Origin of the sequence: Pseudomonas sp. Eqa60 (assembly GCF_018326405.1) — a bacterium.
GTDB classification, from domain to species: Bacteria; Pseudomonadota; Gammaproteobacteria; order Pseudomonadales; family Pseudomonadaceae; genus Aquipseudomonas; species Aquipseudomonas protegens.
Genome location: NZ_AP024342.1, coordinates 3979741 through 4210426, shown reverse-complemented (window position 1 = coordinate 4210426; position 230686 = coordinate 3979741). Strand labels below are relative to the sequence as shown.

The 230686-nt window shown below is 64.0% G+C and carries 175 protein-coding genes, 2 tRNA genes and 7 pseudogenes (2 of these 184 running past the window's edge); 100 read left to right on the top strand and 84 right to left on the bottom strand.

Going from position 1 to position 230686, the window contains the following annotated elements; translation table 11 throughout:
• On the top strand, positions 1-1886 hold the 3' portion of the coding sequence (locus tag KI242_RS19000; RefSeq protein ID WP_212805446.1) for an autotransporter outer membrane beta-barrel domain-containing protein. It extends 1132 nt beyond the left edge of the window; 1886 of the gene's 3018 nt are visible here — the last part of the coding sequence; the start codon falls outside the window, past its left edge; the stop codon is at positions 1884-1886.
• Here the strand turns inward: KI242_RS19000 and KI242_RS18995 are convergent.
• Positions 1868-2830 carry an SDR family oxidoreductase gene (locus KI242_RS18995; protein ID WP_123430549.1) on the bottom strand — a complete coding sequence of 321 codons (963 nt, stop codon included), beginning with the start codon at positions 2828-2830 and terminating at the stop codon, positions 1868-1870. The genes KI242_RS19000 and KI242_RS18995 overlap by 19 nt on opposite strands.
• Before the next feature lie 148 nt (positions 2831-2978).
• On the opposite strand from KI242_RS18995, the gene KI242_RS18990 reads away from it, so the two are divergent.
• The 9 genes from KI242_RS18990 (at position 2979) to KI242_RS18950 (ending at position 14801) form a co-directional block, all read left to right on the top strand.
• Complete coding sequence (locus KI242_RS18990; protein WP_225368860.1) at positions 2979-3827, top strand: LysR family transcriptional regulator; 849 nt, start codon at positions 2979-2981, stop codon at positions 3825-3827.
• Positions 3828-3914: 87 nt separating this feature from the next.
• Complete coding sequence (locus tag KI242_RS18985; RefSeq protein ID WP_053152458.1) at positions 3915-4463, top strand: dihydrofolate reductase family protein; 549 nt, start codon at positions 3915-3917, stop codon at positions 4461-4463.
• Positions 4456-4998, top strand: coding sequence for a TetR family transcriptional regulator (locus tag KI242_RS18980; RefSeq protein WP_072449982.1), 543 nt, complete (start codon positions 4456-4458; stop codon positions 4996-4998). The genes KI242_RS18985 and KI242_RS18980 overlap by 8 nt, the downstream gene beginning before the upstream one ends.
• 239 nt (positions 4999-5237) lie before the next feature.
• Complete coding sequence (locus KI242_RS18975; RefSeq protein ID WP_244868139.1) at positions 5238-6992, top strand: serine hydrolase domain-containing protein; 1755 nt, start codon at positions 5238-5240, stop codon at positions 6990-6992.
• 14 nt (positions 6993-7006) lie between these two features.
• On the top strand, positions 7007-8197 hold the full coding sequence (locus KI242_RS18970) for an EAL domain-containing response regulator (protein WP_244868223.1): 1191 nt from the start codon (positions 7007-7009) through the stop codon (positions 8195-8197).
• Positions 8198-8352: 155 nt separating this feature from the next.
• Positions 8353-8979, top strand: coding sequence for a response regulator transcription factor (locus KI242_RS18965; protein WP_212805445.1), 627 nt, complete (start codon positions 8353-8355; stop codon positions 8977-8979).
• Positions 8980-12621 (top strand): transporter substrate-binding domain-containing protein, encoded by a 3642-nt coding sequence (locus KI242_RS18960; protein WP_212805444.1) that lies wholly within the window; start codon positions 8980-8982, stop codon positions 12619-12621.
• A gap of 553 nt (positions 12622-13174) precedes the next feature.
• Complete coding sequence (locus tag KI242_RS18955) at positions 13175-14419, top strand: EAL domain-containing response regulator (RefSeq protein WP_212805443.1); 1245 nt, start codon at positions 13175-13177, stop codon at positions 14417-14419.
• Positions 14409-14801, top strand: coding sequence for a hypothetical protein (locus KI242_RS18950; protein ID WP_212805442.1), 393 nt, complete (start codon positions 14409-14411; stop codon positions 14799-14801). The genes KI242_RS18955 and KI242_RS18950 overlap by 11 nt, the downstream gene beginning before the upstream one ends.
• 1013 nt (positions 14802-15814) lie before the next feature.
• On the opposite strand, the gene KI242_RS31850 is transcribed toward KI242_RS18950, so the two are convergent.
• The 9 genes and pseudogenes from KI242_RS31850 to KI242_RS18910 all read right to left on the bottom strand — a co-directional run bounded on the left by KI242_RS31850 (position 15815) and on the right by KI242_RS18910 (position 28230).
• Positions 15815-17101 carry an autotransporter outer membrane beta-barrel domain-containing protein gene (locus KI242_RS31850; protein WP_244868222.1) on the bottom strand — a complete coding sequence of 429 codons (1287 nt, stop codon included), beginning with the start codon at positions 17099-17101 and terminating at the stop codon, positions 15815-15817.
• Positions 17102-17504: 403 nt separating this feature from the next.
• On the bottom strand, positions 17505-18869 hold the full coding sequence (locus KI242_RS31845) for a hypothetical protein (protein WP_244868138.1): 1365 nt from the start codon (positions 18867-18869) through the stop codon (positions 17505-17507).
• A 263-nt stretch (positions 18870-19132) separates the two neighbouring features.
• Positions 19133-19365: pseudogene (locus KI242_RS18940) on the bottom strand (iron chelate uptake ABC transporter family permease subunit); the annotation flags it as partial.
• A gap of 92 nt (positions 19366-19457) precedes the next feature.
• Positions 19458-22535 carry an efflux RND transporter permease subunit gene (locus KI242_RS18935; RefSeq protein WP_125063358.1) on the bottom strand — a complete coding sequence of 1026 codons (3078 nt, stop codon included), beginning with the start codon at positions 22533-22535 and terminating at the stop codon, positions 19458-19460.
• Between the two features lie 8 nt (positions 22536-22543).
• Complete coding sequence (locus tag KI242_RS18930) at positions 22544-23740, bottom strand: efflux RND transporter periplasmic adaptor subunit (RefSeq protein WP_123430552.1); 1197 nt, start codon at positions 23738-23740, stop codon at positions 22544-22546.
• A gap of 12 nt (positions 23741-23752) precedes the next feature.
• The gene (locus KI242_RS18925) at positions 23753-25501 is read right to left on the bottom strand and encodes an efflux transporter outer membrane subunit (protein ID WP_212805441.1); all 1749 of its coding nucleotides are present in this window, start codon (positions 25499-25501) and stop codon (positions 23753-23755) included.
• Positions 25502-25747: 246 nt separating this feature from the next.
• Positions 25748-26197 carry a PTS sugar transporter subunit IIA gene (locus KI242_RS18920; protein ID WP_041118852.1) on the bottom strand — a complete coding sequence of 150 codons (450 nt, stop codon included), beginning with the start codon at positions 26195-26197 and terminating at the stop codon, positions 25748-25750.
• Positions 26198-26436: 239 nt separating this feature from the next.
• Positions 26437-27474 (bottom strand): ABC transporter substrate-binding protein, encoded by a 1038-nt coding sequence (locus KI242_RS18915; RefSeq protein ID WP_212805440.1) that lies wholly within the window; start codon positions 27472-27474, stop codon positions 26437-26439.
• A 258-nt stretch (positions 27475-27732) separates the two neighbouring features.
• The gene (locus KI242_RS18910; RefSeq protein ID WP_212805439.1) at positions 27733-28230 is read right to left on the bottom strand and encodes an extracellular solute-binding protein; all 498 of its coding nucleotides are present in this window, start codon (positions 28228-28230) and stop codon (positions 27733-27735) included.
• Positions 28231-29053: 823 nt separating this feature from the next.
• Between KI242_RS18910 and KI242_RS18905 the strand changes: the two genes are divergently transcribed.
• On the top strand, positions 29054-32326 hold the full coding sequence (locus KI242_RS18905) for an autotransporter outer membrane beta-barrel domain-containing protein (RefSeq protein WP_212805438.1): 3273 nt from the start codon (positions 29054-29056) through the stop codon (positions 32324-32326).
• A gap of 279 nt (positions 32327-32605) precedes the next feature.
• On the top strand, positions 32606-32959 hold the full coding sequence (locus KI242_RS18900) for a response regulator (protein WP_212805437.1): 354 nt from the start codon (positions 32606-32608) through the stop codon (positions 32957-32959).
• A gap of 665 nt (positions 32960-33624) precedes the next feature.
• Here KI242_RS18900 and KI242_RS32050 read toward each other — a convergent pair.
• The 6 genes from KI242_RS32050 to KI242_RS18875 all read right to left on the bottom strand — a co-directional run bounded on the left by KI242_RS32050 (position 33625) and on the right by KI242_RS18875 (position 40178).
• Positions 33625-33783 carry a hypothetical protein gene (locus KI242_RS32050; protein WP_348532650.1) on the bottom strand — a complete coding sequence of 53 codons (159 nt, stop codon included), beginning with the start codon at positions 33781-33783 and terminating at the stop codon, positions 33625-33627.
• Positions 33776-34926, bottom strand: a protein-coding gene (locus tag KI242_RS18895; RefSeq protein WP_212805436.1) for an IS3 family transposase whose coding sequence is annotated in 2 segments (ribosomal slippage) — positions 33776-34692 and positions 34692-34926 — 1152 coding nt in all. Because the reading frame shifts where the segments join, the coding sequence is not laid out codon by codon here. Before KI242_RS18895 ends, KI242_RS32050 begins: the two co-directional genes overlap by 8 nt.
• Positions 34927-35061: 135 nt before the next feature.
• On the bottom strand, positions 35062-36807 hold the full coding sequence (gene poxB, locus KI242_RS18890) for a ubiquinone-dependent pyruvate dehydrogenase (protein WP_072441294.1): 1746 nt from the start codon (positions 36805-36807) through the stop codon (positions 35062-35064).
• 118 nt (positions 36808-36925) lie between these two features.
• Positions 36926-37990, bottom strand: a complete 1065-nt coding sequence (locus KI242_RS18885) for an FAD-dependent oxidoreductase (RefSeq protein ID WP_244868137.1) — start codon at positions 37988-37990, stop codon at positions 36926-36928.
• 152 nt (positions 37991-38142) lie between these two features.
• On the bottom strand, positions 38143-39684 hold the full coding sequence (locus KI242_RS18880; RefSeq protein ID WP_011061878.1) for an MFS transporter: 1542 nt from the start codon (positions 39682-39684) through the stop codon (positions 38143-38145).
• Positions 39681-40178, bottom strand: a complete 498-nt coding sequence (locus KI242_RS18875) for a heme-binding protein (RefSeq protein ID WP_212805434.1) — start codon at positions 40176-40178, stop codon at positions 39681-39683. Before KI242_RS18875 ends, KI242_RS18880 begins: the two co-directional genes overlap by 4 nt.
• A 104-nt stretch (positions 40179-40282) precedes the next feature.
• On the opposite strand from KI242_RS18875, the gene KI242_RS18870 reads away from it, so the two are divergent.
• From KI242_RS18870 to KI242_RS18860, 3 genes and pseudogenes are all read left to right on the top strand, one after another.
• A complete protein-coding gene (locus KI242_RS18870; protein ID WP_212805433.1) occupies positions 40283-41164 on the top strand; it encodes a LysR family transcriptional regulator in 882 nt (293 codons plus the stop codon).
• Positions 41165-41239: 75 nt separating this feature from the next.
• Complete coding sequence (locus KI242_RS18865; RefSeq protein WP_041118828.1) at positions 41240-41617, top strand: VOC family protein; 378 nt, start codon at positions 41240-41242, stop codon at positions 41615-41617.
• Between the two features lie 356 nt (positions 41618-41973).
• A pseudogene (locus KI242_RS18860) lies at positions 41974-43576 on the top strand (TerC family protein).
• Positions 43577-43607: 31 nt separating this feature from the next.
• Here KI242_RS18860 and KI242_RS18855 read toward each other — a convergent pair.
• The 3 genes from KI242_RS18855 to KI242_RS18845 form a co-directional block, all read right to left on the bottom strand.
• Positions 43608-44708 (bottom strand): GGDEF domain-containing protein, encoded by a 1101-nt coding sequence (locus KI242_RS18855; protein WP_212805432.1) that lies wholly within the window; start codon positions 44706-44708, stop codon positions 43608-43610.
• A gap of 240 nt (positions 44709-44948) precedes the next feature.
• Positions 44949-46100, bottom strand: coding sequence for a UDP-N-acetylglucosamine 2-epimerase (non-hydrolyzing) (gene wecB, locus KI242_RS18850; RefSeq protein WP_123473584.1), 1152 nt, complete (start codon positions 46098-46100; stop codon positions 44949-44951).
• A gap of 573 nt (positions 46101-46673) precedes the next feature.
• Positions 46674-47648, bottom strand: coding sequence for a LysR substrate-binding domain-containing protein (locus KI242_RS18845; RefSeq protein WP_015636033.1), 975 nt, complete (start codon positions 47646-47648; stop codon positions 46674-46676).
• 136 nt (positions 47649-47784) lie between these two features.
• Between KI242_RS18845 and KI242_RS18840 the strand changes: the two genes are divergently transcribed.
• The 5 genes from KI242_RS18840 (at position 47785) to KI242_RS18820 (ending at position 52646) form a co-directional block, all read left to right on the top strand.
• Positions 47785-49086 (top strand): FAD-binding oxidoreductase, encoded by a 1302-nt coding sequence (locus tag KI242_RS18840; RefSeq protein WP_212805431.1) that lies wholly within the window; start codon positions 47785-47787, stop codon positions 49084-49086.
• 51 nt (positions 49087-49137) lie between these two features.
• The gene (locus KI242_RS18835; RefSeq protein WP_244868136.1) at positions 49138-50226 is read left to right on the top strand and encodes a polyamine ABC transporter substrate-binding protein; all 1089 of its coding nucleotides are present in this window, start codon (positions 49138-49140) and stop codon (positions 50224-50226) included.
• Between the two features lie 10 nt (positions 50227-50236).
• Positions 50237-51499 (top strand): FAD-dependent oxidoreductase, encoded by a 1263-nt coding sequence (locus KI242_RS18830; RefSeq protein ID WP_077934400.1) that lies wholly within the window; start codon positions 50237-50239, stop codon positions 51497-51499.
• A 132-nt stretch (positions 51500-51631) separates the two neighbouring features.
• Positions 51632-52027 (top strand): hypothetical protein, encoded by a 396-nt coding sequence (locus tag KI242_RS18825; RefSeq protein WP_015636029.1) that lies wholly within the window; start codon positions 51632-51634, stop codon positions 52025-52027.
• Positions 52028-52178: 151 nt separating this feature from the next.
• Positions 52179-52646 carry a DUF6368 family protein gene (locus KI242_RS18820; RefSeq protein ID WP_077934399.1) on the top strand — a complete coding sequence of 156 codons (468 nt, stop codon included), beginning with the start codon at positions 52179-52181 and terminating at the stop codon, positions 52644-52646.
• Positions 52647-52762: 116 nt separating this feature from the next.
• Here KI242_RS18820 and KI242_RS18815 read toward each other — a convergent pair whose 3' ends face one another.
• Positions 52763-53335 carry a type 1 glutamine amidotransferase family protein gene (locus KI242_RS18815; protein WP_019095391.1) on the bottom strand — a complete coding sequence of 191 codons (573 nt, stop codon included), beginning with the start codon at positions 53333-53335 and terminating at the stop codon, positions 52763-52765.
• A 306-nt stretch (positions 53336-53641) separates the two neighbouring features.
• Here KI242_RS18815 and KI242_RS18810 point away from each other — a divergent pair, with 306 nt between their 5' ends.
• The 3 genes from KI242_RS18810 to KI242_RS18800 all read left to right on the top strand — a co-directional run bounded on the left by KI242_RS18810 (position 53642) and on the right by KI242_RS18800 (position 57331).
• Positions 53642-54658 (top strand): fimbrial protein, encoded by a 1017-nt coding sequence (locus tag KI242_RS18810; RefSeq protein ID WP_077934398.1) that lies wholly within the window; start codon positions 53642-53644, stop codon positions 54656-54658.
• Positions 54659-55165: 507 nt separating this feature from the next.
• Positions 55166-56599 (top strand): RtcB family protein, encoded by a 1434-nt coding sequence (locus tag KI242_RS18805; RefSeq protein ID WP_019095389.1) that lies wholly within the window; start codon positions 55166-55168, stop codon positions 56597-56599.
• A 186-nt stretch (positions 56600-56785) separates the two neighbouring features.
• Entirely contained in the window at positions 56786-57331 is a 546-nt protein-coding gene (locus KI242_RS18800) for a hypothetical protein (RefSeq protein ID WP_053159228.1), read from the top strand.
• An 87-nt stretch (positions 57332-57418) separates the two neighbouring features.
• Here KI242_RS18800 and KI242_RS18795 read toward each other — a convergent pair whose 3' ends face one another.
• The 3 genes from KI242_RS18795 to KI242_RS18785 form a co-directional block, all read right to left on the bottom strand.
• Positions 57419-57844 carry a type II toxin-antitoxin system HicB family antitoxin gene (locus KI242_RS18795; protein WP_053159226.1) on the bottom strand — a complete coding sequence of 142 codons (426 nt, stop codon included), beginning with the start codon at positions 57842-57844 and terminating at the stop codon, positions 57419-57421.
• 50 nt (positions 57845-57894) lie between these two features.
• Positions 57895-58074: a type II toxin-antitoxin system HicA family toxin gene (locus KI242_RS18790; RefSeq protein WP_053159224.1), complete on the bottom strand. Its 180-nt coding sequence runs from the start codon at positions 58072-58074 to the stop codon at positions 57895-57897.
• A gap of 88 nt (positions 58075-58162) precedes the next feature.
• Entirely contained in the window at positions 58163-58312 is a 150-nt protein-coding gene (locus KI242_RS18785) for a hypothetical protein (protein ID WP_155494419.1), read from the bottom strand.
• Between the two features lie 318 nt (positions 58313-58630).
• On the opposite strand from KI242_RS18785, the gene KI242_RS18780 reads away from it, so the two are divergent.
• The 4 genes from KI242_RS18780 to KI242_RS18765 all read left to right on the top strand — a co-directional run bounded on the left by KI242_RS18780 (position 58631) and on the right by KI242_RS18765 (position 62234).
• Complete coding sequence (locus tag KI242_RS18780; RefSeq protein ID WP_011061860.1) at positions 58631-59020, top strand: RidA family protein; 390 nt, start codon at positions 58631-58633, stop codon at positions 59018-59020.
• 132 nt (positions 59021-59152) lie between these two features.
• Positions 59153-59917 (top strand): IclR family transcriptional regulator, encoded by a 765-nt coding sequence (locus KI242_RS18775; RefSeq protein WP_212805429.1) that lies wholly within the window; start codon positions 59153-59155, stop codon positions 59915-59917.
• A 47-nt stretch (positions 59918-59964) separates the two neighbouring features.
• The gene (locus KI242_RS18770; RefSeq protein WP_015636023.1) at positions 59965-61182 is read left to right on the top strand and encodes an amino acid deaminase; all 1218 of its coding nucleotides are present in this window, start codon (positions 59965-59967) and stop codon (positions 61180-61182) included.
• A 143-nt stretch (positions 61183-61325) separates the two neighbouring features.
• On the top strand, positions 61326-62234 hold the full coding sequence (locus KI242_RS18765; protein WP_212805428.1) for a sugar kinase: 909 nt from the start codon (positions 61326-61328) through the stop codon (positions 62232-62234).
• 206 nt (positions 62235-62440) lie between these two features.
• Here KI242_RS18765 and KI242_RS18760 read toward each other — a convergent pair whose 3' ends face one another.
• From KI242_RS18760 to KI242_RS18705, 12 genes are all read right to left on the bottom strand, one after another.
• Positions 62441-62716: a peptidylprolyl isomerase gene (locus KI242_RS18760; protein WP_011061856.1), complete on the bottom strand. Its 276-nt coding sequence runs from the start codon at positions 62714-62716 to the stop codon at positions 62441-62443.
• A gap of 51 nt (positions 62717-62767) precedes the next feature.
• Positions 62768-65308, bottom strand: a complete 2541-nt coding sequence (locus tag KI242_RS18755) for a PAS domain-containing protein (protein WP_011061855.1) — start codon at positions 65306-65308, stop codon at positions 62768-62770.
• Between the two features lie 298 nt (positions 65309-65606).
• Positions 65607-67562 (bottom strand): acetoacetate--CoA ligase, encoded by a 1956-nt coding sequence (locus tag KI242_RS18750; RefSeq protein WP_212805427.1) that lies wholly within the window; start codon positions 67560-67562, stop codon positions 65607-65609.
• A gap of 126 nt (positions 67563-67688) precedes the next feature.
• A complete protein-coding gene (gene hbdH / locus KI242_RS18745) occupies positions 67689-68462 on the bottom strand; it encodes a 3-hydroxybutyrate dehydrogenase (protein WP_161467001.1) in 774 nt (257 codons plus the stop codon).
• 7 nt (positions 68463-68469) lie between these two features.
• Positions 68470-69861: a GntP family permease gene (locus KI242_RS18740; protein WP_015636018.1), complete on the bottom strand. Its 1392-nt coding sequence runs from the start codon at positions 69859-69861 to the stop codon at positions 68470-68472.
• A gap of 285 nt (positions 69862-70146) precedes the next feature.
• Positions 70147-71565, bottom strand: coding sequence for a sigma 54-interacting transcriptional regulator (locus KI242_RS18735; RefSeq protein ID WP_077934394.1), 1419 nt, complete (start codon positions 71563-71565; stop codon positions 70147-70149).
• A 76-nt stretch (positions 71566-71641) separates the two neighbouring features.
• The gene (locus tag KI242_RS18730; protein WP_212805426.1) at positions 71642-73216 is read right to left on the bottom strand and encodes an ABC transporter ATP-binding protein; all 1575 of its coding nucleotides are present in this window, start codon (positions 73214-73216) and stop codon (positions 71642-71644) included.
• A 14-nt stretch (positions 73217-73230) separates the two neighbouring features.
• Positions 73231-74253: an ABC transporter permease gene (locus KI242_RS18725; protein ID WP_041118786.1), complete on the bottom strand. Its 1023-nt coding sequence runs from the start codon at positions 74251-74253 to the stop codon at positions 73231-73233.
• Complete coding sequence (yejB, locus tag KI242_RS18720) at positions 74253-75317, bottom strand: microcin C ABC transporter permease YejB (RefSeq protein WP_011061848.1); 1065 nt, start codon at positions 75315-75317, stop codon at positions 74253-74255. The genes KI242_RS18725 and yejB overlap by 1 nt, the downstream gene beginning before the upstream one ends.
• Entirely contained in the window at positions 75317-77179 is a 1863-nt protein-coding gene (locus tag KI242_RS18715; RefSeq protein WP_053152398.1) for an extracellular solute-binding protein, read from the bottom strand. Before KI242_RS18715 ends, yejB begins: the two co-directional genes overlap by 1 nt.
• Before the next feature lie 152 nt (positions 77180-77331).
• The gene (locus tag KI242_RS18710; RefSeq protein WP_007924449.1) at positions 77332-77613 is read right to left on the bottom strand and encodes a peptidylprolyl isomerase; all 282 of its coding nucleotides are present in this window, start codon (positions 77611-77613) and stop codon (positions 77332-77334) included.
• Between the two features lie 214 nt (positions 77614-77827).
• Positions 77828-78919: a 3-deoxy-7-phosphoheptulonate synthase gene (locus tag KI242_RS18705; protein WP_015636012.1), complete on the bottom strand. Its 1092-nt coding sequence runs from the start codon at positions 78917-78919 to the stop codon at positions 77828-77830.
• Between the two features lie 638 nt (positions 78920-79557).
• Here KI242_RS18705 and KI242_RS18700 point away from each other — a divergent pair.
• Positions 79558-80313 (top strand): carbon-nitrogen hydrolase family protein, encoded by a 756-nt coding sequence (locus tag KI242_RS18700; RefSeq protein WP_212805425.1) that lies wholly within the window; start codon positions 79558-79560, stop codon positions 80311-80313.
• Positions 80313-80774 carry a GNAT family N-acetyltransferase gene (locus tag KI242_RS18695; protein WP_011061844.1) on the top strand — a complete coding sequence of 154 codons (462 nt, stop codon included), beginning with the start codon at positions 80313-80315 and terminating at the stop codon, positions 80772-80774. Before KI242_RS18700 ends, KI242_RS18695 begins: the two co-directional genes overlap by 1 nt.
• 22 nt (positions 80775-80796) lie before the next feature.
• Here the strand turns inward: KI242_RS18695 and KI242_RS18690 are convergent, their stop codons facing one another.
• Positions 80797-81027 carry a DNA-binding protein gene (locus tag KI242_RS18690; RefSeq protein ID WP_011061843.1) on the bottom strand — a complete coding sequence of 77 codons (231 nt, stop codon included), beginning with the start codon at positions 81025-81027 and terminating at the stop codon, positions 80797-80799.
• A gap of 82 nt (positions 81028-81109) precedes the next feature.
• Between KI242_RS18690 and KI242_RS18685 the strand changes: the two genes are divergently transcribed.
• From KI242_RS18685 to KI242_RS18665, 5 genes are all read left to right on the top strand, one after another.
• On the top strand, positions 81110-81472 hold the full coding sequence (locus KI242_RS18685) for a helix-turn-helix transcriptional regulator (RefSeq protein ID WP_011061842.1): 363 nt from the start codon (positions 81110-81112) through the stop codon (positions 81470-81472).
• Between the two features lie 147 nt (positions 81473-81619).
• A complete protein-coding gene (uvrY, locus tag KI242_RS18680) occupies positions 81620-82261 on the top strand; it encodes a UvrY/SirA/GacA family response regulator transcription factor (protein WP_011061841.1) in 642 nt (213 codons plus the stop codon).
• A gap of 1 nt (position 82262) precedes the next feature.
• A complete protein-coding gene (gene uvrC, locus KI242_RS18675; RefSeq protein WP_011061840.1) occupies positions 82263-84086 on the top strand; it encodes an excinuclease ABC subunit UvrC in 1824 nt (607 codons plus the stop codon).
• A 32-nt stretch (positions 84087-84118) separates the two neighbouring features.
• Positions 84119-84679, top strand: a complete 561-nt coding sequence (gene pgsA, locus KI242_RS18670) for a CDP-diacylglycerol--glycerol-3-phosphate 3-phosphatidyltransferase (protein ID WP_011061839.1) — start codon at positions 84119-84121, stop codon at positions 84677-84679.
• Between the two features lie 65 nt (positions 84680-84744).
• Positions 84745-84820 (top strand) — tRNA-Gly (locus tag KI242_RS18665).
• Between the two features lie 209 nt (positions 84821-85029).
• Here the strand turns inward: KI242_RS18665 and KI242_RS18660 are convergent.
• A complete protein-coding gene (locus KI242_RS18660) occupies positions 85030-85935 on the bottom strand; it encodes a LysR substrate-binding domain-containing protein (protein WP_065364295.1) in 906 nt (301 codons plus the stop codon).
• A 160-nt stretch (positions 85936-86095) separates the two neighbouring features.
• On the opposite strand from KI242_RS18660, the gene KI242_RS18655 reads away from it, so the two are divergent.
• A complete protein-coding gene (locus KI242_RS18655; protein ID WP_015636007.1) occupies positions 86096-89164 on the top strand; it encodes an FAD-binding and (Fe-S)-binding domain-containing protein in 3069 nt (1022 codons plus the stop codon).
• A gap of 103 nt (positions 89165-89267) precedes the next feature.
• On the opposite strand, the gene KI242_RS18650 is transcribed toward KI242_RS18655, so the two are convergent.
• From KI242_RS18650 to KI242_RS18635, 4 genes are all read right to left on the bottom strand, one after another.
• Positions 89268-90878, bottom strand: a complete 1611-nt coding sequence (locus tag KI242_RS18650) for an amidohydrolase family protein (RefSeq protein WP_015636006.1) — start codon at positions 90876-90878, stop codon at positions 89268-89270.
• Between the two features lie 98 nt (positions 90879-90976).
• Positions 90977-92206 carry an MFS transporter gene (locus KI242_RS18645; RefSeq protein WP_011061835.1) on the bottom strand — a complete coding sequence of 410 codons (1230 nt, stop codon included), beginning with the start codon at positions 92204-92206 and terminating at the stop codon, positions 90977-90979.
• Positions 92207-92253: 47 nt separating this feature from the next.
• Positions 92254-93063, bottom strand: coding sequence for an amidohydrolase family protein (locus tag KI242_RS18640; protein ID WP_225368690.1), 810 nt, complete (start codon positions 93061-93063; stop codon positions 92254-92256).
• A 348-nt stretch (positions 93064-93411) separates the two neighbouring features.
• Positions 93412-94053, bottom strand: a complete 642-nt coding sequence (locus tag KI242_RS18635) for a TetR/AcrR family transcriptional regulator (RefSeq protein ID WP_011061833.1) — start codon at positions 94051-94053, stop codon at positions 93412-93414.
• Between the two features lie 126 nt (positions 94054-94179).
• Between KI242_RS18635 and KI242_RS18630 the strand changes: the two genes are divergently transcribed.
• The 13 genes from KI242_RS18630 to KI242_RS18570 all read left to right on the top strand — a co-directional run bounded on the left by KI242_RS18630 (position 94180) and on the right by KI242_RS18570 (position 107616).
• A complete protein-coding gene (locus KI242_RS18630) occupies positions 94180-96216 on the top strand; it encodes an NADH:flavin oxidoreductase (protein WP_011061832.1) in 2037 nt (678 codons plus the stop codon).
• 133 nt (positions 96217-96349) lie between these two features.
• Positions 96350-97657 (top strand): Xaa-Pro peptidase family protein, encoded by a 1308-nt coding sequence (locus KI242_RS18625; protein WP_015636004.1) that lies wholly within the window; start codon positions 96350-96352, stop codon positions 97655-97657.
• A gap of 57 nt (positions 97658-97714) precedes the next feature.
• A complete protein-coding gene (locus tag KI242_RS18620; protein ID WP_011061830.1) occupies positions 97715-98524 on the top strand; it encodes an amino acid ABC transporter ATP-binding protein in 810 nt (269 codons plus the stop codon).
• The gene (locus KI242_RS18615; protein WP_011061829.1) at positions 98524-99165 is read left to right on the top strand and encodes an amino acid ABC transporter permease; all 642 of its coding nucleotides are present in this window, start codon (positions 98524-98526) and stop codon (positions 99163-99165) included. The genes KI242_RS18620 and KI242_RS18615 overlap by 1 nt, the downstream gene beginning before the upstream one ends.
• Positions 99162-99824 carry an amino acid ABC transporter permease gene (locus KI242_RS18610; RefSeq protein ID WP_015636003.1) on the top strand — a complete coding sequence of 221 codons (663 nt, stop codon included), beginning with the start codon at positions 99162-99164 and terminating at the stop codon, positions 99822-99824. Before KI242_RS18615 ends, KI242_RS18610 begins: the two co-directional genes overlap by 4 nt.
• Before the next feature lie 60 nt (positions 99825-99884).
• Complete coding sequence (locus tag KI242_RS18605; protein WP_015636002.1) at positions 99885-100736, top strand: transporter substrate-binding domain-containing protein; 852 nt, start codon at positions 99885-99887, stop codon at positions 100734-100736.
• A gap of 58 nt (positions 100737-100794) precedes the next feature.
• Complete coding sequence (locus KI242_RS18600; protein WP_015636001.1) at positions 100795-101799, top strand: Ldh family oxidoreductase; 1005 nt, start codon at positions 100795-100797, stop codon at positions 101797-101799.
• A gap of 233 nt (positions 101800-102032) precedes the next feature.
• A complete protein-coding gene (locus tag KI242_RS18595) occupies positions 102033-103094 on the top strand; it encodes a glycosyltransferase family 2 protein (RefSeq protein ID WP_041752324.1) in 1062 nt (353 codons plus the stop codon).
• 53 nt (positions 103095-103147) lie between these two features.
• Positions 103148-104170, top strand: a complete 1023-nt coding sequence (locus tag KI242_RS18590; RefSeq protein WP_212805424.1) for a hypothetical protein — start codon at positions 103148-103150, stop codon at positions 104168-104170.
• Positions 104167-104901: a hypothetical protein gene (locus KI242_RS18585; RefSeq protein WP_212805423.1), complete on the top strand. Its 735-nt coding sequence runs from the start codon at positions 104167-104169 to the stop codon at positions 104899-104901. The genes KI242_RS18590 and KI242_RS18585 overlap by 4 nt, the downstream gene beginning before the upstream one ends.
• A complete protein-coding gene (locus KI242_RS18580; RefSeq protein WP_212805422.1) occupies positions 104898-105989 on the top strand; it encodes a hypothetical protein in 1092 nt (363 codons plus the stop codon). The genes KI242_RS18585 and KI242_RS18580 overlap by 4 nt, the downstream gene beginning before the upstream one ends.
• 51 nt (positions 105990-106040) lie before the next feature.
• A complete protein-coding gene (locus tag KI242_RS18575) occupies positions 106041-106664 on the top strand; it encodes a phosphatase PAP2 family protein (RefSeq protein WP_053152341.1) in 624 nt (207 codons plus the stop codon).
• The gene (locus tag KI242_RS18570; protein ID WP_123430578.1) at positions 106651-107616 is read left to right on the top strand and encodes a fatty acid desaturase family protein; all 966 of its coding nucleotides are present in this window, start codon (positions 106651-106653) and stop codon (positions 107614-107616) included. Before KI242_RS18575 ends, KI242_RS18570 begins: the two co-directional genes overlap by 14 nt.
• A gap of 55 nt (positions 107617-107671) precedes the next feature.
• Here KI242_RS18570 and KI242_RS18565 read toward each other — a convergent pair whose 3' ends face one another.
• The 3 genes from KI242_RS18565 to KI242_RS18555 all read right to left on the bottom strand — a co-directional run bounded on the left by KI242_RS18565 (position 107672) and on the right by KI242_RS18555 (position 111984).
• The gene (locus KI242_RS18565) at positions 107672-109411 is read right to left on the bottom strand and encodes a dipeptidase (protein WP_123430579.1); all 1740 of its coding nucleotides are present in this window, start codon (positions 109409-109411) and stop codon (positions 107672-107674) included.
• Between the two features lie 200 nt (positions 109412-109611).
• Positions 109612-110856 carry a saccharopine dehydrogenase family protein gene (locus KI242_RS18560; RefSeq protein WP_161467008.1) on the bottom strand — a complete coding sequence of 415 codons (1245 nt, stop codon included), beginning with the start codon at positions 110854-110856 and terminating at the stop codon, positions 109612-109614.
• A 30-nt stretch (positions 110857-110886) separates the two neighbouring features.
• Complete coding sequence (locus KI242_RS18555; protein WP_011061817.1) at positions 110887-111984, bottom strand: carboxynorspermidine decarboxylase; 1098 nt, start codon at positions 111982-111984, stop codon at positions 110887-110889.
• Positions 111985-112226: 242 nt separating this feature from the next.
• Between KI242_RS18555 and KI242_RS18550 the strand changes: the two genes are divergently transcribed.
• Positions 112227-114155: a PAS domain-containing sensor histidine kinase gene (locus KI242_RS18550; RefSeq protein WP_212805421.1), complete on the top strand. Its 1929-nt coding sequence runs from the start codon at positions 112227-112229 to the stop codon at positions 114153-114155.
• Between the two features lie 29 nt (positions 114156-114184).
• Here the strand turns inward: KI242_RS18550 and KI242_RS18545 are convergent, their stop codons facing one another.
• From KI242_RS18545 to KI242_RS18525, 5 genes are all read right to left on the bottom strand, one after another.
• The gene (locus KI242_RS18545) at positions 114185-115624 is read right to left on the bottom strand and encodes an amidase (protein WP_212805420.1); all 1440 of its coding nucleotides are present in this window, start codon (positions 115622-115624) and stop codon (positions 114185-114187) included.
• An 88-nt stretch (positions 115625-115712) separates the two neighbouring features.
• On the bottom strand, positions 115713-116885 hold the full coding sequence (locus KI242_RS18540; protein WP_212805419.1) for an amidohydrolase: 1173 nt from the start codon (positions 116883-116885) through the stop codon (positions 115713-115715).
• 50 nt (positions 116886-116935) lie between these two features.
• Complete coding sequence (locus KI242_RS18535; protein WP_015635991.1) at positions 116936-118240, bottom strand: MFS transporter; 1305 nt, start codon at positions 118238-118240, stop codon at positions 116936-116938.
• A gap of 110 nt (positions 118241-118350) precedes the next feature.
• Positions 118351-119712, bottom strand: coding sequence for a DUF1329 domain-containing protein (locus KI242_RS18530; protein WP_212805418.1), 1362 nt, complete (start codon positions 119710-119712; stop codon positions 118351-118353).
• 34 nt (positions 119713-119746) lie between these two features.
• Positions 119747-121498, bottom strand: a complete 1752-nt coding sequence (locus KI242_RS18525) for a DUF1302 domain-containing protein (RefSeq protein WP_015635989.1) — start codon at positions 121496-121498, stop codon at positions 119747-119749.
• Between the two features lie 126 nt (positions 121499-121624).
• On the opposite strand from KI242_RS18525, the gene KI242_RS18520 reads away from it, so the two are divergent.
• Positions 121625-122581 (top strand): LysR family transcriptional regulator, encoded by a 957-nt coding sequence (locus KI242_RS18520; RefSeq protein ID WP_212805417.1) that lies wholly within the window; start codon positions 121625-121627, stop codon positions 122579-122581.
• A gap of 175 nt (positions 122582-122756) precedes the next feature.
• On the opposite strand, the gene KI242_RS18515 is transcribed toward KI242_RS18520, so the two are convergent.
• Positions 122757-123776: an AraC family transcriptional regulator gene (locus tag KI242_RS18515; protein WP_073698943.1), complete on the bottom strand. Its 1020-nt coding sequence runs from the start codon at positions 123774-123776 to the stop codon at positions 122757-122759.
• A gap of 103 nt (positions 123777-123879) precedes the next feature.
• Here KI242_RS18515 and KI242_RS18510 point away from each other — a divergent pair, with 103 nt between their 5' ends.
• From KI242_RS18510 to KI242_RS18475, 8 genes are all read left to right on the top strand, one after another.
• Positions 123880-125775 (top strand): acyl-CoA synthetase, encoded by a 1896-nt coding sequence (locus KI242_RS18510; protein ID WP_015635986.1) that lies wholly within the window; start codon positions 123880-123882, stop codon positions 125773-125775.
• Between the two features lie 238 nt (positions 125776-126013).
• Complete coding sequence (locus KI242_RS18505; RefSeq protein WP_053152333.1) at positions 126014-127330, top strand: NAD(P)/FAD-dependent oxidoreductase; 1317 nt, start codon at positions 126014-126016, stop codon at positions 127328-127330.
• Positions 127330-127740, top strand: coding sequence for a RidA family protein (locus KI242_RS18500; RefSeq protein WP_011061806.1), 411 nt, complete (start codon positions 127330-127332; stop codon positions 127738-127740). Before KI242_RS18505 ends, KI242_RS18500 begins: the two co-directional genes overlap by 1 nt.
• A 70-nt stretch (positions 127741-127810) precedes the next feature.
• A complete protein-coding gene (locus KI242_RS18495) occupies positions 127811-128488 on the top strand; it encodes a DUF1028 domain-containing protein (RefSeq protein ID WP_011061805.1) in 678 nt (225 codons plus the stop codon).
• The gene (gene argE / locus KI242_RS18490; protein ID WP_011061804.1) at positions 128481-129644 is read left to right on the top strand and encodes an acetylornithine deacetylase; all 1164 of its coding nucleotides are present in this window, start codon (positions 128481-128483) and stop codon (positions 129642-129644) included. Before KI242_RS18495 ends, argE begins: the two co-directional genes overlap by 8 nt.
• A gap of 230 nt (positions 129645-129874) precedes the next feature.
• Positions 129875-131365: an aldehyde dehydrogenase gene (locus KI242_RS18485; RefSeq protein WP_053159164.1), complete on the top strand. Its 1491-nt coding sequence runs from the start codon at positions 129875-129877 to the stop codon at positions 131363-131365.
• A 93-nt stretch (positions 131366-131458) separates the two neighbouring features.
• Complete coding sequence (locus KI242_RS18480; RefSeq protein ID WP_011061802.1) at positions 131459-132907, top strand: APC family permease; 1449 nt, start codon at positions 131459-131461, stop codon at positions 132905-132907.
• A 2-nt stretch (positions 132908-132909) separates the two neighbouring features.
• Positions 132910-134322 carry an aspartate aminotransferase family protein gene (locus KI242_RS18475; protein WP_053159162.1) on the top strand — a complete coding sequence of 471 codons (1413 nt, stop codon included), beginning with the start codon at positions 132910-132912 and terminating at the stop codon, positions 134320-134322.
• Positions 134323-134461: 139 nt separating this feature from the next.
• Here KI242_RS18475 and KI242_RS18470 read toward each other — a convergent pair whose 3' ends face one another.
• The 7 genes from KI242_RS18470 to KI242_RS18440 form a co-directional block, all read right to left on the bottom strand.
• Positions 134462-138466 carry a putative Ig domain-containing protein gene (locus KI242_RS18470; RefSeq protein ID WP_244868135.1) on the bottom strand — a complete coding sequence of 1335 codons (4005 nt, stop codon included), beginning with the start codon at positions 138464-138466 and terminating at the stop codon, positions 134462-134464.
• Between the two features lie 290 nt (positions 138467-138756).
• The gene (locus KI242_RS18465) at positions 138757-139305 is read right to left on the bottom strand and encodes a GNAT family N-acetyltransferase (protein ID WP_015635981.1); all 549 of its coding nucleotides are present in this window, start codon (positions 139303-139305) and stop codon (positions 138757-138759) included.
• Positions 139299-139850, bottom strand: coding sequence for a tail fiber protein (locus tag KI242_RS18460; RefSeq protein ID WP_015635980.1), 552 nt, complete (start codon positions 139848-139850; stop codon positions 139299-139301). The genes KI242_RS18465 and KI242_RS18460 overlap by 7 nt, the downstream gene beginning before the upstream one ends.
• A 27-nt stretch (positions 139851-139877) precedes the next feature.
• The gene (locus KI242_RS18455) at positions 139878-140462 is read right to left on the bottom strand and encodes a tail fiber protein (RefSeq protein ID WP_015635979.1); all 585 of its coding nucleotides are present in this window, start codon (positions 140460-140462) and stop codon (positions 139878-139880) included.
• Positions 140463-140498: 36 nt separating this feature from the next.
• Positions 140499-141041 carry a tail fiber protein gene (locus KI242_RS18450; protein WP_015635978.1) on the bottom strand — a complete coding sequence of 181 codons (543 nt, stop codon included), beginning with the start codon at positions 141039-141041 and terminating at the stop codon, positions 140499-140501.
• 724 nt (positions 141042-141765) lie between these two features.
• Positions 141766-142899 (bottom strand): branched-chain amino acid ABC transporter substrate-binding protein, encoded by a 1134-nt coding sequence (locus KI242_RS18445; RefSeq protein WP_011061795.1) that lies wholly within the window; start codon positions 142897-142899, stop codon positions 141766-141768.
• A 130-nt stretch (positions 142900-143029) separates the two neighbouring features.
• On the bottom strand, positions 143030-144283 hold the full coding sequence (locus KI242_RS18440) for a methionine gamma-lyase (RefSeq protein WP_015635977.1): 1254 nt from the start codon (positions 144281-144283) through the stop codon (positions 143030-143032).
• A gap of 124 nt (positions 144284-144407) precedes the next feature.
• Here KI242_RS18440 and KI242_RS18435 point away from each other — a divergent pair, with 124 nt between their 5' ends.
• Positions 144408-144878, top strand: coding sequence for an Lrp/AsnC family transcriptional regulator (locus KI242_RS18435; protein WP_011061793.1), 471 nt, complete (start codon positions 144408-144410; stop codon positions 144876-144878).
• An 87-nt stretch (positions 144879-144965) separates the two neighbouring features.
• On the opposite strand, the gene KI242_RS18430 is transcribed toward KI242_RS18435, so the two are convergent.
• The 4 genes from KI242_RS18430 to KI242_RS18415 all read right to left on the bottom strand — a co-directional run bounded on the left by KI242_RS18430 (position 144966) and on the right by KI242_RS18415 (position 148895).
• The gene (locus KI242_RS18430) at positions 144966-145475 is read right to left on the bottom strand and encodes a flavin reductase family protein (protein WP_011061792.1); all 510 of its coding nucleotides are present in this window, start codon (positions 145473-145475) and stop codon (positions 144966-144968) included.
• A 106-nt stretch (positions 145476-145581) separates the two neighbouring features.
• Positions 145582-146616 (bottom strand): methionine synthase, encoded by a 1035-nt coding sequence (locus KI242_RS18425; RefSeq protein WP_212805415.1) that lies wholly within the window; start codon positions 146614-146616, stop codon positions 145582-145584.
• 27 nt (positions 146617-146643) lie between these two features.
• On the bottom strand, positions 146644-147627 hold the full coding sequence (locus KI242_RS18420) for a DUF1852 domain-containing protein (RefSeq protein ID WP_015635975.1): 984 nt from the start codon (positions 147625-147627) through the stop codon (positions 146644-146646).
• A gap of 353 nt (positions 147628-147980) precedes the next feature.
• A complete protein-coding gene (locus KI242_RS18415) occupies positions 147981-148895 on the bottom strand; it encodes a LysR family transcriptional regulator (RefSeq protein WP_011061789.1) in 915 nt (304 codons plus the stop codon).
• Between the two features lie 106 nt (positions 148896-149001).
• On the opposite strand from KI242_RS18415, the gene KI242_RS18410 reads away from it, so the two are divergent.
• The 5 genes from KI242_RS18410 to KI242_RS18390 all read left to right on the top strand — a co-directional run bounded on the left by KI242_RS18410 (position 149002) and on the right by KI242_RS18390 (position 154946).
• The gene (locus tag KI242_RS18410; protein WP_212805414.1) at positions 149002-150741 is read left to right on the top strand and encodes an amidohydrolase; all 1740 of its coding nucleotides are present in this window, start codon (positions 149002-149004) and stop codon (positions 150739-150741) included.
• 186 nt (positions 150742-150927) lie between these two features.
• Positions 150928-151983: a sugar phosphate isomerase/epimerase family protein gene (locus KI242_RS18405; protein ID WP_212805413.1), complete on the top strand. Its 1056-nt coding sequence runs from the start codon at positions 150928-150930 to the stop codon at positions 151981-151983.
• Positions 151984-152003: 20 nt separating this feature from the next.
• On the top strand, positions 152004-152891 hold the full coding sequence (locus KI242_RS18400; RefSeq protein ID WP_212805412.1) for an alpha/beta hydrolase: 888 nt from the start codon (positions 152004-152006) through the stop codon (positions 152889-152891).
• Positions 152892-153035: 144 nt separating this feature from the next.
• Positions 153036-153635, top strand: coding sequence for a TetR/AcrR family transcriptional regulator (locus KI242_RS18395; RefSeq protein ID WP_011061785.1), 600 nt, complete (start codon positions 153036-153038; stop codon positions 153633-153635).
• 132 nt (positions 153636-153767) lie between these two features.
• Positions 153768-154946 (top strand): sugar transporter, encoded by a 1179-nt coding sequence (locus KI242_RS18390; protein ID WP_011061784.1) that lies wholly within the window; start codon positions 153768-153770, stop codon positions 154944-154946.
• A 185-nt stretch (positions 154947-155131) separates the two neighbouring features.
• Here KI242_RS18390 and KI242_RS18385 read toward each other — a convergent pair whose 3' ends face one another.
• The 7 genes from KI242_RS18385 to KI242_RS18355 form a co-directional block, all read right to left on the bottom strand.
• Entirely contained in the window at positions 155132-156346 is a 1215-nt protein-coding gene (locus KI242_RS18385; RefSeq protein ID WP_053159150.1) for an MFS transporter, read from the bottom strand.
• Positions 156347-156349: 3 nt separating this feature from the next.
• A complete protein-coding gene (locus KI242_RS18380; RefSeq protein ID WP_244868134.1) occupies positions 156350-157168 on the bottom strand; it encodes an ABC transporter ATP-binding protein in 819 nt (272 codons plus the stop codon).
• A gap of 8 nt (positions 157169-157176) precedes the next feature.
• Complete coding sequence (locus KI242_RS18375; protein WP_053159148.1) at positions 157177-158244, bottom strand: iron ABC transporter permease; 1068 nt, start codon at positions 158242-158244, stop codon at positions 157177-157179.
• Positions 158241-159374 (bottom strand): ABC transporter substrate-binding protein, encoded by a 1134-nt coding sequence (locus KI242_RS18370; RefSeq protein ID WP_212805411.1) that lies wholly within the window; start codon positions 159372-159374, stop codon positions 158241-158243. Before KI242_RS18370 ends, KI242_RS18375 begins: the two co-directional genes overlap by 4 nt.
• A complete protein-coding gene (locus tag KI242_RS18365) occupies positions 159361-160242 on the bottom strand; it encodes a PepSY-associated TM helix domain-containing protein (RefSeq protein WP_053159145.1) in 882 nt (293 codons plus the stop codon). Before KI242_RS18365 ends, KI242_RS18370 begins: the two co-directional genes overlap by 14 nt.
• Positions 160243-160249: 7 nt before the next feature.
• Positions 160250-162481, bottom strand: a complete 2232-nt coding sequence (locus tag KI242_RS18360) for a TonB-dependent siderophore receptor (protein WP_053159143.1) — start codon at positions 162479-162481, stop codon at positions 160250-160252.
• Positions 162482-162658: 177 nt separating this feature from the next.
• A complete protein-coding gene (locus KI242_RS18355) occupies positions 162659-163561 on the bottom strand; it encodes an AraC family transcriptional regulator (RefSeq protein WP_011061777.1) in 903 nt (300 codons plus the stop codon).
• Positions 163562-163573: 12 nt separating this feature from the next.
• Between KI242_RS18355 and KI242_RS18350 the strand changes: the two genes are divergently transcribed.
• The 11 genes from KI242_RS18350 to KI242_RS18300 all read left to right on the top strand — a co-directional run bounded on the left by KI242_RS18350 (position 163574) and on the right by KI242_RS18300 (position 182464).
• Positions 163574-163855, top strand: coding sequence for a hypothetical protein (locus KI242_RS18350; protein ID WP_139187198.1), 282 nt, complete (start codon positions 163574-163576; stop codon positions 163853-163855).
• An 81-nt stretch (positions 163856-163936) separates the two neighbouring features.
• Complete coding sequence (locus KI242_RS18345) at positions 163937-165604, top strand: AMP-binding protein (RefSeq protein ID WP_053159141.1); 1668 nt, start codon at positions 163937-163939, stop codon at positions 165602-165604.
• Complete coding sequence (locus tag KI242_RS18340; protein WP_212805410.1) at positions 165597-167342, top strand: ABC transporter ATP-binding protein; 1746 nt, start codon at positions 165597-165599, stop codon at positions 167340-167342. Before KI242_RS18345 ends, KI242_RS18340 begins: the two co-directional genes overlap by 8 nt.
• The gene (locus KI242_RS18335) at positions 167339-169105 is read left to right on the top strand and encodes an ABC transporter ATP-binding protein (protein ID WP_053159137.1); all 1767 of its coding nucleotides are present in this window, start codon (positions 167339-167341) and stop codon (positions 169103-169105) included. Before KI242_RS18340 ends, KI242_RS18335 begins: the two co-directional genes overlap by 4 nt.
• Positions 169095-172565 carry a non-ribosomal peptide synthetase gene (locus tag KI242_RS18330; protein ID WP_212805409.1) on the top strand — a complete coding sequence of 1157 codons (3471 nt, stop codon included), beginning with the start codon at positions 169095-169097 and terminating at the stop codon, positions 172563-172565. Before KI242_RS18335 ends, KI242_RS18330 begins: the two co-directional genes overlap by 11 nt.
• Positions 172562-177985 carry a non-ribosomal peptide synthetase gene (locus KI242_RS18325; RefSeq protein ID WP_212805408.1) on the top strand — a complete coding sequence of 1808 codons (5424 nt, stop codon included), beginning with the start codon at positions 172562-172564 and terminating at the stop codon, positions 177983-177985. Before KI242_RS18330 ends, KI242_RS18325 begins: the two co-directional genes overlap by 4 nt.
• The gene (locus KI242_RS18320) at positions 177982-179097 is read left to right on the top strand and encodes a saccharopine dehydrogenase NADP-binding domain-containing protein (protein WP_227454029.1); all 1116 of its coding nucleotides are present in this window, start codon (positions 177982-177984) and stop codon (positions 179095-179097) included. Before KI242_RS18325 ends, KI242_RS18320 begins: the two co-directional genes overlap by 4 nt.
• Positions 179094-179873 carry an alpha/beta fold hydrolase gene (locus tag KI242_RS18315; protein WP_011061770.1) on the top strand — a complete coding sequence of 260 codons (780 nt, stop codon included), beginning with the start codon at positions 179094-179096 and terminating at the stop codon, positions 179871-179873. Before KI242_RS18320 ends, KI242_RS18315 begins: the two co-directional genes overlap by 4 nt.
• Before the next feature lie 23 nt (positions 179874-179896).
• Complete coding sequence (locus tag KI242_RS18310; RefSeq protein WP_041752761.1) at positions 179897-180220, top strand: isochorismate lyase; 324 nt, start codon at positions 179897-179899, stop codon at positions 180218-180220.
• Complete coding sequence (locus KI242_RS18305) at positions 180213-181637, top strand: isochorismate synthase (RefSeq protein ID WP_103290098.1); 1425 nt, start codon at positions 180213-180215, stop codon at positions 181635-181637. Before KI242_RS18310 ends, KI242_RS18305 begins: the two co-directional genes overlap by 8 nt.
• A gap of 356 nt (positions 181638-181993) precedes the next feature.
• Positions 181994-182464 carry an Imm30 family immunity protein gene (locus tag KI242_RS18300; RefSeq protein WP_123430601.1) on the top strand — a complete coding sequence of 157 codons (471 nt, stop codon included), beginning with the start codon at positions 181994-181996 and terminating at the stop codon, positions 182462-182464.
• Positions 182465-182540: 76 nt separating this feature from the next.
• On the opposite strand, the gene KI242_RS18295 is transcribed toward KI242_RS18300, so the two are convergent.
• The 4 genes from KI242_RS18295 to KI242_RS18280 all read right to left on the bottom strand — a co-directional run bounded on the left by KI242_RS18295 (position 182541) and on the right by KI242_RS18280 (position 187675).
• Positions 182541-183482, bottom strand: a complete 942-nt coding sequence (locus KI242_RS18295) for an alpha/beta hydrolase (protein WP_123430602.1) — start codon at positions 183480-183482, stop codon at positions 182541-182543.
• A 166-nt stretch (positions 183483-183648) separates the two neighbouring features.
• Complete coding sequence (locus KI242_RS18290) at positions 183649-186069, bottom strand: TonB-dependent siderophore receptor (RefSeq protein ID WP_212805407.1); 2421 nt, start codon at positions 186067-186069, stop codon at positions 183649-183651.
• A 116-nt stretch (positions 186070-186185) separates the two neighbouring features.
• Positions 186186-187169, bottom strand: a complete 984-nt coding sequence (locus KI242_RS18285; RefSeq protein WP_212805406.1) for a DUF4880 domain-containing protein — start codon at positions 187167-187169, stop codon at positions 186186-186188.
• Positions 187166-187675, bottom strand: a complete 510-nt coding sequence (locus tag KI242_RS18280) for a sigma-70 family RNA polymerase sigma factor (protein WP_011061763.1) — start codon at positions 187673-187675, stop codon at positions 187166-187168. The genes KI242_RS18285 and KI242_RS18280 overlap by 4 nt, the downstream gene beginning before the upstream one ends.
• Before the next feature lie 181 nt (positions 187676-187856).
• On the opposite strand from KI242_RS18280, the gene KI242_RS18275 reads away from it, so the two are divergent.
• Together KI242_RS18275 and KI242_RS18270 are read left to right on the top strand one after the other, a co-directional pair.
• Positions 187857-188828, top strand: coding sequence for a bifunctional helix-turn-helix transcriptional regulator/GNAT family N-acetyltransferase (locus KI242_RS18275; protein ID WP_212805405.1), 972 nt, complete (start codon positions 187857-187859; stop codon positions 188826-188828).
• 197 nt (positions 188829-189025) lie between these two features.
• A complete protein-coding gene (locus tag KI242_RS18270; protein ID WP_053152280.1) occupies positions 189026-190033 on the top strand; it encodes an NAD(P)-dependent alcohol dehydrogenase in 1008 nt (335 codons plus the stop codon).
• An 82-nt stretch (positions 190034-190115) separates the two neighbouring features.
• On the opposite strand, the gene mhpT is transcribed toward KI242_RS18270, so the two are convergent.
• Positions 190116-191327: a 3-(3-hydroxy-phenyl)propionate transporter MhpT gene (gene mhpT, locus KI242_RS18265; protein WP_015635951.1), complete on the bottom strand. Its 1212-nt coding sequence runs from the start codon at positions 191325-191327 to the stop codon at positions 190116-190118.
• Positions 191328-191659: 332 nt separating this feature from the next.
• Between mhpT and KI242_RS18260 the strand changes: the two genes are divergently transcribed.
• Positions 191660-192982 (top strand): OprD family porin, encoded by a 1323-nt coding sequence (locus KI242_RS18260; RefSeq protein WP_053152276.1) that lies wholly within the window; start codon positions 191660-191662, stop codon positions 192980-192982.
• 54 nt (positions 192983-193036) lie between these two features.
• On the opposite strand, the gene KI242_RS18255 is transcribed toward KI242_RS18260, so the two are convergent.
• Positions 193037-193525 carry a MarR family transcriptional regulator gene (locus KI242_RS18255; RefSeq protein ID WP_015635949.1) on the bottom strand — a complete coding sequence of 163 codons (489 nt, stop codon included), beginning with the start codon at positions 193523-193525 and terminating at the stop codon, positions 193037-193039.
• Positions 193526-193733: 208 nt separating this feature from the next.
• On the opposite strand from KI242_RS18255, the gene KI242_RS18250 reads away from it, so the two are divergent.
• The 7 genes from KI242_RS18250 (at position 193734) to KI242_RS18220 (ending at position 202961) form a co-directional block, all read left to right on the top strand.
• Positions 193734-194564, top strand: a complete 831-nt coding sequence (locus tag KI242_RS18250; RefSeq protein WP_053159124.1) for a p-hydroxycinnamoyl CoA hydratase/lyase — start codon at positions 193734-193736, stop codon at positions 194562-194564.
• Between the two features lie 105 nt (positions 194565-194669).
• Positions 194670-196118 (top strand): aldehyde dehydrogenase, encoded by a 1449-nt coding sequence (locus tag KI242_RS18245; RefSeq protein WP_212805404.1) that lies wholly within the window; start codon positions 194670-194672, stop codon positions 196116-196118.
• Between the two features lie 147 nt (positions 196119-196265).
• Positions 196266-198149 carry a feruloyl-CoA synthase gene (locus KI242_RS18240; RefSeq protein ID WP_041752760.1) on the top strand — a complete coding sequence of 628 codons (1884 nt, stop codon included), beginning with the start codon at positions 196266-196268 and terminating at the stop codon, positions 198147-198149.
• Positions 198146-199387 carry a thiolase family protein gene (locus KI242_RS18235; protein WP_015635945.1) on the top strand — a complete coding sequence of 414 codons (1242 nt, stop codon included), beginning with the start codon at positions 198146-198148 and terminating at the stop codon, positions 199385-199387. Before KI242_RS18240 ends, KI242_RS18235 begins: the two co-directional genes overlap by 4 nt.
• A 59-nt stretch (positions 199388-199446) precedes the next feature.
• Complete coding sequence (locus KI242_RS18230; protein WP_053159120.1) at positions 199447-201201, top strand: acyl-CoA dehydrogenase; 1755 nt, start codon at positions 199447-199449, stop codon at positions 201199-201201.
• Positions 201202-201360: 159 nt separating this feature from the next.
• Positions 201361-201639: a hypothetical protein gene (locus KI242_RS18225; protein WP_134532605.1), complete on the top strand. Its 279-nt coding sequence runs from the start codon at positions 201361-201363 to the stop codon at positions 201637-201639.
• Complete coding sequence (locus KI242_RS18220; protein ID WP_041752313.1) at positions 201636-202961, top strand: MFS transporter; 1326 nt, start codon at positions 201636-201638, stop codon at positions 202959-202961. The genes KI242_RS18225 and KI242_RS18220 overlap by 4 nt, the downstream gene beginning before the upstream one ends.
• Positions 202962-202994: 33 nt before the next feature.
• Here the strand turns inward: KI242_RS18220 and KI242_RS18215 are convergent, their stop codons facing one another.
• Positions 202995-203891, bottom strand: a complete 897-nt coding sequence (locus tag KI242_RS18215; protein ID WP_011061759.1) for a LysR family transcriptional regulator — start codon at positions 203889-203891, stop codon at positions 202995-202997.
• A 115-nt stretch (positions 203892-204006) separates the two neighbouring features.
• On the opposite strand from KI242_RS18215, the gene mdlC reads away from it, so the two are divergent.
• From mdlC to KI242_RS18185, 6 genes are all read left to right on the top strand, one after another.
• Positions 204007-205593: a benzoylformate decarboxylase gene (gene mdlC / locus KI242_RS18210; protein WP_015635942.1), complete on the top strand. Its 1587-nt coding sequence runs from the start codon at positions 204007-204009 to the stop codon at positions 205591-205593.
• 81 nt (positions 205594-205674) lie between these two features.
• Positions 205675-207066 carry an MFS transporter gene (locus KI242_RS18205; RefSeq protein ID WP_015635941.1) on the top strand — a complete coding sequence of 464 codons (1392 nt, stop codon included), beginning with the start codon at positions 205675-205677 and terminating at the stop codon, positions 207064-207066.
• Between the two features lie 43 nt (positions 207067-207109).
• Entirely contained in the window at positions 207110-208033 is a 924-nt protein-coding gene (locus KI242_RS18200) for a 2-dehydropantoate 2-reductase (RefSeq protein ID WP_053152266.1), read from the top strand.
• Positions 208034-208171: 138 nt separating this feature from the next.
• Positions 208172-209647: an aldehyde dehydrogenase family protein gene (locus KI242_RS18195; protein WP_011061755.1), complete on the top strand. Its 1476-nt coding sequence runs from the start codon at positions 208172-208174 to the stop codon at positions 209645-209647.
• A gap of 120 nt (positions 209648-209767) precedes the next feature.
• The gene (locus tag KI242_RS18190; RefSeq protein ID WP_011061754.1) at positions 209768-211024 is read left to right on the top strand and encodes an OprD family porin; all 1257 of its coding nucleotides are present in this window, start codon (positions 209768-209770) and stop codon (positions 211022-211024) included.
• 268 nt (positions 211025-211292) lie between these two features.
• Positions 211293-212006, top strand: a complete 714-nt coding sequence (locus KI242_RS18185; RefSeq protein WP_011061753.1) for a GntR family transcriptional regulator — start codon at positions 211293-211295, stop codon at positions 212004-212006.
• A 4-nt stretch (positions 212007-212010) separates the two neighbouring features.
• Here the strand turns inward: KI242_RS18185 and KI242_RS18180 are convergent, their stop codons facing one another.
• The 3 genes and pseudogenes from KI242_RS18180 to KI242_RS18170 form a co-directional block, all read right to left on the bottom strand.
• Complete coding sequence (locus KI242_RS18180; RefSeq protein WP_053159210.1) at positions 212011-212961, bottom strand: PDR/VanB family oxidoreductase; 951 nt, start codon at positions 212959-212961, stop codon at positions 212011-212013.
• A 55-nt stretch (positions 212962-213016) separates the two neighbouring features.
• On the bottom strand, positions 213017-214075 hold the full coding sequence (locus KI242_RS18175) for an aromatic ring-hydroxylating dioxygenase subunit alpha (protein WP_015635937.1): 1059 nt from the start codon (positions 214073-214075) through the stop codon (positions 213017-213019).
• A 275-nt stretch (positions 214076-214350) separates the two neighbouring features.
• Positions 214351-215498 (bottom strand): annotated as a pseudogene (locus KI242_RS18170) (PatB family C-S lyase).
• A gap of 384 nt (positions 215499-215882) precedes the next feature.
• Between KI242_RS18170 and KI242_RS18165 the strand changes: the two are divergent.
• The 3 genes from KI242_RS18165 to KI242_RS18155 all read left to right on the top strand — a co-directional run bounded on the left by KI242_RS18165 (position 215883) and on the right by KI242_RS18155 (position 219625).
• Complete coding sequence (locus tag KI242_RS18165) at positions 215883-217130, top strand: pyruvate carboxyltransferase (RefSeq protein ID WP_194237705.1); 1248 nt, start codon at positions 215883-215885, stop codon at positions 217128-217130.
• A complete protein-coding gene (locus tag KI242_RS18160) occupies positions 217123-218070 on the top strand; it encodes an AEC family transporter (RefSeq protein ID WP_077934337.1) in 948 nt (315 codons plus the stop codon). Before KI242_RS18165 ends, KI242_RS18160 begins: the two co-directional genes overlap by 8 nt.
• A 514-nt stretch (positions 218071-218584) precedes the next feature.
• Positions 218585-219625: an ABC transporter substrate-binding protein gene (locus tag KI242_RS18155; protein ID WP_011061749.1), complete on the top strand. Its 1041-nt coding sequence runs from the start codon at positions 218585-218587 to the stop codon at positions 219623-219625.
• A 105-nt stretch (positions 219626-219730) separates the two neighbouring features.
• Here the strand turns inward: KI242_RS18155 and KI242_RS18150 are convergent.
• The 3 genes and pseudogenes from KI242_RS18150 to KI242_RS18140 form a co-directional block, all read right to left on the bottom strand.
• Positions 219731-220611, bottom strand: a pseudogene (locus KI242_RS18150) (LuxR C-terminal-related transcriptional regulator).
• A gap of 74 nt (positions 220612-220685) precedes the next feature.
• Entirely contained in the window at positions 220686-222104 is a 1419-nt protein-coding gene (locus KI242_RS18145; protein ID WP_210458523.1) for an aminotransferase, read from the bottom strand.
• A gap of 53 nt (positions 222105-222157) precedes the next feature.
• Positions 222158-223258, bottom strand: coding sequence for a polyamine ABC transporter substrate-binding protein (locus KI242_RS18140; protein ID WP_103408302.1), 1101 nt, complete (start codon positions 223256-223258; stop codon positions 222158-222160).
• Between the two features lie 405 nt (positions 223259-223663).
• Between KI242_RS18140 and KI242_RS18135 the strand changes: the two genes are divergently transcribed.
• Positions 223664-223737, top strand: a tRNA-Cys gene (locus tag KI242_RS18135).
• A 99-nt stretch (positions 223738-223836) separates the two neighbouring features.
• Here KI242_RS18135 and KI242_RS18130 read toward each other — a convergent pair.
• Both KI242_RS18130 and KI242_RS18125 read right to left on the bottom strand, forming a co-directional pair.
• Positions 223837-224664, bottom strand: a pseudogene (locus KI242_RS18130) (tyrosine-type recombinase/integrase); the annotation flags it as partial.
• Between the two features lie 124 nt (positions 224665-224788).
• Positions 224789-225046: pseudogene (locus KI242_RS18125) on the bottom strand (DNA cytosine methyltransferase); the annotation flags it as partial.
• Between the two features lie 111 nt (positions 225047-225157).
• Between KI242_RS18125 and KI242_RS18120 the strand changes: the two are divergent.
• Together KI242_RS18120 and KI242_RS18115 are read left to right on the top strand one after the other, a co-directional pair.
• Positions 225158-225685, top strand: coding sequence for an NADPH-dependent FMN reductase (locus KI242_RS18120; protein ID WP_019095841.1), 528 nt, complete (start codon positions 225158-225160; stop codon positions 225683-225685).
• Positions 225686-225770: 85 nt separating this feature from the next.
• A pseudogene (locus KI242_RS18115) lies at positions 225771-226214 on the top strand (host specificity protein); the annotation flags it as partial.
• A gap of 440 nt (positions 226215-226654) precedes the next feature.
• On the opposite strand, the gene KI242_RS18110 reads toward KI242_RS18115, so the two are convergent.
• Positions 226655-227584 (bottom strand): LysR family transcriptional regulator, encoded by a 930-nt coding sequence (locus KI242_RS18110; RefSeq protein WP_123473505.1) that lies wholly within the window; start codon positions 227582-227584, stop codon positions 226655-226657.
• A gap of 278 nt (positions 227585-227862) precedes the next feature.
• Between KI242_RS18110 and KI242_RS18105 the strand changes: the two genes are divergently transcribed.
• The 3 genes from KI242_RS18105 to KI242_RS18095 form a co-directional block, all read left to right on the top strand.
• Positions 227863-229299 carry a cytosine permease gene (locus KI242_RS18105; protein WP_212805403.1) on the top strand — a complete coding sequence of 479 codons (1437 nt, stop codon included), beginning with the start codon at positions 227863-227865 and terminating at the stop codon, positions 229297-229299.
• Positions 229300-229338: 39 nt separating this feature from the next.
• A complete protein-coding gene (locus KI242_RS18100; protein ID WP_212805402.1) occupies positions 229339-230316 on the top strand; it encodes a carbon-nitrogen hydrolase family protein in 978 nt (325 codons plus the stop codon).
• A gap of 67 nt (positions 230317-230383) precedes the next feature.
• A protein-coding gene (locus tag KI242_RS18095; protein ID WP_011061741.1) for a hypothetical protein crosses the window boundary here: on the top strand, positions 230384-230686 show its 5' portion. It continues 81 nt past the right edge of the window; 303 of the gene's 384 nt are visible here — the first part of the coding sequence; its start codon is at positions 230384-230386; the stop codon falls past the right edge of the window.

Genomic DNA, 230686 nt, shown 5'->3' with positions numbered 1-230686 from the left:
GCATCGTCACCCACGGCGACCTGGGCTATGGCCTGTTCGCCTCGGGCCGCGGTGCCAGCGTGGAGCTGCAGGACAGCGACGTGCAGACCGCCGGCGAGCAGGCTCACGGCCTGGCCATCAGCAACAACGCCACGACCCGCTTCCAGGGCTCGACCGTGGTCACCAACGGCAGCAACGCCAATGGCATCGTCAGTTTCGCCACTGGCGCCGGGGTGGTGAACGATGTGGAGGTCACGTCCAGCCATATCCAGGCTGAAGACGGCGCGGGCATCCTGGTCAACGGCGGTGGCCTGACCACGCGCTTTACCGACAGTAGCCTGGTGGGCCGCAGCGGTGGCGAGCAGGGCACCGCGCTGTGGATCACCGACCGCGCCAGCGGGGTGCTGGCCGGTGCGGTGCAACTGGACGCCGTGCGCTCGAACCTGTTCGGTGATGTGCTGGTGGATGGCGGCAGCCTGCAACTGTCACTGGCCGACCACTCCAGCCTGGACGGGGCGATCAAGGGCGGCAGCCGTGATACCCAACTGAGCCTGGACGACAGCAGTGTCTGGACCCTGCGCGGCGACTCCCAGCTCACCCGCCTGGCCAACAACGGCGTGGTGGAGTTCGCCGATCCCGGCCTGGCGGGGGCCTTCAAGCAGTTGCAGGTCAGTGGCGACCTCGAGGGCGACGGCCACTACATCATGAACACCGACCTGGGCCTGCAGCAGGGTGACCGGTTGATCGTCGGCGGCCAGGTCACCGGCAACAACGACATTCTGGTGCGCAACTCCGGCAGCGAACCGGGGGCCGAGGGCCAGAGCCTGACCCTGGTACAAAGCACCGGCGGCCCGGGCTCGTTCAGCCTGGCCAACCGTGGCGGGGTGGTGGACGCCGGGACCTATCGCTACGGTCTTGCGGCCGACACCGAGGGCAACTGGAACCTGGTGAACGTCGGCCGTACCCAGCCGGCACCGGGGCCGGACAACCTTTCCACCGGCGCCAGCGCGGCGGTCAACAGCAGCGCCATCGCCACCTTGCGGGCCACCTGGGATGCCGAACGGGCGACCCTGGTACAGCGCCTCGGCGACCTGCGCCAGGGGGCCGATCGCCAGGGCGTGTGGATCCGTGGTTTCGGCCAGCAGCAATCCCTGGACAACGGCGTTGGCCGGACGTTTTCCCAACAGGTACAGGGCACGCAACTGGGCATGGACACCCAGCTCGACACCGCCGGTGGCACCCTGGTGCTTGGCGCGCTGGCCGGCTACAGCCAGACCGATCGCAACTTCAAGGGCGAAGGCAGCGGCAAGCTCGACAGCTACCACCTGGGCGGCTATGCCACCTACCTGGATGACTCGGGCTGGTACACCGACACCTTGCTGACCCTGAACCGCTGGTCCACCCGCCTGGATGTATGGGGCACCGACGGCGCCAAGGTCTCCGGGCATTCACGCAGCAAGGGCGCGGGCCTGTCGGTGGAAGCCGGCAAGCAGATCGATCTGGGCAACCGCTGGTTCGTCGAGCCCCAGGCGCAGGTTTCCATGCTCTATGCCCGCTCCGACAACTACCGCCTGGACAACGGCCTGCAGGTGCAGCCCGGCGATGGGCTGTCGACCCAGATCCGCACCGGTGCCCGGGCCGGGCGCAACCTGCAGCTGGAAGATGGCACACGCTTGCAGCCCTACCTCAAGGCTGGCTGGGTCGAGGATCTGTCGGCGCAGAACAAGGTCCGCACCAACGGCATCGCCAGCCGTCCCGATGGCAACGGCGGTGGCTGGTATGCCGGGGTTGGCGTGACCGGTGAGCTGAGCCGCCAGCATCAGGTGTATGCCGAGGTCGAGACCAGCGAAGGCTCGAACATCGACCGGCCCTGGGCCGCCAACCTCGGTTACCGCTTCACGTTCTGAGGGGCACTGGCGCTCGCCGCGAGCGTCTGGCGCACCCCTTGGGCATAGGACGTCTTGGCGATCGGCCCGATCAGAGCTTGCAGGGCCGAGTCGTCGAGGATCAGCGGCGAGCTGATCAGGTAATGCATCTCCACCATCTCGCGCAGCAGCGGGTCGAACAGCCCCAGCAGGCGCAGCAGGGGCTTGCCGATCACCCGCTGCTTGAAGCGGGTACCGCCGTGCTGCCGGATCAGCTCCAGCAGCTCGCGCTGGCTGGTGACCCCGGCGCCGCCCAGGTGCCAGGTCTTGCCGAAGGCCTCGGGCTGCTGGATCAAGCGGCAGACCACCGGCCCCACGTCGGGAACGAAGACAAACTCATGGGGCCGGTCCAGGGGGCCTACCAGGTTCGCCGTGCCGCCCTGGACCGCGGCCTGGAACGCGCCGTGCAGCAGGCTTTTATCGACCCCGGGCCCGTAGAAGTCCGGCAGGCGCAGCACCGTGGCCTGGATCTTGCCGTCGGCATGGGCCTTCCATAGCAGGTCTTCCTGGGCCTTGCGCATGCGGCCCTTGAAGCTGTTGGGTTGGCTCGGATGCTGCTCCGCCACCGGGTTGCTGCGAGCCATGCCGTAGGGATAGACGGTGCCGATCAGCAGGATCCGGCGCACCCCGGCGGCGATGGCGCCGTCCAGGGTCTGGCGCATCAGTTGCGGGTGCAGTTCGAAGCGCCAATAGTCCACCCCCACCAGATAGACCAGGGTGTCGATGCCGGCTGCGGCAGCCTCGACCGAGGCGGGCTGGTCGGGGTCCCAGGTGACCGGCTCGGCCAACGGGTCGGCGCCATAGGCCTTTAGCAGGCTGCTCTGGCTGCGGCCCACCACGCGGTAGGGCTGGCCCTGGCTGCGCAGGGTCCGGGCAATGCTCTGGCCAATGGCGCCGACGGCGCCGAACAAGGCTACTTGGGGCATGACGGGGTTCCTCGTGGATGAACAGAGCTTGCAGAGTGCGAGTTCCTCGGCTAAATGGAAATTGCCCAGACTTCGATGGTTTCTATAAAAAAATGCATAGCCCCACGGATACTCCCCCCACTGGGACTGGTACCGCACCTTTCTCGCAGTGCTGGACAGTGGCTCCCTGTCTGCCGCCGGCCGTGCCATGGGTTTGACCCAGCCCACGGTGGGCCGGCATATCGACCAGTTGGAAGCGGCCCTGGGCCTGAAGCTGTTCACCCGTTCCTTCGACGGATTCGCCGCCACCGAAGCGGCGCTGGAGCTCAAGCCCTACCTGCTGCAGCTGGCGGCGGGGGAGGCGGCCTTGCGCCGGGTGGCCAGCAGCCATGGCGCCGGGGTGCAGGGCAGTGTGCGGATCTCGGCCAGCGAAATCATCGGGGTGGAGGTGTTGCCGCCGATTCTCGCCACCTTGCGCCAGCAGCATCCGCAGTTGGTGGTGGAGCTGGTGCTGTCCAACCGTGCCGACGACCTGCTGCAACGCCAGGCCGATATTGCCGTGCGGATGTTCCGCCCGACCCAGGAAGCGCTGCTGGTGCGCCGGGTCGCCGACATCGAACTGGGCCTGCATGCCCACCGGGACTATCTGCAGCAGCAGGGCACGCCGCTCTCGCTGGAGCAGTTGGCCGGGCACGCCCTGATTGGCTTCGACCGTGAAACCGCGTTTATCCGCCGCCTGCAACAGCAGTACCCGATGCTGGCCCGGGGCGCCTTCGCCTGGCGCAGTGACAGTGACCTGGCGCAGTTGGCGGCATTGCGCGCGGGGTTTGGCATTGGTGCCTGCCAGGTACGCCTGGCCGAAGCTGATCCACGCCTGGTGCGGGTCCTGGCGGAGCAGTTCGCACCGAGCCTGGAAGCCTGGGTGGCGATGCATGAAGACCTGCGCAACAGCCCGCGCTGCGCGGTGACCTTCGCCGCGCTGGTGCAGGGGCTGGCGGCCTATGCCGGGGGCGATTGACCGCCAGGGTGTCGGCAAGGGTTGCCAGGTGGCCCCGGCAGCGGCTTATCATGCGCTGTATGTTTAGGCCCCCAGGAGGCAACGCCCATGGCATTCGGCAAGGTATTCATCGCCACCTCGGTCGATGGTTTCATCGCCCGCAACGACGGTGCCATCGACTGGCTGCCCAGTGGCGAGTCCGGTGAGGACTACGGCTACGGCGCCTTCATGGCGTCGGTGGACGGAATTGTCATGGGCCGTGCTACCTACGACAGCGTGCTGGGTTTCACCCCCTGGCCTTTCGACAAGCCGGTGGTGGTGCTCAGCCGCACCCTCAGTACGCAGGACGTGCCGCAGCGCCTGGAGGGCAAAGTACGCATCAGCGCGCTGCAACCGGTGGCGCTGGTGGCGCAGTTGCGGGCCGAGGGCTGGAGAAACGCCTACATCGATGGCGGCACCCTGATTCAAGCCTTTCTCCAGGCCGGGCTGATCGATGAAATGACCCTGACCCGGGTGCCGGTGCTGCTGGGCACGGGCCGCCCCCTGTTCGGCGCACTGCCCCGGGACCTGCACCTGCGCTGCGTCGATTCCCGGCGGTATCCGGATGGGCTGGTGAGCACCCGCTACCGGGTGGAGCGGGGCGCCGTCCATGACTGACCGGCCCAAGCGCAGCGGCCGCCCTGCCGCAGGGCGTGAACTGAGCCTGGACCAGGTTCTCGACGTGGGCCTGGAGCTGCTGGAGGAGCTGGGGCCCCAGGGGTTCGGTGGCCGGGCCCTGGCGCGGCAGCTGGGGATTACCCCGATGTCGGTGGCCTACCACGTGGGCGACCAGCGCAACCTGATGCGCCTGCTGGTGGAGCGGGTGCACGCCGAGCCGCTGGCCGAGCCGGCAGCGCAGTTGCCACCCGAGGCAAGAATCCAGGCGCTGTTGGGGGAGTACATGGCCCGGGTCCGCCGCCATCCGGCGCTGACCCTGTGCGTTCTCGGTGACCCGCAGCTGTTCGGCGGCTCCCTGGCCACCTTCAGCCAGCGCTTGCGCGAGGAAGTACGGGCCTTCGATGCAGACCCGGCGCTGTTCGACCTGCTGGTGGACTACAGCCACGGCCACGCCCTGGCGCTGGCCCTGGCCGGGGAGGGCGCGCAGGCGCTGGAGGGCGCTTTCGAAGCGGGGCTGCGCCGCTTGCTGCGCTAAGCGGCTTTCTACAGGGCGCCGGCGAGCATCGCGGCAAAGCGCCGGGCTGGCCATTCCTTGCGGTCCGACACCTGGCCTTTGCCCATTCCAGGACAATCCTCCCGGCCCGGGCGTTCATTACATCCCTGCACCTTTGTTCACAGAAAATCACCGACCCACGACAGATTCCAACACCGCTGCTGGGGATACTGGCGCCTGCTCCGCCGGAGCGCCAAGGACCGACGTGACTGGAGAACCCCATGCGTAGACTGTTGACCGCCGTGCTGATCTCGACCCTGGGGGCGGCCTCTCTGGTTCGTGCCGATGGACCAGCGCCATTTTCCAAGGTGTTCGAGGATATTTCGGCCGACCAGCCCGGCTGCGCCGCCGGGGTGATGCGCGGCGGCAAAGTGATCTGGAGCGCAGGCTATGGCGCCGCCGACCTGGCCACCGGAGCGGCGATCCAGGCCGATACCCTGTTCAACCTGGCATCGGTGTCCAAGCAGTTCACCGGCTTTGCCATCCTCAAACTGCAAGCCCAGGGGCGCTTGAGCCTGGAGGACCCGGTGCGGCGCTTTCTGCCGGAGCTGCCGGCCTATGCCCAGGGCATCAGGATCCGTCACCTGTTGCACCACACCTCAGGGCTGCAGGACTACATGCTGCTGGCCGAACTGGCGGGGATTCCCCTGAGCCAGCGCTTTACCCAGCAACAGGCCCTGGACCTGCTGGTGCGCCAGAACAGTCTGATGTTCCCGCCCGGCAGCGAATTCAGCTACAGCAACAGCGGCTACGTCCTGCTGTCGAGCATCGTCGAGCGAGCCAGCGGCCTGTCGCTGAAACACTATTCCCGGGCGAACATCTTTTTGCCCCTGGGCATGGATCACTCAAGCATCGTCGATCAGTACCCGGTGCAGTTGCCGAACCTGGCCCGGGGCTATGAACCGGGCGGGCAGGGCAAGGCCCAGGTGGCGGTGGATGCGCGCTGGGAGCAGACCGGCGACGGCCAGGTGCACAGCAATGTGGCGGACCTGATGCGATGGTTGCGCAACCTGTCCATCGGGCGGGTCGGGGGCAAGGCGCTGGTGGAGAACATGCGCCAGACCGAGCCCCTGAACGACGGTGATCCCGGCTATTACGGCATGGGCCTTGCCAACCGCAGCTACCGCGGGCTGCAAGAGCTGTCCCACAGCGGCGGCTGGGCCGGTTTCAACACCGACGTGGCCTGGTACCCCAAGCTCGATGTGGCCACGGTGGTGCTGTGCAACAGCGATGACGGCCGTGCCTCGGAGCGCGGCCGCCAGTTGCTCGATACCCTGCTGGGCTCGCCGGCGCCGTCCGGGGAAGCGGACATTGCGCCGCCACCCCCGAGCATCCGGGCGCTGCCCAAGGCCTCGCTGAAAACGCTGGTGGCCGGCACCTACCTGGACGATGGCGGCCATCAGTTGCAGCTGCGGCGCAGCGGCAAGGGTTGGAGCCTGGAAACCTTCCCCGACGTCCTGCCGCTGACCCGGCAGAGCGATGAGGTGCTGGTGGCGGACAACGACGGCACCCCGATCTACCTCGCGGCGACCTCGGGAGGGCGGATCGCGCTCAACAACCCGGCCTCGACCTATGCCCTGGCCCCGCCCTGGAAGCCCGATGATATCCGCCCCTACGTCGGCCTCTATACCCTGCAAACCAGCCCCGGACAGCTCAAGGTCCATGCCCGGCAAGGCAAGCTTTATGTACGCATCGGCCTGTACACCTACCCGATGCAGCCCCTGACCGCTGAACGTTTCAGCGCCGGGGAACTGGGGGTGCTCAGCTTTACCGAGCAAGGCGCGGTGCTGACCAGCAGCGTGGCGCGCCATTTGAGGTTTCGCAAGGTGGGTGGGGAAGCGGGTCTACCAGGGGGGCGCCAGCGGTTGTTGACGGAGCATTTCGTAGCTGCTCGGAAAATTCCTACAGGACATAGAGATAAGTCCTTCGCTGCTGTTTCAAGCGCTTCGTCAGTATTGGCGGACTCAGCTTGGTGAAGTGATTGACGGTGATGGCCTCGATACGTGTTCTGGTGATGGAAAACCACAGGTTTCAGCGCAGTGTATTGGTCAAGATGCTGCAGCATCTAGGGGTTCGCGAGGTGCTGCAATCCGGTGACACCGTACAGGCGTTGGCGCAGATCCAGCTCTCGGGTGAGGTCGATATTGTCCTGTGCAATCTTTCCAGCAAAGGGAGCGATTGCCTGGACTTCCTGCAGCATCTGGGGCAACTCGGAGCTGTACGCGCAGTGGCGCTGTACAGCGAGTTTTCGCCCGAATTGCGGCGTACCCTGGGGCAGATACCCACGCTCTGCGGCTTGCAGTTGTTGGGTGTGATGAGTCAGCCGCTGCAATTGCGATCGTTGAAACGAGTCCTGCGTGAATATACCTATCGCCCTGCGCCGATTGCGACGAACAAGCCCGCGTTGCTGGAGTTGTTCAAGGGAGAAGAGTTGCGCCGTGGTCTTGCTCTGGGCGAGTTCAGGGCCTGGTTTCAGCCCAAGTTTGTCCTGGCCACGGGGGCGCTGGTGGGGGTTGAAGCCTTGGTGCGCTGGGACCATCCCACGAAGGGGGTGTTACTGCCGGAAGATTTTCTGGCGGCGATGCTTGCCTATGAGTTGATCGACAACATGTTCAAGCAGTTGCTGGAGCAAGGCTTGAGCCTGCTAGATGAGCTGCGCCGTCAGGGTGTCAATATAGAGCTGGCGTTCAATCTGCACTCATCACAGTTGAATGGCTCCGGCCTAGTCGAACATATCCAGCAGACGCTCGAACGGTATGCTATACCCGGTTCGACACTGATGTTCGAGTTAGCTGAAAATGGTCTACTGGACTTGCCAACACGAACTTGTGAGAACTTGTTACGCCTGCGCCTGCTGGGTTGCGGGTTGTCGATAGATGATTTCGGTGTTGGTTTTTCTTCATTGAAATTGCTTTGCCAACTACCCTTTAATCAGATCAAACTGGACGGTGAATATGTTCGTCAACTGGACGAACCCTGTAGTCGGGCAATGGTCGGATGTACTTTGGCTCTGGCACGCAGTCTGGGCATGAGCCTGGTAATAGAGGGCGTAAGCTCGCAAAGGATTTGCGATACACTGATCAGGATGGGGTGCCAGGTGGGGCAAGGGTTCTATCTCGCTCCGCCGATGACTGGGCACGATTTGCTGCAATGGTTGGACCTTCCGGTCGGCAGTTGCTGAAGTCGATTGCACGACATGGTGCAAATGTCCTGGATGTTATCCCTCAATCGCTCTTGCTCATGTCGTAAGTGTGATGTTGAACAGATCATCAAATCCTTTTTTCTACGATCCGAATATGAATGTTGTCGGATCTAGTGGCGAGTTCCAAGGTTCCTATGTCCAAAGCATTAGTTGTCGATGATCACCCCTTTATTCGTTCTTCAGTGAAGATGCTGCTCAAGCAAGAGCAGTTCGAGGTTGTCGCGGAGGCTGATAATGGTGCCGATGCTCTGCAGTTGGCACGGGAGCATGCTCCGGATCTCATCATCCTGGACATTGGCATGCCCAAACTCGATGGCCTTGAGGTCATCAACCGCATAGTCGGGCTCGGCCTGCACAGCCGCATTCTGGTATTGACCTCGCAGTCGGCACAGCTTTATTCGGCACGTTGCATGCGCGCTGGCGCCGCAGGCTACATCTCCAAGACCAATGACGTGGAAGAACTGGTTAGAGGGATCAGGACGGTGATGTCCGGTTATACCTTCTTCCCCAATCTGGCCACCAGCTCGGTACGCCGCAGTGATGCCCTGACGACGGATCTGGAATTGATCCAGGCGCTTTCGGATCGTGAACTGACCGTTTTGCAGCAGCTCTCCAATGGCCTGACCAATAATGAAATCGCCGAAGCGATGCTGATCAGCAACAAGACGGTCAGCACCTATAAAACCCGTCTGATCGAGAAGCTCCAAGTGAAGTCGGTGGTTTACCTGGCTGACTTTGCCAAACGCAACAATCTGATCTAGATGAAAAAGATTCTCCGACAATGCTTGTTGGGCTGGCTCTTGCTCTGCTCCTTGGGCGGCGCCTTGGCGTGGCCCAAGGAGCCTCAGAACCTGCGCCTGCTCGGGCGCTCTCACGTCAGTGATTATCAGGTGGGGCTAGAGGAGGCCGATTGGCGCTGGTTGCGCAATAAAGGCTTGCTGGTCGTCGGCATCTCGTCCCCCGATTATCTGCCGTTCGATATCACCAGCAACAATCTCGATTACGAGGGAATCTCTGCCGACTATGTGCAATTGCTGGCGGAGCTGATGCACCTCCAGGTCCGGGTTCGTCGTTATGGGTCCAGGGCCGAAGCGCTGGCTGCGCTCAAGGCTGGAGAGATCGACCTGCTTGCAACGGCCAATGGATTCGAGGCGGGTGACCCGGCGCTGGTCATGTCCCAGCCTTACGCCGAAGACCTGCCGACCCTGGTCAGTCGTATCGGCGATAGCCAGAACCTGGAGCCGGAGCTAGGGGGCAAGCGAGTGGCCATGCTGTACCACTATTTGCTCCCGCAGACAGTGGAGGCGTTTTACCCCAAGGCCACGCTGCAACTCTATCCGTCAACGCTGAGCGCCATCGGCGCGGTGGCCTTTGGTCAGGCCGACGTCTATCTGGGTGATTCCATTAGCGCCAGCTACCTGATCAATAAGAACTACCTGAATAATGTGCAGCTGACGGATTTCTCGCGTCTGGAGGGCAAGAACTTCGCCTTCGCCCTGGTACGAGACAACGAGCGTCTGGCGCGGATAGTGGATGCTGCGCTGGCGGTTATCCCGATGGGCGAGCGCATGGGCATCCTGCGTCGCTGGAGCGCGGGCGGCATAAGTCTGTCCAGCCAGAAGCTGCAATTCAGCGTCAACGAACAGCGCTGGCTGGACAAGCACCCGCGGCTTCGGGTTGTGGTCGATGATGGCTTCCCGCCGATTTCCTACTACACCGAAGAGGGCGAGTTTCGCGGCATCAGCGCGGATATCCTGGCCAAAGTCGCCTTGCGGACCGGATTGAAGTTCGACGTGCAGCGAGTGAGTTCGGTCAAGGAAATGATCGACCATATCGTCCAGGGCAAGGCTGATATGCTGATCACCCTGAGCCCCAGCCATGAGCGCGAAACATCGCTGCGCTTCACCCGGCCGTACCTGGTGACACCGTTCGTCCTGGTCACCCGGACCTCCGCCGGCAGCCCCAGTACCCTGGATGAGATGGCCGGCAAGCGTCTGGCCGTGACAGCGGGTAGTTCCACCCGGGAGATGCTCGGCCGGCAGTATCCCGATATCCGTCTGGTGGATGCCAGGAAGGCTCAGGATGCTCTGGTCATGGTGGCTGCGGGTGAGGCGGATGGAGCGATCAACTCCATGGTGACGGCCGGCTACATGATCTCTCGCCAGTACCGTGATCGTTTGCGAGCGACTACCACGGTGGGTGTCGACAGTGCGCTGGTGTCCTTTGCCACCGCGCGTGGCTCCCTTGAGCTGTATTCGATTATGGACAAGGCGCTGCAGAGTATTCCTCCCGAAGAGCTGGATGAGTTGACCAACCGCTGGCGCAATGAAGTGGTGCTCGGCGACAGCTACTGGTTGCGCAATCGCACGGCCATCCTCCGAGGGTTCGCCATGGCTGCGGTACTGCTGTTGATCGCCGGGGGGTGGATCACCTATCTGCGGCTCATGGTACAGCGGCGTAAACAGGCTGAAAGGGCGCTCAACGACCAGGTCGAGTTCATGCGAGTGCTGATCGATGGCACGCCGCATCCAATCTATGTCCGTGATCCTGATGGGCGGCTGCTTATCTGTAATGCCGGTTACCTGCAGGAATTGGGTGTCGAGCGTGAAAATATGATCGGTAGAACCCTGCTGGAAGTTGCGTTTATCGATCCGCGCGAAGCGGAGGTTTACCAATGCGATTATCAGCAAGTGATGCAAGACGGTCTGCCGCAGATCAAGGACCGGCAGTTGAAGATGCCGGACGGACGAACCCTGACCATCTATCACTGGATGCTGCCTTATCGCGGTGGCGACGGAGCGGTCAGGGGCATGATCGGTGGCTGGATCGATATCAGCGAACGCCTGAACCTGATGCAGGAGTTGCGCGAAGCCAAGGAGCGGGCCGATGACGCCAATCGTGCCAAGACCACTTTCCTGGCCACCATGAGCCATGAGATCCGCACGCCCATGAATGCGGTGATCGGCATGCTTGAGCTGGCGCTGAAAAAGGCCGACCAGGGGGTATCGGATCGGGGGGCGATCGAAGAGGCCTCGTCCGCGGCCCATGGCTTGCTCGACCTCATCGGCGACATTCTGGATGTCACCCGGATCGAGTCCGGTCGGCTCTCGCTTGCCCCCGAGCGGGCCAATCTGCGTAACCTGCTGGAGTCCGTGGTGCGCATCTTCGACGGCCTGGCCCGGCAGAAGCGCTTGTCGCTGACTCTGGACCTGGATGTGCGGGCCAATTGCGATGTACTGATCGACCCGCTGCGCTTCAAGCAGATTGTCTCCAACCTGTTGAGCAACGCCATCAAGTTCACCTCTGAAGGCCAGGTGCATCTGTGCATGACGGTCGAGCCAGACGACGACAACCAGCGCCTGGGCTTGATACTGCGCGTAGAGGACTCAGGCAGCGGGATCTCGGAGGACGATCAGCGGCGTCTGTTCAGCCCCTTTGCTCAAGCTGGCAACAACCAGCAGTCCGCGCGCAGCGGCTCCGGATTGGGCCTGGTCATCAGCCGGACCCTTTGTGAAATGATGGGCGGCCACTTGAGCCTCAGCAGTGAGCTTGGCAAGGGCACTGACGTTGAGGTGGCGCTGAACCTGGCAGTTCTGCGTCCACTTCTTACGGTTCCCAGAGCTGAAGCCAGCACTGTGGCTCCCGGGCAGTCGCTGAACATCCTGGTGATAGACGATTACCCTGCCAATCGCCGGCTGCTCTCCCAGCAGCTCGTCTATCTCGGCCACAGAGTCGAGGATGCTGAAGATGGCGCCCACGGGCTGCGTGCCTGGCGCAAGGGTGATTTCGATGTACTGATCACTGACTGCAACATGCCCATCATGAGTGGCCACGAGCTGGTCCGTGCGATTCGCGATGAGGAGCGTACCCAGGGGATGGAACCCAGGCTGATCCTGGGGTTCACCGCCAACGCCCAGCCTGAGGAAAGGACCCGTTGCCTGGACGCCGGCATGGACGATTGCCTGTTCAAACCCATCAGCCTTCAGGATTTGAGTGCAAGACTCAACGCGGTGATTTCCAAGCGGGGCGTGAGCAGGGCTGAAGTTGACGTCGAGGACCGCTCTGACGATATCGACCTGAGTGGTCTGATGCGGCTGACCCGAGGCGACCGGGGAACGATCCAGAGCCTGCTTGGCGATCTCGCCGGCAGCAATGACAGTGATATGGCGCGGCTGATCCAGCTGTTCACGCAGCACGACCGGCCTGGCCTGGCCGACCTGGCGCACAGGGTCAAGGGCGGGGCGCGGATCATCAATGCGCGGGCGCTAATTCAATGTTGTGAAAATCTGGAGCGAGCCTGCGATGGGCTGGATTCGGCACAGTTGACTGAAGCGGTGGATGCCCTGCAGCAGGCGATGGAGCGATTGGCACAGTGGGTTGAGCGCTTCAGGCAAAAGCACTGAGGATACGCATCCCATGAACGGCCGCGCCACGCGGCCGTTGCGCGGCTCTTCCTGGCTTTCAAGTGTCGATTAAACGCGGTGCTATCCGCGAGCTGACGTGGGCTCAAACAAAGAGAACTCCTTCAGACGCTCGTGATGCTCACTGATAAGTTGGTGCCTGCGATTTCGTGCCTCCTACCCAGGGAGACTTGAGGGCTTCCGGCCGTCTGTTCTCGGGAAACAATTTCGGGCCTGGACGCAATAAGCAGCACAACCCCATCGAATATCAGTCACACATGACGAACGTCTACAAACCGTGGGTTTTGACTCTATATCTATTGAATTGCCAGCTTTCAGGCTTCCCGTTATTGCAGTAAACGAGTCTATTTCCTTAGTTCAATGCAGTTTGTGCAGTGGATCGTTGCTGGGTGCCAGATGTTCACTGCTGATTCCTGTCTGTGCTTGAACCGTCATATTGAGAAAATTCCTACAGGGTCGCGGAAATTTCCTAGAGATGGTGTTTGTGCATTTATCGAAAATTGCCCCCACCATTTAACTAGACGAGTCAATTTTCATGACAAGCCCCTCGCTGCGCGTACTCGTGCTTGAAGATCATGCCTTTCAGCGTTCTGTGGCAGTCAACCTGCTGCGCGAGCTTGGCTGTCACCAGGTTTTTGAGGCAGCGGATGGTGCTCAGGCTCTGGCTGTCCTGGAGCAGGTCGGCTCGGTTGACCTCGTACTGTGCGATCTCTGCAGGAAGGGATTGGACGGTCTCGGATTTCTCCAGCAAGTCTGCCGTCACGGGTTGGTGAGGGCTGTCATCATCAGCAGCTCATTGCCTGCGGACCTGTGTCGTGCGGGACGACAGATTATCACGCTGCTGGGGCTGGAGGTTCTCGGTGAAGTGCGCAAGCCGTTGCAGTTGCAGGCTCTGGAACCGTTGCTGAGCAAGCTCCAGGCGAGTCGATACACCCGGCCGGCAGCGCCCCGGAGTGTGACGCTGGCCAGTGAGGACCAGGTACGCAGAGCATTGGACGAACAGCGGGTGCAAGCCTGGTACCAGCCCAAGTACAACCTGCTGACTGGCGAGGTCTGTGGCGTGGAAGTCCTGAGCCGCTGGGTGCACCCCTTCCTGGGAATTGTGAGTCCAGCCGCGTTCATGCCGGTGGTGGAGCGTTGTGGTTGGCTGGATGAATTGCTGTACGGACAGATGAACCACGCCATGCAGCTGCATAAACAGGCGCTGGCGCGTGGTTTCGACCTGAACATGGCGTTCAATCTGCATACCCGACAATTGCTCGATCATGAGTTGATCCCCAGCATTCAGCGCATTCTTGGTCGCCATGGGGTGTCGGGAGCGGCGTTGACGTTTGAGCTGAGCGAAAGCGGCTTATTGGAAGTGCCGAGTACCAGTCTGGAATCGCTGCTGCGTCTGCGCATGCTGGGCTGTCAGTTGTCCATTGACGATTTTGGTGCCGGTTATTCATCCCTCAAACGCGTCTGCCAGTTGCCGTTCAACGAGATCAAGCTGGACGCCGAATTCGTGCGCAGCCTGGATCAGGAACCGCGCTGCCAGGTGGCAATCAGCAGCACCGTGGCCCTGGGAGCAAGCCTTGGCATGTCCGTGGTGGTCGAGGGTATCGAAACACCGGAGCAGCATAAGGCTGTGTTGGCGCTGGGCTGCATCCAGGGTCAGGGCTATCTCTATGGCCGCCCGATGAAGTCGGGGGAACTGTTGAGTTGGTTGAACCGAAGAACCATGAGCGGTGCTGATAGCTCCTTGGAGCCGGGTTGGAGGGTTGTAGAGTATGGCAATTAAGGCGTCGCGGATCCTGATTGCCGATGCCCAGCATTTTCACTCGATGAAGATCGAAAGATTGTTGAACGCACAAGGGTACTTCTGTATTGCCCCGGTTTACCGGCTCGAAGAATTGCTTAGCCTGGTGGATTACGCAGATAAGGCATTTGACCTGTTGATCGTCAACGCAGCCTTGGCGACGCCCATGTCTTTTGACTTGCTGGCGTTTTGCACGAACAACACGCAACTCAAACATACCCTTATATATAGTGAGCCCCGCGCCGAAGCCTGGGGCATGCCTGTCGTTGTTCAACAGAACATGCAGGTTACTTCGCTGCCATTGCCGGATTTCGAAGTAATTAATACAGCGTTGAGCATTGTAGATTCCGGTGATGAGGTTTAGATGCTGGATACAAAGCTGGGGGTCGACAGGATCACTCCTCTACTCGACGGCGGTGTTGCTACCCGCTATCGCCGTGCAGGTACGACGCCCGCATTGCGCTTCGCTGCAGTCCCTGGCGTTGTTTTCAGAAGTACCGATACACTTGGAAAGCTTGCTCAACCAACTGTGGTTGTCCGCTGTCATGGGTTCAAAGGTGAAGACTCTCGCGTGCAGGCCGGCGCATAGTCTGTCCAGAGTCTCCTGCTATCCCTGCTGATCAAAAACGCACTAGCCCTTCAGCAACCCTTCTTGATGATCTTCAGCTTTCGAGATATCCAGTATTGGAAAATTCTTGAGGGGCGTCTGCAGCCGCAAATCAGTGGAGTGGTGTTTTAGTGTCTCAATCCGGAAACCCTGGGCATACGACTCTACAAGGTCTAGGCGCAAGGCCTGTCGCTTCTTGGCGTCCAGCAAACTCAGTTTGCCCTGGGAGTAATAGGTTTGCTGCTCGCGCAGGGGGGCTTGAAGGGCCGAGGATATATAACCGGCCAATGCATCAAGATATCCAGCGGTAAACCCCAGGTAACGTAGAACGCGGGCGGGGATGAAGAGGGGACTGTCAGGTAGGCGTAGGCATAGAGCGCAGAGAGGGCCACTGCAATAGGAGCTGGATCAGGCGGAGGAACCCTGAAAGTGCAATAACAGGATGGAAAGACTTGGTGCTCCTACCAAACCACATCCTTGAAATATCTGAGAGTGATCTTTCTGCCACTGCAGGCAGCACCTTGGTACCGGGGTGGTTCTGGCGCGGGGTATCCATCTGGTTTTTGGCTCCTTTCAGTACGTGCGTTGTTAGCCAGCACCTTTACCAGGGCGGGCATCTAGAGTTTTGTTGCGGCAAGTTCAAACAGCGGGCCGAGTGGGCTGACTTCTCTGCTTCAGCAGAGAAGTCAACCGCAACCGATCATTGGGCCCCGTGAATGAAAGGAAGGTGAACATTAGGGGGGCTGATAGGCATAGGCCGCGGAACGGCTTCAGAACGTGAAGCGGTAACCGAGGTTGGCGGCCCAGGGCCGGTCGATGTTCGAGCCTTCGCTGGTCTCGACCTCGGCATACACCTGATGCTGGCGGCTCAGCTCACCGGTCACGCCAACCCCGGCATACCAGCCACCGCCGTTGCCATCGGGACGGCTGGCGATGCCGTTGGTGCGGACCTTGTTCTGCGCCGACAGATCCTCGACCCAGCCAGCCTTGAGGTAGGGCTGCAAGCGTGTGCCATCTTCCAGCTGCAGGTTACGCCCGGCCCGGGCACCGGTGCGAATCTGGGTCGACAGCCCATCGCCGGGCTGCACCTGCAAGCCGTTGTCCAGGCGGTAGTTGTCGGAGCGGGCATAGAGCATGGAAACCTGCGCCTGGGGCTCGACGAACCAGCGGTTGCCCAGATCGATCTGCTTGCCGGCTTCCACCGACAGGCCCGCGCCCTTGCTGCGTGAATGCCCGGAGACCTTGGCGCCGTCGGTGCCCCATACATCCAGGCGGGTGGACCAGCGGTTCAGGGTCAGCAAGGTGTCGGTGTACCAGCCCGAGTCATCCAGGTAGGTGGCATAGCCGCCCAGGTGGTAGCTGTCGAGCTTGCCGCTGCCTTCGCCCTTGAAGTTGCGATCGGTCTGGCTGTAGCCGGCCAGCGCGCCAAGCACCAGGGTGCCACCGGCGGTGTCGAGCTGGGTGTCCATGCCCAGTTGCGTGCCCTGTACCTGTTGGGAAAACGTCCGGCCAACGCCGTTGTCCAGGGATTGCTGCTGGCCGAAACCACGGATCCACACGCCCTGGCGATCGGCCCCCTGGCGCAGGTCGCCGAGGCGCTGTACCAGGGTCGCCCGTTCGGCATCCCAGGTGGCCCGCAAGGTGGCGATGGCGCTGCTGTTGACCGCCGCGCTGGCGCCGGTGGAAAGGTTGTCCGGCCCCGGTGCCGGCTGGGTACGGCCGACGTTCACCAGGTTCCAGTTGCCCTCGGTGTCGGCCGCAAGACCGTAGCGATAGGTCCCGGCGTCCACCACCCCGCCACGGTTGGCCAGGCTGAACGAGCCCGGGCCGCCGGTGCTTTGTACCAGGGTCAGGCTCTGGCCCTCGGCCCCCGGTTCGCTGCCGGAGTTGCGCACCAGAATGTCGTTGTTGCCGGTGACCTGGCCGCCGACGATCAACCGGTCACCCTGCTGCAGGCCCAGGTCGGTGTTCATGATGTAGTGGCCGTCGCCCTCGAGGTCGCCACTGACCTGCAACTGCTTGAAGGCCCCCGCCAGGCCGGGATCGGCGAACTCCACCACGCCATTGTTGGCCAGGCGGGTGAGCTGGGAGTCGCCGCGCAGGGTCCACACACTGCTGTCGTCCAGGCTCAGTTGGGTATCACGGCTGCCGCCCTTGATCGCCCCGTCCAGGCTGGAGTGGTCGGCCAGTGACAGTTGCAGGCTGCCGCCGTCCACCCGCACATCACCGAACAGGTTCGAGCGCACGGCATCCAGTTGCACCGCACCGGCCAGTACCCCGCTGGCGCCGTCGGTGATCCACAGCGCGGTGCCCTGCTCGCCACCGTTGCGGCCCAGCAGGCTACTGTCGGTAAAGCGCGTGGTCAGGCCACCGCCGTTGACCAGGATGCCGGCGCCATCTTCAGTCTGGATATGGCTGGACGTGACCTCCACATCGTTCACTACTCCGACGATGTTGGCGTCACTGACGATGCCATGGGCGTTGCTGCCGTTGGTGACCAGGGTCGAGCCCTGGACGCGGGCCGTGGCATTGTCGCTGATGGCCAGGCCGTAAGCCCGCTCGCCGGCGGTTCGCACGTCGCTGCCGTGCAGTTCCACGCTGGCGCCGTGGCCCCTGGCGAGCAGGCCGTGGCTGTGGTCGCCGTGGGTGACGATGCGGCTGTTGCTCAGGCTGATGCTTGCCGCCCCCCCGCCGCAACCTCAGCCTCCAGCCCCGACCATACCAACGCCTCCCCCCCACGGCGCCATTGCCGCTGGTTTCGATCAGCACGCGGCTGACGTTGATCACCGCGCCGGGGCTGTGTGAGGAGTCCAGCGTGGCGTACAGGGCATGGGCGTGGTCGCCCAGGGTGCTGATGGAACCGCCGTCCATGGTGAACACGCCGTCACGGTTGTCGATGGCCACCGCACTCCGGCCATGGGTTTGCAAAACGCTGTCCTTGACGTTCACCCGGGTGTTGCGGCCTGTCATCCAGATCGCAGTGCCATGGTCGCCCAGGGAGGTGATCTGCACGCTGTCCAGATCGGCCGTGGCCTGGTCGGTTTGCACGTAAATGCCGTGGCCGTTCTGCGAGGTGATCCGGCTGTGGCTGACCACCGCCGTGCCGCCCGGGTTACGGTACATGTCTCTCAAGGTAATGCCGTCGCCCTCGGCGTTGATGCTGCCGTTGCGAAAGGTCAGGGAGCCGCCCCCTTCCACGGCCACTGCGCCCAGGAAACCGCTGGACTGAACGCTGACGCGCTGCAGTTCGATGGCCGTACCGTCGGCGGCGCGGACGACGTTGAGCGGGCCCGTGCCGGTGGCGGTCAGGGTCAGGTCCGAGGCCTGGATGCGCGAGCCAGTGCCTCTGGCGTACAAGGCTTCGGCCTCGTCGCCCGAAGTGCTGATGGAGCCGCCGGCCACCAGCACCTGGGCGCCGTTGCTGGCCACCACGCCGAGGCTCCGGTTGCCGCTGGTGGTGATCTGCACATCGTTCAGGGTCAATTGGCTGTCGGCGCCGTCGGCATGGGCCCCGATGGCGAAATCCGAGCCCGCGGTGCTGATGGTCACGCCGCTCAGTTCGGCCTTGCCGCCGGTATCCACCTGCACGCCCACCACCGAGGCGTAGGGGGGGTCCGCCGTGACCCGGATATCGTAGTCCTGGCCCTGCAACTGGTTTTGAGCGCCGCTGACCCATACTGCCGGCCCACTGCCGGTGTAATCGACACGGGCGTCATTCAGGATCAGAGACTGGCCCACGGAGGAAGTCAGGTCGATCTGCTCGAACTCCTTCGCCAAGGTCGATTGCGCCGCAAGGGCGGTCAATGACAGTGCCGAACCGACCATTACGCGGAGGGCGTTCCGGCTCGGGCTGGCGAGGATTTGACGGGGGCTGAGGGGCGGTTGTGTGTGTTTGGGGGTCATGGCTGTATATCCAACTTTATTGATATAAACAGCATGACGGACTGATTAATTTGCTTCTGTAGGAAAATTCTCAAGGGGAACGCATCGAGAGCGTTGTCCGTTACCGGCGTAAGCGACAGATCACGTGACTTAAATGATTGCCTTGCAGTTGGGCGATCCAATGCGGAACAGGCGTGCACCGCCCCTCATACCCGCCGGCTGCGACCCAGCAACCACAACAGGTAGAAGCCTCCCAACAGGCCGGGCATCAGGCCGATGGGCAGGTTGGCGTGGAACCCCAGGCGCTGGCTCAGCAGGTCTGCGGCCAGGAGCAATACCGCGCCCATCAGCGCGCCCGACCCAGCGGCACTTCGGCGCAGCGGGTCAGGCGCCGGGCCCGTTGCGGGCCGGCCAGGGCGATAAACGCGATGGGCCCGGCCCCGGGCGTCAGCGCCAGGGTGGTGATCAAGGCGTACCACATCATCCTGGGCGTGCCGGCCTGATACCCGGCGGTTTCAACCGAGCAGGGGTTCAGGCGCTGTCGGAAGCGCCGGCATCCGCCTGCGCCCCCGGGTTCTCGACGCTTGCGGCAGAGTGCGTACTGCCAATGAACAGGTACATGGCCGGCACCATGAACAGGGTCAGCAGGGTGCCGATGGACAGCCCGGCAAAGATCACCAGGCCCATGTCGTGGCGGCCCGCCGCGCCGGCGCCGGAAGCCCAGACCAGCGGCACCACCCCCAGGACCATGGCCGCGGTGGTCATCAGGATCGGCCGCAGGCGCACCGCGGCGGCTTCTTCGATGGCTTCGCGCTTATTGTGGCCGGCGCGCTGCAATTGGTTGGCGAACTGCACGATGAGGATCCCGTGCTTGGTGATCAGCCCCAGCAGCGTCACCAGCCCGACCTGGGTGTAGACGTTGATCGAGGCGAACCCCATGGTGATGAAGGCCAGGGCGCCGAACAGCGCCGGCGGCACCGAGAACAGGATCACCACCGGGTCGCGGTAGCTCTCGAACTGGAACGCCAGGGCCAGGTAGACGATCAGGATCGAGAACAGCAGCAGGCCGACGAACCCCCCCGATTCCTGGATGAACTGCCGTGATTCGCCGGCGTAGTCGCTGGAGTAACCGGATGGCGCCACCTGTTCCAGAATGCCCTTGAGCCGGGCCAGCAACTCGCCCTGGGACACGCCGCTGACCCCGGACAGGGTCGCCGAGTTGAGCTGCTGGAAGTGGTTGACCGACTCAGGCTCGGTGGAGGTTTCGATATGGGCCACGGTGCGCGCTGCAATCATCGCCCCCGACGGGGTACGGATGTAGTAGTCGAGGATCTGTTCGGGGTTCAGCCGGTCTACCTGCAGCACCTGGGGGATCACCTTGTAGGAGCGCCCGGCGGTGGAGAAGTAGTTCACGTAGTTGCCCCCCAGGGCCGCCGAGAGCGCGGCGCCGACGTCGGCCTGGGTCATGCCCAGGGCGGCGATCTTTTCCCGGTCCACCACCAGCTTGGCCTGGGGCTTGTCGAGCTTGAGGTCCAGGTCGGAAAACCAGAACAGCTGCTGCTTGGTGGCCTCGGCCAGTACCGCCTGGGCCACCTCGTTGAGGTTGGCCACCGACTCGGTGGTGCTGATCACGAACTGCACCGGCAGGCCCTGGGCGCCGGGCAGCGAGGGCAGGGGGAAGGCGGCGATGGTGGCGCCGGGCACCTGGTTCCACTTCTGTTGCAGGTCGAGGATCAACTGCGCCTGGGAGCGGTCACGATCCTCCCAGGACTTGAGCAGCACCCCGCCCAGGCCCTGGTTCAGCGAGGGCAGGCCGGTGAGCTGGAACATCTGCAGGTACTCGGGCTCCTTGTTGGCAATCTGGAACGCCTGGTCGGCAATCCACTCCATCTGCTGCGGCGAGGCGGTGGGCGCGCCCTTGATCTGCATGAACACCAGGCCCTGGTCCTCGGTGGGCGACAGCTCGCTCTTGGCGGTCAGGCCACTGGCGGCCACCAGCACGAACAGCAGGAAGCCGAAGGTCACCAGCACCGGCCAGCTATCCAGCCCGGCCGCCAGCACCCGGTGGTAGCGCCCCCGCAGCCAGTCGAAGTAGCGGTCCAGGCGCTTGGCGAACCGGCCTTCCTCCTGGCCGCTCTTGAACAGCCGCGAGGTCATCATTGGCGACAGGGTCAGGGCGATCACCGCCGACACCGTCACTGCGCCGGCCAGGGAAAAACAGAACTCCTTGAACAGCGCCCCGGTCAGGCCGCTGCGCAGGCCGATGGGCACGTAGGCGGCGATCAGCACCACGGTCATGGCGATGATCGGGCCGCCCAGCTCGCGGGCCGCCAGCAGCGCCGCCTCCAGTACGCCGCGGCCTTGCTCCTTGATATGCCGGTCGACGTTTTCCACCACGATGATGGCGTCGTCCACCACAAGACCGATGGCCAGCACCAGGGCCAGCAGGGTCAGCAGGTTGATGGAATAACCCAGCAGGTACATGACGAAGAAGGTGCCCACCAGCGACAGCGGGATCGCCACCAGCGGCACGATCACCGCACGGAACGAGCCGAGGAACAGGTAGATCACCACCGAGACGATGATCATGGCTTCCACCAGGGTCTTCACCACCTCGAAGATCGAGGTGTTGATGAAGGCCGTGGAGTCGTAGACGATCTCGCCGCGCACCCCGGCCGGCAGTTGCGATTGCAGTTCGGGGAAGGCTTTGCGCACGTTGTCGGCGACGTTGAGGATGTTGGCGGTGGGCGCTGCCTTGATGCCGATGAACACCGAGCGCTTGCCGGAGAAAGCCACGCTGCTGTCGTAGTTTTCCGCCCCCAGGGTGACGTTGCCCAGGTCCTCCAGGTACACCAGGGCGTCGCCGTTGTGCTTGACCACCAGGCGCTTGAATTCGTCCACCGTGTGCAGGTCGGTGCCGGCGGTGAGGTCCACGGTGATCATCTGCCCCTTGGTGGAGCCCACGGCGGACAGGTAGTTGTTGTTGCCCAGGGCCGTGGCCACGTCCTGGGCGGTGACGTTGTGGGCCGCCAGCTTGTCCGGGTCGAGCCAGGCCCGCAGGGCGAACTGGCGGCCGCCGAGGATCTCTGCGGTCTGCACGCCTTCCAGGGAATCGAGCTTGGGCTTGACCACCCGCACCAGGTAGTCGGTGATGTTGTTGGTGGCCAGGGTGTCGCTGTAGAACCCCAGGTACATGGCGTCGGTGGTCTGGCCCACCGCTACCGTCAGCACCGGTTCCTGGGACTGGGCCGGCAACTGGTTCTTCACCGAGTTGACCTGGGTGTTGATCTCGGTCAGCGCCTTGCTGGAGTCGTAGTTCAGGCGCAGGGTCGCGGTAATGGTGGAGAGCCCGGTGATGCTGGTGGACGACAGATAGTCGATGCCCTGGGCCTGGGCGATGGCGGCCTCCAGGGGCTGGGTAATGAAACCGGCCACGGTGGCGGCGTCGGCCCCGTAGTAATAGGTGCTGATGGTGACCACGGTGTTTTCCGTGCGCGGCCACTGGTTCACCGGCAGCTCGAAGATCGAGCGCAGGCCCAGGATCAGGATGAACAGCGAGACCACCACGGCCCAGACCGGGCGCTTGATAAAGGTATCGGTGAAGTTCATGGCGGGCCCTAGTGCTCTTGCGGCGTCGGCGAAGGATCGTTGCGCGGCGCGTGGCTGTTGTCGACTTTCACCGGCGAGCCGTTCTTGAGTTTCATCTGGCCGCTGGTGATCACCAGGTCGCCTTCCTTGACCCCTGACAGCACCGCCACCTGGTCGCCACGGTTGGGGCCGGTTTCGATGAAGGTCTGCTGCGCGGTGAGCACTGCGTCGCCCTGGTCGTTGTTCTTCTGGCTGGCGATGAACACCGTGGTGCCGTAGGGGTTATAGGTGACCGCGGTCTGGGGCAGGGTCAGGTAACGCTGGGTGCCGCCTGAGGCCACCACGGCCCGGGCGAACATGCCGGGCACCAGGCTGCGCTTGGGGTTGTCGATGGTGGCTTCCACCGTGACGTTGCGGGTGTTGGGGTCGAACTGGGTGTCGATGGAGCTGACCCGGCCGGTGAACGTCTGTTTGGGCAGGCCGTCGGCGCTGACCGTGACGCTCTGGCCCAGGGCCACCTGCTGCACCTGGGCCTGGGGCACGTTGAAGTCGATGTAGATCGGGTCGAAGGTCTGCAGGTTGGCGATCTTGTCCCCCGGGTTGAGGTATTGCCCGGGGTTGACCGCGGTGATGCCGATGCGCCCGGCAAAGGGCGCGCGGATGCTCTTCTTCGCCACCAGCGCGCGCTGCTGTTCGGCAGCGGCCAGCTTGGCCTTGAGGTCGGCTTCGTCGGCCTCGACCAGGGCCTGGGACACCGCGCTCACCTTCAGTTGCGCCCGGTCGCGCTTGAGCACCGTGCCGGCCAGGGCCGCGGTGGCTTCCAGGGAATGCAACTGGGCGATGTCGGAGTCGGCATTCAACTGCACCAGCAGGTCGCCGGCGGCCACTTCCTGGCCGGGCTTGAAGCCGATGCTGCGCACGATGCCGCCGACCTCGGTGGTCACGTCCACCCCGCGCACGGTCTTCATCGAGCCCACCGCGGAGACGCTGGGCTGCCACTCTTCGTACTGGGCCTTGATGGCGGTAACCACCGCGGGCGGCAGGGGCACCTTGGCCTGGGCGATCAGCTTGGAGATCTGCGCGAACTTGACCCCGCCGATCACCGCGACGATCAGCAGCACCACGCCGAGCATGATCAGCATCGGCCGCAGCAGCCGGCGCTTGCGCGGCGCCTGGGGGGCCGTGCCGGGGTGCGCAGGGGAGGGGCTGGAGTGGACATCGGCCATGGCGGATCTCACTTAAGGCAAGGGTGCAGGTCGAGTGGACGGCGCGGCGGCTGCCGGCCCCTGGAGCCGGCCCGGCTGGCCGGCTTGAGCCTGTTCGCGGTGCTGGGCCGCGGGCGGCGGGTACATCTCCTTGAGCGACGGCCAGCCGAAACGATCGGGGCTGCCGAGGCTGTCGGGGTCGACATCCTGGCGCTGCCACCAGCCGCCCCCCAGGGCCTGGAACAGCGCCGTGGTGTCGCTGTAGCGGGCGGCCTGGGCCCGCACCCGGCTGACAATCGCGTTCTGGTAGGTCTGCTGCGCGGTCAGCAGGTTCAGGTAGCCCACCGCGCCCAGGCGGTACTGGGCCTGGGCCAGGTCCAGGCTCTGGCGCGCGGCGGTCTCGGCCAGCACTTGCTGTTGCAGGGCCTCGGCGTCGGCCTGCAGGGCACGCAGGGCATTGGCTACGTCCTGGAAGGCGGTGATCACCGTGCCGCGATAGCGCGCTGCGGCCTGCTCATAGGCGGCCACCGCGGCGCGCTTGCGATGCTCCAGGGCGCCGGCGTCGAACAGCGGCTGGGCGATGGAGCCGGCCAGGCTCCAGACCCCGGTGCCGGAGGAAAACAGTTTGGTGCCCGCCAGCGCCGTGGACCCCAGGGAACCGGTAATGCTGAACTGCGGCAACTGGTTGGCGATGGCCACGCCGATATCGGCGCTGGCCTGATGCAACTGGGCCTCGGCGGAACGCACGTCGGGCCGCTGCTCGACGATGGCCGAAGGCAGGCTCAGGGGCAGCTCCTCGGGCAGGTGCAGGGAGGCCAGCTGGAAGTGTTCGCCACGGTCCTGGCTGGGGAAGCGCCCCAGGTAGGCCTGCAACTGGTTGCGGGCCTGGGCCAGCTGTTTCTGCAAGGGCGGCAGGGTGGCGCGGGTCTGGGCCAGGGTCGCTTGCTGGGTCAGCAGATCGCTGTCGCCGATGGCACCCAGTCGACGCTGGGCCTGCAGCAGGTCGAGCTGGTCGCTCTGCAGGCGAATCACGGTTTCGGTGGCGGCGATCTGGTCACGGATCGAGGCCAGGCTGATGGCGGTGTTCACCAGGTTGGCGGTGAGGGTCAGGTAGGTTGCCTCCAGCTGGTAGCGCTGGTAGTCGGCCTGGGCACCGCTGGCCTCGATCTGCCGGCGGGTACCGCCAAACACGTCGGGGGCGTAGGACACACTCAGGGACGCCGAGTTGACCGTGAAGATCTGCGCCGCAGAGCCCCCGGCCGCTGCCGCACCGCCGCTGGAGCCCAGGGCGCTGGCGGCGGACACCTTCTCGCGGGTTTTCGAGGCCGAGGCGCTGAGGGAGGGAAACAGCGACGCCTGTTCGGCGTACAGCAGTTCATTGGCCTGGCGCAGCGCGGCCTGGGCGGCGTCGATATCCGGGTTGGCCTGCAGCGCTTCCTGCACCAGGGCATCGAGTTGCGGCGAGCGGAACAGCGTCCACCACTGCCCGGGAATGTCCATGCCGTTCACCAGTCGCTGCGCCGCGCCACCGGCGGCGACCCCCGCCGTGACGGTGCCGGGCGGCAGGGGCGTGGCGCTGTAGCCGGCGTCCCGGCTCAGTTCCGGGCGGCTGAAATCCGGCCCCACGGCGCAGCTGGCGAGGGCTGCGATGCAGATCAGGTTCAGGGACGAGCGGGCAAGCAACAGAAGAGACAGGTGCCCAGAGGATTTTCGACCGGTACCTTCGTCCCTGTGAGGACGCCGGCCGCCAGTGGCTACAGGCAGCAGCTGTGGCTTGTTCATATTCTCTCTAATTGAGCAATCAGTGAGTGAGTTCAACAGGAATATGGAGAGCGGCGCGACGGCAGGGCAGGCACCCCCTCAAGCGCTGGGCTGCGCGAGGTGTAGTGAACGTTAATGGATGAGCCGGCTAACCGCCAATAGATGAAATCTTGTGCCGGAAGGTGATCGGTGGGGCTTGGGCTATCCCATTTGCCGCGGGGGAGCGGCAAATGGGTATTGCGTGCTGGAGCAGGTGTCTGGGTCAAGCTACCAGTGATCGAACAGCTGTTTGACCTGCATCGGCGCAGTACAGCGCAGCAGGGCCTGGCGAAACCGCGGGTTGGTAAACAGCCGGGCGGTGTCGGCCAGCAGGTCCAGGTGCTGCTGATCGGCGGGAGCGGGCACCAGCAGCACCAGGATATCGCTGACCGGCTGCTGGTCCGGGGCGGCAAAGGCCATGGCGGTCTGCGGCCGCAGGTACAACGCATGAATGCGATCGAGCTCGGCGAGCCGCGCGTGGGGCACCGCCACCCCTTCACCGATGGCGGTACTGGCGGCCAGCTCCCGGCGCCACAGGCTGGCGGCCACCCACTCCGCCGGCAGTTGCCGGGTCTCTTGCAGGTGCTGGCCGACCTGCTCGAACAGGCGCTGCTTGTTCGTGACATTGACCGCCAGGAGGATGTCTTCGACCTGCAGATAGCGGGCGACTTTGCTCATGGGCTTCTCCGGGGATGACAGGGTGCTTTCTTCAGGTTCGCTCCATGCACTATTCAAGCGTATTTGCAGAGCAAAGGGAGCCATGGGCAGGCAGTCTTTACGAACTCTTTAGGCGGGTGCCTCCTTGGAGAATGCAAGCCTGGCCAAGCCTCGATCCGGCAAGTGTCGCGATGACGGTCGTTACCGGTAGCTTTGGGTCACCTGCAGCCCGGCGTCAGTCCGACGCCGGGCTGGCGACTTCAGCGTGCCGCCCAGGCGTTGAAGCGCTGTTCCAGTTGCTCGCCATGGTCGGCCCAGAACAGCGCATCAACCGGAACCTGTTGCGCGAGGTTCTGCGGCGCGGTGGGCAGTTCGGCTATGCGCGCCTTGTCGAGCAGATCCATGGCGGCGAGGTTGGCCGCGCCGTAATCGATATGCTCGGAGAACAGCTTCTGCTGCCCCGGTGAGACGGAGAAGCTGATGAATTGGTAAGCCTTGGCTTTTTGCGAGGCTCCGCGCGGGATGGCCCAAGAGTCGAATTCGTAGAGACCACCGGACCAGACAATGTCCAGGCCGTATTTTTTGCGCTGCTCAGCCGAGAGGCGGCCGTTGTACACCGAGGTCATCACCACGTCCCCGGCTGCCAGGTATTGGGGCGGTTGGGCACCGGCTTCCCACCATTGAAGGTGGGGCTTGATCTCATCCAGCTTGGCGAACGCACGGTCCTGGCCTGCCTTGGTGGCGAGTACCGAATAGAGGTCATGAGACTCGACACCATCGGCAATCAACGCGAACTCCAAGGTCGATTTGGCCAGCTTGCGCAGGCCTCGTTTGCCGGGGAATCTCTCCACATCCCAGAAATCCTTCCAGCCGGTGGGCGCTCGCGCCAGCTTGTTGGTGTTGTAGGCCAGGACTGTTGAATAGACCAGGAAACCAATCCCGCAGGGCTGGATTGCACCGGGTACGAACTCTGTGCTGTCGAGGCCGAGTTGAGCTGGGTCCAGTGTTTCGAACATCCCCTCATCGCACCCTCTGGCTAATTCGGCGGACTCAACTTCGACGACGTCCCAGGAGACGCTGCCGGTGTCGACCATCGCCTTGACCTTGGCCATTTCGCCGTTGTATTCGCCAGCGATGATTTTGCCACCACTGCTTCGCTGCCATGGCTGATAGAACGCCTTCACTTGAGCGTCCTTGTTGGCGCCACCGAAGGAAACAATGGTGAGGTCGGCTGCAAGCCCAAGGGAGGTGGTCATCAAGCCTGTGGCCAGGGCGGTGAACTTCAGAGTTTTGATCATTATTATTATCTCCTACGCTACAAGGATGTCTTCGAGACATTCCGGTACACCGGGATCGTTCTGACTGCGTTGGTCAGAACAACGGGGCGACTGTCGCGAAGCCGCACAATCAGAGCTCAGGCTGGATTGGGGGCCAGCGTTCGTGCTCCACCTGCCAACATGGCATGGGGGGCAGGATCTGAACACCGGGCAGTCGTGATCCTTGGATCGTCCAGGGCTAAACTATTACCGGTGGCGAGCGCCGCCTAGCTCGCAAGCCTAGCGCGCGGCCCAGGCGTTGAAGCGCTCTTCCAGTTCATGCCCATGGTCGATCCAGAATTCGCTGTCGACCTTCAGGGCCTGGGCCATATTCTGCTCGGCGGTGGGGAAGTTGCGCTGGGTCTCGGGCGCGACAAGTGCCAGCGCTTGCTTGTGGGTCGGGCCGTTGTGCATGATTTCGGCGAACTGTTTCTGCTGCGCCGGCAAGCTGGCAAAAGCAATGAACTTCAACGCCGCCGGCACATTCGGGCTGCCCTTGACGATGCCCCAGCTGTCCATGTCGTAGAGGTTGCCTTCCCACACCAGCGGGAAGTCATAGCCGGCCTGTTGCGCACTGATGGCGCGGGCGGTGTAGACCGAGGTCATGCTGACATCCCCGGCTGCCAGCCACTGCAAGGGCTGAGCCCCTGATTCCCACCACTGGATCTGTTGCTTGATCTGGTCCAGCTTGCGAAACGCGCGGTCCACGCCATCGGCTTCACGCAGCACAGCGCTCACGTTTATCGAGTGCCGTTGCTCGAAGGGGCTGTAGAACGCCTGCTGCTGGGCTTGCTTGTTCAGCCCGCCGACGGAAACCGCGAGTCGTTAGAATTTCTTGAGGGGCGCCGAAGTCAGCCCTGATTGCGAAGTCGCCAGAAGAACGTCAGATACCCGGCTGGGAGGGGCAAGCCATAGGCCCATCCGGTGCGTTTTGGTTATCGACCTTAGTTTCGCCGCGCAAGACTGGCTGCACATTGACCAACTGCCAGCCTTGCTGGCCCGGGTCATTGAGCCGGTCGCTTCGTCAAAATGTAATAGCCCATGTCTCGTTCTGAGGAGGTCATTGACAGATTGAAGGCCGAGTAGGCCGAGAACCCTCCGCTTCCGGGTTACGATCGCAAGCCAGGCAAGTCGTATTGGCAACTTCAGCCGGACGAGATTACTGCTGTCGGGTGCTGGAAGTTGGAGTGTAGGTGTGTTTCGAAAGGAGTTGATAAATGACCAGGGTGGATCGCTTCATGGGGCATTGTTGTTACCTCATGGAGCATGAGCACACTATCGGCCTTTCGACAGGTATTTTGTATCTAAAGTGACTTGAAATCAGATTGATATCGTTGGGTGTCGATGGACTTTTTTTGAGCGTTCTGGAGTCTGATCAATATCTATACCGATTACCCCCACTTCCCGCAAACCGTAATTTAGCGAACAGTAGTACTGTCTTAGGAAAATTCCTACAAGCTTGCAAGGCAAGTCCTACGCCAAGTATTACGGTTTGACCTTAGAGTTTTTCAACTAAAAAATCGAGCAGTGAGTCCGATTCTGATGGTTGGAGGGCAGTTTCTTGTATAAATCTAAAGAACAGTTTTTCGCGAATAAACTACAACTAGTCGTATTCAGTCCGCTGACTATCGTCTGCCTGTTGGCCAACTCTATTCAAAGCGCTCACGCTAATGGGCAACAAACCGCCGACGGTATCCACCTTGACGTCGCAGCTGGCGAATACTCAACTGTCGGCGATGCTGAGCATGCTCTGCACGCGCTCAATGCCGGTAGCATTGAAACATCTGATGTGGATATTAAGACAGAGGGCTTCTACGCGTTAGGAGTTTTAGCTGCAGGTTCTGGCAGTCAAGTTACTTTTCAGGGTGGCACCATTAATACTAGTGGTGATATTGCTCATGGTATATCAGCGATTGATGGGGGGAATATCAACGCTGAAAACGTACTGATTCATACCATGGGAGATAGAGGTCGAGGTGTCCAAGTCGACACAGGCAGCTTGGTCAAACTATCGAACTCTTCAATCATCACCGAGGGTGGTGTGAGTGCCGGAAATAGCACGGCGGGAGTTAATGCCGCCAATGGAGGGACGGCGTTAGTGAGCAACTCGAGCATACTGTCCAAAGGCGATAACGCTTTGGGTATTCTGGCGACAGGAGCGGGCTCGGTAATCGAGATGATAGGGGGGACTGTTACGACGACAGGTTCGAAATCTGATGCGGTTCTCGCGCTTGGCGGTGCCAATACGATTGTTCTTCAAGACGTTAACATCATTACCACTTTTGGCGGTTCGCGTGGTGTTATAGCACGTGGAGTACTCGATGGAGTTGCCTCCAAGGTAAATATTAAGGGGGGATCTATTACAACCACTGGCAAAGATGCTTTTGGAATCCTGACTGGTGATCGCGGTGCTGTGGAGGGGATTGGTATAGTTGTTAATACTTCGGGGGAGTCTGGCCACGGTGTCCTAGTGGCCAGAGACGGTGAGGTTAATCTTTTCGGGAGTGCCATCAGCACTATCGGAACAGGAGCCAAAGGTGTTTACGTCTCAGGTTACGGTTCTGCCAACGTCTCCTCAGGTTCGAGTATTCACACCTCTGGCGATCAGGCCTCCGCGGTTCACGTTGATAAAGGTAGTCTTGGACTAAGCACTTCTACTATTTTGAGCGAAGGTAATCGAGTTGAGGATGTTTCCTCGGCTGGTTTACTTGCGAGCAACGGTGGTCGTATCTTTGTTCGCCACAGCGACATCAAAACCACCGGCTACTGGGGCGATGGCGTTAACGCTGAAAGCAACGGTTCTCTGATCGAGATGTTAGGCGGCTCCATTTTGACGACCGGTAAAGATAGCAAAGGTGCTGTTGCCCATGGAGGGAACGGCACGGTGAATCTGACCGATGTTGATCTGCGCACTGAAGGCGAAACGGCCCGTGGTGTAGTCGCTAGTGGTATTAAGGACGGCATTGTGTCTTCTGTTAACCTGAAAGATAGTGTGGTAACCACCGTCGGGAAAGGTTCGTTTGGTATCCAAGCCATCGATAGTGGCGTGGTGAATGCAACCAACAGCAACGTTCTGACTATTGGTGAATATGCTACAGGCATCAGTGTTTTGGCAGGTACTGCGCCGGGAACTACGGTAAACCTCAAAAACACCCATGTTCAAACTGTTGGCACCGGTGCTTGGGGTGCTGATGTGAAGGGAAATCTGAACATCGATGGAGGCTCCATACTTAGCCTCGAACATGGGGCATTACAAGCCAGTGGTGACGCAGCGATAGCTCTAATCAATGGTGCACAACTCATCGGTGGTAACGGCACCTTACTCTCCGTAAGTGACGAGTCGAGCAAAGTCACACTAAGTATGAATAACCAAGCTTACACAGTGGGTGATATTGTCTTTGGATCGAAAGCCGATAGTGATGGCGACGGTTCGCTATCTTCCAATACTGACGTGTCCATGAACAGCGCTTCCTACTGGGAAGGTAAAACAACCGCAGTTAATGCTCTATCATTGAACCAGGACAGCCAGTGGACCGTGACTGGCAACTCGCTAGTAGGTCAGTTAAGCCTGGATAAGGGCCGTATTGTATTTGATTCACCTAGTGATGATGCCTTCAAAAGCTTGACAGTTACCGGCGATCTAAACGGTAGCGGCATGTTCTTGCTTAATACTGACTTATCGAGAGTTCGAGGCGATTTACTGAAGGTGAATGGACAGATTCGCGGGGAGCATACGCTGGTAGTGGCAGACTCGGGGCGGGAAGCTCAGGGCAATGCGTTGATGCTGGTAGACGGAAACGGAGGGGATGGCAAGTTTGATCTGTACGGCGGAAAAGTCGACGCCGGTGCGTTCCGGTATGAGCTTGAGCAGCGTGGTAACGACTGGTATCTAGCGGGAAAGGATAGCCCTGGTCCTCAGGACTTAAGTAAAGGTTCTAACGCTGCCGTAGCTCAACACTCTGCTTCCGCTGCACTGGTCGGTGCGCAAATGAACTCTCTCGTTAAACGTTTAGGCGAACTACGAATGGGTAAAGATAACGGAGGTCTTTGGACTCGTGGCTTTACCAAGGAACAACACATCGACACGGGCTCTAGTCGCGCTTTCCAGCAGCAAATTAGCGGTTTTGAAATCGGTGCTGATAAGCAACTGCCCTTCTACGATGGGAATCTTTACATCGGCGGGATGGTGGGTAAAGGTGAAAGTCGGCAGAGTTTTGGTGAGGGTAGCAAAGGCACTATCGACAGCGCCATGCTTGGCGGGTATGCAACGTACCTGGACCGTAGCGGGGTTTATGTGGATAGCGTGCTAAAATACACTCACCTGAACAACAAAGTTGAAGTCGCCAGCAATCTTGGGGAAAAAGTCGATGCAAAATTCAAAAACCATGCTGTCAGCATTGACGTGGAAGTAGGCAAGCATATTGATATTGCTAAAGGATGGTTCGTAGAACCTCAGGTTGAGTTACAAGCTATTCGTGTCGCCGGTGCGAATTATACCGCCAGCAACGACTTGAAAGTTGAACAGGATGGGGTTACTTCTATCCAGAGCCGCTTGGGCAGTCTTTTTGGGCGCAATATGAAGTTAGACAACGGTATGACTTTGCAACCTTATGCTAAAGCGTCCTGGATTACTGAGCACGCTGGCGATAGCCGTGTAAGGGTCAACGATATACATCTCTCGAGTAAATTGCCGGGCTCGCGTGCAGAAGTTGGTGGTGGCGTGATCTTGCTGACGGCTGAAAAGCACAAGTATTATATTGATGCTGAATATACTAAAGGAAGCGAAATTGAACAGCCTTACAGTGTCAATCTAGGGTATCGCTATACTTGGTAAATTTGGTGTGGTCAACACAAGCCAAACCACTAAGCGGCAAATATTTTTGGCGCTTAGTGGTTTTTTTTTGTGTCTCAAGTGTTAATTGGTTGTTATGTTTTAATATTGATATAGAGCTTATTGTTTGTTGGCGAAGTTGATGTGCATTACCCTTGGGATGGCGTGATAAATAATAATGCTCAAATTATTTGTTTGATATCTAGCGTTGTGGCGGAGCAAGAGGGTGATGGTTGCGCTGGTTGGAGCGTTCTTGACAGTAACCCACTAGCGTGAATTCGCTTGAAAAAGCTGTACGGCTTGCTACTTCGAAAGGTCAAGGAGTCTCCTGGCTCAATCGGAATTTATGATGTCGAAGTGTCGGTGAATGGAAGCCTCACGCGCGAACAAGCACTGCAGGAAGGTGAGTTGGTATTAGTCGCCGAGGACCATTCGATTAGTAGAAATTTGATTCAACAACAACTTAAGCTTCTTGGGTATGTCAGTGATTTTGTTAAAAAGGGCGTGGAAGTTATAAATGCTATCGAGAGGATTTCCTATGGATTGACTATCTCAGATTACCATGTGCCTAATCTCGATGGATTAGAGCTATTTAGAAATGTTCGTACAATTGAAGGGCATCGATTTTCGCATTAACGGCAAGCGTTACGGATGGCCAGGCTCTTGCTTGTACTGAGGCAGAAATGGATGACTATATTGGAAAATCGTTGGGGTTGGACGGACTGAGTGAACTGTTGCAACGGTTTTACCTAAGAGAACCTTAGGTTCCGGAGTTTCAGTTGAAATTTATTATCGCATGGAGGATGAGGTGAGCATTGGCTGTCTTTATATGTTTTATGGGGAGAATCGAAAGTTATAGTCATTCTTAATGCTGTATTGGATAGTTAGCAAGGTGAAATTTCTGAGTTTGAGAGCGCTAAGGCTAATTGTATGAAAGCGAACATGCTGTATAATCTGTCATCAGGGCTGAGTATTATTAAAGCGCTATTTCTGATGGAGGTGATAGTGGGGTTAGAGTTATCCCTAAGAGGTGGCGGGAGGAGCACAACGTGGATTTAGATGAGTTCAAAAGAAGAGTTCATGGTTTTTGTAGTTGTCTCCGCAGTAGGCTTGACTCGGCAGTCGGCTAGCAATTGTGCTGTTAAATGTAGTGGTCATTTTACTGACCATTCTGTAGGAGCAATGAGCTGCCAGCCTTTGCCATCAGCCAGTCGCAAGGCCTTATAAGCGACAGCTCAACATTGGCGGTCTTGGAAAAGGCCCAGCCAGCTAGAATCAGGGAAAGATTGGGAATGGATGTTTCAGAACTGACGCGCTGAGGATCGGTGACGTTTGAGAGCCGCCTCGGCGTAAAACGCGCCAATACCTGCGGATGTGGTGGTTTTTCCAACGCCACCTTTGAAGGATGCTACTGCCGCCACTTCATGTATAGATTGAATCGCCCCGGGGTTTCTAGACATGCTCCAGGCTCGCTGCGTAACGCTTTTCAAACTCTACCGGTGACAACTGATTGTTGAAACTGTGACGTCGTTTTGGGTTGTAAAACATCTCGATGTAATCGAACACATCATCCCGAGCATCCTGGCGTGTAGTGTATATTTTACGCTTGATCCGCTCCCGCTTTAGCAACTGGAAAAAGCTCTCCGCCACAGCGTTGTCGTGGCAGTTACCTCGACGACTCATGCTGGCCACCAGGTTGTTAGCTTTCAAGAAGCTTCGCCAGTCCGAGCTGCTGTACTGACTGCCTTGATCCGAGTGGATCATCACCTCTTGCTTCGGCTTACGTCTCCAAACCGCCATCAGCAACGCATCAATGGCTACGTCGCTGGTCATCTGCGGCTTCATTGACCAACCAATGATCTGGCGTGAAAACAGATCGAGCACCACAGCCAAATACAGCCAGCCTTCATAGGTTCGGATGTAGGTAATGTCGGTGACCCAGACTTTGTTGGGTTCTCTGACATCGAATTGGCGCTTCAGTAAGTTCGGTGAGGCAACGGCTGGTTTACCGCCATATTTTCCCGGCCTCCGTCGATACCCAGTCTGAGAACGTAAACCTTCAAGGCGCATCAACCTAGCCACCCGGTGACGGCCACAGCTCTCACCAACCTCTCGCAGGTCATCATGGATCTTGCGATAGCCATAAACGCCACCGCTTTCCAGCCAGGAGTGCTTGATCAAGCCGAGCAGTCGTTGATCGTCTTTGGCTCGTGCAGACTTTGGTTCGGATAGCCACGCGTAGTAGCCGCTGGGATGAACCTTGAGCGTCAGGCAAAGCTGTCGAATCGCGTAGTGACCCGCTTGCTGCTTAATAAAGGCGTACTTCAGCCGCACTCCTTGGCAAAGTACGCGGCGGCCTTTTTTAAGATGTCTCGCTCCTCCGTCACCCGTTTCAGCTCGGCACGTAGACGACGAACCTCAGCGCTCTGATCATCCTTCTCAACGCGCTGTTCCTGGGGCTTGGTGTAGCGCTTAACCCAGGCATAGAGGCTGTGCACGGACACACCCAATCGTGCAGCCACCTCCGAGACAGGAAGCTGCTTTTCGGTCACTTGCTTGACCGCCTGGATTTTGAATTCTTCGGGATAACGCTGGTTGCTCATGGCACCTCCTAATGGGCCTCATTTTAAGGCTTGGAGGTGTCTACGAAACTAGGGGCGATTCAGATGCCTCCAATGTGGGTTCATTAGAGGCTGCAATGACAGGGGACCGTTATTGCCTGTGGGGGTAGAGCCTTTCTAGGTGATCTTGAACCAACTGTCCTTGAGCCAATTGGTCCTGGCCAGTTCGATCACCTCGTCGCCACGCCCGCTCATCACCGCCTTGAGCATGTACAGGCTGAAGCCCTTGGCCTGTTCCAGCTTGATGGCCGGCGGCATGGCCAGTTCCTGGGTGGCGGTGACCACGTCCACCAGCACCGGGCCGTCATGGGCCAGGGCGGTGCGCAGGGCGCCTTCCAGTTCTTCGGAGTTTTCCACCCGCAGGCCGAGAATGCCCATGGCGTTGGCCATGGCGGCAAAGTCCGGGTTGTGCAGGTCGGTGCCGGTGTCCAGGTAGCCGGCGGACTTCATTTCCATGGCCACGAAGCCCAGGGAGGCGTTGTCGTAGACCACGATCTTCACCGGCAGCTTGAGCTGGGCCAGGGAGATGAAGTCGCCCATCAGCATGCTGAAGCCGCCATCGCCGGACAGCGAGATCACCTGGCGCTGGGGGAAGGCGGCCTGGGCGCCCATGGCCTGGGGCATGGCGTTGGCCATGGAGCCGTGGTTGAAAGAGCCCAGCAGGCGCCGCTGGCCGTTCATTTTCAGGTAGCGCGCGGCCCACACCGTGGGGGTGCCGACGTCGGCAGTGAAAATGGCGTCTTGGTCTGCCAGTTCGCTGAGCAGCCGGGTCAGGTACTGCGGGTGGATCGGCCGGCCAGCGGGCGAGGGCTGGGCCAGGTCGTCCAGGCCCTGGCGCGCCTTGGCGTAGTGCTTGAGGGATTCTTCGAGAAAGCGGCGGTCGCCCTTATAGGGCAGACGCGGCAGCAGTGCGGCGAGGGTTTCGCCGACATCGGCGGCGATCCCCAGGTCCAGTGGCACTCGCCGGCCCAGGGCCTGGGGGTTGCGGTCGATCTGTATGACGCAGGCGTCGCTGGGGTAGAACTGGCGATAGGGAAAGTCGGTGCCGAGCATCACCAGGGTGTCGCAGTTGAGCATGGCGTGGTAGCCGGAGCTGAAGCCGATCAGGCCGGTCATGCCGACGTCGAAGGGGTTGTCCCACTCCACATGCTCTTTGCCGCGCAAGGCATGCACCACCGGTGCGCCGAGGGCATCGGCCAGGGCCACCACCTGATCGTGGGCGCCGGCGCAGCCGCTGCCGCAGAGCAGGGTCACGGCCTTGCTCTGGCTCAGCAGTTCCACCAGCTTGTCCAGGTCGTGGGGGGCGGGCAGGGTGCGCGGTGCGTGCAGGGCCGGCCATGGCTTGCTGGCGGCGGGCACCTGTTGCAGGGCCACGTCGCCGGGGATCACCACCACCGCCACGCCGCGGTTGAGGATCGCGCTGCGCATGGCCCGGTGCAGCACCTCGGGCATCTGCGCCGGGTTGCTCACCAGTTCGACGAAGTGGCTGCACTCCTTGAACAGCTCCTGAGGGTGGGTTTCCTGAAAATAGTCGAGGCCGATCTCCGAGGAGGGGATCTGTGCGGCGATGGCCAGTACCGGCACATGGTTGCGGTGACAGTCGAACAGGCCATTGATCAGGTGCAGGTTGCCCGGCCCGCAACTGCCGGCGCACACCGCCAGTTGCCCGGTGGCGGCGGCTTCGGCGCCGGCGGCAAAGGCGGCCACCTCTTCGTGGCGCACATGCATCCACTCGATGGTCTGCATGCTGTGCAGAGCGTCGGTGAGGCCGTTGAGGCTGTCGCCGGTCAGCCCCCAGATACGCTTGACCCCGGCCTGTTCAAGGGTGGTTGCCAGTTGCTGGGCGATGGTGATGTTCGCCATGAAGAGCTCCTGCGGTCCGCTTAAGAAGTCGTGCAATCAAAAGAGGACAACAGGCGAGGGCGGATGATTCCGTGAAATCTTGCAGGCCCTGCCGCGGTGTGGCGACAGGGGCTGGTGTTCAGGCGAAGCGTGCCGGTCGGCAGGCGGCCAGTTCGGCGCAGGTTTGCCCGTGCAGCAGTTCCTGGCTGATCAGGCGCGCCACCGTGGGGGCCAGGGTCACGCCGGCGTGCATCACCGCCAGGTACAGGCCCTGGTAGCGGGTGCTGGGGCCGATGATCGGCAGTTGGTCCCCGGGCATCGGCCGCAGGCCGACTTCCACGCCGCGCAAGGTGATGGCCTGGGCGCCACGGAACAGCTGGCGGATGCTGGCCAGGGCCTGTTGCGCGATGGCCTCGGGCCCCAGTGGACCCTGGGCATCGATATAGTCCTCGGCCAGCAGCAGGCTGCCGTCCGCCGCTTCGCGGATTTCCAGCTGGCTGTTGGAGACCAGGGTCTTGACCAGGCCCGGTGGCGCATTGACGCGGATCAGGATCGACGGCGAGGCCTGCACCGGCAACTGAATACCCAGGGGCGCGAGCAGGGCCGGGGTGGCGCAGCCGCTGGCGAGCAGCACCTGGTCGGCACGGTGGAGCCCGGCGGCGGTGTTTACCCCGAGTACCCGCTGGCCTTCGACCCGCAAGCCAAGTACCCGGGTCTGGTCGAACACCCGGGCGCCGTGGGTGCAGGCCGCATCGAGCAGGGTGCGGGTGGCGGCCACCGGGTCCAGGCTGCCTTCGCCGGGTGCATAGCGGGCACGCTCCGGCAGCACTTGCAGGTGGGGTTCCAGTTGGGCAACGCCGGCCCGGTCCAGCCACCGGGTCGAGGCCTCGGCGGTTGGCTCGTCGGTATCTGGCGCTTGCTGGTCGGCCGCGCCGTAGGTCAGCGCGCCGGACCAGCGGATCTGCAAGGCCGGCAGTTCGTGCTGCAGGCGGCGGTAGTCTGCCAGCGCCTGGGCCCGCAGGGCGCGGGCGGCTGCCGGGAACTCGCCGTGAGGGTTGATCCAGGCAAAGGAATGGCGGGTGACGCCCGAGCCCGGGCTGTCCTGTTCCAGCACGGTCACCTGCGCGCCCTGGCGGGCCAGGTGGTAGGCAATGGCGGCGCCGACAATCCCGGCGCCCACCACGATCACGCTTGAAGGCTTCACGCTCACCTCGTTATCCATTCAATGGGGCGTTGCGAAGGGCGCACCTTAACCGTGGCGGATTGCCCCAGCAATTGAACGAGTGTTGTGAAATTGCAAGCGGGCGGGCCAGGACCGCTGCCGCAGGCGCGGCAGCGGTTTGTGCAGTGCCTGGGCTATTGCAGCTTCAGCGTCAGCCCCGACGCCTGGGGCAGTGGATTGCGCATCAGCCGGCCCACCACCAGGGCGCCGAGCAGGGCGAGCATCCCGGCCACCGTCAGCACCAGGCCGAAACCACCGACAAAGGCCTGCCGGGCCAGGGGCTCGACCAGGGCCCGGGCATCGGGCGGCAAGCCGGCCATCGCGCCCTGCATGTCCCCGGCCACCACCCGTGAGGCAATCTCCGGTGCCTGCTCCAGCCAGTGCCCGGGCACGGCGTGCAGGCTGCCCTGCAAGAGCTGCTGGGTATGGCTGGCCAGCAGCGCACCGAACACCCCTATGGCCAGCATGATGGCGCTAAAGCGCATGGTGGTGCTCATGCCCGAGGCCATGCCGGTGCGCTCCCGGGGCACGCAGGCCATGATGTTTTTCTGCGTGTCGCCATTGAGCAAGCCGGCCCCGGCGCCGGTCACGGCGATTGCCAGGGCGAAGTTCAGGTAGCCCCCGGCGTGTACCGCCCAGGCGCTGAGCAGGTTGCCGCAGCCCACCAGGGTCAGCCCTGCGGCCATCAGCGTGGCCGGCGCATAGCGCCCGGCCAGGCGTGCGCCGATCCGCGGGCAGATGAGCATGGTCAGGGCGAAGGGCAGCATGCCCAGGCCCGAGGCGATGGCCGAGAAGCCCAGGCCGTTCTGCAGGTAGAAGGGCAGCAGCGTCATCATCACCTGGGCACAGCCGGCGTAGGCGAACATGCCCAGCAGGGCGCCGATGAAGCGCGGGTGGCGGAACAGTTGCAGGTCCACCATGGGCCGGCTTTGCAGCCGCTCGATCAGCACGAACAACCCCAGCAGCGCCACGCCTGCCAGCAGGCGGGTGGTGGTGGCCGGGTGGCTCCAGCCGATGCGGTTGGCCTCGATCAGGCCCCAGATCAGGCACAGCAGGCTGGCGCTGAAGGCCAGGCTGCCCCAGGGGTCGAGGCGCGCCGCCTGGGTATCCCGGGATTCCGGCACGTTGCGCAGCACACTCCACAGCAGCAGCGCACCCACCGGCAGGTTGAAGTAGAAGATCCAGCGCCAGCCGAAGTACTCGGTGATCAGCCCGCCGACCGTGGGCGCGGCAGTCATGGCCATGCCCATGCAGGCACCCCAGAAGGCCCAGGCCTTGGCCCGTTCCACTTCGTCGTGGAAGGTATGGCCGATGGAGGCCAGGGCCGAGGTCAGCAGCAGCGCCGCGCCCACCCCCTTGAGCGCCCGGGCGATGTCCAGCAGCAGGGCGTTGGGCGCTGCGCCGCAGCCCAGGGAGGCGAGGATGAACAGGCCCAGGCCGCAGAGCAGGGTGCGCTTGCGGCCGAAGCGGTCGGCCAGGCTGCCGGCGGGCAGCAGCAGGGCGGCGAAGGCCAGCATGTAGGCGCTGACCACCCACTCGATATCGGCGAAGTTGGCCCCCAGGTCACGGGCGATGCTCGGCAGCGCCACGGCGACGATGTTGGTGTCCAGAACGATCAGCGAACAGACCCCGGAGGCGGTGAGCAGGGTCAGGCGCGGGTTGACGGAGCGGTTCATTGCGTGGCCTGCCGACTGAGGGTGGCGAGGGCCGCCAGGGCGATTTCATCGTCGTGGGCCGGGGTGTCGGCACTGACCCCGATGGCGCCGATCACCTGGCCGTCGACGATGATCGGCTGGGCGCCTTTCATCATCACCAGGCCGGTGCTGAGGGCTGCGGGGCGGCCGCCATTGACGGCGTTTTCCAGATACCCGGAGGGCCGCTTGAACAGCGCCGAGGTGCGTGCCTTGCCCTGGGCCAGCTCGACTCCGGCCACCACTGGGGCGCCGTCCATGCGCGCGCCGAGTATCGGCCAGCCGCCGTCGTCGACGATTGCCACGGAGCAGGGCCAGCCCTTGGCCTGGGCAGTTTGCTGGGCGGCCCTGAGCAGGCGCTGGGCGTTGTCCAGGGTAAGGATTGCCTTGTGAGCAACGACGGGGCGGCTGTCCTCGGCTGCAGCGGTCTGCAGCACGCAGCAGGTGATCATTGCCAGAAACAGGGGTTTGACGCGCATGGCTGAGGCTCTCTACTGTGAAGGTTCGTTCAGCTTATCCCGGCCTTTCGCGGTCTTTGTTAGCCGCTGGCGACCAGTTCATTACCTTTGAGCTAATGCCCATCATGGAAATTCGTCACTTTCGCTACTTCCTAGCGGTGGCCCGGCAGCGCAATTTCACCCGCGCCGCCGAGCAATTGGGGATTGCCCCGCCCACCCTGAGCCGGCAGATCCAGGACATGGAGAACACCCTTGGCACCCGGCTGTTCCTGCGCCAGCAACGCGAGGTCAGCCTGACCGAGGCCGGCGCCACCCTGCTGCTGGAAGCCGAGGCCACGGTGCGCCAGTTCGAGTTTGCCCAGCGCAATGCCCAGCGTGCCGGGCGCGGCGAGATCGGCCATATCGAACTGGGCTATGTGGCCTCGGCGGTGTATTGCGGGCTGTTGCAGAAACAGGTGCAGGGCTTTGGCCGCGACTGCCCGGACGTCAGCCTCAACGTGCGGGAGTGCCCGATGGCGACGCTGCCGGCGCGGATTGCCGATGGTCGCCTGGACGTGGGCTACATTCGCTCGCCCATGACATTGCCGGAAGGGGTCGAGGCCGTTCGCCTGGACGCCGAGGGCTTTGTCCTGGCGCTGTCCGATGAATCCTGGCTGTGCCGCCTGCCGCAGATCGCCTCCGAACACCTGCTCAATGAAACCTTCATTCTTCCGGAGCAGATCAGCGGCACCTTGCAGGTGGCGGCCCAGGGTGCCTACGCCCCCAAGCTGGGCCCCCAGCCCGGCGGCCTGGTGGCGGTACTGGCCCTGGTGTCCCTGGGGCAGGGCGTGGCAGTGGTGCCGGAGTCGGTGGTGGGCCACATCAGCCTGCCCCATGTGCTGTACCGGCCGATTGGCGGCAGCTCGGCGACGTCCTGGCTGTCGCTGATCCACCGGCGTTTCGAGCAGGCACCGGCGGTGGTGCGCTACATCGAGCAGGTACGGCGCGAGTACCGCGGCAAAGCCTGATGGGGCATGTTCAAGCGATGGCCCGGGTCGCATAATCCCCGGGCCATTCCTTTCGCTTCAGGAGCTGCGTCTTCGATGATCGACCACCTTGACCACCTGGTACTGACCACCATCGACCCGATTGCCGCCGAGGATTTCTACGTCCGCGTGCTGGGCATGCAACTGGAAACCTTTGCCGGCGGGCGCAAGGCCTTCAAGTACGGCAACCAGAAGATCAACCTGCATGTGCGCGGCCAGGAGTTCGAACCCAAGGCCCACCTGCCGGTGCCGGGGGCGCTGGATTTGTGCTTCATCGCCAGCGTGCCCCTGGACCAGGTGATTGCCCATCTGCAACAGGCCAATTGGCCGATCATCGAAGGGCCGGTGCCGCGCACCGGCGCCACCGGCCCGATCCGTTCGGTGTACCTGCGGGACCCGGACCTGAACCTGATCGAGATTTCCGAGCAGTTGTAACGGTGCCGGCCTGCGTCAGAGACGCGGGCCGGATAAAATCTTGTAATGATTTCCCGCTGGGGAATCGGCTCGCCCTCCCTGTAATCTCCAAGTCCGTTTTTTCCTTCAGGACTTGCATGAACACGCTCTCGGAGCCCCCCAGTCGGCGCTCTTTCCTCGCTTTGCCCCATGACTTCTCGCGCCATCCGGCGGCCCTGAGCCCCAGACGCTCAGGCAGCCATTCTCCCGGTTGCACTTGCCTGGCACTTGCCACTTCCTGCCTTTATCCGCCCGTACCCGAGGTTTTGCAGCCCCTGCACCTTGGCGCTGCGTCGCGCCTGGCCGTTTGAATTTTCCGGAGCACTTGAGTCGTCGTTATGGAATGGATCGCAGACCCCACGGCCTGGCTTGGCCTTTTGACCCTGATCGTCCTGGAGCTGGTGCTGGGCATCGACAACCTGGTGTTTATCGCCATCCTCGCGGACAAGCTGCCGCCCGAGCAGCGCGACCGTGCGCGGATCATCGGCCTGTCCCTGGCGTTGTTGATGCGCCTGGGCCTGCTGGCCAGCATCTCGTGGATGGTGACCCTGACCCAGCCGCTGTTCGAGGTCTTCGAGCACAGCTTCTCGGGGCGTGACCTGATCATGCTGTTCGGTGGTGTGTTCCTGCTGTTCAAGGCCACCATGGAGTTGCATGAACGCCTGGAGGGCCATGTCAGCCAGCGCGCCGGCAGTACCACTTACGCCTTGTTCTGGCCGATCGTGGCGCAGATCGTGGTGCTCGATGCGGTGTTCTCCCTGGACGCGGTGATCACCGCGGTGGGCATGGTCGAGCACCTGTCGGTGATGATGATCGCGGTGGTGGTGTCCATCGGCGTGATGATCGTCGCCAGCAAGCCGCTGACTCGTTTCGTCAACGCGCACCCGACGGTGATCATGCTGTGCCTGGGCTTCTTGATGATGATCGGCTTCAGCCTGACCGCCGAAGGCTTGGGTTTCCATATTCCCAAGGGTTACCTGTATGCGGCCATCGGCTTCTCGATCCTGATCGAGGTGTTCAACCAGATCGCCCGGGCCCGGCGCAAGAAATCCATGCAGGGCCTGCGGCCGATGCGCGAGCGCACGGCCTATGCGGTGATGCGCCTGCTGGGTGGGCGCAGGCTGGCGGCGGAAGAAGTGGGCGAGGAAATTGCCGACTTGCTGGAAACTGATGAGGCCCCCAGCAGCGAGCTGTTCGACCGCCGTGAGCGGGTGATGATCAGTGGTGTGCTGCAATTGGCGGAGCGGCCGATCCGCAGCCTGATGACGGTGCGTGCCGAGGTCGACTGCATCGACCTTACGGACAGCCCGGAGAGTATTCGTACCAAGCTGATGCATTCTTCGTACTCGCGCCTGCCGCTGATTCGCGATGGCGCGGTGGATGAGCCTTTGGGCTTCGTGCACAAAAAGGAACTGCTCAAGGAGTACCTGGCGGGCAGCGAGCCGAACCTTGAGCATCTGGCGCGCAAGACCATCAACCTGCTGGACAGCTTTTCGATCCTCAACGCCCTGGAACAGATGCGCCAGGCGTCCACTCACATTGCCTTTGTGATCAACGAATTCGGTGACTTCATGGGCATCCTGACCATGACCGACATTCTCGAATCCATTGCCGGCGAGCTGCCGGATGCCAGCGAGATCGAAGGCCCGGATGTGATCGAAGAAGAGGGCGCGTTCCTGGTCAATGGTGCGCTGAACCTGCCTCAGGTACGCCAGCGGACCGGCTTCGGCGCTGAACCTGCCTCAGGTACGCCAGCGGACCGGCTTCGGCGCTGAACCCACCGAGGACTACCAGACCCTGGCCGGTCTGGTGATGAGCCTGCTGGACCGCCTGCCGGTCAAGGGCGATCGGGTGGAGTGGGCAGGCTGGAGCCTGCAGGTCAGGGCAGTGGAAGAGCGCCGGGTAACCCAGGTGCTGCTGTCGCGCAGGAGCGTGGCCTGACGCCGGGGCCTCTTCGCTGGCAAGCCAGCTCCTACGCGGGTGGTGCGGGCCTGCCGGCTGGATGGAAGGTGTAGCGATCCTTGCCGCCGTGCTTGGATTCGTACAGCGCCTGGTCGGCCTTGATCAGGGCCTGGTTCAGGGTTTCGCCAGGCTCGACCCGGGCCAGGCCCATGCTGATGGTCACTGGATGCCGGGTCGGCTGGTCGCGCACCACCTGGCACAGCCGCGCGGCCAGCGCCTCCACATCCGCGCGGGGCACGTCGGCCAGGTAGATGGCGAACTCCTCGCCGCCCAGGCGGGCATAGTCGAAATCCCTCATCACTCCCTTGATATCGGCGGCGATGCGCTTGAGCACTTCGTCGCCGATGTCATGCCCGTGCACATCGTTGACCTTCTTGAAGTTGTCGATGTCGACCATCGCCAGGTAATCGTCGTGCTCCCGGGGCAGAGCCTGCAGGCGCTGGCCGGCGCGGGCCATGAACGAGCGGCGGTTGGGGATCTCGGTGAGGGTGTCGAGGTAGGCCTGGTCCAGCAGCAACTTGGACATGATGTAGTTGTGCAGCCGGGCCCGGCGCAGGGTGATGTAGCTGTAGAGGGTCAATGCGCTGAGAAACAGCGCGTACACCAGCACCAGCAGCCCCTTGAGTTCCTGCAGGGTGGTGCTGGTGCGCCAGAACGGATTGAGCACCAGCCAGGTGATGAAGATGGCGCTGACGAACGACCAGCGTCGCAGAGGCATCACCGAGGCGCCGTATAGCATGCTCGACGCCCCGAGAATCAGCCAGACCGGGCGCTGGTCGATGGGCAACCCCTCGATCACCAGGCGTACGCCGATGGTGATGGTCAGCACGAACAGCAGGTTGACCCACTGGAAGTGCCGGTCCTGGCGGGTGAAGCCGAGGATGATGGTGGTGAAAGACAGAATGCTCAGAAAGACCATCGAATAGGCGGTGAAGCCCTGCTGCCCGGGAAAGCTGACGATCAGGTCGAAGATCAGCCAGATCAGGATGCTGGCGGTGTAGATCAGGACGCAGAAGCTGCGCAGGCGTTCGAAATCATGTTGCGCGAATTCAAGCTTCAAGGCCGCCGGAGCGGCCTGTTTGAGCACTTGTTCTTCAAGGGTTCTGAACATCGCGGGCCTTGGATGTGAGCTGATGATCCAGCAGCGGCTTGCCCCAGGGGCGATAGCGCAGGGAGAACACCGCGCCGGGGTTGGAGGGGGCGCGACGATCCGCTGCTTGAAAGTGTAGGTCGTCCAGTTCAATCGGCAGGTACCTGCCAGTGACCGGTAGCTTCCAGTTCTCGCACAGAGTGTGAAGCCATATGGCCAACTGGACGTTTTGCGACTGCGGGCTGCGGAGGCTGCCCGGGCTCATGCCGGAGTACGGGGGGCTTGGGCCTCCAGCCAGGTGCACAGGCGGCGGGCGATGTGTTCGCTGGCGCGGCCGTCACCGTAGGGGCTGTACACGCGGCTCATGCGGGCATGCAGCTGTGCATCGTCCAGCAGTTCGCTGGCGTGGTGCACGATGCGCTCGCGATCGGTGCCCACCAGCAGCACGGTGCCGCCTTCCAGCACCGACGGCCGTTCGGTGACCTCGCGCAGTACCAGCAAGGGCTTGCCGATGGCCGGGGCCTCTTCCTGGACACCGCCGGAGTCGCTGAGGATGAAGTGCGAACGTCCCATCAGCCAGACAAAATGCTGATAGTCCTGGGGCGCTACCAGGTAGATGTTCGGCTTGTTCGAGAGCAGGCCGTACACCGCGTTCTGCACCTGGGGGTTGAGGTGTACCGGGTACACGAACTGCACGTCCGGGTAGCGCTCGGCCAGGGTTGCCAGGGCTTCGCAGATATCGCGGAAACCGTCACCGAAGTTCTCCCGGCGGTGGCCGGTGATCAGCACCATGCGCCGGCTGTCGTCGAGCACCGCCAGGGGCGAGTTGGCCGCGGGGCGCCAGTGGGTGTGCTTCTGCCGGTTGCGCATCCACAGTAGCGCGTCGATCACCGTGTTGCCGGTGACCTCGATGTTTTCAGCGGGCACGTTTTCCCGCAGCAGGTTGGTTGCGGACCTGGCGGTCGGGGTGAAGTGCAGGTCGGCGATGACCCCGGTCAGGCGCCGGTTGGCTTCTTCGGGCCAGGGTGCCTGGAGGTTGCCAGTGCGCAGGCCGGCCTCGACGTGGCCAATGGGCAACTGCCGGTTGAAGGCGGCGAGGGCGGCGATAAAACTGGTGGTGGTGTCGCCATGGACCAGCACGATGTCCGGTTTCAGGCGCTCGTAGCTGGTGTCCAGGTGGATCAGCAGTTGCTGCGACAAGCCGTTGAGGGTCTGGCCCTGGGTCATCACTTGCAGGTCCACATCGACCTCGAGCTCAAAGGCGTCGAGTACCTGTTTGAGCATTTCCCGGTGCTGGCCGGTGGAACAGATGTGCAGCTCGATACCTGGCCAGTGCCTTAGAACCCGAGCCAGTGGTGCCATCTTGATCGCCTCAGGACGTGTACCGAAAACCATCATGACCTTGAACGACATGGACCCCTCCCTGGGATTGTGAAAACCGGACCTGGCGTTGAGATCAAAGCAGTGAGAATCACTCTTGTCCAACCAGGAGTGCAGGCGCTGATAGCGCTCAGGTTCGCGGTTTAGCGGGAAAAGGGGGCTTGCATTGATCCGGAGGCAGCAGGTTTCTTGGCGGGAAGAAAACACTGGGCGCAATGCAAGATGATGTTGCGCAGTTCGGCTGCCCGTTAAGAAGAGTCAGGCTGATTTAAGCCATTAAATTGACGCCAATACCATTTGTCGGGAGGCTTTTAATCAGGCTTAGAGTCTCGTGTCAAAATGACGTCGCGCGCTGCTAGAATGCGCGCCATGACTCACCCCGAGAGTGAGTGTGTTGATGACTGCCTGGTTCGTGGAGTGATGCTGTGGGTCGTGCTTTAGCGGTGTATGTAGTGGGGATGGCCCTGGTGCTGGCGTGTTTTGCCTGGGCAATGGTGACGCTCTACAGCTGAGCGCCGGCGGCGCTCGAGCTTTCCCGGGCAGTGTTCATCGGCCCTTCAATGTTGTTTGCCCAGGCCCATGAGCAGCAGGGCCTGGTCCAGTCATTCAGCCTGGGATCGACTGCCGTCCAGGCGTGCCCAGCGCTGCTGCAATCGTCCCAGCCAGGCCTTGTGCCGCGGGCAGATCCCGTTCGGCTGCCTGAGCCTGGAACCAGTTCAATACGGTTTCGCAGGCCGGATGCGCGGCGCCGCTGTCGCGTAGCCACAGGGCATAGACCCCGCCGGTCTTGAGCGCCTGGCCAAAGGGGATCAGCAGGCTGCCCCGGGCAATCGAGTCCTGGGCCAGGATCAGGTCCGTCATGGCCACCCCCAGCCCCCGGGCTGCGGCGTCCAGGGCCAGGTCGTCGAGGTTGAACAGCAGGTGCTTGTAGCTGTGGGGCGTCTGGTCGTCCTGGGCCTGCAGCCAGGCGGTCCATTCCTGGCGGCTGGTAGAGCCGTGGATCAGCGCGTGCCCGGCCAGTTCCTCCAGGGAGCGCGGCGGCCATTGCCCGTCACTGAGCGTTGGGGCACACACCGGTACCAGGTATTCGTCGAACAGCGGGGTCAGCGGCCGCTCGTCCAGGCCTTCCGGCAGGTACAGCACATAGGCGTCGCAATCGCCGCCGGGGTCTACCGTGGCTCCGCCCACGGTCTCGATCGACAGGCACAGCCCGGGGTTGGCGGCGTAGAAACCGCTGAGCCGCGGCAGCAACCAGCGCACCGCCAGGGAGACAAAGATGCGGATGCGAAACGGCCGGTCCAGGGGCGCCGGGGCCAGGCGTTCCTGCAGGGAGCCGAGGGACCTCAGGACTTGAGTGGCCACCGTGCAGACATCGCGCCCCTGTTCGGTCAGCGAGACCCTTCGGCTGCTGCGCTCGAACAGGCTGACCCCATAGTGCTCCTCCAGTTGCTGGATCTGCCGGCTCACCGCGCTCTGGGTCAGGTGCAGGCGCGCCGCGGACTCGGTGAAGCTGTGGGTCTGGGCCACGCTGACCAGGGTCTGCAGGGCCTGCAACGAGGGCAGTCGAAGAGGGTTATCCATGCGTTTTCCGAATAGATGGATGAATTAATAACGTTCGAAATAAAGCCGTCACATCCATAGATTGTAGGCGTGTGGCGCCGGGTTGAGTGTTCTGTTGAATGCTCCGGGCGCATGGATTGTGCAGGAGTGACAGGCTTTGAACAATGTATGTGGCTGGATCGCCCTGGCAGGGCAGACTTCCCCGCGGCCAACCCTCAAGGGCCTACAGAAAGCCGACTGGCTGATCATTGGCGGTGGCATCACCGGCCTCTCGGCGGCCCATGCCCTGGCGCGGATGTTGCCCCAGCAACGCATCGTCCTGCTGGATCGCCAGCGGGCGGCCCAGGGGGCTTCGGCGCGCAACTCGGGGTTTGTGGTCAGCCATGAATTGCCCGGCGCCGATGAGTTGCTGGGGCGGCCCGGCCACTCGGCCTATCAGCTTGCCTGCGGCATCGGCATCGCTGCCGGTGAAGAGGTGCGCCGGCGCATTGACGAGTTGGGCATCGAGTGCGAGTTCGACGCTGGCGGCTATCACTTCGCCGTGCACCAGGGGCAGCACTTGCAGGACAGCGGCGCCCGAGTCGCTACCCTGAATGCCGCGGGCGCCCAGGCCCAGTACCTGGAAGGCGCGGCCTTGCAGCAGCGCCTGGGCAGTGGCTTCTACCAGCGGGCCATCCACTGCGCCGGTGGCAACGCGCTGCTGCAGCCGGCCAAATACGTCAAGGGCCTGCTGGAGCGCCTGCCGGAGCGGGTGGAGGTGTTCGAGAACAGCCCGGTGCAGGACCTGCAGCCTCTGCCGGGCCGGGGCTGGCGGGCGGTGACCGGGGAGGGCGAGATCCAGGCGCCCCAGGTGCTGGCCTGTGTCGGTGCCTTTCTGCCCCGGCTCGGAGTCCGGCACAGCCGCACCTTCCCCCTGGAGCTGAGCGCCAGTATCACCCAGCCCCTGCAGGAAGATCACTGGCAGCGGCTGCTGGATGAGCAGGGCTGGGGCGTGCTCTCCACCTTGCCCGGGGCGGCCACGGTGCGCCTGTTGCCCGGGCGCCGCCTGCTGATGCGCAACACCGTCGAGTATCGCCAGCGCGATCTCGGCCCGGCGCAGTTGGCGGTGCGCCGCCAGGAACACCTGCGGGGCCTGCAAAAGCGCTTTCCCGGCATTACCGATACCGACCTGCAATACACCTGGACCGGGCACCTGAGCGGCACCCGTTCCGGCGAGCCGTACTTCAGCCGGGTCGCCGAAGGCCTGCACGCGGTGGCCGGCTGCAACGGCTCGGGGGTGGCGCGGGGCACCCTGTGGGGCCGGCTGCTGGTGGAAATGGCCGCCGGCTGCGACTCCTCGCTGCTGCGGGACGTGCTGTCCCAGGCCCGGCCCGGCTACCTGCCACCCCGACCGTTTTTCGACATTGGAGCAAGCTTGCGCATGGGCTGGGAAGTGCAGCGCGCGCGACACGAACGTTAACCGTCGCGGCGAATGAAACGCCGCAATAATAAGAGCACAGAGGGCGGCAACATGATCAATCGCACCACTACGGCACTTTTATCCCTGGCCTTGTGCGCCGCAAGCGTCCAGGCGGCCGAGACCGTGAGCATCGCCAACTGGAGCGGCTATATCGCTCCGGACACCCTGGCCCAGTTCACCCAGCGCACCGCAATCCAGACTACCTACGACGTGATCGACAGCAACGAGACCACCGAGGCCAAGCTGATGACCGGCGGCAGCGGCTATGACCTGGCCAGCCCGTCCAACCACTTTCTGCCGCGGCTGATCCAGGCCGGGGCGATCCAGCCCCTGGATCGCAGCAAGCTGCCCAACTGGAACAACCTCGATCCCAAGCTGATGAAGCTGCTGGAAACCAGCGACCCGGGCAATAGGTACGGCATTCCCTATATGTGGGTGACCGTGGGCATCGGCTACAACGTCGACAAGATCAAGGCGATCTTCGGCGACACCGATGTCACCCAGTCCTGGCAGCTGCTGTTCAAGCCGGAGAACATCCAGAAGCTCAAGCAGTGCGGCGTGGCCTTTCTCGACAACCCGACGCAGATGGTGCCCATCACCCTCAATGCCCTGGGCCTGGCCCCCCACAGCGAACAGCCGGCGGACCTGAAAAAGGCCGAAGCGGCGCTGCAGGCGATCCGCCCCTCGATCCTCTACTTCCACCAGGCCAAGTACGTCAGCGACCTGGCCAACGGCAACATCTGCGTGGCCGTGGGTTTCAGCGGCGACGTGCTGCAAGCCATGGCCACCGCGCAGCAGGCAAAAAACGGCGTGAACCTCGGCTACAGCATTCCCAGGGAAGGCTCCACCGTGGCCATGGACATGGTGGTGATTCCCAGGAACGCCCCGCACCTGGACAACGCCTATGCCTACCTGAACTACCTGCTGGACCCCAAGGTGATCGCCAACATCCGCAACTTCGTGCAGTACGCCAACGGCAATGCGGCGTCCTTGCCCTACATCGAACCGCAGTTGCGCAGCAACCCGGCGGCCTACCCGCCGCAGTCGGTGCTCGATACGCTGTTCCCGATCAAGACCATGACCCCGGCCGGCATGCGCCTGAGCACTCGCCTGTGGACCCGGGTCGTCAGCGGCACATGAGGAGCACGGCATGATTGCAAGTCAGCAACAACGCGGCCACGCCGTGGTGGTGGGGGCCGGGGTGGTGGGCCTGGCCAGCGCCCTGTGGCTGCAGCGCCTGGGCTGGCGGGTGACCCTGCTGGACCGCCAGCCGCCGGGCAGCGGCACTTCCTTCGGCAATGCCTGTACCTTCGCCACCTATGCCGTGGAGCCAGTGGCAACCCCCGGCATCTGGCGCCAGGCCCCGGGCATGCTGTTGCGGCGCGACAGCCCGCTGGCGATCCGCCCGGGTTACCTGCCACGGATCGCCCCCTGGCTATGGCGCTTTTTGCAAAGCTCCAGCGAGCCGCGGGTCAAGGCCATCAGTCATGATCTGCACAGCCTGCTCAAGCCCTGCATGGGCGCCTGGCAGGCGTTGTTCGACGATGCCGGGGCCAACGACCTGGTGCGCCATGACGGCTCGCTGTACATCTTCGAGGCCCACGAGCGGCAGAGCGCTATCGACATGCTGGCCTATCACCAGGGGTTCGAGGTGCCCATGCGCCTGGTGCAAGGGCCGGAGCTACGGGCCATGGAGCCGGCCCTCAACGCCCGTGCGGCCCTGGCGCTGGAACTGCCCCAGGTCAGCCGCACCCTCGATCCCTTCGCATTGAGCCAGCGCTTGCTGCGGTGCTTCATCGAGCGCGGCGGAGTGTTTCGCCGCGATGAGTTGCAGGGGGTCGAGCGCAGCGCCCAGGACGGCGAGCGGGTGCTTGCCCGCCTCGGCAGTGGCGAGCAACTGCCCGCCGAACGCCTGGTGTTGTGCAGCGGCGCCTGGTCCCGCCGCCTGGCGCAGAGCCTGGGGGACGAGATTCCCCTGGACACCGAGCGCGGTTATCACGTGCTGTTCGATCAGGCCGGCGGCTTGCTCAGCCGCCCGGTGTGCTGGGGCGCCGGCGGTTTCTACCTGACGCCCATGGCCCAAGGGCTGCGGGTGGCGGGCACGGTGGAATTCGGCGGCCTCGACGCCGCGCCGGACCCGCGCCGCTATCACTACCTGGCCCGGGCGGCGCGACGCTTCCTGACCCTGCACCACGAACCGGTTTCCCGGTGGATGGGCTTTCGTCCCTCGCTGCCGGACAGCAAGCCGGTGCTCGGCCAGTCGCGGCTGCTGCCCCAGGTGCACTACAACTTCGGCCACGGTCACGTTGGCCTGACCCTGGCCGCCATCAGTGGGCAACTGGTGGCGGAGCAGGCCAGCGGGCTGACCCCGAGCGTGAACCTGCAACCCTTCCTGGCGGGGCGTTTCCGCTAGTCACGCAGCCGCGGTGGTTATGGGGAAGGGAAACGGTCATGTTCATCTGCTACAACGGCTTTTTCCCTCGACAGACCTGCCCGGCGGCCGGAAAGGCGTCGGGGGACCTACGCTAGCCATGGACGCGCCCCTATGCGAAATGCACTTGTGCTGACCTCCCTGTTCCTGTGTGCCGGCGCAGCTTGCGCCGAAGACCCCGCCTCGGTACTGGGCCATGGCTTTGGTTCCCTGGGCTGCATCGACCTCAAGGACCCCGACAGCAAGGCCACCTGCGGCGCCCGCGCCCTGTCCAACGGCACCGGTTGCCACGGCCTGTCCAGCCAGGGCATGCGCGACAAATGCCTGGATGAAGCGCTGTACCCGCAAAGCAGCGCGAGCCGCAGCCGTACTGCGAAGGCGGCCCAACCAACGGCCCCGGTGCCCGCCCTGTCCAGCCAGCGCCTTGTTCAACCGCCTGCGCCCTTGTTGACGGAGGGCGAGGCGAAGCGATTGGAAGAGGTGTTGGGGGTCAATGGTTCCAGGCGCTGAGCTTGGCTATTGCACCACGGGCTTTTATGCTCCCGGTCCGGTGAATGCACTGACCGGCAGCGGGCTTGAGCATTGATGCCTGCTGATGCAGCGAACAAGGGCTCGCCTGTTATCCCTGATGCGGATGCGGTGCGCTGGAGGAGGTGACTCAATGGCCGGGCCGACTGTCAGGGTGCTTTTACCGCGCCAGATCGATGGCTTGCTCGAAAACCGGGTGCGGGCCTGTCTGGCCGCAATTGCGGATCAACCCTGGGCCGGTACGAGCTCGTTCTTCATTGGCGGTAGCCCCATGCTGTTTGGGATGGGGGCCGAATATCCAGGGGAGCTGGCGGAATATGCCGGGCTGGCCGGGCAACTGGGATGGCTCCCTGAAGGCATTCTGAGCCTGGCGGCCATGGATAAAGACCAGGCGGATCACCAGCGCCTAGGGCAGGCGGCGCTGACCTTGGCCCGTCACCTGGATGGTGTGCTGGCCTTCGGCGCCAGCATCCATGCCTACACCCGGGACAGCGAATTTCTGGCGGGGCTGGCGATCATCGAGCATGAGGGCGAGAGCATTTTCAGCGCTGCGGACTTTGCGGCATGGTTGGGCCACCGGGATTTTCGACTGGTGAAATAATCCACGGCTACACGCCCGCACTGCCGCCCACCCACTACCTTGCGTAGGCGCTGGCTTGCCAGCCAAGGCGTTCGGGAGATCGCCTTCGCCGGCAAGCCGGCTCCTACAGGGGAGGGTCAGGCTTGCTGGCGGTGCTCGGCGGCGTGCAGGCCCAGGTAGAAGGTCAGGTTGTCGTCGCTGATGCCCAGGGCGCCGAGAATCTGTGCCATGAAACTCACTGGAGCGCTGCCCGGGGCGGTGATCACGCGCTGGTCCGCTACCGCGTGGGGCACATCCTGGTAGTGCGCGGCGCCGGCATAACCCACCGCCAGCAGGTTGTCCGCCGAATTGGAGGTGTGCTTGAGCTGGTCCAGCACCCCGGCCCGGGCCAGTTCGCGGGTGCCGTCGCAGATGCCGGCGAGGACCAGCTTGCGTTCCTTGGCCGCGCGTAGCAGTTCGCGGATATCCGGCGCCTGGGGGCTTTGCCAGACCGTCCCGCCGCAGACCATCAAGAGGTCCACCTCATCCAGACGAATATCTTCCAACGCCAGGTCCGGGGTCACCCGCAGGCCGCCCATGGAGGTCACGATGGCGCCCTTGGGTGAGGCGTAACGGCAGTCGAAGCCATAGTAGCCACGGCCGGTGGCGTTGATCAGGGCGGTTTCCCAGTCGGCGAAATTGTCGCAGACAAGGGTAATGGCGCGGGTCATGGGCAGCTGTCCTTGCTGAGGCGAATGAGTATTGGAGGGCGCGCAGAATAGCCCGATTTCAGCGACTCAATGGAACATTTCGTTGCTGGGCAAGGGGGAAGGGCTGCTGTCGTTGGCGTGTGGCTGACCCCTGCAACAGCGCTTTGTAGGATAAGTCCTTGGCTCCTGAGGATTTATCGACAACGTTCTGTGTTCGGGCTGATAGGTGCCGTGATCGGGGGGGCTTAAAGTCGAAGTTTGGGTCGCCTCGTCCTCAGTGGAAAGAGCGCCAAACGTCGTGGACATTTGAACAGGCACCGTACTTTCATGAAGCGCAACCTTCTGCTCTCGGCTCTTGTCCTGTTGTTGTCGCTATGGGGTGGGGGCCCGGCGTATGCCGGCGGGGAGTTCTCTCCCGAGTCATCGATCATTCAGTTGCCTGCCAGCATTTACATCAGTGCAGGAACCATGAATGGCGACGTCATTGCGACCACCGCAGAGGTGGACTCGATGATGAGGGATCCATGGCCGCAAATATTCAGTTCCGAGCCCATGGTCTACAAGCTTCAAGGCGCTACGCTGGCCCCCGGTTACCACAATGTCTATTTGAGCAATGTGGCTGGAGTCGGATTCAGGTGGAACGCCAAATGGAGATGGCGTGAAAATCAGTCCGGGTCCAGCCAGTATCTGGTGGGGAGTGGAAAGTCACTCGTAAAACTCAGATGGGTCAAGGGTGATGCCTACAAGCAATCCATGTGGCTGGAAATCATAAAGATCGGCGACATCCAGAGTGGGACCTTGGCTGGTAACGGGTTGGTGAACGTTGCGTTCAATTGCGTTGGTATCTGCAACTCCAAAGGCTGGACGGTCTACACCAGCGGCAAAAGCGCAGTGACGGTGCAGCTCAGAGTACCGACCTGCAGTGTGTCCAGCTCGCAGATTTCAGTGCCCCTGGGGCGAACATCGAACATGACCTTTTCCGGAGTGGGGAGTACCTCCAAAGCGGTGCCCTTCAAAATAAACCTGTCATGTTCGGGAGGGGATGCGGGGGCTTCGATCGGGGCTTATGTCTCGTTCATAGATGTGAACAACTGGGCTAACCAGGGCAGCACCTTGTCGCTGAGCGCCGGGTCGACTGCCTCGGGAGTGGGGGTGCAGATCCTCAAGGGAGCGACTGTTCTCGGCTACGGTTCGGGCTCTGTCAATCGATGGTGGGCGGGGAATATCTCCGCTGGGGTCTCGAGCTACGACATTCCACTGACCGCACGTTATGTCCAGACCGCTTCGCGAGTCACCCCAGGAACGGTCAGTGGGATGGCGACCTTGACGATGAGTTATCGTTGAACGGTTTCGCCGTTCAGGGTCTCGGCATGCGCTGGGGCCTTTTCATCTCATGTAGCGGGCAAGGATAATCCGCGCCGGCCTGTAGCGAACGCCTGCTGGTTCGTTCAGGTAGAAGCAGTTTGGCCCTGGCCGGCTGCCACTCTGATTTTCCCCGCCCCAAGTCTGCCCCCCGAGCAACAGCAGTTACTACGGCTCAAGACCCAGAGCTATGCCCAGGGCCGCTTCCTCTGGCAGCAGACCCTGGCCCACCTGCCGCCAACTGCCAGGCGCAGAAGGTGCAGATCAAGGGCGTGCGCTTCGACTTCTGACCCCACGCAGCTCTGTAGGAGCCCGCTTGCTGGCGAAGGCGTCTCGCCAGGCGCCTCCTTAAATAATTTCTCCCCGGCTATTTACATCCACAGCGTCATTCCCCCATTATTCGCGCCGTCTAAGTTTCGCTGCTGACCAGACAATTCCAGCCACCAAAAGGGTGGTTGTTTTGTTGCGTCCAAGAAAAGCAGTTGAAAAATGACCAAGACTCCTCTGAAAAGAATTCAGCACAAGCTCGCCCGTTCCGGGGTGGCCATCGAACGCCTGAATTCCAATTCCCTCTCTATCTCGTCCACCAATGACGCCGGCCTCAAGGTGGATCTGCTGCTGCCCGACAGTTTTGCCATCGAAGAGAAAGCCATCCTGCAACTGATGGATTTCGCCAAGGTCGCCCACCCCCATGGCGGCGAAGTGAAGTGCGCCTGCGCCACGCCGGATTTCCATACCGGCAGCCCGATTCCGGTGGGCAGCGTGATCGTCACCAGCCACGACATGGTGGTGCCGCAAGCTATCGGCACCGACATCAATTGCGGCATGCGCCTGCACAAGCTGGGGCTGAACTACGAGCAGTTCATGGCGCAAAAGGCCAAGTGGACCGCCCTGGTGCGTGGCGATCTGCTGGAAGGCACGCGCAATATTCCCACCAGCCCCACGGCCATGAGCGCACTGTTTGCTTCGGGGCTGGGGGATTTCTGGGCTCAGGTACAGCAACAGGACCCGATCGGGCTGTTTGCCGGGGCGGATTTCGCCCAGTTGCAGCGTGAGCTTTCGGGCCTGCATGAGTCGTCCTTTGCCCGCGGCAGCGCCGACTATGCACCGGAGGCCCTGCAAGACCTTTCGCGCAAGATCCTTCGCGACCCGGGCCTGGGTTCCCTGGGAGGTGGTAATCACTTTGTCGAGATCCAGGTGGTCACTGAACTGGTGGATCGCCAGGCCTGTTTCGCCCAGGGCCTGTCCGTGGGGCAGGTGGTGATGATGATCCACACCGGCTCTCGCGACGTGGGCTTCTATGTAGGCCGACGCTGGATGGACAAGGCCAAGGCCCTGTGGCCGGCCGGGATCAAGCATCCCGATTCGAAGATCTTCGCCTTGTTTGGCGAGATGGCCGATGAGTACCTGCTGGCCATGCACAGCGCCGCGCACTACGCCGACGCCAACCGCGCACTGATCGCCGAAATGGTGCGCCAGCGCACTCGGCAGGTGTTCGGCGCGGGCATCGAAGCGCCGCTGATTGTCGATGTACCGCACAACATCGTACTGCGCGAGGAAGGCGGCAACGTCCACCGCAAAGGCGCCACACCGGCCTATGCCGGGCAGCCGCTGCTGATTCCGGGGAGCATGGGGCATGACTCCTACCTGCTCACCGGGCTGGGCAACGAACGTTGGCTGCGCTCGGCCAGCCACGGCGCCGGACGCTCCATGTCGCGCAGCGAGGTGGTGTTCAAGGCCAAGAAGGACAAGGCCTTCCTCGGCCTGCAGGGCGTGGAGTGCATCACCACCAAGGAAGAGCGGATGATCGAAGAAGCACCGGGGGCCTACAAGGAAATTGGCCAGGTGATCCAGTCCCAGGTGGAAGAGGGCACGGTGTCGGTAATAGCGCGGTTTTCGCCGATTTTGACCTTCAAGGCGTAGGCACGAAGGGGCTGTGGGGGGATGGTTTTCGGGTTTGCCGTTCAACTGTGCGGCCGATACATTGTCGCCCCCCCCGGCCTGTTCGCTCCGAGCGGTGCCGTTGCAGTTATCTGCGGTTGCAAAAGCCCAGGGTGCGGTAGCCGCTGGGGTGCTTGCCTGTTTGTGATCAACCTCGGGTGCTTAAGCATGAATCAAGATGAAAACCTGAAGCACGATGCGGTAGCGCCATTGACCGCTGCCAGCGAGTTTGTCGTCGACAAGCAGCCCCTTGCCGAGCTTCTGGCGGTGCTCGCTCAGTGTGGCGAGGTGGTGTCCTGCTTCTTCAAACCTGACCCCGTCATCAAGGTGCTGGGTGAGAGGCCGCGACTGGCCGAGTTTCTCGAGCGTTTCAGCGGCCTCGCCAGCTCGACGGCCATCGGGCAGATCGAGCCTGAGTTCGGGCCCTTTTCCATGCTCAATCGATACGAGTTCGAGGGCTCGTTGCTGGCGGCGCTGCTGCGGGGCGGGTGTCATCCGTCCACCCGTGGAGGGTCCATGGCCAATGCCCGCCAGGTGGTGTTCGAAGCGCTGGATGCTGTGTTTCCGGCGCCGTTTTCCGAGCTGGTGGTGTATCGGTTTGATAGTCCTGATTGGTGTGAGTTGACCAGGAATTCGACTATTTCTTCTGCCTATGTCGCCTGCCAGGGGGCGCGGAATCTGTGGTGGGTGTTGTGCGTGGCTGATGTTGATTGAGGCCCACTGCGGCTAACCCGGCGTCCTGCCGGGTTGCCCACGGATCAATGCCTGCGTTCGGCCATCGTGCTGGCTATCCGTTTTGGGCTATGCCGCCTCCACTGATACTGCAAGACGTTTACCTAGGGCTGCGAGGGCATTTTCCAGCTGTTCCATTTTGGAGCTGTGTAGAAAGTCCACCAGGCGATCTCCCTGGGCCTGGTGGATTCCGAGCAGTCGGCATAGATCGGCCTTGCGCATGTCCCGCTCCATCATCGTGTTCCACAGCGCTATCTTGGCCACGGTCACCATTGGCAAATGAATGACCTGTTCCCCTGGTAGCGGCTCAGAGGCTGGGGGAATGGCGCGGCGCTGGTCGACGTAAAGGGACAGCGTGGTTTCGAGCGCGTCGATGGCCTGGTTGATGGCGTGCTCAGGATCATCGCCAAAGCTATTGAGTTCGGGCAGATCGCGGCAGAAGACCGCCACTCCCGGTGCACGGTCTTGCTCGAAGCGAATGGCGTAGTCGTACATGGTCACTCCTCGGAGGCGACGTTTCAGCATGCAGAGAATGGATGAGAGTCCTAGAGCCCCAATTGCCTGATGATTGCCTTGCGGGTGGGTTCGGGCATTTCCTTGCTGCCGTGATCCGCGAAGGTGGTCTTGTTGCCGTTTGGGGCCGTGACTTTGAAGTGGCTGCCTTTACCGGCCTCGAAGACCACGCCTTGAGCTTTCAACCACCGTCTGAATTCGCTGAATTTCATCACCTCGCCTCATGGCTTGGATTTCTGCACGGTACAACATTCATATTTCTGTACAACACTTTTGTGTTGTTTTTGCGAAGCCTGACCATTACTCCCCGGGCAGATCCATTGCCCGTTGCTCAACTGCATGCAACACATCGCAGCTGCCCTGCAACAACAGGATCGCCACGCTGGAGAAGCGCTCAAGGTCGAGGTGATCGGCGTTGCGGCTGGTCATGCCGGTGACGCTGTCCAGCATGTCCCGGGCGGTGCGGACTGCTGCGACGCAACGGAATGTAGAAGGTGGCGAGCACCGTCACCAGCCACTTGAGTGTGCCTTCAGCAAATACAGAAATGCCTGACATAGGCTGGCGGCTGTTTCTAATATCCTTCCGTTCCTGGTTCCGAAAAGTTTTGCTATCCCCCTCTGTTGTCTCCTTTGTTCTCCATGGCACACTCGGGCGTCTTTTCCGCTATTTCATTCTTTGTTCCGTTATAGCGGAATTATTTGTTCGATATCTTTGGGTTTCCAGGCCGTCGCCGCCAGATGGCCAGCCTTCAACCAGGAGAACCTCTCATGAGCATCACCCGTTACGGCACCGGTAGCACCGCAGGCGGTGGCCAGCCGCGTCCTTTCGCTCGCGCGGTCGAGGCCGATGGTTGGCTGCATGTGTCCGGCCAGGTGCCGGCGCTGGATGGCGAGATCATTCACGGTGGGATCGTCGAGCAGACGCATCAGACGCTGCGCAATCTGGTGGCCATTCTCGAAGAGGCCGGGTATGGCCTGGAGGATGTGGTGCGGGTTGGCGTGTGGCTGGAGGACCCGCGGGATTTCTGGAGTTTCAACAAGGTGTTCGGTGAGTACTTCAAGCCCGAACACGCGCCGGCCCGGGCCTGTGTGCAGGCCAGCATGATGGTGGATTGCAAGGTCGAGATCGATTGCGTGGCCTACAAGAAGAAGGCCTGATGGCCACGGTCTGTAGGAGCTGGCCTGTAGGAGCTGGCTTGCCGGCGAAGGCGCCCCTGAGGGTGGCCAAGGCTTGAGGGCCTCTTCGCCGGCAAGCCGGCTCCTACGGGTCGATAGAGGGGGCGCAGGTAGATGAGCGAAGACAACATCAAGCGTCGGGCCAAGGGCCTGGATCGGGCGTTCGACATTCTCGATTTCCTCAAGGAGATCGGCCAGCCGTTGCGGCCCAACGATATTGCCAAGGGTATTGGCAGCCCCAAGTCCACGGTCTATGAGTTGGTGGCTTCCCTGCTGGAGCGGCGGGTACTGGAGCCGGTGGGCCAGGAGGGGCATGTGTACCTGGGCCGCCAGTTGTACTTTCTCGGCCAGGCCCATTTGCGTCATTTCGACCTGAGCCGCGAGGCCGATCAGGTCTTGCAGGAAATCGTCCGCCAGACCCAGGAAACCGCGCAGATGTGCCTGCTCAACGGGCGCAAATACACGGTGGCGCTGATGAAGGAGGGCGAGCGGCACTTCCGCATTTCCTCGAATATCGGCGAGAACGCGCCGATTCCCTGGACCGCTTCCGGGCGGTTGCTGCTGGGGCATTTGAGCGATGGGCAGATTGTCGACCTGATCGATGAACGGGACTTCGTTCTGCCCGACGGTGAGCGTCTGCCCTTGGAGACGTTTCTCAAGCAAATCCGCCAAGCCACCGAGGATGGGTTCTTTTCCTTCGACAGCGTGGCCGACACCTTTACCCATTGTTTTGCCGCACCGGTGCGCGATGAGCACGGGGTGTGCATCTGCACGCTCTGCATCGTCGCGCCCAGGGCCGATGCCCAGCGCAATTACCAGCAATATCGCCGGGTGCTGATCGACAGTGCCAACCGTCTGGCCCGGCGTATCAACGATTGATGACTGTTTCGCGGCTGTGCGCAGCTGCCTTGATAAGGAGTGCCAAGATGTCTTCCGTATTGAACCTGCCACTGGTGGAAAAGGGCGCCGCTGCCCAGGGCGCGAGCCTGTTGCAAGACGTCAGCCTGCCGGCCCTGGTGCTGCACCGCGAGGCCCTGGAACACAACATCCGCTGGATGCAGAAGTTCGTCAGTGACAGCGGCGCCGAGCTGGCGCCCCACGGCAAGACCAGCATGATGCCCGCGCTGTTTCAGCGGCAGTTGGACGCCGGCGCCTGGGGCATCACCCTGGCCACTGCGGTACAGACTCGCGCTGCCTATGCCCATGGCGTGCGCCGGGTGTTGATGGCCAACCAGCTGGTGGGGGCGCCGAACATGGCGCTGATCGCCGAGCTGCTGGCGGATCCGGATTTCGATTTCTATTGCATGGTCGATCACCCGGACAGCGTCGCCGACCTGGGGGCGTTTTTCGCCCAGCGTGGGGTCACGCTCAAGGTGATGATCGAGTACGGCGTGGTCGGTGGGCGTTGCGGTTGCCGCACCGAGCAGGAGGTGCTGGCCCTGGCCAAGGCGATCCAGGCGCAGCCGGCCCTGGCGCTGTGCGGTATCGAAGGTTATGAAGGGGTGATCCATGGCGATCAGGCCATCAGCGGCATCCGCCAGTTCGCCGACTCCCTGGTGCGCCTGGCGGTGGACCTGCACAACGACGGGCTGTTCGCCATCGAGCGGCCGATTATCACCGCCTCGGGGTCAGCCTGGTATGACCTGATTGCCGAATCCTTCGAGACCCACAACGCCAAGGGCCGCTTCCTCAGTGTGCTGCGTCCGGGCAGTTACGTGGCTCATGACCATGGCATCTATAAAGAGGCGCAGTGCTGCGTGCTGGATCGCCGCGCCGACCTGGAGGAGGGCCTGCGCCCGGCCATGGAGGTCTGGGCCCATGTGCAGTCGCTGCCGGAGCCGGGCTTTGCCGTGGTGGCCCTGGGCAAGCGCGATGTGGCCTATGACGCCGGCTTGCCGGTGCCGCTGCGGCGTTATCGCGCCGGGGCCCAGGCCAGTGCCGGGGATGACGTGGGGGCGTGCAAGGTCACTGCGGTGATGGACCAGCATGCGTTTCTCACGGTGGCGCCGGGAGTGGAGCTGCGCATTGGCGACATCATTTCCTTCGGTACTTCGCACCCCTGCCTGACCTTCGACAAATGGCGCACCGGGTTGCTGGTGGATGAGCGCCTGCAGGTGATCGAGAATCTGGAAACCTGTTTCTGATCGCCGGAGCCGGGGATATGCAGGGTCTGCAGGAGCCGGCTCGCCGGCGAAGAGGCCTTTGATGAGGCGCAGGCCTTGCGGAGGCCTTCGCTGGCAAGCCAGCTCCTACCCGGTGGAATGTGCTTTGAGGGGAGGTCAGGAACATGGACAGGAAGAAACGCATCGCGGCCATCGGCGAATGCATGATCGAGTTGCAGCAGCATCATGACGGCAGCCTGCAACAGAGCTTTGGCGGCGACACCCTGAACGCCGCGGTGTACCTCGCGCGGGAATTGGGCGAGGCCGGGCGGGTGGATTACGTCACCGCCCTGGGCGATGACAGCTTCAGTGATGCCATGTGCCAGGGGTGGGCGGCGGAGGGCATCGGCCTGGAGCGGGTGCAGCGCTTGCCGGGGCGCCTGCCTGGGCTGTATTGCATCCAGACCGACACCCGGGGCGAGCGGCGCTTTCTCTACTGGCGCAACGAGGCGGCAGTGCGCGACTGCTTCACCACGGTGGCGGCTGGGCCGATCCTCGAAGCGCTGAAGCATTACGATGTGCTGTATTTCAGCGGCATCACCCTGGCGGTGCTGGGGGAGGTGGGGCGCGGGAAGTTGTTGCAGACCCTGGCCGAGGCGCGCCAGCGCCAGGCGCTGATAGTCTTCGACAACAACTACCGGTCGCGCCTGTGGGCGTCGGTCGAACAGGCCCGGGCGGCGTACCGCGAAGTATTGCCCCAGGTGGATCTGGCATTGCTGACCCTGGAGGATGAGCAAGCGCTGTTTGCCTATCCGGATGCCGAAGCGGTGTTCGCGGCGTATCAGGGCATTCCGGAGGTGGTGCTCAAGCGGGGCGCCGAGCCCTGCCTGATTCGCGTGGCGGGCGGTGCTTTCGAGGTGCCGGCCCAGCGGGTGGAGCAGGTAGTTGACACCACGGCGGCCGGGGATTCGTTCAGCGCAGCCTATCTGGCCCGGCGCATGCTGGGCGGCAGCCCGGTGCAAGCGGCAGAGGCCGGGCACCGGCTGGCGAGCCAGGTCATCCAGCACTCCGGCGCCCTGATCCCTCGCCATTGAACCGTGCGTTGACCTTGCGTGCGCCTTCGCTGGCAAGCCAGCTCCTACAGGGCCCGAGGTCAGTCGCGGAAGTCTTCGCTGGCAAGCCAGCTCCTGCAGGGCAGGTGGAGGTTGTAGGAGCCGGCTTGCCGGCGAAGAGGCCATTGAACCGGGCGTTGACCTTGCGGGCGTTTTCGCTGGCAAGCCAGCTCCTACAGGGCTCGGGGTCAGTCGCGGAAGAAGACTTGCACCAGGTGATAGCCGAACTTGCTCTTGATCGGGCCATGCACGGTGCGCAGGGGCTTCTTGAAAATGACCTGGTCGATGGCACCGACCATCTGCCCCGGGCGCACTTCCCCCAGGTCGCCGCCGCGCTTGCCGGATGGGCAAGTGGAGTATTTCTTCGCCAGTACGTCGAAGGCTTCACCCTTGGCGATGCGCTGCTTGAGCTGTTCAGCCTCTTCGGCGGTTTTCACCAGGATGTGGCGGGCTTGGGCTTTCATGGGCGGGTGACCTTGTAGCGGGAAATCGGCGGCCGCGGATTATGCCTGAATTCAGGACGCGCGGCCGATCATCTGACGAATCTTCTGGGCCATTTCCTCAATGGAAAACGGCTTGGCCATCAGGTCCATGCCCGGCTCCAGGAAGCCCTGGCGCTCGGCCGCCTTTTCCGCGTAGCCGGTCATGAACAGCACCTTGAGCCCGGGCCGCTGCTGGCGGGCGATCTCCGCCAGTTGCCGGCCATTCATGCCCGGCAGGCCGACATCGGTCACCAGCAGGTCGACGCGCATCGGCGATTCCAGCAAGGGCAGGGCGCTGCGCGCATCTTCGGCCTCGAAGGCGCGGTAGCCCAGTTCGGCGAGGACATTGAGCACCAGCATGCGCACTGCCGGGTCGTCTTCCACCACCACCACGGTTTCCCCGGCGATGGCCTGGGGCGCCTGGTTGAGGGTGGCGGGTTCGGCGCTGTCCAGTGGTGCGGCGAACAGCCTTGGCAGGTACAGGCGCACGCAGGTGCCCTGGTCCGGTTCGCTGCTGATGGTCACGTGGCCGCCGGACTGCTGGGCGAAGCCGTAGATCATCGACAGTCCCAGGCCCGTGCCCTGGCCGATGGGCTTGGTGGTGAAGAACGGGTCGAAGGCCTTGGCCAGGATCCGCGGGCTCATGCCGGCGCCGTTGTCGCTGACGCCGAGCATCACGTAGTCTCCGGCCTTGACCGGTTCCAGGGTGCTGATGTCGCTGCCGTCGAGGTAGCTGTTGGCGGTTTCGATCAGCAGCCTGCCGCCGTCGGGCATGGCGTCGCGGGCGTTGATCACCAGGTTGAGCAGGGCATTTTCCAGCTGGCTGGCGTCGGTGTTCACCGGCCACACGCCGTCCGCCAATTGCATCTGCAGCTCGATGTGCTCGCCCTTGGTGTGGTTGAACAGCTCTTGCAGCGAGCGCACCAGCTGGTTGGGGTCTAGGGGCTGGCGGTCCAGGGACTGGCGCCGGGAGAACGCCAGCAGGCGGTGGGTCAGGGACGCCGCGCGTTTGGCCGAGGACATGGCCGCTTCGGTGAAGCGGCCGATCTCGGCGCCGCGGCCGTTGTCGATATAGCGCTGCATCAGGTCCAGGCTGCCGATGATGCCGGTGAGCATGTTGTTGAAGTCGTGGGCGATGCCGCCGGTGAGCTGGCCCACGGCTTCCATCTTCTGCGCATGGCGCAGGGCGTCTTCGGCGCGTTCGCGCTCGAACATTTCGTTCTGCAGGCGCTGGTTGGCAGTGGCCAGGGCCTCGGTCCGCTGGTTGACCCGTTCCTCCAGGGTTTCGTTGAGATTGCGCAGGGCTTCTTCGGTCTGCCGGCGCTCGGTTTCGTCGATGACAAAGATGTAGAAACCATTGATCGCGCCGTCGGCGCCGTAACGCGGCAGGTACTTCATCAGGGCATGGCGCGGCCGGCCGTCGCGGTGCGGCGAGTTGGCCTCGAAGCTGCACGGCTTGCCGGCCAGTGCGGCCTTGATGTTCTCGGCGCGAGTGGCGTAGATCTCGTCGCCGACCACTTCGCGGATGCTCTTGCCGTACAGCTCTTGCGGGGTCAGGCCGTACCAGTCCAGGTAGGCGCTGTTGTTCAGGCGAAAGCGTTCCTCGTGGTCGACATAGCCGATCAGCACGGGCATGGCATTGATGATCAGTTGCAGCTCGGTCTGGCTCTGGCGCAGCGCCTGTTCCATCTGCTTGCGTTCGGTGAGGTCCAGGGCCGCGCCGAGAAAACGCGTCGGCCGGCCATGGTGGTCCTTGTAGCAGCGGCCTCGGGCGAACACCCAGCGCAGTTGGCCGTCGGCCAGTTGCAGGCGGTACTCCTCGGCGTATTCGGTGCCGTGGGTGATGCAATGCTTGATGCCCCGGGCCACCATGCCGCGGTCCTCCGGGTGCACGCCCTTGAGGTATTCGCTGATGGGCAGTTGCCGGGACTGCTGCGGATCGACGCTGTGCAACTGGGCGAAATGCGCGTCGGCGATGAAGCGGTCTTCGCCGATGTCCCAATCCCAGGTGCCCACCGCGTCGGTGGCCGCCAGGGCCAGTTGCAGGCGCTCTTCGGTCTCGTGCTGGGCGCGCAGGCTATCGTCGGAGCGCTGCTGCAGTTCCAGGGCGATGCGCCGGCGCTCGTTGGTCTCGATGGCGGTGACCAGGATTCCGGCGACGTCGCCGCGTTCGTTGCGGATTGGGCTGTAGGTCAGGTCCAGCCACAGGTCGTATTCGCTGCCGTTGGTGCGTTGCAGGCTGAAGCGCTGTTCGCTGAAGGTGCGCACCTGGCCGTTGAGCACAGCGCGGTAGATCGGGTCGGTGAAGTCCATCAGTTCCGGCCAGGTCAGGTGCGCCGGGTGGCCGAAGGCACTGGGGTGCTTGTTGCCCGCCAGCAGGGCGAAGCCGTCGTTGTAGATCTGCGTCAGCTCGGCGCCCCACAGCAGCAGCATCGGCATCGGCGAATGGATCACGATGTCCACGGCGGTGCGCAGGCTCTGGGGCCAGTGGCCGGATTCTCCGAGGGGAGTGGCCGACCAGTCCAGGCGGGCAATCAGGTTGGCGGCTTCGCTGCCGGAGTGGGGGCCATTCATGTCGAAGGTGTCCTGGGTGGTGCGGTATTACGCGGCGACGCCACAGGCTCGCGCACTCGAAAAGTCGCATGGACATGCGGTGCATATTCAAACGGATGGATTGTAGGCGTTTTCGGCGCGCACATTTTCACCCGCTTTTGCGGCAGATGACCAGTCTAGAGGGGCTGAACGGTTATCACCGTGATGCCTGGGGATGCGGTAGCCCGTAGGAGCCGGCTTGCCAGCGAAGTGGCCATTGCCTAGCGCGCCGACCTGGGCGACGCCTTCGCCGGCAAGCCGGCTCCTGCAAGGGGCGGGGTCAGCTGCGCAGTTCCTCGCGGTCGCGAAACTGCTCCAGGGCCTCGGGGTTGGCCAGGGCGTCGGTGTTCTTCACCGGCAGGCCGTGCACCACGTTGCGCACCGCCAGTTCGACGATCTTGCCGCTGATGGTGCGGGGAATGTCCGTGACCGCGAGGATCTTCGCCGGCACATGGCGCGGCGTGGTGTTGCTGCGAATCACCTGGCGAATGTGTTCCTGCAAGGCTTCATCGAGCTCCACGCCGTCTTGCAGGCGCACGAACAGCACCACCCGCACGTCCTGCTCCCAGCTCTGGCCGATGGCCAGGCTTTCCAGGACCTGCTCCAGCTTTTCAACCTGGCGGTAGATTTCCGCGGTGCCGATACGCACCCCGCCGGGGTTGAGCACGGCGTCTGAACGCCCATGGATCAGCCAGCCACCCTCGGCCAGTTGTTCGGCGTAGTCGCCCTGGGCCCAGACGCCGGGGAACAGGCTGAAGTACGAGGCCTTGAGCTTGCTCTGGTCCGGGTCGTGCCACAGGCCCACGGGAATGCTGGGGAAGTGCCGGGTGCACACCAGCTCGCCTTTCTCGCCGATCACCGGCTGGCCCTGGTCGTTCCACACTTCGATGGCCATGCCCAGGCCTTTGCCTTGCATCTCGCCGCGGCGCACCGGTTGTATCGGATTGCCGGCGACGAAGCAGGCGACGATATCGGTGCCGCCGGACATCGAGGCCAGGCACAGCTCGCTCTTGATCTCACGGTACACGTAGTCGTAGCTCTGCGGCGACAGCGGCGAGCCGGTGCACAGCAGGGTCTTCAGGCTCTCCAGGCGGTGGCTCTGGCGCGGCCGGCTGCCGGCCTTTTCCAGAGCTGCCAGGTACTTGGGGCTGGTGCCGAAGACGCTGATGGCTTCGCGGTCGATCAGGTCCATCAGGTGCTCGTTGCCGGGATGGAACGGCGAGCCATCGTAGAGCACCAGGCTGGCCCCGGTGGCCAGGGCCGAGACCAGCCAGTTCCACATCATCCAGCCGCAGGTGGTGTAGTAGAACAGGCGCTCGCCGGGGCCCAGGTCAGCGTGCAGGCCGTGTTCCTTGAGGTGTTGCAGCAGCACCCCGCCGGTGCCGTGGACGATGCACTTGGGCACCCCGGTAGTACCGCTGGAGTAGAGGATGTACAGCGGATGGGCGAAGGGCACCGGAACGAATTCGGGCTCGCCGCCGGGGCGGTAGAAGTCGTCCCACAGGCTGACGCTGGCCGGGGTGCGGTAGTCCTCGGCCCGGGCCTGCGAGCGGGCGTAGGGCACGATCAGCAACTGCTCCAGGGACGGCAGGCGCTCGAGGATCTGGTTGACCTTGGCCGTCTGGTCGATGTCCTTGCCGGCGTAGCGGTAGCCGGCGCAGGTGATCAGCACCTTGGGCTCGATCTGGCCGAAGCGGTCGACCACCCCCTGGGTGCCGAAATCCGGCGAGCAGCTGGACCATACGGCCCCGAGGCTGGTGCTGGCGAGCATGCCCACCAGGGTCTGCCAGGTGTTGGGCATGCAAGCGGCAACCCGGTCACCGAGGCCGACTCCAGCGTCCCGCAGGCTGCGTTGCAGGCCGGCCACCTGGGCCGCCAGTTCGGCGTGGGTCAATTGTTCGCGCTGGCCGTTCTCGTTGATAGCCACCACCGCCACCGCGTCGTCCCGGCGCTTGAGCAGGTGCTCGGCGAAGTTCAGCGTGGCCCCTGGAAACCATTGGGCGCTGGGCATCTGTGGGCCTTCGCGCAGCACGCATTCAGCAGGCTGGTGGAAGCTGACCTCGAAGAAGTCGACGATCGCCTGCCAGAAGCTTTCTCGCTGGTCGATGCTCCACTGGTGCAGGGCGGGGTAGTCGTGAATATTCAGGCCGTGGCGCTGATTGACGAAGCGGCGAAAGGCATCCATCCGCGTCTTGCCGATGCGCTCGGCGCTGGGTTGCCAGAGTAGGTCGGACATGCAAGGCCTCGTGTTCTTATTGTTGTTTTTAGGGGGAGCTGTTCGCTGGCAAGCCAGCTCCTACACAGGCCAGCACAGCCGTGTAGGAGCCGGCTTGCCGGCGAAGACGTCAGCCAGAGACGCGCGTCATTGCGCCAGCCACCCGCCATCGATGTTCCACGCCGCACCACGCACCTGGGTGCCGGCTTCGCTGCACAAAAATAGCACCAGTTCCCCCAGTTGCGACGGGGTGACGAACGCCAGGGACGGTTGCTTTTCCGCCAGCAGATCATGCTGGGCCTGTTGGGGGTCGGTGCCGGCCGCGACGCGATCATCGATCTGCTTCTGCACCAGCGGGGTCAGCACCCAGCCCGGGCAGATGGCGTTGCAGGTGACGTTGCTGGTGGCGGTTTCCAGGCCTACCACCTTGGTCAGGCCGATCACCCCGTGCTTGGCCGCCACATAGGCGGCCTTGCCCACCGAGCCCACCTGGCCGTGCACCGAGGCGATGTTGACGATCCGCCCCCAGCCCTTGGCGCGCATCCCCGGCAGCCCCAGGCGGGTGCTGTGGAACACCGACGACAGGTTGATGGCGATGATCGAATCCCAGCGCTCCACGGGGAACTCCTCCACCGCCGCCACATGCTGGATGCCGGCGTTGTTGACCAGGATGTCGACGCCGCCGAACTCCCGTTCGGCGTAGGCGAACATTTCGGCGATCTGCGCAGGGTCGCTGACATCCGCCGGGTGATGGCCGACCTGGCCGCCGAATTGTGCGACCTCGGCGATCGCCTTCGAGGCATCGCCAAAACCGTTGAGAATCAGTTTGGCCCCGGCCTTGGCCAGCACCAGGGCGATGCCCAGGCCGATGCCGCTGGTGGAGCCGGTGACCAGGGCGGTCTTGCCAGAAAGAGTGGTCATGAATACCTCACACAATGCCGGTGGCGTAGAAAGTGGCGATGACGACGAAGACCGCCAGGGTCTTGATCAGGGTAATGCAGAAAATGTCCTTGTAGGCCTCGCGATGGGTCAGCCCGGTGACCGCCAGCAGGGTGATCACCGCGCCGTTGTGGGGCAGGGTGTCCATGCCGCCGCTGGCCATGGCGGCCACCCGGTGCAGCACTTCCAGGGGAATGTTGGCAGCGTGGGCGGCGCTGATGAAACTTTCGGACATGGCCGCCAGGGCGATGCTCATGCCGCCCGAGGCCGAACCTGTGATGCCCGCCAGCAGGGTCACGGTAATGGCTTCGTTGACCAGCGGGTTGGGGATGCTTTTGAGCCAGTCGGCCAGCACCAGGAAGCCCGGCAGGGAAGCGATCACCGCACCGAAGCCGTATTCCGAGGCGGTGTTCATGGCCGCCAGCAGGGCGCCGCTGACCGCGCTCTTGCTGCCTTCGGCGAGCTTGCTGCGAATCGCCGAGAAACCGCACACCAGCACCATCAGGATGCCTACCAGCAACGCCGCCTGCACCGCCCAGATGGCGGTCAGCTTGGCGATTTCGCTGGTTACCGGCGCCGCCATGCCCGGCAGGCTGAGGCTGTGGGTCTTGCCGTACCACTGGGGAATCCAGTGGGTGAACAGCAGGTTCATGATGCCCACCAGCAGCAACGGCGACAGCGCCAGCCAGGGGTTGGGCAGCTCCAGGTCTTCGGCGGTTTCCGGCTCGTTGCGCAGCTCGGTGCCGTAGCCTTCACCGGCCTTCTGCGCCTTGTTGCGCTGGCGCTGGAGGAACAGCATGCCGGCGCAGAACACAAAGATGGTGCCGATCACCCCCAGCCAGGGCGCGGCCCAGGCGGTGGTATTGAAGAAGGTGCTGGGGATGATGTTCTGGATCTGCGGGGTGCCGGGCAGGGCGTCCATGGTGAAGGAAAACGCCCCCAGGGCGATGGTCGCCGGGATCAGGCGCTTGGGGATGTTGCTCTGGCGGAACATCTCGGCGGCAAAGGGGTAGACCGCGAACACCACCACGAACAGCGAGACCCCGCCGTAGGTCAGCAGCGCGCAGACCAGTACGATCACCAGCATGGCCTGGCGGGTGCCCAGCAGGCGGATCGCGGCCGCGACGATGGAGCGGGAAAAGCCCGACAGCTCGATCAGCTTGCCGAACACCGCGCCCAGCAGGAACACCGGGAAATACAACTTGATGAAGCCGACCATCTTCTCCATGAACACGCCGGTGAAGGCGGGCGCCACGGCGGACGGGTCGGTGAGCAGCACCGCGCCGAGGGCGGCGATGGGGGCAAAGAGGATGACGCTGTAGCCACGGTAGGCAGCGAGCATCAGCAGCGCCAGGGCTGCCAAGGCAATGATCACACTCATGGTGTGTCTCTCCAGGATTGTTATTGTTGTCGGGTGTTGCGTGTGGAGAGCGTTATAGCGAGAACTGTGCCATCTACATAACTTATTGAAATATATAGATATTTTTATTTTTCTGGGGGCGAATTGACGTTGATTGTCTCTGTTTGGAGAATTTTTTGGGTTTACCGGCCTCTTCGCTGGCAAGTCAGCTCCTACAGAGATCGTTCAGCCTGCCGTAGGAGCTGGCTTGCCAGCGAAAAGCGCGCAGCGCGCCGGTAAATTCTCAAAACGGAGATTGATGTCTCGTTATGGAGACTCGACAATCCCCAGGGCCGCCATCTTCTTGTACAGCGTGGAGCGCCCCAGCCCCAGGCGCCGGGCCGCTTCGTCCACCTTGCCGGCACATTGGGCCAGGGTGGCGCCGATCAGTTGCCGGTCGAAACGCTCTCGGGCCGCGGCGAAGGTTTCCTGGTTTGGCGAATCGCCCGGCACCAGGGCTTCGTTACGCTGCACCGGGCTGAAGCTGCCAATCGCCGCGCGAATATCCGAGGCGTTGAGTATCAGGTCGTCGCTGAGCAGCGCCGCTCGTTCCAGGACGTTGCGCAACTCGCGGATGTTCCCCGGCCAGGCATGTTGCGCCAGCAGGGCCAGGGCATCGCGGTCCAGTTCATGCTGGCTGCGCAGTTCTTCGAGAATCCCTTCGCTCAGGGCTGGCAGGTCGTCCAGGCGTTCGCGCAAGGCTGGCACCTGGATTGGCAGCACATTCAACCGGTAGTACAGGTCGGCGCGAAACTCGCCGCGCTTGATCGCCGCTTCAAGGTCCGTGGAGGTGGCGGCGATGATCCGCACATCGCTGTGGATCACCTCGTTGGAGCCCACCGGCTCGAACTCTTTTTCCTGCAGCACCCGCAGCAGCTTGCTTTGCAGGGGCAGCGGCATGTCGCCGATTTCATCGAGGAACAGGCTGCCGCCCTGGGCGATCTGCAACTTGCCCGGGCGGCCCTTGCGGTCGGCGCCGGTAAAGGCTCCGGGGGCGGTGCCAAAGAATTCCGCCTCCAGCAGGGCCTCGGGAATGGCCGCGCTGTTGATGCTGACAAAGGGCTTGTGCGCTCGTGGCGAGGCGGCGTGGATGGCCTGGGCCAGCAGCTCCTTGCCGGTACCGGTTTCGCCTTGCAGCAGGATCGGCGACTCGGCGCTGGCCCCGCGCCGGGCGCGGCGCTTGACCTCCAGGCTGGCGGCACTGGTGCCGATGAAGTGAGCGAAGTTGTATTTGGTCTGCCGGGCCCGCAGCAGGGAGCGGGTAGAGGCCAGTTCTTCCTGCATGCTCAGGTAGCGCTTGAGCATCGGCGACAGGCTGCGCAGTTCGTCGAACAGGGCAAAACCGATGGCGCCGATCACCGTGCCGGCGTCGTCGTGGATCGGCAGGCGCATCACCACCAGGGGTTCCTTGGGGGTGTCCTGCATGTCCAGCAGGATGGGGCGGCCGGTGCGCACCACCTCCCGCAGCAGGCTGCCGGGGATCACGCTTTCACAGGGCTTGCCGATGGCGAAGGCTGCCGATTCCAGGCCGAAGCGCCGGGCATAACGCTCGTTCATCCAGACGATATTGGCGTCGCGGTCGACGATCACCGTGCCTTCGCTGGATTGCTCGATGATCTCGAACAGCGAGCGGATCGCCAGTTGGCGCACACGCTGGTAGTCCTTGAGGCTTTCGCTGTCGTTCATGGCGGCATCCTGGAAATGGGCGCAGGGATTATGCCCGATTTGTAGGAGCCGGCTTGCCGGCGAAGGGGCCCTTGGGTCAGCCGGGATGGGCGGCAGCCAGCAGTTCCTGGGTGTAGGGATGCTGTGGGGCTTCGAATACGTCGTGGCTGGCGCCGCGCTCAACCACCTTGCCGTCCTTGATCACGATCATGTCGTGGGCCAGGGCTCGCACCACCGCCAGGTCATGGCTGATGAACAGGTAGGTCAGGCCGTACTTTTCCTGCAGCTGACGCAGCAGGGCCACCACTTGCTTCTGCACGGTGCGGTCCAGGGCCGAGGTGGGTTCGTCCAGCAAAATCAGCGCCGGCTTCAGCACCAGGGCCCGGGCGATGGCGATGCGCTGGCGCTGGCCGCCGGAGAACTCGTGGGGGTAGCGGTGGCGGCTGTCGGGGTCGAGGCCGACCTCCTCCAGGGCGCGGATGACCTGTTCGTCGCACTGGCGGGCATCGTACTGGCTGTGCACTTCCAGGCCTTCGCTGATGATCTGCGCCACCGACATGCGCGGACTGAGGCTGCCGAAGGGGTCCTGGAATACCACCTGCATCTGCTTGCGCCAGGGGCGCAGTTGCTTCTGGTTGAGGCCGTCCAGGGCCTGGCCCTGGAAGCGGATGCCACCTTCGGAATCCAGCAGCCGCAGGATTGCCTGGCCGAGGGTGGATTTGCCCGAGCCGGATTCGCCGACAATCCCCAGGGTCTTGCCTTGCTGCACGCTGAGGCTGATGCCGTCCACTGCCCGCAGGTACTCCTTGCGCCGGAACAGGCCGCCGCCGATCTGGAATTCGACGCGCAGGTGGTCCACCTCCAGCACGGTTTCCCGGGTGTCGCGACACAGCGGTTCGCCCTCGGGCTCGGCATGCAGCAGTTCACAGCTGTATGGATGTTGCGGGGCGTTGAACAGGGTGTCGCAGTCGGCCTGCTCGACGATTTCCCCGGCTTTCATCACGCACACCCGCTGGGCGATGCGCCGCACCAGGTTGAGGTCGTGGCTGATCAGTAGCAGGGACATGCCCAGGCGCTGTTGCAGGGATTTGAGCAGCAGCAGGATCTTGCGCTGCACGGTCACGTCCAGGGCGGTGGTGGGTTCGTCGGCAATCAGCAGTTCCGGTTCGCAGGCCAGGGCCATGGCGATCATCACCCGCTGGCGCTGGCCGCCGGAAAGCTGGTGCGGGTAGGCCTTGAGCCGTTCCCGGGGCTTCTGGATGCCCACCAGCTCCAACAGTTCGAGGATCCGCGCCTGGGCCTCCTTGCCCCCCAGGCCGCGATGCAGCAGCAGGGTTTCGCCGATCTGTTTTTCCACGCTGTGCAGCGGGTTGAGGGAGGTCATGGGCTCCTGGAAGATCATGGCGATGCGGTTGCCCCGCAGCTGTTGCAGGGTCGCCGGGCTGGCACCGATCAGTTCCTGGCCGCGATAGCGCACGCTGCCGGTGGCGCTGCAGCCGGTCTGCGGCAGCAATTGCAGGATCGAATGGGCGGTCACCGACTTGCCCGAGCCGGATTCCCCCACCAGGGCCAGGCATTCGCCGGGGCGGACATCCAGGCTCAGGTCGCGGACCACGGTCTGCGCGCCGAAGGCGACATTGAGCTGGCGGATTTCGATCAGGTTTTCAGTCATTTCTACAGTCCGCTTCAAGATCGAGGATCAAAGGCGTCGCGTAACGCCTCGCCGATGAACACCAGCAGCGAGAGGATCAGCGCCAGGGTGAAAAACGCCGTCAGCCCGAGCCACGGCGCCTGCAGGTTCTGCTTGCCCTGGCCGATCAATTCGCCCAGGGAGGCGCTGCCGGCGGGCATGCCGAAGCCGAGGAAGTCCAGGGCGGTGAGGGTCGAGATGGCCCCTGTGAGAATGAACGGCAGGTAGCTCAGGGTGGCGTTCATGGCGTTGGGCAGGATGTGCCGCAGGATCACCTTGCGGTCGCTCAACCCCAGGGCCCGGGCAGCCTTGACGTACTCCAGGTTGCGCCCGCGCAGGAACTCGGCGCGCACCACGTCCACCAGGGCCAGCCAGGAAAACAGCGCCATGATCCCCAGCAGCCACCAGAAGTTCGGCTCGACAAAGCCCGAGAGGATGATCAGCAGGTAGAGCACCGGCAACCCGGACCAGACCTCCAGCAAGCGCTGGCCCAGGAGGTCGACCCAGCCGCCGTAGTAGCCCTGCAGGGCGCCGGCGGCGATGCCGATCAGGGCGCTGATGGCGGTCAGGGCCAGGGCGAACAGGATTGACACCCGGGCGCCGTAGATCACCCGTGCCAGCACATCCCGGGCCTGGTCGTCAGTGCCCAGCCAGTTGACCTTGCTCGGCGGGCTGGGGGCCGGCTGGGTCAGGTCGTAGTTGGGGGTGTCTTCGCTGAAGGGCACCGGCGGGAACAGCAGCCAGCCACCGTCCTTGCGGATCAGCTGCTGCACGTAGTCGCTGCGGTAGTCGGCCTGGAACGGCAACTGGCCGCCGAATTCCTGTTCGGTGTAGCGCTTGAGCACCGGGAAATACAGCGAGCCCTGGTAGCTGACCACCAGCGGCTTGTCGTTGGCGATCAGCTCGCCGCCCAGGGTCAGGATGAACAGGCCGATGAACAGCCACAGCGACCACCAGCCGCGGCGGTTTTTCTTGAAACGGTCGAAGCGCCGGCGCGCCAGAGGAGAAAGCGTGAGCATCAGGCGTTCCTCGCGGCGAAGTCGATGCGCGGGTCGACCAGGGTGTAGCACAGGTCGCCGATGAGTTTTATCAAGAGGCCGAACAGGGTGAAGATGAACAGCGAGCCGAACACCACCGGGTAGTCCCTGGACACCGCGGCCTCATAGCTCATGCGCCCCAGGCCGTCGAGGGAGAAGATCACCTCGATCAGCAGGGAGCCGGCGAAGAACACGCTGATAAAGGCCTGGGGAATGCCCGAGACCACCAGCAGCATGGCGTTGCGGAACACATGCCCATACAGCACCCGGCGCTCGCTCAGGCCCTTGGCCCGGGCGGTGACCACGTACTGGCGGGTGATCTCGTTGAGGAAGGAGTTCTTGGTGAGGATGGTCAGGGTGGCGAAGCCGCCGATCACCAGGGAGCTGACCGGCAGTACCAGGTGCCAGAAGTAGTCGGCGACCTTGCCCAGGGTGCTCAACTGCTCGAAGTTGTCCGAGACCAGGCCGCGCACCGGGAACCAGTTCAGCGAGGTGCCGCCGGCGAACAGCACGATCAGGAACATGGCGAACAGGAAGGCCGGCATGGCGTAGCCGATGATGATCGCGGTGCTGCTCCAGATGTCGAAATGGCTGCCGTGGTGCACCGCCTTGCGGATCCCCAGGGGGATCGACACCAGGTAGGTGATCAGGGTCGCCCAGAGCCCCAGGGAAATGGTCACCGGCATCTTTTCCAGGATCAGGTCGGTGACCGTGGCGCCGCGAAAGAAGCTCTTGCCGAAGTCCAGCTGGGCGTAGTTCTTGAGCATCAGCCACAGGCGTTCATGGGCCGGCTTGTCGAAGCCGTACTGTTTCTCGATGTCCTGGATCAGCTTGGGGTCCAGGCCGCGGCTGGCCCGGGAGCCGCTGCTGCTCATGGCGTCGGCGGAGCCGCCGACAGCGGCGCCGCCACCGATGCCCTGCAGGCGGGCGATGGCCTGTTCCACCGGGCCGCCGGGGGCGGCCTGGACGATGACGAAGTTCACCAGAAGGATGATCAATAGCGTCGGGATGATCAGCAGCAGGCGCCGCAGAATGTAGGCCAGCATCAGTGGCGCCCTCCGGGTTTGCCACGGCGGATCAGCTCGGCGGCCATTTGTTCGTCGGTCAGTGCGCTGCTGCTGACTTCCCACCAGCTTTCGATGGCTTCATCGTTGCTCGCCGGCACCTTGGGGATGCCGAAGCGGTTCCACCACACCGTGGAGGTGCCGGGCGGGTAGTAGTTCGCAATCCAGTAGTAGTTCCACTGCAGCACCCGGTCCAGGGCATGGGCGTAGCGCAGCATCTCCGGCTGGCTGGTGGCCTTCACCAGGCCATTGACCAGGCTGTCCACGGCCGGGTTCTTGAGCACCATGTAGTTGTTGGAACCGGGGTCGTTGGCCGCGGCGGAGCCGAAGTAGTTGTACAGCTCCATGCCCGGCGAGGTGGTCACCGGGTAGCCGGTGACGATCATGTCGTAGTCCCGGGCCATCAGGCGGTTGACGTACTGGGCGGAGTCGATGCGGCGAATGTTCAGGCTGATGCCGATCTGCGCCAGGTTGCGCTTGTAGGGCAGTAGCAGGCGTTCGATGGAGCCCTGGGTGATCAGGAAAGTGAAGCTCAGGGGCTCGCCCTGGGCGTTCACCAGCTTGTCGCCCTCGGGCTTCCAGCCGGCCTGTTCCAGCAGGGCCAGGGCTTGCAGTTGCTTGTCGCGGATCACGCCGCTGCCGTCGGTTTTCGGCGCCTCGAAAACCTGGGTGAAGACCTCGTCGGGGATCTGCCCGCGCAGCGGTTCGAGGATCTTCAGCTCCTCGGCATCCGGCAGGCTGCGGGCCGCCAGGGCGGTGTTGGAGAAGAAACTCTGCTGGCGGATGTAGAGGTTGCGCATCATCTGCCGGTTGCTCCATTCGAAATCCCAGAGCATGGCCAGGGCCTGGCGCACCCGGCGGTCCTGGAACACTGGCCGGTCGAGGTTGAACACATAGCCCTGGGCCGGTTGCGGCGCCGATTGCGCCAGGTGGGCCTTTTGCAGGCGGCCGTCGTTCAGCGCCGGGCTGTCGTAGCCGATGGAATAGCCGGTGGCGGAAAACTCGCGGTTGTAGTCGTAGGCGCCGCCGCGCAGCACCTGGCGGGCGACGTCGATATCGCCGAAATACTCGACGCTGAAATGATCGAAGTTGTACAGGCCGCGGCTCACCGGCAGGTCCTTGCCCCACCAGTCGGGGTTGCGTGCGAAGGTGATGCTGTTGCCCGAGTCGACCTTGGCCACGCGGTAGGGGCCGCTGCCCAGGGGCGCTTCATAGCCGCCGCCATTGGCGAAGTCGCGACTCTTCCACCAGTGTTCGGGGAACACCGGCAGGGTCGCGATATCCAGGGGCAGGGTGCGGTTTTCGTTGCTTTTGAAGTCGAAGCGCACCACTCGTGGTGATTCCACGGTGACGCCTTTGACGTCGTCGAACTGGGTGCGGTAGCGCATGCTGCCCTGGGTCATCAGCAGGTCGTAGCTGTAGCGCACGTCTTCGGCGGTGATCGGCGTGTTGTCGGCAAAGCGCGCCTTGGGGTTGAGGTAGAAGCGCAGCCACAGGCCGTCTTCGGCACGCTCCATCTTTTCGGCCACCAGGCCGTAGACGGTGTAGGGCTCGTCCAGGGAGCGCTGGGCCAGGGGCGAATAGACCAGGCCGTCGAGCTGGGAGACACCGATGCCCTTGTCGATATAGGGCAGTACGTGGTCGAAGCGGCCGATTTCGATGGCCGAGCGGCGCAACGTCCCGCCTTTGGGGGCCTGGGGATTGACGTAGTCGAAGTGGCTGAAACCCTGGGGGTACTTGGCCGGTTCGCCATAGACGGTCATGGCGTGTTGCGGTGCGGCTTGGGCACCCGCGGCGCCCAACAGCAGGGCGGTGAAAAGCACGGTGGAGGAAAGCAGTCGCATTGTCAGCCTTAGGAGCCGGGTGATCGATGACCACGATTTGTACGCTAGCGGCGCGTGACTGGCCAGCCGCATCCGCTTTGGGCAGAGCCTGGCGCCCATGCGCAACGGCCCACCAAAAGGCGGGCCGTTGAGCAGACGCAGGCGCTTGGGGATCAGTCCTGGCGGCTGGTGACTTCCAGCAGGTGGTAGCCGAACTGGGTTTTCACCGGGCCTTGCACCACGTTTACCGGAGCGCTGAACACCACGGTGTCGAATTCCTTGACCATCTGGCCTGGGCCGAAGGAGCCCAGGTTGCCGCCGTCACGGCTGGAAGGGCAGGTGGAGTTCTTTTTCGCGACTTCGGCAAAGTCGGCGCCGGCTTCGATTTCGGCTTTGAGTTCGTTGCACTTGGCTTCGCTGGCAACCAGGATGTGACGGGCAGTGGCTTTGGCCATGGATGTTGCTCCTTTCAAGAAAGTTGAGAGCCTACCGGATTCAGGTGGCTATTTCTTCTCAAAGTTCCTTCAAGGCATTGCCGCCTGGCGCCTGCGGGGGACGAGTGGTGAGGGTCCTGTAGGGGCCGGCTTGCCGGCGAAGAGGTCCTTGGAGGAGACGCTGCTCTTGAGGACGCCTTCGCTGGCAAGCCAGCTCCTGCGGGGGCGGTGCTGCTCAGGCGGGGACGGCTGCGGCCTTGCCTGCGTGTCGCAGTTGTTGCGCGCCATTGCGCAGCAATTGTTCGGTGGCGTCCCAGCCCAGGCAGCCGTCGGTCACCGAAACGCCGTAGCGCAGGTTCGCGCTCAGGGGCTGGCAGCCTTCGAACAGGTGGCTTTCCAGCATCATCCCCATCAGCGAGGTATCGCCCTGCAAGCGCTGCTCCAGTACCTCGTTGAACACCGCCGGCTGACGCAGCGGGTCCTTGCCGCTGTTGGCGTGGCTGCAATCGACCATGATCCGCGCCGGGATCTTCAGCTTCTGCAGGTCCTGCTGGACCTGGGCCACGCTCTGGCGGTCGTAGTTGGGCCCGCGATGGCCACCGCGCAGCACCAGATGGGTGTCGGGGTTGCCTGGGGTCTGGATGACCGCCGGGTGGCCCTGGCTGTCGACGCCGAAGTGGCGGTGCGGGTGGGCCGCCGAGCGCATGGCGTCACAGGCGATAGCGACACCGCCGTCGGTGCCGTTCTTGAAACCCACGGGCATGTCCAGGCCGCTGGCCATCTCGCGGTGGATCTGCGATTCGGTGGTGCGCGCACCAATGGCGACCCAGCTCAGCAGGTCATCGAAGTAGCCGGCGGCCATGGGCTGCAACAGTTCGGTGGCAATCGGCAGGCCCAGGCGCAGCATCTCGCGCATCAGTTCACGGGACAGGTGCAGGCCGCCGGCCATGTCGTCGCTGCCATCCAGGCGGGGGTCGTAGGCCAGGCCTTTCCAGCCGACGGTGGTACGGGGCTTTTCCACGTAGGCGCGCATCACCAGCAGCATCTGGTCGCGCACTTCATCGGCCAGGCGGGCCAGGTTGGCGGCGTATTCCAGGGCCGATTGCGGGTCGTGGATGGAGCAGGGGCCGACGACTACCAGCAGGCGTGGGTCGCGACCTTCGAGGATGGCGCGCACCGCCTGGCGGTGAGCGGCGACTTGTTGGTTCAAGGCCAGGGACAGCGGCAGTTGCTGCTTGAGTTCCAGGGAGCTGGGCAGGCGCTGGGTCAGGGTTTCATTGGCGCTGACGTGGGCGGACAGGGGCAGGGCGGATACGGACGAGTTCATGTGCGGTCTTCCTGGGCGGGCGGCGGGTTATGTCCCGCGCGCGGCCCTACTGGGGTGTTCGACAATTGGCCGTACTGGCCATAAGTGTGCAATTGCCACCGGTAGGTGACCGATCGGAGGCGGCAGGCTGTCCCGAGCGGAGGCTGCTAAATCGCCAGGCGCAAAACATGTCGTAGCGGTAATAGGTGGAGTAGTTCATGGAGCAATCCTCAGTAAGTTCGGTGTGTCGCTGAAAGTCGTGGTTGAAAATGCAGTGCCGGAAAAAACAAAACCCCCGGTCGGGAGGCCGACCGGGGGTTGAGATTCTCTGGTAGGCGACCCGTTGAAGTGGGCGCCGCTTGGGTATCAGGCGCGCCAGTGGCTAAACCAATACCCAAAATAAAAGCTGGCCGGAGCCCGAGTGCCGTTGACCCAGGCAGCCGCGACCGAGCGCAGTGCGCTGGCAGTGTGGCGATGCAGGGAAGGGGTCTTGGACAACATGGGTTTCTCCGTAAAGTGGGGGCGAGCTTACTAGAGGCTGGTGCCGGGATTCAATCAGTAATTTCTATCGGCGCAGCACGCGGCGGCTATGGATTAAGCCTGCAGGGGATTTATGCCACACTCGCTGCTCCCGCCTGTTCGCCCTCCAAGGAATGTTCATGTCCGTGCTGACCCTCGCTGCTGCCCAAACGGTGTCCATCGCGGGCGATCTACTGGCCAACCTGGCCCGGCATCAGCGGTTGATGCAACTGGCAGCGGCGCAGGGCGTGCAGTTGCTGGTGTTTCCCGAGCTGTCGCTGACCGGCTACGAACCGCAACTGGCGGCCGAACTGGCGCTGATGCCGGATGCACCGCAGTTGCAGCCACTGCGGGATCTGGCCCGGGCGCTGGAACTGACGGCGGTGGTGGGGATGCCGATCCGCCTGTCTGTTGACGGGCCGGTGCTGATTGGCGCTCTGGTGCTGGGCGGCGACGGTTCGCTGGCGGTCTACACCAAGCAGCACCTGCATGCAGGAGAAGAGTGCGCTTTTGTCGCAGGCCAGGGCGGCACCCCTTTGCCTATCGGTGGCGAAACCGTGGCTTTGGCGGTCTGCGCGGACTTCTGCCACGCCAGCCATGTGCAGGCGGCGGCCGATGCCGGCGCCGGGATCTATGCTGCCGGGGTCTTGATCAGCGAAGGTGGCTACGCTGCCGATAGCGCGCAGCTCCAGGGATACGCCCAGGAACACGGGATGCTGGTGCTGATGGCCAACCACGGCGGCCCCAGCGGTGGTTGGGCCTGCGCCGGACGCAGCGCGGCCTGGGATGCCAGGGGCCGGTTGCTGGGCACCGTCGAGGGTGTGGGCGAGGCTTTGTTGATTGTCCAGGGTGGTACTGGGCAATGGCAGGCGCAAGTGCTGGAGGTGAGCCATTGATGGACGGCTTTTCATTACGCCCGGCGGTTGATTCGGACCTGGCGTTCGCCCGCGACCTGACCCGTTCCACCATGCTCGGCTATTACATTCGCAACGACTTGCTGTGGCAGGACGAAGCCTTCGATGTGGCCTGGGCCGGCCGCAGGAACCTGCTGATCTGCCAGGGTGCCCGGGTGCTGGGGTTTGTCAGCCTGAGCCGGGATGCGCAGGCGCTGTATGTCCGCGAATTGCATGTGCTGGAGGCTTTCCGGGGGCAGGGCGCCGGTGCCTGGACGCTGGAGCAGGTGCTGGAGCTGGCTCGCCAGGAGCGCCGAGGGTTGTTGCGCCTGACCGTGTTCAAGGGCAATCCCGCACAGCGGCTGTATGAGCGGATGGGGTTGCGGGTGGTGGGAGAGGATGATTGCTTCTGGCGCATGGAGCGCTTGTCTGATTCGCTTGCCGGAAGGCTTGGCGACGCCTGAGCGCAACGCCCTTCCGCAGGCTTTACTGTGCGTTGGGATCTATCGCGGGCGCATCCTCGAGGATGATGCCGTCCTTCATTCCCAGTAGCACCGCGACCTTGTGCGCTTCCCCTCGTTTGCCTTTCTTGCGGCCTGCCAGCACCTGATAGGTAGTGGCCGGGTCAACCCCGTGTTCACGAGCAAATTGTTGAACCGATTTACCTTGATGTTCCAGCCAGGCCTTGGCTTGTGCGGCAGTGCGGATACCGGGCATAGTTCAAAACCGTTCAAATTTGTTCAATGCTTGAAGAGTATGACACCCCCTTGGGGTGTATCAGATGGGATCATACATCCAAATGAGTGGAATCGGTTCGCGGTTGAGGCAGGAGCGAGAACGCCTGGGACTGTCGCAGAAAGTTTTTGGTGAAATAGGCGGGGTTGAAGCCAACGCCCAGGGTAAATATGAAAGTGGTGATCGTGCACCCAAGGCGGATTATCTGTCCCGGGTGGCGGCAAAAGGGGTGGATGTGCTGTATGTGCTGACCGGCAGCCGGATCCCGATCCAGAGCGGCGGGCTGAGTCAGACCGAGGAAAAGGTCCTGGATTGCTATCGGGCGCTGTTCAAGGAGGATCAGGATGCTATCTGCCGCCTGACCAGTACCCTGGCCGAGCTTTCGGCAAGCCAGGGCGAGAGGCGCAAGGCCCAGGTACGAGAGTGAGGGGCGCTGGCCTCTTTCGGTGCGCACGGGGGTAGGACCGTTATTGCGCCCGGATGTTTTTTATATAGCGCTTGTGATTAGGTTTGTACGCCGCTTTTTTGCTAAGGTGTCGGGCAACCTGTAAAGACCATATCGCGAGGTGTCTGCTTGATAAGGGTGCTAGTAGTCGATGACCATGATCTCGTTCGTACGGGCATTACACGAATGTTGGCTGACATCGATGGCCTGCAAGTAGTCGGGCAGGCGGAGTCAGGGGAAGAATCCCTGCTCAAGGCGCGGGAGCTGAAGCCCGATGTGGTCCTGATGGACGTCAAGATGCCAGGCATCGGCGGCCTCGAAGCCACGCGCAAACTGCTGCGCAGTCATCCGGACATCAAGGTCGTGGCGGTCACCGTCTGCGAGGAAGATCCCTTTCCTACCCGCTTGCTGCAAGCGGGTGCGGCGGGCTATCTGACCAAGGGCGCCGGTCTGAACGAAATGGTCCAGGCCATCCGCCTGGTATTTGCCGGCCAGCGCTATATCAGCCCGCAGATCGCTCAGCAATTGGTGTTCAAGTCATTCCAGCCTTCCAGTGATTCACCGTTCGACGCCCTGTCGGAACGGGAGATCCAGATTGCGCTGATGATTGTCGGCTGCCAAAAGGTGCAGATCATCTCCGACAAGCTGTGCCTGTCGCCTAAAACCGTGAATACCTACCGCTATCGCATTTTCGAGAAGCTCTCGATCAGCAGCGATGTCGAGTTGACGCTATTGGCGGTTCGTCACGGCATGGTTGATGCCAGCCTCTGAAATGACCGAACAGTTTGATCCCAGTGCCTTTCTTTCTACCTGCAGTGGCCGCCCCGGTGTGTATCGCATGTTCGACAGCGATGCACGCCTGCTTTACGTCGGTAAAGCCAAGAACCTGAAGAACCGGCTCTCCAGCTATTTCCGCAAGACCGGCCAGGCGCCGAAGACCGCCGCCCTGGTGGCGCGCATCGCGCAGATCGAAACCACCATCACCGCCAATGAAACCGAAGCGCTGCTGCTGGAGCAGACGCTGATCAAGGAATGGCGGCCGCCGTACAACATTCTCCTGCGCGACGATAAGTCCTACCCCTACGTGTTTCTTTCGGACGGCGACTTTCCGCGTTTCAGCATCCATCGCGGGGCGAAGAAGCAGAAGGGCAAGTATTTCGGCCCTTATCCCAGCGCCGGCGCCATCCGCGAAAGCCTCAGCCTGTTGCAGAAGACCTTCATGGTCCGCCAGTGCGAGGACAGCTACTACAAGAACCGTACGCGGCCCTGCCTGCAGTACCAGATCAAACGCTGCAAGGCGCCCTGCGTCGGCCTGGTGGAGCCTGAGGTCTATGCCGAGGACGTGCGCCACTCGGTGATGTTCCTGGAGGGGCGCAGCAATGCCCTGACCGACGAACTCTCCACCGCCATGGAAGCCGCCGCCAGCACCCTGGATTTCGAAAAGGCCGCCGAACTGCGGGACCAGATCTCCCTGCTGCGTCGGGTCCAGGACCAGCAGAGCATGGAAGGTGGCACGGGCGATGTGGATGTGGTGGCGGCCTTCGTCAACCCTGGCGGCGCCTGTGTGCACCTGATCAGCGTGCGCGGCGGCCGGGTACTGGGCAGCAAGAACTTCTTTCCCCAGGTGGGTATCGAGGAGGACGTGGCCGAAGTCATGTCGGCGTTTCTCGGCCAGTATTTTGTCAGCAGCCCGGAACGCGACCTGCCTTCCGAGTTGATCGTCAACGTGGTCCATGAGGACTTCCCGACCCTGATCGCCGCCATCGACGAGCTGCGCGGGCGCGAGTTGACCATCAGCCACCGGGTACGCGGTACCCGCGCCCGCTGGCAGCAACTGGCGGTAACCAACGCCGAGCAGGCCCTGAGCGCGCGCCTGGCCAACCGCCAGCACGTGGCCGCACGTTTCGAAGCCCTGGCCGAGGTGCTGAACCTGGACGAGCCGCCGCAGCGCCTGGAGTGCTACGACATCAGCCATTCCAGCGGCGAGGCCACTGTAGCCTCCTGCGTGGTATTCGGGCCGGAAGGGCCGCTGAAGTCCGACTACCGGCGCTACAACATCGAAGGCGTGACCGCCGGCGACGACTACGCCGCCATGCACCAGGCCCTGACCCGGCGCTTCAGCAAGCTCAAGGACGGCGAGGGCAAGCTGCCGGACATCCTTCTGGTGGACGGCGGCAAGGGCCAGCTGTCCATGGCTCGGGATGTGCTCAATGAGCTGGCGGTGCCGGACCTGATCCTGCTCGGCGTGGCCAAGGGCGCGACCCGCAAGGCCGGATTCGAAACCCTGTACCTGAACGACGCAGCCCATGAATTCACCCTCAAGGGTGACTCGCCGGCGCTGCACCTGATCCAGCAAATCCGCGATGAGGCTCACCGCTTCGCGATCACCGGTCACCGCGCACGGCGTGGCAAGACCCGGCGTACCTCGACCCTGGAAGGGGTGGCGGGCGTCGGGCCGAAGCGTCGGCGGGACCTTCTCAAACATTTTGGTGGATTGCAGGAACTGTCCCGTGCAAGCATCGACGAGATTGCCAAAGCACCGGGAATCAGTAAAAAGCTCGCAGAGTTGATTTATGCAAACCTGCACAGCGAGTAGAATGCCCAATCACCTCGTAGCCAGTTGTGCCGATGAATATCCCTAATCTGATCACCGTTCTACGCGTCCTGCTCATCCCGATTTTCATTTTGCTGTTCTATTTGCCCTATAGCTGGAGCTACATGGCCGCCAGTTCGGTGTTTGCCTTCGCGGCCGCCACCGACTGGCTGGACGGCTACCTGGCGCGGCGCCTGCAGCAGAGCACGCCGTTCGGTGCGTTCCTCGACCCGGTGGCCGACAAGCTGATGGTGGCGGTGGCCCTGGTGCTGCTGGTGCAGGAGCATCACAACCTGTGGCTGACCTTGCCCGCCGCGGTGATCATCGGTCGTGAAATCGTCATCTCGGCGCTGCGCGAGTGGATGGCCGAGCTCGGCGCCCGCGCGCAGGTGGCGGTGTCGAACATGGGCAAGTGGAAAACGGCGGCGCAAATGCTGGCGCTGGTGATTTTGCTGGCCAATCCCTCGGACTTCAGTTTCTGGGTGCTGGTAGGTTACGCCTTGCTGTTGGCGGCAGCGGGCCTGACCCTGTGGTCCATGCTGCAGTATCTGCGAGCCGCCTGGCCGCACCTGAAAACTGATAACGAGAAAAAATAAGTTTTTTTGAATCAAAGGCTTGACGCGCATTCGGATTTCTATAGAATGCGCAACACCAAGACGTTGCGGGAATAGCTCAGTTGGTAGAGCACGACCTTGCCAAGGTCGGGGTCGCGAGTTCGAGTCTCGTTTCCCGCTCCAAACATAGCGCTGCAGAGTTCCACGAATTCTGCAGCGATCAAAAAAAGGACCTTCGGGTCCTTTTTTCGTTTCTGCGGGCTTCACTGAAATCCAGCACCATCCAGCGCCTTCAAATCCAGGAATTGAGTCCTTCTCAAAAGGCTTGAATCCGGGCAGCGCTGAATCGGTTCGTTGCTGGAGCGGTGATGAACATCCGGCCCCTGGCCTGTTCAGTCGCTCACGATGGCGCTCTCGGATAACAGCCAGGCGCTGAATGTTTCAAGCGCCGGATAATGCTGATAGCGCGCCGCGCAGGTCAGATAGTAATTGCGACCGCTTTCCATAGGGCCAAACAGTTTTACCAGTGCCCCGGATTTGATTTCGTCTTGCACCAGAATATCGGGAACCAGCCCAATGCCGACGCCAGCGGATACCGCCTGTATAAGGTGGGCCGTGAGCTCAAAGCTTGGGCCTGTCCGCATTTTCTGGTGGTCCAGTTTGTTGAGGTCAAACCAATCGGACCAGCTATTGGGTCGAGAAACGACATTCAACAACAAATGATTGGTGACATCGTTGAGCGACATCTCAAGGCTGTCCGGCAGCGCTTTGGGGCTGGCGACAACCACCAGTTTTTCTTGTAGCAAAAGGTGCGATACGTAGCCCGGCCAGTCGCCTTTTCCCGCGTAGATGATGGCCTGCATGTCGCTCACGCTGGATGGGTTGTCGGCGTGAATGATCCTCGAGTGGACGTGCACCAGGCTCCTGGGATGACGCGCATAAAATTCATGCATTTTGGGCAGCAGCCATTTTGAACCGAAGGTCGGCAGTACCGCGAGGTTCAATGGGCCTTCTTCCTCCTTGAAGGCAATTGTCTGCAGGGTAGCGCTTCGAATTCGGCCCAGTGCGGCAGTGAGTTCATGCTGGTAAAGCGCGCCGGCAGCGGTGAGTTCGATTCTTCTTCCCTCACGTTTGAACAGCGAGACCTCAAGCTGTGATTCCAGAGCCTGCACTTGCCGGCTGACAGCGCTTTGAGTCAGGGCAAGTTCGTCTGCCGCTTTGGTAAAGCTGCAATGTCGGGCTGCTGCCTCGAAAGCGATCAGCAGGGACATCGAGGGGGTCAGTCTTCGTGGGTTCATTCATAAAGCTCATGGAAAAGCTGCAGGTTTTACGTTTGTGTGAATTGTCTTGTCCCCACAAAATCGGTGGAAAGGCCTTTGTCCTGAGCCAGGCCTCGGGCTAGGAAGCATACATAACGAGAATGCTCAGATTAGCCGTATCGCCGCTAGGAATTCCACCATGATTGCCAGGTTGCCTCCCCACGAAACTAAAAACGAACCCTGTGAGTTGTTCCTGGCTCGCCTTGAGAAAGAAGGATTCCAGGGTGAAATTGCTCGCGATCATGCTGTGAGGACAGTACTGGCAACCGACAACTCGATCTATCAGCGTCTGCCTCAAGCCGCGGTGTTCCCCAGAAATGTGCAAGATGTCGAGCTCTTGGCCCGCCTTGCGGCGCTGGCGTCGTTCAGTTCGGTGGTGCTCACGCCGCGTGGCGGCGGAACCGGAACCAATGGCCAATCGTTGACGAGCGGCGTTGTGGTGGATCTGTCGCGTCATATGCACGGCATCCTTGAGATCAACGTCGAGGAGCGCTGGGTGCGTGTGCAAAGCGGTGTGGTCAAGGACCAGCTCAATGCAGCGTTGAAACCGCACGGACTGTTTTTTGCACCGGAGTTGTCGACGTCGAATCGGGCCACGATCGGCGGGATGATAAATACCGACGCAAGCGGTCAGGGAAGCTGTACCTACGGAAAAACCCGTGACCACGTCCTGGCGCTTTCTACCATTCTGATAGGCGGGGAGCGGCTCGATAGTGCAGTCCTGGAGCGAGATTGCTGGCAGGCGCAAGCACATCGCGACGACAAGGTTGGGGCAATTTATCGATGTGCTTCGCAGATCGCCCATGATTACGCCGAACTCATCGAGCATACCTTTCCCAAGTTGAACCGTTGCTTGACGGGATATGACCTGGCGCATCTGCGTGAGCCGAATGACCGATTCAATCTGAACAGTGTCCTGTGTGGGTCCGAAGGCTCACTGGGTTTCATTGTTGAAGCCACGCTGAATGTGTTGCCCATTCCCAAGTACTCGATCCTTGTCAACGTACGTTACGCGGGCTTCATGGATGCATTGCGCGATGCCAAGGCGTTGATGCAGCTCGAGCCATTGTCCATCGAGACGGTCGACTCCAAGGTCCTCGGGCTGGCCATGAACGACATCGTCTGGCACGGAGTCGCCGAGTACTTTCCCCAAGACCCCGATGTGCCAACCCTGGGAATCAACCTGGTGGAGTTCAGCGGCGACGATGAGGAAGTGGTTCAGCTGCGTGTTCATGAGTTTGTCCGGCACCTTCAGCAGGACACCAGTGTGGTGCGATTGGGGCACACCCTTGCCATCGGTGCAGAGGCATTGAAGCGGGTTTACGCGATGCGCAAGCGTGCGGTGGGGCTGCTGGGGAATGTCAAAGGTTCCGCCAGGCCCCAGCCGTTCGTTGAAGATACTGCGGTTCCTCCCGAGAACCTGGCTGATTTCATTGCGCAATTTCGGGCGCTTTTGGATAGCCATGGTTTGGAATATGGCATGTTCGGCCACGTTGACGCCGGGGTCCTGCATGTGCGGCCGATTCTGGATATGAAAGACCCCGCTCAGGCGGCCTTAATCCAGCCCATTTCCGATGCCGTCGCCGAGCTGACGCAAAAGCACGGTGGCTTGCTCTGGGGGGAGCATGGCAAAGGGTTGAGGTCGCAATATGTGCCGGACTACTTCGGCGAACTCTATCCGGCGCTGCAGGAACTCAAGTCGGCTTTTGACCCGTACAACCAACTCAACCCGGGAAAAATCGCCACGCCACACACGCTACCTGACGCTCGGTTGACTCGAGTTGATGAGGTCACGTTGCGCGGCGAGCTGGATCGTACGATTGATGAGCGGGTGTGGTTGCATTACGACGCCGCGGTCCATTGCAACGGCAATGGCGCCTGCTACAACTTCGACCCCGATGACGCCATGTGCCCTTCCTGGAAGGGCACTCGAAATAGAATTCACTCGCCCAAGGGGCGCGCTTCTCTGGTCCGGGAGTGGCTGCGCTTGCAGGGGCAGCAAGGTGTCGATGTGTTGGTTTCACAAGGGGCTCGCCCTTTAGCGGCCACGGTGATCCGCTTCGCCAGGCGTGCTGCCAATACGGTTGCGCACAAGATGGGCCAGAAAGACTTTTCCCATGAGGTCTACGAGGCGATGGCAGGGTGCCTCGCCTGCAAGTCCTGTGCGGGTCAGTGCCCGGTGAAAGTCAACGTGCCCGACTTTCGCTCGCGATTCCTCGAGCTATACCACAGCCGATATCTGCGCCCATTGAAGGATTACCTCATCGGTTCTCTGGAGTACACGATTCCCTACTTGGCCCGTGTGCCGCGCTTGTACAACGGGATCATCGGTTCTGGGATGGTGGGGGCGTTTCTTCGGCGCGTTGCCGGTATGGTCGACAGCCCGCTGCTGAGCTTGCTGAATTTTGATGACGTTTGCCGCCGCTGGAAGGTGCGCGTGGCGTCGCCAGCGCTTCTTGAAGGGCTGGACGAGGCGCAGCGTAAACGCAGCGTTATTCTCGTGCTGGACGCCTTCACCCGTTATTTCGAGACACCGCTGCTCGCGGACTGGATCGAGTTGATTTCCAGGCTCGGGTTTGAGGTGTACATCGCGCCGTTCGCGGCCAATGGCAAGCCGCTGCAGGTTCAGGGCTTTCTAAAGGCATTCGAACAAGCCGCGCATTTCAACGCCCGATCGCTTCGCGAATTGCATCAATATCAGATTCCGTTGGTGGGGCTTGATCCAGCGATGACCTTGGTTTACCGCCAGGAGTACGTCAAGACCCTGGGTGAGGACCAGGCCCCAGCGGTGCTGCTGCCGCAGGAATGGCTTGTGGAGGTGCTTGTGCAATCAGCGGTGAGCGCCGACGAAGGTACTTACTACTTCCTGCCGCACTGCACCGAGAAAACCAACGAGCCGGGCAGTGTGGGCCTGTGGCAGACGATCTATGCGCGAGTCGGCTTGAGGTTGCAGGTGCAAGCCAGTGGGTGTTGTGGAATGTCCGGAACCTACGGGCACGAAACACAAAATGCCGAGACGTCCGAGGTTATTTACCGACAGTCCTGGGGGCCATTGGTGGCCCGTCTTAATGGGGCAGGGCGCCTGCTGGCGGATGGGTACTCGTGTCGAAGCCAGGTCAAGCGCAAGGACGGGCAGCTTGTCCTGCACCCGCTCCAGGCGTTGCTGAGGTTCCTGCGCGACACCGCCACCCCATCTTCAGGATGCTGATTGGCGCGAGCCTGAGGCGGCTTGGCCGCCTCGCGTTTCTCCAAGTATTGATTGGAGGCCATCGGCCCAGCGAAAACCGATGTGCGCAGATCGTCGAGCGGTATCAGAACCCATAGAGCTTTGCAGGGTTATCAACCAAAATCTGCTTGATGAGCGCGTCATCGTTTTCAACCCAGTTAAACAGCATCTCCAGCAGACTGGCATCGTTGGGCATGGGTACCGGTATACAAGGATGTGGCCAGTCGCTCGCCCACAGTAAGCGGTTTGGATTCGCTTCGATCAACGCCCGAGCGTAGGGCGTTACGTCGTCGTAAGGGAAGTCCTTCGATGCTGTAAAGCGATAAGCCCCCGAAAGCTTGACCCACACACGACCTTCTTTTAACAGCCGCAGCAGGTCGGTGAATCCTGGATGGCCCAGCCCGCAACTGGTGGGCATGTGCCCCATGTGGTCGATGACGACTGCGACGGGCAGGCTGGCCACGGTCTCGTACAAGTCGGCGAACTCGGTGATATCGATCAGTAGCTGTAGGTGCCAGCCAAGTGGCGCGACTTTTTCTGCCAGCGCTGCAACATCCGATACCTCGACACCGCTTTTGAAGATCAGGTTGACGCGCACGCCGCGCACCCCGAGGCGATGCATTGCCCACAAGGTTTCTGTATCGGTATCGGCATCGATCACCACAACGCCGCGGAATGCGCTGCCCGCTTCTTTCAGTGCCGCGAGCGTTGTGCTGTTGTCCGCCCCATAGACGCTGGGTTGGACGATGACCCCGCGACTTAGCCCCAGGGTTTTTTGGACGCGTTGAAATGCCTCCAGTGGAGCGGGCGGCGGCGTGTAGGAGCGGTGAGGAGAGAAGGGTTGGCCATTCTCGTCACCAAAAACGTGGAAGTGGCAGTCGCACGCGCCGTCAGGCAAGGTGCGTGGCAATGTACGAGGTTCAGGGTCCGGGCCTGCGCATTGCGGTGCGTAGGTCTCTCCCAGCGAACTCATCCGAGTGATTTCCCAACCTTGCAATCCTCGCAATCCGTTGCGTTCGGCGGAGTTGATGATTTGTTGCCAGGTGACTCGTCTGGCAAGGTCGGGATCGCCGAGCCTGATCGCTTCGAAGATCGCCTGATGCTCAGCCAGTAGCGTCTCGCCAAGGTCGCTGGAGCGAACCAGGTGGTTCTCCAGTAACGCCGCTTCGTAGACGTGGCTGCACAGAAAAATGATGAAGTTGCGAAAGTATTCATTGCCTGTGGCATCGGCAATTGCGCGCTTGAACTGCAGGCTGTGTTCCACCATGTCCTGACGGTTTTGGATACTGGCGCGCAGGGTGTCCAGTGCCGCTTCAATCTTGTTCAACTGACTGAGTGACCGGCGTCTGGCGGCCATGGCGGCCGCGGCGACTTCGAGGTCCAGGCGCAGCTCATACAGTTGACGCAGCTTGGTGCTATCGGTGAGCTCCTCTTGAGTTATCCGGAAGCTGCTTTGGTTGGCTTCGGTTGCAACAAATACCCCAAGCCCCTGGCGACTGACGACGAGGCCGGCCGAATTGAGCCGAGCGACAGCTTCACGCACTACATTTCGGCTAACGGCAAAAGCCTCTGCCAACCGGCTTTCCGTGGGGATGCGATCACCTGGGCGGAGTCGACCTTCACGTATTTCGCTTTCCAGGTGACGAAAAATTTCAACCGAGAAGTGATCGCGTCGGCCAATTGCTTTTATAGTCATTTTACTCAGTCATCAAATGTCAGTTTCAAAAGCTTGAAACGTCAAACGCCCACGTAACGAACATTGCGTGGGCGTTACTCTAACAAATGATGGCTGGCTCAGTGTAATTGCTTGCCCTTGGTTTCCGGGAGGAAGAAGGTCACCACCAGGACAAGGCAGTAGGCTCCTCCCGCGAAGATCGCGATGGCGGTGCCGAGGCTGTATTTGGCGCTTATAAAGCCTACGAGTCCGGGAAACAGAGCGCCTACCGCTCGCCCAAAGTTATAGGAGAATGCCTGGCCATTGGCCCTCACTGCTGAAGGATAAAGCTCAGTCAAAAAGGCGCCCATGCCGCTGTAGATACCTGAAGCTGCGAAGCCCAGTGGAAAGCCGAGAAACAGCATTTGAGTGTTGGTCAAGTTCAGCTGCATGTAGCAGACCACACTGATGGCCGACAGAACGGCGAAGATGATGAAGTTGGGGCGGCGCCCCAGGCGGTCAGACAGGAAGGCGCCGCAGACATAGCCAAAGAATGAACCGATGATGACCACCATCAGATAGCTACCGGTGCCAAAGACCGACAGGCCCTTTTCCAGTTTCAGATAGGCTGGCAACCACGTGGTGATTGCGTAGTAGCCACCTTGAACGCCCATGCAGAGCAGGGCGGATAGCAGCGTGGTGCGCAGGAGCGAGGGTGAGAAAATGTGCCAGAAAGGAACCGAGTTGCCTGTTTCGCTCTGGTGCTTTTTAGTCCGCAGGAATACCTCGGGCTCTGGTACATATTTACGAATGTAGAGGACCAGAAGTGCCGGAACGATGCCGATCCAAAACAGCGAACGCCAGGCAATATCTTCGGGAAGCAAGCTGAAAGACAGTGTGTAGAGCAGTGCGGCGGCGCCCCAGCCAATGGCCCATCCGCTTTGCACGATACCCACGGCTTTGCCGCGATGTTGCGCTCGAACCATTTCGCCGATCAGTACCGATCCCACGGCCCACTCACCTCCGAACCCGAGCCCCTGCAGTGCCCGAAGGACAAATAACTGTTCGAAGTTTTGCGCAAAGCCGATCAATACGGTGCAGATCGAGAACCACAGAATACTGATCTGCAGCAACCGCACACGACCGTATCGGTCTGCCAGAATGCCCGCTCCCCATCCGCCAATGGACGAGAAAAGTAACGTCACGGTACTCAGTAGCCCCACTGAACCCTTGTCAATGTGCCAAAGGGTCATCAGCGAGGCGATGACAAAGGTGAACACCATGAAATCCAGGGCGTCCAAGGCCCAGCCACCAAATGCGGAATAGAAGGTGCGTTTTTCAACGGTATTAAGTTCGCTAAACCAACTCATTATTATTCTCCGGGCAGCACCGCAGTTCTGCTTGGTTATTGTTTTTGTTATTTGAAGTCGTACAGGGCGCCAGGGTTATCAACCAGAATGCTCTGTCGTTGGCGTTCGCTGGGCGCCCATGAAAGCAAGCGATCCAGCAATGAACTTGTGTCGGGCGTACTTTCGAGTGCTACGTGAGGCCAGTCGCTGCCCCACACCATTCGTTCCGGGGCAACGGCCAGCAAGGCATGGGCGAGCGCATCTGTATCGGCATAGTCCGGACGCTGATCACTCAGGCGGTAAGCGCCCGACAACTTGACCCACCAACCGTGCTCCGCCACGTTCCTCAGCAGCAACTCAAACCCCGCTTCCTTAATGCCCAGATGGGCCGGGAAGTGCCCGAAGTGATCAATCACGACAGCGCAAGGCAACTTGGCCATCCGAGCCTCAATCTCACTTAGAAGCCGAACATCAATCAGAAACTGCATATGCCAGCCAAGGTCGGCAATTCGATGGGCAAGGTGCTCCATCAAGTCCAGATTCACTCCGCCTCGAAACAGAACGTTGATGCGAACACCACGCACACCCAAGGCATGCATATGCGCCAGTTCGTCGTCGCCAACGTGTTCGTCTACTACCGCGACCCCTCTCAGTTGGTCCTGATGACGTTGCAACACTTCGAGCATGTACCGGTTATCGGTGCCATAGACGCTCGGCTGCACCAAAACCCCTCGCTGCATCCCCATCGCCCGCAACACCTCCAGATACAGCGCCTCAGGTGCCGGAGGCGGGGTGTAGCTACGGTCGGGTACCAGTGGATAGCGTTCAAGATCGCCGGAGATTACGTGTGCATGGGTGTCGCATGCCCCGGCCGGCATTACGAAGCTCGGGGCCCGGACCTCTGCTCCAGGGGGCGCGCACAAAGGCGGCGAGTCGGTGGCGGGTCGCAAGTGAGACATGGATTTCATCCCCTCGACAGCCTTTCGCGCGTCATCACGGTTGAAAAGCGGCACTTGTTAGTTGTTGGTTGTTGGTTGTCCTACAAGTGCTGGCATGTTGAGTTTTTGCCTCTGCCTTGTCAATGCGTGCAGGCGTGGTTTTTTACACGGGGTTGGTGGGCGTTATCGGGATGCCTGGTCGAGATTGTTCAGCCCCCGGCCGAACCGGCCCAGGCTGAACGAGGTATTGAGCAACGCCGGCGGGCCAAGCGGCGGCCCGCCTCAGTTCTAAAGCTCGGCCGCTGAAAAACCGTTGCGCTGGAAGAACCGGTCCAGCTCCCGGGGCAGGGGCTCCACGCCGGTGAAGATCTTCAAGTACTCGGGGATGTAGCGCATGCGCTGCGCCATCGGTTCCTGGGTGTTCATGCTGATGTAGCCGATCTGGGTCAGGTAGATCGAGCGCGCGCGGGTGACGGCGGCGTCATGGGCGAAACCGAAACGGTCGAACATCTGTGCCAGGGCCTGCACCCGCTGTGCATCGGCCTGGCGGATCTCGTGCGCCACTTCGGGGGATTGCAGGGCCCAGCTGCGCATGGCGAACTCGAACTGTGAATCGAACAATTCGCTGTTCAGCCAGCAGTCGAAGACGTTGAGAATCGCCTCGGTGATGGATTCGGCATAGGCCTCGGACTGTGACACCAGGCTCAAGGTGTTCTTGTTCTTCCACAGATTAACCAGGGCTTCGAGCAGGGCTTCGCGGTCCTGGAAATACCAGTAGAAACTGGTGCGCGACAGGTTGAGTTTCTTCGCCAGCGGCATCACCCGCACCGCATCCACTCCCGATTCCTTGAGGCTCTCATAGGCCGCGTTGAGCCAGCTTTCCAGAGAGCCGCGGCCGGCAGCTTCCACATTGTTGCTGGTTGCTTTCATGGGGCATTTTTTCCTTGTCCGTTTAACCTTGACGGGGCGAATGTACACCACTGTCAGCGTCATTGACACTGGTGTACATTGAGGTCTATCGTCTGCCTTGCCTGATGACCAGTATGCGAGACCGATATGAATAACGATCCGCTTCTTCAGCCCTATCGCCTCAAGCACCTGACACTTCGCAACCGCATTATCACCACCTCCCACGAGCCGGCGTACCCCGAAGAGGGCATGCCGAAGAAATTGTACCGGGCCTACCACGTCGAGCGCGCCAAGGCCGGCGTGGCCATGACCATGACTGCAGGCTCGGCGGCGATCTCCCGCGATAGCCCACCGGTGTTCAACAACATCCTGGCGTACAAGGACGAAGTGGTCGGCTGGATGAAGGACCTCACCGACGAATGCCACGAGCATGGCGCGGCGGTGATGATCCAGCTCACCCACCTGGGGCGCCGCACCCGCTGGGACAAGGGCGATTGGCTGCCGGTGGTGTCGCCTTCGCACAATCAGGAGCCGGCACACCGAGCCTTTCCCAAGAAGCTGGAAATCTGGGATATCGAACGCATCATCCGCGATTACGCCGACGCCGCCGAACGCATGCAGGCCGCCGGCCTGGATGGTATCGAACTGCAGGCCTACGGCCACCTGATGGACCAGTTCTGGTCGCCATTGACCAACGAGCTGGAGGGCGCCTACGGCGGTTCATTGCACAACCGCCTGCGGTTTACCTTCGAGGTGCTGAGTGCGATTCGCCAGCGGGTGGGCCCGGAGTTTATCGTCGGCATCCGCTACACCGGCGATGAGGTGCTGGCCGGCGGCCTTGAGAAAGAGGAGGGGCTGCACATCTCGCAGCTGTTGAAAGACAGCGGCATGGTCGATTTTCTCAACGTGATTCGCGGCAATATCGCCACCGATGCCGGGTTGACCGACATCATCCCGATCCAGGGCATGCGCAATGCACCGCACCTGGACTTTGCCGGGGAGATTCGTGCCCTGACCGGTTTCCCCACCTTCCATGCGGCGAAGATCCCCGATGTCGCCACCGCCCGCCACGCGATTGCCTCGGGCCTGGTGGACATGGTGGGCATGACCCGTGCGCACATGACCGACCCGCACATCGTGCGCAAGATCATCGAGAACCGAGAAGATGAAATCCGCCCCTGTGTCGGCGCCAATTATTGCCTGGACCGGATCTACAACGCCGGCGCCGCCTACTGCATTCACAATGCCGCCACTGGCCGCGAAACCAGCATGCCCCACGAGGTGCCCAAGGCCGCGCACCCGCGCAAGGTCCTGATCATCGGCGCCGGCCCCGGTGGCCTGGAGGCGGCGCGGGTCGCCGGTGAGCGCGGGCATGAAGTGCTGGTGCTGGAAGTGGCCGACCAGCCCGGCGGACAGGTGCGCCTGACCGCGCAGTCCGAGCGGCGCAAGGAGATGATCAGCATCATCGATTGGCGCATGGCGCAGTGCGAGCGCCTGGGGGTGAAGTTTCGTTTCAACACCTGGGCCGATGCGGCGATGGTCCTCGATGAAAACCCCGACGTGGTGATCGTCGCCACCGGCGGCTTGCCCCATACCGAAGTCCTGCACAGCGGCAACCAGTGGCTGGTGTCGAGCTGGGACATCATCTCCGGCGACGTGAAGCCTGGGCGCAATGTGCTGGTGTACGACGATGCCGGCGATCACGCAGGTTTGCAGGCTGCCGAGTTCATCGCCCGCAGCGGCGCCAGGACCGAGATCATGACCCCCGACCGCTCGTTCGCGCCGGAGGTGATGGGCATGAACCTGGTGCCTTACATGCGCTCGCTGCAGCAGTTGGACACCACCTTTACCGTCACTTACCGGCTCAAGGCCGTGGAGCGCCAGGGCGAGCAGTTGCTGGCGACCATCGGCACCGACTACAGCGACCTGGAGAAAACCCGACTGGTGGACCAGATCGTGGTCAACCACGGCACCCGGCCCCTGGACGAGCTGTATTTCGAGCTGCAGCCCATGGCCACCAACGAAGGCGCCGTGGAGTACAAGGACCTGATTGCCGGCACCGCGCAAAACCTGGTGACCAACCCTCAGGGGCGTTTCCAGTTGTTCCGGATCGGCGATGCAGTGTCATCGCGCAATACCCACGCGGCCATTTACGACGCACTGCGCCTGGTCAAGGACCTCTAGCCACTGCTTGCGCCCTGTTTTGCACAATAAGAAAGACAGCCGTCATCCGTTTCCCTAGCGTCAAGTCACTGCCCCGAACGTTGGTCTGACTGGTTTTGATAAACCTCAAACTCTTCCCAGCGGAGGTTGTTGCATGCACACGGATACCGATTTCACCGAGCTGCTCAATGTCGTTCCCCCAAGCCCCCTGCACTATCGCAGTGATGTCAGCGTCACCGGCCATGCCCTGGCCCCGGTGGACCACGGCCTGCTGGCGGCCTATGCCGCGATCGACCGGCCGGCGCTGCGCCAGTACCGCCTGGAGCGCATTCGCCAGCAACTGCGCAAGCAGGATTACGCCGGCGTGCTGCTGGCCGACCCGATCAATATCCGCTACGCCACCGATACCAATAACCTCGGCCTGTGGGTGATGCATTCCCCTAGCCGTTACGTATTCGTGGCCACCGATGGCCCGGTGGTGCTGTTCGAGTTCGACAGCAGCCGGCACAACAGTGAGCACATCGAGACCATCGATGAAATTCGCCCGGCGATCCCCTGGCTGTATTTCCTGGCCGGCCCACGGGTCGAGGAGAAGGCCGAACGCTGGGCCCTGGAGGTGGCCGACCTGCTGACCCGGCATGGCGCCGGCAATCGTCGCCTGGCAGTGGACCGCTGCGACCCCTGGGGTGCGGAAAAGCTCAAGGCCAGGGGCATCCAGCTGTTCGATGCCCAGCCGCTGATGGAGCAGGCGCGGCTGATCAAGTCGGTGCAGGAGATTGCCAGCCACCGGGTGTCGATGGATGTGTGCGACCTGGCGATTGCCCGCATGCGCGCCAGCCTGGTGCCGGGCATCACCGAAAACCAGCTGTGGAGCATCATGCACGGGACCAACGTGGCCCAGGGCGGGGAGTGGGCCGAGAGCCGCCTGCTGAACTCCGGGCCGCGCACCAACCCCTGGTTCCAGGACGCTTCGGACAAGCTCATCGCGGCCGGGGAGATGGTCTGTTTCGACACCGACATGGTGGGCCCGGGCGGTTATCTCTCGGACATCTCCCGCAGCTTCATCTGCCCCGGCAAGGCGCCGACGGCGGCCCAGCGCGACCTGCTGGACATCGCCTCGCAGCAAATCAGTTTCAATCTCGACCTGCTGCGCCCGGGGCTGTCGTTTCGCGAGTTCGCCGAGGGCTGCTGGCCGGTGCCCAGGCAGTTCGAGCACAACCGCTACATGATGATGCTGCACGGTGTGGGCCTGGTCGATGAGTACCCCAGCGTGGCCTACGCGGTGGACTTTGCCGAGTGGGGCTATGACGGCCACTTCGAGGAAAACATGGTGCTCTCGGTGGAGAGCTACATCGGCGAGCGGGGCGGCCATGAAGGCGTGAAGCTCGAAGAGCAGGTGCTGATTACCGCTGCTGGAGCGGTCAAGCTTTCCCGTACCCCGTTAGTCGACTGCGATCGATAGCAGTGGTTGTTGCCTGATTCTTGCAGGCACGGCGTCTACCCTGTCCGGAGAAAAACAATGAGCAGCATGACCGTGATCGAAAACGCCAGCCCCCTGGCGCCGCCCCCGGTACCCAGCGCCGAACCTTTCCTGCGACTGGAGGCGATCCATAAGCAATTCGGGCCTTACCCCGTATTGCACGACGTGTGTTTCGAGATGGCCAAGGGTGAGGTGGTGGCGATCATCGGCCCCAGCGGCTCGGGTAAAAGCACCTTGCTGCGTTGCATCAACCAACTGGAGCCCGCGACCCGGGGGAGGGTCAGCATGGGCGGGGTGGCTATCGAAGCCGGGCGCCCGCTGCCCCGGAGCGAGCTGCTCAATCTGCGCCGGCGCATCGGCATGGTGTTCCAGTCGTTCAACCTGTTTCCGCACCTTACGGTGCTGCGCAACGTCAGCCTGGCGCAGGTCCGCACCCTCGGCCGCAGCGCCGAGGAAGCTGACGCCCGCTCTTTGCAGTTGCTGGACCGGGTGGGGCTCGCGGACAAGGCCAACGCCTATCCGGCGCGCTGCTCCGGCGGCCAGCAGCAACGCATCGCCATCGCCCGGGCCCTGGCGCTGGATCCGGAGCTGATGCTGTTCGATGAGCCGACCTCGGCCCTGGACCCCGAGCTGGGCCTGGAAGTGCTGGCGGTGATGAAGGAGCTGGCGCGCGAGGGCATGTCGATGCTGGTGGTGACCCACGAGATGCACTTTGCCGAGACGGTGTCCGACCGGGTGGTGGTGATGGCCGAAGGGCGGATCATCGAGCAGGGGCCCAGCGCCCAGGTTATGCGCGAGCCGCAGCACGCGCGGGTGGCGCAGTTTCTCCAGGCCGTGAGGAATCGCTGATGGCGGATATTCTGCTGGTCCTGTTGCGCGGCGTGCCCTGGACCCTGAGCGTGACCCTGGGCGCTTTCTGCATCGGCGTGGTGCTGGGCTTTCCACTCTGTGCCCTGCGTTTGTCGAACCTGAAGCTGTGTCGCTGGCTGGCGGCGATCCTGGTGCTGACCCTGCGTTCGATACCGCCCATCGTCTGGCTGTTCTTCATCTTCTTCGGCATCGGAGGCGGCTACATCGCCTTGTCGCCGTTCGCTGCCGCGGTGCTGGGCCTGGGGCTGATCACCGCGGCGCATATGTCGGAGGTGTATCGCGGTGCCTTTGCGGCGATCCCCCAGGGGCAGTACGAGGCGGCGCAGGTGCTCAATCTGTCGGCGCCCCAGCGCTTTTTCGATGTGATGCTGCCGCAACTGGTGCGCATCGCCATTCCCACCTCGGCCACCTATGCCATTGGCTTGCTCAAGGACTCAGCCGTGGCCTCGACCATCGGTGTCGGTGACGTCAGCTTCCAGGCGTACCAGATGTCCCAGCAAACCTTTCAAGGGCTGGAGGTGTACAGCGTGGCGGCGCTGGTCTACCTGATTCTCAGCGTACCGGTGGCGCTGTTCTCGCGCTGGCTGTCGGCCACCCTGAAGCAGAGGATTGCCCGATGAACGAGATCCTGACGATGTGGCTGGCCTGGTTTCCCGAGCTGTGGAAGGGCTTTGTGCTGTCAATTCAGGTCACCGCTGCCAGCCTGGCACTGGGGGTGGTCCTTGGGTTGTTGCTGGCGCTGGGTGTGTCGGCGCCCCGCCGGGCAGTGCGCTACCCCTCGTTGCTGATTGTCGAGCTGGGGCGTGGCGCGCCGGCGTTGATCCTGTTGCAGTACTTCTATTTCGGCCTGCCTTCGGCGGGCCTGACCCTGAGTTCTTTTTGGGCGGCAGCCCTGGCGCTGGCCTACTGCACTGCGGCCTACACCAGCGAGATCATTCGTGGCGGCATCGAGGCGGTGGCCCAGGGGCAGAACGAGGCGGCCGAGGTGATCGGCCTGAACCGCTTCGATGCACTGCGTTTCATCATCTTGCCCCAGGCGTTGCGGGTGGCTCTGCCGTCGTTGCTGGGGTTCTCGATCATGATGTTCCAGGCCGCGTCGTTGTGTTTCACCATCGCGCTCCCGGAGATCGTCAGCCGCGCCTCGGCCATCGGTTCATCCACCTTCGAGTACATGCCGGTGCTGACCCTGGCCGGCCTGATGTATGCCGCTGTGTGTGCGCCCGCGACCCTGGGTGTGGCGGCGCTGGAGAAAAAACTGGCCCCCAGCCAGCACGCATGACCTGCTCGAGCCGTCTTTCGGCTGCCATTCTCTTAATGCAACCCATGCACAGGTGAAGCCATGATCCGTTCATTCAAACGCATTGTTCGTTGGGCGTTCCTTTGTTCCTCCCTGGCGGGAGGTTCGGTGCTGCTCGGTGCCCCCCAGGCTCTGGCCGACTGCAAGCCGGCCCACTCGTTTGAAACCCTGACTCCGGGGGTGTTGAGCGTCGCGGCCTGGGTCTTCCCACCGTACTCGATTCCCGGGCCGGGCAACCAGTTGAGCGGGGTCGATGGTGAAATCATCAAGCGCATCGCTGCCAGGGAGTGCCTGGATATCAAGCTGACAGTGGTGGACCCGGCGGCGGTGGTCCAGTCGGTGATCGCACGGCGGGCCGACGTCGGCATCGGCGACTGGTACCGTACCGCCGAGCGCAGCAAGGTCCTGGGTCTGACCGCGCCGCTGTACCTGGACGTGATGGGGATCATTTCCAGCGAGGGCTATTCGAAAATTTCCGAGCTCGAAGGCCAGCGCATCGGCACGGTGCAGGGCTACCTGTGGGTCGACGACTTGAAAAAGGCCTTTGGCGACAATCTGGTGCTCTACCCCAACCCGGTGGCCATGGCCCAGGACCTGGCGGCCAAGCGGATTGCGCTGGGCATCGACAGCTTTGCGGTGGGTGTGGCTTCGCAGCAGAAGGGTGCCTACCGGGGCATGAGCATCAAGGTCTCGGAGCCCGACCCGCGGGTTAAGGCTACCCTGGAGCCGGGGCAGACCAGTTTTCCCCACACCAAGGCCAATACGGCGCTGAGTGAGGCGCTCAATGAAAACATCCAGGCCTTGCATGCTTCTGGCGAAATTGCCGAGATACTCGGCTCGTTCGGCCTGGATAAACAAGCCGCCAACGTGGGGGCGCCACGCCTGGTGGAATGACCCGCAGCCCCGGGCCCGGTGGTCAGGGCGGTTGTGCAGCAGCGTCAGGGAGCAATCGATGCAAGAGAGTGCAGCGTTCAAGTGTCTGTCGCTGGCAGAGGCCAGGGATCTTGCCCGGCGCTGCTGCCTGCAGGCGGGCAGCAGCCAGGAAGTGGCCCAGGCTCTGGCCGAGGCCACGGTATCGGCCCAGGGTCATGGCCTGGCCAGTGTGGGTTTCGAGCATCTGGCCGATTACCTGCACGGGTTTGCCAGCGGGCGCATAGCGGGCTTGTCCAAGCCACTGATCACCCAGGTAGCCCCGGCGATGATCCGTTGCGATGCGCGCGCGGGCATTGCGCAACTGGGGTTCGATCAGGCCTTTGGCGCTGTGTGTGACAGCGCCCGGCAGTTGGGAATCAGCCTGTTTGCCCTGCACAACGGGTTTACCTGTGGCGAGCTGGGCTACTACACCCGGCGCCTGGCCGCCGAAGGCCTGGTGGCATTGGCGTTTTGCAACGGCCCGGCGCTGTTGACCGTGGCCGGCCAGCGCCAGCCGATCTATTCCACCAACCCCCTGGCCTTCGCCGCTCCCTGCGGCGACGGGCGCCTGCTGCTGATCGACCAGGCCAGCAGCGCCACGGCCTTCGTCAACCTCCTCAAGGCGGCCGAGGCCGGGGAGGCGATCCCCGAAGGCTGGGCAGTGGATGCCCAGGGCGCAGCCACCCTGAGTGCCCGGGAGGCCATGCACGGTGCCTTGCTGGCGTTCGGCGGCAGTCGCGGGGCCAACATCGCCTTGCTGGTCGAAGTGCTCGCCGGCGGTGTCGCCGGGGGCAACTGGTCGCTGGATGCGCCCGATTTTCGAAGCGGCGCACAATCGCCGGGTTCGGGCCTGCTGGTGATCGCCATCGCCCCGCACCTGCTCGACGAGCAGTTCGAGGCTCGACTGGCGCGGCAGATGCAGCGCCTGGCCACCCTGGGGGTTCACCCTCCGGGGCAGGCCAAGCAGCAGGCCTGGGCCCGGGCGCAAATAGAAGGAATCAGCTTGCCCATGGCGCTGTATCAGCAGCTGGCGGCGCGCTTCTAGGGGGGGAGCGAGTTCTGCCGTCAGAGCCTCAATCGTTGCAGCGATGCCAGACAGCGGCTTACCTGGCGGATGACATGGGTGGCCAGAAGCGATTGCGCGGGGCATCACAGCCGACGCAGCCGGTGTTTGAATAATCCTCGGAATAATGCTGTGATTGCGCCCGTCACGCCCCCGGGCGGCCCTGCTTTTTTCAGAGACACTGCGAAATGGATAGCCAAGAAACGACAATCAGGATGTCGCAGTTGCCTCCCGGCGATGACCTGTTCACGCGCCTGCAAGGGATTGCTGCCCAGACCGCACTGGTGTTGGAAACCAACAATCTGCGCGGCGGCAAGAATGCAGGCGAAGCCTTGAGCAGCCTCCAGCGATTGATTGCCCGGCTGGCCCTGCAAAGTCTGGCGCCCCAGGCTTTTGCCCAGTGGATCATCACCCATGACGGCCTCGACCTTGAGGCGCGCCAGGCGCTGTGCACCCTGGCCGGCTGTGCGCTGGAGTTCATCGAGATCGATGCCGGCACCGGTTACTACGATGCCAAGAATGTCGGTTTCGATGGCGTCGACCAGGCGCGCTGCCAGTACGTGGTATTCGCCGATGCCGACTGCCTGCCCGATGCCCATTGGCTGGAAGAGTTGCTGCTGCCCTTTGTGCAACCCGAGGCGCCCGTGGCGGTGGCCGGGCGCACCAGCTACGCGCCGAGCGTCGCCGGCAGCGCACTGACCGCCATCGACTTCATGTATTTCCCCAGCCCCTTGCGCCACGGCGCCACGCGTAACTTCTACGCCAACAACGTGGCTTTTCGCTGTGCCACCTTCGAGAAGTATCGCTACGAGCCCCTGGATGGCATCTATCGCGCCCATTGCCAGGTCATGGGCCTGCGCCTGCAAGCGGCGGGGGTGGCGGTGGCCTATGCGCCGGCGGCACACACCGAGCACCGGCTGCCCGACAGCCAGGGCGAGGTGTTCAAGCTGCGCTGGCTCAGGGGCGGCGACAGCGTCGGCCTGACCCCGTACCTGGTGCGCGCCTACCTGCCGGGCTGGCTGCAATGGCTCGGGCGCAGTGGGCCGCTGGGGCCTTTGTGCGTGATGGTCGGGCGCCTGGGCTACAGCCTGCGGGCCCTCAACCACCAGGACCTGCCGCCCCTGCACGGAGCCCGGCGCCTGGGGGCCATGGCCATGGTCACTGCCATCTCGTTGCTCGACACTGCCGGCGCCGTGGTGCGTGGCTGCGGGCTGTCCATCGGCCGCTCCAGTGCCCGGCACAGTGAAGCGTTGTCCTACCACCGCAACCTGGATTGATCCGCGTCGCGCCGTATCGTCGCACGCCGTTCGCGTGCCCAGAGGAAGTCCCCATGCAGAACCCTTCTCTTGCCTCATTCGGCCGTTCCCTGGCGTGCCTGGCCTTGCTGGCACTCGGTGGCCAGACCCAGGCCGCTCCCAGCGAGTTCGCCGGTCGCGGGGTGTACCACTTCGCTTCGGACAGTGGCTGCGCCACGTTCGCCTCCAGCAACCTCGACTGCAACCGCATCGCCCTGGACGTGAGTGATGCGCGGGTCAGTGTCGACCGGCAAACCCATGCCATCGTCATCGACGCCGACAGCAACCACGACAGCAAGACCGTGATCGGCGACATTCTGCTGCACGGCAGCGGCATCGCCAGCGACGGCCAGCGTGTGCCCCTGAGCCTGCAGGTGCTGCTGCGCCGTTCGGGCAAGGTGTGGAAATCCGATACCTATGTGCACGCACCGGTGCGTGGCAAGTTCCGTGACATCAGCCTCGATCCCTATCAGATCAGCGTCCGTGAAGGCACCCGTGAGCGCGTGCTGTTCAGCCCCGAACAGGCGCGCAACGTATTGGCCCAGCCGTCGATCGCGGCGCGCCTGGCCAGTTATTTCGTGGTGGTGCGCCCCAGCGATGCGCAGCACCCGACAGCGGGCGACATCACCATCGGCCTGGGCGTCGGCCGAGTGTCGAAGTCGCTGATGCGTGCCAGCTTCAGTGCCAGGCAGCCGGGCAGCGAAACGCTGGAGCAGGTGCTGCAGCAGGGCACCTGGAACCTCGACCTGCAGGCCCTGAGCGGGCAGATCCCGCTGTGGGTGGTACAGCGCCAGCTGTTTGTCTTTGCGCTGGAGGACAGCCCGTTGCTCAGGGAGGTGCGTCAGCGGGGCTTGAACAAGGGCGACAGCCTGGAGCTGGGTGCGGTCAACGGCCAGGGTTACCTGCGCTACAACGGCCAGGAGGAGAGCTTTCCCGGCGCTGCGGCCAGCGGCATGGCCTTCATGCGTGACAGCTTTATCGGCCTGATCCTGGCCTGGCAGCGCCATTCGCACGGGGCCAGGACGGCCACCGCCAGCGCCGCGCAGCCCGTGCAATGAATGCGGGGCAAGCGGTTGCCGGCGAGGCCAACTTCGACTGCCTGAGCATGCCCCGGCCCCAGGGCCTGGGGGCGCTGCAGGCGCGGCTGGTGGACCGCATCAAACGCGCCGCCTTGTTGCGCCTGCACCGCAGCCCGCGAGGCGAACGCCTGCTGTTGCGCATGTACCTGGCCGGTGAAGACGCCACCGAGCGTGCGTTGCTCGATGAGTTGTTGCCGCAGTCGCCACCCTGGCTCGAACGGCAGGTAGCACAGCACCTGGCCGATGAGCAGCGCCACGTGACCCTGTTTGCCGAGGCCCTGCGCGAGCGGGGCGACGACGCTCAAGCCCGCCTGGAGCCGGACTGGCTGAGCCGGCGCAAGATCCAGCGCTGGCAGCGCCTGGCCCGTCGTTATGCGGGGCATTTCGAACAGGGCCTGCTGGTGCCAGCCTATGCCACCGGGCTGTGTGCCGAGCAGATGGCCGAGCGGGTATTGACCCGCCATTGTGCGGTGCTGGATGCCGGGCATGGCTTGTATCCGCTGCTGGCGCGGGTGCTGGCCGACGAGAAAGCCCACGTGCGCCTGTGCCAGAACACCTTGCGGCGCATCGTGGCGCCCCATGAGGCGGGCCATCTGGCGCGCCTGCTCAAGGACATTCGCCGCGTCGATGCGAGCTTTGGCGTGACCGGTGCCCTGGCGATGTATGGTGCCGGCTGGCTGCTCGGTGGTCGGGGCCGAGTGGGGCGATGAGTGCACGGATTCTTTACCTGGCGACCGCCGATGCCCGCGGGCACCTGATGCGCGCCCAACTGCTGGTACATGCCTTGCGTGCGGCCGGGGCCGAGGTCGAGGTGCTGACCACCTCGCAGCAGGGGCAGGACTTCCTGCAGCGCTTCGGCATTGCGGCGCAGATTCTCTCGCTGCATTACGCGGTGCAGTTCGACAGCCAGCAGAACATGCTGCGCCAGGCCACCAACCGCAATGTCGCCCACTACCTGTTCCGCCCCGGGCGCATGCTGCGGGACATCCTCCAACTGCGGCGCCGGCTGCGCGGCGTGGACCTGGTGATCAACGATTCCTTCCACCCGGCGCTGCTCTACATGGGCATGCTCCCGGGCTGGCGGCGCCAGGTGGTGCACGTGTACGGGGCCAGCCTCAAGGTGGCGCTGCTGAACAACTTTGCCGGCATGTGGCCGCGCCAGTTCGGGCGCCTGTTCGGCTGGATTGTCGGGCGCCAGATCGATACGGCGCGGGCGCGCATCGAGCACGATTTCGCCTATGAAGTCGACGATACCCAGGCCCCGGCACTGTATCGCCTGCCGACCCCGGTGGCCCTGGCCGAAGCCTTGCCGGAACAGGCCGCCGTGGGCGCCGCGGTGTACCTCAACCCGCATTTTCGTGAGCCCGACCTGGCCGATGCCTTGAGCCGTGGCCTGGAAGATGCGGGCCTGGACGCTCACCGCGTGGGCGAGGGTTATGCCGGGCGCAGCGGCTGGCTGCAGGTCGATCCGCTCTGGGCCAGCCGCGCTGCCCGGGCGCAACTCCTGGTCTCGGCACCGGGCATGGCGGCGCTGTCCATCGCCCGGGTCTACCAGCGGCCGATCATCCTGGTGGTGAGCGACCAGCCGGAACAGACCAGCAACGCCGCCCGGGCCCGGCAATTGCAGTTGCTGCACCGGGTGGTGACCTGGCGCGGCGACCCTGCCGATTTTCGCCGTCAGGTGGCCGAGGCGGCGCGGCAGTTGAGCGCGGCGGCGCCAGCGCCCGACGTGATCTCGGGCAACCAGCGGGCCCAGGCACGGATCGATGCCTGGGCCGGCCGCTTGCTCGGCTTGTGAGGGCGCGGCCGTGAGTCGTCACCGCTCCATGCCCGCACCGGGCCAGCAGCCATGACCGGCACCTTGCAGCGCCTGATAGCCGCCGCCAACCTTCGGCAGGCCCTGGCTGCGGTGTTCGCCCTGCTGTTGGGGCTGGGCGCGTTCATGGGGCTGCAGCGCCTGGTGACGCCGCGCTACAACTGGGTCACGCCATTGGATGAGCTGATCCCCTTTATCGCCCAGTCCTGGTTCGTCTATGTGCTGTTCTTTCCCTTTGTGCTGCTGGCGGCGGCCTATGCCAGCCAGGAGGGCTTCAGGGCCCTGCGCAACGCCACCGGCATGGCCTTCGCCGTTGGGCTGCTGTGCTTCTGGCTGTTCCCCGAATATGTGCCGAGGCCGGATATCGCCGCCCTCGACAATGGCTTCCTGCAACAGCGGCTGGGCCGGATGTGGCAGCTGGACCTGGCCTGCAACGGTTTTCCCAGCCTGCATGTGGCAGTGACCTGCCTGGCCTGTCGCGCGCTCTGGCGCCGCCCTTGCAAAGAGCTGAGCGCTGTCATCGGCCTGCTGATCTGCCTCTCGACCCTGACCCTCAAGCAGCACACGCTGATCGATGTGGCGGGCGGCCTGTTCCTGGCCCTGGCCTGTGCCCTGGCCACCCAACGACAAGGAAACCCTGCCCGTGTCCCAGCCTGAACCCCGTGCCGGAGAGAATCGGGCCCTGCGTGCCTTTGCCCCCGACGCCGGGCTGTTCCTGCTCAAGCCCTGGATCGGTGGCCTGGCGCTGCTGGCCGACTGGGGGCTGATCGCCGCCGCATTCGCCTGCGCCGCGCTCTGGCCGCACCCCGTCATCTACCTGCTGGCCGCGCTGCTGATCGCCCGCAGCCAGTTGGCGCTGGCGGTGCTGATGCACGAGAGCGCCCACGGCCTGCTGCTGCGCGGGCAGAAAGCCAATGATCGGCTGGGCCAGTGGCTGGCCGCCGGCCCGCTGTTCCTGTCCCTCTGCACCTACCGCGCCGGCCACCTCAAGCATCACCTGCATCCGATGGAGCATGACGACCCGGTGGTGGCGGTCTTCGGCCTGGGGGATTACCCCTTGCCCCGGGGCAAGCTGGCCCTGCGCCTGCTGGCGGACCTGTGCGGGGCGGGCTACTTCATCAGTGCCTTGAGGTTCGCCCGGGGTGACTACCGCGCGATCATGCCCCGGGTCGACAAGTCGCCGCGCCAGGCCCTGGCGGAAGTGCTGTCCATGCTGGTCAGCAACGGCCTGCTGTTCGGCCTGCTGGCCTGGAGCGGCCACCCCTGGCTGTACCTGGGGTTGTGGCTGTTGCCGGCGATTACCCTGCTGCCCTTGCTGGGCCGGGTGCGAGCCATCATGGAGCATGCCGGCCTGCCGGCTGCCGCCGACCAGAGCCGCAACGCCCGCAGCATCGTGCGGCCCAGCGTGCAGACCTTCCTGTTCGGCCCCCACGCCATCCACTACCACATCGAGCATCACCTCTATGTGCGTGTGCCGTTCTACCACCTGGGCGGCCTGCACCGGCAACTGGCCACGGCGCAGTTGCTGCCCGAGGGCAACCTCTACCAGGGGTATGGCGGGGTACTGCGAGATGTCAGCGACCCCGACTGGACGTCAGCGGCGCGCTGAGGCGTGGAGGAAGGGGAGAACGGGCCCGCCATGGGTGGCGGGCCCGTGAGGGCGGTCAGAGCTTGGGCAACTGGCCGATGCGGCCGACCATCTCGGTGACGATCTGCAGGTCCAGGAGGAACTGCTCCACGGTCTTGAACTCGTTGTCGGTGTGGCCGGTGTACTTGACCTCGGGCCGCGCCAGGCCGAACTGCACGCCGTTGGGCAACTCGTGCACCGAGGTGGCGCCGGCGGAGGTGCCGAACTTGTGCGCCATGCCCAGGTTCTCGCTGGCCACCGCCAGCAGTGCCTTGACCCATTCACCCTCGGGGTTGCGGTACATAGGTTCGGCGATCTTGGTGTCGATGTTCACCGCTACCTGGGTCTTCTTGCTCCAGGCCGCCAGCTTGTCGGTGATTTCGCCCTTCAGCACTTGCGGGGTCTTGCCCTTGGGCACCCGCAGGTTGACCGCCAGCTTGAAGGTCTTGTCATCCACGCTGACCTGGGTCAGGGAGGTAGTCAGCGGCCCCATGAAGTCGTCGGAGAAGCCGATACCCAGCTTGTTGCCCAGGTAGTCCAGGCCCCAGTTGTCGGCGGCGTAGCGGGCACCATCGGTGAAGGCGTTGTGCTTGAAGGCGATCTTGCCGTCCTGGCTGTTGATGAAGTCCAGCATCCGCGCCACCGGGTTGACCCCGGACTCGGGCTCGGAGGAGTGGGCCGAGACGCCGGTGACCGTCAGTTGCACATCCTTGCCCACCACCTTGGCCGCGACCTGGAAGTTGCCGCCGTGCTGCTTGGCATATTCGGCGCCGGCCTTTTGCAGGCTGGCGGCCAGTTCCGCGGGCTGCTCGGTGACCAGGGTGGCTACCGAGGTCGAGGGGATCTGGTTGGTGGCCAGGCCACCGGTGAGGTGGGTGATCTCCGCCCCTTTGCCCTCGGCGGCGCGCCGGGCGAAGCTGGCCATCACCGTGCCGTAGCCTTTCTCGGCGATCACCACCGGGTAGCCGCCGTCCAGCGCCAGGTTGTAGTTGGGCGTCGGGTTGTGTTCGAAGTAGTAGGGAATGGCATCGCCGCTGGTTTCCTCGGTGGTGTCCACCAGCAGCTTGAAGTTGCGCGCCAGGGGCAGCTTCTCTTCCTTGATGATCTTCATCGCGTAGAGCGCTACCACGATGCCGTTCTTGTCGTCCTCGGTGCCGCGGCCGTACATGCGGTCGCCGATCAGGGTGACCTTGAACGGGTCGAGGCGGGTGCCGTCTTCGAGCACCCAGTTTTCCGGGGTCACCGGTACCACGTCGGCGTGGGCGTGGATGCCGACGACTTCATCGCCGCTGCCTTCCAGGGAGATCTCGTAGACCCGGTTGTCGATGTTGCGAAAGTTCAGGTTGAAGGCCTTGGCCAGGTCCTGGATCTTGGCGGCGATCTTGAGGAACTCGGGGTTCTTGTACTGCGGCACGCCGTCGATGTTGAAGGTGGGGATGGCCACCAGCTCGCGCAGGGTTTCGGTGGCGGCCTTGCCGTACTTGATCCGGGCGTAGAGGCCCAGCAGGCGGTGGATCTCGTTCTGCTGTTCGGCGTTCAGGGTCTTGTTGGCCAGGAAGGCCTCGATGGTCGGGGCGAGCTGGTCGCTCTTGGCCAGCGGGCTCTTGGCCAGGGTGCCGAGGAACTGGCGGAAATCCGTGACCGTGGCGTCATTGAAGGTCTTGAGGATGGCTGCGCTTTGTTGCGGGGTAATGTTGGCCTGGGCGATCGAGGTGTAGGACGACAGGCTGGCGAGCATCAGGGTGGCCGCAGCCAGGTGCTTGAGAGAAAAATCCATTGCGGAGGGCATTCCTTTGCAGGGGGTAAGGATTATCTGAGCTGTTAGTCAGAAACCTTGCCAAGCTAACACTGCGAAGGAGCAGGGCGGGAGCCCCTGAAGTGGGATCTGTCGCACAGAAACGCAAAAGCGACGCACAAACGAAACATTCATCCAGGCAGGAGGCGCCTGCATCGGCGCCTCCTGTCGTGGCTAGTGCATCAAGCCTTGGCGTCCCATGGGCGGTCGCCCTGTTCGTCCTTGATGCGGGTCGGCAGGCCCATCAGGTCCAGCGCCTTGAGGAACGGCTTGGCCGGCAGTTCCTCGACGTTGGCCATGCGCTGCACGTCCCACTCGCCACGGGCCACCAGCAGGGCGGCGGCCACGGGCGGTACGCCGGCGGTGTAGGAAATGCCCTGGCTGTCGGTCTCGGCGTAGGCTTCTTCGTGGTCGGCCACGTTGTAGATGAAGACTTCGCGCGGCTGGCCATTCTTGCTGCCCTTGACCAGGTCACCGATGCAGGTCTTGCCGGTGTAGCCCGGGGCCAGGGAGGCCGGGTCAGGCAGCACGGCCTTGACCACTTTGAGCGGCACCACTTCCAGGCCTTCGGCGGTCTTCACCGGTTGCTCGGAGAGCAGGCCCAGGTTGCGCAGCACGGTGAACACATTGATGTAGTGCTCGCCGAAGCTCATCCAGAACCGCACGTTGGGCACGTCGAGGTTCTTCGACAGCGAGTGCACTTCATCGTGGCCGGTCAGGTACAGGTTTTGCGAACCGACCACAGGCAGGTCGTCGGTACGCTTGACTTCGAACATGGTGTGGCTGGTCCACTGGCTGTCCTGCCAGCTCCACACCTGCCCGGTGAATTCGCGGAAGTTGATTTCCGGGTCGAAATTGGTGGCGAAATATTTGCCGTGGGAACCGGCATTGACGTCGAGAATGTCGATCGAGTCGATGCGGTCGAAATGTTCCTGCTGGGCCAGGGCCGCATAGGCGTTGACCACGCCCGGGTCGAAGCCGACGCCGAGGATCGCGGTGATGTTCTTCTGCTGGCACTCTTCGAGATGCTTCCACTCGTAGTTGCCGTACCAGGGCGGGGTCTCGCAGATCTTGCCCGGTTCTTCGTGGATCGCGGTGTCCAGGTAGGCCACACCGGTATCGATGCAGGCACGCAGCACCGACATGTTGAGGAAGGCGGAACCGACGTTGATGACGATCTGCGACTCGGTCTCGCGGATCAGCGCCTTGGTTGCCTCGATGTCCAGCGCGTTGAGCGCATAGGCTTTTATTTCAGCGGGCTGTTTGAGGCTGCCCTTGGCCTTGACGCTGTCGATGATGGCCTGGCATTTGGAGATGTTGCGCGACGCGATAGCAATACGACCGAGTTCGTCGTTGTGCTGCGCGCACTTGTGGGCCACCACCTTGGCGACACCTCCTGCACCAATGATAAGAACATTCTTCTTCAATTTATTTACTTCTCCTCGTGACCTGTCCGCTCAGGAAAGGCTGGACAGGTAGTCTTCGAAACCAAACTCGCGTACCACCTCGATGCTGCCATCGAGTTGTTTCACGACAATGGACGGCATTTTCAGACCGTTGAACCAGTTTTTCTTGACCATGGTGTAACCCGCCGCATCAATGAACGACAGTCGATCGCCGATGGCCAGCGGACGATCAAATTGGTATTCGCCGAAGATATCCCCGGCCAGGCAGGACTTGCCGCACACCATGTAGGTATGTTCGCCCGCGCTTGGTGACAGCTTGGCGTTCAGGCGATAGATCAGCAGGTCGAGCATGTGGGCTTCGATGGAGCTGTCCACCACGGCCAGGTGCTTGCCGTTGTACAGGGTGTCGAGCACGGTCACTTCCAGGGAGGCGCTCTGGGTGATCGCCGCTTCGCCCGGCTCCAGGTAGACCTGCACGCCGTACTTCTGGGAGAAAGCCTTGAGGCGCGCACAGAAGGCGTCCAGGGCGTAGTCCTCGCCGGTGAAGTGGATGCCGCCGCCGAGGCTGACCCACTCGACCTTGTGCAGCAGGTGGCCGAAGCGTTCCTCGATGGTGGTCAGCATCTGGTCGAACAGGCCGAAGTCGCCGTTCTCGCAGTTGTTGTGGAACATGAAGCCGGAGATCTGCTCGATGACCTGCTCGATCTTGGCCGGGTCCCACTCGCCCAGGCGGCTGAACGGGCGCGCCGGGTCGGCCAGCAGGTAGTCCGAACTGCTCACCTGGGGGTTGACCCGCAGGCCGCGCACCTTGCCCGCGCTGGCGTCGGCAAAGCGCTGCAGCTGGCTGATGGAGTTGAAGATGATCTTGTCGCAGTTGGCGAGCATCTCCTCGATTTCGTCGTCGGCCCAGGCCACGCTGTAGGCGTGGGTCTCGCCTTCGAACTTCTGCCGGCCGAGCTTGAGCTCGTAGAGCGACGAGGAGGTGGTGCCGTCCATGTACTGCTGCATCAGGTCGAACACCGACCAGGTGGCGAAGCACTTGAGGGCCAGCAGGGCCTTGGCGCCGGACTGCTCGCGCACGTAGGCGATCTTCTGCATGTTGCTCAAAAGCTTCTGCTTGTCGATGAGGTAGTACGGCGTCTTGATCATTTCAGGGTCTCCGGCAGGGCCAGCCAAAAAGGTACGCATTGTGCCCGCAGTGCCACTAGATCGAAAGCTCGGAAATATATTTTCCACGGTCAACCGTCTGTCCCTTGCGTTGTCGAGCCAGGCATGCGATTCCACACAGACAGCTGCAGGCGGTGCACACTGGCCCGAGCCCAGGTCGATGAATGCTGCGGCGCTGCAACGTTTCGCCGATTCGATGAAAAAAATACCCGACGGAAACTGCCATGCCTGATCTGCCCGAGCCGTACCACCCTCTTACTGACGATCGCTTCCGCCTGCTGGTCGATGCGGTGGTGGACTACGCGATCTACATGCTCGACGCCCAGGGCCGGGTCGCCAGTTGGAACAGCGGTGCCCGGCGCTTCAAGGGCTACCGGGAGGAGGAAGTGCTGGGCCGGCACTTTTCCTGCTTCTATACCCCCGAGGATCGCCAGGCCGGTTTGCCCCAGAGGGCGCTGGACAGTGCCGCGCAGTGCGGGCGTTTCGAAGGCGAGGGCTGGCGCCTGCGCAAGGATGGCACGCGGTTCTGGTGCCATGTGGTGATCGACCCGATCCGCGACAGCGCCGGCGGGCTGATCGGCTTTGCCAAGGTCACCCGGGACATGACCGAGCAGCGGGCCGCCGAGCAGACCCTGAAACAGAGCGAACAGCAGTTCCGCCTGCTGGTGCAGAGTGTGACCGACTACGCGATCTACATGCTCGATGCCCAGGGCCGGGTCAGCAGCTGGAACCTGGGGGCGCAACGGATCAAGGGCTATGCCCCAGAGGAAGTCATCGGCCAGCACTTTTCACTGTTCTATACCGCCGAGGACCGGGCCAGCGACGAGCCGCGCAAGGCCCTGGAAGCCGCCGCCCGCGAAGGCCGTTTCGAGAAGCAGGGCTGGCGCCTGCGCAAGGACGGTACGCGGTTCCTGGCCCATGTGATTGTCGACCCGATCCGCGCCGACTCCGGGGCCATCATCGGTTTCGCCAAGATCACCCGCGACATCACCGAGGTGGTCCAGGCGCAGAAGGAACTGGAGGTCGCCCGCGAAGCGCTGTTCCAGTCGCAGAAGCTCCAGGCCATCGGCCAGCTCAGCGGCGGCATCGCCCATGACTTCAACAACCTGCTGACGGTGATCCGCGGCAACCTGGAGCTGCTGCACAAACGGGTCGGCGATGACCCCAGGCTGCGGCGCCTGCTGGACAACGCGCTGCAGGGCACCGAGCGCGGCGTGACCCTGACCCAGCGCATGCTGGCCTTCGCCCGGCGCCAGGAGTTGAAATCCCAGGCCCTGGACCTGGGCCAACTGGTGGCCAGCCTCAGCGGCCTGCTGTGCAGTTCGGTGGGGCCCAGGATTGCCCTGCGGGTGGAGATGGCGCCGGACCTGCCGGCGGTGCAGGCTGATCTCAACCAGCTGGAACTGGCGCTGCTGAACCTGGTGAGCAATGCCCGGGATGCGATGCCCGAGGGCGGTTCGATCCTGATCGAGGCGCAATTGCGCGGGGCCACGGGCAACCTGGCCCGGGGGCAGTACGTCTGCCTGGCGGTGGTCGACGATGGCCAGGGCATGGACGAACAGACCCTGGCCTGCGCCGCCGATCCGTTCTTCACCACCAAGGGCCTGGGCAAGGGCACCGGCCTGGGCCTGTCGATGGTCCACGGCCTGGCCGAGCAACTGGGCGGGCGCCTGGTGCTCCAGAGCCGCCTGGGCCAGGGCACCCGCGCCGAGCTGTGGCTGCCCCTGGCGAGCGCGGCCAAGGGGTCGCCGGGCAGTGAGGCCATGCCGGCCCCGGGCCCGGACCACCCGCCGCTGTGCGTGCTGCTGGTGGATGACGACAGCCTGGTCCTGGACAGCACCACGCTGCTGCTGGAGGACCTGGGCCATCGAGTCATCCGCGCCGCCAGCGGGGCCCAGGCGCTGCAGTGTCTTGAGCAGCACCGGGACATCCAGCTGATGATCAGCGACATGGCCATGCCACACATGGATGGCCGCCAGTTGGCCGAAGCGGTGCGGCGCCTGCACCCGCAGTTGCCGATCATCCTGGCCAGCGGTTATGCCCAGCGCCAGGACGGCCCGGTGCCGGAGCTGCCACGGATCTTCAAGCCCTTCAGCCAGGCGCAGTTGAGGGACGCCCTGGCCCAGGTCCTGGCGCAGTCTGCGGCGGGCTGACTGCGGCGCACGGCAAGAGGGTGCAAACCCTACACCGGCGACACCTGCTGGGCCATGGCCGCGCCGGTCATGGGGGCCTGTGGAAAGGGCGCGGGAAATGCACGCTCGTAAGCCCGGCATACTCGCAGCACCTGATCGTCGGCAAATCGCGCGCCAACCACCTGCAGGCCGATGGGCAATCCCGCCTCCGAGAACCCGCAGGGCAATGAGGCAGCAGGTTGCTGGGTCAGGTTGAAGGGGTAGCTGAAAGGCGACCACTTCATCCAGTCATCAATTGCGCTGCCGGGCGGGGTGTCGTGGCCGGCCTCGAACGCGGTGATCGGCAGCATCGGGCAGACCAGCAGGTCGTAGCGGCTGTGAAACATGTTCATGTGGGCCATCAAGGCCGCCCGGGCTTCCTGGGCCGCGGTGAAGTCGGCGAGGGTGGTGTGGCGGCATTCTTCGGTAAAGCGCAACAGGCCCGGATCGAGCATGGCTTTCTGGGCCGTGCTCAGTTGCCGGGCCAGCGTCTGTGCGCCGGCGTAGATCACGCTCTTGAACAGTTGCAGGGGGTCGTCGAATCCCGGGTCGACCGCTTCGACGATCGCCCCCAGTTGTTCCAGCCGCGCCACGGCCTGCGCCACCTGGCGAGCGACCTGCGGATCAACCTGCACATAGCCGAAGTCTGCGCTGTAGGCGATGCGCAGGCCGTTGAGGTGGGTGCTGTCGGGCAGCCACGGGGTGTGTCGCGGGGCTCCCATCAGCGCGTCCCGCGGGTCGGGGCGGGCGATGGCCTGCAGGAGCAGCACGGCGTCTTCCACGGTGCGGGTCATGGGGCCCAGGTGAGACACCAGGGTCGTCGCGCTGGCCGGGTACTGGGGGATGTAGCCAAAGGTGGGCTTGAAGCCGAAAGTGCCGGTAAAGCTGGCGGGGATGCGGATCGAGCCTCCGGCATCGCTGCCCTGATGCAGCACGCCCAGATTGAGCGCCGCGGCCACCGCTGCGCCGCCGGAGGAACCGCCGCAGGTCATGCGGGTGTCCCAGGGGTTGCGGGTGATGCCGTAGAGCGGGCTGTCGGTCACGCCTTTCCAGCCGAACTCCGGGCTGGTGGTCTTGCCCAGCACCACGGCGCCGGCCTCCCGCATGAAAGTGGTGACGGGCGCGTCGACGTCCCAGGGGCCTTGCGCGCCAATCGTCAGTGATGCCTTGCGCGATGGCATGCCCCCGGTCGGGGTCAGTTCCTTGATCGATGTCGGCAGGCCGTCGAGGGCGCCGCAGGGCTGGCCCTTCATCCAGCGCTTTTCAGCTTCGCGTGCGGTGTTCAGCGCGCCTTCGGGATCGGTGTAGCAAAAGGCATTGACCCGCGGGTTGAAGCGCTCGATGCGGGCCAGTGCGTCCTGGGTGACCTCCACGGGAGACAGCTGCTTGTCACGGTAATGACCGAGCAGCTCGATGGCGCTCATGTCGGCGATGGCGGTAGCGTTTGGCATGGCAGTGTCCTGATAGGCGGGTGCAGGGCTGGCCTGCACAAGACAGTGTGTGGGCGCCCAGCTCGGGGCACCCCGAGAACCAAGCGCCTCAGCGCAAGTAGCCTTCGACCAGTTCCACCCAGCACGCTGCGCCCAGGGGAATCAATTGATCGTTGAAGTCGTAGTGATCGTTGTGCACCGAGCAGCCGTTGAACTCCCCGGTGCCGTTGCCCAGGCCGAAATAGCAGCCGGGCACTTCATCCAGCATCCAGGCAAAATCCTCACTGCCCATGGCCCTGAATGACACTTGCTCCACCACGTTCTCGTTGCCCAGGGCCTTGCGCGCGGCGTCGAGCATCTGTTGCGTCTCGGCGACGGTGTTCACCAGGACCGGGGCCAGCAACTGATAGTCGATCTCGGCGGTGACCCCGAATGCTGCGGCCTGGCCCTCGACGATGGTGCGGATCCGCTGCTCGACCTGTTGGCGGATCGCCGGGTCAACCGTGCGCACGCTGAGTTCCAGCATGGCCGATTCGGGAATGATGTTGGTGGCGGTTCCGGCCTGTACCTTGCCGATACTGATCACCACCGCATCGTTGGCGCTGATGTTGCGCGAGACCACGGTTTGCAGGGCACTGATGATGCCGGCCAGGGCCGGGATCGGATCGACGGCGCGCTCCGGCACGGCGCCGTGTCCGCCTTTGCCGGTCAGGGTAATGCCGACCCGCTCGGACGAGGCCATGACCCCGCCGCTCTTGATGATCGCGTAGCCCACGGGAAACCCCGGCATGTTGTGGAAGGCGTACACCGCATCGCAGGGGAAGCGCCGGAACAGCCCGTCGGCCATCATGCTCCTGGCGCCGGTCAGGCCTTCTTCATCCGGTTGGAAGATCAGGTTCAGCGTGCCGTCGAACTCGCCGTGCAGGGCCAGTTGTTCGGCCGCCGCCAGCAGGGTGGCGGTGTGGCCGTCATGACCACAGGCGTGCATCACCCCGGCGCGTTGGCTGGCCCAGGGCAAGCCGTTGCGCTCGATGATCGGCAGGGCATCCATGTCCGCCCGCAGGCCCAGGGTCCTGGAGCCCGAGCCGCGACGCAGGACGCCGACCACGCCATGGCCGCCCACCCCGGTGTGGACTTCATAACCCCAGCCTTCGAGCAGGCCGGTGACCAGGGCTGCGGTGTCCAGGGTGTCTTCACCCAGCTCCGGATGGGCGTGGATGTTGCGCCTGATCTTCAGGAAGCGCTCGGTGCTGGCTTGCAGTCGGTCTTGCAGAGAGGTCATGTTCACAACGGATTCCTTGTTCCAGGTAGAGGGGCAGTTGCAGGTCGGATTCAGGGACGGCCGGGATATTCCGGGTAGAAACGCAGGGCCACGCCACTGAGCACGATGGCGCTGCACAGATACCAGGCAGGTACCAGCGGGCTTGCGGTCACGGCGATCAGCCAGGTCACGATCAGCGGCGAGAACCCCCCGAACAGGGTGACCCCGAAGCTGTAGACGATCGACAGCCCGGTGACTCGCTCGTCACGGGCGAAGGCTTCCATCAGCAGCGCCAGGCCGGCGCCGCCGCTGATGGCCATCGGCAGGATCAGCATCGACACCGCCACCAGGCAGAGCAGGGTGCTTTGCAGGCCCAGCAGCATGAAGGCCGGGTAGGTCAGGATGATCTGCAGCCCGCACAGCCAGTACAGCAAGGGCTTGCGCCGTGGCATGCGGTCAGCCCATCGCGAGGCCAGCGGGGGAACGACCGTCAGCAGGACGCAAGCGAAGGCCACCAGCGAAAAGGCGAAGCTGCTGGAGTAGTGCAAGGTCCGGGTGAGGTAGGTCGGCATGTAGAACACCACCATGTAGGAGGTGACCGTCGAACTGGCCATGAGCAATATGCCCAGCCCCAGGGTGCGCGCGTGCTTGCGCAACAGGTCGCGAAACGGCGTCGGGTTCTCCGGGTTCTGGTGGGTTTCATCCAGGTGCTTGCGGATGTACCAGCCCACCGGGCCTATCAGCAGGCCGATGATGAACGGAACGCGCCAGCCCCAGCTGTGCAGCGCCTGCTCCGACAGAACACTGGTCAGCGCCAACCCGGAAAGCGCCCCGAGCAGGGCGGCAGCGCCCTGGCTCGCGCCTTGCCAGCAGACCATGAAGCAGCGGTTGTCGGTGCGCCCGGACTCCATCAGGAAGGCCGACGCGGCGCCAACCTCACCGCCCGCGGAAAAGCCCTGCAGCATCCGCCCCAGCACCAGCATGATGGTGGCGAAGATCCCGATGCTGGAATAGGTGGGGGTAAAGGCAATGATGCCCGTGCCGATGGTCATCAAGGCAATGGTCAGCGACAGCGCCTGCTTGCGGCCGTAGCGGTCGGCCACCCGGCCAATCAGTACCGCCCCTAGCGGGCGGACGACAAAACCCAGGGCGAAGGTCACCAGCGACATCATCAGCGATGCCAATGGGGAGTCGGAGGGGAAGAACAGCTGGCCGATGATCACCGCGAAAAAGCTGTAGACGGTGAAGTCGTACATCTCCAGCGCATTGCCCAGGGAGGAGGCGACGACCACCCGGCGCATGTTGCCGCGGGGTATTGCCGGTGCTGTGCTCGGCGCGTATTGAAGCGGTAGCGAAGGAGCGGGGGTGCTTTTCATGGCATTTTCCAAAGAGTGGCGGTTGGCACAGAGGCTGTGCCCACCGCCAGTACGAGGTCCTGGCGCCCCCTCGGCGAAGGCGCTGTTGTTCGAGCCGTCGTGACCCGAGTTCAGCGCACCCCACTCTGGCGCAAGGCGTTGGGCGTGAACTCGGCCTCCAGCGCCTTGACGCCGAACTGATAGTTGCTCTTCTCTTCGTTCTTCAGGCCCAGCACCAGGTAGCGGCCGCTGACCATGTCATTCAGGGTCTCGGCGGTGTACCAGGGCACCTGGCTGTTGTAGTAGGAAAGCTGGTGGGCTTCGGCAACCCGCCACAGGGTATTGCGCCCGTCGTAGTGATCGATGACCGCGGCCTGCCAGGAGTCCTCGTCGATGTAGAAATCGCGCTTGGCATACACATGGCGCTGGCCGGGTTTCAAGGTCGCGACCACGTGCCACACACGGTGCAGTTCATAGCGCGCCAGATCCTGGTTGATGTGCCCGGCCTTGGTGATCTCGGCGTACTTGAGCGTGGGCGAATCGAGCTTGTAACTGTTGTAGGGGATGTACAGTTCCTGCTTGCCCACCAGTTGCCAGTCATAGCGATCCGGCGCGCCGTTGAACATGTCGTAGTTGTCCACCACGCGCTGGCCGTCGGTACTGGCGGCCGGCCCGTCGTAGGCCACCTGCGGGGCCCGCCGCACACGGCGCTGGCCGGCGTTGTAGATCCAGGCCTGGCGAGGTTCCTTGACCTGATCGAGGGTCTCGTGAACCAGTTCCACGTTGCCGGCCAGGCGCGCGGGCGCGACCACGGTCTGCTTGTTGTAGAACAGCACGTTGCTCGGCTTGGCCGGATCGTAGTCGGTGAGGCTCTCGCGCAACACGTACTGGTGGGCAAAGGTCACGGGTGTGCCGTTGCCCTGGACATCCGGCACGATCTGCACCATCTGGCGCTTCACGCTGTCACCGCGATAACGGGTGATGTGGTTCCAGATCACCTCCAGCCCATTCCCGGGAATCGGAAACGGATAGGCCTTGGTGAAGTGCTCCAGGCCGTTACCGCCGGCAACCAGGGTGGTGTTCAGGGCGTTCTTGCGGGCCGCCTCGACGATGCTCGGCGGTACGTTGGCGCTGCGGTGAGTGGGGTAGACGTTCATCCGGTAATCGGGGTAGCGCTTGAACATCGCGACCTGGCCCGGGGACAGGCGGCTTTTGTACTGCTCGACGTTCTGCGCGGTAATGCAGAACAACGCATGTTCGCTGCCATAGGGGTCGGCGAGAAAACCGGCGCTGTCGACCGCCCCGGCATTCTTCGCCAGGCCGCCGGTCCAGGCCGGAATGGTGCCGTCGGCATTGCCGGCGCGCTCGGCACCCACCGGGGTCAGCGTGGTCTCGAGCTTGGCCGCCTCTTCGGGCGACACTGCGGCCATGGCCGACGTACAAAGCAGCAGCGACAACGCACTGCCGTGAAAAAACGACTTCGAAATGTTCATCGCACCCTGTCCTGTTCGATTGCTGATTGTGGATTCAAAAGCTCACGCCGAAGCTGAGGGCGACGAAGTCGCGATCAGTCGAAGTGTTGTAGGCGCCACCGAAGAAATCGGTGTAGGAAAGACTCGCCGAGTAGGTATTGCGAAGGTCGGCATCCAGGGCGAGGCTGATGGCCTTGCTGCCTTGGTTGAAGTTGGGGCCGTAGCCTTGCACGTCATGGGACCAGGACAGGCTGGGCTTGAGGTTCACCCCGGCGATCACGTTCTGATAGTCGAGGATGGCGCGGCCGCGATAACCCCAGGAATTGGCGCTGTAGAAGCCCTTGTTGTTGCAGTTCTGCGGGTTGACCGGGTTGGCCATCAGCGCGCAATTGCGGTTGTCGGGCAGTTCGCCGTTGCCGAAGATACTGTCCCGGCCGAAGCGCAAGGCGTTGCTGTTGATATCCCCCAGGTGGTTGTAGCCGATCTCGGTAATCAGGCTCAGGCGCTCGGCGGCCCAGACCTGGTCGATGAAATGGGTGAGGGTGATTTGCGCCTGGGTCACCGGCTTTCGCACATAACCGTGGAAGCTCTCGCCTGGCACTGGCTGCGCAAAGCCGCTGGTGAAGATCGGCGCACCGAGATCGGCCGCCATCGGGCCGGCGAGCGCGGCAATGGTCACGTCGCTGCCGTTGAGTGACAGCGGCATGTTCGGCCGGTAGCTCAGTTCGCCGGAAACCGCAGTGGTGCCCAGGGTGGTGGCAAAGCTCAGGCCATAGAGGCGGATGTCTTCCGGGTACTCGATGAAGTACTCGGCGCTCGATGCCCTGGTCCCAGGCTTAACCGCGAAGGGGGCCGTGCCGACCGTGCCACCGAGGAAAGGCGCGCGGCTGTGGTAGTTCAGGGCATACAGGCCGAACTCGGTGTTGTTCAGCGCCTCGACCTGCCAGCGCAGGGCCATCCCGAACTGGCCACTGTCCCGCGCGTCGCGGTCGCCACCCCGGGTGAAGTGATACTGGCCATTGGGGTCCCAGGGGGGCGAGAAACCCATGCGGGTATTGCATCCATCGGCCATCACGTCGGAGCCGAAAAAGGTCCCGCAATTGTCGACGACGGTCTGGTCCCATTCCAGTTGATAGAAAAATTCGGCAGAGAGGTTTTCGCTCAGCCCCTGGGACAAAAACAGCATGTTGACCGGAATCAGGCCTTCCTTGATTTCGGCTCCCGGGCGCCGGAAGGCAGCGACATCCGTCGGGTTGATCACGTTGATGCCATTGCCGATGAAGGTACTTTCCCCCCAACTGACCACCTGTTTGCCCAGGCGCGCATTGCCGGGCTGATCGGCGATGAAATAGTTGTGATAGACAAAGGCGTCCAGCAGCTGCGCGCCCGAGGACTTGGCGGCTTCCTTGCGATGCTCATCGCTGATCTGCACATAGCGCCGGCTCTCGTCCTTGAGCTCGAAGTCGTACCAGTACTTGCCCCGCAGGAATACTCCGCTGTCGCCGTAGCTGAGCTGCAGGTCGTGTACGCCCTTGAAGATCTTCGAGAAGGTTTCGCCCTTGCGAAAGTTCAGCCGGCCGTCGTCGGAGGATTGGCTTGAGGCGTGCCCTGCGTTCCACGTGCCGATGAAGGCCCGGTCCGGGTTGCGCAGTGCCCAGCTGGCGCCAATGGACAACGAAGAATCGAATTGCCCCTGGATCTCGCCGATGTCGAAGGTAGCGGCCTGGCCAGGTGCGCTGATGCTCAGTGCAAGTAGCGTTGGCAGGCCCAGTAAGCGGAATGGATCAAGCTGGAATTGGTGCGCCACAGAACTTCCCCATCGTTTTTTTTATTGGAGGCAGTACGTGTTGTCTGCCGGGCGATGCTGGTGGTGGAGAATCTTCTGGGAGCGTGTTAAGAGTGTCCAATGCAAAGATAGGGCTGGATTAATGCAGTGAACGACTTAATCGATCTGAAACGTGTGCGCCATCTGGTCTATCTGAGCGAGGAACTGCATTTTTCCCGCGCTGCGGCTCGGGCCAACCTGTCGCAGACGGCGTTCAGCCGCAGCATCCAGTCGCTGGAAGCGGACCTGGGCGTTCGGCTCTTCGATCGTGATACGCGCACGGTGATGCTCACCGCTGCCGGGCAGCAGTTGATCGGGCGTGCTCATGAGCTGCTCGGTTGCGCCAGGAAGCTGGTGGCGCAAGCCATCGATATTGCCGGCGCCGAAGGTGGGGAACTGCGCCTGGGCATCAACCCGATGGCGGCCACGCTCAACACCGTCGATATTCTCATCAGGTTGCGCAAACAGGTCCCCAGGCTGGTGCTCAATGTCCAGGTCGGGTACTGGAATCAGTTGTGCCACCTGCTGGAAACCGAGCAACTGGATTTCGTGGTCGCCAGCCTCAAGTCGGGCGAGGAAATCGATCCGCGCTTTTCCGTGACCCATCTGCCGCCTCAGCCGGCCTCGGTGTTCTGTCGCCGCGATCACCCGCTGGCCCGCCAGGCAGGTCCGATTGCCCGTGCCCAGATCCTCGACTACCAGTGGAGTGGCGTGTCGCCGTCCAACGAAGCTTCGCTGTATGCCCTGTTCGATCTGGCGCCGGGCACCTTGCTGCCCTGGACCCTGAGCTCCAACGATCTGAACCTGTTGCGCGAAACCACCCTGAGCAGCGACTCGTTGCTCCTGACCTGGCGCTCGTGGCTCGACCAGGACCTGCACAACGGGCTGCTGGTGGACCTGGCACCTTTCATACAGCCGCCCTGGCCGGCGGATGTGCTGACCATCCGCTACGCCGTGGTGACCCATGCCGGACGCACGCTTTCACCGATTGCCCAGCAAGCCGTGGACATGATCGTCAGCGAAGCCCCGGGGAGTGCCGGGCTGTCGACATTGCCGGGTGCTTGAACCGCGGGTGCCGGGGGCTCAACCGGCCCCGCCAAAGGTCTGTACGAAAACTCGCCGAGCAAAGATCAGGCAAGGCAAAAGCAGGCGAGGAAGCCGAGTCCAGCGGCCTGAATGAGCATGCCGAGCCTGTCTTCAACGCAGTCTGATCGAAGCACAGGTAGTTTTCGTACAGAGCCTAAGATCGCGCCAGGTGCCTTTGGCGACATGCGCTGGGGCTCTGGCCGAACCAGCGATAGCAGGCGCGGGTCAGCGAGCTGGGGTCGCCGTAGCCCAACAGGAACGCCACTTCGGTCAGGGCGATCTGCGGGTGGGGCAGCAGCGACTCAAGGCGCTTGCGGCGCAAGTCATCGATGATTTCCTCCACGCGCAAGCCTTGGGCTAGCAGGCGGCGCTGGAGCATATGCCGGGGCATGCCCAGTTGTCCGGCCAGGACCGGCAGCGTGCAGTTGCCCGTCACCAGCAGGCGCTCCACCAGTATTTCCACCTGGCGCCCCAGGTCCAGGGGGTGGCTCTGGATCAGGCGGCGGACAATGCGCTCGGTGGTCTCAAGCATTGCCGGGCTGGCGCTGGCCAGCGGGGTACTGAGCAAGCTGGCGGGAAAGAGCAGGGCGTTTTCAGCCTGGTTGATGCGTACCCGGCAGCCATACAGGGCGCGATAGGCCTTGGCGTCGAGGGGGCTGTCATGCCTGAAATTGATTTGCCATTGCTTGCCGGTGTGGTGGGTAACCCGGCGCAGGAAAGCCAGGGCAATGCCATGGACCAGCTCGCTCAATTGCCGGTCGCCCAGCCTGCTTACACTCAGGTCATGCTGCAGGTGCCAGGCGGCATATTGGCCCTCGACGCTCAGGCGCAGGTTCAGCCCGGGGGAGTGGTAGGGCATGTAGCGAGCGACCCGTTCCAGGGCATCGGCCAGGTGGCTGGCGTGGAGCACGATGAGGGCCAGCGGCCCGAGGATGGAGACGTCCTGCAGGTTCGCCAGGCGAGCGCCGAAATCCGCCAGCGACAAGGCCTGCGAGGTGATCTCCAGCAACTGCGCGACCTTCTCCAGGGGCAGGCTGAAATGGGCGTCGTCGAGCTGGGCCTGTGTCATGCCGACACGGGCCAGCAGGGCCTGGGCGTCACCGCCATGCTCGCTGACCAGTCGGGTGAAGCCGGTCAGGGCAGGGGCCCTGACAAACAAGGGGGGACGGTTCATTTTGTTCCCGAATGCCAAATTCTTGTTATCAAATGCCAAGTAACCTAATTCGCCTCATGCCAGCATCTCAAGTCAAGAAAATTCATGATTCGAGGTCTTGGAAATGCTTTGCGACTATCAGGACGTTCTGCAGATCGAGGCGGGGCCTCAGCCCTTTGCCGATATCAACAACACCTATGCGTTGATCGAACGCAGCGCGAGCCAATGGCCACAGGCCCCGGCCCTGAGCTTCTTTCTGCGGGTCGAGGATCATGCGCGGCCGGTGCGCTGGACATACGCCCAACTGCTGGCGGACATCACTCGCGCAGCCAACCTGTTCGAGCGCTTGGGGGTACGGCGGGGCGACGTGGTTGCGCTGATCCTGCCGAACTTGCCGCAAACCCATATCGCCATGTGGGGTGCGCAGACCGCGGGTATCGCCTTTGCGGTCAACGTCTTGCTGGACGGCACGCAGATGGCCGAGCTGCTGGCGACGGCCAAGGTCCGCTGGATAGTCACGGTAGGCCCCGAGCCGGATGCGCAGATCTGGCAGCGGGTCGAGGGCGCGATTGCCCGCTTGCCCGGCCTGCAAGGCGTATTGGCTGTCGACCCGATGCGGCACCTGCCGGGCCATGGGCAGAGCGCGCCGCTGCCCGCGGAAGTGGCCGGGGTGCCGGTCCTGGATTTTTTCGCCGAACTGGCCCTCGAGCCAGGCGAGCGCCTGCGGTTTGCCCCGCCGGGCCTGAACGACGTGGCGGCCTACTATTGCACCGGCGGCACCACCGGCTTGCCGAAAATTGCCCGTCACAGCCAGCGCAATGAAGTGATCTTCTGCGGGCAACTGGATGCGGTGATCGGCGCGCCGGTCCTGCGGCCAGGACGCACCGTGCTGACCGCGTTACCGCTGTTTCACGTCAATGCGCTGATCGGTTGTGGCCTGGCGGCATTTGCCCAGGGCGGTCATGTGCTGCTGGCACCACCGGCGGGGTTTCGCACGCCGGGATTCATGCCGCGGTTCTGGGAGATAGTCGAAACCCATCAGGTCAGCAGCTATTCAGCTGTGCCCACGGTCTACGCCGGGCTGTTGCAGGTGCCCTGCGCGGGGCATGACACAAGCTCGCTGACGGTGGCGATCTGCGGCGCGGCGCCGATGCCCAGGGACTTGCTGCGCAAGTTCGAGCAACAGACAGGCCAGCGCATTCTCGAAGGCTATGGCTTGACCGAGGGCACTTGCGCGTCGTCGGTCAATCCGGCGCGCGGTGAGTCGCGCATTGGCTCGGTCGGCCTGCGCCTACCCTGGCAGGACATGCGGGTGATGATCCTCGATGAGCGAGGTGCCTGGTTGCGTGATGCGCAAGTCGATGAGGTGGGGGCGATCTGCATCAGCGGTCCCAATGTCTTCATCGGCTATCTGGACAGCGCCCATGATCAGGGGGCGTGGTTCGATACTGTCGCCCTCGACGGTGTGTCCGAACAGCGCTGGTTCAACACCGGGGACCTTGGGCGCTGCGATGGCGAAGGTTACTTCTGGCTCACCGGGCGCAAGAAGGAACTGATCATCCGCGGGGGGCACAACATTGAGCCCAAATACATCGAGGAGGTGCTGGCCACGCACCCCGATGTGGCGTTGTGTGCAGCGGTGGGCCGGCCCGACGCGCATGCCGGGGAAGTACCGGTGGCCTATGTGCAGGTGCGCGCCGGGAGTGCCATCAGCAGCGCCCAGTTGCTGGACTACGCGACGCGGCATATCAGCGAGCGCGCAGCGGTGCCCAAGGCGATCATCCTGGCCGACGCGCTACCCGTCACCGGAGTGGGCAAGATTTTCAAGCCCGCGCTGGTCATGGCTGAAATCGAGACAGTCATACGCCAGGAAGCCGCCTTGCTGGCCATCGAGCTGCAAGAGGTGAGGGTGGTGCAGAGCGCCAGGCAAGGCCTGGTGGCGAGCTATCGCTGCACAGATGAAACCTCGCGACTGGCCGAGGCTTTGAGCCGCTACACCTTTGTCAGTGAGCGAAGCTGAGCCTGGGCTCCAGGCCGCGGGCCCGAGTGCTTGCGATGCAGCGCCGGTGTTGTGAAGTTGCACGCTTCGCATGCTCGCGCGCTGCCTCGCTTTTTCTTATCCAGCGAGCACATTTTTAATATTTTTCCTTCGCAGGCGTCTGTCGCACCATCTGTGGCATCCGACTTACCCCCGGGTTCTGAACAGCGTGCGCCCAGCCTTCCGGCTGGCGCCATTCGTCTCGCAGAAGGACACAGATATGACCTTAGAACAACCCATACAAGTGGACACCCTGGTGGTGGGCGCAGGCCAGGCCGGCGTGGCCATGAGCGAGCACCTGAGCAAGCTCGGGGTGCCGCACCTGGTGCTGGAGCGCAGCCGGGTGGCCGAGGCCTGGCGCACCGGGCGCTGGGATTCCCTGGTGGCCAACGGGCCGGCCTGGCACGACCGCTTTCCCGGGATGGAATTCGATGTCGCCGCCGATGCCTTCCCGGCCAAGGACCAGGTGGCGGACTATTTCGAAGCCTATGCGCGCAAGTTCAATGCGCCGATCCGCACCGGCGTGGAAGTGCGCAAGGTACTGCGCAATGTCGGCCGCCCGGGCTTCACCGTGGAAACCTCCGAGGGGCTGATCCAGGCCCAACGGGTGGTGGCCGCCACCGGGCCGTTCCAGCGTCCGGTGATCCCGCCGATTGCCCCGGCCAATGACCGGCTGACGCAGATCCACTCCGCCGAATACCGCAACCCGCAGCAACTGCCCGAGGGCGCGGTGCTGGTGGTGGGCGCGGGGTCGTCCGGGGTGCAGATCGCCGATGAGCTGCAGCGTGCGGGGCGCCGGGTCTACCTGTCGGTGGGGGCCCACGACCGGCCACCGCGCTCCTATCGCAACCGGGATTTCTGTTGGTGGCTCGGGGTGCTGGGAGAGTGGGACGCCGAGATCGCCAAGCCGGGGCGCGAGCACGTGACCATTGCCGTCAGCGGCGCCCGCGGCGGCCAGACCATCGACTTCCGCGCCCTGGCGCACCAGGGCATCACCCTGGTGGGGCTGACCAAGGCCTTTGCCGGCGAGCACGTGACCTTCCAGGCCGACCTGCTGGACAACCTGGCCCGGGGCGACGAGAACTACCTGGCATTGCTGGACGCGGCGGATGCCTACATCGCCCGCAACGGCCTCGACCTGCCCCTGGAGCCCGAAGCCCGCCGGCGCCTGCCGGACCCGGACTGCGTCAAGCAGCCGATCCTCGAACTCGACCTGCAACAGGCCGGCATCACCTCGATCATCTGGGCCACCGGCTACGCCGTGGACTTTTCCTGGCTGCAGGTCGACACCTTCAGCGAACAGGGCAAGCCCCTGCACCAGCGCGGCGTGTCCCGCGAGCCGGGGGTCTACTTCCTCGGCCTGCCCTGGCTGTCGCGCCGTGGCTCGTCGTTTATCTGGGGGGTGTGGCACGACGCCAAGCATGTCGCCGACCACATCGCCACTCAGCGCAAGTACCAGGCCTACAGCGATGCCCGCCCGCCGGCGGCTACCGCCGAAGCACCGGCCCTCAACCTCAGCCCCGTGGGAGCCCACTGATGCCTACTCATACTCGCATCCGCATGTTCAACACCAAGGACACCTACCCCAACCAGTCCCTGGACAACGACCTGTGCCAGGCCGTGCGCGCCGGCAACACGGTGTATGTGCGCGGCCAGGTCGGCACCGACTTCGACGGCCGGCTGGTCGGCCTCGGCGACCCGCGGGCCCAGGCCGAGCAGGCGATGAAAAACGTCAAGCAACTGCTGGAAGAGGCCGGCAGCGATCTGAGCCACATCGTCAAGACCACCACCTACCTCACCGACCCGCGCTACCGCGAGCCGGTCTACCAGGAGGTAGGCAAGTGGCTCAAGGGGGTGTTCCCGATCTCCACCGGGCTGGTGGTCTCGGCCCTCGGCCAGCCGCAGTGGCTGATGGAGATCGACGTGATCGCGGTGATCCCCGAGTGAGGGGGTTGCCGAAGGTTCCGGCGGCTTTGTGCCGCGCTTGCCACAAGGCCCTGTGGGCCAGGGAGTTTGCATGACTTTTTCCATCGTTGGACGCTGCGCCGAAACCGGCCAGCTGGGCATCGCCATCAGTTCTTCCAGCATCGCCGTGGGCGCGCGCTGCCCCTGGGTGCGGGCCGGAGTGGGCGCGGTGGCGACCCAGAACGTCACCTTGCCGGCCCTGGGCCCGCAGATCCTCGACCTGCTGGAGGGCCAGAAGCTCGACCCGGCCAGCGCCCTGGACCGGGCCCTGGGCAGCAACGGCTGGAGCCAGTATCGCCAGGTCACGGTGATCGACAGCCAGGGCCGCACCGCGTTGTTCAGCGGCCAGGAAGCCCTGGGCCAGCACAACGCGGTGGCGGGGGAGCAGTGCGTGGCGGCCGGCAACCTGCTGGCAGGCCCGCAGGTGATCGAGGCCATGGTCCAGGCCTTTGAAAACACCCCGGGCATGCTGGTGGAGCGCCTGCTGGCGGCGATGCAGGCAGCGATGGCGGCGGGGGGCGAGGCGGGGCCGGTGCATTCGGCGGCGCTGAGCGTGGTGGACGACCTGACCTGGCCCATCGTCGACTTGCGGGTGGACTGGGCCGACGCCGACCCCATCGGCCAGCTCGCCGGCCTGTGGCAGGCCTACCGGCCGCAGATGCAGGACTACCTGACCCGCGCCCTGGACCCGACGGCGGCGCCCAGCTACGGAGTGCCGGGCAATGAGTGAACAATCGAGCCGCGAGTTGTTGGCGCGGCTGGTGGGCTTTGCCACGGTCAGCCGCGACTCCAACCTGGAGCTGATCGGCTTCATCCGCGATTACCTGGCCAGCCATGGCGTGCACAGCGAGCTGATCTACAACCCGGAGCGGACCAAGGCCAACCTGTTTGCCAGCATCGGCCCCGAGGATCGTGGCGGTGTGGTGCTGTCCGGCCACACCGACGTGGTGCCGGTGGACGGCCAGGCCTGGAGCGTCGAGCCCTTTGTCCTCAGCGAGCGCGAAGGGCGCCTGTACGGCCGCGGTACCGCCGACATGAAAGGTTTCATCGCCTCGGTGCTGGCTGCGGTGCCGGGCCTGACCCGGCGCCGCTTGCGGCTGCCGGTGCACCTGGCCTTTTCCTATGACGAGGAGGTGGGGTGCCTGGGGGTGCGGCCGATGCTTGAGCGAATGCAGCAGCGGCCGCACAAACCGCTGCTGTGCCTGATCGGCGAGCCCACCGAGCTGCGCCCGGTGCTCGGCCACAAGGGCAAGCTGGCCATGCGCTGCCAGGTGCGCGGCGCGGCCTGCCATTCCGCCTATGCGCCCTATGGGGTCAATGCCATCGAGTACGCGGCGCGGCTGATCGGCAAGCTGGGGGAGATCGGCAGCCGCTTGGCGCAACCCGAGCACCACGACCCACGTTTCGATCCGCCGTTCTCCACGGTGCAGACCGGCACCATCCAGGGCGGTCGGGCCCTGAACATTGTGCCGGCCGAGTGCCAGTTCGATTTCGAAGTGCGCACCCTGCCGGGCTATGACGCCCAGGCAGTGGTGGACCAGTTGCAAGGCTATGCCCGGGACCAGCTGCTGCCGCAGATGCAGGCGGTGCAGGCCGACACCGGGATCGCCCTGCAACCTCTGAGTGCCTACCCGGGGCTGGCCACCGCTGCCGACAGCGAGGCCGCCGAACTGCTGGCGCTGCTCAGCGGCTCGCGGGAGTTCGGCACCGTGGCCTTCGGCACCGAGGGCGGGCTGTTCCACCAGGCCGGGATTCCCACGGTGGTCTGCGGCCCGGGCAGCATGGACCAGGGCCACAAGCCCGACGAGTTCATCAGCCTTGAGCAACTGCACGCCTGCGACGCCCTGTTGTTGCGCCTGGGCGACTGGCTGGAGCACCCGGCCTGAACCGGATGCGCTCCACCCAGGCTCCCTCGCCGTGAGACAGTGCCCATTCGCCGCCATCCGGACCTCCGGATGGCGGCGTTTTGCGTGGGGCGCCAGGCCGTCTGGTTGCAGAGCTTTTTCATGGGACTCGAACATATTTTTAGTATTTTTCCTCTGGCCCGCTGTGACGCACCATCGCTCTGGACCCAATAACCAGCAGGCCGTCGCAACGGCCGATGAGGGAATGCAGCGTGTTCGATCTCGGTTACTGGCAGCAGCGGGCTGCCCGACAAACATTCATTGACCAGGCGCTGATCGGCGGCCAGCGGTTGTCCGCCGAATCCGGCGCTACCTTCGATACCATCAACCCGGCCACCCGCCAGGTGCTGGCCCGGGTCAGCGCCTGTGGCGCAGCCGAGGTGGACCTGGCGGTGGCCGCCGCGCGCCGGGCCTTCGAGCACGGGCCCTGGGCGCGCATGGCCCCGGTGGAGCGCAAGAAGGTCCTGCTGCGCCTGGCCGAACTGATGCTGGCCCACCGCGAGGAACTGGCCCTGCTGGACAGCCTGAACATGGGCAAGCCGGTGATGGACGCCTGGAACATCGACGTGCCCGGCGCGGCCAATGTCTTCGCCTGGTACGCCGAAAGCATCGACAAGCTCTACGATCAGGTGGCCCCCGGCGCCCGCAACAGCCACGCCAGCATCAGCCGCGTGCCCCTGGGGGTGATCGGCGCGGTGGTGCCCTGGAACTTTCCCCTGGACATGGCCGCCTGGAAGCTGGCGCCGGCCCTGGCGGTGGGCAACTCGGTGGTGCTCAAGCCCGCCGAGCAGTCGCCGTTCTCGGCGCTGCGCCTGGCCGAACTGGCCCTGGAGGCCGGTTTGCCGGAAGGCGTGCTCAACGTGGTGCCGGGCCTGGGCAGCGAAGCCGGAAGGGCCCTGGGCCTGCACCCGGACGTGGATTGCCTGGTGTTCACCGGCTCCACCGAGGTGGGCAAGTTCTTCATGCAGTATTCGGCGCAGTCCAACCTCAAGCAGGTCTGGCTCGAATGCGGGGGCAAGAGCCCGAACCTGGTGTTCGACGACTGCCAGGACCTGGACCTGGCCGCAGAGAAGGCCGCCTTCGGCATTTTCTTCAACCAGGGCGAGGTGTGTTCCGCCAACTCGCGGCTGCTGGTGCAGCGCAGCATCCATGAAGAGTTTGTGGAACGCCTCAAGGCCAAGGCCCGGGACTGGCGGCCGGGCAACCCGCTGGACCCGGCCAGCCGTGCCGGGGCCATGGTCGACGCGCGCCAGACCGCCAGCGTCATGGGGCATATCGCGGCGGCCCTGGAGCAGGGCGCGCAGCTGGCCTGTGGCGGCCGGCAACTGAGCATCGATGGCAGCGACAACTACATCGAGCCGACCATCCTCACCGGCGTGGGCCCGGCGATGGCCATCGCCCGGGAAGAAGTGTTCGGCCCGGTGCTGGCGGTGACGCCGTTCGACGACGAGGAACAGGCCATTGCGCTGGCCAATGACAGCGTCTACGGCCTGGCCGCCTCGCTGTGGAGCGACGACCTCAACCGCGCCCACCGGGTCGCCGGGTGCTTGCGGGCCGGCACGGTGTCGGTCAATACCGTGGATGCCCTGGACGTCACCGTGCCGTTTGGCGGTGGCCGGCAGTCGGGGTTCGGTCGCGACCTGTCGCTGCATGCCTTCGACAAGTACACCCAACTGAAAACCACCTGGTTCCAGCTGCGCTGAGCGCTGTGAACCCTCTGCGGCGCCGGGCTGGCGCCGCTGCACCTGCCGCCCCGGCGGCAGGCCCACAACAACAATAAGAACGGAGTGCGTGCCATGACTGCAAATCTCTCCACGGGGGCCTTGAGCCCCACCAGCAAGGGCGGCCTGCGCCGGGTCCTGGGCCTGGGTTCACTGGTCTCGGTGGCTGTCGGCCTGGTGGTGTCCCAGGGGGTGATGGTGCTGATGCTGCAAGGGGCGGGGATGGCCGGGCTGGGCTTCTTCATCCCGCTGCTGCTGGCCTACCTGCTGGCCCTGACCTATGCCCTGTCGTTTTCCGAACTGGCGCTGATGGTGCCCCGGGCCGGCAGCCTGAGCAGCTACACCGAGGTGGCCATCGGGCATTTCCCGGCGATCCTCGCGACCTTCTCCGGCTACATGGTGGTGGCGATGTTCGCCCTGTCCGCCGAGCTGCTGCTTCTGGACCTGATCATCGGCAAGGTCTACCCCGGCGCGTTGCCGCCGATGCTGGTGGCCTATGGGGTACTCGGGGTGTTCACCTTGCTCAACCTGTTGGGCATCGACGTCTTCGCCAAGCTGCAGACGGTGCTGGCGGTGGTGATGGTGGTGATCCTGCTGACCCTGGGCCTGGGCGCCGTGAGCAGTGCCCAGGCCGACCTGCAACTGCCCCTGGACCAGGGCTGGAACCCCTTGCAAGTCGGCGCCCTGGCGCTGGCGGCCATGGCCATCTGGGGCTTTGTCGGTGCCGAGTTCGTCTGCCCGCTGGTGGAGGAAACCCGCAACCCGGAGCGCAATATCCCGCGTTCGATGATCATCGGCCTGAGCGTGATCTTCCTGGTGATTACCCTCTATTGCCTGGGTGCCTTGCTCTGTGTGCCGCGGGCGCAACTGGCCAGCGATCCGCTGCCGCATTTCCTGTTCGCCACCACGGTGTTCGGCGAGGCCGGCAAGCTGTTTCTGGTGGGGGCGGTGATCACTGCCACCTGCAGCACGGTCAACTCGTCCCTGGCGGCGCTGCCGCGGATGCTCTACGGCATGGCCCAGAACGGCCAGGCCTTTCCCCAGTTCAAGCGCTTGAGCCCCCGTGGCCGTACGCCCTGGGTGGCGGTGCTGTTCGTGGCGGCGCTGACCGGGCTGCCGATCCTGCTGCTGGGCCAGGACCCGGATTCCATCAGCCTGCTGCTGTTGGCCGCCGCCCTGGCGTGGCTGCTGGCCTATATCGTCGTGCACATCGACGTGATCGCCCTGCGCCGCCGCTACCCCGATGCGCCACGGCCGTTCCGCTCGCCGTTCTACCCCTGGCCCCAGGTGCTGGGTATCGTCGGCATGCTGTTTGCGATCTACCACGTTTCCCCATCCCCCGAGATGACCGCGCGGATCTTCGGCAGTGCCGGCGTGGTGCTGGGGGTGATTTCGCTGATCGCCGTGGTCTGGATCAAGCTGGTGATGCGCAAGCCGCTGTTCGTTCCCGAACCGCTGCTGCCCGGCGAACCGACCCTGGCAACCCAACCTTCCCTTGAACCCGCCTACCGTGCAGGAGAATGACCATGAGCACCTCCAACCAACAGCCGCAGCCGGCCGCGCCCCGCAGCACCCGGGATTACCAGGCCGCCGACGCCGCGCACCATATCCATGCCTTCCTCGACCAGAAGGCGCTGAACGCCGAGGGCCCGCGGGTGATCGTCCGTGGTGAGGGGCTGCACCTGTGGGACAACGACGGCAAGCGCTACCTGGACGGCATGTCCGGCCTGTGGTGCACCAACCTGGGCTATGGCCGCAAGGACCTGGCCGCTGCCGCCAGCGCCCAGCTGGAGCAATTGCCGTACTACAACATGTTCTTCCACACCACCCACCCGGCGGTGGTGGAGCTGTCCGAGTTGCTGTTCAGCCTGCTGCCCGGGCACTACAGCCACGCCATCTACACCAACTCCGGTTCCGAGGCCAACGAGGTGCTGATCCGCAGCGTGCGCCGCTACTGGCAGATCCTCGGCCAGCCGCAGAAGAAGGTGATGATCGGCCGCTGGAACGGTTACCACGGCTCGACCCTGGCGGCCACGGCCCTGGGCGGAATGAAGTTCATGCATGACATGGGCGGGTTGATCCCGGACGTGGCGCATATCGACGAGCCTTACTGGTTCGCCCACGAAGGCAACCTGACACCCGCCGAGTTCGGCTTGCGCTGCGCCCGCCAGCTGGAGGAGAAGATCCTCGAACTGGGGGCCGAGAACGTCGCCGGTTTCATCGCCGAGCCGTTCCAGGGCGCGGGCGGCATGATCTTCCCGCCGGAAAGCTACTGGCCACAAATCCAGCGCATCTGCCGCCAGTACGACGTGCTGCTGTGTGCCGACGAAGTGATCGGTGGTTTCGGTCGCACCGGCGAATGGTTCGCCCACCAGCATTTCGGTTTCGAGCCCGACACCCTGTCCATCGCCAAGGGCCTGACCTCCGGCTACATCCCCATGGGCGGCCTGGTGCTGAGCAAGCGCATTGCCCAGGTACTGGTGGAGCAGGGCGGGGTGTTCGCCCACGGCCTGACCTATTCCGGGCACCCGGTGGCAGCGGCCGTGGCCATCGCCAACCTCAAGGCCCTGCGCGATGAAGGGGTGGTGAGCCAGGTCAAGAACGATACCGGCCCCTACCTGCAGCAGTGCCTGCGGGAAGTGTTCGGCAACCACCCGCTGATCGGCGAGATCCAGGGCACCGGGCTGGTGGCGGCGTTGCAGTTCGCCGAGGACAAGGCCAGCCGCAAGCGTTTCGCCAACGAGAACGACATCGCCTGGCGCTGCCGCACCCTGGGCTTCGAAGAGGGGGTGATCATTCGCTCGACCTTCGGGCGGATGATCATGGCCCCGGCCCTGGTGGCCAGCCGTGGCGACATTGACGAGCTGGTGGACAAGACCCGCCGCGCAGTGGAACGCACCGCCGGGGAAATCGAGGCCGGTACCCTGCCGAGCAGCTAAGCGCGACACAGACCCGCCCCCCTTGAGTGGCATCACCCGCCGCAGCCTGGCTGCGGCGGTTTTTTTTGCCTGTCACTCGGCAGGGGAAGCATTTCCTTCTGCATGCCCCGGTGATGGGGCGTTAGCCTGTGGTCAGCCTCTAGAACTTCCCGTTCAAACCGATGCGCAGGCTGTCGTTGCGTTCATCCGAACCCAGCGCGGTCTTATAGGAGAAGCCCATTTGCCAGGCACGCCCGAGGTTGAAGTCAACACCCATGTCCAGGCTGGCGAAGTCGCGGTCCAGGGCGTCGGGCTTGAGCCGGTAGAGCTGGCCTTCATCGCCCTGGTCGGTATAGCGCATCTTGTAGTCGCTGCTGCTACTGAAGTTGTGACCCCAGGCCAGGCCGACCTTGGGGGTGACCACGCCGACCCGGGTCATCAGGTCGTAACCGGTGCGCAGGCCCAGGTAGGAAGTGAAGTTCTGCTGGTTTTGCTCGTCATAGGAAAGCCCGTAGATGCCTCCGCCTTTTTCACTGAAGGCGTCCAGGCGTGTGACGCTGGCGTTCAAGCGGCTGTAGGGGGTCAGCGACAGTGGCCCCTGGCGGTACTCGTAGCTGGCGGTCAGCGAGGCGAACAACTGGTCGGCATCGCGCGAGCCTCGGGCATAGTCGTCGTTGCTGCCCGTGATGTAGCGACGCGAGTCGAAGCTGATGCGGTTGTAGCCCAGCAGGCCGTCGACAAACACCTGGGGCGCCAGGTTCAGGCTCAGGTAGGTGGCGATGCCGATGGCGTCCGCATCGCTGCGGGTCTTGTTGCTGCCGATCTCGCTGCGGTCGTTGCCGTAGCCGATCCCGACCCCGGCGATCAGCGTGGGCGACAGCCGATAGTCGACGCCGGCGCTCAGGCCCAGGGTGGTGAAACTGTTGCCCTGGGCGCCACGGGCGTGGGTCGAGCCGGTGTTGACGAAACCGTCGCTCCAGAACGCCAGGTCATCCTGCTTGCAGTTGTCCTGCGCGGCAGCGGCGGCCTCGCGTTTTTCCTGCTCGGTCTGGTTGGCCGAATCTCCCAGTTGTTCCTTGATCACCTTGGCGACCTCGCCCAGCGGTACGTTGCTGCCGTCCTTGCGCAAACTGGCGTTGAACGAATTGCGGTCGCAGCGCATCTGGTGCAACTGCTCCATACGCTGGTTGAAGTTGTCCATCTGGGTACTGGCAAAGCGTTCCGCGGCGCGGGTCTGGGCGTTGAGCAGGCCGATGACCTCGGCGTCCCTGGTCGGGTCCGCACGGGTCTGGATGATGAAGCTCATGGTGCTGGAGGCGCTGGAGCCGCTGAGGTTGTGCAGGCCGAAGCTGACGACCGCCGTACCGGCGAAGGCCGCCGATGGCACGAAGCGCATCGAGAAGGGGCCCATCATCATCGCCCGGCCGGCCGAGGCCGGGGTCACCGTGCCCAGGGTGGCGTGGGTGAACGGGCCGCCGGTGGCGCCCTGGGTCAGGTCGACGGTGGCCGACTGGCCCGCTGCGAGGATCTGGCTGGAGGCGGGCACGGTGATCGCCACGGCAGCGATGGTGATCGAATAGGCCTGTGAGCCCGTGGCACCGTTGGCATCGGTGGCGGTGATGACCAGGTTGCTGCTGCCGCTGGTAGTCGGCGTACCGCTGATCAGGCCGCTGGCGGTGTTCAGGCTCAGGCCCGCCGGCAGGCTACCGCTGGTGATGCTGTAGCTGTAGGGAACGGTGCCACCGGTGGCGCTGAGAGTTGCGCTGTAGGGGCTGCCTGCCGTGCCGGCCCCCAGGGACGCCGGGGTCAGTACCAGGCTGGGCGCGCTGACGGTGATGGTCACCGTGGCCGGGCTGGAAGTGCCGCTGGCGTTGGTGGCGGTGTAGGTGAAGCTGTCAGCGCCGGAGAAACCGGCGGTGGGAGTGTAACTGATGCTGGTGCCGCTGGCCGTGGCAGTACCGTGGCTGGCGGCGCTGGCCACGGCGACGCTGGTGGCGGCGCCGCCACTGAGGCTCAGAGGGATCGGGTTGGCGCTGCTGTTGGCCGCGACCGTGGCGCTGACGGCGCTGGCAACCGGTGCCTGAATATTGATGGTGATCGAGTAGGCCTGGGACCCGGTGGCGCCGTTGGTATCGGTGGCGGTGATGGTCAGGTTGAAGGTGCCAGCGGCGCTTGGTATGCCGCTGATCGCACCGGTGCCGGTGTTCAGGCTGAGGCCGGTCGGCAGGCTGCCGGATGTGATGCTGTAGCTGTAGGGCACAGTGCCGCCGGTGGCGCTGAGGGTTGAGCTATAGGGCGTGCCGGCAGTGCCGTTGCTCAGGGAGCCGGGGCTCAGGGTGATGCTCGGGGCACTGACGGTAATGCTCACCGTGGCCGGGCTGGAAGTGCCGCTGGCGTTGGTGGCGGTGTAGGTGAAACTGTCGGCGCCGGAGAAACCGGCGGCGGGGGTGTAGCTGATGCTGGTGCCGCTGGCCGTGGCAGTCCCATGGCTGGCGGCGCTGGCCACGGCGACGCTGGTGGCGGCGCCGCCACTGAGGCTCAGAGGGATCGGGTTGGCGCTGCTGTTGGCCGCGACCGTGGCGCTGCCGGCGCTGGCAACCGGTGCCTGAATATTGATGGTGATCGAGTAGGCCTGGGACCCGGTGGCGCCGTTGGTATCGGTGGCGGTGATGGTCAGGTTGGAGGTGCCAGCGGCGCTCGGTATGCCGCTGATCGCACCGGTGCCGGTGTTCAGGCTGAGGCCGGTCGGCAGGCTGCCGGATGTGATGCTGTAGCTGTAGGGCACAGCGCCGCCGGTGGCGTTGAGGGTTGCGCTATAGGGCGTGCCGGCGGTGCCGTTGCTCAGGGAGCCGGGGCTCAGGGTGATGCTCGGGGCACCGACGGTGATGCTCACCGTGGCCGGGCTGGAAGTGCCGCTGGCGTTGGTGGCGGTGTAGGTGAAACTGTCGGCACCGGAGAAACCGGCGGCAGGCGTGTAGCTGATGCTGGTGCCGCTGGCCGTGGCGCTGCCATGGCTGGGGGCGCTGGCCACGGCGACGCTGGTGGCGGCACCACCGGTGATGTTCAAGGGAATCGTGTTGGCGCTGCTGTTGGCCGCGACCGTGGTGCTCAGTGCGTTGGCAACTGGTGGCAGGCCGTTGATCAACAAGGTGTAGGCGCGAGAGCCGGTGGCGCTGTAGGCGTCGGTGGCGGTGATGGTCAGGTTGAAGGCACCACCGGCAGTGGGGGTGCCGCTGAGTGTACCGGTGCTGGTGTTCAGGCTCATGCCGGCCGGCAGGCTGCCGGCAGTGATCGCGTAGCTGTAGGGGGCGGTGCCCGCGGAGGTGCTCAGGGTCTGGCTGTAGGCCGTGCTTTGAGTGCCGTTGGGCAGAGTCGTCGGTGTTATCGCCAGGGTGGGCGGGGTGACGGTGATGGTCACCGTAGCCGGGCTGGAAGTGCCGCTGGCGTTGGTGGCGGTATAGGTGAAGCTGTCGGTGCCGGAGAAACCGGCGGCGGGGGTGTAGCTGATGCTGGTGCCGCTGGCGGTGGCAGTCCCATGGCTGGCGGCGCTGGCCACGGCGACGCTGGTGGCGGCGCCGCCACTGAGGCTCAGAGTGATCGAGTTGGCGCTGCTGTTGGCGGCCACCGTGGCGCTGACCGGGCCGACTGTGGGGGCGGGCACGGCGTAGGTATAGCCATTGGTCAGGGTCGCGCTGCCGCCAGGGGTGATGATCGTTACGTTCACTGCGCCCGCGGCATGAGCCGGTGTGGTGGCCGTGATGGTCGTGGCGTTGTTTACGGTATAACTGGGGGCCGCCGTGCCGCCGAAGCTGACCGAGGTGGCGCCGGTAAAATTGCTGCCGGTGAGGGTGACGGCGGTGGCGCCAGCGGTGCTGCCGGAGTTGGGGGCAACCGAGGTCAGGGTCGGGGTCGCCGCGCCGGTAACCTCCAGGGTATAGGTGGCGACCCCGGCCTGGTTTCTGCCGTCATTCAGGGAAATGTTGAAGGTGTAGTTGCCGGCGATGGTAGGTGCACCATGCAGCGTGGTGGTCGGACTGTTGGGTGAGGCATCGAGGATCAGCCCCGGTGGCAGGCAGGGGGCCGTATCGTCTGGATCGTCGATATCACACTGGTACCACTTATCCAGGGGCATTTCACCGCCGCTGGAAAGGATCTGGATACTCATCGACTGGCCCACCGTGACCGATGGCAGCGTGGTGCCCGTCCCCGGACTTGTGATCACGGGGGGCGGCAGCAGCGCCATGGCGGCCGTTGGCAGGCTCAAAAGCAGAAAAAGCAGGACCAGCGAACGTGCCAGCGAACCGTGGAAACTACTGCGCGATGTTTTCATAAAGGCTCCCTGCCATTTGCGATCAGCTTTGTCGCGGCCGCATCCAGCGTTAAATGAGTCAAGGTCAAAGGGTAAAATTCAGGTCGCCGTTCCGCGAGACCTGCCTACAGCCGTCATCCGGGCTTTCAGGGGTTGTCCAGCTCCTCCCGAGGCAATTGCCGTGCCGGGCGCCGCATTTGCACATACAGGCCGTTTTCGTCACCGGCCAGAAACCCTAGGCGCTGGTACAGGCCCTGGGCCCGGCTGCCGAGTTCGACGCTCAGGCTACAAGAGTGGCCCTGGGTATCGGCTTCGGTCAGGATTTCCCGCAGCAATGCGCTGCCCAGGCCCAGGCCCTGGCAGTGAGGCAGCAGGGCGATATCGACGACGCGCAGGTCAGTGGCTTGCCGATGCAGGCACAGGCGGCCGATTGCTTCGCCGGCCTGTTCGATGATCAGCCACTGTGCCCCCGGGTAGTGCCGCTCATAGTGCTGGCGTTGCAGCTCGGCTTGGCTGTGCAGGAATGCGTGGCGCTGGGCGTCGCTCCAGCCGGGTACGGCACGGACCTCGGCCCAGCGGCGAGACACGAACAACTCCCGCAGGAAGGCCTGGTCGGTGGTGTTCTGCAGGCGCAGAGCGCCACCGACCGGCAGCACCGCTTGCAGGAGGGGGGCGCAGGCTGGGCTTATCACCACCTTTGTGGATACTCGCCGTTCAGGCAGATGCAATAGCGCAGCGTCAGAAAGGGTTGCATCGCATAACGCTGCGACTCGGCCTTGGCGGTGTCCATCCCGGCAGGGGCCACCGTATCGGGGTGCAGGCTGGGCCCGCCAGTGGCCTGCACTCTGGCGTTGTACAAGCGAATCCCCCGTGGTTGTGCCAGGTAGGCCGTGTTATCGGCTAGGTCCAGGGCCATGGCGTTGTCGCTACCATCCTGGGCCAATACCTGATGGGTGTGGGGGGCGAAGTTTTCCGGTTTCAAGATGGTCTTATCGCCGCCCAGTTTCTGGCCCAGGGTGCGCATGCTCAGGGTGGGGGCCTGACCCTCACCTATGGCGACGCGGCCGCGGAGATCGGGCAGATTGAAGTTGATCCCGTTACTGCCACCATAAATGTTGGCGATCACTGAATAGAGCGCTTGATACTCATTCACGAGCAACAGTCGACCGTCGCAGACGGCCCAGTCCACAGGGGCGAAGTTGAAGGGAAAAAGCCGAATTTCACCAGTAAAAGCATCCATGGTCGATCGTTCCTGAAAAAAGAGGGACTAGGGCTTCGATGGGTAGAGGCCCGTCATGCAGATGATGTAGTTGATCACCAGGGACCCCATCATGTTGCTGTGGGGGGCGACCGATTTATTGGCCACGCCCAGGGCCGGGCTGAGAAAACTCGGGTTCAAGCTGACCATTGTGGAATTGTTGGTTCCCTTGCTGTAAAGCCCGGTGACGCTGTCTGTCGGGCTTACCCGCTTGAACTTGCCGAAACTCAGGCTATTGATCGGTGGGGTGATGGCAACCGGCACGGCGGATGCCGCCTCGTTGGCACTGACCTGGAATCCATGAATATGCGGTGGCGTGTTCTCTGCTGTGAGAGTGATCTGCTCGACGCCCGCCCTCTCGGCCAGGGACCAGCTAGACAAGCCCGGTCCGCTGCCCTGACCGACAGGGGTTCTGCCGCGGTAGTCCGGGAGCTTGAAGGTGTTCCGGCCATCGCCGCCATAGGTACTGCCGATCAAGCTGAACAGGGCGTCGTTGCCCTTGACCGGCAACTCGGTGCCATTGCACAAGGCCCAGCCCTTGGGGGCGAAGTTGCCGGCAAACATACGGATCTCTCCGAGGTATGCATCAGACATATTGCTTTCCTTAGTCGTTAGGCTGTGGGCGTTTGCTTACCGAGGTGGGTAGGTACCAGTGATGGCAATGCAGAAGTTGCCGCCGATCGACGGCTGGATGTTCAACATCGGAAGGCCGGGAGGGCTCACCACCGTGGTGATGTTGAGCGTCACGTGACTTGTATCGCCGAAGGCTACATAGGTGGATCTCGAGACAGCGCCTTTGGAGTTCGAACTGATGGCGGGAATATTGCCCGCCGGCCCGGCGACACCTGCTGCGGTTGAGACGTTGGCGATATGGCTGTGGGTTGCCAGGTTGCTGGCATTCAGCGCGACCAGTTCGGTTCCGTCCATGCTGGCCAGCTCCCGCAGATCCAGCAAAGGGGCGGTCGAAGCACCGAGATTCTCCCCCAGTGCTGCCCGGCCTCGCAGGTCCGGCAGGCCGAAGGTGGTTCGGCCGTCGCCGCCGTAACGGTTGCCGAGCAGTGTTGCCAGCGCCATGTAGTCGTTTACCGCCAGCACCTGGCCCTGACACAAAAGCCAGCCTTGTGGGGCCCAGGCCCAAGGGAACAGACGAATCTCGCCGAGAAAGGGTTCCATGTTCTTCGCTCCTTGAAAAAAGGCCTGGCAGAAGTACTTTCCGCAGCTGGCAATTTGATGTTGCGCACGATATACAAAATCGAATTTAGTTAGCAAACAGTATTTCTATCCATGAAAAAAGAGGAACTACTTCCCGGTGTTAGTGGGTTTGCGGCTTATCTTTTTTTACTTGGTCGGTAACATTAAGTTCATCTTGATCGGTAACATTCGATGCGCGTCACAGTCTTGTGCTTTAACGTTTTAGTTGCTGCATAAGCGCAGCGCGGTAAGCCTCATGCCTAGCGGCTTGGCACTAAAGATACAGGCCTTGAGGCATATCGAATGCTGGCTTGCGGCGGGTGGGCGGGGGTTATTGCGCTGCTCGCGAAAGTCCTCTAGTTCGGGCTTTTCAGGCCCTTTCATCACGATCTCTAGTTGAGCGGAAGACGGCAGTCAAAAGTTCAGAAGAAAACAAGGCAGGCTAACGATCTTCCTGGGCGGGAAGCATGGGCCGCTTCCACGGGGAGGGTTCTGGAGTATAAGCAGAGGCTTTGGAAAGTGTTACCCGAAGCGGTCCTTGTTGTTACCTGTTCTTTAAGTTGTTCCCAACTAGAATACTCGGGAATTAGTGCTTTAAGTCTGGCTTGAAAGGCGTTGTTCAAGCGTTGGGCAGAGCTTCTTTCAGGCCTTGCACCTGAAACGGGTAGGGCGCCGCTGCCCTGGCAGGCGGCACCCGGTGCCCGGCTTAGAGCCCGGCGTTTTCCGCCGCTACGCTTTTCGGCTTGCCGTAGTGCCACTCATAGACCACGAACTTGAAGTCCTTGAGATCGCCTTTCTCGTCGAAGCTCAGGTCGCCGGTAGGGGTCTTGAAGGTGCCCTTGTGGATCGCCTCGGCGACTTTTTCCGGGTCTTCGCTCTTGGCTGCGGCGATGCCTCCGGCAATCACTTCCACGGCCGAGTAGGACGGCAGCACGAACGGGCCGCTGGGGTTTTCCTTCTTGGCTTCGAAGGCCTCCACCAGGGCCTTGTTGGCCGGGTCCTGGTCGAAGGACTTGGGCAGGGTCACCAGCATGCCTTCGGAAGCGTCCTTGGCGATCTGCGAGATCGAGTCGTTGCCCACGCCTTCAGGCCCCATGAAGCGTGCGGTCAGGCCCTTTTCCTTGGCCTGGCGCAACAGCAGGCCCATTTCCGGGTGGTAGCCGCCGAAGTAGACGAAATCCACATTGGCCTGCTTGAGCTTGGCCAGGATCGAGGAGTAGTCGCGTTCGCCGACGTTGATGCCTTCGAACATCGCCACCTTGATGCCTTCCTTGCCGAGGATGTCCTTGACCGAGCTGGCAATGCCTTCGCCGTACTGTTGCTTGTCGTGCAGCACCGCCACATTGGTCGGCTTGAGCTGGGCGATGTAGCGTGCCGCCGCCGGGCCCTGGGCGTTGTCCAGGCCGATGGTGCGGAACACCATCTTGTAGCCACGGGCGGTCAGCTCTGGGCTGGTGGCGGCCGGGGTGATCATCACGATGCCTTCGTCTTCGTAGATGTCCGACGCGGGCTGGGTGGAGCTGGAGCACAGGTGTCCGACCACGAACTTGACGCCGTCGTTGACCACCTTGTTGGCCACGGCGACCGCTTGCTTGGGGTCGCAGGCATCGTCGTATTCCACGGCCACCAGTTGCTTGCCGTCGACGCCACCCTTGGCGTTGATCTGCTCGATGGCCATGCGCGCGCCGCTGAACTGCATGTCACCGTATTGCGCCACCGGGCCGGTCTTGGCCCCGGCGATGCCGATCCGGATGCTGTCGGCTGCCATGGAATGGCAGGCCAGGCCGGCAAGGATCATGGCGCTGAGCAGTTGGGTGGCTTTGTTATTGATACGACTCATGGGTTGTTCCACTCCTGTGGGTTACGGTTCTAAGGGTGTTGCGGGTGTTGCGGGTGTTGCCTGGACTGCCGGCGCCCGGGCGCCGGCAGGGTGTTGTAGTCGGCTTTGCCGCCAGATGTGCTGATCCTGCTCAAGGCAGGGCCTTGCCGATCCGGCCCACGGCCTCCAGGGTGGGGCGCGCGGGTTCGGCGCTGGCGTCCAGGGCCTGGGCGATGTCGGCCAGCAGGTCGGCGATGTCTTCCAGCCCCACCGACAGCCGTACCAGGCCCTCGGCGATGCCGTGTTCGGCCCGTTCCTCCTGGGTGTAGGTGGAATGGGTCATGCTCGCCGGGTGCTGGGCCAGGGATTCGGCATCCCCCAGGCTGACCGCGCGGCTGAACAGCCCCAGGGCGTTCATGAAGCGTCGCCCGCTGGCCAGCCCGCCCTTGAGTTCGAAGGCGATCATGCCGCCGGGCAGCTTCATCTGTCTTGCGGCCAGGGCGTGTTGGGCAAAGGATGCCAGCCCCGGGTAGGCGACCCAGGCCACGGCGGGGTGGTCCTGGAGGAACTGGGCGACGGCCTGGGCGTTGGCGCAATGGCGATCCATGCGCAGGGCCAGGGTCTTGAGGCCGCGCATCAGGAGAAAAGCGTCCTGGGGCGAGAGCACCGCGCCGGTCAGGTCCTTCAGGCCCTGCAGGCGGATGCGTTCGGCCAGGGCCTGGCCGGTGACCACGATGCCGGCGGTGATGTCGCCATGGCCGCTGAGGTACTTGGTGGCCGAGTGCAGCACCAGGTCGGCGCCCAGTTCCAGCGGGCGCTGCAGGTAAGGTGTGCAGTAGGTGTTGTCCACCGCCACGAGCAGGCCGGGATGCTGGCGGGCCACCTGGGCCACGGCGGCGATGTCCACCAGTTGCATGTTGGGGTTGGCCGGGGTTTCGAAATAGATCATCCGCGTGGCCGGGCCGATGGCCGCCCGTAGCTCGCCCAGGTCGGTCAGGTCGACATGGCGTACCTTGACGCCGAATTCGCCAAGGCCGTGGTGTAGCAGGGCAAAGGTGCAACCGTACAAAGTCTGGCCGACGATGACCTCGTCGCCCGGGCGCAGCAGGGTCCACAAGGTCGCGGCAATCGCCCCCATGCCGGAGCCGAACGCCACGGCCGCTTCGCCGTTTTCCAGGGCGGCCATGCGCGCTTCCAGCAACGCCAGGGTCGGGTTGCCGATGCGGGTATAGAAGTAGCCGGGTTCTTCACCGGCAAAACAGCCGGCGCCATATTCGGCGGTGGCGAAGGTGAAGGTGGAGGTCAGGTAGATCGGCGGGATCAGCGCGCCCTGATGCTCCTGGGGGTTGTAGCCGTGATGGATGGCACGGGTGGAAAAACCAAGGTCACTGTTTTTATTGTTCATGGTGAACGCTCCCGGATTTACTCTAATGCTATGCTCAAATCCGGCGCAATAATTTCCAATATCGGCCCTTTAGAACCGAATAATTGGAATAAATAACCATAAAAATAAGATAAAAAGGTAAGACATGCCCCTCGATCTGGACCGTATCGACAAAGCCCTGCTGATCGCCCTGCAAGACAACGCCCGGCTGACCAATGCCGAGCTGGCGGACAGCGTCGCCTTGACCACCTCGCCGTGCTGGCGCCGGGTGAAGATTCTCGAAGAGAGCGGGGTGATTACCGGTTACCAGGCGATCCTCTCGCCGAAGGCGCTGGGCTATGGGGTCACCGCCTTTGTCAGCGTGATGATGGAATCCCACTCCCAGGACACCGCCCGGGCCTTCGAGCAGAGGCTGCTGGAGATCCCGGAAATCATCGCCTGCCACAACGTCTCCGGGCGCTACGACTTTCTCCTCGAAGTACTGGCCAAGGACCTGGAATCCTTCGGCGAATTCGCCCGTGAAGTGTTGCAGACCCTGCCGGCGGTGAAGGAGATCTATTCGAGCTTTTCCTTCAAGTCGGTCAAGCCGTTGCGGCAGATTCCGGTACAAGAGTGAGCGCAGGCGGGGCGCCAGCGTCCCTGCGATTCACAAGCAACCTTGCTGTCTGAAACAGGCCCTCAGCGAAGGAGTGCCGGCCAGGGTTCACACTGCGCCCGGGGCCGCGAGGTTGCAATATTGACCTTTGAAATACAGCAATGGCTGCGCAGCCGCCGCTTGCTGCAGGTTCAGCGCCTTGACTTCACCGATCACGATCAGGTGGTCACCGGCGACGTGTTCGGCATGAATTTCACAATCGAGCCAGTGCAGGCTGCCGGCAATGATCGGGTTGCCCAGCGGCGATTCCTGCCATTGAACTCCCTGCCACTTGTCCGTGCCTTTGCTTGCGAACTGGTTGGAAATCCTGACCTGCTCGCCTGAGAGGATATTGACCATGAAGCGGCCCGCCTGACGAATCTTGGGGTAGCTGGCCGAGCTGGACATGACGCTGAATGACACCAGCGGCGGGCTCATCGACACGCTATAGAACGACTGGCACGTAAAGCCGAGCGGCTCGCCATCAACCTGTGAGGTAATCACCGTGATGCCGGATGCGTAGTGCCCGAGCGCTTCGCGAAAGCGCATTGGCTCGATAGCCGTACTGGGAAGTGACATGGCGGGTCCTGAATATTGGGTACTGTCCGACAGCGCGCAGAGGGGTGAAGCGGCGGCTTTTCAATCCACCGCTTCACCCCTCTGGCACACCACTTGCGGCTTTAGCTCAGCGCAGGTTCGAGAGTTCTCTTCGGATGATTTCTGCGCCGGCACTCAAAGCCTTCAGCTTGCCCCTTGCCACGCCACGGGATAAGGGCGCCATGCCACAGTTGGTGCAGGGATAGAGCTTGTCGGCATCCACGAACTGCAATGCCTTGCGCAAGGTGTCGGCCACTTCCTCGGGTGTTTCAATGGTGTTGGAGGCCACATCAATGGCCCCGACCATCACCTTCTTGCCTCTGATGAGTTCAATGAGATCCATTGGGACATGAGAGTTGTGACATTCCAGCGAGACTATATCGATACTGGATTTCTGCAGCTTGGGGAACGCCTCTTCATATTGCCGCCACTCTGAGCCCAGGGTCTTTTTCCAGTCCGTATTGGCCTTGATGCCATAGCCATAGCAAATGTGCACCGCCGTTTCGCATTTAAGACCTTCAATGGCTCTTTCCAGGGTGGCCACTCCCCAGTCATTCACTTCATCGAAGAAGACGTTAAAGGCGGGCTCATCAAACTGGATGATATCCACGCCGGCCGCCTCCAGCTCCCTGGCTTCCTGGTTGAGGATCTTGGCGAATTCCCAGGCCAGTTTTTCGCGGCTTTTGTAATGGCTGTCATAAAGCGTGTCGATCATCGTCATCGGGCCTGGCAGCGCCCACTTTATGGGTTGCTCGGTCTGCTGGCGCAGAAACTTGGCATCTTCCACGAAAACCGGCTTCTGGCGACTGACAGCCCCCACCACCGTGGGGACGCTCGCATCATAGCGATCACGAATCCTGACGGTTTCACGTTTTGCAAAATCAACGCCGCTGAGGTGTTCGATGAACGTCGTGACAAAGTGCTGACGTGTCTGCTCGCCATCACTGACGATATCAATGCCTGCTTGCTGTTGTTCTTGCAGTGACAAGCGCAAGGCGTCCTGCTTGCCTTCAAGCAGTTCTTCCTCTTGCAACTTCCAGGGCGACCAGAGTGTTTCAGGTTGTGCAAGCCAGGAAGGTTTAGGCAAGCTGCCGGCAGTTGAAGTGGGTAACAACTTTTTCATCATGGGTGACCTTGTATTTTTGATGAGTCAAAGAGCGTAATTGGCGGACCACTGCTCAAGAATGGTCTGGTATGGCTTGATGAAGTTGTTCTCGACAAACTGCCCTTGCTCAATCGCCAGGCGGCTACGTTCTTCTCGGTCATAGACAATTCGAGTCAATGAATAGTCCTGGTGCTTCAGGCTCGGTTGATAGGATTTGCCTGCCGCAGAGTTGGCATTGTAGATCTCTGGCCGGTAAATCTTCTGGAAGGTGTCCATCGTGCTGATGGTGCTGATCAGTTCCAGGTTGGTGTAATCACTGAGCAAATCGCCGGCAAAGTAGAAAGCCAAAGGCGCAACGCTGTTGGACGGCATGAAGTAGCGAACTTTCAACCCCATCTTGTTGAAGTATTCATCTGTTAGAGAATATTCGTCCTGCTGGTATTCAATGCCCAGTACAGGGTGCTGGTTTTCAGTCCGATGGTAGGTCTTGCTGCTCGAAACGCTCAGGCAGATCACCGGTGGCTTGTTGAAGTTTTCCTTGTAAGTGCTGGAGTTGATGAAGTGCTTGAATAGCTTCCCATGCAGCTCTCCGAAGTTTTCCGGAATGCTGAACTTTGGTCGCTCCCTGTTGTGCTCCGGCAACAGCACGCTGAAGTCGTAGTCCCGTACGTAAGAGGAAAAGTTGTTTCCTACAACGCCCTCAAAGCGTTCGTTGGTCTTTCGATCGAAAATATTGGTTTTCAATATTTCAATCAGGGGGATGGCATGGCCACTGCTTCGAGTGTCGATGTCCATTTCCACGGAGATGATTTCAAGCTCGACTGCATAACGATCGCCCTTGGGGTTATCCCAATGCGCCAAGGCATTGAAGCGGTTGTCAATCATCCTCAAGGTATTGCGCAAGTTCTCTTGGCGACTCTTGCCCCTGGCCAGGTTGGCAAAGTTGGTGGTGATGCGCGTATTCTCGGACGGGTGATAATCTTCGTCGAAGCAAATGCTCTTGATGGTGAATGTGAAATCGTTGTTCATTGTGATCTGGCATCCTGATTTCCGAGATAAGTCCTGAACTTGTTTGTTGGCTTTCAGTGCTTTCCAGTTTTGTTCCTGGCTGCTTTTGCTCGGTAGTCTTTATGTTGTCTATTATTGAGGCGCATCTTATGTCGAGCTATTAATTGAGTACTAATGAATTGATTTCACCAGGTCTTTAGTCACATTCATGATGAGATATTCACTCAATCGCAAAAGCCTATTTGCCCCAGTATTCATTGCCCGGCCAAACCACTGGTTGAGGGTGTGCCTGGGCTCTGGCGCAGTCCGACCCGTGGTGGCTGCGGCAGCACTCGACAGGGCCGCCAGTGCCAGATGGGCCGGGAGCTGGCCCATCAATGCAATTGCTGCTCGTCCAGGTAGCGGTTCAGGCATTCGATGAACGCCTGGTGCTTGCGGGTCTGGCGCCGGTGGGCGGGGTAGATCACATGGATCCTCGGGCCGAACTGCTCCGGGTCCAGCTGCGCCTCGGGCAGCAGTTGCACCAGCTCGCCGCGACGCAGGTAGGGCGCGGCGCTCCACTGCGGGCACAGTTGCAGGCCCAGCCCGGCCAGTAGGGCACCGAACAGGAAATCGTAATTGTCACTGGCCAGCCGCGGCACCGGCTGGGGCACACGCTGCTGCTCGCCATTCAAGGTGAAGCGCCAGAAATGCGGGTTCAGTGCCGGGTGACGGAAGATCAGCCAGTCATGCTCGGCAAAATGCGCCGGGGTCACCGGTAAGGGCTGGCGCTGCAGATAGCGCGGGCTGGCGCAGAGCAGGATGCGGTTGGCCGTCAGCGGGCGGGCGATCAGGTCCGGCAGCTCCACCGGCCCGTCGCGCACGGCCAGGTCATAGCCGCCACTTTGCAGGTCGACGAATTCGTCGGTGAGCTCCACGTCCAGGCGCATCTGCGGGTACTGCTCAAGAAAGCCGTAGCAGGCGCCATTGAGAAAGGCCGGGGCGAAGGAGGGCGGCGCCACCAGGCGCAGGGTGCCGCACATTTCCTGCTGCAGGCGCTCGATGTCTTCCCCGGCCTGTTGCAGTTGGCGCAATACCTGCCGGGCGCTGGCCAGGTAGATATGCCCGGCCTCGGTGAGGGCGATCCGGCGTGTGGAGCGCTCCAGCAAGCGGGTGCCGAGCTGGCTCTCCAGGTGGCTCACTGCCTTGGTCAGGGCCGAGGTGGTCTTGCCCAGGCACGCGGCGGCGCGGGTGAAGCTGCCCTGATCGACCGTGGTCACGAACATGGTGATGGCGCCCAGCTGGTCCATTGCAGTCTTGCCTCTTTGGAAAGGATGGGTTGCGCGAAGCAGTATTCTTAAGCACCGGTGACTTGGCTAGTCTCTGGCGCATTCTGAGCCAAGGGTGCGAACAACCATGAAAAAGACGCTGAATATCACGCTGGCCTCGGCCCTGGCCCTGGTCTCGCTGCACAGCCAGGCCGCGGTGGACCTGGTGCTGCACAACGCCAAGGTGTTCACCGCCGAGCAGGGCCAGCCCCTGCAACAGGCGGTGGCGGTGGAGCAGGGGCGTATCGTCATGGTCGGCAGCGATGCCCAGGTGCTGGCGCTGAAGGCCCCGGGCACCCAGGTCATCGACCTGCAGGGCAAGGTGCTGATGCCGGGGTTCATCGACAGCCACAGTCATGCCATCTTCGGGGGCCTGAAGCTCAAGGCCGCCGACCTGGAAACCCAGCAACTGCCCCTGGACGAGCTGGAACAGCGCCTGCGCGGCTGGCGCGATGACGGCAAGGCGCGGCATGGCGAGATCCTCAGCGTCAGCGGTTTTCCCTCGACCTACTGGAGCCAGGTGGACGCCCTGGAACAGCGCTTCAACCAGGGCGAATGGGCCGATGTACCGATTCTGTTCGTTGGCTGGGACTACCACACCGGCTGGGCCAACCGCGCCATGCTCAAGCGCGGCGGCATAGACGCCGCGCGGGTCAAGGCGCTGCAGGGCGAGGCCCAGGCCACCATCGGCCATCACCCGGACAGCAGCCCCAACGGTTTTGTCGCCGATGCCGGGCTCTCGGCCCTGACCTCGCAACTGCCGCCGCCGAGCTTCGAGCAGTTGCTCGACGCTGGGCGCGCCGCCCGCGACCTCAACCTGAGCCTGGGCATCACCGCGCTGATGGACCCGGCGGCCAACGCCACCCCGGGCGACGCGCTGTTCGCCATGCATCCCACGGCCCAGACCGTCGGTGTGCTGCCGGTGTACAAGGCGCTGGCGCAGAAGGGCGAGCTGACCCTGCGGGTCGCGGCCCTGATGGTGGCCAATCCCAAGAGCCGCCCGGCGGACCTGGAGGTGCTGGAGCAGGTGCGCCAGCAGTTCCTCGGGGTGCCGAACCTGAGCCTGCCGGGGATCAAGATCTTCGCCGACGGTGTCGCCGAGTTTCCGGCGCAGACCGCTTCCCTGCTGACCCCCTACAAGAACTCGAAGAAGGACGGCGAACTGCTGATCGACCCGGCGCATTTCGGCGAGCTGGTCAGCGCCGCCGATGCCCGTGGCTGGCTGGTGCATGTGCATGCCATTGGCGACCGCGCAGTGCGCGAATCCCTCAACGGCATCGAGCAGGCGCGGCGTGATCGCCAGAGTGGAGTGGTGCACTCCATCACCCACTTGCAGATGGTCAACCCCAAGGAGTTCGCCCGCTTCAAGCCACTGGACGTGATCGCCTCCATGCAGCTGTACTGGGCCGCCGCCGATGAGCTGAGCATCGATTTGCTCCAGCCCTACATCAGCGCCATGCAGTTCCAGTTCATGTACCCGGCCCGCTCGCTGCTGAAGAACGGCGCCACCATCGCCGGGGCCAGCGACTGGCCGGTAAGCACCCCGGAACCCTGGAAGGCCATCGCCCAGGCCATCAACCGCAAGGGGCCCAAGGGCGTGTTGAACAAGGACGAAGGCATCGACCGGGAAACCCTGTTCTACGCCTACACCCGCAACGCCGCGCGGGCCATTGGCCTGGAGCAGCAGATCGGCAGCCTGGCCCCGGGCAAGCAGGCCGACCTGATCGTTCTTGACCGCGATGTGTTCCAGGTGCCCCAGGAGCAACTGGCGCAAACCCAGGTGCTCAAGACCTACTTTGCCGGGCGTGAGGTGTACCGTCGGCCGTGATTCTGCGGTGATGCAGAGCGGACCCGCGATCTTGATCGCGGGTTTTTTTTGCCGACGCCTTCGCTGGCAAGCCAGCTCCTACAGGTGATCAGCTCGTCTCCAAGCACTTTTCTGCACGCCGATGATTGACGCGGCAACGGTGCCTCCCTATTCTTTGTCGACCAACAAAGAATAGGGAGCAATTCGATGAAAACCCTCAAGGGCCCCAGCTTGCACCTGGCACAATTCAGTGCCGATACCGCACCCTTCAACAGTCTGCCGGGCGTTGCCCAATGGGCCGCCGACCTGGGTTTCAAGGCGCTGCAGATCCCTGCCTGGGATGCGCGGTTGTTCGACGTCGCCACGGCGGCCGAGAGCCAGGACTACTGCGATGAACTCAAGGGCCAGCTGGCGCAGAAGGGCCTGCAGATCAGCGAGCTGACCAGCCATATCTTCGGCCAGCTGGTGGCGGTGCACCCGGCCTACGATGCGATGTGCGACAACTTCGCGCCGCCAGCGCTGCGGGGCAATCCGCAAGCCAGAACGGCCTGGGCCATGGAGCAGATGAAGCTGGCGGCCAAGGCTTCGCGCCGCCTGGGGCTGAGTGAGCTGGGGACCTTTTCCGGGTCCCTGGCCTGGCCTTATCTGTTTCCCTTTCCCCAGCGCCCCGAGGGCCTGATCGAGACGGCGTTCGACGAGCTGGCGCGGCGCTGGCGGCCGATCCTCGATGCCTGCGACGAGCAGGGGGTCAACCTGTGCTACGAGATCCACCCCAGCGAGGACTTGCACGACGGCACCAGCTTCGAACGCTTCTATGAATTGGTGGACCATCACCCGCGTTGCAACATCCTCTTCGACCCCAGCCACTTCGTGCTGCAACAGCTGGACTACCTGAGTTACCTGGACATCTACCACGAGCGCATCCGCATGTTTCATGTCAAGGATGCCGAGTTCAATCCCAGCGGCCGCCAGGGCATCTACGGCGGCTACAGCGCCTGGGTCGAGCGCGCCGGGCGCTTCCGCTCCCTGGGCGATGGCCAGGTGGACTTCAAGGGGATCTTTTCCAAGCTGGCGCAATACGACTACCCGGGCTGGGCGACCCTGGAATGGGAGTGCTGCCTCAAGGATCAGGAAGACGGTGCCCGGGAAGGTGTCGAGTTCATCAACCGGCACATGATCCAGGTCACCGAGCGCATCTTCGACGACTTCGCCGGCGCGCAGATCGACCGCCAACAGATCAACGCCATGCTCGGCATTGCCTGACCCTTCAGCGAGAACACACCATGAATGCTTTGACTGACACCCTCCAGGCCGACAGCCTCGACCTGGTTCACCGCTATGTGCGCGTCGATGGCCAGCGCATCCACTGTGTCACCGCCGGCACGGGCCGGCCGGTGCTGCTGATTCCCGGCTGGCCGCAGACCTGGTACGCCTGGCGTCAGGTGATCCAGGCCCTGGCTGCCCAAGGCTTCCAGGCCATTGCCGTGGACCCGCCGGGCAGCGGCCAGTCCGACCGCCCTGAGCACGGCTACGACACCGGCCATGTGGCCGGGGTGCTGCACCAGGTGATGGGGCAGTTGGGTTTCGAGCGCTACAGCGTGGTCGGCCACGACGTCGGCATGTGGATCGCCTACGCCTTGGCCTGCGACCATCCGCAGGCGGTGGAGCGCCTGGCGCTGACCGAGGCGGTGATCCCCGGGCTGGCGGATGCACCACCGATTTTCGTCGCGCCGGAGCAGAACATCTTTCTCTGGCACTTCATGTTCAACCAGCTGCGGGATTTGCCGGAAGCCTTGATCGCCGGGCGCGAGCGGGCCTATCTGAATTACATCTTCGACCACTGGTCCCATCGCCGCGAGGCGGTGGCCGCCGAAGTCTACATCGAGGCCTACGCTGCCCCGGGCGGGTTGCGCGCAGGCTTCGCCTATTACCGGGCGATCCCCGAGACGGTGCGCCAGAATCAGCTGCGCGCGCAGCGGCCGCTGACCATGCCGGTGCTGGCCATTGGTGCCGAGCACGCCACCAACGATGCACCTCTGCTGACCCTGCAGGGCCATGCCAATGACCTGCGCGGGGCCATTGTCGAGGACTGCGGGCACTTCATCATGGAAGAGGCACCGGAGGAATTTCTCGCGCTGCTGCTGCCGTTTCTGCAGGAGGGCCGTGACTGAGGCAGGGCGCAGGCAAGGCCGCGGCCACGGAAATTGGCCGCGGCCGGCGCAAATCTAATATCATTTCGTCCCGGCGCCCTGCGCCAACCGGCTGTTCGGGCTCAACCGAGCGCCTTCCCTGTCCCGACGAGATACCCGACCCCCATGGCTGGAAGACCCCGCGAATTCGACCGTCACCAGGCACTGCGCCAGGCGCTCGAACTGTTCTGGCGCCGTGGTTTCGAAACCACCTCCATGGCCGACCTGGTGGCGGCCCTGGGCATCGCCTCGGCGCGCATCTATGCCGCCTTCGGCTCCAAGGAGGCGTTGTTTCGCGAGGCCATCGAGCTGTACGAAAGCCAGGAAGGCGGTTTCGCCGACCTGGCCCTGCAAGAGCCCTGCGCCTACGTCGCCATCGAGCGCATGCTGCAAGAAGCGGTGGCACTCTACACCCGGGCCGACGGCCCCCGTGGCTGCATGGTGGTGGCCTCGGCGGTGAACTGCTCAAGCGACAACGACAGCGTGCGCGAATGGCTGGCCGAACATCGCCGGGCGCGTACCGCAAGCATTATCCAGCGCCTGGAAGCCGCGCAGCAGGCGGGTGAATTGCCCGGCCACAGCGATGCAACTTCCCTGGGCGATTATTACTCTACGGTGCTCCACGGGCTGTCGGTGCAAGCCCGCGACGGCGTCAGTGCGGCGCGCCTGCTGCAGGGCGTGGCGCTGGCCATGCAGGTCTTTGCGCGAACCGCCCAAGGGAATTGAAGCGGCGCTGCACCCTGGCTCCGCCTGGGAGCCTTTGCCCGCAATCCGGGAGCAGCGATGCTGGCCCGGGTTGTGCATTTTTTCAGCGGGTCCCGGACCCGTTCCATCATCGAAAGAGTATGACGCCCCCCCATGAGTGATTCCGCGGCGACACCCCAAGGCAACTGGCAGCCGGTCATCGCGCTGGCGTTGGCGGCCTTTGTCTTCAACACCACCGAGTTCGTGCCGGTGGGCCTGCTCAGCGCCATTGGCGCCAGCTTCGACCTGCCCACCGAGCGGGTCGGTCTGATGCTCACCATCTACGCCTGGATCGTGTCCCTGACCTCGCTGCCGGTGATGCTGCTGACCCGCAACATCGAACGGCGCAAGCTGCTCACGGTGCTGTTCGGGCTGTTTATCGTCAGCCATGTGTTCTCCAGCCTGGCCAGCAACTTCGGCCTGCTGATGCTCAGCCGCATCGGCGTGGCCCTGGCCCATGCACTGTTCTGGTCCATCACCGCGTCCCTGGCGGTGCGCCTGGCGCCGCCGGGCAAGCAGGTGCAGGCCCTCGGGCTGCTGGCCACCGGCACCTCACTGGCCATGGTCCTGGGCATTCCCCTGGGCCGCTTGCTGGGCGAGGCCCTGGGCTGGCGCACCACGTTCAGCGTGATCGCGGCCATGGCCGGCCTGCTGGTGCTGTGGCTGATCCGCACCTTGCCGCTGCTGCCGAGCCAGAACTCCGGTTCCCTGCGCAGCCTGCCGCTGCTGTTCAAGCGCCCGGCGCTGGTGGCGATCTATGTGCTTACCGCCCTGGTGGTGACGGCGCAGTTCACCGCCTACAGCTACATCGAGCCCTTCATCAAGGTGGCGGCGGGCCTGGGGGGCGAGGTGGTGACCCTGGTCCTGCTGGTGTTCGGCGGCGCCGGGATCATCGGCTCGCTGCTGTTCAGCTGGCTGCACCGCCACAGCCCCCAGGGGTTTCTACTGACCGCGGTGGCGCTGCTGGCGCTGTGCCTGAGCCTGCTGTTGCCGCTCAATGGCCACGTCTGGTCGCTGGTGGCCCTGAGTGTGTTCTGGGGCATGGCGATCATGGGCTTCGGCCTGGCCCTGCAATCCAAGGTGCTGGTACTGGCGCCGGACGCCACCGACGTGGCCATGGCGATGTTCTCCGGCATCTACAACATCGGCATTGGCGGCGGTGCGCTGCTGGGCAGTTGGGTCGGCGGGCAGCTGGGCTTTGCCTATGTCGGCCTGGCGGGTGGCGCCCTGGCGACCCTGGCCTTGCTGTTGTACAGCCTGGCCCTGGGCCGCATGAGCCGCACCAGCGTGTAGCCGCTGCCGCAGGCTGCGAACGGTCTGGGCGGCACTCCGTCGCAGGGACGCGGCGATCTTGAGGCCGATAGAGGTTCGGCGGTCGATCGTCAAGCAAGGTCCCGCGGACCTTTGCGCAGCTTCGCGAGCTCGGCAGCGGCTACAGGGTCGCAGGGTTTCGACAATGCGCGCCGTTCGCCCGTAGGTTACCGGCGTCGGGCTACGGGCCAGCAGGCCACCAGTACGAGCAGCAGCGCCGCCAGCAGGTAGGGCAGGCGTGGCTCCAGCCCGTAGATCAGGGTCCCGGCCAGGGGCCCGACCACTACCCCCAGGCCCTGGGCCGCGCCGATGGAGCCGGCCGTGGCGCCTTGTTCGGCGGCGTCCACCGAGTTGCTGGCCAGGGCGGCGAAGGAGGGGAAGATCCAGCCCATGCCGGCGGCCGAAACAAAGAACCCCAGCCACAGCACCCAGGCCTGGGCCGCGAGAATGCTGGTGACAAAGCCCAGCGCCGCCACCAGGGCGCCGATGCGGATCATCCGCAGCGGCGGCCATTCCAGTTTGCGCACCACCAGTTGCGAGGCGATCAGCGCCACCCCCACCAGGGTCAGGGAAATGCCGGCGGTCTGCGCCGCGTCGGCCGGGCTCATGCCCAGGCGGTCGAGGGCGAAGAAGCCCACGGTGATCTGCGCCATGGCCACGCACAGCATCGAGACGAACGCCACCACCAGCGGCCGGCGCAGGCGCGGATCGCCCAGGCTCACCGGCTTGGGCGGCTGCTTGAGGTGCAGTTCCTGGCGCGGCAGCCGTGCCTTGAGGAAGGCGAAGCCCAGCAGCGGCAACACCGCCAGCGCATAGAACGGCAGGCTCAGGCTGTGGCGCGCCAGCAATGCGGCAAGCGCCGGCCCCAGGACCAGCCCGCAGGCGTTGGCCGCCCCCAGGGACGCCATGGCCCGGGCGCGATGCTCGGGTTCGATGTTGTCGGCGATCAGCGCATAGCCGCCCACCGGGATTGCCGCATAGAACACCCCGATCAGGCCGCGGCCCAGCAGCAACCCGGCAAACGCCAGCAGCGCCGAAGGCAGGGCGTGCAGCGCCACGTCGATAAACAGGCTGAGGGCGAGAAAGGCCAGGGTAAAGCCGCCGGTGCCTAGCAGCAGGATGCGCCGCCGACCGAGGCGGTCACTGGCCCGGCCCCAGGGGCGGGCCAGGAGCATCCAGATCACCCCGGAGACGGTCACCGCCATCCCCGCCTGCCAGGTGGCCAGGCCGAGAATCCGCGCAATGGGGCCGATCAGCGAAACGAACGCCATCATCGCCATGGTGCAGGCCAGGTTGGCCACCAGCAGCGGGCGCAGGTCGAAGGCCGGGGCGGCCTGGGGCGTGTCCAGGGTGTCGAGGGGCAGCTGTTGAGCGTTGGTCATGGTTTATCCCAGGGCTGAGTGAGAGGGCAGGCGGCCGTCGACCATCACCAGCGGTCGACCGCGTACCTGTTCCAGGCTGGCGTCGACGCCGTAGACGTCGCGCAGCAGTTGTGGGTTGATCACCTCCAGGGCCGGCCCGGCGGCGGCCAGGCGGCCATGGTGCAGCACCACCACCTGCTGGCTGAAACCCAGGGCCAGGTTGATGTCGTGGACCACCACCAGGGTGATCAACTGGCGCTCGCGGGTGGCCCGGGTGATGGCTTCCACTACCTGGCACTGGTGGTACAGGTCCAGGGCGCTGGTGGGTTCGTCCAGCAGCAGCACCCGGGGCTGGCGCACCAGGGCCTGGGCCAGGCCCACCAGTTGGCGCTGGCCACCGGAGAGGGCGTCGATCGGGCGGTCGGCCAGGGCGGTGAGGTCCAGGTCCTGCAGCACTTGCTCGACCCCCTGCAACACCGCCGCGCTGGGCCGGCCAGGGGCGAAACCGCCAGTGCGATGCCCGGCCATGGCAGCGCTGAGCACTGCTTCGAAGGCGCACAGGCGGGTACGTTCCGGCAGGCTCTGGGGCAGGTAGACGATGTGCTGCGCCCGTTCCACCTGGGGCAGGCGGTTGAGGTCGACGCCGTCCAGCAGTACCTGGCCCGAGGTCTTGTGCAACCCGGCGATGCCCCGCAGCAGGGTCGACTTGCCCGCCGCGTTGGGGCCGATCAGCGCGGTCACGCTGCCCCCGGCCAGGGGCGGCAGGGCCACGTCGCACAGCACCTGGCGGTTGCCGTAGTGCATGTTCAGGCCGGCGGTGCACAGGCCGGCGTTGGAGGACACAAGCGGCTTCACAGGACACCTCGACGGTTGCGCATGACGATGGCCATGAAGAAGGGAATGCCCACCAGGGCGGTGACGATACCCACCGGAATCAGCACCCCGGGGATCAGCGCCTTGCTGGCGATGGAGGCCATGGACAGGATCAGCCCGCCGCTGAGCACGCTGGCCGGCAGGAACAGCCGATGGTCTTCGCCCACCAGCAGGCGGGCGATGTGCGGGGCGATCAGGCCGATAAAGCCGATGGTGCCTACAAAGGACACCGCCAGGGCCGACAGCAGGCTGATGCGCAACAGTGACAGCAGGCGCAGGCGGCCAACGTCGATGCCGAAGCTGCGGGCCCGTTCCTCGCCCAGGGTCAGGGCGGTCAGGGCCCAGCTCTGGCGCAGGGAGAAGGGCAGGCACAGCAACAGCGCCAGGGCCAGTACCGCGAGCTTTTCCCAGGAGGCCCGGGCCAGGCTGCCCAGGGTCCAGAACACCAGTTGCTGCAGGCTGTCCTGGGTGGCGACGAATTGCAGCAGCGCCACCAGGGCATTGAAGGCGAACACCAGGGCGATGCCGAACAGCACCAGGCTTTCCACGCCGAAGCCGCGCCAGCGTGCCAGCAGGTACAGCAAGGCCACCGAGGCCAGGGCGAAGAGGAAGGCGTTGGCCGAGATCAGGTACTGCGCCGGCACCCCGGGAAGGCCCAGGCCGAGGACGATGGCCAGGGCTGCGCCAAAGGCTGCGGCCGCGGACACGCCGAGGGTGAAGGGGCTGGCCAGGGGGTTATCGAGCACGGTCTGCATCTCCGCCCCGGCCAGGGCCAGGGCGGCCCCCACCAGCACCGCCATCAGGGCGTAGGGCAGGCGCACGTTCCACACGATCACCGCTTCCACCCGGGGCATCGAGCCCGGGTCCCAGAGCACCTGCAGCAGGCGCGACAGGCTCATCCCCGAAGGCCCGGTGGTGATGTCCAGGGCCAGGGACAGCAGCAGGGCCAGGGCCAGCCCGCCCAACAGCAGCACCCGGCGGCCATGGCGCCTTTGGTAGTGCCCTGAGGCAACGCGCTCCTGCACGTCGGTAGCAGCCTGGGTCATGGCGCCAGACTCGTGGCAAACACGCCGCTGGCGGGAATCGGCATGAAGCGCTGGTACAGCTCGCGGCGGGTCTGGTCCGGGTCCAGGTCCTTGAACAGTTCAGGGTGCAGCCACTTGGCCAGGGCCTGGACCGCGATCAGGTGCTCCGGCGAGTCGTAGAAAATGTGCCACAGGCCGTGCACATTGCCCTCGCGCACCGCCCGCAACTCGTTCAGCGGTGGGCGCTGGGCGGCCTGGCGCAGGCTGTCCCGAGCCTGTTGCAGGGTGGCGGAGTAACCCAGGGTCACGCCGCCCTGGCCGGCGGCAAAGACCCCGGTGGCCACGTAAACGTCCGGGTCGCTGGAGAGGATGTACTCCACGTTGAGCACACCAATGGGGCCGGGTATGCGCCCGTCGGCAATGTTGCGCCCGCCCGCCAGCTTGATCATCTCGCCGAAGTTGCCGGTGCCCGGCGAGCCGCAGCAGTCCTGCAGCCCGGCGAGCATGTCGATGAAGATCTTCGGCTGCTTGACGGTGCTGGCCTTGGCCAGGGTCTGGGTGACCTTGGCCAGGGACTGCTGATAGAAGGCAATGAATTCCTTGGCCCGCTGCTCACGGCCCAGGGCCTGGCCCAGCAGGCGCATGCTGGGCACGGTGTTGCTCAGGGGATGGTCGCTGAAGTCGACGAAGATCACCGCCACCCCGGCGGCCTCCAGCTGTTTCACCGCCTCGCTGTCGGGGCTCGGCCCATGGCCGCCGCTCAGGGCCATGATCGCCAGGTCCGGGTGCACCGCCAGGGCCTTTTCGACGCTGAAGGTCTCGGCCGAGGTGCCGCCCACCAGCGGCACCTTGTCGGCCTGGGGGAAGACCTTGTGATAGGCCTCGTAGCCCTGCACGTCGAGGCCGCGAAAGTCCCCTTGCCAACCGGCGAGACGGGCGAACGGGTTCTGGCCTTCGAGCAGCGACAGGGAATAGATCATCCGGCCTTCGCCGAGCAGGATGTGCTCGACCTTCTCCGGCACCTGGACCTGGCGTCCGGCCAGATCGGTGAGGGTCGCGGCGCTGGCCGTGGCGGCCCATAGCAGGCCCAGGGGCAGCAGGCCGAGCAAGAGCCCGCGCTGGGCGCGGCGCAAGAAATCACGGTGTGTCATGGCTAGTTTCCTTGAACGATTGGACGGCCCGGCGGGCAGCGCGCTTGCGCCACCACAGCAGCAGGCCGGTGAGGTACAGAAGGGGTAACGAAATGCCGCAGAGAAAAGCCAGCCAGGCGCCGGGGGTGCCCAGCAGCAAGTGGCCATGGGCGGCGGAAAACAGCGGCTTGATCGCCATCGGCTGGGCGCCGGGCCAGGTGAAGAGGTCCGGGCGTGCCAGCCAGGCACCGCTGCCGGCAATCAGCAGCAGCGGCAGGCACAGCCAGGCCGCCGCCACGTTGTGCCATTCCCGCAGGCGCCGGTTGCCCCGGCTGCCGGGACGCAGGCTGGCGGCCTTCCACCAACTGCGCCGGCCCGGCCACCACAGGTACAGGCCACTGCCCAGGGAGCCCAGCAGCGCCAGGCCACAGAGCAGCACCAGGTTCGAACCCCAGGCTGGCGGCAGCAGCAGGCTGCGGTGCAGCGCCACCAGCTTGGCCAGCCACAGGTCCTCGAAGACGAAGAAGCCCCGGGGTTCGCCGCTATAAGGATCGATCATGGCGATGCCGGTGCCGGGACGCTCCTTGAGGGCCCCGAAGACGATCACATTGTCCGATTCGAGAAAGCCCTGGCGCGGTGGGGCTGCGCCGAAGACCTTGTGCAGTTGCGGGTAGGCGTCGGAGGCGGCCCTGATCCAGGCGTCCTGTTGCAGCAGCGTGCCATGCTCGCCAGGGGCCAGTTGCAGCATCTGCGCACCGACCTCCCAGCGCAGGATCGGCCCCTTGAGCTCCAGCAGCGAACCACTGAGGCCCAGCAGCGCGAGGAACAGCCCCAGGCACAGGGCCAGCCAGCGGTGCAGCCTGAGCCAGATATCACGCATGGACAGCATCGGCGGCTTACCAGCGATAGCGCAGGCTGGCGATGACACTGCGGTCATAACCGGCGCTGCAATTGGTCAGCGAGCAGCCTTCGTAATAGTGCTTGTCGGTGAGGTTGGTGGCATTCACCGCCAGGCGCAGGCCCTTGGCCGCCGGGATCAGCTTGTCGAAGTCGTAGTGCACCGCCGCGTCCAGCAAGGTGTAGGAGGGCACGCGCTGGGTGTTGGCGGCATCGGCCTCGGTGGAGCCGATGTAACGCACCCCGGCGCCGAAGCCCAGGCCGCTCAGGGGGCCTTCGGGCAAGGTGTAGTCGGCCCACAGCGAGGCCATTTTTTCCGGGGTGTCGGTGGGGCGTTTGCCCTTCTCCAGCGGGTTGTTGCTCTTGCTCACCTCGGCGTCGTTGTAGGTCAGCGCCGCCAGCAGGTCCAGGCCCCGGGCCAGGCTGGCCTTGCCTTCGAGCTCGATGCCGCGCACGTTGATCTCGCCGGTCTGGATCTTGTTCAGGCGTTCGGCCGGGTCGGTGGTCAGGACGTTTTCCTGGGTCAGGTCGAACAGCGACAGGGTGATGTAGCTGTCGATGCCCGGCGGCTGGTACTTGACCCCTACTTCCGATTGCTTGGCGCTGGTGGGCTTGTACGGCGTGCCGTAGAAGTTGGTGCCCAGCACCGGGTCGAAGGACGTGGAGTAGCTGATGTAGGGCGCCAGGCCGTTGTCCGCCAGGTACACCAGCCCGGTGCGGTAGGTGAACTTTTCGTTGTCCTGCTTGCTGCCGCTGTCGTTCATGCGGTTATCGGTTCGGGCGCTGGAGCGGTCCTGGCGTCCGCCGACGGTGAGCACCCAATGCTCATCGAAGGTGAACTGCTGCTGGGCGTAGACCCCGACCTGATCGGCGCGCTGCACGGTGTTGGTGAAGGGGGGGCTGGGGTCGAACACGCCGCCGTGCACCGGGTTATAGATGTCGATGGGCGAAGCCGAGCCGCCGCGCAGGTAGTAGTCCTCGCGGGTGCGCCGGTAGTCGATCCCCAAAAGCGACACCATTTGCGTGCTGCCCAGGTTCCAGCGGGCCTGGGCATTGTTGTCCAGGGAGTAGGTGTCGCCGACGATGCGAAAGCGATAGGCAGCGCGGTTCAGGGTGCGCAGGTCCGGAGCCAGGGACATGCCGCTGGCGGTGTTGGTCAGCAGGTTGACGTGGCCGTAGCGGGCGCTGGAATTGAGGCTCCAGACGTCATTCAGGCGGTGCTCCAGCAGGTAGCCCAGGGAGTACTGGGTGCGGTCGTTGTCCAGCCCCGGTTCATCGAGGAAGACGTTGTGCCTGACCTTGCCATTGGGGTTGCCAAGCAGGGTGCCCTGGGCCGGCAGGAACACCCGCGGCGCGCCGAACGTGTCCTGGGTGTAGTCGGCCAGGAGGGTCAGGCTGGTGTCGTCGTTGGGCTTCCAGGTGAAGGAGGGCGCGAAGTACTGTTTGTCGTCCTTGATGTGATCGAACTGGGTGCCGCTGTCGCGCTCCAGGCCCACCAGGCGATAGAGGAATTGCCCTTCATCATCCAGCGGCCCGCTGAAGTCGAACTGGCCCTGGGCTCGGTCGAAGCTGCCCCCCTGGATCTGCACTTCATGGAAGGGCTTGTCCAGCGGGCGCTTGCTGATCTGGTTGACCACGCCCCCCGGCGAGTTCTGCCCGAACAGCACCGAGGCCGGGCCCTTGAGCACATCGATGCGCTCCAGGCCATAGGCTTCGACCTTGGGCCAGGCCTGGGCGGTATTGCCCTTGAGGCCATCGCGGAGCATGCCGGTGGTGACGTCGAAACCGCGGATCGAGAGGGTGTCGAAGCGCTGGCTGGCGGCGGTGGTATTGGCCTGGACCCCGGCGGTGTAGCGCAGCGCCTCGTTCACCGACTGCACCTGCTGGGCATCCATCTGGTCACGGGTGATCACGGAGATCGACTGGGGAATTTCGCTCAGGCTGGCATCGGTCTTGGTTCCGCTGAGGCTGCGCTTGGCCACGTAACCGGCCTGCGGCCCGGTGGCGGAGTCGGGCTGGGTGGCGCTGATCACGCTGGTGTCCAGGGTCAGGGCGTGGTCCTGGTCGGTATCGCCATCGGCGGCCAGCGCGGCGCCGGCCTGGGTCAGCGAGAGGCCCAGGGCCAGGCCGTGGATCAGGCACGCCAGCGGGTTGCGGCCCAGAGCCGGACGCGAGACCACACAATTGACGGGACAACCTGAGGTGTTTCGGTGCGCAACGCGGCTACCCATGCTTCACTCCGTGATGGGGATTAAATGAGAATGCAAACGTATCTCATTTGTGAGCTTGGGTTGCCGGCTAAAACTTTGGCTTGAGCGACCATTTCTTTCGTTTGCGGTACGGCGCGGGGAGGGCGCCCGGATCACCAGGCGCAGCTTTGGATGGAGCAGGCTCGAGCAGGAGCGGGCTCAACGCAAGGACTTGGGCGACACCCCGAAGCGCTTGCGAAAGGCCGTGGAGAAATGCGCCGGGCTGTAGCCGACCCGATAAGCCGCGCTGGAGACATTGGTCTCGCCACTGGCGAGCAAGCGATAGGCTTCGCCCAGGCGCTGCTCCTGCAGGTAGGCATAGACGCTGGTGCCAAACACCTGACGGAAACCGGCGGTGAGCTTGCGCGGGTTCAGGCCCACCTGGCGCGACAGCTCCGACAGCGAAGGCGAATCCTGCAATGAGTTGAGCAGCAGGTCACGGGCGGCATGGATGCGCTCGATGTCCGCCGAGCTGCATGGGCTGTCCTGCAGTGGCCTGGATTCGGCCTGGGCGAGAATCCCCTCGACCCCCAGGGCGGTGAGTTCCAGGGCCTTGCCACCCAGGTAGAAGGAGCGGGTCGGGCCCTGCAGCGGGCAGGTGAAGATCTGTTGCGCCAGGGCCAGCAGCGGTTTGCTCGCCGGCTGGCAGAACAGCATCGGGCCGCCGCCGCGCTGATCGAGCAGGCGCTCGGGTTCCAGGCCGACATTGCGGATCGAGGGGAAGTCCAGCTGCACCGTGGTGTAGCGCACCGGCACGCCGCTGGCGAACAGGTGGTCGCCGCAGTGCTCGCCCTGGTTGGCCACGGCGCACAGGGTCGGCCCGCGGATCTCCACTTCGGGCTGGCCTTCGACCCGGCAATTGAGCTGGCCGCTGAGCACCAGGATGATTTTCAGGCCTTCCCAGAGCGGCTCCTGCATCCACATCTGGCTGTCCATCAGCACGGTCCCGGTGGAGAGGGTGACCTCCGGGACTACAGCGGCCGACCCGGTGTGCTGCGGGTTGGGAAAGTGCAGGGTGGAATCCCTTTTGACAGGCTGCGGCGCAGCGTTGGGGCTGAGCATGGCGAACTCCCTGTGGACCTGAAAAGAGGCCATACGCTAGCAGGAAATTGCCTTTCTGTAATTAAGAATGATTATCCTTTAGCCTTCGAGCACCGTCCTGCCGCGCTCTTTCCGGGGCGCGCCGCGCAATCAAAAGAAAAAGCCGCGCAAACGAATGTCCTGCCGATTGCCGGGTCCGGCAAATTGCCTATTAATAATCACTCTCATTTCCAGGCACGGCAGCCTCCCATGGACGACCCCTTGCTCGACAGCGCCGCAGGACCGCCGGCAACTCTTCATTCCCGCCAACCCTGACGGCGGATTCCCAGCTCATTCCAGGGGCCTGATCTTTCAGGTCCAGGGCCGCTTTTTGCGTAAAAAACATCAGGAGACAGCATGTCCACTTTCGATGACCTCAAGGATTGCCCCTCTTGGCCCGAAGACTTCGCCCAGCGCTACCGCCAGGCCGGCTACTGGCGCGACGAAACCTTTGGCGACCTGCTGCGCAGCGCCGCCCAGGCCTTTGCCGAGCGTGAAGCACTGACCGAGGGCGAGCAGCACCTGAGCTACCGGCAACTGGACCTGCGGGTCGACCAACTGGCCGCCGGCTTATACCGGCTGGGTCTGCGGGCCGGCGACAACGTGGTGCTGCAACTGCCCAACAGTGCGGCCTTCGTCGAAGTCTGCTTTGCCCTTTACCGCCTCGGGGTGCGGCCGATCTTCGCGCTGCCGGCCCACCGGCACCTGGAAATCGGCCGCTTCTGCGAGTTCGCCCGGGCCCGGGCCTACTTCTGCGCCGACCGGGACGCCAGCTTCGACTATCGGGCCATGGCCCGCGACCTCAAGGACCGCAACCCGCAGCTGGAGTGGGTGGTAGTCGCCGGCGAGGCCGAGGAATTCACGGCCTTGCACAGCCTGTATGAGCCGGCGCCTGCGCGCACCTTCCCGTCCCCCAGCGCCGACGCGGTGGCCTGTTTCCAGCTCTCCGGCGGCTCCACCGGGGTGCCCAAGCTGATCCCGCGCCGGCACCACGAATACCTCTACAACCTGCGGGCCAGCGCCGAGCGCTGTGGCCTGTCCGAGGCCAGCGTGTACCTGGTGGCGCTGCCCATGGCGCACAACTTTCCCATGTGCTGCCCAGGGTTCATCGGCACCTTTTCGGTGGGCGGGCGGGTGGTGCTGAGCCCCTCGCCGAGCCCGGAAGTCTGCTTCGAACTGATCGAGCGCCAGGGGGTGACCCACACCGCCCTGGTGCCGCCCCTGGCCCTGGTCTGGCTGGAAGCGGCCCAGGCCCGCGGGCGTGGCCTGGTGCCGTTGCAACTGCTGCAAGTGGGCGGCGCCAAGCTCAGCTACGAGGCCGCAAGGCGCATCGAACCGGTGCTCGGCTGCCGCCTGCAGCAGGTGTTCGGCATGGCCGAGGGGCTGATCTGCTACACCGACCCCGAGGACCCGCCACAGCGGGTGCTGCACACCCAGGGCCGGCCGCTGTCGCCGGCGGACGAAATTCGTGTGGTGGACGAGCACGACCAGCCGGTGCCGGTGGGGCAGGTGGGGCAGTTGCTGACCCGCGGCCCCTACACCATCCGCGGTTACTACCGTTACCCCGAGCACAACGCCCAGGCCTTCACGGCCGATGGTTTCTACCGCACCGGCGACCGGGTCATGCTCACTGCCGACGGCTACCTGATGGTGGAAGGGCGCGACAAGGACCTGATCAACCGCGGGGGCGAAAAGATCGCTGCCGAAGAAGTGGAAAACCTGCTGCTCAGCCACCCGTCGGTGGCCGACATCGCCCTGGTGGCGATGCCTGATGCCTTCCTGGGCGAACGCACCTGCGCCTTCGTCATCCCCCGCGGCACCGCGCCCCGGGCCCCGGAGCTGCTGCGTCACCTAAGGGCCCAGGGCCTGGCGGCGTTCAAGCTGCCGGACCGCTTCGAGTTCATCCCGGCCTTCCCCCAGACCGGGGTCGGCAAGGTCAGCCGCAAGCACCTGCGCGAGGCGATCCAGGCCCTGTACTTCGGCGCCCAGGCCGAACCCCTGGAGGGAAGTGGCGCCCGTGGCTGAACGACAAGGACTTTGCGACCTGTTGCACCCGGTGCGCGGGCGCCTGCTGGCGGCCATGCTGCTGCAGGCCCTGGCGGCGCTGGTGGGGCTGTTGCCGTTCATTGCCGTGGCCGAACTGGCGCCGCTGCTGCTGGCCGGCGAGCTGGATGCGCAGCGTGCGCAGTTCTGGCTGCTGGCCGGCGCCGCCGCTTTGCTCCTGCGCCTGCTGGGGCTGGCGGCGGCATTGCAGATCACCCACCTGGCCGACAGCGACCTGCAACGCCAACTGCGCCAGCGCATCGCCGCGCACCTGGCACGGGTGCCCCTGGCCTGGTTCGGCCAGCAGCGGGAGACCGCCGAACGGGCCTTGCTGGATGATGTCGGCGCCCTGCACCAGTTGGTGGCGCACCTGCCCAACAACCTGGTGGCGGCGCTGGTGGTGCCCCTGGCTAGCCTGGTCTACCTGCTCACGGTGAGCCTGCCCATGACCCTGGTGGTGCTGCTGCCGCCATTGCTGGCGCTGTGGCGCTTGCGGGTCATGCGCACCCCGGCCTATCAGGCCGAGCGCCAGCGCCTGGGGGCGGCCCTGGGCGACCTGTCCACCGCGACCCTGAACTTTGTGCAGAGCATCGCCATGGTCAAGTCGTTCGGCCGTGCCGAGCGGGTGCAGGCGGATTTCGTGAGCGCGGTGCGGGGTTTCGGGCGTTTTTTCTCCCAGTGGGTGGAGCGCTGGGCGGGCCTGGGGGCGAGTGTCGAGGTGCTGCTGTCGCCCTTGCTGGTGCTGGCCCTGGTGCTGGTGGCCGGGGTGGCGCTGACGGCGGCCGGCTGGCTGCACCCGGTGCAACTGTTGCCGTTCGCCCTGCTTGGCCCGGCCCTGGCGGCGCCGGTGGCGGCATTGGGGCATGGCGCCGATTCCCTGGTCCAGGGCCGGGCGGCGGCGCAGCGCATCAGCACCGTGCTGAGTACCCCGGTGCAGGCGCAGCCGGCATTTTCCCGGGAGCCCGAGGGGCATCAGGTGATCTTTGATGAAGTGGCTTTCAGCTACCCCGACGGCACCCAGGTGCTGCACGGCATCGACCTGTGCCTGCAACCGGGGACCCTGACCGCCCTGGTGGGGGATTCGGGCGCTGGCAAGTCGACCCTGGCCACCTTGCTGGCGCGCTTTGCCGACGTCAGCGCCGGGGCCATCCGCATCGGCGGCGTCGACCTGCGGGACATGGACAGCGCGACCCTCTATCGCCAGGTGGCCTTTGTCTTCCAGGACGTGCGCCTGCTGCGCAGCAGCGTTCTGGACAACCTGCGCCTGGGGCGTCCCGAGGCCACGCTGGCCGAGGTCGAGGAGGCGGCCCGGGCGGCGCAGATCCACAGTCGTATCACCGCCTTGCCCCAGGGTTATCACACCCAGCTGGGCAGTGGCGTGCAGCTCTCCGGTGGTGAAGTGCAGCGCCTGGGCATTGCCCGGGCGATGCTCAGCCAGGCACCGATCCTGGTGCTGGACGAAGCCACCGCCGCCAGCGACCCGGAGTCCGAAGCGGCGATCCAGCAGGCGTTGTCGCGGCTGGCGGCGGGGCGCACGGTGCTGGTGATCGCCCATCGCCTGAGCAGTATCCAGGATGCCGACCAGATTGCCGTGCTGCAGGCCGGGCAACTGGTGGAATGCGGCCGGCACTCGGCCCTGCTGGAGCAGCAGGGGGAGTATGCCGGGCTGTGGGCGGCGCAGCAGTTCTGCGCCGTGGAAACGGCGGGGGAGCAGGCATGATTGGCGCACTGTTACGCAGTTTGCAGCCGGCCGAAGCCAGCCTGCTGCGCCGGGCCTTGCTGGCCATGGCCGCCAGTGCCCTGGCCCAGGGCGCGGCGCTGGCCCTGTTGCCCATGGCCTTTGCCAGCCTGTTCGATGCCGCTGCCGGGCAGGCGCCGTGGCGATGGGCCGGGGCCTTTGCCGGTTTCGCGCTGCTGTGCCTGGGGGTGCGCCGGCATGCGCAACTGGCGGGCTACCGCGCGGGCGCCGCGGCGGCCCAGTCGTTGAACCTGCGCATCGGCGAACAACTGGTGCGCCTGCCCCTGGAGTGGTTCGTCGAGCGCCGCAGCGCCGAGCTCAATCGGCTGGTGACCCACACCGTACTGCAGATCATGAGCACCCCGGCGCACCTGTTGCAGCCCATGGCCAACGCCTTGCTGACGCCCCTGGCGCTGCTTGTGGCGCTGTTCTTCTATGACCGCACCATGGCCCTGGCGGCCTTGGCCAGCGTGCCCCTGCTGCTGGTGTTCTACCACTGGGGCGTACGCTGGGGCGGCCAGGCCGAAAGCCGCAGTGAGGCGGCGGCCAACGAGGCGGCGGCGCGGGTCCTGGAGTTCCTGCGCCAGCAGCCGCTGCTGCGTGCCAGTGGCCGCACCGGCGAAGGCTTCAGCCTGCTCACCGAGGCCTTGCAGCAACAGCGCCGGGCCCAGCGTCGGGCCCACTGGCGGACCTTTCCGGCGGCCCTGGGGCTGGCGGTGGTACTCCAGGCCGGCTACACCGCGATGCTGCTATGCGGCCTGTATGCAGTGCTCGGTGGCAGCCTGGGAGTGGCCCAGTACCTGGCGCTGGCGGTGCTCGCCACCTGCCTGGTGGAGCCCATGGGTACCCTGGTCAACCTCGGCACGACCTTGCGCCAGACCCGCCATGGCCTGAACCGTTTGCGCCACTTGTTGCGCCTGCCGGCGCTGCCGGAGCCGAGCCAGCCCGAGGAACCCCGGGGGCATCAGGTGCAGGTGCGCGACCTGGGGCTGGTGCGCCAGGAGCAGGTGATCCTGCAGGGCATCAGCTTCGAGCTGGCGCCGGCCTCGCTGAACCTGCTGGTGGGCGCCTCCGGCTCCGGCAAGTCGAGCCTGCTGCGCCTGCTGGCGCGGTTCAGCGATGTCGATAGCGGCGCCATTTTGTTGGGTGGTGTCGACCTGCGCCAACTGTCCGCCGCGCAGCGCGATCGTTCCATCGCGCTGATGTTCCAGGACTGTCCGCCGCTGGCTGCGAGCTTGCTGGACAACCTGCGCCTGGGCGGCCCCGAGGCCAGCGACAGCCAACTGATGGACGCCGCCCGCGCCACCGGCCTGGACCTTGTGGCCCAGCGCCTGCCCCAGGGCTGGCAGACCCGGGTCGGCGAGGGCGGCGTCAGCCTCTCCGGGGGCGAGCGCCAGTGCCTGGCCCTGGCCCGGGTGCTGCTCAAGGACGCCAGCCTGATCCTGCTGGACGAACCCACCGCGGCCCTCGATGCCATCAGCGAGGCCCGGGTCAACCGTTGCCTGCTGCAACTGGCGCGCAAGCACACGGTGCTGCTGGTGACTCACAAACCGATCCTGGCCCCCAGCGCCGGACAGATCCTCCTGCTGGAGCAGGGCCACCTGGCCCAGCGCGGTACCCACGCCCAACTGATGGCGGCCCCGGGCCGTTATCGCGAGCTGTTTCACGAGCGCGAGGCGATCAATCGCTGGCGCCTGCGCCAACCCCCTTCCGTACCCCAAAGGAACGTCCACCATGACCGATAACCCAGCACTGGCACGCGCTCATCCAGCGGACGCCGGCCTGAGTCATTCACCCCAAGGACTCTGCGAAGGCATTGCCCGGCTGCTCGGCTACAGCGCCGAGGATCTTGAACCCCAGGCCTCCCTGATCGAGCAGGGGCTCGACTCGGTGAGCATCATGCGCCTGCCGGCGCTGCTGGCCGCCGAAGGCGTGGCCCTGAGCTTCGCCGAACTGATCCAGCAACCGACCCTGGACGCCTGGTGGGCGCTGATCGAGGCTCGCCGTGGCCTCGCGGCGCCGCGCCTGCAGGCTGTGGCCAGCGCTCCTGCCAACAGCGATTTCGCCCTGACCCCACTGCAACAGGCCTACTGGTTCGGCCGCGATCCGGGCATGCCCCTGGGCGGCGTCGGCTGCCACCTGTACCAGGAACTGGACGGCCATGGCCTGGAGCCCCAGCGCCTGGAGCAGGCCCTGCGCCGCCTGTGCCAGCGCCATCCGATGCTGCGGGCGTGCTTTATCAGCGACACCTGCCAGCGCATCCTGCCCCAGAGCCCCTGGCCCGGGCTGACCGTCCACGACCTGCGCCAGGCTTCCTGCGTCGGGGCTGCCGAGGCCCTGGAGCAGATCCGCGAAAACCTCTCGCACCGGTGCCTGGAGGTCAGCCGCGGGCAGGTGTTCGATGTGCAGTTGAGCCTGCTGCCCGAAGGTCGCAGCCGCCTGCACCTGAACATCGACCTGCTGGTGGCCGACGTGCTCAGCATTGGCATCCTGCTGCGCGACCTGGCGCTGATCCATGCCGGCCAGGAGCACAGCCTGCCGGCCCTGGACTGGAACTTCGCCGACTACCTGCGGGCCGAACAGGCGGTGCGCGCGCCACTGCTGGCGGCGGCCCGGGAGTATTGGCTGGAGCGCCTGGAAGAGCTGCCGGACGGCCCGCAACTGCCCCTGGCCCAGGAACCGCAGAACGCCGGCACTGCGCGTTTTCGCCGCCTGGCCATGCGTCTGGACCAGGGCCAGTTGCAGGCCCTGGAGCAGCGCGCCCGGCAGCACGGGCTGACCCTGGCCAGCGTGCTGGCCTGCGCCTATGCCCAGGTGCTGGGGCGCTGGAGCGCCAGCCAGCATTTCCTGCTCAACGTGCCGCTGTTCAATCGCCAGGAACTGCACCCGTGCGTGCCTCATCTGCTGGCGGACTTTTCCAACCTGGTGCTGCTGGAGGTCGACCAGCGCCAGCCCGCGCCCTTCAGCCAGCAGGCCCTGGCGTTGCAGGCTCAATTGCACCGTGACATTGCCCACAGCGCCTGGCCCGGGGTCGAGGTGCTGCGCGAGCGGGCGCGGCTGCGCCAGGGCGGTGGCCAGGGCGCGCCGGTGGTGTTCGCCTGCAACCTGGGCCCGGCCTTTGTCGACGCCACATGCCGCGAGCAACTGGGCGAACCGGGCTGGGCGCTGTCGCAGACGCCCCAGGTCTGGCTCGACCACCAGAGCTACCCGCTGGCCGACGGCCTGCTGCTGAACTGGGACGCGGTGGACGCGCTGTTCCCCGAAGGCCTGCTGGACGAGATGTTCGACGCCTACCGCGCCTTGCTGTTGTGGCTGTGCGCCAACGACTGGCAGCAGGTGGCGCCCTTGCCGCTGCCGGCGGCGCAACAGCAGCGCCGCCAGCAGGTCAATGCCACCGCACACGCGACCCCGGCGCAGCTGTTGCACCAGGGCTTTTTCCAGCAGGCGCGCCTGAACCCCGAGGCCGTGGCGCTGATCTGCGAGCAGGGCAGCCTGAGCTACGCCGAGCTCGCCCGGCAGGCCCTGCAACTGGCCGGGGCCTTGGGCGAGTGGGGCGTGCAGCCGGGTGACGCGGTGGCGATCACCTTGCCCAAGGGCCGCGACCAGGTGGTCGCGGTGCTGGGGACCCTTGCCGCCGGGGCGGTCTATGTGCCGGTGGGCATCGAGCAGCCGCCGGCGCGCCGCGACATGATCTACCAGCGCGCCGGGGCGCGGGTGGTGATCACCGATCAGGCCCACCGCGAGGGCGGTATCTGGCTCGCCGAACTGCGGGTGGTGACCCTGGCCCAGGCGCTGGTCGCACCGGCGCTGGGGCAACCCCTGGAGATGGCGGCGGATGCCCTGGCCTACGTGATCTTCACCTCGGGCACCACCGGCGAACCCAAGGGCGTGGAACTGTCCCATCGGGCGGCGATGAACACCGTCACCGCGATCAACCGGCGCTACCAGGTGAGCGCCGAGGATCGGGTGCTGGGGGTCTCGGCCCTGGATTTCGACCTGTCGGTGTACGACCTGTTCGGCCTGCTGAGTGTCGGCGGCGCCCTGGTGCTGCCGGCGGACGGGCTGCGCAAGGAGCCCCGGGAATGGCTGCGGCTGATCCGCGAGCAGCGGGTGAGTGTGTGGAACTCGGTGCCGGCGCTGCTGGACATGCTGACCCTGCAAGTGCGCGACGACGGCGGCCTGGGAGCCTTGCGCCTGGCTATGGTCTCCGGTGACTGGGTCGGCCTCGACCTGCCACGGCGCCTGGAGCGGGCGGCGGGCCACCGCGTGCCGTTCGTGGCCCTGGGCGGCGCCACCGAGGCGGCGATCTGGTCCAACTACCAGGACGTGGCGCAGGTGCCCGGGCACTGGCGTTCGATCCCCTACGGGCGGCCCCTGGACAACCAGTGCTTCCGGGTGGTGGACAGCCAGGGCCGGGACTGCCCGGACTGGGTGCCCGGCGAGCTGTGGATCGGCGGTGCCGGGGTGGCCGCCGGCTATCGCGGCCTGCCGACCCTCAGCGCCCAGCGCTTTGTCGAGCACGAGGGCCGGCGCTGGTATCGCACCGGCGACCAGGGCCGCTACTGGGCCGACGCCAGCCTGGAGTTTCTCGGGCGCCTGGACCATCAGGTCAAGGTCCGCGGCTTTCGCATCGAGCTGGCAGAAATCGATGTGGCCCTGGAGCGCCACCCGGCCATCGACCGCGCGCTGAGCCTGGTGCTGCCCGGCAGCGAAGCGCAGCTGGCGGCGGTGCTGCTGGCCCGGGAGCCGCTGCCCGAACCCCAGGCCCTGCGCCAGTGGCTGGGGCAATGGCTGCCCGAACACATGCTCCCGGACCTCTGGCTGAGCCTGCCGGAACTGCCCCTGAGCACTAACGGCAAGGTCGATCGCGCAGCTTTGCTGTGGCTGCTGCAGGAGCAGCGCCGGGGCATCCAGCCGCAGAGTGCCGAGCCGCCGCAAGGGGAATGGGAAGAGGCCGTGGCCGCGCTCTGGCAGGAGCTGCTGGAGGTGCCGCAGGTGGGCCGGCACCAGGGCTTTTTTGCCCTGGGCGGCAACAGCCTGCTGGCGGCCCGGTTGATCGAACGCATCGCCCGGCAGTTCCAGCTGGAACTGTCGCTCAAGGATTTTTTCAACGCGGCCACCGTGGCCCTGCAGGGGCAGTTGCTTGCCTCGCGCCGGGAACAGCGGCCCGTCAATCAGAACGCAATGGTGGAGGGCGTGTTATGACGCTGCAGCAACTGCAACAGGATCTGCAACAACTGGGTGTGGAGCTCTGGGAAGAACAGGGTCGCTTGCGCTATCGGGCCCCGGCCGGGGTCATGGACGAGGCGCGCCTGCAACAGCTGCGCGAACACAAGGAGGCGCTGCTGCAACAGCTGCAAGCGGCGCAGATGCCGACCCTGGAGGCCGACCATTCGGCCCGGGAAGAACCCTTCCCGCTGACCGACGTGCAGGCCGCCTACCTGCTGGGCCGCACCACGGCTTTCAGCTACGGCGGCGTGGCCTGCCACGGCTACCTGGAGTTCGCCCAGAAGGACCTGGACCCGGTGCGCCTGGAGCAGGCCTGGAACCAGTTGATCGCGCGTCACGAGATGCTGCGGGCCGTGGTCCTGGAGGAGGGCTACCAGCGCATCCTGCCCCAGGTGCCGCATTACTCCATCGCCCGCCACGACCTGAGCCGGGACGACGGCAGCGCCTTGCAGGCCTTGCGCGAGCGCATGGAACTGCGCCGTGCACCGCCCCAGCAATGGCCGCTGATCGAGCTGTGCGTGAGCCAGGGCCGCGACACCTCGCGCTTGCACCTGTCAGTGGACCTCTTGGTGTGCGACTACCAGAGCGTGCGCATGCTGCTGGCCGAACTGCAGCAGCTGTACCGCGGCGAGAGCCTGCCGGCGCCGGCGCAGATCAGCTTTCGCGACTATGTGCTGGGTGAGCGCCGCCTGCGCGAGCAGCCGCGCTACCAGCGTGATCGCGACTACTGGTGGGCGCGGGTCGACAGCCTGCCGGGTGCGCCGGAACTGCCATTGCTGGGGCCGCCCAGCGGGCCGCGCTTCCAGCGCCGGGCCATGGGCCTGGAGGCCCGGGACTGCAATGCCTTGCGCCTGAACGCGGCGGCGGCCGGGGTCGGTGTGTCGGCGGCAATCCTCTCGGCCTATGCCGAAACCCTGGGCCGCTGGAGCCGGCGCGGGCACTTCTGCCTGAGCCTGACCCTGCTCAATCGCCTGTCCCTGCACCCCCAGGTGGATCGCCTGGTGGGGGACTTCAGCTCGGTGGAACTGCTGGAAGTGCAGACCCTGCAAGGCGGCAGCTTCGGCCAGCGCAGCCAGCAGCTGCAGGAGCGCCTGTGGCAGGACATGGACCATCGCCTGTGTTCGGGCATCGAAGTGCTGCGCGAGCTGGCGCGGCGCAAGGGCCAGGACGCGGCGCTGATGCCCTACGCCTTCACCAGCACCCTGGGGGCCGGCGGCGAGAGCGGCGGCGGGGCCTTCATGCCCGGTGCCGAGCTGGTGTTCGGCATCAGCCAGACGCCCCAGGTGCTGATCGACTGCCAGGTCAGCGAGCGTGACGACGGCTTGGCGATCAACTGGGACATCCGCGAAGGGGTGTTCAGCGAGACCCTGCTGGATGCGCTGTTCGACACCTTCGAACGCCTGCTCAAGCGCCTGGCCCGGGAGCCCTCGGCCTGGACCCTGGATGACTGCCTGGAGTTGCCGGCGGCCCAGCGTCTGCAGCGCGAGCTGGTGAACCAGACTGCCGCGCCTTTGCCCTCCGGCCTGCTGCATGAGCCGTTCTGGCGCCAGGCCGCGGCTGCTCCCGAGCGTGTGGCGCTGATCCAGGGCGCCGCGCAACTGAGCTACGGCGAACTGGCCGGGCGCGCCGAAGCCGTGGCCGAAGCCTTGCTCGACGCCGGCTGCCAGCCTGGAGAGCGGGTCGCGGTGTGCATGGACAAGGGCCTGGAACAGGTGATCGCGGTGCTCGGCATCCTGCGGGCCGGGGCCGCCTACCTGCCCCTGGACACCAACCAGCCCGAGGCCCGGCGCCAGTTGATCCTGGACAACGCCGAGGTCGCCCGGGTGCTCAGCCAGTCCTGGCTGAGCGACAGTCTGTGCTGGCCGGCGCGGGTGACCCAGGTGATCGCGGTGGACCAGGGCCCGCGGGCGGCACAACGGGCGTTGCCGAGCCTGGACATCGACCCGCAGCAACTGGCCTACGTGATCTACACCTCGGGCTCCACCGGGGTGCCCAAGGGCGTGATGATCAACCATCAGGCGGCCCTCAATACCATCGTCGACATCAACCAGCGCTTTGCCATCGAGGCCCAAGACCGGGTACTGGCCCTGGCCAGCCTGGGCTTCGATCTGTCGGTGTACGACATCTTCGGCCTGCTGGCCGTGGGCGGCGCGCTGGTGCTGCCGGACCCGCAACGCCGCGCCGACCCTTCGCATTGGGCCGAGTGCGTCCGGGAACACGGGGTGACCCTGTGGAACTCGGTGCCGGCGCAATTGCAGATGCTCACCCACTACCTGCAGGCCGTGCCATCCATGGCCCCCGGTTCCCTGCGCCTGGCGCTGCTGTCTGGAGACTGGATCCCCCTGAACCTGCCGGCGGAGGCCGCCCAGCTACTGCCCGGGCTGCGGCTGATCAGCCTCGGCGGCGCCACCGAAGCGGCGATCTGGTCGATCTACTATCCGATTACCCAGGTCAACCCCCAGTGGCGCAGCATTCCCTACGGCATGCCCCTGGCCAATCAGCGCTTCATGGTGCTCGACGAGCAGGGCCGGGATCGCCCGCAAGGGGTGGCCGGCGAGCTGTACATCGCCGGTAGCGGTCTGGCCCTGGGGTACCTGGGGGATGCCGAGAAAACCGCCGAGCGCTTTGTCGACCATCCGCGCAGCGGAGAGCGCCTGTACCGCACCGGCGACCTGGGGCGCTACCTGGACGACGGCCTGATCGAGTTCCTCGGCCGTGAAGATTTCCAGGTCAAGGTCCGTGGCCACCGCATTGAACTGGCGGAGGTGGAAAGCGCGCTGCTCAGCCATCCCCATGTGGAGTCCGCGGTGGTGGTGGCAGCGGGCGAGGGCGCCTTCGAGCGGCACTTGCAAGCCTGCCTGCGGGCCAGCCTGCGGGACACGCCGATCGCCTGGCCGGCGCAGTTGCAGGCGCGCACCCAGGCGGCGGCCGAAGCCGTGCGCGGCGGCTTGAGCGATGCCCTGGTGAGCGAGATGTCGGCCTGTGTCGAGCGCGCCGCACTGCTGTCCATGGGCCTGGCCCTGCAACGCCCCGGCTTGTTCGAGAGCGCCGGGCAGAGCCATGCCCTGGACGAGATTGTCGCGGCTTGTGAGGTGGCGCCGCGCAACCAGCGCTTGATCCGCCGTTGGCTGCAAGCCCTGGCCCGGGAAGGCCTGGTGCACCGGGACCTGCACACCGGGCGTTATTCGGGCCTGCAGGTATCGGCCGAGGAATACCGCCAGCAATGGCAGCGCATCGATGCCCTGGAACCGTCCGTGGGCTGGGGCGCCGAAGTGCTGCGCTACCTGCGCGAAAGCCAGGAGCAACTGCCGGCGCTGATGAGCGACCAACTGGACCCGCTGCACCTGCTGTTTCCCCAGGGCCGCACCGACACCGCCGAAGGCGCCTACCGCAAGAACCTGATCAGCCAGTACCTGAACCAGGCGGTGTGCGCCGCGGTGCAGGAGATCATCCGCCAGCGTCCGGCCGGCCAGCGCCTGCGCCTGCTGGAAATCGGCGCCGGGGTCGGCGGCACCAGCGCCGACCTGATCCCGGCCCTGGACGGGCTGGCGGTGGACTACCAGTTCACCGACCTGTCGCAGTTCTTCCTCAACGAGGCCCGGGAACATTTCGCCGCTTACCCCTGGGTCAGCTACGGGCTGTTCGACCTCAACCAGGACCATTGGGCCCAGGGCGTGGCCGCCAACTCCCTGGACGTGATCCTCTGCGCCAACGTGCTGCACAACGCGCGGCACGCCAGCCGGGTGCTGGCGCGGCTGCGGGAGATGCTGGCCCCGGGCGGCTGGCTGATCTTCATCGAGGCCACTCGCGACACCTACCAGATCATGGCGTCCATGGAGTTCAAGGAGGGCCTCACCGCCTTCGAGGATTTCCGGGCCGAACTGGATACCACCTTCATCCGCCGCGAACAGTGGCAGCAGTTGCTGCTGGAGGCCGGAGGCGAGACCCCGCTGTGCCTGCCCGGGGCCGATGACGCCATGTCGCAGATCGGCCAGCACCTGTTCATCACCCGCTTCAAGAGCGAGCGCCAGGCCCTGGAGCCCGAGCAGATGCGGGCCCATCTGGCCCGGCACCTGCCGGAGTACATGATCCCGAGCCACTGGCAGATCCTCGATGAAATGCCCCTGACCGCCAACGGCAAGGTCGACCGCCAGGCCCTGGCGCGGATCGGCGTGGCCGGCCCCGAGCAGCAGGCCAGCAGCGGCGCGGCGCCCGTGGATGAGCTGGAACGCAGCATTGCCGAAGTCTGGCAGACCCTGTTGCGGGTGCCGGCGGTGGGCCGTGACCAGGGCTTCTTCGAGCTTGGCGGCGACTCGCTGCTGGTGGCCCAGGTGGTGGGCCGCCTGCGTGAAGCCTTGCCCCAGGCCCGGCAGTTGCCCTGGAGTGACCTGCTGCGCCAGTTGATCAACCAGCCCACTGTGGCGGCCCTGGCCGATTACCTGCGAGGCCAGGGCGTGGAGGGCGATTCGCCGCTGGTGCGCATCAGCGACAAGGCCCAGGGCCCGACGCGGATCTTCGTCCACGACGGCAGCGGCACCCTGGCGCCGTACCGCGCGCTGTTTGCCGCCCTGGGGGAAGAAGCGCCCCTGGAAGGGCTGGTGCTCAACGATGTGCCGGCCTACCTGGCCCTGGAGCCCGCCACGGCGATCCGCCAGTTGGCCGAGCGTTATGCCGACACTCTGCAGGCCGAAGGCCGGCGCCAGGTGAGCATCGTCGGCTACTGCCTGGGCGGGCTGCTGGCCACCGAGCTGGCGGCGTGCCTGGCGGCGCGCTCCATCGAGGTGCTGCAACTGAGCGTGATCAGCAGCTACCGGGTGCCGTTCATGATCGAGGACGACCTCTTGGCCGAGTACGTGTTCGCCCGGGTGATGCAGGCCGATCCGCTGGCCCTGGGTTACCCCGAGGATGAACAGGCCATGGAACGCACCATCGCCCGGGTGCTGACGCAGACTCCGGGGCGCGTGCCCCAGGGTTCGCTGCTGGCCTTGAGCGAGGATGCCCAGTGCGCCCCGGCCCTGGCCTGCCTGCGGCGTCTGGCACACAAGACCCCGGAGCAGCGCCTGCAGGCCATTGCCGAGGCCATGCGCCACGCCGGTTCGCAACTGAGCGACCTGCACTGGCTGCGCGAGCAGTTGCAGGTATTGCGCCACAGCCTGGCCGCGGTAGCCCTGCACGAGGCCACGCCGTACCAGGGCGACATGCTGTTCATTCGCCAGAGCGGCGAGGTGCAGGTGCTGCCCGGCATGCACCGCGACATGAGCGCCTACTGGCAGGCCCTGTGCCTGGGTGAGCTGCGGGTAGTGGATGTGCCCGGGGATCATTTCAGTTGCATGCAGCAGCCCCAGGTGCAAGCCGTGGCCCAGGCCTTCGATGCACCCACCGAGGTGGCGGCATGAGGGCAGGGGTGATGGGGCTGGTCGGCGCTTACGGCAGCGTCGGCCGTCAGGTCGCGCAGTTGCTGGCCGGCAAGGTGGCACTGCGCCTGGGTGGACGCGATCCGCGGCAGGCCGAGCAACTGAACCAGCAGTTGGGGGCGCGCGCCGAGGTGCGCGCCCTGGACCTGTGGGAGCCACAGAGCCTGGCGGACTTCTGCGCTGGTTGTACGCTGGTGATCAACTGCGCCGGGCCCAGCTACCGGATTCTCGATCGGGTGGCCCGGGCCGCCCTGGCCGCAGGCGCCGACTACCTGGATGTGGGGGGCGACGATCCACTCCATGAGCGGCTGGTGGGACAGTTGCCGGCGGGGCACCGGGTGCTGTTGTCGGCGGGCATGCTGCCGGGGCTCTCGGGGCTGTTTCCGCAACTGCTAGCGCAGTCCTTCCAGCGGGTCGATGCCTTGCGCTGCTATGCCGGTGGGCTGGGGTGCTTGTCCGCCACGGCTGCCGAGGATTTCCTGCTGAGCCTGGGCAACGGCTTCGGCCAGGCCCAGTGCGGCTGGTGCGAAGGGCAGGTGGTGCGCAGCACGGCAAGTGCCGAACAGGCATTGCAACGCGACTGGCTGCCACCGGCCGGGGTGCAGGCCTATCCGTACCTGAGCACCGAGCAGCAGCGCCTGTTCGGTGATGTACCGGTGCGCCACGGTCAGGGTTTCAACCTGTTCGAGGGCGGCCAACTGGCGGCGGCCCTGCAACGTATCCAGGGCTCGGCGCCAGAGGCGCGGAGCAGCGCGCAGAACATCGCTGCGCTGGTGCAGGCCAGCGCCCTGGATGTGGCCGGGCGCCGGCCCTATCAACTGCTGGCGGTGGAAATCGACGGCCTGCGCGAGGGCCGCCAGCAGCAGGCCAGCGCCTGGCTGCGGGCCAGCGACGGCTCGCGCCTGACCGGCAGCGTCGCAGCCTTCTGTGCATTGCAGTGGGCGCATCTGCCTGAGGGGCTGCACTACGCCGCCCAGGTGCTGGACGCGACGGCCTGCCTGGAACAACTGCTGCGCTGGCTGCCGGATACCCGGGTGCACCTGCCCGACTTCGCCGCTGTGGCGCTGGCCGAGCCAGAGGAGGGCGTGCTGTGAGAAAGGTTCCCAGTGCCTGGCTGCGTCGTTATCCGCAGCCGCAACCGCCGCGCTGCCGCCTGGTGTGCCTGCCCCATGCCGGTGGCAGTGCGAGCTTTTTCAACGACTGGCGTGGCCAGTTGCCGGCGGATGTCGAGCTGGTCAGCGTGCAGTACCCGGGGCGCGAAGAGCGCCTGAGCGAAAGTTGGCCCGGCAGCCTGGAGTGGATGGCGGGCACTATTACCCGGGCCCTGTCGGACCTGGTGGACCGGCCCCTGGTGCTGTTCGGCCACAGCATGGGCGCGGCCCTGGCCTATGAGGTGGCGGCGCGCATGCAGCAGCAGGGCTCGGCGCCACAACGGTTGATCGTGTCCGCGCACCCCGCGCCCCATCGCCAGCGCAGCGGCGAACTGCACCTGGGCCCGGACGAGGACCTGCTGGCGGATGTGCGACGCCTGTCGGACGGTGCGCCGTCGCCCCTGGATGACCCGGCGCTGCGCGACCTGTACCTGCCGGCGTTGCGCAACGACTACCGGCTGATCGAGTGCTACCGCGGTGCGCCCGGCCGCGCCCTGGACCTGCCCCTGAGCGTGTGCCTGGGGGCCCGGGACACCGAGGTGGACCAGGACGAAGCCTATGCCTGGGCCGAGGTCAGCGCCCAGGTCACCGACTTCCAGGCCTTCCCCGGCGGGCACTTCTACCTGCGCGAGCAACAGGCCGAACTGCTGCGCCACCTGACCCGGCTGTTGGCCGGCCATGGCGAGCAGCCGTGGCAGTGCTGGCCCTCGACCCCATGAATTTTCCCTTGGTAGACCCCGACATGAAGACACCCGAGCAGTGCAGCGGCCTGGACGACGTCCGCTGCGGTATCGACGCCATGGACCAGCAGATCATCCAGGCCCTGGGCCTGCGCCTGGCCTACGTCAAGGCGGCGGCGCAGTTCAAGCCGACCGAGGACAGCATTGCCGCCCCGGAGCGGGTTGCGGCGATGCTCCCGCAACGTCGGCAATGGGCCGAGCAGGCGAGCCTGGACCCGATGTTCGTGGTGCCGCTGTTTGCCCAGATCATCCACTGGAACATTGCCCAGCAAGTGCGCCACTGGCGCCGTCAGCACGGGCTGGATCAAGGAGCCCAAGATGAGTGAATCCTGCCTGTCCGGCTTGACCCGGGCCCTGCGCAAGGGCGAATCCCTGGCCCGACGCAGGGGGCGGGCGGTGCTGGTGGTGTACAGCCTGGCCGCCGAGCGCCTGGAGCCGCTGCGGCTGTTTGCCGCCAACCGCCAGGTGTTCGGCCAGAGCCTGTTCTGGTCCAGCGACCAGGGCGCCCTGGCCCTGGCCGGGTTCGGCTGCACCGAAGAAATCAGCCCGCCGGCCGCCGAGCGTTTTGCCGCCAGTACCCAGGCCTGGCGCCAGTTGCTGCTGCAGGCCCATCAGGTAGGGCCCAAGCGGGCCTACCTGTGCGGCGGCTTTGCCTTCGACCCCCAGGGCCCGCGCAGTGCCCAGTGGCAGTCGTTCGCCGCCACGTCCCTGGTGCTGCCGCGGATCCTGCTGCTGCGCGAAGGCGAGCAGCAGCACTGGCTGTTCAGCCTGTGGATCGAGCCCGGCGCCGACGTGGCCCAGTGCGCCGGTGCCCTGGAGGCGGAGTGGGCCCTGTTGCAGGCGCGCTATACCCACGCCCCCTTGGCACAGATGCCCGTTGGCACCCAGGCCGAGGACGACACCCAGGCAGCCGACCGCTGGCAGGACTGCGTGGCCCGAGCCATCGCGCGAATCCAGGGCGGCGAGCTGAGCAAGGTAGTACTGGCCCGGGAAGTCTGCCTGCGGGCGAGCCGCAGCATTCCTTGCGGGCCGCTGCTGGAAAACCTCAGGGCGGCCTATCCCCAGGCCTTCCTGTTCGCCTTCAGCCGTGGCGACAGCTGCTTTCTCGGCGCCACGCCGGAACGCCTGGTACGCCTGGCCCGCGGCACCCTCAACACCGTGGCCCTGGCGGGCACCTGCGCGCGCGGCCAGCATGAGCAGCAGGACGCGGAACTGGGCCAGGCCCTGATGGACAGCGCCAAGGACCGCCATGAACACGCCCTGGTGGTGCAGACCCTGCGCGAAGCCCTGCAGCCCTACTGCGCGATGCTGGAGATTCCCCCGCAGCCGCAATTGCACCGCCTGGCCCACGTCCAGCACCTGCTGACCCCGGTGCTGGGGCGGTTGCGGCCCCAGGTCGATCTGCTGCAAGTGGTGGATGCCCTGCACCCGACCCCGGCGGTGGGCGGCCTGCCTCGGGGCAAGGCCCTGGGCTATATCCGCGAGCATGAGCAACTGGACCGCGGCTGGTACGCCGCCCCGGTGGGCTGGCTGAACGCCGAGGGCGATGGCGAGTTTGCCGTGGCCCTGCGCTCGGCCTTGATTCGCGGCAACCAGGCGCACCTGTTTGCCGGCTGCGGCATCGTCGGCGAGTCGGACCCTGCGAGCGAATACCAGGAAACCTGCCTGAAGTTGCGCACCATCGGCGAAGCCCTGCGCCCGCCACCGGCCGCCACCTACGAAAAGCTCGGCCTCTCCCTGTAGGAGCCGGCTTGCCGGCGAACCGCGCAGCGGCCAGTTGGCGCGGTTCGTGGCGAAGGAATGCGACGCTCTTGCGGGCCTCTTCACTGGCAAGCCAGCTCCTACGGATGAGCGGGTGTGCACCCGTAGGAGCCGGCTTGCCGGCGAGCCGCGCAGCGGCCAGTTGGCGCGGTTCATGGCGAAGGAATGCACCAGGGCGTTGATGGCCTGACCGGAGCCCTTGCCCGCCAGGCTCAGGCGCGGCGGTACGTAGTCGTCCTTCAGGCCATGGACCACCCGCAGCGGCATGCCGATTTCGCGGATGGTGTCGATGGCGTATCGTTGCGCCTCCCTCCCTTCGAGCTCCCTGGCGAGTACCCATGAAATTCGACGCGTTGACCGACATCCTGCTAAAGCTCGAAAACGCCTTCAACGACCCTGGCGAGAACCTTGTGCGGCGCATCGACGCCTGCATCGCCGAGGTGGCCCAGTTGGCCGACCCGGCCAGCATTGGCCCGCTGTTGTCGTTGCTCGACGATGAGGCCGAATATGACGAGGTGATGTTTTCGCTGATTCACGCCGCCGAGCATTTCGATGATGCTGTGTATGTGCCGGCGTTGCTGGCGGCGCTGCCCGGCTTGCAGGGACACAGCCCGAGGTGGGCGCAGACGCTTTTCATGCGGGTGCTCAACAGCGAGCCCGCGCGCCTGGAGATGGTCCGTGCCTTGCGCGAAGCGGCGCCTGCGGTCAAGGCGGCGGCCCTGGAGTTGGCCGATTCGATCAATCAGCAGTCTCCGGCATTCCTGGCCAAGACCGTGGTGGTCATGGTGGTGGCTCAGCCGGCTGCGTGAGGGACGTCTAGGGACAGGTTTTTTGCAGGTGCCGCGGGCCCATTCGCTGGCAAGCCAGCTCCTATACAAGCCAGCTTCAGCTGGTGGGGGCGGCGGTGGGGGGCGGGCCGGCGAATTTTTGGCCGGGCTTGGCCCGCAGCAGGGCGTTGATGGCCTGGCCGTAGCCCTTGCCCGCCAGGCTCATGCTGTTGTTGTGGGTGCCGCCGGGCACCAGCAGCAGTTTCTTCGGCTCCAGGGCGGCCTGGAACAATTCCTTGCTCAGGCGCGGCGGCACGTAGTCGTCCTTCAGGCCGTGCACCACCAGCAGCGGCATGCCGATCTCGCGGATCTTGTCGATGGAGTCGAACTTCTGCGACATCACCCAGCGCACCGGCAGGGAGGTCTTGGTCACCGCCGCGGCAGCGTCGGCCAGGGTAGTGAAGGTGGATTCGACGATCAGCCCGCGAGCGGCGGTCGGCGCCTTGGCGCTGGCGGCCTGGCGCCCCAGTTCGGCGGCCAGGTCGATGGCCACCGCGCCACCCAGGGAATGGCCGTAGATCAGGCGCTTGCTGGCGTCGGGCTGCAAGACCTTGAGCCGCTCCCAGGCGATGCGCGCGTCTTCATACACGCTGCTTTCCGAGGGCAGGTCGCCGTGGCTCTGGCCAAAGCCGCGGTAGTCGATGGCCAGCACCGAGTAACCCAGGGCGTGCAGCTGCTCGATGCGAAACAGCTGGCCAGTGAGGTTCCAGCGGACCCCGTGCAGGTAGAGGATCGCCGGGGCATCGGCGCGTTGTGCCGGCCACCACCAGGCGTGGATGTTCTGCCCGGCCTTGAAGCTTTTCGGCTTGAGTTCGAATTCCTGCACCGTGCTCGGCAGGCCGCGATACCAGCCGGCGGTGCCGGGCTCGATGCGAAACACCAGTTGGCGTTCCTTGTGTTCGAGCACCGCGCAGCTCACCGGCAGGCCGACCACCAGCGCGGCCATGCACAGCAGGGAAAACCAGCGACGGCGCAGGCGCTGGGGCAGGGTTGGGGACATGGAAGGCTTCACCGCAGGACAGTCGAAAACGCGTTTTAACAGATGTGCCGCGACGGCTGCAGGAATTTCGGCGCAACGGTCGGCGGCAAGGGTTAGCAAATGCTACAGAGAGGGGCGGCAAGCGCCGTGGCCACCCGCTGCCGGGGCGGGCCACGACGGTGGGGCTTTAGAAGTTCCAGCGGGTGCTGAGCATCACATTCCGCGGGTCGCCGTAGTACGACGAGTTGTAGAAACCGATGTTGGTGAAGTACTTCTTGTCGAACAGGTTGTTGACGTTGAGGGTGGCCGAGACGTTCTCGGTGATCTGGTAGCGGGCCATCAGGTCCACCAGCCAGTAAGGGTCCTGGGCGAATTTTTCCTCGGTGCCCTTGCCGTAGTTGCTGAGTATCTTCCAGCCAGTGCCCTGCCAGCGCACGCCGCTGCCCAGGGTCAGCTTGTCGAGGCTGCCGGTCAGCTTGTAGCTGGTATAGAGGTTGACCTGATCTTCCGGTTCCCAGGTGGAGACCTTGGCCCCGCTCTGGTCGCGAATGATCTTGTGGGTGTAGCCGGCCTGCAGTTGCCAGCCGGGAGCGACCTCTCCGGAGATTTCCGCTTCATAACCCTTGGCCTTGGACTTGATGCCCTTGGAGGCATAGTCCAGCCCGGGGGTGGTGGGGTTGGCGTTGTAGGCCAGGTCATCCACTGGCCGGTTTTCTTCATGCACCTCGAAATAGGCCAGGCTGGAGTTCAGGCGGCCGTCGAAGAACTCGCCCTTGAGGCCCACCTCGTAGTTGGTGCCTTCGTCGGGCTTGAGCACCTTGTCGTTGCGGTCGCGGTAGTCGTCCTGGGGCAGGTAGATCTCGGTGTAGCTGGCATAGACGGAGAAGTTCTGGTCGAGGTCGTAGACCACCCCAGCATAGGGAATGACCTTGCCGGTGTCCTTGGTCCGGCTGGTACCGCTGACCTCGTAGTTGTTGATCCGGCTGCCGAGCAGCAACGAAAGATCATCGTTGAGGCTAAAGCGCGCAGTCATGTAGCCGGCGCTCTGGCGGGTGGTCTCGTCGTTCTTCTTGGTCATGCTGCCCCAATCGGGCTTGGGGCTGTGCCCGTCCCAGTTGAAGTAGTCGTAGAAATTGTCGTGATTGGTGGCGCTGGTGAAGTCCCGGCCTTTCCAGTGCGAGTTGGAGATCGATGCACCGACCACCAACTGATGCTCGCGCCCCAGCAGGTCGAAGGGGCCCGTGGCGTAAAGGTCGCCGCTATCGCTGACGGTTTCGCCGGTGTACTTGCGGGTCAGCAGCGAGGCGATGCCGGTCTCGGCATTGGGCGACATCAGCGAACCCAAGGGGGCGTTGTAGCCATTGATCTGATGGTTGTACTGGGCCTTGGCCACCCAGCCGTTGGCGAAGCTGTGCTCCAGGGTGGTGAACGCGGTACGGGTGTATTGCGACCAGCGGCTCCAGCTCGCGCCGTTGTTGTAGGAACGCGAGGTGCTGATGGCATTGCCCTTGGAGTCGTACAGCGAACTGCTGCCCGACCAGCTGGAACCCTTGGGGTCGTTGTCCTGATAGTCGGCGCCGACGGTCAGCAGGGTGTCCGGTGACAGGTCGAACTCGAGGATGCCGTAGTAGACGCTGGTCTGGCGCTGGTAGTGGTCAAGGAAGGATTTCTTGTCCTGATAGGCGGCGACCATCCGCCCGCGGACATTGCCGCTGTCGGTCAGGGGGCCGCTGACATCGACCTGCGAACGGTAGTTGTCCCAGGAACCGGCCCCCAGGTCGATGTGCCCGGCGAATTCGGCAGTGGGTTTCTTGCGCACCATGTTGATGGTGCCGCCGGGGCCACCGGCACCGGTGAGCAGGCCGGTGGCACCCTTGAGTATTTCCACGCGGTCGTAGATCACCGTGTCGGTGAGGGTGTGGCCCGAGGAGTACTGTGCGTCCTGCAGGATCGGAATCCCGTCGTACTGGAAGTTCTGAATGGCAAAACCGCGGGAGTAGTAGCTGGTGCGGTCACTGTCGTAGGTGGCCACGGTGATGCCTGGGGTATGGCGCATCACCTCGTCGATGGAGTTGAGGCCAAAGTCATCCATGGCCTGGCGGGTCACCACCGAGATCGACTGCGGGGTTTCCCGCGGTGTCAGCACTAGCCGGGTGGCGGTGGCGATGGTGCCCGGCGTGTAGGAGCCGCTGCCTTCGGTGACGGTGCCCAGCTGGTTGGTGGTGACCGTGGTTGCTCCCAGCTCGACCCGTTCACCGCCGCTGGCCTGTATTACCCGATAGCCCGCGCCCTCGGCCACGGCTTGCAGGCCCAGGGGTTTGAGCAGGCGCTGCAGGCCTTCGTCCACGCTGAAACGGCCATTCAGGCCGGTGCTGCGCTTACCGGCGCTGAGGTTGGCGTCGATGGCGATCATGCTTGCCGATTGCTGGCCGAAGATGCCCAGCACCTGGTCCAGGTTGCCTGGGGCGATGGCGTAGTCGCGCTGCTGGTGGTCGGTCACGGCGGCGCCGGTTTCGGCGGCCAGCAGCGGCAGGCTGGTGCTGGCGATGGACAGGCCGATGATGACCGGGCGCAAGGTCGCGGCAAGGGGCGTAAGGCGAATGTGCATAAGGAAAATCCGTGGGTTGGGAAGGGATGGCGCTGAGCTGTTTTCCAGCTTCTTCCCTGGTCTTGATGCACGAGATTGAAAAAACTGCCGCCGCCCTGAAAAAAACAGGAAAACAATCAGGCAGCGTCCACGGAGGCCCAGTACCCCATTACCCGCCGGATGCGAATCGGCAGGGTCCTGGCCAGCAAATCGAGGCTGGCGTCCGGCTGGTCCAGGGAGAACGAGCCGGAAACCCGCAACCCGGCGACTTCGGCGGAGCAGCGCAGCAGGCCGGGGCGATAGCGGTCGAGTTCGGCGATCACCTCGCCCAGGGGGCGACGCTCGGCGATCAGCAGGCCCTGGGTCCAGGCATTGGCCGTGGTGGGCACGGCGGCCAGGGCGCTGATCCGCTGTTGGGCGATATCCACTTGCTGGCCCGGGTCCAGGCTTAGCGCAGGGGCATGGGCGGTGCTCACCGAGCCGCTGCCGGCGAGCAGTTGTACCCGGGTGCCGTTGATGCCCGGCAAGCCGACGCTGAGGATCAACTGCGAGCGCGGGGCGAGCTGGATCTGCCCATCGGTGGTGGTGACCTGCACGGGCGCGGCGTTGCCCAGGGTCAGCAACAGGCGGCCGCTGTTGAGCCGCAGTTGCAGGCCCTGGGGGCTGGCCTTCTGGTCGAGGCTGGTGCGGGTGTCCAGTTGCAGGCTGGCGCCAGCGGCCAGTTGCAGCTGGCGGCGCTCGCCGGTGCTGGTGTGGTAGTCGCTGAACAGCTGCGGCAACAGCAACCCTTCGCGCACGCTCCAGCTGCTGGCGGCCACCACGCCCAGGCCGACGATGCCCTTGAGCAGGGTGCGCCGCCCGGGGTGGCTGCGAGCCTGCAGCAGTTGCCGGGCGTGGGGCGCGGGCAGGCTGCGGGTGCTGTCGCGCAGGTCCTGGCCGATGCCGGCCAGGCGCTGCCAGGCCAGCTCATGCTGCGGGTCGGCCCGGCGCCAGGCCAGGCAGGCGGCCTGCTGCTCGGGGGGGCTGATGCCCGATTGCAGCAGCACCAGCCACTCCAGGGCCTGGTCCAGTACCTGCTGTTCCACGGCGCCCTGATCGTCCACTGGCTGGAAGGCGTTCATCCCGGGTACACCGCCGCGTAGCAGTGGCGGTAGGCCTTGAGCATGGCTTTCTGCACCACGTTGACCGAGAGCTGCAGGCGTTGGGCAATTTGCGGGTAGGTCAGGCCTTCGAGCTGGGACAGCAGAAACACCTCGCGCACCCGGCTGCCCAGGCCGTCCAGCACCTGGCCCACGGCGTCCAGGGCCTCAAGCACCAGCAGCCGGGTTTCCGGCGAGGGCTGGTACTGCGGCTCCAGCTGCGCCAGGGTTTCCAGGTATGCGCGCTCCAGGGCCTGGCGCCGGAAATACTGCCCGCACAGGCGGCTGGCCACGGTGTTGAGGTAGGCCCGGGGTTCGCGCAGTACCGGCAGTCGCTCGCTGCGCAAGATGCGCACAAAGGTGTCCTGCGCCAGGTCCATGGCCTGGTCCTGGTTGCCGAGCTTGCGTCGCAGCAGTTGCACCACCCAGTTGTGATGCTGGAGGTAGAGCTCGCCCACGGCGTGCTGTAGCGAAGGGTTGGGCACCATCGATAAGGGTTCCGGGGTCGAGGTGGGTGAAATGGGCGTTTATGGTAATGCTTCTCATTAGTGAGTGCTTGAGTTTTTATTGCCGTTCACCAGGGCTGACTGTCACTCGGAAAAGTGAGCAGGGTTGAGGTTTAATTGGTTGCAAGTTACAACTAAATGCCTCACTTGCGAGGTCACGCCCATGCCGAGTTCATCCGCTTCCCTTATCCCATCACTGCGCCAGGCCTCCCGGCAGATGGTCCGCGAGCTGGGCTTCATGCAGGCCACCCTGGCCGCCACCGACTACCCACCCTCGGCGGTGCACGCACTGCTGGAGATCGGCCAGGGCAATGCCCTGACCGCCGGTGACCTGGTGACCCTGCTGGGCCTGGAGAAATCCAGCGTCAGCCGCCTGGTGCGCAAGCTGGTGGACGCCGGCGAGATCAGCGAGCAGGCCCATGACCAGGACGCCCGCTCCAAGAAGCTGCAGCTCAGCGCCCGGGGGCGCCAGACCCTGGCCGGCATCGACCGTTTCGCCCAGGCCCAGGTGGCCGCGGCCCTGGCCCACCTGAGCCCGGCACAGCAGCGCAGCGCCTGTGCGGGCATCGCCGACTACGCCCGGGCATTGCGTGCGGTGCGGCTGGGAGACGTGCCCGAGCCGCCCGAGCGCTGCTCCATCGCCCGTGGCTACCGGCCCGGAGTGATTGGCCGCATCGCCGAAATGCACGCCCGTTACTACGCGGATCTGGCGGGTTTCGGCCAGCCCTTCGAAAGCCTGGTGGCGCGGGACATGGCCGAATTGATGGGGCGTTTGCACAACCCGCGCAATGAAGTCTGGGTGGCGCTGCAGGGGGAACGGATTGTCGGTTCCATCGCCATTGATGGGGAGGGCGAGGGCGGCGAGGCGCTCCTGCGTTGCTTCATTCTCGATGAGGCCGCCCGCGGCCAAGGGCTGGGCCGGCGGCTGCTGGCCGAGGCCCTGGGCTTTTGTGACCAGTGGGGTTTTGTCGTCACCCGGCTGTGGACCTTCAAGGGCCTGGATGCGGCGCGCGCGTTATATGAGGAACAGGGCTTTGTGCTGGTGCAGGAGCAAGAGGGCGAGCAATGGGGCGCGCCAGTGACCGAGCAGTGTTTTGTGCGAGCAAGGGTGGCGGAGCGTGACACCATCCGCTGAGCCCGCGAAGCTGCGCAAAGGCCCGCAGGGCCTTGCCTGGCGGTCCCGAGCCGAGCCTGTGGCGGCCCTGAAAACCTGCGTCTGCTGCGTCGGAATGCCGCCCAAGCCGTTCGCAGCCTTGTGCAGCGGCTACAGATAGCCGGTATTGGTGGTAGGGTTAGCCCCCTGATGATTATCGATCTGTGGAGAAGCATCCCATGCAAGCCATCAAGCTCAGCCTGCCGGCATCCCTGGACAACCTGAAGCGCGTGGAGCTGGCAGACCCCGGCCAGCCCGGCGCCGGGCAGATCCGCGTGCGTATCCATGCCTGTTCCTTGAACTTCCACGATTACGCCGTGGTGACCGGCGCGCTGCCTACCGCCGACGGGCGGATTCCCATGGCCGATGGCGCCGGGGTCGTGGAAGCGGTGGGCGAGGGCGTCAGCGAGTTCAAGGTGGGCGATGCGGTGGTGTCCTGCTTCTTTCCCCATTGGCACGATGGCGGCCCGGCGATCGCCGATTTCAGCACCACTCCGGGCGATGGCGTCGACGGTTACGCCCGTGAAGTGGTGATCCAGCCCAGCCACTGGTTCACCCATGCGCCCAAGGGCTACAGCCATGCCGAGGCGGCGACCCTGACCACCGCCGGCCTGACTGCCTGGCGCGCACTGGTGGTGGACGGCGCGCTCAAGGCCGGGGAAACCGTGCTGGTGCTGGGCACCGGCGGGGTGTCGATCTTCGCCCTGCAACTGGCCAAGGCCATGGGCGCCACGGTGATCGCCACCTCCTCCTCGGACGCCAAGCTGGCCAAGGTGCGCGAGCTGGGGGCCGACCATACCCTCAACTATCGCACCCACCCCGAGTGGGGTGCTGAAGTGCTCAAGCTCACCGGCGGCCGCGGCGTCGATCACGTGGTGGAAGTCGGTGGCCCGGGCACCTTGCCGCAGTCGATCAACGCGTGCCGCATTGGCGGGCACATCGCCCTGATCGGCGTGCTCACCGGCTGGGCCGGACCGGTGCCGACGGCGGCGCTGATGGCCAGGCAACAGCGCCTGCAGGGGCTGATCGTCGGTAGCCGCCAGCAGCAGATCGAGATGGTCCGGGGCCTGGAAGCCACCGGCATCAAGCCGATCATCGACAGTACCTTCCCCCTGGCGGATATCGCCAAGGCCTTCGCCCATGAAGCCTCGGGCGCGCACCTGGGGAAAATCTGCCTGACGTTCTGAGGCGTTGATCGCGGCGACACCCGGGTTGGACTCGGGGTTGCCGCAGCCCAGGTGTGGCGTTGGCCCGCATTGCCGCCTCGGCTCAATGCGCCGGCTTGAGCTCAGGCGTGGCGTTGGCCCGGGCGATGACAGTGAGGATCGACAGCGCAGCGATGACCAGCCCTGGGGACGTGGCCAGCAGCACGCCCGCAGTGCCGGCGCCGGCGGCGAGGATCTGCCCGGCGGCCAGGGGCCCGGCCACCGAGCCCAGGCGGCCGATGGCCACGGCAGCGCCGACGCCGGTGGCACGCACCGCGGTCGGGTAGGCGGGCGGCGCCAGGGCATAGAGCACCAATTGTGCGGCCATCACGAACAGCCCGGCAGCAAAACCGGCCACGGTCATGGGAACAATGCCCACGGACAGCCCGACCCCGGCCAGCGCCGCCAGCAACCCGGCGTACACGAACAGCACCACCTTGATCCCGTTGCAGCGATCCAGCAGCAGGCCGCCGAGCAGCGAGCCAAGGGCGCCGCCTATGTTGAACAGCATCTGCACCAGCCCCGCCTGGGGTTTGCTAAAGCCTTGCTCGAGCAGCAGTGACGGCAGCCAGTTGAGCAGCATGTACATCACGGTCAGGGTGAAGAAATAACTCAGCCACAAGGCCAGTGTGGTGCGCCCGCGACCTTCGCCGAACAGCGCCTGGGTCGTGGAGGCACGGCGGGTGCCGGCACTGGTAGTGTGTTGGCGAAAGGCGCTGGATTCCGGCAGCAGCCAGGCCATCAGCGGCACCACCAGCAGTGGTACCAGGCCGCCGATGATAAAAGTGGTCTGCCAATGTTCGCTGGAGAACATCGCCACCACCGCTGCCAGCGCGCCGCCCAGGGGCACGCCGCAGTACATGACGCTGATGGCGGTGCCCCGACGTTGCTCGCTCACCGCTTCGGCGCATAGGGCGATCAGGTTGGGCAGCGCCGCGCCCAGGCCGAGGCCGGTCATGAAGCGCACCAGCAGCAGGCTCGAATAACTCTCGACGTAGGCCGTGCATAGCGAGAACAGGCCGAACAGCAGCACCGCGCCGACCAGGATCTTCTTGCGCCCGATACGGTCGGCGACCCAGCCGCCGAAGAACGCCCCGGGCAGCAGGCCGATGATCCCGACGCTGAACACCCAGCCCATCATCTTCGGGTCCAGGGCGAAGCTCTGGCGCAATCCGGCAGCGGCGGTGCCGGCCGCTTGCAGATCGAACCCCTCGATCAGCGCAACGATAAAACACAAAGCGATGGTCAGCGTCGAACGACGCGATGGACTGTCCATGGGCAAACCTCATTGTTGTTTTTGTTGTGGTGACCAGCCGGACGCCGAGCCTGAATGCGCCGGCGCTGGTGGCTGGTGATTAAGATAACAAAGATAACTAAAAAATGAATAGCGCCTTAATTTCGGACAATAAATGCAAATAATGTGATTTAAATCAGATAGATAAACTGACACTGAGGATTTTTTTAAAAAATAGATAATAATATTAATGTTCGATTATCGGTCGTTTGTGATTGACGTAAGGCTTGGGCTGTTTCCATTCTCTGTCCGCGACGTCGGCTGCCAGGCCCTCGCTCGACACCTAAAACAACAACAAAAAATGGACATCGGACATGCCAAATATCCCCACCAACGCCGTTGCTGCGGCGTCAGCTTCCTGTGTGCCCAGTCGCCCCACGCGGCTGGCTCTGGCCTTGCTGGGCTTGAGCCTGTTGCCTGGCCCACTCTGGGCGGCGGGTTTTATCGACGACAGCCACGGCACCCTGACCCTGCGCAATTACTACCTGGATCGCGACTACAAGGACGATGGGGCGAAGACCGCCGCGCGGGAATGGGCGCAGGGTTTCATCATGAACATGGAGTCGGGGTTCACCGAGGGCAGCGTCGGTTTCGGCCTGGATGTGCGCGGGCTGCTGGGGGTCAAGCTCGATTCCTCGCCGGACCGCAGCGGCACCGAACTGCTGCCGGTGTCGGCCAGCGACAAGCGCGCCGCCGATGAATACTCGCGGCTGGCGCCCACCGCCAAACTGCGCTTTGCCCAGACCACGGTGAAGACCGGCGATGTCTCGATCTTCCTGCCGTTTGCCTTTGCCAGCCCGTCGCGCCTGCTGCCGCAGACCTTTCGTGGCACCACCCTGAGTTCCAGGGATATCGACGGCCTGACCCTCAACACCGGCTACATCGATCGCATCAACAAGCGCGACTCCACCGACTACCAGGCCATGACCATTGCCTCGCCCAACCGGCGTTTCAATGCCACGGCCAGCACCTCGCACCTGGCGTACCTGGGGGGCGACTACCAGGTCAACAAGGACCTCGGCCTGCGCGCCTATCACGCCCAGGTGGCCGACCTCTACCAGCAGGACACTCTGGCCCTGCTGCATAACCTGCCCCTGGGCGATGGCGTGCTGAGCAGCGACCTGCGCAGTTTTTTCAGCCGGGAAGACGGCAGCGCCAAGGCCGGCCGGGTCGACAACCGCAACCTCTCGGCGCTGTTTGGCTACAAGTTCGGCGGGCACCGGGTGAGCCTGGGCTACATGCATTCCAGCGGCGACACGGCCACGCCCTACATCTCCGGCACCGAGTTGATGGGCATGAGCGAGCTGACCATGAGTTCGGACTTTCTCAATGCCAAGGAGCGCACCTGGCAAGCCATCTACGACTATGACTTTGCCGCCTCCGGCCTGCCCGGGCTCAAGAGTCGGCTGCGTTACGTGCGCGGCGACCATATCGAGCTGGCGGCGTTCAATGCCAGTGAGCGCAAGGAGCGCGAGTTTCAAATGGAGTTGGGGTACGTGCTGCAGAGCGGCCCGTTGAAGAACCTCGGGCTGGTGGCGCGCAAGTCGATCTATCGCAATGATTTCCCGGCGGGCGCGGCGTTCCGCGATGAAAACCAGACCCGCTTCCTGGTGCTCTACACCTTGCCGATCTGGTAGGCCCGCAAGCGCCTTGCTGCGTCAGCGTGCCGGCCCTGTGCCGGCACCTTGGGTTCAGTCCTGGTACACCTTCTTCAGCAGGCGCAGCAGCTCTTCGCGCTCCCCGGCGCTCAAGGCCGAGGTGGCGTCGACGTCGCTTTGCGCGGCGATCTGCTTGAGCTCCTTGAGCAGGGTTTCGCCGGTCTTGCTCAGAAAAATCCCGTAAGAGCGCTTGTCCGGCTTGCAGCGCACCCGCACCGCCAGCGCGCGGCTTTCCAGTTTATTGAGCAGGGGCACCACTTGCGGCGGCTCGATGGCCAGGGCGCGAGCCAGGTCGGCCTGCATCAGCCCCGGGTTGCTGTCGATGATCGCCAGGGCCGAGAACTGCGCGGGGCGCAGGTCGTGGGCCGAGAGCCGGCCGATCAGGTTCTGGAACAGCTTGAGTTGGGCGCGACGCATGGCGTAGCCAATCAGTTCGTCCAGTGCCGAATCCAGCGGCGCCTGTACCTCGGCGTTGGCGGGTGGGGCCTCGCGCGGGTCGGCGAGGGGAGCGGGCTTGGCCATGACAAAAACATCCTGGGTCGGTTAACAAGGCTATCCAGTTTGCCGGGGTCTGCCGCTGATAGCTACGTTTGCCTGTGCTGGCAGTGGCTGCAGAAGGATTTTATCCAGGGGCAGGGAAAATAGTTAATTCAATTAATAGTTAATTGACATAACTAATTTGTCGGTTTAATTTCGACCCATCTTCAAGCCAGAACAAGAGAGCATCGCCATGAGCAACTACGAAGGTCGCTGGACAACGGTCAAGGTCGAAATCGAAGAGGGCATTGCCTGGGTCATCCTCAATCGCCCGGAAAAGCGCAACGCCATGAGCCCGACCCTGAACCGGGAAATGATCGACGTGCTGGAAACCCTAGAGCAGGACCCGGCCGCCGGCGTGCTGGTGCTGACTGGCGCCGGTGAAGCCTGGACCGCCGGCATGGACCTCAAGGAGTACTTTCGCGAGGTGGATGCCGGCCCGGAGATTCTTCAGGAAAAAATCCGTCGCGAAGCCTCCCAGTGGCAGTGGAAAATGTTGCGCATGTACGCCAAGCCGACCATCGCCATGGTCAACGGCTGGTGCTTCGGTGGCGGCTTCAGCCCGCTGGTGGCCTGCGACCTGGCGATCTGCGCCGATGAGGCGACCTTCGGCCTCTCGGAAATCAACTGGGGCATCCCGCCGGGCAACCTGGTGAGCAAGGCGATGGCCGACACCGTCGGTCATCGCCAGTCGCTGTACTACATCATGACTGGCAAGACCTTTGGCGGGCAGAAAGCCGCCGAGATGGGCCTGGTCAATGAAAGCGTGCCCCTGGCGCAACTGCGTGAAGTCACGATCGAGCTGGCGCGCAATCTGCTGGAGAAAAACCCGGTGGTGCTGCGTGCCGCCAAGCACGGCTTCAAGCGTTGCCGCGAGCTGACCTGGGAGCAGAACGAAGACTACCTGTACGCCAAGCTCGATCAGTCGCGCCTTTTGGACACCGAAGGCGGCCGCGAGCAGGGCATGAAGCAGTTCCTCGACGACAAGAGCATCAAGCCCGGCCTGCAGGCGTATAAACGCTGAGCCCGGCCGGCGAACGGCGGGCACCTCCCGCTGTTCGCCGCGCCCCTGGCATTACTGTTACACCGCTGCGCTGCATTCCCGACAAAGACAACAAGAGGAATCACCATGCTGGACGTGCCCCTGCTGATCGGTGGCCAGTCGCGCCCCGCCGGCGACGGTCGAACCTTCGAACGCCGCAACCCGGTGACCGGCGCGGTGGTATCGCGCGTGGCCGCCGCGACCCTGGACGATGCCGACGCCGCCGTGGCCGCGGCCCAGGCCGCATTCCCCGCCTGGGCGGCCCTGGCCCCCAACGAACGCCGCAGCCGCCTGCTTAGGGCCGCCGAGCAATTGCAGGCCCGCAGCGAGGAATTCATCGCCGCCGCCGGCGAGACCGGGGCCATGGCCAACTGGTACGCCTTCAACGTGCGCCTGGCGGCCAACATGCTGCGTGAAGCGGCATCGATGACCACCCAGATCACCGGTGAAGTCATCCCTTCGGATGTCCCCGGCAGTTTCGCCATGGCCCTGCGCCAACCCTGCGGCGTGGTGCTGGGCATCGCGCCATGGAACGCCCCGGTGATTCTCGCCACCCGGGCCATCGCCATGCCCCTGGCCTGCGGCAACAGCGTGGTGCTCAAGGCGTCCGAACTGAGCCCGGCGGCTCATCGCCTGATCGGCCAGGTGCTGCAGGACGCCGGCCTGGGCGATGGCGTGGTCAACGTCATCAGCAATGCCCCGGCCGATGCCGCGGCGATTGTCGAGCGCCTGATCGCCAACCCGGCGGTGCGCCGGGTCAACTTCACCGGTTCGACCCATGTCGGGCGGATTGTCGGCGAGCTTGCGGCGCGCCACCTCAAGCCGGCCCTGCTGGAGCTGGGCGGCAAGGCGCCGCTGCTGGTGCTGGACGACGCCGACCTGGATGCGGCTGTCGCGGCCGCGGCGTTTGGCGCCTACTTCAACCAGGGACAGATCTGCATGTCCACCGAGCGCCTGATCGTCGATGCCAAGGTGGCCGATGCCTTCGTCGCCAAGCTGGCGGCCAAGGTCGAGAGCCTGCGCGCCGGCGACCCGGCGGCCGCAGATTCGGTGCTCGGCTCGCTGGTGGATGCCAGCGCCGGGACACGCATCAAGGCGCTGATCGACGACGCCCTGGAGCAGGGCGCGCAGCGGGTGGTCGGCGGGCAACTGGACGGCAGCATTCTGCAGCCGACCCTGCTCGACGGCGTGACCGAGTCGATGCGCCTGTACCGCGAGGAGTCCTTCGGCCCGGTGGCGGTAGTACTGCGCGGCAACGGTGATGAAGAGCTGTTGCGCCTGGCCAACGATTCCGAGTTCGGCCTGTCGGCGGCGATTTTCAGCCGCGACACCGGGCGGGCCCTGGCCCTGGCGCAACGGGTCGAGTCGGGTATCTGCCATATCAACGGGCCCACCGTGCATGACGAGGCGCAGATGCCGTTTGGCGGCGTCAAGTCCAGCGGCTACGGCAGTTTTGGCGCCAAGGCCTCGATCGAACACTTCACCCAATTGCGCTGGGTCACCTTGCAGAACGGCCCGCGGCACTACCCGATCTGATCCGTCGCCACGGGCGCGGTGCCTTGAGCACGCGGCCCGTGTGCAGGCCAGGCATAACAATAACAAGGCCGCAGCCACCGGCTGCCACGCTTGCCAGCCGTCGCCCTGCGTGCGCGGCGCAGGCGTGCCTTGATGGAGGACATGTACGTGAGTTGCCAATTCAGAGCGCCATCCCCACCCGTGGCCGAGCCGCCGCGTTACCGTCAGGTGTCCATTGGCCGGCCGGCGGTTGCCGTCAGTGAAGAGCAGGGCGTGTTGCATATGCGTTCCCTGGAACCTCTGGCGCCCTTGCCGCAGCGCTTGCTCGATCGTCTGTTGCACTGGGCCCGGGTGCGTCCCGAGCAGACCTTCATCGCCGCCCGCGAGGACGGCGGCGACTGGCGCCGGGTCAGCTATGGGCAGATGCTCGACAGCGTGCGCGCCATCGCCCAGGGCCTGCTCGGCTACGGTTTGTCGGCCGACAAGCCGCTGGCGCTGCTCTCGGGCAATGACATCGAACACCTGCAACTGGCCCTGGGCGCGATGTACGCCGGGATTCCCTATTGTCCGGTGTCGCCGGCCTATTCGCTGCTGTCCCAGGACTTTGCCAAGCTGCGCCACGTCTGCGACCTGTTGCAGCCGGGGCTGGTGTTTGTCAGCGATGCTGGCGCCTACCAGCGGGCCATCGACGCGGTGCTGCCACCCGAGACGCCGCTGATCTGCGTGCGCGGCCAGGTGCCGGGGCGACGCCAGGCGAGCTTCGCCAGCCTGCTGGCCGAGCCCGGTGCTGCCGAGGCCGATGCGGCCTTTGCCGCCACCGGCCCGGACAGCATCGCCAAGTTTCTCTTCACCTCGGGCTCGACCAAGCTGCCCAAGGCGGTGATCACCACCCAGCGCATGCTCTGCGCCAACCAGCAGATGCTGTTGCAGACCTTCCCGGTGTTCGGTGAAGAGCCGCCGGTGCTGGTGGACTGGCTGCCCTGGAACCACACCTTCGGTGGCAGCCATAACGTCGGCATCGTGCTCTACAACGGCGGCAGTTTTTATCTGGACGATGGCAAGCCCACGGCCCAGGGCTTTGCCGAAACCTTGCGTAACCTCAAGGAGATTTCGCCCACCGCCTACCTGACCGTGCCCAAGGGCTGGGAGGAGCTGGTCAATGCCCTGGAGCAGGATGCCGAGCTGCGCGAGTGTTTTTTCAAGCGCATGAGCCTGTTCTTCTTCGCCGCCGCCGGGCTTTCGCAAAGTGTTTGGGACCGCCTGGACCGGGTCGCCGAGCAGCATTGCGGCGAACGTATCCGCATGATGGCCGGGCTCGGCATGACCGAGGCCGCGCCGTCTTGCACCTTCACCACCGGGCCGCTGTCGATGGCCGGTTACATCGGCCTGCCGGCGCCGGGTTGCGAGGTGCGCCTGGTGCCGGTGGACGGCAAGCTCGAAGGGCGTTTTCGCGGGCCGCACATCATGCCCGGCTACTGGCGCGCGGCGCAGCAGACCGCCGAGGTGTTCGATGCCCTGGGCTTCTACTGCTCGGGGGATGCGCTCAAGCTCGCCGACCCCCACGACCCGCAGTTGGGGCTGATGTTCGACGGGCGCATCGCCGAGGATTTCAAGTTGTCGTCCGGGGTGTTTGTCAGCGTTGGCCCGCTGCGCAATCGCGCGGTGCTCGAAGGCTCGCCCTATGTCCAGGACCTGGTGGTGGCCGCACCGGACCGCGAGTGCCTGGGCGCCCTGGTGTTCCCACGGCTGTATGAATGCCGGCGGCTGGCGGGGCTGGCCGCCGAGGCCAGCGACGCCCAGGTGCTGGCCAGCGCGCCGGTGCGCCAGTGGTTCGGCGACTGGTTGCAGCGCCTGAACCGCGACGCCAGCGGCAATGCCAGCCGCCTGGAGTGGATCGCCCTGCAGGTAGAGCCGGCGTCCATCGACCGCGGGGAAATCACCGACAAGGGCTCGATCAACCAGCGCGCGGTGTTGCAGTGGCGCGCCGAACAGGTCGAGGACCTGTATCGCGGCCGCGAGCCGTCGATCCTGCGCGCCGAGCCCAAGCCATGAACGGCGCCGGGCAGTACAGCGGGTTTGCCGATGTGGCGATCCTTGAGGCGTTGCGCACGCCCTGGGTCGACCTTGGCGGGGACCTGGCCGAGATCTCGCCGATCGATCTGGGGATCAAGGTCGGGCGCGAGGTACTGCTGCGCGCCGGCATCGATGCCCGGGCGGTGGACAGCGTGCTGGCCGGTTCCATGGCCCAGGCCAGTTTCGACGCCTACCTGCTGCCTCGGCACATCGGCCTGTACAGCGGTGTCGGGCAAGCGGTGCCGGCCCTGGGGGTGCAGCGCATCTGCGCCACCGGTTTCGAGCTGCTGCGCCAGGCAGCCGAGCAGGTGCGGGGCGAGGTGCAACTGGCGTTGTGCGTGGCCAGTGAATCGATGTCGCGCAACCCGATTGCCGCCTACACCCATCGCGGCGGCTTCCGCCTGGGGGCGGCGGTGCAGTTCAAGGACTTTTTATGGGAGGCACTGTACGACCCGGCGCCGGGGCTGGACATGATCGCCACCGCCGACAACCTGGCCCGGCGTTACGGCCTGACCCGCGAAGCCGTGGACGGCTATGCCTGCGCCAGCCATCAGCGGGCCCTGGCGGCCCAGCAGGCGGGCTGGTTCGCGCCGGAAATCGTCGCCGTGAGCCAGCAGACCTTCGAGCTCGACGGTTATCGACCGCGCGGCATTTGCCTGCCGCGTGGAGTCGAGACAGTCAGCCAGGACAGCCATCCGCGCCCCAGTGAGCTTTCTGCCCTGGCGCGATTGCGGACGATTCACGAAGGCGGGGTGCAGACCGCCGGCAACAGCTGCGCGGTGGTCGATGGCGCGGCGGCGGCCCTGGTTGGTCGGGCGTCGGCTTGCAGGGACAGGCCCCTGGCGCTGTTGCGGGCCAGTGCGGTGGTCGGGGTGGCGCCGGAGCTCATGGGTATCGGTCCGGCCCCGGCGATCCGCCTGCTCCTGCAGCGCAGCGGCTTGAGTCTGACGCAGATTGGCCGCCTTGAAGTCAACGAGGCCCAGGCGGCCCAGGTGCTGGCCGTAGCCCGGGAGTTGGAACTGGACAGTGATCGCCTGAATGTCCAGGGCGGCTCCCTGGCCCTGGGTCATCCCCTGGCCGCCAGCGGCCTGCGCCTGGTGCTGACCCTGGCCCGGCAACTGCGCGAGCACAACCTGCGCTACGGGATCGCCGCCGCCTGCGTGGGAGGTGGCCAGGGCATGGCGCTGTTGATCGAAAACCCGGCCTGGCGCGGCTGAGTCCGACCGGCCCGCCGCCCCTGGCGGGCCACTCTATTTCTACTCGATGAGGTGTCCCCATGTGGAGCTACCAGGCGCCGCTGCGCGATATGCAATTTGTCCTTGAGCACTGGCTGGAGGCCCCCGAAGCGTGGCGTCGCAGCCCGGCGTTCGAGGCGCTGGACCTGCCCCTGGCGCTGCAGGTGCTGGAGCAGGCCGCGCGTTTCAGCCAGGACGTACTGGCGCCGCTGAATGCCAGCGGCGATCGCCAGGGTTGCCAGTGGGCAGACGGGCAGGTCAGCACCCCACAGGGTTTTGCCGAGGCCTATCGGGCCTATGTCGAGGGCGGCTGGCCGGCCCTGGCCTGCGCCGAAGCTTTGGGTGGCCAGGGCCTGCCGCAGCTGCTGGACGCGGCGCTGCAAGAGATGCTCTATGCCAGCAACCACGCCTGGGCCATGTACACCGGCATCGCCCACGGCGCCTACTTGTGCCTCAAGACCCACGGCGCGCCCTGGCTCCAGGAGCGCTACCTGCCCGAGATCATCAGCGGCGCGAGCCTGCCCACCATGTGCCTGACCGAGCCCCAGGCCGGCAGTGATGTCGGCCTGTTGCGCTGTCGTGCCGAGCCCCAGGCCGATGGCAGCTATCGCCTCAGCGGCAGCAAGCTGTTCATTTCCGGCGGCGAGCATGACCTCACCGACAACATCCTGCATCTGGTGCTGGCCCGGCTGCCGGGCGCGCCGGAGGGCAGCCGGGGAATCTCGCTGTTCCTGGTGCCCAAGCGCTTGCAGCAGGGCCAGGGCAACGGCGTGCGCTGCGACGGCATCGAACACAAGATGGGGATCAAGGGCAGCGCCACCTGTTCCCTGGTGTTCGAGGCGGCCCAGGGCTGGCTGGTGGGCGAGGCCCATCGCGGCCTGGCAGCGATGTTCGTGATGATGAATTCGGCGCGCCTGCACGTGGGCCTGCAAGGCCTGGGGCATGTCGAAGCGGCGTGGCAGAACGCCCGTGACTACGCTGGCGAACGCCAACAGATGCGTGCGCCATTGCGCCCCGCCGGTGTCGCCGCCCAGGCCGCCGACCCGATTCGCTACCACCCGGCCATGCGCCGCGTGCTGCTGGAATTGCGCGCCACCAGCGAAGGCCTGCGGGCCATCGGCTACTGGGCCGCGCACCTGCTGGACCAGGCCGAGCATCACCCTGAACCCCAGGTCCGGCGCCAGGCCGATCAGCTGGCGCAACTGCTGACGCCGATCATCAAGGCGTTCTTTACCGAGCAGGGCTTTCGTCAGGCCAGCAACGCCTTGCAGGTCTTCGGCGGCTACGGCTACGTCGCCGAGTTCGCCATCGAGCAGACCCTGCGCGATAGCCGCATCGCCATGATCTACGAAGGCAGCAACGAGATTCAGGCCAACGATCTGCTGTTGCGCAAGGTGCTGGGGGATGGCGGGCAGGGCTTCGCGCTGTTGCTTGAGCAATTGCGCGATGAGGCCGGGCACGGCGCCCAGGTGCCCGAGTGCGTGGGGTTCGCCCGGTCGTTGGCGGATCTGGCCGAGGCGTTGCAGGCACTGGTTGCCCAGGTGCAGCAGTGGGCGCTGGAGGATGCCGAGTACCCGTATCGCGCGGCCGGGGATTTTCTGGCGTTGTGTGGCCTGAGCCTGCTGGCGCTGGCCTGGGCTCGGGCGGCGCGGGTCTCGCACAGTTTGCCCGAGGGCGATCCGCTGCGTGGGGCGAAGCTTGAGACGGCGGGGTTCTTTTTCAGCTACCTGTTGCCCCAGGTCGAACAGCGGATGACGGCGGTGCGCGGCGCCCGGGCGGCGCTGGCCTTTATCTGAGGCGATGCAGGCTATTGGATCCAATATCGAAGCGAACCACGCCACAGGCTTGCTTAGCAGTGAGCCTCGTAGTGGGGCTCGTCGCCTGCCTGAACGGTGATGGTCGATAATCGCCCGCTAATCCCGGTGCCTTGTCGGGCACCTAAGCATTTGATCCCTATGGAAATTAACCCCGACCCTGGTTGGTCTGGGATCTTTTGCTCAGCCGTTTCAGCCCGTTCGTCTCTTGTTATTGGATCCATTAAGCGCTTTATTGGCGACCTGGCGATGGCAGGAGCCCTCCTGACCGTCGGCAATAAAAACAACAATAAGGGTTTCGTCATGAATGTCTTATCGACGGTGTGCAGCCGCCTGGCTGGCGCGCGCTGGCTGTCTGTGTGCACAGGTTCTTTGGGTGTTGCGCTTCGGGTCCTGGCCGAATGGCAGGTGCGCCCATGAACCTCGATCTCAAGCAACGGGTCGACCAAGGCCCGATGGGCTCCTTCCAGTGCCTGGCGATCGGTATCTGCATTGTCCTCAACATGATCGACGGCTTCGATGTACTGGTGATGGCCTTCACCGCCGCTTCGGTGTCCGCCGAGTGGCAACTCAACGGGGCGCAGATCGGTCTGCTGCTCAGTGCCGGTCTGTTCGGCATGGCCGCCGGTTCGCTGTTTATCGCGCCCTGGGCCGACCGCTTCGGGCGCCGGCCGCTGATCCTGTTCTGCCTGCTGCTGTCGGGTGTCGGCATGCTGCTTTCGGCCGGCAGCCAGAGCCCTTTGCAACTGGCGCTGTTGCGCGGCCTGACCGGCCTGGGCATCGGCGGCATCCTGGCCAGCAGCAACGTGATCGCCGCCGAGTATTCCAGCCGCCGCTGGCGCGGCCTGGCGGTCAGCCTGCAATCCACCGGCTATGCCCTGGGCGCGACCCTGGGCGGGCTGCTGGCGGTGTGGCTGTTGACTCATTGGGGCTGGCGCTCGGTGTTCCTGTTCGGCGGCATCGTCACCTTGCTGGTGATCCCCCTGGTGCTGCTCTGGCTCCCCGAATCCCTGGACTTTCTCCTGGCCCGGCGGCCGGCCGATGCCCTGGCGCGAATCAATCGCCTGGCCGGGCGCCTGGGCCATCCGCAACTGCTGCAAATGCCCGCGGCAGCGGTACGCGAGCAGGGCGCCGGCAGCGGTTTTGACCAACTGTTCGCCGGGCCGATGCGGCGCACCACGCTGCTGATCTGGCTGCTGTTTTTCCTGGTGATGTTCGGTTTCTACTTCGTCATGAGCTGGACCCCGAAACTGCTGGTGGCCGCCGGGCTCTCGGCGCAGCAGGGGATCACCGGCGGGGTGCTGCTGAGTGTCGGCGGGATCTTCGGCGCGGCGCTGGTTGGCGGCTTGTCCTCGCGCTGGCCGCTGACCCGGGTGCTGTCGCTGTTCATGCTGGTGACCGCCGGGCTGCTGGTGCTGTTCGTCGGCTCGGCCTCCTCGATTGCCGCGGCCCTGGGCCTGGGGCTGCTGATCGGGCTGTTCGCCAACGGCTGCGTGGCCGGGCTCTACGCCCTGTCACCAGTGGTCTACGACGCTTCGGTACGGGCCACCGGGGTCGGCTGGGGGATCGGCATCGGGCGCATTGGCGCGATTGTCTCGCCCACGGTGGCCGGGGTGTTGCTGGATGCCGGCTGGCAGCCGCTGCACCTGTACGCAGTGTTTGCCGTGGTCTTCGTGCTGGCGGCGGGTTGCCTGTTGTTGCTACGCCCGGCGCCGCCGCAGGCGCAAGCGGCCCTGGCTTAGCCCGCGGAACCGGATAAGGCGGCGGGCGCTGTTTCAAGACTGGCCGTCGATGATCGCCGCGGCCACGGCCTGGCGGAACCAGCTCAGGGCGGCGGAGCTGTCGCTGTTGGGGTGCCAGTGCAGCGAGACTTCGAACTCCCCCACGGAAAACGGCAGTTCCAGTTGCCGCAGGCCGCCTTCGAGGGTGAACAGGCGGGCGATCTGCGCTGGCAGCACGGTCAGCAGGTCGGTGCCGGGCAGCACTTTGGGCAGCACCGAGAAGTGCGGCACGTGCAGGCTGATGCGGCGCCGGGCGCCCATCTGCTTGAGCACGTCCTCGACGCTGCCGTGGCCGGTGGTGCGGGTCACGGCGATGTGCCGCTCGGCGAGGAACTGCTCCAGGCTCAGCTGGGTGCCGATGCGCGGATGACGGTCGCTGAGCAGGCACACGTAGCGCTCGCGGATCAGCACCTGGCTGCGGGTGCCGGTCAAGGGTTTGCGGCAGATCAGCGCGTCGACCTTGGCGCTGCTGAGCCACTCGCCGGCCTGGTCCACCTGCAGCGGCAGGACTTCGACTTCAGCCTCGGGGGCCTGCTGGTTCAGGCGCGCCAGGATCAGCGGCAGGAAGCCCATTTCGCCAAGGTCGGAGAGGGCGATGCGAAAGCGCCGTTCGGTGGTCGCCGGGTCGAAGCGCCGGGTGCTGTGCACGGTGTTCTCGATCCGCGTCAGGGATTCGCGAAAGGCCGGGTACAGCTCATCGGCCAGTTGGCTGGGCTGGATGCCGTCCCGGGTGCGGCTGAACAGGCCGTCGTCGAACAGCTCGCGCAGCCGCGCCAGGCCGTAGCTGACCGAGGGCTGGGTGACGAACAGGCGCTCGGCGGCCAGGGTCACGCTGCGGGCTTCGTAGAGGGTGACGAAGGTGCGGATCAGGTTCAGATCGATGTGGCTCATGCTGCCTCATGGATATAGACGGGTCTTATTTTTAATAGAGATAGTATCGATTTGATCAATTTCGTGGCGGCTGCAAGAGTAACTCAAATTCTAAAAAACAGCGGCAAAGGTCCATATGAAAACCGTCCATAGCGCCTCCTACGACATCCTGCGGCAACAAGGCCTGACCACCGTGTTCGGCAACCCGGGTTCCAACGAGCTGCCCTTTCTCAAGGGCTTCCCCGAAGACTTCCGCTACATCCTCGGCCTGCATGAAGGCGCGGTGGTGGGCATGGCCGACGGCTTCGCCCTGGCCAGCGGCCAGCCGGCCTTCGTCAACCTGCACGCCGCGGCCGGCACCGGCAATGGCATGGGCGCCCTGACCAATGCCTGGTACTCCCACAGCCCGTTGGTGATCACCGCCGGCCAGCAGGTGCGCTCGATGATCGGCGTCGAGGCGATGCTGGCCAACGTCGATGCACCGCAGCTGCCCAAGCCCCTGGTCAAGTGGAGCGCCGAGCCGGCCTGCGCCGAGGACGTGCCACGGGCCCTGAGCCAGGCGATCCACATGGCCAACCAGGCGCCCAAGGGCCCGGTGTACCTGTCCATTCCCTACGACGACTGGGCCCGCCCGGCGCCGGCCGGGGTCGAGCATCTGGCCCGGCGCCAGGTGGCCACTGCCGGGCTGCCCTCGGCGGCGCAATTGCGTTCGCTGGTGCAGCGCCTGGCGGCAGCGCGCAACCCGGTGCTGGTGCTGGGGCCGGATGTGGATGGCAGCCAGAGCAACCACCTGGCCGTGCAACTGGCGGAGAAACTGCGCATGCCGGCCTGGGTCGCGCCGTCCGCTTCGCGCTGCCCGTTTCCCACCCGTCACCCGAGCTTTCGCGGGGTGCTGCCGGCAGCCATTGCCGGCATCAGCCGCTGCCTGGCGGACCACGACCTGATCCTGGTGGTGGGGGCCCCGGTATTCCGCTACCACCAGTTCGCCCCGGGGGACTACCTGCCCGCGGGCACCGAGCTGCTGCACATCACCTGCGACCCCGGCGAAGCGGCGCGCGCGCCCATGGGCGATGCGCTGGTGGGGGACATCGCCGAGACCCTGCAGGCCCTGGTCTGGGCGCTGCCGGATTGCGACCGGCCGCAGCCCCAGGCCTTGCCGCCGGCTGCTCCGGTCGAGGAGCTGGGCGGCCTGCTGCGCCCGGAAACCGTGTTCGACGTGATCGATGAGCTGGCGCCCAAGGATGCGATCTACGTCAAGGAGTCCACCTCCACCGTAGGCGCCTTCTGGCAGCGGGTGGAAATGCGCGAACCCGGCAGCTACTACTTCCCGGCCGCCGGTGGCCTGGGCTTCGGCCTGCCAGCGGCGGTGGGGGTGCAACTGGCCCGGCCGGAGCGGCGGGTGATCGGGGTCATTGGCGACGGCTCGGCCAACTACGGTATCACCGCGCTGTGGACGGCCGCCCAGTACCAGATCCCGGTGGTGTTCATCATCCTCAAGAACGGCACCTATGGCGCCCTGCGCTGGTTCGCCGGTGTGCTGCAGGTCAGCGACGCCCCGGGCCTGGACGTGCCCGGCCTGGACTTCTGCGCCATCGGCCGCGGCTATGGCGTGCACTCGGTGCAGGCCAACACCCGCGAGGCGTTCGCCCAGGCCCTGAGTGAGGCCCTGGCGGGCGACCGCCCGGTACTGATCGAGGTGCCGACCCTGACCATCGAACCCTGAGGGCTGCCTTGTCGCCGGGCGCGAGCCCGGCCTTGCCAACCGCAACCTGCGGACTCACCAGAAGAATAAAAAGAGGTGGTTATGAACACGACTTCGGTCACTGCTGTGATAGATGACGCGCCCCAGCCGGCGCGTTCCGGTTCCACCCACGCCGACATCGGCACCTTGCTCGACCATGGCCCCTTCACCGGCATGCAGAAGCTGGTGGTGTTGCTGGCGGCGCTGTCCATCGTCATGGACGGCTTCGACGGCCAACTGATCGGCTTTGCCATTCCGCTGATGATCAAGGAGTGGGGCATCACCCGCGAGGCGTTCGCTCCGGCGGTGGCGGCCGGGCTGATCGGCATGGGCATCGGCAGTGCCTGTGCCGGTCTGTTTGCCGACCGGTTCGGCCGGCGCATGGCGATCATTGCCAGTGTCTTCGTGTTCGGTGCGGCCACTTGCGCCATTGGCCTGGCGCCCAATGCGCTGGCGGTGGCGGCCCTGCGTTTTATCGCCGGGCTGGGCATCGGTGGCGCGCTGCCCAGCGCCACCACGGTGACGGCCGAGTTCACCCCGGCGCGGCGGCGTACCCTGGCGGTGACGGCCACCATTGTCTGCGTGCCCCTGGGCGGGATGCTGGCGGGGTTGTTCGCCTCCCATGTGTTGCCGCTGTACGGCTGGCGCACCCTGTTTTTCATCGGCGGCAGCCTGCCCATCGTCCTGGGCTTTGCCTTGCTGGCGACGCTGCCGGAGTCGCCGCGCTTTCTGGCGCGCCGGCCCCAGCGCTGGAACGAGCTGGGCACCTTGCTCGGGCGCATGGGCCGGCCGATGGCGGCGGGGGTGGTCTACACCGATGCCCTGGAGCAGAAGAGCGAGAAGCAGGGTGGTTTCCGCGCCTTGTTCGCCCTGGGCTACGGGCGTGACACCCTGGCCCTCTGGGTGGCGTTCTTCATGTGCCTGACCGCGGTCTACAGCGCCTTCAGCTGGCTGCCCACCATGCTGCTGTCCGAAGGCCTGGAGCTGTCGGTGGCCGGTTCCGGGCTGACCGCCTACAACCTGGGCGGGGTGATCGGGGCACTGGTGTGCGCGGTGGCCATCACTCGCTGGGGTTCGTTCTGGCCGCTGCTGATCTGCTGCGCCGGCGGCGCGGCCAGCGCCTTCCTGTTGCAGGTGGTGGACATCCACCAGGACACCGGGCTGCTGATCTTCGGCTTCGGCGTGCACGGCCTGTTCGTCAACGCCGTGCAGTCCACCATGTTTGCCCTGTGCGCCTTTATCTACCCCACCAGTGTGCGCGCCACGGGCACCGCATCGGCCCTGGCCTTCGGGCGCCTGGGGGCGATCCTCAGTGCCTTCGCCGGAGCCCTGGTGATCACCCAGGGCGGCGCCAACGGCTACCTCACGCTGCTGGGTTCGGTGATGGTCATGGCGCTGCTGGCGCTGCTGATCGTGGGCCGGCACATTCCCCGGCGTCTGCCGGGCCAGTCATGAACGCGGCCCGGTGCGTGAACCAGCCACTCAAACAGGAGGTTCGATGAACATCACCATTCTTGGCGCGGGCGCCATGGGTTCGCTGTTTGGCGGCCTGCTGGCGCAAAGCGGCCAGCAGGTAACCCTGCTGGACATCAACGACGGGCACCTTGCGGCGATCCGCAGCGACGGCCTGCTGCTGGCCACCGACAGCGGCGAGCGGCGCATTACCGGCCTGCACGCCTGCCGTCCGGAGCAGGCCACGGGGCACCCCGACCTGTTGCTGGTCTTCACCAAGACCCTGCACACCGACAGTGCCTTGCGCAGTGTCGCCGGGCATATCGCCGGCCACACCCTCGTACTGACCCTGCAGAACGGCCTGGGCAATGCCGAGGCGCTATCCCGGCATGTGGCCCCGCAGCAGGTGCTGATCGGCATGACCAACTGGCCCGCCGACATGGTCGGGCCGGGGCAGGTGCATTCCCACGGCCAGGGCATGGTGCGGGTGCTGGCCCTCGATAGCCGCGAGCGCAACGCCAGCCAGGAGGTGGCGGCGGTGCTGGACGCTGCCGGGCTGAACTGTGCGGTGGACCCGCAGGTCTGGACCTCTATCTGGGAGAAGGTGGCCTTCAACGCCGCCTTGAACAGCCTGTGCGCCGCCACCGGCTGCACCGTGGGCCAGCTGGACGCAGCGCCGGAAGGCGTGGCCCTGGCCCGGTCCATTGTGCTGGAGGTGGTGGCGGTGGCCAGGTCCCAGGGAATAGAGCTGGATGCCCAGGGCTGCCTGGACAGTGTGGCGTTCGCCATTGCCCATCACCGCACCCACAAGCCTTCGATGTTGCAGGACGTGCTGGCAGGGCGGCCCACGGAGATCGGCTCCATCAATGGCCAGGTGCTGGAACGGGCGCGGCAGGCGGGGGTGCCCGTGCCCCACACCGAAACCCTGCTGGGCCTGCTGCGCCTGATCGAAAAACGCGCCGCCTCGTAGGAGCCGGCTTGCCGGCGAAGAGGGCCTTGGGGCTTGTGTGGCGCTGGCGGGCGCCTTCGCTGGCAAGCCAGCTCCTGCATACGCCGGCTTTTGTGTGACACATCGGTTTATGAATGCTGTTCCATGAGGAGATTTTCCATGAGTGATTCCAACGCGGTCTATCGCGATCTGCACCTGCAACCCATCGCCGGACAGTGGCGCGCCGGCGCCTCCGGCAAGACCCTGGTGGTGAGCAATCCATTCGACGGTGCACAGCTGCTGGAACTGGCCCAGGCCAACCGCAGCGACCTGGACGCGGCCTACGCCAAGGCCGCCCAGGTGCAGCCACAATGGGCGGCCCTGGGCCCGTCCCAGCGCGCGGCGGTGCTGCACCAGGCGGTGGCGATCTTCGACCGGCGCCAGGAGGAAATTGTCGACTGGATCATTCGCGAATCCGGCAGCACGCGGATCAAGGCCCTGGCCGAGTGGGGCGCGGCGCGGGCCATCACCCTGGAGGCGGCGTCCTTCCCGGCGCGGGTCCACGGGCGGATTGTCGAATCCGATGTGCCGGGCAAGGAAAGCCGGGTGTACCGCAGCGCCCTGGGGGTGGTCGGAGTGATCAGCCCGTGGAACTTCCCGCTGCACCTGACCCAGCGCTCCATCGCCCCGGCCCTGGCCCTGGGCAACGCGGTGGTGGTCAAGCCGGCCAGCGATACGCCGGTGTGCGGCGGCCTGCTGCTGGCCAGAATCTTCGAGGAAGCGGGCCTGCCCGCCGGGGTGTTCAGCGTGGTGGTGGGGGCCGGTAGCGAGATCGGCGATGCCTTTGTCGAGCACCCGGTGCCGGCGCTGATCACCTTCACCGGCTCGACCCCGGTGGGGCGCGGCATCGGCCGCATCGCCAGTGGCGGCGAGCACCTCAAGCACGTGGCGCTTGAATTGGGGGGCAACAGCCCGTTCGTGGTACTGGACGATGCCGACCTGGAACAGGCGGTGAACGCCGCGGTGTTCGGCAAGTTCCTGCACCAGGGGCAGATCTGCATGGCGATCAACCGCATCATCGTCGACGAGCGCCTCTATGACGCCTTCGCCCAGCGCTTCGTGGCCCGGGTCAAGCAGCTCAAGGTGGGGGATCCGCAATCGCTGGACACAGTGATCGGCCCGGTGATCAACGCCCGCCAGTTGCAGGGCCTGCAGGACAAGATCGCCCTGGCCCGCGAGCAGGGCGCCGAGCCACTGTACGAGGGCGGGCAGAACGGCAACCTGCTGGCGCCCCATGTGTACGGCGAAGTGCGTGCCGACATGGACCTGGCGCGCAATGAAATCTTCGGCCCGCTGGTGGGGCTGCTGCGCGCCCGGGACGAAGCCCATGCCCTGGAGCTGGCCAACGACAGCGAATTCGGCCTGGCCAGCGCGGTGTTCACCGGCAACCTGGAGCGCGGGGTGAACTTCGCCCGGCAGGTGCGCGCCGGCATGACCCACATCAACGATGTGCCGGTGAACGACGAGGCCAACGCGCCCTTCGGTGGCGAGAAGAACTCAGGCCTGGGGCGCTTCAACGGCGACTGGGCGATCGATGAATTCACCCGGGACCACTGGATCAGCCTGCAGCACCGGCCGCGTCAGTATCCCTTCTGACCCGGCACCTTTGAATAACGCCCGGCCGCCCTGGCCGGGCTTTTGAGCATCCGTGAGCGCGCGGGCCCTTGTCGGCCTGTCGGGCACGGCTGCGCCTATGAAAAGCGGAGAACAATAATAATGAACACCCGTCATCCGATGCAGTGCCGTTCCCTGGTGGGGGCTTGCTTGTCCGTGGGCCTGTGCGTGCCCGCCTGGGCCGCCGACGACAGCGGTTTTTTCGAGGGGAGCAAGACCGACCTGCTGCTGCGCAACTACTACTTCAACCGGGATTTTCGTGACCATGACGCGCCCAAGGGCCAGGTCGAGGAGTGGGCCCAGGGCTTTATCCTCAAGTTCAGCTCCGGCTACACCCCGGGCACCGTGGGCTTTGGCCTGGACGCCATCGGCCTGTTCGGCCTCAAGCTCGACAGCAGTCGCGAGACTAGCGGTTCGGAGTTGCTGCCGGTGCACGACGACGGGCGCGCGGCGGACAATTTCGGTCGCGCCGGAGCGGCCCTCAAGGCGCGGATTTCCGCCACCGAGTTCAAGGTCGGCGAGCTGCTACCGGACATTCCACTGCTGCGTTATGACGACGGCCGCCTGCTGCCGCAGACCTTCCGCGGGGCCATGCTGGTCTCCCGAGAGATCAGCGGCCTGGGGCTGCAGGCTGGGCAGTACCGTGCCGTCAGCCTGCGCAACTCCTCGGACATGCAGGACCTTTCGGCCTGGGCCGCGCCCGGGGTCAAGTCCGACGGTTTCAACTACGCCGGTGCCGAATACCGCTTCAACCAGCAGCGCACCTTGCTCGGGGTCTGGCATTCGCAGCTGGAAGACATCTACCGCCAGAGCTACTTCAACCTGCTGCACAAGCAACCGCTGGGGGACTGGACCCTGGGGGCGAACCTGGGCTACTTCATCGACCGCGACGATGGCAGCGCGCGTATCGGCCGGGTCGACAGCCACACCGCCTATGGCCTGTTCTCCGCCTCCCGGGCCGGGCACACGCTGTACCTGGGGTTGCAGAAAGTCAGCGGCGACAGCCCCTGGATGTCGGTCTACGGCAGCAGCGGCCGGACCCTGGGCAACGACATGTTCAACGGCAACTTCAGCAACGCCGGCGAGCGTTCGTGGCAGGTGCGTTATGACTATGACTTCGCCGCCTCGGGGATTCCCGGGCTGCTGGCCATGGTGCGCTACGGTCGTGGCGACAGCGCCACCACCAAGGTTGGCAATGACGGCCATGAGTGGGAGCGCGATACCGAGATCGGCTACACCCTGCAGAGCGGCACCTTGAAGAACCTCAGCCTGCGGCTGAACAACGCCACCAACCGACGCAGCTTCAACAGCGACTTCGACCAGACCCGGCTGATTGTCAGCTACCCGCTGTCGCTCTGAAAACCCTGTAGCCGCTGCCGAAGGCTGCGAACGGCTTGGGCGGCATTCCGACGCAGCAGACGCAACGATTCCACGGGCGCTGGAGGTCCGGCGGCAGATCGCCAGGCAAGGTCCTGCGGACCTTTGCCCAGCCTCGCCGAGGCTCGGCAGCGGCTACAGAGGTAACCGCCGCTTCGTGCTGCTTCGTATGGCTACGGCAATCTCGGGGTGAGTGTTGCGTGGGGGCTTGCGTTACTATGGCCGCCCACGTTTTCAGGAAGCTGCCCGGATGAGCAAACCCGGTCAAACGGTGCTGGTCGCGCTGCGCAAGATGATCGCCTCGGGCGAGTTGGCGGCAGGCGAGCGCTTGATGGAAGTGCCCACCGCCGAGCTGTTCGGGGTGTCACGCATGCCGGTGCGCATGGCCTTTCGCACCCTGGAGCAGGAAGGCCTGCTGGTGCGGTTCGGCGGTCGCGGGTTTCAGGTGCGCTCGGTGAGCGCCGAAGACATCGCCGGGGCGGTGGAGGTGCGCGGGGTGCTGGAAGGCCTGGCGGCGCGCCAGACCGCCGAGCGCGGGCTGTCGGCCGAGGGCCGGGCGATTCTCGAACGCTGCCTGGTCGAGGGCGATGCGCTGTTCGACAAGGGCTATGTCAACGAAGAGGACCTGGAGCTCTATCACGACCTCAACATGCGTTTTCACCAGGTGATCGTGGCGGGCAGCGGCAACCCGGCGATCGCTGATGCCCTGGCGCGCAACGACCACCTGCCGTTCGCCTCGGTCACCGCCCTGGCAGTAGACCGCCAGGACATGGCCCGGGAATACCGGCGCTTCAACTATGCCCACATGCAGCATCACTCGATATTCGATGCCCTGGTCAATGGCCAGGGTGCGCGGGCCGAGGCCCTGATGCGCGAGCATGCCAACGCCACCTTGCGCTATGCCGAGATCTTCGGCTCGGCCGTGGCCGACGAGCGCATGAGGCTGATCCTGCGCCCGCAGTGAGGCTCTACAGATCCAGCACCAGCAGCGGGCTCCTGGCCCGGGAACAGCAGGGCGTGAACTGATCGTTGCGCGCCTGCTCGTCCTCGGTGAGGAACAGGTCGCGGTGCTCCGGTACCCCTTCCAGTACCCGGGTCAGGCAGGTGCCGCAGATCCCTTGCTCGCAGGAAATCGGCACTTCGATGCCCTGGTCCTGCAGCACCTGGACCACGCTGCGATCGGCCGGTACCTGGAACACCTGGCCGCTGCTGGCCAGCTTCACCGCAAAGCTGGCGTCGGCGCTGTGGTCGATGGGCGCAGCGCTGAAATATTCGCGGTGCAGGCATTGCTCCTTCCAGCCCTGGGCCCGGGCGTTGTCCAGCACGTGTTGCATGAAACCGCCGGGGCCGCAGACATACAGGTGCACGTCGTCCCGGGGCCCGGCCAGGGCCTGGGCGATATCCAGGGCGGTGTCCGGTTGTTCGTCGAAATGCAGGCTCACCCGCTCGGCAAAGGGCGAGGCCTGCAAGCGCTGGACGAAGGCCGCGCGCTGAGCCGAACGGGCGCAGTAGTGCAGCTGGAAATCCGCGCCGCTGTGGGCCAGCTGTTCGGCCATGCTGAGGAGCGGGGTAATGCCGATGCCGCCGGCGAACAGCAGGCTGCGCCGTGCTGCGTGCTCCAGGGCAAAGAGGTTGCGTGGCTCGCTGATGCACAGGCGCGTGCCTACCTCCAGTTGCTGGTGCAGGCTGTTGGAGCCACCGCGGGAGGCAGGGTCCTTGAGCACGCCGATCAGGTAGCGGTGGCGCTCTTCAGGGTGGTTGCACAGGGAGTATTGGCGCACCAGGCCGTTGGCCAGATGCACGTCGATATGGGCGCCGGCGCTGAAGGCGGGCAGGGGGCTTGCGTCGGCCGCGGCCAGTTCGAAGCTGCAGATGTCCAGGGCTTCGTCGTGGCGCGCGGCCACCAGTACGTCGATCATCATCGGTCCTCGCCGGTGGCCGCATCCGGGCCGCCAGCCTGTCGGGTTCGGGGGGTTAACGGCTTGTGGCGATCAAGGGTTCCCGGGGCTCGCGCTCCTGGGCGATCAGCCGCTCCAGGACCCGGCGCGACTGCACGCCGCCGGCGTCGATATTGAGCTTGAGCAGGTTGCGCTGGGGCTGGGCGAGAAGGTTCTGCTGCTGGCGCTCAAGCATCTCCAGGTCCTCGCTGAAGATCTTGCCCTGGCCTTCGCGGATGCTCTCGGTGAGCGCCTGGTCCTGGGGGTTGAAGTTGCGCGCCATGCCCCAGAAGTACCAGATCGAGGTGTCGCTTTCGGGGGTGATGAAATCCACCACGATGCTCGACGCCTTGTACTGCGCAGGGGCGTCGTAGCCACCGTGGCCGGCATGGGCCACGCCGACTTCGATCAGCACATGGCTGGGCGGGCTGAAGCGGCAGATCTGCCAGCGGTCCACCGGCACGTCGTCGGCCAGCTGGTTGCCGCGCAGGGCCATGCGCCAGAAGGGCGGCGGCATGACGTTGTGCATGTGCCGGGCGGTGACCACCTGATCGCCGTCTACCGTGGTCTGCGGTGGCGCCTCGTCGATTTCCTTCTGGCCGATGCTGGAGGCATGCACGTAGGTTTCGTGGGTCAGGTCCATCAGGTTGTCGATCATCAGCCGGTAGTCGCACTGGATGTGGAACAACCCGCCGCCATAGGCCCATTGATCGTTGTCGGCCCATTCCAGGTGATGGATCAGCGCCGGGTCGGCCAGGGCCTGGTCGCCGGGCCAGACCCAGATGAAACCGTAGCGCTCCACCGCGGCGAAGGTCTTGTTGCAGGGGAAGCCGCGCACCCGCTGGCCGGGCATTTCCACGGTCTTGCCGTCGCAGCCCATCACCAGGCCGTGATAACCGCATACCAGGTTGCCGTTCTCGACATAGCCCAGGGACAGCGGCGCGCCGCGATGGGGGCAGAAATCCTCGACGGCGGCTACCCGACCTTCATGGGCGCGGTAGAACACCATGTGTTCGCCGCAGATCTGCCGGCCCAGGGGCTTGCCCTGCAATTCATCGGGGGTGCAGGCAACGTACCAGGCATTCTTGGGGTACATGACGTCTCTCCAGGCGTTTGTTGTTTTTATTTAATGGATCCATTAAATGGTTGGCGCTCTGGGGGTGTCAAACAAATATGCTGATTTAGTGTTCGATAATCGGCTGCTATAGGGGGTTTGGATCCAGTGAAGGGGTTTATGGATCCATTGTTCGCGCGTCAAGGCGCAGCGCGCCGAAGGGCCGGTGGACAGTTGCGGGACGAGGCTGGTGGGCAGGCCGCAGCGCCAGGGGGGATCTGGCGGCTGCGGTGTCTGGGACGAAGTGGGTGGGAGAATCAGCGCCGTTGCAGGCTGTCCTGCAGGCGCTGGATGCCGTCTTCCAGCAAGGCCCGCGGGCAGCCGAAATTCAGGCGCACGAACTGCCCGCAGTCGTCTCCGAATTCCAGGCCGGCGCTGAGGCCGACCTTGGCTTGCTCGAGGAAGAAGGCGTGGGGGCGTCGAGGCCCAGGGCGCTGCAGTCGAGCCAGGCCAGGTAGGTGCCCTGGGGCGCGTGCATGCGGATGCCGGGCAAGCGGGTCTGCACGGCGTGCAGCAGATAGTCGCGGTTGGCCTGCAGGTAGCCCAGCAGGGCCTGGAGCCAGGGGCCGCCGTGGGTCAGGGCGGCCAGGGTGGCTTCCAGGCCCAGGGGGCTGACGCTGTCCACCATGCCGGCGCGGGCATTGTTGAAGGCCAGGCGGGTGGCAGGGTCCTGGATGATGGCGAAGCAGGTCTTCATCCCGGCGATGTTGTAGGCCTTGCTGGCCGACATCAGGGTGATGGTACGCCGGGCGATTTCCGGGCTCAGGGAGGCGGTGGGGATGTGCCGGCGGCCGTCGAAGCACAACTCGGCATGGATCTCGTCGGAAATGATCAACGCGCCCTGGTCCAGGCAGGCAGTGGCCACCCCCAGAAGTTCGTCCCGGGGGAAGACCTTGCCCAGGGGGTTGTGCGGGTTGCTCAGGAGCATCGCGCCGGCGCCTTGCAAGGCCTGGCGCAGGGCGTCCATGGGGGTGTCGTAGGTGCCGTCGACGGTGAGCTGGAACGGCACTTCGACCTTGTCCAGGCCCCAGTTGCCCGGGGCCAGGCGCAGGGGGCGATAGTTGGGGGTTTGCAGCACCACCTTCTGCTGCGGCTGGACGAAGGCGTGCAGGGCCATGTTGAACCCGGGCTCGACCCCGGGGAGGAAAATCAGCTCGTCGGGCCTGACGCGCCAGGCGTATTTGTCCCACAGGTCGGCGACCACCGCCTCGCGCAATTCGTCCCGGGCCACGCTATAGCCCAGCAGCGGGTGCTCCAGACGCTGGCGCAGGGCCTGGAGGATGCCATCGGCCACGGCGAAATCCATGTCCGCCACCCACATCGGCAGGACATCCTCGGGGTAGCGGCTCCATTTGGTGCTGCCGGTGCCATGACGGGGGTGCAGGGTATCGAAATCGAAGCTCATGAACGGATCTCGTCGGGTCGCGGGGGAGAAAGGAACTGATTCTAGCCTCACCTGGCGCTGACCGGCAGGCGCTCTTGGGCGGGCTCGCAGGCCAGTGGCCGGATGTTGACGGGCAGCGAGTGGAATACTGAAGTTTTCCAATGTGTTGCCTGCCATTGAGTTAGTTGCTTGTTTAATTTGTGAAGTTATTTTTTCGTTAATATCCAATCAATGATCTTTATTGTTTTTTGTAGTTTGTTTGTGATTATTTTTTGTTTTGTCTTTTAAGAACTGTCTTAGGTCGAGTTTTTGTTTGTTGCTATATCGTGTGTTGGTTGTTGGGTTTTAATTTGATGTCTCAACTCAATGAGCAGGCAAGTAAAACAATCAGCAAGGAGCATGAAAATGATGGTTGAGAATGGAATTCGCTATTGTGATTACTCGGTCCCGCATCTGGTGGATGAAACGCTTAGAGAAGGCATTGAACGTACTGCCTTTCCGATCACGGTAGAGGCCAAGGTCGCAATCCTCAAATCCATGGTGGCGGCAGGCTTGAGGGATTTCGTGGTGGGTTGCGGCCCTGAGGAACCCCTGGTCTGGGACCGTCTGCATTTGGCTCGGGACGCCGGTGAACTGCCGGCCGACACCCGGGCCACCTTCATTATTCTGCTCAACTGCTGGGAAACCGCTTTCGACTATTTCAAGGCTCGGGAAGCCCATCGCCAGTGGATCGCCGATACCGTGTTCAGCTTCGGCATGATCACCTATCGGCAGAGCACCGGGGAGTTCGAACGGGCCATCGAGGCCTTTCGCAGTATCGGCGCGGTCAGGTTCAAGGCCAGTGTGCTCAACAACTTCCGTGATGGGGTGTCGAACCGCAGTTATCAGGAAATCTGCCGGCAGATTGACTGGGCTGCCGGCCTGGGAGTGGAGATCATCAGGATTAACGATTCCGTGGGCTCATTGCAGCCTCACGTGACCCAATGGCTATGTTCCAGGCTGGTGAAGGATTTCCCTCAACTGGTGTTCTGCCTGCATGCTCACAATGACAACGGGCTGGCGCTGGCCAATACCATGCAGGCCATTCATTCGGGCTTTCAGATGGTTGAAGGGTCATTGGCCGGCTTTGGCAATCGCTCCGGTATTGCCCCACTGGAACAAGTTGTGAAGTTGTGCCAGGCCAACAATATAAAACTGGGCTCCCTGGAACTTGATCTGCCGGGCCTGATCAGCGCCGCTCATCAGTGTGAAGAGGCGTTTTTGCAATTGCCCAGTATCTATCGTGCGGTGAGTGGCAAGTTTGAAACGCTTTCCAACTACGGCGTCCTGAATATTCCGGACTTTCTCGAAACCAATGATGAGAAGGGCTATTTCGTCAACTATGTCGGCCTGCATCCGCAGACTTTACGGCAGGCTCTGGAGAACTATTCTTCGGCCGGGCTGGATGTAGGGGCTATTGCCGACCAGGAGCTGTGGGCCATAGTGGACAGCCTGAAAAACGAGATGCAGGCGTCCATACCCCATATCGAGTCCCAGTACCGGCAGGTGATGGGCGGGGTAATGGATTTCTATCGCGCGTCCACCTACACCCCTCGCCAGCTGGCGGTGTATGCCGAGCAGCGCATTTTCCGCAGGCGTGCGGCCCATGGATAAGGTCTTTACGGTGGTGATACCGCTGTTTGCCATGATCTTCGCCGGCTACTGGATAGTGCGGATCGGGGTGATCGCCAAGGACACGGTGAACGGCCTGGTGGGGGTGGTGTTCTGGCTGTTCCTGCCGTGCTTCATCTTCATCAAGACCCTGGGCACCCGAGACCACGGCGAGCTGGACTGGAGCCTGCTGAGCGCCTACTACTTGGCCTGCCTGGTGACCTTCATCATCGCCGTCGTCGGTGGCCGGCTGATCTGGGGCGGCAACGCCAGGGTGGCGGGCCTGCGGGGGCTGTCCTCGATCTCGGGGGTGGTGGGGTACATGGGCCTGCCGCTGATGGTCATGGCCTTCGGTGACGCAGCGGCGCTGCCGACCCTGATGATTACCATGGCCGACAACCTGGTGATCCTGGCAGGCGGGGCGTTGCTCATGGAGCTCACTGCCCAGCAGGAGGTTCAGGCCCGGCCGGATCTGGCCCGTGTATTGCTCACCACTCTGCGCTCGATTGTCAGTAACCCGCTGATCCTGGCGGTGGCGCTTGCGGGATTGTTCATCCTGCTGGAGTGGCAGTTGCCCGGCCCGTTGCAGATCTTTGCCACGCAGATGACCAACGCCACCGGGCCGCTGGCCCTGGTAGCCCTGGGTGCGGCCTTCGCGGTGCACCGCAACCACAACCTGATCCAGGGGGATTCCCTGGCCCTGGCGCTGTTGAAGGTGGTGCTGCTGCCGGTGCTGGTGTTCGTTTCGGCCCGTTATGTGTTCGACCTCAGCGACTTCCTGATCAAGATCGCGGTGATCATGGGGGCGCTGCCGGTGGCGGTGAACGTCTTCATCCTGGCCTCGCGCTACAAGACCTACGAAACCGAGGTGTCCAGCAGCATGCTGCTCTCGGCGGTGCTGGGCATCGGGGTAATCTCGGGATTGCTGGTGCTGCTGGACTGAAGCCCTGATCGACCAAGGTACCCCCGCAGGCGTGATATGCCTGCGGGGTGTTTTGCGTTATGCCGGCTGGCCCGATTGCGGCTTTTTTACCCCGGCTGTCCTCTAGGCAGCTTTTCCCTTGCCTGTGCCTCACAAAAACCTCGTTTCGTAACGCCCCGGGTTATGGAAACAATGAACCCCTGCATCCGCCTGCCCGACTGCCACGGGCGCTCCTGCGATGCACTGCCGATCGATTTGTTCTTCCTACAAAAACAACAGGGAGCAAGCGATGAACTGCCATTCGCGCATGACCACGGCCGGTTGCTCCGGACGGGTCGCCACTACACCAAACGATCAGGGCCGCAGAGCCCGCAACGGTGATGATCCGGCTACGCGGCCTGCGCCGCGCGAGCCCTTGCGCCGCTGACCAAGACTCGTAGTGCCTGGTGCTGTACCGCCCGTTGCATACGGTCGCTTCCAGGCTCTTGTTGTGCGGGTTCGTGCGGGCGAGCCGGCTTTCTTGAGGATGGGTTTCATGTCCAACACCTTGCGTTGCGGCGTTGCGTTGTCGTGGGTCTTGCTGTGCACCGGGGCTTACGCCCAGCCGCAGAACCTCACGGTCATTTCCTTTGGCGGAGCCACCAAACAGGCTCAGGAGCAGGCCTACTTCCAGCCATTCAACCAGAGCGGGGCGGCCCGGGTAGTGGCCGGCGAATACAATGGCGAGCTGTCGAAGATCAAGGCCATGGTCGATGTCGGCAAGACCAGCTGGGATGTGGTCGAAGTGGAGAGCCCGGAGCTGCTGCGTGGCTGTGACGAGGGCCTGTTCGAACCCTTGGACCTGGCCCGTTTCGGGGACCCGGCGCAGTACGTGCCCGGCACGTTGACCGAATGCGGGGTCGCCACTTATGTGTGGTCGATGGTCATGGCCTTTGCCCCGCAGAAGCTGGCGAAGGCGCCGCAGTCCTGGGCGGATTTCTGGAACCTCAAGGACTTCCCCGGCAAGCGCGGCTTGCGCAAGAGCGCCAAGTACACCCTGGAAATTGCCTTGCTGGCCGACGGTGTGGCGCCTGCCCAGTTGTATCAGGTGCTCAACACCCCCGAGGGCGTGACCCGGGCTTTTGCCAAGCTCGACCAGATCAAGCCCTACATCCAGTGGTGGGAAGCCGGGGCTCAGCCGCCGCAGTGGCTGGTGGCCGGTGACGTGGTGATGAGCGCAGCCTACAACGGGCGCATTGCCATGGCCCAGAAGGAGGGCATGCAGCTGAGTATCCTCTGGCCCCAGAGCCTGTACGACCCGGAGTACTGGGCGGTGGTCAAGGGCTCGCCGAACAAGGCCCTGGCCGAAGCCTTCATTCTGTTCGCCAGCCAGCCCCAGGCGCAGAAAGTGTTCTCTGAAAACATCCCCTACGGGCCGGTGCATCGTCAGGCGCTGCCATTGCTACCTGAGGCGGTGCAGCGGCAACTGCCGACCTTCGAGGCCAATTTGAAGGGCGCCAGGGCAGTGGACGCGGGGTTCTGGGTCGATCATGGCGAGGAGCTGGAGCAGCGTTTCAACGCCTGGGCCGCCCGCTGATGGAAAGGCCGTAGGAGCGAGCTTGCTCGCGAAGATCGTCAACGAAAACGCCGCGTTCACTCAGTGGCCGCGGCGTTTTTGAGTGCATCGCGAGCACGCTCGCTCCTACAGGGGGCTTTGGCTGGTGGGTGCGGGCTGGGTCAGCCAGTCGATGAATAGCGCGAACAGCTCGGCCTGGGAGTTGATGGTCAGCTTGGTGTAGAGGTTCTTGCGGTGCATGCGCACGGTTTCCGGGGAAATCTCCAGCACCTTGGCCGTGGATTTTACCGAGTGCCCCCGCAGGATCAGGTGGGCAATTTCGCGCTCGCGAACCGTCAGCAGTGGCTGGCCAAAGCTCATGAACGCCGCTTCGATCTGCTGGTTGAAGTTGGCCGGTGCCGGGGCGGGCAGCGCGTCCTGACTGGCCTGGTGCAACAGCGGTTGCAGGCCGCTACCGCCGAAACGGCGGATCAGCTCGCGCACCAGCGGTTCCACCGCCCGCAGCAGCGCCAGGGGTTCGCTGGCGAAGCGCTCACCGCTCAGGCCCTGGAACATGCACAGGGAAATCTTGCTCTGGGGATCGAGGTCGACGATGTAGTAACTGTCTTCCGCGCCCCGGTCTTGAGGTAGTAGGTCTTGTAGTACTCGCTGCTGAAGAAGTCGTCCGGGGCGATTTCCGACAGGTGATAGAAACCTTCGGCCAGGCCGTTTTCCACCGCCAGGCAGAACGGATCCAGCAGATAACCGCGGGAAAAGTAGCGGTTGATGATCTCGTCGCGGTAGGCGCCGACTATGCCCCGTTCATGCAGCAATTGCGGTGGCAGGCCCTTGCGTTCCAGGCTGATCATCATCGATTCGATGGGCGTCAGGGCGTTCAGCGCCGTCGCCAGGTGCTGCAGGAAAGTGCCATCGTCCACGCTGCCGAAGGCCTGGGCCAGGCAGGCGTGCCAGGCCTGCAGGGCAGGGAGGCTGAGGGGGGCGGTAGAAGTGTTTGCTGGTGCGCTCATGCCCGGCAGTCTAACGGTCGGGCGCAGGCCCGGTAAGACCCCGGGCCGATATTCGCGCTGCCAGCGGCTAGGGGTCATTGGCCCAGGTACTGGCCGTTCTGGCGCAGTTCGGCGGCGGCTTCGAGGATGCAGTCGCGCAAGGTGGCAACTATCTCGTCGATCTGCTGGCGAGTGATGATCAAGGGGGGGGACATCACATTGAGATGGCCGATGGGGCGCACCAACAAGCCTTTGGCCTGGGCCCGCAGATGGATGCGCTCGGCGATGTTCAGCGCATCGGGCAGCAGCGCCTTGGTGCGCTTGTCGGCGACGAATTCGACGCAGGCCATCAGCCGCTTGCAGCGCACGCTGCCCACCAGGGGCAGTTCGGCCAGGGTCTGCAGGCGCTGCTCCATATAGACGCCGACCTCTTCGACATGGGCCAGCAGGTTTTCCCGCTCGATGATCTCGATGTTCTTCAACGCCGCGACGCAACTCACCGGGTGCCCGCTGTAGGTGAAACCGTGGGTGAAGCAGCGACCCTTGCCCGGCTCGCCGATGACCTGCCAGATGCGTTCGGAGAAAATGCACGCGCCCAGGGGCAGGTAGCCCGAGGTCAGGCCCTTGGCAGTGGTGATGATGTCCGGCTGCATGCCGAACACTTCCTCGGAGGCGAAGAAAGCACCTAGGCGGCCGAAGGAGGTCACCACTTCGTCGGCGACATACAGCAGGTCGTAGCGCTGGCAGATTTCCCACATGCGCTGGTGATAACCCTCGGGAGGAATGATGACCCCACCGGAGCCCATGATGGGTTCGGCGAAGAACGCCGCCACCTTGTCCGGGCCCAGGGTGAGGATTTTGTCTTCGAATTCCGCTACCAGGAACTCGAGGAAGTCCGCTTCGCTCATGCCGGCCGGCGCCCGGTAGTAGTTGGGGCAGGAGATGTGGTGAAACAGGTCGCTCATGAAGTCGAATTCAGGCGCTCGGTCAGCGGCCTTGTTACCGATGGACATGGTCAGGAAGGTGGAGCCGTGGTACGCGTTGTGCCGCGAGATCACGTGCTTCTTCTCATGCTTGCCGCGACTGTTCTGATAGAACTGCACCAGGCGGTAGGCAGTGTCCACCGCGGTGGAGCCGCCGGTGGTCAGGAACACGTGGTTCAGGTCCCCTGGGGCCAGGCTTGCCAGCTTTTGGCAAAGCTCGATGGCGCTGACATTGGCCATGTCGCAGAACGGGTTGGAGTAGGCCAGTTGCCGCACCTGGTCGGCGATGGCCTCGGCCATTTCCTCGCGGCCCAGGCCGATATTGGTGCACCACATGCCGCCTACGGCATCCAGGTAGCGGGTGCCGGCGGTGTCATAGATGTAGGCGCCGTCGCCGGCAGCGATATTCAACGACCCCTGCTCGCGGTGTTCGTCGAACATATGGAAGCCGTGCATGTAGTGCGCCTTGTCGGCGGCCACCAGTTTCGAATCGTCGAACTGCTGGAAGAAGGCGTCGGGTTGGATAGCCATGGGCTTCACCTCGGGTAGCAATATGGGGTGGAAAGTCTGTGGGGGCGGGGGGCTCACTTGCCGATCTTCACCATGTTCCAGGTACGGGTGATCAGCCGGGTGCTGGCGGGCGTCTGGATCTTCTGGGTGAACAGCCGCTCGCGGGTCTGGGCATCGGGGTAGATCGCCGGGTTGTCCCGCACCTCGGCGCTCAACAGTGGTGTGGACTTGAGATTGGCGTTGGCGTAGCGGATGTAGTCGCTGACTTCGGCCATGACCTTAGGTTGCAGCAGGTACTGGATAAAGGCATGGGCGCTGGCCACGTTCGGCGCGTCGGCGGGGATATAGAAATCGTCGAACCAGATCAGCGAGCCTTCCCTGGGAATGAAATAGTCGAGCTTGACCGGTGCCCCGGCCTCGTTGGCCCGGGCCTGGGCCGTGGCGTAGTCGCCGGACCAGGTGGCGCTGACGCACAGGTCGCCATTGGCCAGGCCATTGAGGTAGCTGGTGGAGTCGAACTTGCGGATATAGGGGCGCACCGCCATCAAGGCATCCTGCGCCGCTTTCAAATCCTCGGGGGCGGCGCTGTTGGGATTGCGCCCCAGGTAAGCCAGCACCAGCGGCAGAATGTCGGTGGGCGAATCCTGCAGCGTCACCCCGCAATCGGCGAAGCGCGACACCACCTTGGGATCGAAGAGCATGGCCAGAGAACCGATGGGCGCGTCCGGCATGCGCTCGCGGACCTTGTCGACGTTATAGGTCACGCCATTGCTGCCCCAGGTGTAGGGCGCCGAGTACTGCACACCCGGGTCGTAGCTTTCCAGGCTCTTGAGCACCTGCGGGTCGAGATTCTGCCAACTGGGCAGCAAGGCCTTGTTCAGCGGCTGGAACACCCGCGCCTTGATCAAGGGCGGCACCAGGGCCGCGTTGAGCACCACCAGGTCGTAGCCGGAGCGCCCCGGCAGCAGCTTGCCCTGGACGGTTTCATAGGAATCGAAGGTGTCGTAGATCACCTTGATCCCGGTGGCCTTCTCGAACCCGGCGAGGGTGTTCTCGCCGATATAGTCCGACCAGTTGTACAAACGCAGGGTCTTGTCTCCAGGCTCACCGGCCTGGGCCCAAGCCGTCGTCAGTGCCAGAACCACGCCAAACATCGCAGGGAAAGCTGTACGCATACTTCAATTCCGCCTTGAACGTGATGGAGGGAGCCCGGGTCGAGCCGTTGGCGTAACTGTCCGCGAGCGCCCCGGCCCACGCCATAACCCGATCGGGTAGGTGGGCAAACACAGAAGGGGGCAGCTATCTGGATGGGTTTGTGCAATCATCCCGCCTCGTTGGCGAACACCAGGCTGTTCGCCCGACGGATTGGCTCAGCCCGGAAACCTGTAGAAACAGCCCGGCAGAAAAAATCTCGAATAGGAGTTGCCAGGAATGGAAAACACGTCCATAATTGCGACCATTCCTCAGCGAGGAAACGGAAAAACTCTTTAGAAATCAAAGAGTTACGAGGTGAAGTTGATCTCGTTAGCCGTTCCAGTTTGTACGTGTCCAGTGTTGTGTTTCAGGCATTGGGCATTTGGGGCCGAGTAGCAAAATGGTTATGCAGCGGATTGCAAATCCGCCTACGCCGGTTCGATTCCGACCTCGGCCTCCACCCTTGAAAACCCCGTAGATTAACGTCTACGGGTTTTTTTACTGCCTGTATGAAAGTGCTGGCGTACCAAAACTTTAAGGCTGGCGTACCAAAACTTTCCTATTTCGTCGGGTTTGCGATGGCGCCAACTCGAACGTAAATCTTCTTTGTGGTCTCCTGTTTTGAGTGTCCGAGAAGCCGGCTCGCGTCGTCCAGGTCGAGAATTTCAGATGCCACCTTCGGTCGGATATCACGGAACTGAAACCCTGCGATTTTCTTAGCCAGGCCCTGGTCGCCTTGTTCGATAGCCTCAGCCACGGCTTTTGACCTGGCGTCGTCCCATCTCTGGCATAGCATGCGCTCGGAGACCTTCTTCCCCGACTTGCTCACGATCAAATAGCCAGAGTTTATTTTTTTCGGTCTGGCAATAATTCTCTCGATGAGCAGGCCCAAGCTATTTTTCTGGCCATCGACCTCCATGAGGATTCGGATCTTCTTGGAAGTCTTGCCTTGGCCAACGCGCAGATACACTCCCTCCACATCATCGACACGCATTAGTCGGACATCGGCTGGGCGCTGGCCGGTCAGGTAGGCCAGATCCATTGCCTCCTGCAGTTCAATTTCGCCTTTCTGGTAGACCGCCTTCCATACCGCGTCGTTTGCGTAATAGTCGCGCGGCGTTTCCTTGTTCTTACGAACGCCCTGGCAGGGGTTCTCTCTGTTGGTCAAACCCCATTCGCGCGCAATATTGAAGACGTGAGACAGTAAGGCGATTTCTCTGTTGGCTCTGGTTTTCGCGGATCGCTTATCGCGATAGGCAGCAATCATCGATGGCGTAATCGCATCCACCGGTATCTCGTCAAAAACTGGCCTTAGCTGCCTCAATTCGGCCTTGTTGTCCTTCTGAGTGCGCTCCGACTTTTTCGGGATGATGTCGCGCATGTACCTATGGGTCTTCCTTGGGCGCATTTCATCTCACTCGCGACAAATCAAAGTTCCAGGTGGGGACTTCAGCGGGCGGGTTGCTTTGCCCGCCATCGCCGGCAGGCTTTCCGATTGTTGAGTGGGGTGTTTAGAGTTGTTGCAGGATTCGCTGGCCGATCCAGCGGACGACGGTGACTGCCTTGCTGTTACCGATCGCCTTGTAGCGTGGGCCGTCTGGGCATTCGCTGGCAGGCTTGCCGCGCCAGGGGATTAGGGTGTAGTCCTCGGGCATGCCTTGGAGGCGTTCGCACTCGCGTGGGGTGGAGCGCCGAATACTGGAATTCGCGAGGATATGTGGTGTGCCGCCTGGGTCTGGTGCGTGATCGCCTGCTTGTAGGGTATGAGTATTCGCACCGCCCAGGGCCTGGTATCGGAGAGGGCTCCAGTCATGTCTGTGAACGTCCTGATTCACGTATGCGACACTGTGCTATCTCACTAGGGAATGGAATGTTTACAAATGGTCCAATTGTTAGCGGTGTCCGGAAGCATTCGCGCAGCATCTTCTAACTCTGCACTGCTACGTGCGGCTGAGGTGTTGAGCCCTGAGGGGGTGTCGATCAAGCACTATCTGGCGGTTGGTCAATTGCCGCACTTCGATCCGGACCTGGCTGATGATCCGCCGCAGAGCGTCAGAGAGTTACGGGCTTTGGTGGGTAAGGTAGATGGCATCCTTATTTCGTGCCCTGAGTATGCTCGTGGAATACCTGGTTCTTTCAAGAATGCCTTAGATTGGCTTGTGGCCAGCCATGAATTTCCTGGTAAGCCGGTTGCACTGTTTAACGCTTCACCTCGTGCGAGTCATGCCCAAGCGGCACTTCGTTTGGTGCTGAACACCATGTCCGCAATAGTTGTCGAGCCTGCGTCGATAACTGTGAATCTGCTCGCAAAGGGAATGAATGAGGCGGACATCGCAGGGAGCCCTGAGATCAGTAAGCAGATCGTCTCGGCATTGGTTGCATTCAAGAGCCACATTGAGGTCATGTAGGAATCGCGAAGGTGAGCGAATGAACAGGCCTGTGCCTCCCCTCTCACTGCTTGAGCTAACCGATTTGTCCGACTTCGGTACCCTACGCATCAATCTGCCGGCAGCTACCAGCGGCTGGCTGCTCAGGGTGACCCGCATCACCCCGAACCAGAACAACAACAAAATTGCCGACATCATGCAGATCGCGGGTTTCACCGAGGTCATCGATGCAAAGCTGCGCTACCCGAACACCGGGCTGCTCTACATCGAGTTCTCGGCCGAGCAGTTCCGTAGCATCCCAGCCGTCACAGTGGAGACCAAGCTGAAGAGGGTCCTTGTGCCGGCCAACTACAACCCTGTGGCTAGGACCTACTCCGGTATCTGGGACGGTAGCTTCAAGTTGGCCTGGACTGACAACCCAACCTGGATGACCTACGACATCACTGTCAGTGACCGCTTCGGTCTAGGCCGCCGCATCAAGCCGTGGATGGTGGACAAGTGGGAGCTCTACCGGATCTCCCAGTATTGCGACCAACTGGTACCGGACGGAATCCGCCTACGCCGGTTCGATTCCGACCTCGGCCTCCACCCTTGAAAACCCCGTAGATTAACGTCTACGGGGTTTTTTATTGCCTGGGATTTGGGCAATCACTTCCGCAATTCGTTTGTTTTTAGCATCGAACTGACAGAGTCCTTTCGCTCCATTGGGTACGAGTTGATGGTGGAGATTGGCTAATACACTTGCTGTTTTGCGATGAGCTGCTTTGAGCCCTAGTCAAAGCGGAATTCAAGCTAGGTTCTTAGGAACGACCGCTTTCGGTTAAAAACAGCCGATCACAACGTACCGCTTTGCGTGGACTTATTACTGTTCTGTAGTCCTCCACTTAAGTGGAGGAAATAATCATGAGCGGATGAAAGGCGCTGTATGCGACAGCCATTTGCCGAGGGTATGGAAAAGTGCTTTCGACGGACGGGTTTGTTTGTCATTTTTCAAGCTCGCGTGCTCGACTTCAATGTCACCGAGTGCTTTGCGGCCTGCAACGCTTGCATCAGATTGGCCAGTGACTCTGTCGGGACTTGCCCTTGTCGAGTGATGCTGTGAAATGCTGCGTTATACCTCAGCCGCTGCGGTGCAATTACACGCAACATGCCACGTGCTACCCAGATATCGGCGTAGTGGGTCGGTAGGTAGCCGATGCAGGTGCCGGAAGCGATCAGTGTGGCAATGGCTTCCATGGAGAAAGCGCTTACCGAGTTGCCGAAGCGCAATTTGTGCGGCCGGCGGCTTTCGAGCATGTAGCCACGGTCTACGTAATCTGCGGCACCGATCTCCTCGTCCGTAAAATGCTCGTCGGGACGTGCAAAGAAAGGATGACCACGCCCGCAATACAGGTTTTGTTCTTCCTCGAACAACGCTTGGTAATGCAGGCCTGAGAGCTGGTGGTTAAAACAACCGATGGCGAGGTGCAGACGCCCTTCGAGCACGGCTTGCTCAAGCTCGTCAGCACGCATTACTTGCAGGTCGATGCGGGTACTGGGCGAAACCAGGCGAAAGGAAGCGAGGGCCTGCGGCAGCGGTGCCTGGTCGAGTGAAAGCAGGTTATCGACGCTGCCTATCTGCAAGAACTCTGGATACTTTTCGTTAAGCATGACTACCCGCCGATGAAAGCGGTCGATATCAGCATACAGTTCCTGCGCCGCCGCATAAGTTTGGGCGCCTTGTTCGGAAAGTTGAAAGCCGCTCTTGCCACGACGGCAGAGGGAGTAGCCGAGGCGAATTTCCAGATCTCGCACCAATGTGCTCAAGCGAGGCAGGCTGGTATTTAAGCGTACCTGCGCGGCAGTGAAGCCTCCAGCCTCGACGATGGTGCAAAAGATGCGCAGTTTGCGCAGATCCACGTCTGAGAGATTAGTGAGCATCAAAACCTCCGATGCAGAGACACAAACGCTATAGGGACAGCCCTTATACCAGCAAATTTACCTTGCGAATCAATGCGACTGAACTGCACCGAAAGAGGCCGTTTTTTAGTTGCGATTTCGAGTAAGTCAGGTTCCGTACTGCAGGATTTACCAGCCATTTTTTTCTTCCGATACTCGCGGTGCTGCTGGTCGGCAGTGTTGCGGCGAGGGGAGCCACTGCCGCGGCCCACACAAGCAAAACTTCACCCAGAACAAAAATAACGATTACGGAGTGCGGTATGGCAACTCAACGAAGTAGCGGATCGAGCAGGCCCGCCATTGAAGCTCGCTCAATCGATTATGTGCCTCGTGCAGAGCGGCACGGGAAGGTCTGGCACCAAGGCCCGTTCTGGTTTACCGGCAACTTTGTGTTTCTCACCATGATGGTCGGCTTTGTTGGGCCAAGCATGGGGCTCAGCATAATGTGGAGCGTACTGGCGATTGTAATAGGTGCTGGCTTTGGCACCGTGTTCATGGCCTTGCACGCCAACCAGGGCCCCAAGATGGGCTTGCCGCAGATGATTCAGTCTCGTGCGCAATTCGGTAGCCGCGGTGCCATTGTGCCGTTTGCGGCGACCATCTTTGTTTACATCGGTTTTATAGTATTCGGCGTCATTTTGGTCACTCAGGCCATACAGCTGGTTCTGCCGGGCTCGACGTGGTTCTGGTACCCCATGTTGATTGCGATCAGCATCGTGATTGCACTGGTGGGATATGACCTGTTGCACTTTGTGCAACGTTGGCTCACGTATCTGCTAATTGCCGTGTTTGGCATCGTGACGTTGATGGCTGTTACTGCACTGCCAGCGGCAGCTCCAATACCGGTGAACTCGGGTTGGAACACCACTGCGTTTCTCGTGCAGTTGTCACTTGCTGCTGGGTACAACATCAGCTATTCGGTGTATGTCTCCGATTATTCGCGCTACCTGCCTCAAGACTCGTCCAGCCCCCGGCTGATCTTCTGGACGTACTTGGGCGCGACTGCGTCGGCGATATGGCTGATGTCGCTGGGGGCGGTGTTGTCCAGCTATATACCGGGCGCCGATGGCATTGTTTCGCTGGTGCAAACCGGTAATTATCTCTTCCCTGGCTTTGGCATATTCGTCGCGTTGGTGGGGGCCGTCGCGCAGTTGTCGGTCACCGGCATAAATAGCTATGGCGCCATGCTCACTGGAATCAGCGCGGTGGACGGCTTCCGTCCGGTACGCCCCGGTGTCCGCGTGAGAGTGATCGGCCTGAGTGTAGTGGGCCTGCTGTCACTGGTGATCGCTTTGGCGCTACCGGATGCCTATATGGCCAGCTTCAATGGCTTTGTACTGCTCATGCTGTACTTCCTCATCCCATGGACGGCGGTCAATCTCGTCGACTTTTATGCGATTCGCAAAGGCGAATACGCCATCGCCGAAATATTCAATCCGCACGGCGTATATGGCCGCTGGGCCTGGCGGGGTGTACTGGCCTATCTGGTTGGTTTTGTTGCAATGGTGCCGTTCTTCTCTCTTCCGTTTTTCGTTGGCCCGGTAGCTGCGGCACTGGGCGGTGCGGATATCGCATTCATCCCCGGCTTGTTGATTTCCGGCGGCCTGTATTTCGGGTTGGCGCGCAACCTCGAACGCTCATCGGAGATCGCAGCGCAACGCCAAAGTCAGCTCGTGCTTGAAGGTATTGCCGGCTGAACACTCACCGATAAACGACCATCAGAAAAAGGTTTTTAGATGATCAGCAAATGCGAAAAAACAGTCGCTATTGTGCAAATGCCTGCGGCTCTTCTTGATCGAGCCGAATCGATGCGCCTGGCAGCCGAACATATCAACAGTGCTGCGCTCAAGGAGGCGCAACTCGTGGTATTCCCGGAAACGTGGTTGAGCTGTTACCCCGCATGGATATTTGGAATGGCGGGCTGGGACGATGCGCAAGCCAAGTTCTGGTACGCCAAGCTACTGGCGGACAGCCCGGTTATTGGCCAGCCTGACGACATGGACGATGACCTTGCGGTGCTTCGCGAGGCTGCGCGTGTTAACGCAGTCACCGTGGTGATGGGTATGAACGAGCGCTCCCGGCGCCACGGCGGCTCGCTCTACAACTCTCTAGTCACTATTGGCCCGGAGGGGACAATTTTGAATGTGCACCGCAAACTGACGCCGACCCACACCGAACGCACGGTATGGGCCAACGGAGATGCCGCAGGTCTACGGGTGGTCGATACCGCGGTTGGTCGCGTGGGAGGGCTGGTGTGCTGGGAGCACTGGCACCCGCTGGCGCGCCAGGCCCTGCATGCACAAGACGAACAGATTCATGTGGCGGCATGGCCGGACATGACGGAAATGCACCATGTTGCTGCCCGTTCCTATGCCTTCGAAGGGCGCTGTTTTGTGCTTTGCGCTGGCCAGTACCTGAACGTTGCTGATGTGCCAGCCGAGTTACTGACGGCTTACCGCCTTGGGGTTGGCGGCAACGGACTGGAGGAGCGTTTACTGTTCAATGGTGGATCTGGTGTGATCGCTCCAGATGGTTCCTGGGTGACGGCACCGCTCTTTGGGGAACCTGGAATTGTCCTGGCAACCATCGACCTTGCGCAGATCGATGCCCAGCACCATGACCTCGATGTGGCAGGTCATTACTTGCGCACGGATGTCTTCGAGCTCTCGATTGATCGACGCGTACGTACCGGTTTAACGCTGCGCGACGACTGAATATCTCCTCAACCCTATATTCCGGGTGGCCGTGCATAGGCCGGCCCGGAATCATCAAGGCTAACTCATGGTTCATGTACTTTTGGCTACAGCGCTCTTATCCATCATGTTGGGTGCACTCTCCGGCTTTGCCGTTCTGGCTTCCGTCGACTACCCAGCCAAGCTCCGTGCCCTAGGTGTGGTCAACCCGATGCGCGTGCGGCAGGCGCATCTGGACTGGATCATCATGGGGACGGTGATGGCGGTCACCGCGCTTGCCAATCCTCAGCTTCCCGACTGGGTCGTTGCGTTGGTGATGTTTGGTGGCGTGGTCAATCCGCTGACGTTTGTGCCCATGGCGTTCTCCACTACGGTGGAGACCACCAAGGCA

What these genes read in the sequence shown, in the direction of transcription:
- KI242_RS18995 (WP_123430549.1), bottom strand. Translation starts at nt 2,830, where the DNA reads ATGCCCCAAGTAGCCTTGTTCGGCGCCGTCGGCGCCATTGGCCAGAGC.
- KI242_RS18985 (WP_053152458.1), top strand. Translation starts at nt 3,915, where the DNA reads ATGGCATTCGGCAAGGTATTCATCGCCACCTCGGTCGATGGTTTCATC.
- KI242_RS18980 (WP_072449982.1), top strand. Translation starts at nt 4,456, where the DNA reads ATGACTGACCGGCCCAAGCGCAGCGGCCGCCCTGCCGCAGGGCGTGAA.
- KI242_RS18975 (WP_244868139.1), top strand. Translation starts at nt 5,238, where the DNA reads ATGCGTAGACTGTTGACCGCCGTGCTGATCTCGACCCTGGGGGCGGCC.
- KI242_RS18970 (WP_244868223.1), top strand. Translation starts at nt 7,007, where the DNA reads ATGGCCTCGATACGTGTTCTGGTGATGGAAAACCACAGGTTTCAGCGC.
- KI242_RS18965 (WP_212805445.1), top strand. Translation starts at nt 8,353, where the DNA reads ATGTCCAAAGCATTAGTTGTCGATGATCACCCCTTTATTCGTTCTTCA.
- KI242_RS18960 (WP_212805444.1), top strand. Translation starts at nt 8,980, where the DNA reads ATGAAAAAGATTCTCCGACAATGCTTGTTGGGCTGGCTCTTGCTCTGC.
- KI242_RS18955 (WP_212805443.1), top strand. Translation starts at nt 13,175, where the DNA reads ATGACAAGCCCCTCGCTGCGCGTACTCGTGCTTGAAGATCATGCCTTT.
- KI242_RS18950 (WP_212805442.1), top strand. Translation starts at nt 14,409, where the DNA reads ATGGCAATTAAGGCGTCGCGGATCCTGATTGCCGATGCCCAGCATTTT.
- KI242_RS31845 (WP_244868138.1), bottom strand. Translation starts at nt 18,869, where the DNA reads ATGGTCGGTTCGGCACTGTCATTGACCGCCCTTGCGGCGCAATCGACC.
- KI242_RS18935 (WP_125063358.1), bottom strand. Translation starts at nt 22,535, where the DNA reads ATGAACTTCACCGATACCTTTATCAAGCGCCCGGTCTGGGCCGTGGTG.
- KI242_RS18930 (WP_123430552.1), bottom strand. Translation starts at nt 23,740, where the DNA reads ATGGCCGATGTCCACTCCAGCCCCTCCCCTGCGCACCCCGGCACGGCC.
- KI242_RS18925 (WP_212805441.1), bottom strand. Translation starts at nt 25,501, where the DNA reads ATGAACAAGCCACAGCTGCTGCCTGTAGCCACTGGCGGCCGGCGTCCT.
- KI242_RS18920 (WP_041118852.1), bottom strand. Translation starts at nt 26,197, where the DNA reads ATGAGCAAAGTCGCCCGCTATCTGCAGGTCGAAGACATCCTCCTGGCG.
- KI242_RS18915 (WP_212805440.1), bottom strand. Translation starts at nt 27,474, where the DNA reads ATGATCAAAACTCTGAAGTTCACCGCCCTGGCCACAGGCTTGATGACC.
- KI242_RS32050 (WP_348532650.1), bottom strand. Translation starts at nt 33,783, where the DNA reads ATGTCTAGAAACCCCGGGGCGATTCAATCTATACATGAAGTGGCGGCA.
- poxB (WP_072441294.1), bottom strand. Translation starts at nt 36,807, where the DNA reads ATGGCGAACATCACCATCGCCCAGCAACTGGCAACCACCCTTGAACAG.
- KI242_RS18880 (WP_011061878.1), bottom strand. Translation starts at nt 39,684, where the DNA reads ATGAACCGCTCCGTCAACCCGCGCCTGACCCTGCTCACCGCCTCCGGG.
- KI242_RS18875 (WP_212805434.1), bottom strand. Translation starts at nt 40,178, where the DNA reads ATGCGCGTCAAACCCCTGTTTCTGGCAATGATCACCTGCTGCGTGCTG.
- KI242_RS18870 (WP_212805433.1), top strand. Translation starts at nt 40,283, where the DNA reads ATGGAAATTCGTCACTTTCGCTACTTCCTAGCGGTGGCCCGGCAGCGC.
- KI242_RS18865 (WP_041118828.1), top strand. Translation starts at nt 41,240, where the DNA reads ATGATCGACCACCTTGACCACCTGGTACTGACCACCATCGACCCGATT.
- KI242_RS18855 (WP_212805432.1), bottom strand. Translation starts at nt 44,708, where the DNA reads ATGTTCAGAACCCTTGAAGAACAAGTGCTCAAACAGGCCGCTCCGGCG.
- wecB (WP_123473584.1), bottom strand. Translation starts at nt 46,100, where the DNA reads ATGTCGTTCAAGGTCATGATGGTTTTCGGTACACGTCCTGAGGCGATC.
- KI242_RS18845 (WP_015636033.1), bottom strand. Translation starts at nt 47,648, where the DNA reads ATGGATAACCCTCTTCGACTGCCCTCGTTGCAGGCCCTGCAGACCCTG.
- KI242_RS18835 (WP_244868136.1), top strand. Translation starts at nt 49,138, where the DNA reads ATGATCAATCGCACCACTACGGCACTTTTATCCCTGGCCTTGTGCGCC.
- KI242_RS18830 (WP_077934400.1), top strand. Translation starts at nt 50,237, where the DNA reads ATGATTGCAAGTCAGCAACAACGCGGCCACGCCGTGGTGGTGGGGGCC.
- KI242_RS18825 (WP_015636029.1), top strand. Translation starts at nt 51,632, where the DNA reads ATGCGAAATGCACTTGTGCTGACCTCCCTGTTCCTGTGTGCCGGCGCA.
- KI242_RS18820 (WP_077934399.1), top strand. Translation starts at nt 52,179, where the DNA reads ATGGCCGGGCCGACTGTCAGGGTGCTTTTACCGCGCCAGATCGATGGC.
- KI242_RS18815 (WP_019095391.1), bottom strand. Translation starts at nt 53,335, where the DNA reads ATGACCCGCGCCATTACCCTTGTCTGCGACAATTTCGCCGACTGGGAA.
- KI242_RS18810 (WP_077934398.1), top strand. Translation starts at nt 53,642, where the DNA reads ATGAAGCGCAACCTTCTGCTCTCGGCTCTTGTCCTGTTGTTGTCGCTA.
- KI242_RS18805 (WP_019095389.1), top strand. Translation starts at nt 55,166, where the DNA reads ATGACCAAGACTCCTCTGAAAAGAATTCAGCACAAGCTCGCCCGTTCC.
- KI242_RS18800 (WP_053159228.1), top strand. Translation starts at nt 56,786, where the DNA reads ATGAATCAAGATGAAAACCTGAAGCACGATGCGGTAGCGCCATTGACC.
- KI242_RS18795 (WP_053159226.1), bottom strand. Translation starts at nt 57,844, where the DNA reads ATGTACGACTACGCCATTCGCTTCGAGCAAGACCGTGCACCGGGAGTG.
- KI242_RS18790 (WP_053159224.1), bottom strand. Translation starts at nt 58,074, where the DNA reads ATGAAATTCAGCGAATTCAGACGGTGGTTGAAAGCTCAAGGCGTGGTC.
- KI242_RS18785 (WP_155494419.1), bottom strand. Translation starts at nt 58,312, where the DNA reads ATGCTGGACAGCGTCACCGGCATGACCAGCCGCAACGCCGATCACCTC.
- KI242_RS18780 (WP_011061860.1), top strand. Translation starts at nt 58,631, where the DNA reads ATGAGCATCACCCGTTACGGCACCGGTAGCACCGCAGGCGGTGGCCAG.
- KI242_RS18775 (WP_212805429.1), top strand. Translation starts at nt 59,153, where the DNA reads ATGAGCGAAGACAACATCAAGCGTCGGGCCAAGGGCCTGGATCGGGCG.
- KI242_RS18770 (WP_015636023.1), top strand. Translation starts at nt 59,965, where the DNA reads ATGTCTTCCGTATTGAACCTGCCACTGGTGGAAAAGGGCGCCGCTGCC.
- KI242_RS18765 (WP_212805428.1), top strand. Translation starts at nt 61,326, where the DNA reads ATGGACAGGAAGAAACGCATCGCGGCCATCGGCGAATGCATGATCGAG.
- KI242_RS18760 (WP_011061856.1), bottom strand. Translation starts at nt 62,716, where the DNA reads ATGAAAGCCCAAGCCCGCCACATCCTGGTGAAAACCGCCGAAGAGGCT.
- KI242_RS18755 (WP_011061855.1), bottom strand. Translation starts at nt 65,308, where the DNA reads ATGAATGGCCCCCACTCCGGCAGCGAAGCCGCCAACCTGATTGCCCGC.
- KI242_RS18750 (WP_212805427.1), bottom strand. Translation starts at nt 67,562, where the DNA reads ATGTCCGACCTACTCTGGCAACCCAGCGCCGAGCGCATCGGCAAGACG.
- hbdH (WP_161467001.1), bottom strand. Translation starts at nt 68,462, where the DNA reads ATGACCACTCTTTCTGGCAAGACCGCCCTGGTCACCGGCTCCACCAGC.
- KI242_RS18740 (WP_015636018.1), bottom strand. Translation starts at nt 69,861, where the DNA reads ATGAGTGTGATCATTGCCTTGGCAGCCCTGGCGCTGCTGATGCTCGCT.
- KI242_RS18735 (WP_077934394.1), bottom strand. Translation starts at nt 71,565, where the DNA reads ATGAACGACAGCGAAAGCCTCAAGGACTACCAGCGTGTGCGCCAACTG.
- KI242_RS18730 (WP_212805426.1), bottom strand. Translation starts at nt 73,216, where the DNA reads ATGACTGAAAACCTGATCGAAATCCGCCAGCTCAATGTCGCCTTCGGC.
- KI242_RS18725 (WP_041118786.1), bottom strand. Translation starts at nt 74,253, where the DNA reads ATGCTCACGCTTTCTCCTCTGGCGCGCCGGCGCTTCGACCGTTTCAAG.
- yejB (WP_011061848.1), bottom strand. Translation starts at nt 75,317, where the DNA reads ATGCTGGCCTACATTCTGCGGCGCCTGCTGCTGATCATCCCGACGCTA.
- KI242_RS18715 (WP_053152398.1), bottom strand. Translation starts at nt 77,179, where the DNA reads ATGCGACTGCTTTCCTCCACCGTGCTTTTCACCGCCCTGCTGTTGGGC.
- KI242_RS18710 (WP_007924449.1), bottom strand. Translation starts at nt 77,613, where the DNA reads ATGGCCAAAGCCACTGCCCGTCACATCCTGGTTGCCAGCGAAGCCAAG.
- KI242_RS18705 (WP_015636012.1), bottom strand. Translation starts at nt 78,919, where the DNA reads ATGAACTCGTCCGTATCCGCCCTGCCCCTGTCCGCCCACGTCAGCGCC.
- KI242_RS18700 (WP_212805425.1), top strand. Translation starts at nt 79,558, where the DNA reads ATGTCCGTGCTGACCCTCGCTGCTGCCCAAACGGTGTCCATCGCGGGC.
- KI242_RS18695 (WP_011061844.1), top strand. Translation starts at nt 80,313, where the DNA reads ATGGACGGCTTTTCATTACGCCCGGCGGTTGATTCGGACCTGGCGTTC.
- KI242_RS18690 (WP_011061843.1), bottom strand. Translation starts at nt 81,027, where the DNA reads ATGCCCGGTATCCGCACTGCCGCACAAGCCAAGGCCTGGCTGGAACAT.
- KI242_RS18685 (WP_011061842.1), top strand. Translation starts at nt 81,110, where the DNA reads ATGAGTGGAATCGGTTCGCGGTTGAGGCAGGAGCGAGAACGCCTGGGA.
- uvrC (WP_011061840.1), top strand. Translation starts at nt 82,263, where the DNA reads ATGACCGAACAGTTTGATCCCAGTGCCTTTCTTTCTACCTGCAGTGGC.
- pgsA (WP_011061839.1), top strand. Translation starts at nt 84,119, where the DNA reads ATGAATATCCCTAATCTGATCACCGTTCTACGCGTCCTGCTCATCCCG.
- KI242_RS18660 (WP_065364295.1), bottom strand. Translation starts at nt 85,935, where the DNA reads ATGAACCCACGAAGACTGACCCCCTCGATGTCCCTGCTGATCGCTTTC.
- KI242_RS18655 (WP_015636007.1), top strand. Translation starts at nt 86,096, where the DNA reads ATGATTGCCAGGTTGCCTCCCCACGAAACTAAAAACGAACCCTGTGAG.
- KI242_RS18650 (WP_015636006.1), bottom strand. Translation starts at nt 90,878, where the DNA reads ATGACTATAAAAGCAATTGGCCGACGCGATCACTTCTCGGTTGAAATT.
- KI242_RS18645 (WP_011061835.1), bottom strand. Translation starts at nt 92,206, where the DNA reads ATGAGTTGGTTTAGCGAACTTAATACCGTTGAAAAACGCACCTTCTAT.
- KI242_RS18640 (WP_225368690.1), bottom strand. Translation starts at nt 93,063, where the DNA reads ATGCCGGCCGGGGCATGCGACACCCATGCACACGTAATCTCCGGCGAT.
- KI242_RS18635 (WP_011061833.1), bottom strand. Translation starts at nt 94,053, where the DNA reads ATGAAAGCAACCAGCAACAATGTGGAAGCTGCCGGCCGCGGCTCTCTG.
- KI242_RS18630 (WP_011061832.1), top strand. Translation starts at nt 94,180, where the DNA reads ATGAATAACGATCCGCTTCTTCAGCCCTATCGCCTCAAGCACCTGACA.
- KI242_RS18625 (WP_015636004.1), top strand. Translation starts at nt 96,350, where the DNA reads ATGCACACGGATACCGATTTCACCGAGCTGCTCAATGTCGTTCCCCCA.
- KI242_RS18620 (WP_011061830.1), top strand. Translation starts at nt 97,715, where the DNA reads ATGAGCAGCATGACCGTGATCGAAAACGCCAGCCCCCTGGCGCCGCCC.
- KI242_RS18615 (WP_011061829.1), top strand. Translation starts at nt 98,524, where the DNA reads ATGGCGGATATTCTGCTGGTCCTGTTGCGCGGCGTGCCCTGGACCCTG.
- KI242_RS18610 (WP_015636003.1), top strand. Translation starts at nt 99,162, where the DNA reads ATGAACGAGATCCTGACGATGTGGCTGGCCTGGTTTCCCGAGCTGTGG.
- KI242_RS18605 (WP_015636002.1), top strand. Translation starts at nt 99,885, where the DNA reads ATGATCCGTTCATTCAAACGCATTGTTCGTTGGGCGTTCCTTTGTTCC.
- KI242_RS18600 (WP_015636001.1), top strand. Translation starts at nt 100,795, where the DNA reads ATGCAAGAGAGTGCAGCGTTCAAGTGTCTGTCGCTGGCAGAGGCCAGG.
- KI242_RS18595 (WP_041752324.1), top strand. Translation starts at nt 102,033, where the DNA reads ATGTCGCAGTTGCCTCCCGGCGATGACCTGTTCACGCGCCTGCAAGGG.
- KI242_RS18590 (WP_212805424.1), top strand. Translation starts at nt 103,148, where the DNA reads ATGCAGAACCCTTCTCTTGCCTCATTCGGCCGTTCCCTGGCGTGCCTG.
- KI242_RS18585 (WP_212805423.1), top strand. Translation starts at nt 104,167, where the DNA reads ATGAATGCGGGGCAAGCGGTTGCCGGCGAGGCCAACTTCGACTGCCTG.
- KI242_RS18580 (WP_212805422.1), top strand. Translation starts at nt 104,898, where the DNA reads ATGAGTGCACGGATTCTTTACCTGGCGACCGCCGATGCCCGCGGGCAC.
- KI242_RS18575 (WP_053152341.1), top strand. Translation starts at nt 106,041, where the DNA reads ATGACCGGCACCTTGCAGCGCCTGATAGCCGCCGCCAACCTTCGGCAG.
- KI242_RS18565 (WP_123430579.1), bottom strand. Translation starts at nt 109,411, where the DNA reads ATGGATTTTTCTCTCAAGCACCTGGCTGCGGCCACCCTGATGCTCGCC.
- KI242_RS18555 (WP_011061817.1), bottom strand. Translation starts at nt 111,984, where the DNA reads ATGATCAAGACGCCGTACTACCTCATCGACAAGCAGAAGCTTTTGAGC.
- KI242_RS18550 (WP_212805421.1), top strand. Translation starts at nt 112,227, where the DNA reads ATGCCTGATCTGCCCGAGCCGTACCACCCTCTTACTGACGATCGCTTC.
- KI242_RS18545 (WP_212805420.1), bottom strand. Translation starts at nt 115,624, where the DNA reads ATGCCAAACGCTACCGCCATCGCCGACATGAGCGCCATCGAGCTGCTC.
- KI242_RS18540 (WP_212805419.1), bottom strand. Translation starts at nt 116,885, where the DNA reads ATGACCTCTCTGCAAGACCGACTGCAAGCCAGCACCGAGCGCTTCCTG.
- KI242_RS18535 (WP_015635991.1), bottom strand. Translation starts at nt 118,240, where the DNA reads ATGAAAAGCACCCCCGCTCCTTCGCTACCGCTTCAATACGCGCCGAGC.
- KI242_RS18530 (WP_212805418.1), bottom strand. Translation starts at nt 119,712, where the DNA reads ATGAACATTTCGAAGTCGTTTTTTCACGGCAGTGCGTTGTCGCTGCTG.
- KI242_RS18515 (WP_073698943.1), bottom strand. Translation starts at nt 123,776, where the DNA reads ATGAACCGTCCCCCCTTGTTTGTCAGGGCCCCTGCCCTGACCGGCTTC.
- KI242_RS18510 (WP_015635986.1), top strand. Translation starts at nt 123,880, where the DNA reads ATGCTTTGCGACTATCAGGACGTTCTGCAGATCGAGGCGGGGCCTCAG.
- KI242_RS18505 (WP_053152333.1), top strand. Translation starts at nt 126,014, where the DNA reads ATGACCTTAGAACAACCCATACAAGTGGACACCCTGGTGGTGGGCGCA.
- KI242_RS18500 (WP_011061806.1), top strand. Translation starts at nt 127,330, where the DNA reads ATGCCTACTCATACTCGCATCCGCATGTTCAACACCAAGGACACCTAC.
- KI242_RS18495 (WP_011061805.1), top strand. Translation starts at nt 127,811, where the DNA reads ATGACTTTTTCCATCGTTGGACGCTGCGCCGAAACCGGCCAGCTGGGC.
- argE (WP_011061804.1), top strand. Translation starts at nt 128,481, where the DNA reads ATGAGTGAACAATCGAGCCGCGAGTTGTTGGCGCGGCTGGTGGGCTTT.
- KI242_RS18480 (WP_011061802.1), top strand. Translation starts at nt 131,459, where the DNA reads ATGACTGCAAATCTCTCCACGGGGGCCTTGAGCCCCACCAGCAAGGGC.
- KI242_RS18475 (WP_053159162.1), top strand. Translation starts at nt 132,910, where the DNA reads ATGAGCACCTCCAACCAACAGCCGCAGCCGGCCGCGCCCCGCAGCACC.
- KI242_RS18470 (WP_244868135.1), bottom strand. Translation starts at nt 138,466, where the DNA reads ATGAGTATCCAGATCCTTTCCAGCGGCGGTGAAATGCCCCTGGATAAG.
- KI242_RS18460 (WP_015635980.1), bottom strand. Translation starts at nt 139,850, where the DNA reads ATGGATGCTTTTACTGGTGAAATTCGGCTTTTTCCCTTCAACTTCGCC.
- KI242_RS18455 (WP_015635979.1), bottom strand. Translation starts at nt 140,462, where the DNA reads ATGTCTGATGCATACCTCGGAGAGATCCGTATGTTTGCCGGCAACTTC.
- KI242_RS18450 (WP_015635978.1), bottom strand. Translation starts at nt 141,041, where the DNA reads ATGGAACCCTTTCTCGGCGAGATTCGTCTGTTCCCTTGGGCCTGGGCC.
- KI242_RS18445 (WP_011061795.1), bottom strand. Translation starts at nt 142,899, where the DNA reads ATGAGTCGTATCAATAACAAAGCCACCCAACTGCTCAGCGCCATGATC.
- KI242_RS18440 (WP_015635977.1), bottom strand. Translation starts at nt 144,283, where the DNA reads ATGAACAATAAAAACAGTGACCTTGGTTTTTCCACCCGTGCCATCCAT.
- KI242_RS18435 (WP_011061793.1), top strand. Translation starts at nt 144,408, where the DNA reads ATGCCCCTCGATCTGGACCGTATCGACAAAGCCCTGCTGATCGCCCTG.
- KI242_RS18430 (WP_011061792.1), bottom strand. Translation starts at nt 145,475, where the DNA reads ATGTCACTTCCCAGTACGGCTATCGAGCCAATGCGCTTTCGCGAAGCG.
- KI242_RS18425 (WP_212805415.1), bottom strand. Translation starts at nt 146,616, where the DNA reads ATGAAAAAGTTGTTACCCACTTCAACTGCCGGCAGCTTGCCTAAACCT.
- KI242_RS18420 (WP_015635975.1), bottom strand. Translation starts at nt 147,627, where the DNA reads ATGAACAACGATTTCACATTCACCATCAAGAGCATTTGCTTCGACGAA.
- KI242_RS18415 (WP_011061789.1), bottom strand. Translation starts at nt 148,895, where the DNA reads ATGGACCAGCTGGGCGCCATCACCATGTTCGTGACCACGGTCGATCAG.
- KI242_RS18410 (WP_212805414.1), top strand. Translation starts at nt 149,002, where the DNA reads ATGAAAAAGACGCTGAATATCACGCTGGCCTCGGCCCTGGCCCTGGTC.
- KI242_RS18405 (WP_212805413.1), top strand. Translation starts at nt 150,928, where the DNA reads ATGAAAACCCTCAAGGGCCCCAGCTTGCACCTGGCACAATTCAGTGCC.
- KI242_RS18400 (WP_212805412.1), top strand. Translation starts at nt 152,004, where the DNA reads ATGAATGCTTTGACTGACACCCTCCAGGCCGACAGCCTCGACCTGGTT.
- KI242_RS18395 (WP_011061785.1), top strand. Translation starts at nt 153,036, where the DNA reads ATGGCTGGAAGACCCCGCGAATTCGACCGTCACCAGGCACTGCGCCAG.
- KI242_RS18390 (WP_011061784.1), top strand. Translation starts at nt 153,768, where the DNA reads ATGAGTGATTCCGCGGCGACACCCCAAGGCAACTGGCAGCCGGTCATC.
- KI242_RS18385 (WP_053159150.1), bottom strand. Translation starts at nt 156,346, where the DNA reads ATGACCAACGCTCAACAGCTGCCCCTCGACACCCTGGACACGCCCCAG.
- KI242_RS18375 (WP_053159148.1), bottom strand. Translation starts at nt 158,244, where the DNA reads ATGACCCAGGCTGCTACCGACGTGCAGGAGCGCGTTGCCTCAGGGCAC.
- KI242_RS18370 (WP_212805411.1), bottom strand. Translation starts at nt 159,374, where the DNA reads ATGACACACCGTGATTTCTTGCGCCGCGCCCAGCGCGGGCTCTTGCTC.
- KI242_RS18365 (WP_053159145.1), bottom strand. Translation starts at nt 160,242, where the DNA reads ATGCTGTCCATGCGTGATATCTGGCTCAGGCTGCACCGCTGGCTGGCC.
- KI242_RS18360 (WP_053159143.1), bottom strand. Translation starts at nt 162,481, where the DNA reads ATGGGTAGCCGCGTTGCGCACCGAAACACCTCAGGTTGTCCCGTCAAT.
- KI242_RS18355 (WP_011061777.1), bottom strand. Translation starts at nt 163,561, where the DNA reads ATGCTCAGCCCCAACGCTGCGCCGCAGCCTGTCAAAAGGGATTCCACC.
- KI242_RS18345 (WP_053159141.1), top strand. Translation starts at nt 163,937, where the DNA reads ATGTCCACTTTCGATGACCTCAAGGATTGCCCCTCTTGGCCCGAAGAC.
- KI242_RS18335 (WP_053159137.1), top strand. Translation starts at nt 167,339, where the DNA reads ATGATTGGCGCACTGTTACGCAGTTTGCAGCCGGCCGAAGCCAGCCTG.
- KI242_RS18330 (WP_212805409.1), top strand. Translation starts at nt 169,095, where the DNA reads ATGACCGATAACCCAGCACTGGCACGCGCTCATCCAGCGGACGCCGGC.
- KI242_RS18325 (WP_212805408.1), top strand. Translation starts at nt 172,562, where the DNA reads ATGACGCTGCAGCAACTGCAACAGGATCTGCAACAACTGGGTGTGGAG.
- KI242_RS18320 (WP_227454029.1), top strand. Translation starts at nt 177,982, where the DNA reads ATGAGGGCAGGGGTGATGGGGCTGGTCGGCGCTTACGGCAGCGTCGGC.
- KI242_RS18310 (WP_041752761.1), top strand. Translation starts at nt 179,897, where the DNA reads ATGAAGACACCCGAGCAGTGCAGCGGCCTGGACGACGTCCGCTGCGGT.
- KI242_RS18305 (WP_103290098.1), top strand. Translation starts at nt 180,213, where the DNA reads ATGAGTGAATCCTGCCTGTCCGGCTTGACCCGGGCCCTGCGCAAGGGC.
- KI242_RS18300 (WP_123430601.1), top strand. Translation starts at nt 181,994, where the DNA reads ATGAAATTCGACGCGTTGACCGACATCCTGCTAAAGCTCGAAAACGCC.
- KI242_RS18295 (WP_123430602.1), bottom strand. Translation starts at nt 183,482, where the DNA reads ATGTCCCCAACCCTGCCCCAGCGCCTGCGCCGTCGCTGGTTTTCCCTG.
- KI242_RS18290 (WP_212805407.1), bottom strand. Translation starts at nt 186,069, where the DNA reads ATGCACATTCGCCTTACGCCCCTTGCCGCGACCTTGCGCCCGGTCATC.
- KI242_RS18285 (WP_212805406.1), bottom strand. Translation starts at nt 187,169, where the DNA reads ATGAACGCCTTCCAGCCAGTGGACGATCAGGGCGCCGTGGAACAGCAG.
- KI242_RS18280 (WP_011061763.1), bottom strand. Translation starts at nt 187,675, where the DNA reads ATGGTGCCCAACCCTTCGCTACAGCACGCCGTGGGCGAGCTCTACCTC.
- KI242_RS18275 (WP_212805405.1), top strand. Translation starts at nt 187,857, where the DNA reads ATGCCGAGTTCATCCGCTTCCCTTATCCCATCACTGCGCCAGGCCTCC.
- KI242_RS18270 (WP_053152280.1), top strand. Translation starts at nt 189,026, where the DNA reads ATGCAAGCCATCAAGCTCAGCCTGCCGGCATCCCTGGACAACCTGAAG.
- mhpT (WP_015635951.1), bottom strand. Translation starts at nt 191,327, where the DNA reads ATGGACAGTCCATCGCGTCGTTCGACGCTGACCATCGCTTTGTGTTTT.
- KI242_RS18260 (WP_053152276.1), top strand. Translation starts at nt 191,660, where the DNA reads ATGCCAAATATCCCCACCAACGCCGTTGCTGCGGCGTCAGCTTCCTGT.
- KI242_RS18255 (WP_015635949.1), bottom strand. Translation starts at nt 193,525, where the DNA reads ATGGCCAAGCCCGCTCCCCTCGCCGACCCGCGCGAGGCCCCACCCGCC.
- KI242_RS18250 (WP_053159124.1), top strand. Translation starts at nt 193,734, where the DNA reads ATGAGCAACTACGAAGGTCGCTGGACAACGGTCAAGGTCGAAATCGAA.
- KI242_RS18245 (WP_212805404.1), top strand. Translation starts at nt 194,670, where the DNA reads ATGCTGGACGTGCCCCTGCTGATCGGTGGCCAGTCGCGCCCCGCCGGC.
- KI242_RS18235 (WP_015635945.1), top strand. Translation starts at nt 198,146, where the DNA reads ATGAACGGCGCCGGGCAGTACAGCGGGTTTGCCGATGTGGCGATCCTT.
- KI242_RS18230 (WP_053159120.1), top strand. Translation starts at nt 199,447, where the DNA reads ATGTGGAGCTACCAGGCGCCGCTGCGCGATATGCAATTTGTCCTTGAG.
- KI242_RS18225 (WP_134532605.1), top strand. Translation starts at nt 201,361, where the DNA reads ATGGAAATTAACCCCGACCCTGGTTGGTCTGGGATCTTTTGCTCAGCC.
- KI242_RS18220 (WP_041752313.1), top strand. Translation starts at nt 201,636, where the DNA reads ATGAACCTCGATCTCAAGCAACGGGTCGACCAAGGCCCGATGGGCTCC.
- KI242_RS18215 (WP_011061759.1), bottom strand. Translation starts at nt 203,891, where the DNA reads ATGAGCCACATCGATCTGAACCTGATCCGCACCTTCGTCACCCTCTAC.
- mdlC (WP_015635942.1), top strand. Translation starts at nt 204,007, where the DNA reads ATGAAAACCGTCCATAGCGCCTCCTACGACATCCTGCGGCAACAAGGC.
- KI242_RS18205 (WP_015635941.1), top strand. Translation starts at nt 205,675, where the DNA reads ATGAACACGACTTCGGTCACTGCTGTGATAGATGACGCGCCCCAGCCG.
- KI242_RS18200 (WP_053152266.1), top strand. Translation starts at nt 207,110, where the DNA reads ATGAACATCACCATTCTTGGCGCGGGCGCCATGGGTTCGCTGTTTGGC.
- KI242_RS18195 (WP_011061755.1), top strand. Translation starts at nt 208,172, where the DNA reads ATGAGTGATTCCAACGCGGTCTATCGCGATCTGCACCTGCAACCCATC.
- KI242_RS18190 (WP_011061754.1), top strand. Translation starts at nt 209,768, where the DNA reads ATGAACACCCGTCATCCGATGCAGTGCCGTTCCCTGGTGGGGGCTTGC.
- KI242_RS18185 (WP_011061753.1), top strand. Translation starts at nt 211,293, where the DNA reads ATGAGCAAACCCGGTCAAACGGTGCTGGTCGCGCTGCGCAAGATGATC.
- KI242_RS18180 (WP_053159210.1), bottom strand. Translation starts at nt 212,961, where the DNA reads ATGATCGACGTACTGGTGGCCGCGCGCCACGACGAAGCCCTGGACATC.
- KI242_RS18175 (WP_015635937.1), bottom strand. Translation starts at nt 214,075, where the DNA reads ATGTACCCCAAGAATGCCTGGTACGTTGCCTGCACCCCCGATGAATTG.
- KI242_RS18165 (WP_194237705.1), top strand. Translation starts at nt 215,883, where the DNA reads ATGATGGTTGAGAATGGAATTCGCTATTGTGATTACTCGGTCCCGCAT.
- KI242_RS18160 (WP_077934337.1), top strand. Translation starts at nt 217,123, where the DNA reads ATGGATAAGGTCTTTACGGTGGTGATACCGCTGTTTGCCATGATCTTC.
- KI242_RS18155 (WP_011061749.1), top strand. Translation starts at nt 218,585, where the DNA reads ATGTCCAACACCTTGCGTTGCGGCGTTGCGTTGTCGTGGGTCTTGCTG.
- KI242_RS18145 (WP_210458523.1), bottom strand. Translation starts at nt 222,104, where the DNA reads ATGGCTATCCAACCCGACGCCTTCTTCCAGCAGTTCGACGATTCGAAA.
- KI242_RS18140 (WP_103408302.1), bottom strand. Translation starts at nt 223,258, where the DNA reads ATGCGTACAGCTTTCCCTGCGATGTTTGGCGTGGTTCTGGCACTGACG.
- KI242_RS18120 (WP_019095841.1), top strand. Translation starts at nt 225,158, where the DNA reads ATGGTCCAATTGTTAGCGGTGTCCGGAAGCATTCGCGCAGCATCTTCT.
- KI242_RS18110 (WP_123473505.1), bottom strand. Translation starts at nt 227,584, where the DNA reads ATGCTCACTAATCTCTCAGACGTGGATCTGCGCAAACTGCGCATCTTT.
- KI242_RS18105 (WP_212805403.1), top strand. Translation starts at nt 227,863, where the DNA reads ATGGCAACTCAACGAAGTAGCGGATCGAGCAGGCCCGCCATTGAAGCT.
- KI242_RS18100 (WP_212805402.1), top strand. Translation starts at nt 229,339, where the DNA reads ATGATCAGCAAATGCGAAAAAACAGTCGCTATTGTGCAAATGCCTGCG.